We start from the raw sequence: 226,455 nt of genomic DNA, 5'->3' as shown, positions 1-226,455 counted from the left end.
CATTCCCTGGCCGTGGGTTCGCCGGAGGCGCCCTGGCCGAAGAGGATCACTTCGCTGCCGACGGCCGGTTCGTCGTCTCCGCAGTCGACGATCAGCTGGTCCATGCAGACGCGGCCGACGACCGGCCGTCGCTTCCCGGCGAGCAGGACGTCCATCCGTCCGGACAGCGACCGCGGCACGCCGTCGGCGTATCCGACCGGAACCAGCGCGAGGGCGGTGTCGCGTTCGGCCGTCCAGCTGTGGCCGTACGAGACCGATTCGCCGGCCGGGATCCGCTTCGTGAGCACGACGGACGATTTGAAGGTCATCGCCGGACGCAGATCGTCGGCGGTGGGCACCGGGTTCAGCCCGTAGATCGCGATCCCGGGCCGCACGAGGTCGAAATGGAGGTCGGCCCTGGTCAGCACGGCGGCGGAGTTCGCGATGTGCCGCATCGGGTCGAGGCCGGCCGCGCGGGCGATGTCGTAGGCCTCGTCGAACCGCTTCGCCTGCGCGTCGATGGAGGGGTGGCCGGGCTCGTCGGCGCAGGCGAGGTGCGACCAGATGGCGACGACCTCGATGAGCGGCTTCGCGGCCGCGGCGGCCTGGACCAGCGCCGGCCATTCCGCAGGTGGGCAGCCATTTCGGGACAGCCCGGTGTCGATCTTGAGGTGCACCCGGCAGATCGCGGTTAGCCCGCTAAAGTCGCTCGCCCGGCGGGCGCCGTCGGCCACGCGGGCGAGCTCGTCGAGGGAGCTCACGGCGACGTCGATGTCTTCGGCGACCGCGGGTGCGAAGTCGGCTTCGGGAGTGTCGAGCCAGCTGAAGAGCCGGGCTCCGATCCCCGCCCGGCGCAGCGCGAGCGCCTCGCCGAGGGAGCAGGTGCCCAGCCAGGTGGCCCCGCCCTCGATGGCGGCACGGGCGACCTCGATGGCTCCGTGCCCGTAGCCGTCGGCCTTGACGATGGCCATCGTCTGGGCGCCGGGGGCACGGGAAGCGAGCAGGGCGACGTTGTGCCGGATGGCGGACAGGTCGATGACGACCTCGGCACGCGGGAAACTGGCGGTCATAACGACCACCAGTTTCCCACGAACCGGCTCAGGACAGGCGCGCCCCGTCGGTGGCGGAGAACACGTGCAGCTCGTCCGGACGGATCCGCAGGTGCAGGGTGTCGCCCATGACCGGCGGCTTGCGCGGGTCGACGCGGGTGACGACGTTCGACTTCGAGCCCTCGGCGTCGGTCTCGGCGAGCTTGCCGTAGACGTACGCGTCCGAGCCGAGCTCCTCGACGAGGTCGACCTTGATCGGCAGCGTGCCGTCTTCGCTGGTGGTCACCTCGAGCGATTCCGGGCGGAAGCCGAGGGTGACCGTGTCGCCGTCGGCCTTGGCGAGGATCTCGCGGGTCAGCGGCACCCGCGCGCCACCCAGCTCGGCACCGTCTTCGGTGAGCTTCGCGGTGACGAGGTTCATCGCGGGCGAGCCGATGAAGCCGGCGACGAAAGCGTTTGCGGGCCGGTCGTACAGGGCGCGCGGGGTGTCACACTGCTGCAGGAGACCGTCCGAGAGGACCGCGACCCGGTCGCCCATCGTCATGGCTTCGACCTGGTCGTGCGTGACGTACACGGTGGTGACCCCGAGGCGGCGCTGCAGCGCGGCGATCTGCGTACGGGTGGAGACACGCAGCTTCGCGTCGAGGTTCGACAGCGGCTCGTCCATCAGGAAGACCTGCGGCTCACGCACGATGGCGCGGCCCATCGCGACACGCTGGCGCTGACCGCCGGAGAGCGCCTTCGGCTTACGGTCGAGGTAGTCCTCGATGTCGAGCAGCTTGGCCGCGTCGAGCACCTTCTGCTTGATCTCCGAAGCCGGGCGACCCGCGATCTTCAGCGCGAAGCCCATGTTCTGGCCCACGGTCATATGCGGGTACAGCGCGTAGTTCTGGAACACCATCGCGATGTCGCGGGCGCGCGGCGGCAGCTGCGTGACGTCGCGGTCGCCGATCCACACTGCGCCTTCGTCGATGTCCTCGAGGCCGGCGAGCATCCGCAGGCTCGTGGATTTGCCACAGCCGGAGGGCCCGACCAGCACGAGGAACTCGCCGTCGGCGATCTCGAGGTCGAGTGCGTCCACGGCGGGCCGCTCGGAGCCCGCGTAGCGCCGGGTCGCCTTGTCGTAGGTGATCGTGGCCATCGGTTCAGTCCTCTTTCGGTTTCGCGGAAATGCCGTGCCCGAGTTCGCGGGCTTCGAGATGCCGTTGCCGGATCCGGCGCCCCTCGGCGCTGTCCGCTTCGGTCGGCTCGAGTGGGGTGTAGCCGTGCTGTTCCTGCCAGCGGGGAGGTTCCGTGCTGGAAGCGAGGGCCCAGGCCGCCTGCCGCGCGGCACCGACCGCGACGTACTCGGCGACTTCGGGGATGACGACGGGCACGCCGAACACGAGCGGCGCGACCGCGCGAGCGGCGGCCGACTGCGCGCCGCCACCGATCAGGAGGACGCGGCGGACTTCGAGCCCCTGCTCACGCAGGGCGTCGAGACCGGCGGCGAGGCCGCACAGCATGCCTTCGACGGCGGCGCGGGCGAGGTTCTCGGGCGTCATGTTGGCGCGGGTCAGGCCGAAGAGCGTGCCGTTGGCGTCCGGGAGGTTCGGCGTCCGCTCGCCGTCGAGGTACGGCAGGAAGGTGAGGCCGCCGGAACCGGGCGCGGCCGCGAGCGCGAGCTGGTCGAACTCCGCGAGTTCGACGCCGAGCATCGCGGACGTGGCGGTCAGCACGCGGGCCGCGTTGAGGGTGCAGGCCAGCGGAAGGAAGTGGCCGGTGGCGTCGGCGAATCCCGCGACGATGCCGGAGGGGTCGGCGCTCACGGCTTCGGAGACGCCGAAGACGGTGCCGCTGGTGCCCAGCGAGACCACGACGTCGCCGGGGGCGAGTTCGAGACCGAGCGCGGCGGCCATGTTGTCGCCGGTGCCTGCCGAGACCAGGATCCCGTCCGGGGTGTGGCCCGCGGCTTCCGCGGGGCCGATGACCTTGGGCAGTTCGGGCGTGCGGCCACCGAAGGCGTGTGCGAGGAGATCCTTGCGGTATTCGCCGGTGGCGGGCGAGAAATAACCGGTGCCGGAGGCGTCACCGCGGTCGGTGACCGGCTCGGCGCCGTCGCCCATCAGCCGCCAGGTCAGCCAGTCGTGCGGGAGCAGGACGCGGGCGACGCGATCGGCCAGTTCGGGCTCGTTCTCCGCCATCCAACGCAGCTTCGTGACGGTGAAACTGGCGACCGGCAGCGAGCCGACGGACTTCGCCCAATTCTCGGGACCGAGTTCGACGCCGAGGTCCTCGGCCGCCTTCGCGGACCGGGTGTCGTTCCACAGCAACGCGGGCCGGACGACCTCACCCGCCTCGTCGAGGGTGACCATGCCGTGTTGCTGACCGCCGATGCCGATGGCGCCGACACCGTCGAGCAGGCCGTCTGTGGCCTCGCGGAACGCGTCCCACCACACGGCGGGGGCGACCTCGGTGCCGTCGGGATGCGAGGCGCGGCCGGTGCGGACGATCTCGCCGGTGTTCGCGTCGCAGACGACGACCTTCGTCGACTGGGTCGACGAGTCGATTCCGGCGACCAGCTCAGAACTCATATTCCGGGCCCTCCGGTGCGCATTCGACCTGCTCGATGGCGGTTCCCGCGGTCAACGCCGCCTCGATCTCCTCGGTCGGTGCCTCTTCGTCGGTGATCAGGAGGTCGTAGTCGCCGATGTCGCCGTACGCGTAGGTGGCGGTGCGGCCGAACTTGGAGTTGTCGACGACCAGGACACTGCGGTCGGCGGTGCGCAACGCGGCCTTCTTGAGCGCGGCGTAGTCCTGGACCGGGTGGAACAGACGGCCGACCGCCACCGCGGCGGCCGAAACGAACGCGATGTCGGCGTGCGTGCGGTCGAGGAACGCGATGACGTCCGGGCCGGCGCACGAGTCGAACTCGTGGTGGTAGCGGCCACCGGCCAGCACGACCTCGACGCTCTTGGCCGGGCCGAGGATGCGGGCGGCTTCGAGCGAGTTGGTGATGACGGTGAGGTCTTCGATCCGGCCGAGGCGGCGGACCAGCGGGAAAAGCGTCGTCGAATCGTCGACGAAGACGGTCTGGCCGGAGTGGACGTGCGCCGCGGCGGCCTCGCCCAGCGCGTCCTTCGTGGCCTGGTTGAAGGTGTCGCGGAACCGGGCTGCCGACTCCATGGTGGTCGCGGGGTAGGCCTCGACCTTGCCGCGGAGTTTGCGGAGGAGCCGGCGCTCGGCTAGTTCGTCGAGGTCGCGGTGCATCGTCATGAGACTGACGCCGAACCGGGTGGTGAGGTCGTCGATGCGGACCTCGCCGCTGGCGATGACGTGGTCGAGGATCTCCTGGCGTCGCTGCTCGACGGCGGCGTCCGAAGGCCTGGTCTTAGACATGGGCGACACCGTTCACGACCCGGACCTTCGCGGTCTCGGCGGGGTGGGTGTCGGCGCTCACACCTGCTTCTTACCAGATTATTCGCCCGGAGTTAACACGTAACTCGATAACTCCCGCATTTTTCTCACCTCGCCCTCTGGCCCCGTCGTGTCGCCTTTAGCCCCCTAAGTGCGCTCTGCGGGCGGGTGCCCGCAGAGCGCACTTAGGGGGCTAAAGTCGCGTCGGCGCCCTGGTCAGGAGGCCAGGGACCGGACGGACCGGATGGCGTCCGGGACCGCGGCGAGGATGCCGGACGCCGAGGTGGGGGCGCCGTCGGCGGCCAGCGAACCGGCGAGCGAGTGGACGTGCGCGGCGGCCCCGGCCGCGAGCCACGGGTCGAGCCCGGCGGCGAGCAGCGCGCCGACCAGACCGGACAGCACGTCCCCCGAGCCGGCCGTCGCGAGCCACGATCCCCGCGGCGTGTTCACCAGCGCGCGCCCGTCCGGCGCCGCGACCACCGTGCAGTGCCCCTTCAAGAGCACGACCGCTTCGTACTTCCGCGCGGCCGAACGCGCCGCCGCGACCCGGTCCGCCCCCGGCGGCGAACCCATCAGCCGCTCGAACTCGCCCGCGTGCGGGGTCAGCACGAGCGGCGTGTCGGGATCGCGCGCGTCGAGCACGTCGGGCGAACGCGCGATGATCGTCGTCGCGTCGGCGTCCGCGCACACCGGCACGCCGCGGCCGAGCACGAACCGCAGCACGTCCCGGCCCTCGTGCCCGGTGCCGATCCCCGGGCCGACCACCCACGCCTGCACCCGGCCCGCGTCGGTCACCGAACCCGTCGCGATGACCTCGGGCCAATGGCCGCGCACCACGTCGGCGGCATGACCGGCGTACCGCACCAGCCCGGACGTCGCCCGCACCGCCGCACCGGCCGCGAGCACGGCCGCCCCCGGATACGTCGCCGATCCGGCGGCCACCCCGACCACACCCTGGCTGTACTTGTCGTCACTCGGACCGGGCATCGGCCACGCCGCGGCGACGTCCGCCGTATCGAGACGCTGTAGATCGGGCTCGCTGAGCCGCAGTCCGATGTCCACCAGCGACACCTCGCCACACGACGCGGGCGCGAGGGCGTGCACCGGCTTGAGCGCGCCGAAGGTGACCGTCCGATCGGCCACGACCGCCGGACCGTCGACGGCGCCGGTGTCCGGATGCACCCCGCTCGGCAGATCCACGGCCAGCACCGGCGAACTCACGTGCTCCAGCAGCGCGGCGGCGTCCGGCCGCAAAGGCCCGCGCGCCGAAATGCCGACGATCCCATCGATGACGAGGTCCGCCCGGTTGATCCACTGTGGACCGTCCTCAAGGGACACGATCTTGCCACCGGATCGCTTCAAGGCCGCCAAACCCGGGCCATGCGCGCGTTCAGGCTTCAGCAGGATCGCCGAGACGGCCACATTGCGGCGACGCAGGAACGCGCCCGCCCACAAGGCATCACCGCCGTTGTTGCCCGATCCGACGAGCAACGTCACCCGCCGCCCGGACACCGAACCCGTGTGCTCGGCCAGCATTTCGGCGGCGTGCACGGCGAGACCGAAAGCCGCTCGCCGCATGAGCTCGCCGTCGGGCGTGACGGCGAGCAACCGGTCCTCCGCCGCGCGAATCCGTTCCGTGGTCCAGATTCCCTGCACGACGCCTCCGGTCTCTATTCGACGGTGACCGACTTCGCCAGGTTACGCGGCTTGTCCACGTCGTACCCTCGCGTGCGGGCGATCTCGGCGGCCAGCACCTGCAGCGGCACCGTGGAAACCAACGGCTGCAGCAAGGTCGGGACGGCCGGGATCTCGATCAGTTCGTCGGCGAACGGGCGGACGGTCTCGTCACCCTCCTCCGCGATCACGATCGTGCGGGCGCCGCGCGCCTGGATCTCGCTGATGTTCGACACCAGCTTCGAGTGCAGCACCGCGCGCCCCTTCGGCGACGGCATCACCACGACGACGGGCAGGCCTTCTTCGATCAGCGCGATCGGGCCGTGCTTGAGCTCGCCCGCGGCGAAACCCTCGGCGTGCATGTACGCCAGTTCCTTGAGCTTCAGCGCGCCTTCGAGGGCGACCGGGAAACCGACGTGACGGCCGAGGAACAGCACGGCCTTCGAGTCGGCGATCCGGCGGCCGAGGTCACGGACCTGGTCCACAGTGGACAGGACCTTCTGCACCGCGGCGGGCATGGCCTCGAGTTCGGCGAACTCGCGGGCGACCTCGTCCGGGTACTTGGTGCCGCGGGCCTGTGCGAGCGCCAGGCCGACCAGGTAGTTGGCCGCGATCTGCGCCAGGAACGCCTTGGTCGAGGCGACGCCGATCTCCGGACCGGCGTGCGTGTAGAGGACGGCGTCGGACTCACGCGGGATCTGCGCGCCGTTGGTGTTGCAGACGGCCAGGACGCGGGCTTTCTGCTCGCGCGCGTGACGGACGGCTTCGAGGGTGTCCGCGGTCTCGCCCGACTGGGAGACGGCGACGACCAGCGTCGCGCGGTCCAGCACCGGGTCGCGGTAGCGGAACTCGCTGGCCAGTTCGACCTCGACCGGGAGGCGGCACCAGTGCTCGATGGCGTACTTGGCGACGAGGCCCGAGTGGTACGCGGAACCACAGGCGACGACGAAGACTTTGTCGACGTCACGCAGATCCTGATCGGAGATGCGCTGTTCGTCGAGGATGATCCGGCCGCCGTCGAAGTGACCGCGCAGCGTGTTCGCCAGCGCTTCCGGCTGCTCCTCGATCTCCTTGAGCATGAAGTACTCGTGGCCGCCCTTTTCCGCGGCCGACAGGTCCCAGTCGACGGTGAACGGCTTGGCCTGGGCGGCGTCACCGTGGAAGTCGGTGACCTCGTAACCCTCGCGGGTGATCACGACGAGCTGGTCCTGGCCGAGCTCGACCGCCTCGCGGGTGTGCTCGATGAACGCGGCGACGTCGGAAGCGACGAAGTGCTCCCCCTCGCCGACGCCGACGACCAGCGGCGACGAACGGCGGGCGGCGACGACGGTGTCCGGCTGGTCGGCGATGGTCACGACCAGGGTGAACGCGCCCTCGAGACGACGGCAGACCGCGGCGACGCTGGCCGGGAAGTCGCCCTTCGTGTCGCCCTCGGTGTAGGCGCGGGAGATCAGGTGCGCGGCGGTCTCGGAGTCGGTGTCGCTCGCCATCTCGACGCCGTCGGCCTCGAGCTCGGCGCGCAGGGCGGCGAAGTTCTCGATGATGCCGTTGTGCACGACGGCGACTTGCTGGGAGGCGTCGCGGTGCGGGTGCGAGTTGCGGTCGACCGGGGCGCCGTGGGTGGCCCAGCGGGTGTGACCCATCCCGGCGGTGCCGGTGAAGGTGTCCCTGCCGACCGTGTCGAGCTGGGTCTCCAGATTGGCCAGGCGTCCTGCCTTGCGCTCGACGTTCAGCGCTCCCGCGCCGTCGAGGACGGCGACGCCTGCCGAGTCATAGCCGCGGTACTCCATCCGGCGAAGCCCGCCGATGACGACGTCCAGAGCCGGGCGGTGTCCGACGTATCCCACGATTCCACACACGGCCACCAGCCTAACGACGGAAATTCGGCCCCTTCGCCCGGGCGCCCACGCATCGCCTTTAGCGGGCTAAACGCGATGCGCGGGGCGGCGCGCGGGCCGGACGGGGGTGCGGGCAGTAAGGTCACGAGCATGGCCAGCAAGCCCAAGCAGCTGCTCGCGGAGCTGTCCCACCCAGGTCCGCACGAGGTTCTGCGCGGCAACCTCGCCCTGGTCGGGCTCCCCGGTGTCGTGTTCACGCCCCGTTCCGGGCTCGGTCTGCCCGCGATCGCGTTCGGGCACGGCTGGTTGCAGCCGACCGGGAGCTACCGGCACCTGCTCCGGCACCTCGCGAGCTGGGGCATCGTCGCGGCGGCCCCGGCCACCCAGCGCGGGCCGCTGCCTTCGCACCGGCTGCTGGCCGGCGACCTCCTCACCACGCTCGACTTGATCACGACGGTCCGCCTCGGACCGGACGGCATCAGCGTCGACCCGGCGAAACTCGGCTTGGCGGGGCACTCGACGGGCGGCGGTTCGGCGGTGCTGGCCGCCGCGCAGGCCGCCGAGAACGACGAGCGGCCCGAGATCCGCGCCGTCGCGACCATCACCCCCGCGCAGACACTGCCGCCCGCGACCGTGTCGGCCCGGTCGGTGACCGCGCCCGGCCTGCATCTCGCGGCGGGCGAAGACCTGGTCGCGCCGCCGGTCGGGCACGCCGAAGCCATCGCGGACGCGTGGGGCGGGCCGGTGCAGCTGCGGACGCTCGGGAAGTCGTCGCACCTCGGTGTCACCGAGGGCAGGCACTGGAGCCAGCTGCTGCTGCACGGGAAGCCGCATCGCGGGACCCAGCAGCTGACGAGGGCGCTGTTCACCGCGTTCTTCCTCACTCACCTGACGGGGACGACGAAGTACCAGCCCCTGCTGGACGCCGACGTCAAACGCGCCCCGATCGAAGCCCAGGACGAACCCGCCGCCTGACCCGCTCCGGAGCGCGTTTAGCCCCCTAAACGCGATCTGGCCCTGGACGCGCTCCCGGTTACTTAGCCTGCCTACGCGTCGCGTTTAGTCCGCTAAAGGCGACGCGGAGCCGCGGGGCGAGGTGAGCGAAAGAATGGGCCCGGCTCTGGCGAGCCGGGCCCTGAAGTGCGGTGAAGCCGATCAGTCGACCATCCACGAGTTGTTCGAGAAGTCGTCGTCGTCGAATCCCTTGTCGTCGCGGGCGTGCCGGCCTCGACGACGCGCGGGCGTCCCAGGTGCTTCCGGCGGCGCGGCACTCGGTGCGGGAGCCGGCGCCGGCATCGGCGCGGCGGGCGGGACGTCCACCGTCGCCGGGATCCCAGGCACCCCGGGCACCCCTGGCGCGACCGGAGGAGGCGGCGGAGGCAGCGGCGCCGGACGCGGAGCGTCGGGCCGCGCGCCGAACTCGGCGAACCGGGCGTCCGGCTTGTCGTCGTCCTCGATGTCGAAGCCGATCGTGTGGCTGCGGTCGGCGGTCGTCTTGCCGGTCAGCCAGCCACCCGCCTCCTTGCTCCGCTTCCCCAGCTCCTGCATGTGGGCGGCGTACTTGTCATGGATGGCGGCATCCTTCTGCATGGTCTCCGCCGCCTGGGCCTTGGCATCGGCGAGATGCCGTTCCCGCAGCCCGCGCTGCTCCAACTGCTCCGTGATGGCGGCGTCCTGCCTGGACATGGCGGCCGCCAGCCGGTCAACAGCGCTCATCGGTCCTCCCTCGTTCCCCGGCTACCGATCATCGCTCGTAACTGATCGAACGGTCGCCACCATCGTCGTCGAGCGAGCCGCTGATCCGGCCGCCCGCGCCACTGGTCTCGAAGATGCCACCCTCGACGCGGTACTGGCTCGACCCGCGTTGCGTGTCACCCCCGCCACCACCGGCCGCGCCGCCCATGGCACCCATTCCACCCATCATGCCGCCCATTCCGGCGGGCGAGCTTCCGGCACCCGCACCGGCAGTCGCGGGCGCCGGCTCCATCCCGCCGGGAGCCACGCCGAGACCGGCGTCGGCCCCGGCAGGCTGTGCGCCGCCTCCGGTCTGAATGCCCGCTTCGAGCGAACCGGCTTCGTTCAGCGAAGCCGCCGCTCCGCCGTCGAGGGCGCCGCCGAGCGCGCCTTCGAAGCTGCCGCCGCCTCCGCCGCCACTGGCGGCAGGCACGGTGCCGTCGCCACCAGCACCCGAAGCGGCGCCACTCGCCTCCGCGGACCCCGCGGCGGTCCCTTCCGCACCGACACCGACGCCGACCTCGACGCCGCCCGGAGCGCTGAAGCCACCGCCGGGAGGCGCGATGCCATCGGCCGGGGCGGGCATCGCCTGGACGTCTTCGACCTTGCCGGGCTGCGGATTGCCGGGATTCCGGTCGTCGAGACCGTTCTTGAGGTCGTCGGTCTCGACGACGTCGCCGGGCTTGAGTTCCTTCTTCTCACCCTTTTCGTCGAGGGTGTAGGTGGTCGGCTCGCCCTTGCCGTCGTCGACGGTCACCACGGTCGGACCGTTCGGGCCGTCAGGCTGCTCGGCGGTGATCTTGAGGTTGCCGTCCTGGATGTGGATCTTGCCGTCCGGGCCGGGCCGGTAGACGCCGTCGGCGCCGGGCTCGCCTTCCTTGACCGCGCCCTTCGGTCCGAAGTCGCCGTCCTTGCCCTCTTCGCCGGGCTTGGCGTCCTTGCCCTCTTCGCCCTTCGGGTCGTCGAAGTCGAGCTTGTAGTCCTTCTCGTTGCCCTTGCCGTCGTCGACCTTGATGTCCATTTTGCCGTCTTTATCCGGCTCGGTCATCTCGATCTTGTTGTCGCCCTTTTGGACGGTCATGGTGTCCTGACCGTCGATACCGTCCTTGATCGCCTCACCCGTCGCCGGGTCGATCGGGTACGGCTTGCCGGTCTCGGGGTCCAGTTCGAGCGGCTTTCCGGTCACCGGGTTCGTGCCCTCGGCGGGCTTGTCCTCCGGCTTCGGCGTCTCGGGGACCGTCGCGGCGGGCGGCGTGCTGGCACCGCCCCCACTGCCGCTTCCACCTCCGCTCCCGCTCCCACTTCCGCCGCCGTTGCCTCCGCCGTTCCCGCCACCGTTGCCGCCGTTGTCGTTGCCCTTGCCCTTGCCGTCGTCGGCGGGCGGCTTCTCGGCCCCTGGCGCGGGGAACGGGTTCGTGTAGTCCTCCATGAACCGCGAAAGTTCGTGATACTGCGTGTTGATCGTTTCCGTCGCGTTCTTGCAGAGCTTTTTGAAGTTCTCGAATCGCTCACCGAACTCGGTGGCGAACGAACCCTTCAGCCACTGCTTCGCGGCCCCGATCGCATAGTCCTTGTTTTCGTCGTTCAGCTTGCAGTCGTCGTCGCGCAGCCGTTCGGCGAGGTTGTTGCCAGGACACGCGGAGTCGAGCCAATACGCGACGTCCATGAGCTTCTCTTTGGAATCGACCTTGCCGTTCGCGATCTCGACGACCTGCTTCGCCGTGAACAGCGGCGCCGTGGCGACCTTGTCGACACGCAGCTTCAGCGTTTCGTCGACCTTCAGCTTGAGCGCGCTGTAGATCTTGTCGATGGTCGAAGGCACCAGTTTGATGGCACCGTCCATCTGCGCGATGAGTTCTTTCGCGTCGGGCTGGATCCGCTGCTCGTATTTGACCTTCGCGGCCGTCGCGCCCTGCCCCTTCCAATCGTGGAAGAGCGTGGTCAGCGCCGAAGTCGCGTCCGTCCTGGTCTGCTCGACGGCCTTTTTGGCGTCGCCGAGATCCTCGACCTCGTCGAACATCTTCTGGAAATTGATCTCACGGTTCTCGTGGAACCGGTCCCAGACGTCGGTCTTGTAATTGATCTCGTACGGCCGGTCGGGCATCTTGTTCCAGACCTGCTCGGTCCAGTCGGAAAAGAAGTCCAGCGCCGGATTGCCGAGGTCGAGCACCTGGTCGGACTTGGTCGTCGAACCGCCGGCGGCCGGCCTGGACATGGCGTCGAGATCCTTGTCCGCCTTTTCCACGGCGGTCTTCTGCTTCTTGTCCGCGGCCGCGTTCGAATCACGCTCGGCAATGGCCTTCTCGTAGGCCGCGTCGCCGCCGAAGATCAGCTTGTCCTTCGTGCCCTGTGTGATGTAAGGGTCGTCGAGGAGGGCTTTCTTCTGCTCCCACGTGTACTTGCTCATTGCGTCCCCGCCTTGTTGGCAGCCGCGGCGTTCGCCTGGTCGGATGAGGTGTAGCGGGTCGACGCGGTACTGACCCCTCCGGCGAGCTGGGTGAGCTGGCCCGCGTAGCCCTTCATCGCGTCGGAAATGGCGAGGATCCCGGTGGCGTAGCCCTTTTGGTAGTCCTTGTGCACCCGGCCGAAGTCCGCAGGCTGAACCTGGGTCGGCCCCACCTTCCCTGCCTCGGACGTCGTGTTCTCAGCTGCGCGCTCCAACGACGTCGACGCCGTGAGCATCGCCTCTGAATCGGCTTTGTAGCCCCCGTCCGGCATGACCGGTGCCCCCTTCGTCCCGCTGTATCCGCCTCGTTGTCCTACCTACGACGCACGCCGGTGGCCTCAGGTGCCGTCGCATATGCACACAGAATGTACCCACCGGTCATCGAGACCGCAGGAACATTCACACCTTTGCTAACTCAAACGATTTCGGCGCAAGAAGCCTGGTAGGCCGCGTTTTCGCGGTTTCGCGCCCGCTTCGATGGCCTCGGCGAGAACGGTCGCCGCGCCCCGGATGTCGACAAGGCGATCCAGCTCGTCGAGGTCGATGTCGATGCCGAACTCCACCTCGACCGTCGCGAGGAGCCGGACGCGGCGCCGCGAGTCGACGCCCATCTCGGCGAAGGGCGTGTTCTCGTCGATGGTGTCCGGATCGACGTCGAAGGTCTCGCAGACGAGGGCCTTGATCTCGTCGACGTACTCGCTCGCGTCAGCTGCCATGGGGGGATTCTGTCCCATCCGGCGTCCAGTACCGCGTTCTGGCCGCGGAACGCGCGACCTTGCCGCTGGAGGTCCGCGGCAGGCCACCGGGTTTCACCAGGAAGAAGGCCCGGAGACGCACGTCGTGGCGCTCGGCGACGGCGCGGGTGGCGGCCCGTGCGATCTCGGATTCGTCGAAGTCGAGGGCCTTCCGCGCGCGCTCGGCGACCACGACGACGCCCTCGCCTTCGTCGCCGTCGACCGAGAACGCGGCGACCCGGTCCGGCCCGAGAACGGGGTGGGCGGCGGCGACGGTCTCTTCGATGTCGTGCGGGCTGTGGTTGCGGCCGTCGATGATGATCAGATCCTTCAGGCGGCCGGTCACGGAGAGCCTGCCGTTGCGGATCGTGCCGAGGTCACCGGTGCGGAGCCAGCCGCCTTCCCCGTCGAGTTCGGCGTCGAACACCTCGGCGGTCAGCTCCGGACGCCGCCAGTACCCGGCCGCCACGTTGGGCCCCTTGACCCAGATCTCCCCCGTCCCGCCCAGGTCGACTTTAGCGGGCAAAACGCGATCCGACGGGGCGACGACGCGGACCCGCTGGCCCCGTGGCCAGCCGATCTCGACGATCTCGCGGCCGTCCACTTCGGTCACCACCGGGCCGCTGGAATCGCCGCTGGCGACGTAGACCGTCGCCTCGGCCAACCCGTAGGACGGCCGGAACGAGCCCCGCGGGAAGCCGTGGGGCTCGTACGCCGCGAGGAAATCCCGGACGGTCGCCGCGCGGACCGGTTCACTGCCGCTGAGCGCGATCGCCACGGTCGAGAGGTCGTACTCGGCGCGCTTCGCCTCGGGCACGGCCTCGGTCACCAGGTCGTACGCGAAGTTCGGGGCCGCCGTGAGCGTGTTCGGGTACGCCGACATCAGCAGCAGCCAGCGCTCCGGGCGCCGGACGAACTCCAGCGGCGCGATGAACACCGTCCGGCCGCCGGAGTGCATTGTCCCCGCGAGCAGTTGCGCCAGCCCCATGTCGTGGAAGAAGGGGATCCAGCCGACGCACGTGGTGCGCTCGTCGACGTCGTAGGCGTCGCAGATCTGCCAGCAAGCGGCCGACAAGGCCCGATGCGTGATGATCACGCCGGCGGGTGATCGCGTCGTGCCGGAGGTGTACTGCAAGTAGGCGGGGTCTTCGGGGGTGACCGGCGACGGCAGGGATCGATCCGCCGGATCCAGCGGCAGGGTGTCGACGGCGACGATCTCGCGTGGCGCCGGAACCGGCTCGGCCCCGGCGAACTCCGTCAGCCGTTCGACCAGCGCTTCCGACGTGAGCCAGATGTCGGCGTCGCAGTCGTTGAGGACCCCGACGAGCCGCTCGCGGTGAGCGCGGACGTCCGGGGCGGACAGCGGCACCGCCACGGCTCCGGCGTACAGCGCGCCGAAGAACGCGACGACGTAAGAGAGGTCCTGCCGCGCCGTGATCGCGACGCGGTCTCCCGGCTGGATCAGCTCGCGCAGCTTCGCCGCGACAGCGCGGACGTGGACGAGGAGCTCGGCCCAGGTCAGCGTGTCCTCGACGGGTTCGTGCCGGTTCGAGCAATCGAGGTGCGTGTACGCCGGACGCTCGACCTCGGCGCGCTCGAGCAGACGGTGCACGAGCGGGGTCCGCAACACTTCGTCGGGCACTTCTGATGACGGATTCGAGGGCACTGGCACATCCTCCGGCCGCGGCATGGGCATCATACGAGCGTGGACGACTTCTTCGTGCTGGACGATCCGGCGGATCGCGTCAAGGCGCTGCGCGACCGCGAGCTCAGCTCGAATCCGGGTGGCGCCGCCGCCGAGACCCCGAACCTCCTGCTGATGGACGGCGCGGACCACCGGCGGCTGCGCGCCGTCGTCAAGGAGGTCATCGCCCTGGTGGAGCCCCTGCCGGACGCCGTGCTCGCCGACCTCCGGATCGCGATTAGGGGGCTAAAGTCGCTCCCGCGGTTCGACCTGGTGGCCGATTTCGCCAGGCCGGTGGCGGCCAGGGTGACGGAGGCGATCCTCGGCACGGTCGAGCCACTCGGCGAGAAGCTGCTGACGAACCTTTCGGAGACCGCCGCGAACCTGGACGTCTGGTCGGGCGGGCCTGCCGGGGCCGACACCGCCGCGCTCAGGGTCGCGATGTTCTTCCTCAAGGCGACGGCCGTCGAAGGCGGCGGGCTGGCGCTGCTCCGCGAAGCGCACGAAGCGGACCGGATCACCGAAGACGAGCTGATGATCACGCCCGTGATGCTCGCCCACGCGGCGTACGAGAACTCCATGAACTTCCTCGCCCTCGCCGGCCTCGAACTCCTACGCCGCCCAGACGTCCTCGACGACGTACGCGGCCTGATCCACGAAATCGCCCCGACCCGCTTCGCCGCCCGCCGCGTGATCGCGCCGTTCTCCTTGGCGGGCAAGGACTTCGCCGCCGGGGACAAACTGGCCATCCCGCTGGGCCCCGACGCCGAACTCGCGTTCGGCCTCGGACGGCACACCTGTCCCGGCTCGCGAGTCGCGGTCACCGAGGGCGAAGTGGCGCTTCGCGCCCTTGCCGAGATCCTGACTCCCGGCCATGTCGCCGAAGACGTGCGATACAAGACACACGCCGTCTTCCACGGCGTCGAGCGGGCCATCGTGGCGCTGCGGACCTGACCGTTCAGGTCGCCAGCCAGTCGGTGTTGGCGAAATCGTCGTCGTCACCGCGTCCGGCCGCCCGCCGATGCCGCCCGGCCGGACGCTCTTCGGCGACCGGGACCGGAGGCGGCGGAGGCGAAGGAGGAGGCGGCACGGGAGGAGCAGGCCGGTACGCGATCGGCGGCTCGTCGGCCGTCCGGTACCCGGCGCGGCGCTCGTTCTCGGCCTCGTCCTCCTCGAACCCGAAGTCGCCGTCGTCTTCGACCTTTTCGCTGAGAGTCGACTCGGTCGCCCAGCCGCCCGCGGCCTCCGCTCGCTTCTTCTGCTCGAGCCGTGCCGTCAGCGCCGCGCTCGTCTCCTGCTTGAGCTTGTCGCCGGCGGCCCGGGTCTCCTCGATCGCCTTGGTCGCCCGGTTGTCGACCAGGTACATCCGATCGCCGTTCTCGCGCTCCAACCCGGCCAGCTTGTGCCGGAGTCTGGCGAGATCCTCCTCAGGATTCACTGATCCCTCCCCTGACCGCTAGCGGAAACCGATGACGCCGTCGTCGTCGAGCGAGCCGCTGATCCGGCTGCCCGTCGTCGTCGCGGTGTCGAACAGGCCGCCGTCGACCCGGTATCCGCTGGACGTGCGCTGCTGGTCTTCGCCGGACCCTTGCCCGCCTCCGGCCGCGCCGCCGCCCATCATGCCCATGCCGCCCATCATCCCCGCCCCGGCCGCGGCCGGATCCTGGGCGCCCCCGCCAGGGGCGGAACCGAGTCCGGACGGCGGCGACGGAGCGGACGCGCCACCGCCGGATCCGGCCGGATCCGAGGTGTCACCGAGACCGTTGTCCCCACCGGCGAACGGGTCGCTCAACGACTGCGCCGTCGTCGATTCGGAACCACCGTCCGCGGCCACCGCCACCGGTTCGACCGGCTGACCCGGCACCGCCGCGGGCGCTCCGCCGCCGGTCCCGCCGGACGTGGTGTCGTGCGGGCGGACACCCTGTTCGGCCTGCTGACGCGCGACCTCCTCGACCGGCCGGGCCGCGGCGGCACCTTCCGCGGCGTGCCTTCCGGCCGGCTGCGGCGCGGACTCCGGGCCCCGGTCGTCTTCACCCAAGGTGTACTTCGACGGCTGCCCCGACCCGTCGTCGACGGTCACCAGCGTCGGCCCGTCGGGACCGTTCGGCCGTTCCGCGGTGATCTTGAGACCGCCGTCTTCGATGTGGATCTTGCCGTCGGGACCGGGCTGATGGACCTGACCCGGGTTGGCCGGCTTCTCGGCGTCCGGCGTGGCCTTGCCGTCACCGAAGTCGAGGTCGTAGTCCTTGGCCTGGCCGGTGCCGTCCTGGACCGAGATGCCCATCTTCCCGTCGGCGCCGGGCTCGGCCATGGAGATCTTGCGGTCGCCCTGCTCGACCGTCACCGGCTCCGGCCGGGTGTCCTCGGCGCCGTTCTTGATCGCCTCCCCCGTACGAGGGTCGATCGGATACGGTTGGCCGGTGGCCGGGTCGACGTCGAGCGGCTTGTCCGTGACCGGGTTCTTCTCCTGGCCCGGCACTTCGGGCTTTTCCGGCTGGATGTTCTCGTGATTGCTCGGCGTCATGCGGCCTGCCCCGCCCGCACCGGAAGACGGGCCACCACCAGTACCCGACGACGGACCGCCGCCACCGCCGGTGTCCTTGCCGCCACCGCCCTTCTCGACGGGCTTCTCGCCACCCGTTTCGGGGGTCTTGCCCAAGTCCGCGAACGGGTTCTCGACCACCTGGCCGAGTGAATCGAAGTACGCCTTCCACGCGCCGTTGATCGCGTCGCGCGTGTTCTTGCACACCAGCTGGAAGTTCTCGACGTGCTTGCCGAACCAGGCGAGGAAGACGTTCTTCAGCCAGGCCACCGCCTGAGGTTTGAGTACCTCGTCGATGGTGCTCTGGTCGATGTCGCCGGCGTCGTCGTTGAACGCGTCCTTGGCTTCGATGCTCAGGAACTTGATGCAGTGGATGATGTCGTTCTGACTGCACGAGCCGTCCGCGATGCGGATGATCCGCTCGATGTCCTGCGCCGTCGCGCCGTCGATGTTGTCGGTGTACCACTTCTGCAGCCACTCGACCTTTTCGCGGCAGAACTTGCCCACCGAGGCATTGGTACGCAGAAGCCCGTCGCCCGCGGCTTTGAAGGCCTCGGCGACCAGACCGGTCTTGTCCGAATAGGCCTTCTGGTAGGCACGCGCCTGTTCGGCCGCGGCGCCTTCCCAGGTGCCGAGCGAATTCCCCAGCTTCCCGGAGACGTCCTGTGCCGCCCCGGCGACGGCCGTGCTGACCGCGGTCAGCTCGTCGGCGCTCGCCTTGAACAGGTTGAACGGGATGTTGTCCTGTTCGTGGTACAGCCGCTGGAGTTCGCCGAGGGAGACGGCCGCTCCGCCGCCCGCCAGGCTCAGCGCGCGGAGGTAGGCCGGGTGGAAGATCTCGTAGACCTTGAACCCCGAAAGGCCGGGGACCATGATGTCGTTCGAATTCGCGCAGCCCGGGTCGGTCTCGGTGGCGCGACCGGCGATCTCCTGTGTCTTCGCCGCGTCCTTGTTCAGTGCGTCGCGATCGCCCTGCCGCCCCGCGGCCTGGCTCGCGTCGTACTTCTCTTGCGCGGTCTTGTACGCCGCCTGGACGTCTTCGAGGTAGCCGTTGTTGTCACCGATGTCGCTTTCGGTGATCCAGTCACCGTTCATCGACTTGATGTAGTCCCGGAAGCCGTTCCGCTCGGCTTCGCTGGCGAATCCGCAGCTTTCCGGGGTCTCGTCCTCGATGTAGTCGATGTAGTTGAGGGCGAGTTCGCGTTTGGTGTCGCGATCGATGTTCGGGTCGTTGAGGATCTTCTCGACTTCGGCCCGGCTGGGAATGTCGTGACCGGTGTCGCCGCCGACGTCCGCGAGAGGCATCAGTGCTTCCTCATCTCGGCGGCGTTGGAGTCCTCATTGGACTGGTAAAGGTCCTTGGACACCGCGAGTTTGCGGCCGAACTCGTCCGAGGCCGCGAGATAACTGCGCGCACACTTCGCCAAGCGCTGGATGCTCGCCGAATAGCCGGTGAAGCAGTCCCCGTGCGCGGGCCCGAAACTCCCGGCGTTCAGGTTGACCTGCTCGACCGACCCGATCGGCCCTTCGCAAGCCTGCTTGGGCAGGTCCTGCAGGACCTTGGCTGCCTCGTTCAGCTGCGCCGGATCGACCTTGTGCCCGTTGCCCGTCACCGTCACCCTCCCCTAGGTATACGCACACGGAATGTACCGGGCCGGTAACCCGGGCGCAGCGACTTGGGAAGATCGTGAGAGGGCTTACGAGGCGGAGGAGACGACGCCCGCGAGCCGGTCCGCGGCCGCCTGTGCGGTGTCGTGCGCGGGGGCCTCGACCATGACGCGGACCAGCTGTTCGGTGCCCGACGGGCGCAGCAGGACACGGCCTTCTTCGCCGAGTTCGGCCTCGACGGCGCCGACGGCGTCGCGGACCGCGGCCGAGACGGCGACCGCCGCCTTGTCCGCCACCGGAACGTTCACCAGCACCTGCGGCAGGCGGTTCATGACCGCGGCGAGTTCGGCGAGCGACTTGCCGGTGGACGCCATACGGCTCATCACCCGCAGCGCGGTGAGGAGACCGTCGCCGGTGGTCGCGTAGGCGGGAAGGACGACGTGGCCGGACTGCTCGCCGCCGAGCGCGAAGCCGCTCGCGCGGAGCTCCTCCAGGACGTAGCGGTCACCGACGGCAGTGGTGACGAGGTTGATGTCGTGCGCGCGCATCGCCAGGTGCAGACCGAGGTTGCTCATCACGGTCGCGACCAGGGTGTTCTTGGTCAGCTCGCCGGTCTCGGCGAGGGCGAGCGCGAGGACGGCCATGATCTGGTCGCCGTCGATGAGTTCGCCCGCGGCGTCGACCGCGACACAGCGGTCGGCGTCACCGTCGTGCGCGATCCCGAGGTCCGCGCTGTGCTCGACGACGGCCGCGCGCAACGCGTCCGGGTGATTCGACCCACAGTGCTCGTTGATGTTCACGCCATCGGGGTCGGCGTGGATCGCGATGACCTCGGCGCCGGCCTTGCGGTAGACCTCGGGGGCGGCGAAGGACGACGCGCCGTTGGCGCAGTCGACGACGACGCGCAGGCCCGCGAGCGGGTGCGGGGTGGCCGAAAGCAGGTGCTGGATGTAGCGGTCACCCGCGTCCGCGACGTCCTTGACGCGGCCGACGCCGATACCGGTCGGGCGGGCGACGGGAGCGGCGAGACCGGCTTCGATCTCGTCCTCGATCCCGTCGGGGAGCTTGTGCCCGCCCGCCGCGAAGAGCTTGATGCCGTTGTCGGGCATGGGGTTGTGGGAGGCGGAGATCATCACGCCGAGATCCGCTTCGAGCGCGCCGACCAGGTACGCGACGGCGGGCGTCGGGAGGACGCCGAGGCGGAGCACATCGGCACCGGCGGAGGTGAGGCCCGCCACGACGGCGGCCTCGAGCATCTCGCCGCTGGCACGCGGGTCACGGCCGACGACCGCGACCGGACGGTGCGAACGGTCGTGGGCCGCGAGGACGCGGGCGGCGCTGGCGGCGAGCGAGAGCGCCAGCTCCGGGGTCAGCTCCTCGTTGGCGAGGCCACGTACGCCGTCGGTACCGAATAGACGAGCCATCTGTCGACCTCCTTGAAAAACCACCACGACAACCTAGCCAGTACCCCCGGTTTCGCCTTTAGCGGGCTAAACGCGACGCGCGGAGCGCGTTTAGCCCGCTAAAGGCGAACGCGTGGGGCACGTGGGACTGCTGTGACAACGGGGTCCTCGGGCACGCCGAGACCCCGGAAACACGGAAGCGCCCATCCGAGAGACGGATGGGCGCTTCCGCGGGTTGCGCCAGAGGCGCGATCAGCGCTTGCTGTACTGCGGAGCCTTACGGGCCTTCTTGAGGCCGTACTTCTTCCGCTCCGTGGCGCGAGCGTCACGGGTCAGGAAGCCGGCCTTCTTCAGGGCCGGGCGGTCGTCGGCGTCGACCTCGACGAGCGCACGGGCGATCGCGAGACGGAGCGCACCGGCCTGGCCCGAGATCCCGCCACCGTGCAGGTTGGCGAAGATGTCGAACGAGTCGGGCTTGTCGACCGTCACCAGCGGCTCACGGATGAGCTGCTGGTGCACCTTGTTCGGGAAGTACTCTTCGAGCGTGCGGCCGTTGAGCTTGAACTCACCGGTACCGGGAACGACGCGCACCCGGACGACGGCCTCCTTGCGGCGGCCGACGGTCTGGGCGTTGCCACCCGCGGCACGCGACGGACGAGCGCCGGACGGCGTCTCGCTGGTCGCGACGGCTTCGCCGACGGCAGGGGTTTCCGTGGTCGCGACGGCCTCGGCCGGGGCCTCGGTCGTGGTCTCCTCGGTGCTGGTCACAGACTGTTCCTCACTCACTGCGCGACCTGCGCGATCTTGGTGATCTCGCGCGCCTGCGGCTGCTGCGCGGCGTGCGGGTGCTCGGCGCCGGCGTAGACCTTGAGCTTCTTCGCCTGGGCGCGGCCGAGCTTGTTCTTCGGGAGCATGCCCTTGACGACCTTCTCGAGCAGGTGCTCGGGCTTGGTGTCGAGCAGTTCACCGAAGGAGCGCTTACGCAGACCACCGGGGTAACCGCTGTGCCGGTACGCGAACTTCTGCTCTCGCTTGTTACCGGTGAGCGCGACCTTCTCGGCGTTGACGATGATGACGAAGTCACCGGTGTCCACGTGCGGAGCGTAGGTCGGCTTGTGCTTGCCGCGCAGCAGCGTGGCGACCTCGGTCGCGAGCCGGCCGAGCACGACATCCTCGGCGTCGATCACGTGCCAGGCACGAGTGACGTCGCCGGGCTTGGGGCTGTACGTGGGCAAGGGTCTACCTCGTCGTCAACATTGCGTGTGGGTTCTGTGCGGGCCTAGCGCTTACGCGCCGCAGCGCACAACGACATATGAAGATACCCCCACGCCCGACCCTACTGCGAAGCGGGGGTCGGTCCGGGGTCCCATACTAGGACCGGCGCCCGGCGGGCGCCCCGCAACTGTACCTCGCCGGTGTGGCGGAACCGCCCACGGCATCGTCCTTCGCGGGAGAGGATGAGACGATCCGGACGCGCACCGCGCGCGGGGGGACTCGATTCAGGGGAACGGCGATGAAGAAACGTCCAACGACCATCTTGTGCGTGCTGAGCGCCGTGCTGGTGCTCACCACCGCCTGCGGCCAGGGGCGCGCGGGCACGGCCGTGCCGAAGGGTGACGACGCGGCGACCTACGTCGGCACGAAGTTCGAGACGGCGATGAACAAGCTGCAGGACACCATCGGCGACCAGCGCGACGTCACCAGCGAGTCGGGCGCCTACTTCCGCTTCGACGAGAAGTACATCCGCAGCACGATCTCGTCCGCCCGGACCGGTTCCCCGGAGGGCCGGGTCAGCCGTCAACGCTCGCAGAAGAACCCGGACGACAGCATCGACTGGTACACCCCGGCCGACGGGACCGCCGAATACGTGTACCTCGGCCCCGTCTACAAGAGCCTCGCCCCGACGCCGTGGGTTTCGATGCCGAAGTCGGAGACCGGGCTGACCATCCCCTGCGCCTGGGTCGGGATCATCACCGCCTGCAAGATGGCCGACGCGATCGCCGTGGCCTACAACGCGGACAAGAAGATCGTGAAGGGCGCGAAAAGCCTTCCGGAGAACCGGATCGAGCTGACCGCCGACGTCCCGTTCGGGAAGTTCATCGAGCGACGGGTGGAGATCCTGCCGGCGTCGATCAGCGGGGCGATCACGGGCGACATGAAGAAGGCGCCGGTCCGGACCACCGTCTCCCTCAACTCGGACGGGACGCTGAACCAGATCGTGATGGACGCCAAGATCGAGGGTGGCGGGCACAAGATCGAGCTGCGCTACGACTTCCGCTTCACCGGCAAAGCGAGCACACAGGACCTGCCGAAGCTGCCGGACGCCTCGCAGATCACCGTGTTGCCGGACAAGGCGGCCAAGGACGATTTCAATCGCCGGTTCAACGAGTTGAAGGGCGTCTGAGGCATGACCGAACAGCAGCCGCAACAGCCGCAGCAGTGGTGGCAGCCGCCGGCGAACCCCGGAAACCAGCAGCAGGGCTGGCAGCAGGAAGGCCAGGCGACCGGGCCGCATCCCGGGCAGTGGCAGCAGAACGACCCCCATGCCGCGACCACCGGTTCCTACACCGGGCAATGGCAGCAGCAGCCCGGCGTCACCGGCTCGTTTTCCGGGCCATGGCAACAGAACGCCGCACCCGCGCCCGGCACGGCGTGGCAGCAGCAGCCACAGCAGCAGCCCGCGCCGCAGCAGCAGGATTGGCAAGCACCGCAACAGGTTCCGGGCACTCCCCCGCAGGGACAGTACGGCGGAGGCTTCCAGCCCGCCCAGCAGGCACAGTCGTCGCAGTACGGCGGGCTCGGCGCTTTCGGCGCGGAGCCCCCGAAGAAGTCCAAGGTTTCCAAGAAGACCTTGCTGATCGGCGGGATCGCGGCGGCCGTCGTGATCGCGGGCGGCGTCTCGGCTTGGCTGCTCGGCGCGTTCGCGGGTGACACTCTCGACGAGAAGTCGGTCCAGGACGGCGTCGTCCGCGTGCTCAACGAGCACTACGGGGAGCCGGACGTGAAGAACGTGACGTGTCCTTCCGGCCAACTCGTGGAGAACGGGACCACGTTCGATTGCTCGATCGATCTTTCGGGACAGCAGAAGAAGGTCACCGTCCGGGTACTGAACACCACCCCGGAATTCGAGGTCGGCGCACCGCACTGACCTTCACCGGGCACGGAAAAGCCGCGACGGATCCCGTCGCGGCTTTTCCTTTGACACAAACGAAACGGCGGGCTCGGCATCCGAAGATGCCTGCCCGCCGTTGCTCGTTCGGAGCCGGAAGACTCAGAACAGGCCGGTGACGCCCTGTTCCGTGGCCTGGTAGCCGTCGGCCAGCTGCGGCAGCACGCCGGCGACCTGCGCGAGCAGCTGCTTGAGCTCCTCGAAGCTGTTGTCCCACTCCTGCTGAGCGGCCATGTACGCGACCTTCGCGTCACCGTCCCAGGTGTTGACCAGCGGCGCCAGGTCGCTCTTCAGCTGCCCGAAGAGGGACTCCAGCTCGCCACCGGTGCTCTTGCAGTCGTCGGCCGCCGCGTGGATTGTCGCGTAATCGACCTTCATCTCGCCCATAAGTTCCTCCAGTCAGTAAGTGAGAAAGTCTTGGATTTGGTGCGGTGTAGCCGAATCAGCCGAGGACGCCGAAGCCCTGGTTGACCGACTTGATGAGCTCCTGCTGCTGCTGCTCGGTCGCGTTGTACTTCGAACCGGCCTGCTCGAGCAGGTCACCGATGTTCTGGAGGGACTGGTTGAGCTTGCGGCCAGCACCGTCGAAGCGCGTCATGACGTTGTTGAACGCGAGCGCCGCGTCGCCGGTCCAGCCCGCGCGGGTGGCCTCGATGTTGTCGCGAAGCTTGCTCAGGTTCTGGTCCATCGCAACGCGGACCTCGGTCACGCGCTTCTCGGCCTCGGTGAACTGCTCAACTGTCCCGGTAAATCCGCCAGCCATGGGAGCTACCCCCTTCGTTCGTGGTTTATCCGTACTTGGTGAAGTTCGTTTGGTACGGACCTACGACGGAGACACTGCCACGTCTGGTTCCCTCTTGTCGCTCGTTGGTTTCAAGTAGTTGCTTGCGTTAACGCTCGCGGCGGGAACCGAACGCGGAAACCCGGACAGCACGCCGCGAATCGCGTGCCTAAAAGAGCTTTCACCACGCGATTTAGCAAACGCACAGGGGTCGGTCAATCGCCTCGGCTCATGATTCGCGACTGCGAAAAGTCCTCGTCGTCGTCACCCACACGTGGCCTTCTGGCCACCGGTTCTGGCCGAAGGGGAACCAAGTCCGCCGCTGGGGGCAACGCGGGAACCGGAAGACCGGCGCCCGTGCGGAACCGTTTCGCCGCGTTCCGGACGGCGGCGGGGGTCGGCGCCGTCTCGCCGCCCGCGAGCCGTCCCTTGCCGAATTGCTTCGCCAGTTCCGCGTTCTCGCCCCGGCGGCGTTCGTACCGTGCCTTGGCCGTGCGGGCGACCTGCCGGGCATAAGTGACCGCGTCACGCCCCGTGCGGGCGAAGTGTTCGGCGGCGGTCTCGGGTTCGGGTGGCATTCGCCTCCCCCTTCAGTTGACGACCACCATCGTTTTGACGACCTGCTCGCAGGCCGCGCTCACGCGTTGTTCGAGCGGTGAGCCGGTGCCGTATTGGCAACCGATGTGGACGCGAGTCTTTCCCTGCGCGACGACGTACCAGTCGACACGCGCGCTCGGCTTGGTTTCGCGGTAGTAGACGACGGTCCGGCCCGCGTAGTTCGCGGAACCGTTGAAGCCACTGTACTTATGCGGTTTCTCCCGTGCCCCGGCACTGAGTTCGTCGACGAGTTTCTGTCTGTCGGCCGTCGCGTCGTAGGCCATCACGTACTCCTGGGCGACCACCAGGTCGTCGCCGGTGAGGGAGTCGCTCGGGTGGATCACCACCTGACGGTTGGCGACGCGGTCGTCGGTTTGCGTCCAGTCCATCGGCGCGATGAAGCGATAGTCGTACTGGGCGAGCGTCCGGCCTTCCGGCTCGGCCTCCCCGCTGTTGACGGCGAAGAGGACGCCTCCGACGACCGCCGCGACGGCGACCACGGCCGCGGCGATGATCCAGGGCGTCTTCTTGCCCTTCCCGCCGCGCTCGGCGGGTTTGGTCTCGCGGGAGGGCTCACCCGGCCGCCACGGCGGCGGGGCCGCTATCCCCTGCTGTCCCATCGGAGGCGACGGCGGCCCTTGCTGCCGCGTCGCGTTTAGGGGGCTAAACGCGCTCTGCGGAGGCGGGGCCGGCTGGTGGGGGCCGGGCGGGAACTGGGGGCGCGGGGTTTCGGGGCGCCGGTCGGTGGGGGCGGGGGCACCGCCGACGCGCGAGACCGCGGAACCCGCGAGCGACCCCGTCCGGTCCGGGTCGATCAGCACCGCGCGCAGGGCACCGCGGGCGACCACGGTCTCCGGCTGGTCCAGCGTGGTGGGTACGACACCGGTCCGCTCGTGCACCAGCCGGGACACCATCGGGATCCGGCTCGACCCGCCCACGAGGAAGATCGCCGTCAGCTGCTTCGGCCGCAGCCCGGAATCGCCGATCGCGGCCACGGTCAGCTCGACCGCGCGCCCGAGCGGGCCCGCGATGATCCGTTCGAGGTCCTCCCGGGTCACGTGGGCGTCGGCGAACGGCGGCGGCATCGGAACGTCGGTGTACGCGTGCCGGGACAGCGTCTCCTTCGCGCCGCGCACGTCCTGCCGCAGCACACGGCGGCGCCGCCGGTCGGTGAGTTCGCGACCTTCGACGAGCTTCCGCCATTCCGGCGGATCGACGGACGACACCAGCGAACCCACGTGCTCCAGGAGCGCCTGATCGACGTCCGCTCCCCCGAAGCTCGGATCCCCCCGGGTGGCCAGCACCTGGAACCCGGCGCGTTTAGCGGGCGAACTGCGATCCGCCGGGCTACCGGGCATGCGCTGGACCACGGAGACGTCGACGGTGCCACCGCCGAGGTCGAGCACCGCCAGTGCGTCGCCGGGGCGGCCGCTGAACTCGACGGTGCGCTCGGAGTTGAGGTCGGCCGGAGCGAACGTCGCCGCGTGATAGACCGCCGCGGCGACCGGCTCCGGCACGAGCGCGACCTGACGCGCGAGCCCGCCCGCCGCCTGCCGGAGCAGACGGGTCCGGGTCGCGCCCCAATCGGCGGGGTGGGTCAGGACGAGCAGCTCGACCTCGGCGTCACCGGCGAGCCGGCGCGCCTCGGTCACCGCGCGTTTCAGCACGGCGTGGACGACGTCGGTCACGCGGAGGACGTTGTCGCCCAGCAGCAGGTCGCCTTCGTCGATCCGGCGCTTCGGATTCGGCTCGTAGCGCGACGGATCCACCGCCGCCTGCCGTTCCGCCTCCTGGCCGACGAACAGCGTCCCGTCCGGCGCGGCGTAGACCGCCGACGACATCAAGGGCTGCCCGTCCACCACGACGACCTGCGGCTCACGGCCGTTGATCGAGGCGACTACGCAGGTGCTCGATGTCCCGAAGTCCACCGCTACCCGCACAGTCACTAGCCACTCCCGCAGATCGTCGTCGTCACCCCTCGCCCAGCCGGGACCTCACCTGGTTCCGCGGGAGGTCAGTCCGGCTGGATCCACGAGACCTGCATGAGCTGCTTGCCGTGCTTCCGGGTCACGAGGTTGCCTCGGCCCGGCGGCATCTGGCTCGGCTTCACGTTCGCGACGAGGTTGCCTTCGTCACGCGAGCCGTTCATGACCATACCGGGCGCCGCGATCTCCCTGAGCTTGCCGAGGATCGGGTCGAACATCGCCCTGCTCGCGCCACCACTGCGGCGCACGACGATGACGTGCAGACCGACGTCCTTCGCCTGCGCGAGGAACTCGGCGAGCGGCTTCAGCGGGTTGCTCGTCTGCGTGGCGACCAGGTCGTAGTCGTCGACGATGATGAACAGCTCCGGACCGGTCCACCAGGACCGGGTCTTGAGCTGCTCCTGCGTGACGTCCGGACCGGGGAGCCGCCGGGTCATCGACCCGTGGACGTCCTTGACCATGCTGTCGAGCTGCGCGGCGGACACCGCGTAGCCGAGCAGCTGGTCCCCGCCGACGAAGCCGAGCATCGTGCGCCGGTAGTCGACGAGGATGACGACCGCTTCCTGCGTCGTGTACCGCTCGGTGATGCCCCGGGTGATCTGGCGCAGCAGGTTCGTCTTGCCCGACTCGCCGTCCGCGAACGCGTAGAAGTGCGAATCGGAAGCGAAGTCGAGGTAGATCGGCTGGAGGTCTTCCTCGTTGACGCCGATCGGCACCAGCTTCGTGTTGCGCTTGGTGTCGATGCTGAGGACCTCGTCGTAGGTGACCATCTCCGGCAGCAGGCGGACCTGCGGCGCCGGACGGCCCTTCCACGCCGCCTTGATCTTCGCCACCGCGTCGGCGACACCGGCGGCGACGTCGTCCGCGTTGCTCGAACCGTCGATGCGCGGAAGACCGGTCAGCAGGTGCAGCTTGTCCCTGGTGAGACCGCGGCCGGGACGGCCTGCCGGGACGTTCACCGCGACCCGGCGGTCGATGTCCGACTCGCTCGGGTCACCGAGGCGCAGCTCGAACCGGGTGCCGATCATGTCCTTGATCGCCGGGCGGATGTCCGCCCACCGGTTCGCCGCGATGATGACGTGCACACCGTAGGAAAGACCCTGGGTGGCGAGCTTGGTGATCGAGGTCTCCAGCTCGTCGAAGTCGTCCCGCAGCGCCTTCCAGTTGTCGACGATCAGGAAGGCGTCACCGAAGGCGTCTTCCTCGGGCTTGATCTCGCCGCGCCGCTTGCGGTTGCGGAACTCGTTCATCGAGTCGATGCCCATGGCACCGAACCGGCCTTCCCGCTCGGTGAGCAGGGTGGTCAGCTCGGCCACGATCCGGCGGGCCTTGTCCGGCTCGCGGCGGGCGACGGCGACGCCACCGACGTGCGGCAGGCCCTGGAGACCGGCCAACGTACCGCCACCGAGGTCGAGCGCGTAGAACTGCGCTTCCTCGGGGGTGTGGGTCAGCGCCATCGACATGATCAGCGTCCGGAGCATGGTCGACTTGCCCGACTGCGGACCGCCGACGATCACACCGTGCCCGGCGCCACCGGAGAAGTCGGCCCACAGCAGGTCACGGCGTTGCTCGTACGGGCGGTCGACGATGCCCATCGGCACCTGCAGCCGTCCGTTGCCGAAGAACCCGACCGGGGAAAGACCGCGGTCGTCGGTGGGGTTCAGGTTCGGCAGCAGGGTGTCGAGCGAGTTCGGCTCCTTGAGCGGCGGCAGCCAGACCTCGTGCGCGGGCGGGCCCTGGCCGATCAGCCGGGACACGATCACGTCGAGCTCACTGGGCTCGACGGCCTCCTCCTGCTTGGCCTCTTCCACCGGCGCGGCTTCGATCTGCTGCGGCTCCGGCTCCTTCGGCAGTTCGACGAAGTCCGGGACGAACAGCTGCGGGCGCTTGTCGGCGCGGACCACCGTCGCGACCGGGCCCGCCGCCTTGATCCCCGCGGGCCGGTACGGGCCTGAGACGTACGAGGCCTTGAAGCGGACCAGCGTCGAGGTGTCGTACTTGAGGTAACCGCCACCGGGCACGGACGGCAGCTCGAACGCGTCGGGCACGCCGATCGCGGCACGGGATTCCGCGGCGGAGAAGGTCTTCAGACCGATGCGGTAGGAAAGGTGCGAGTCGAGACCGCGCAGCTTGCCCTCTTCCAGCCGCTGCGACGCGAGGAGCATGTGCATCTGCAGCGACCGGCCCAGACGGCCGATGGCGACGAACAGGTCGATGAAGTCCGGCTTCGCGGCCAGCAGCTCGGAAAACTCGTCACAGACGATGAAGAGCGCGGGCAGCGGGTCGAGGTCGGCGCCGTTCTCGCGGGCCTTCTCGTACTCCCAGACGTTCTTGAAGTTACCGCCGTTCTTCAGCGCCTCCTGGCGCCTGTTCATCTCGCCGGCGAGGGCGTCCTTCATCCGGTCGACCAGGGTGACCTCGTCCGCGAGGTTGGTGATGACCGCGGAGACGTGCGGCGCCGCGTCCAGACCGAGGAACGTCGCACCACCCTTGAAGTCGACGAGGACGAAGTTCAGCGTGCTCGACGAATGCGTGGCGAGCATGCCCAGCACCAGGGTGCGGAGGAACTCCGACTTACCGGAACCGGTCGCCCCGATGCACAGGCCGTGCGGGCCCATGCCCTCCATCGCGGCTTCCTTGATGTCCAGCTCGACCGGCTGGCCGTACTCGCCGACGCCGAACGGGACGCGGTAGCGGTCTCGCACCGGGCGCGGCCGCCAGGACTGCTGGACGTCGAAGGTCATCGGGTCGCCGGGGATGCCCAGCAGTTCGAGCAGACCGGGGTTGGACAGCAGCGGCTCTTCCTCGGCGGCGTCCTGCGCGGCGGTGCCGACGCGGTACGGGGCGAGGAGCCTCGCGAGGGCTTCGGCCTCGACCACGCTGAGCGTGTCCGGGCGGCCGAACCACTCGACGCCGCCGGCGCTGCGCGCGCCGAGGCGGTCTTCTTCGACGACCAGCCGCAGACCGCGGCGGGCCGCGAGGTTGCCGATGGAGTCGGAAAGATCGATCAGGGTGACGCCGACCAGACCCTCTTCGAGGATGATCTGCTCCTCGCGGGTGACCTCGGCGTCGTCGACGATGATGACGACGTGCGGCTGGTCCGGGGCGGGCGTCGCGTTGCGGGAGAACCGCTGACGGTCACGGAGTTCCTCGTCGAGCCACTGCTCGATCTGCGCGAGGGAACCCGCCATCATCCGCAGCTGGCCGATACCGTCGGCGAGCGCCGGGTGCTGGGCGTGCGGCAGCCACTTCGCCCACTCCCACTCCTCCTTGGCGCGGCCCGCCGTCGCGACCGCGATGAGGACGTCGTCGGGGCTGTGGAAGGTGACCAGCTGCGCCAGCATCGCCCTGGTGAGACCGCGGGTGAGGCCGCGATCGCCCTGCATGCTGACCGCGGCGAACCCGCGGAGGGTGATCTGGGTCGGCAGGTCCGGGACGATCGAATGCGCGCGGACGAACCGGCGCAGCGCGAGCGTGGCGATCGGCTCCAGCTCGTCGACCGGGCCGGTCTGCGGCGGCACCAGCCGCGTCGCGAGCCGGTGCGAGCTGCGGCCGACACGGAGGTGGAGGAAGTCCTGGTCGTTCTGGCGGCGCTCCCACATGCGGCGGCTCGCGGCCAGCGACCACATCGTCTGCGGGTCGGGGTGAACCCACTCGAGCGCGGCACGCTGGTCGACCATGGCCTCGCGGGCCCTGTCGCGCATCTGGCCGAGGTAGCGCAGGTAGTCCTTGCGGTCCTCGTCCATCTCGGCCTTTTTGGCGCCGCCACCCTTGCCCGCGCCGCCTGCCATCATGCCGACGGTGCTGAGCACCATCATGCCGCCCATCATCATCATCATGGGATTGCGTCCACCCGTGGTGAACATGAAGACCATCATCCCGATGGAGGCGACGATCATCACCGCGGGCAGCAGCTTCATGACGATGTTGCCCGGGATGGTGCGCGGCACCTCAGGCGGCGGTTCGAGATGCACCTCGCCGCCCGGCGGCCGAGGCGCCGCCAGGCGCGGTGACTTCTTGAACTGCAGCGTGCTCATCGAAGGACCCCTCTTCAAACTCGACGATGGCGGCCACCGTTGGTGCGCGTACTGGTGCGCGAGACAACCTATCGAACGTGGCCGGTGAAATCCGGACAACGCCGAGAACGGCCCCGGCCGGGGCCGTACGCATGTCGGGAGTGTAGGGCTCCGGCTCCGCCGACGTGCGTTTAGCGGCCTAAGTGCGATCCGGCGGCCCAGACGCCCGACGTGCGTTTAGCCCCCTAATCGCGATCTGGCGGTCGGGACCCGCTCAGGTGCCCACGGCTCCGGCGCGTCACGATTAGCCCGCTAAAGTCGACGCGCCGGCAGCCGGTCCGAGGGCTTCGGAGGTCGCCTCTCTTACTTTTGCCGGTCTTTTTCCGACAGTCGATGATGTGGGCACCCGGGTTCGGTATAGGTTCCCCCGGGAGCAGACTCTCAGGGCAGGGGGACGGCAGTGGCAACGGGCACGACGGTATTCAGCAGGGTGACGGTGGTCGCGCCACGCACCCGGATCGACGTGGCTTTGCCGGCTGACGTCGCGGTGGCGGACCTGCTGCCCATGCTGTTGGAGATGGCGAAGGAGGCGACGCCGGACGGCGGCGCCCGCCACGGCGGCTGGGCACTGGCGAAGCTGGGCGACGCGCCGCTCGACCCGAGCCGGACCCTCGCGTCCCTCGGTGTCGTCGACGGCGAGCTCCTCCAGCTGCGCAAGCGCAACGAGAACCCGCCGCCTCCGCTGTACGACGACGTCGTCGACGCGATCGCCGAGTCGTCCCCGGACAGCTTCCGTCCGTGGACCAAGGAGACGGCGCGCCGCTTCGGGCACATCGCGGGCGGGCTGGCGCTGTTCTTCGCGGCCCTCGCGCTCTTCACCAGCGGGTCGTTCTACGGCGGCAACGCACTCGCCGCCGCGATCGCGGGCGGTGTCGGCGCGATCGCGTGCGTCGCGATCGGCGCGACACTGGCCAAGGCCTACCAGGCCGAGGGGACCGGCGTGCTGATCGCCGCGGCGGGCGGACTTCCGCTGGCCTTCGTCAGCGGCTTCTACATCGTGCCAGGGCTGTCCCTGTGGGCGAACCTGTTGCTCGCGAGCACTCTCGTGATCATCGTGGCGGCGGTCTGCATCCTCGTCATCGGGTACGGCATCACCACGTTCATCGCGGCCGCGACGACCGCCACGATCTCGGCGCTGACGTTCCTGGCCGCGACGCTCATCGACACTCCGATCCCCGGCATCGCGGCAGGCGCCACCGCGTTCTCGCTGGCGTGCATCTCGCTGCTGCCGCGCGCGACGATCAAACTCGCGGCCCTCCCGACGCCGCACGTTCCCGGTAGCGCCGAAGAGCTCAAGGAAGACTCGGGCTTCCCGGACTACCGCGCCATCGAACGCCGCACCGCGGTAGCGCACCAGTACATGACCGGCCTGCTGACCGGCTGCGGCGCGGCCACCGCGCTGTTCGCCATCATCGCCTCGACATCCTCGTCGGTCTTCGGCCCGATCCTCGGCGTCATCGCCACGCTGGTCCTGCTCCTGCGGGCGCGGGCGTACGCGAACGGCGCGCAGGCGATCGCCCTCCTGACCACCGGCATGGTGTCCGGCGCGGGCATCCTGCTCGGCTGGATGTGGTCGGCGAGCCCGCTGAACCGCGTCCTGTTCGTGTTCGGCGCGCTGCTGCTGATCGGCGCCGGCGCGCTCGTGGTCGGCGTGATCTTCCCGAACAAGCGCTTCTCGCCGCCGCTGCGGCGGACCGTGGAGATCTTCGAGGCCGTCTTCATCGCGACGGTGCTCCCGCTGGCGCTCGGCGTCATGGATCTCTACACGACGCTGCGCCACCTCAACTTCAAGTGACGACCCGATCGGATGATGTTCTGATGGCCGTAGCGCGGAAGTCCAGGGGGACGCGCGTCCGCCACCTCGGTCTCGCCGGGCGTACCGGAACGGTGCTGCTGGCGGCCGGTATCGGTGTTCTCTCTCCGGCGTCGGTGGCACTTCCCGCCTGGGCGCAGCAAAGCAGCGTCGCGCCGGACGCTGGCGGCTACTACGCGACCCCGCCTCCGGTGGACACGTCCAAGAAGCCGGCGGACGAGGGCAAGCCGGACAAGACCTACGAGAAGAAGACCGAGTGCGTGCAGCGCAGCAAGCTCGGCGGCGACCAGGTCGACATCAAGAACCGTCCGTGGGGCCAGGAGTACCTGCAGATCGAAAAGGTGCACCAGCTGATGCGCGGCGCCACCCAGTCGGTCGGCGGGGGCATAAAGGTCGCCGTGATCGACACCGGCGTCACCGCGCACCCGTACTTCGGAGGCCGCGTCGAATCGGGTGGTGACTACGTCGCGACCCCCGGTGGCGGCAAGGCACCGGGGCTCGAGGACTGCGACGGCCACGGCACCGAGGTCGCGGGGATCATCGCCGCGAATCCGCCCGACGCGAGCATCGGATTCCGCGGAGTCGCCCCAGACGCCACGATCCTGTCGATCCGTCAGTCGAGCCAGAACTACGAGGAAGCGGAGAAGAAGCCCGACCCGCCTGCGTCCAGCGCCGCTCCGCCGTCTTCGTCGAACAACCCGGGATCGCAGCTTCCGCCGTCCTCACAGGGAAACGGTGCCGTCGGTGGCACCGCGCCGGGTCAGGACAAGGGCGGACGGCAACAGGAACAGGGCAAGACGGCCGGGAACCTCAAGACGCTCGCGCAGGCCGTGGTCAGGGCTGTCGACAAGGGCGCCAAGGTGATCAACATGTCGGTCGACAACTGTCGACCGTCCTCCGGGAACATCACCCCGAATGAGCTACCACTCCAGGCGGCGGTGAACTACGCCGTTCAGAACGACGTGGTCGTCGTCGCGGCGGCGGGCAACGTCAGCGAAAAATGCCCGCAGAACGATCAGCCGGACCCCAAGACTCCCAAGACGATCGTCACGCCGCCCTGGTTCTCCGACGACGTCCTCTCGGTCGCGGCGATCGACGACACCGGCGGTGTCGCGGATTTCAGCGTCAACGGGCCGTGGGTCAGTGTCGCCGCTCCGGGCACCAAGATCATCTCGCTGGACCCGGCAGAGGGGTCGAGCAGCCTCGCCAACCTGACGATCGAGGGCAACGGGAAGCCCGGTGCCATCCAGGGCACCAGCTTCGCCGCGCCGTACGTCGCCGGACTCGCCGCCCTCGTGCGGGCGAAGTTCCCGACACTGCCGGCTCGTGACGTGATGAACCGGATCAAGGCGACGGCGCAGCATCCGGCCGCACCGGGCGGACGGGACAACTTCGTCGGCTTCGGCGTCGTCGACCCGATCGCGGCGCTGACGGCGATCGTGCCGTCGGAGGCGGACAAGGCCAAGCCGGTCCCGCTGCCCGCGAATCTGCCGCCCGCGAACGACCGTGACCCCGCCCCGATGATCGTCGCGCTCGCCGGAACCGGCGGGGGCCTGGTGGCGCTGCTCGTCACGCTGTTCGTGGTCCACTCGGTCCGCCGCAACCGGCCGGCCGCCCCTGCCCGCAAAACCCCGTAGGCGTCGACTTTAGCGGGCTAAACGTGATCCGAGCGGGACTCGCCTCCGAGCCGCCCAGATCGCGGTTAGCCCGCTAAAGTCGCTCCGCCGCTGGGGCGCCTACTTGGCGGGCTTGGGCTTCGGAGCGGGCTTCGCCGGGGCGTCGTCCTCGCCGATCACGGGCGGGACGACCTGGCCGGGCTCGCCGACCACGTCGGACGGTTTCGACGCGGGCCGCGTCTTCGACTGGTGAGCCGTCTGGCCTCCCCCGCCCATGCCGCCCATCATGGGCGCCATCCCCATCGGCATCATCGCCGATCCCGTCCCGGCGACGCCCTGCCCATGGGCCGGAGCGGTCTGAACGGGCGCGACCTCCGGGATCGGCGCCTGACCTTGCTCGATCAGGGGTTCCTGCGACCCGGTCTTCCGGCCGTCGGTCGAGGACGGCGACGTCGACTGTTCGTCCGACGCAGCGCCGGAATCCGCCTCAGCGGCGGCCTTCTCCGGCACCGGCGCACCCGGCGCTTCGGAATCGTCGTGGAGTTTGAACTCGTCCTGCGGGTACCGGTGGGCGATCTCGATGCTCCGCGAGCCGGCATCAGGATCGTCGACGCCGTCGCAAAACCGCACGAAGCCCTCGAGGACGTCGCGCGCGGCTTCGTAGAGCGCTTTGGCCGACTCCTGCGCCTCCTCCAGCTGAGTTCGCGCGCGCCGGACGCCACCGACCGGGAGCATCGCGGTCTCGGAGGTCAGCTCCGCCGTGTCGACCAGGATCTCGACGAGATCGGTCAGGATGCGGCGGATCGACAACACCAGCTCGTCCAGCGAACCCGCCAGGGTCGTGAGGGCGTCTTCGACGTCGGAGCCCGCGGCGTTGATGTCCACGATGTACGTGACGAACGCGTCAGCGTCCTTGCCCGCCCACCCGGCGTCGAGGCGCCCGAGGTCTTCGGCCAGTTCTTTCGAAACGGTGCCCGCGGCCTTCGCCGCTTTCCGGAGCCGGTCCGCCTCGTCCTTCAAGTCCTCCCAGCGCCCCGCCAGCGGGGTCAGGTAGGCCTCGACCGGATCGATGAGCCCCAGATGGCCGGACAGCTCCGAAACGAAGGCGAGATGGGGCGCCGCGGCCTCGACCAGCTCCTCACCACCAGAGCCGGTCGCGTTTAGGGGGCTAAACGCGCTCTGGGGCGCCACGGGAGCGGCGGCCGAACGGGCGGCCGCCATCGGGTGTGGGAGGGAATCCGTCGGGTTCTCCGATTCGGCGATCATGCGGTTCAGAGCTCCACGGCGCGCTTGATCATCTGCGCGGCCTCGTCGTCGTGCCCGGCATGCCGCGCGGTCACCGTGTGCAGGGCCTCGGACGCCGACCTCAGCGCGGCCGCGCCTTCCACCAGCTGACGTCGGATGGCCTCCGCCGCGCGCCCGTAGGACGCGCCGAGGCCCAGTTCCTCCCCCAGCGTTCCGTGGGACTCGACGGTGACACCGTCCCCGGTCACCTCCGCGGCCGCCAGTTCGAGCTCTCCGGCGGCCGCGTCCACCCGCTTCGCATAGTCACCGACGACGACGCCGTCGATCTTCAGGCCGGCCACTGCACCCCTCCACTCACCCGATACCGCTTGGGCGTTGAGACGCTCGCGCCGTCCGGCGGGTTCCCGCGATCAGTTACCCGCCGGAGCCTGCTGCGATTGCGTGGCGACCGAACCGGCCCGGTCGTCGATCGGCACGGTGTCGAACGTCCGGAGCACGTCCTGCGTGTTCAGCGAAGCGCCGTTGGGCAGGATCCTGATGATGGACTCCGGCGCGGGCACCCGCTTGTTGAGCCCGATCGAGTCCGCCGTCACCGCGTCGGGGACGCCGTAACGGATCCCGCGATCGGAGATCAGCTGGATCGGTCCCTTGTCGAAGGTCTCCTTGCCGGTCGCCGACTGGACGACGGCCGCGAAACCGGGCTCCATGAAGAAGCTGTTGATCGGCGCGCCCACCGGACCGGGGGTGCCGATCTTGACGCCGGGCGCGGATCCGTCGGCGTTCCTGCCCTTCGGCAGCTTGTCGTCGACGAACACCGCCGTGTGCCCGTCCCGGTTGGTGCCGTCGCCCGCGATGGACCAGCCAAGGCACGAGACACGGGAACCCTGGGTCGCGTTGAGCACCGTCGGCACCGTCTGGGGGTAGGCGTCGAGTTCGACGACCTGGGAGACACGCGTGAGGTTGCGGATCTTGCCCAGCGGCACGGACATCACCGAAGTGCTGCCGTCGTTCTTCCCGGTCTGCACGATGTCCGCGACGGCCGGGGAAATGGACTGGATCCCTTCCTTCGTGATGAGGTAGAAGTCCTTCCGCCCCTCGGCCTGCTCGGTGGAGAAGACGTCGCCGACCTTCATGCTTTCGATTTCGAAGTTGGGGGTCTCGCCGTCACCGGGGACGGACGGGAGCTTCAGCTCCGGTACCTCGGGAATCGCGTCGAGCAGCCCCTGGGAGATGCCGCGGGGCTGGTCGGACAGCTTCAGCGCGGACCGCACGGCGCTCGCGTCCGGCTTGATCTCGGCCTTGACCGCGTTCGCGTTCCGGAGGTTGGGGTCCGGCCTCTGCCGGTAGATCAGGTACTCCCTGCCGTTGGCGCCCTTGGCGAGCAACGCCTCGTTCTGGCCGAGTTCGCGGTTCCCGAGCTGTTTCACACCCGCGTAGACGGTCGTCTCCGTCTTCGACAGATCCGGCTGGGGCACCGTCGGGTCGTACATGACCTCGTCGCACACGCCCCAGTCCGCGGAGACCCGCTGGCTTTCCGTCGGCATCAGCTGCGGGCCGTTCGGAATGCCCATGAGCTGACCGCGGGGAATGTTCTTCAGCTGTTCGTCCGAGACGACTGTGGGGTTCTTCACTTCGGAGGCCTGCGTCGGCCCGGAAGGCTTGGCCCCCGCCTGCTGCGCCCCTTGTTTCGACTGCGCGATGATCAGCAGCCGCGCGGAGGCGAGGTTGAAGGTCGGAATCAGTTTCTTCGGGTTCCCGGCCACGACGTACACCGTTCCGGACTGCTCGCCGATGACGATGTTTCCCGCGTCCGGCACGGACGGCTTCGGGCTCAGCAGGCCCCAGATGACGAAGACCAGGACGCCCAGCGCGGCCAGCACGATACCCACGATGGTGGCCCGCGTGTGCGTGCGCATCGGGTCGTGGAGCATGACGGCGTCGCGACGGACCAGTGCGGATTGCATCCGTCGCAGAACGAACTGATAAGCCTGAACTTGAGACTTAGTAGTCGGTGTTGATGGCATTCTCGACCTACAGTCCTCCCCGTCGCGGTACGGTTCCGCAGGATAGCCGTACGGGGACCGTCTGGTGTGGGGTTTCTACCAACTCCAGCTAGTGTCAAGTTCCTCGGGACCGGCTTTCCGGGTACGCAGCACGCACGAGGGGAAGAGAAAGCGCGGATGTCCGTCACCACTCCTCCACGTCCGCCCGGCCCTCCGGGGCCGCAACCTCCTGGTCGTCCGCCGGGTCCGCCGCCGAGGCCCGGCAGACCGGGTGGTCCGGGCGGCCCGGTCGGAGGCCCGGGAGGTCCCGGAGTTCCTCGCGGTCCCGGTGGCCCAGGCGGCCCTGGGGGGCCTGGCGGACCGCAGGGTCCTGGCGGCCCCGGTGGTCCGGGAGGGCCCAAGGGTCCCGGCGGACCTGGTGGCCCAGGGGGTCCTGGTGGGCCCGGTGGCCCGGGCGGTCCTCCGTCCGGCGGCCCCGGCCCGCAGTCCGGCCCTCCGCCCGCTCCGGCGACGCGGATCGCCGCGCCCACGCGGCGCCGGACCGGCGGGATCAACCTCGGCCCGCTCCCGGTGGCGAACCTGGTCGTGCTCGAACTCGGGCTCGCGATCGGCCTCGTCCTGCTCGCGATCAACATGAAGCTCAAGTACGTCGCGATCGGCGTACTCGGGGTCGCGATCATCATCGCGTTCCTGCGCTGGGGCGGCCGCTGGTTCACCCAATGGGCCGGCCTCACCATGCGGTACATGTTCCGTTCACACGATCGTGTGGCGAATCCGCTTCCGCCGAGCAGCATCGAGTCGCTCGCCGCCGAAGAGGACGCCGTCACCGGCCCTGACGACGCCCGGGTGAACCTGCTCCGCCTCGCCGTTCCCGATCTCGTCGTCGCGCACGGCGTGGACCACGAACGCCAGCAGGTCGGCCTCGCGTGGAACGACGGGACGTGGACCGCGGTCCTGCTCGTCGAACCCGCGCCCGCGCTGATCACCCAGGCGGGTGGCGCGCCGAGCTTGCCGCTGTCCGCGCTCGCGCCGTGCCTCGAAGACCGCGGTGTGGTCCTCGACTCGATCCAGATGATCTGGCACTGCTACCCGGGCAGCGCCGCGCTTCCGTCGGACTCGCCGGCCCTCAGCTCCTACATGGAGGTGCTCGGCCCGCTGCCCGCCGCCGCGCGGCGGACGACCTGGGTCGCCATCCGGCTCGACCCGCGCCGGTGCCCAGCCGCCATTCGCGAACGTGGCGGCGGCGTCGTCGGTGCGCATCGCGCGCTGATCGGCGCGCTGTCGCGGGTGCGCAACGCCTTGGAGTCGCAAGGCGTGCCGACCCGGCCGCTCGATCCGGACGAGCTGCTGCGGTCCAGCATTTCGGCCGCGGAGCTGACCGCGGTCGCCGGCTCGCAGGGGAAGGTCGGTCTGCAGGAGCGCTGGACCGGCGTCACCGCGGCGGGCATCGGGCACGCGAGCTATGCGATCACCAGCTGGCCGAAGGGCAAGATCAGCGGCAGCCTGAACGCGCTGACCAGTGTCCGCGCGTTGTCGGCGACGGTGGCGATGTCGATCTCGCCGTCCGCGGACGAAGGCAAGATCGGCCTGCGGGGAATCGTTCGCCTGAGCGCGCGGAACCCCCGTGAACTGGACGCCGCCGACCAGCGGCTGCAGGGCATCTCGGACCGGCTGGGAGTGGCGTTGACTCCGCTGCGCGGTTTGCAGATCTCCGGGTTCTCCGCGACTTTGCCGATCGGAGGCACGGCATGAGCACCCGCATGCGCGACGCAGGCCAGAGCGCCGGTGTCGCCCCGGAATTCACCGTCGACCCGGCGATGCTCGACGCGATCAGCCCGTCCGGTGACCGAGGCGGCATCGTCCTCGGCTCCGGGCTCAAGGGTGAGCCGCTGACGATTTCCGCGCTGCGCTCGGCGCCGACCCGGATCGTGCTCGTCGGTGGCCTGTACCTGGCTCGTCAGGTCGCGCTGCGAGCGATGGCGGTCGGGGCGTGGGTCGTCGTGGCGACCGGGCGTCCGGCCGCGTGGCAGGTTCTCCCGCAGGCCGCGGGGAATCAGCCCAACGGCAGGCCTTCGCCGCTGGTGCAGATCCGGCGGCTGTCGCCGGTGGACCTCCCGCGCCCGTCCGAGGACGCGCCGCTGCTGGTCGTGACCGACGGCGGGCCGACCCCGCAGGACCTGTTCCCGCCGCGGTCGCCGTGGCAGACGACGGTCTACGTGCTGCCGTACCTGCACCCGCAGGCCGGGGCGACCGCGAACGCGGCCGACCTCGTGCTGATGCAACGGCTCCCGCCGGGCCAGGCCGAACTCGCCGCGCGGATCTGGCGGCTCCCGCCCCAGATGATGAAGCAGCTCACGACGTTGAAGGACGACCAGGTCGTCGCTCTGGGCCGGAACCTCTGGCGCCCTCTTCGCCTGGTCACCACGGCGAAAGAGCAGCAGATCCTGGGCCCCGTACGCCGCGGCGACTGACCCCGACGCCGCGACTTTAGCGGGCTAACCGCGCTCTGCGGGGGCACTGTCCATATCGGACAGTGCCCCCGTTTTGCGTCCGCCGCGCGTCGCGTTTAGGCCGCTAAAGTCGACCTGGGGCGTGGGGTTTGGGCGTCAAGAGGGAATCGCGCAGGCTGTGGATAAGCCGGGGGTTGTGGATAAAACGCCCCCGAGAGGCAGTGAGGGCCGCGCCTTGTCGGTCTTGTCGATCACCGTGTCGGCATGACCAAACCTTTCGATTCATCTCACCTCCCCGAAGTCTTCCGCGGCTCAGACGCACGCAAGGCAGGCCTGATCACGGCCAGCCGTCTACGTGGCCCGAGCGTCCGGCGACTGTTCCAGGACGTCTACACGCGCGCTGACGTCGAGGTCACACACGAACTCCGTTGTCGCGGGGCCGCGTTACTGGCGCCGCCGGAAGCCGTGCTGACCGGGCGATCGGCCGCGACCGTCCAGGGCGTCCAGCTGGCCAAGCCCCATGATCCGGTCGAGATGGTCGTACCGGAGAAACAACGCTTCGGCCCGATCGTCGGTATCAAGATTCGGCGGACCGAGGTCAAACCCGAAGAATCGAGGCCGTGGAACGGAATCCGCATCGCGCGGAGAAGCCGAATCGCACTGGACCTGCTCCTCCGGCTTTCTCCTCGCAAATCCGGGTGGGTACGACGGCTTCGCATCGGCGTCCCCGATCTGGACCAGTTCATGAGAGCTGAGAAACTGACCGATCTGCACCTCAACGGAGAGTTCTACGGTCGCCGCAATCGAGGCATTCGCTTGGCCAGGCACGCTTTGCGCCTCTCTGACCCTCGCGCGGAGTCGCCCCCGGAATCGGAACTGCGGATCGTGCTGGCCGCCGGCGGCATTACCGCGACACCTCAGTTCGAGGTCTTCTCCCGAACGGGTCACTTCGTCGCTCGTCTCGACCTCGGCGACGAGACGCACCGGGTCGCCATCGAATACGACGGCCAATGGCACAACACGCCAAAGCAACGAGCCCACGATCGCAAACGGCGAAGACGGGCGGAGGCCGAGGGCTGGCGTTTCGTCATCGTCACCGCGGAGGACCTGGCGATGGACTTCAAAGGAATCGTCGAGGCCGTCTGGCAGGCCCGCCGCGGCGCGTTTAGCCCGCTAACCGCGCCGCGTCCGGGTCAGGAGGAGGTGCGCATGGCTCGCGTTTGATCCGCACGGGCGGCGAGTTCGGCGTCCGGCGGGTAGTCGACGGCCATCAGCGTCAGGCCGTGTGCGGGAGCGACAGCGCTGTCACGCGTCCGGCTCTCCAGAACGCCACCGGGCCAATCGAGCGGACGACGGCCGTCGCCGACCAAGAGCAGTGCCCCAACGAGGCTACGCACCATCGAATGACAGAACGCGTCAGCGGAGACCGCGACCTCGACCGCGTGCGGTCCGGTGCGCCGCCATTCGAGCCGCTGCAGCTCGCGAATGGTCGTCCCGCCTTCACGCTGCTTACAGAAGGCCGCGAAGTCCTGAAGCCCCAAGAGAGCCGACGACGCCTCGTTCATCACATCGACCGAAAGCGGACGGGTCCAGGCCAGGGTGTCGTGACGCCGCAACGGATCGACGCCCCATGGCGCATCCGAAACACGGTAAAGGTAGTGACGTCGCACGGCCGAGAACCGCGCGTCGAACCCAGGCGCCGCGACCCGGGCGGCCAACACCCGCACGTCCCCCGGCAGGTACCGATTCCAGCGGTGACGCATCCGCCCCAGGTCAGGAATGCCCTGCTCGTCCAGTTCCAGGCGGCCGGATCGCGTTTTGCCCGCTAAAGGCGACACGTCGACGTGGACCACCTGGCCGGACGCGTGCACACCGGCATCGGTGCGGCCGGCGACGACGACGGACTTCGGGACCGAGGCTCCTGGGGGCTGCTTCGCGAGCGCCTCTTCGAGGACTCCCTGCACCGTGCGCCGCCCGGGCTGCCGCGCCCAGCCGGAGAAATCGGTGCCGTCGTAGGAAACATCCAGACGCAGACGAACGAGCCCGCCCTCCGCAGTGGGAGTGGCGGGCTCGTCCGGGGTGTTCGGTGCCGTCAGGACGTCAGTCCTTCTTGCTGTCCGCGTCCGCGGCGGGGGCCTCAGCGGCCTCGTCGGCGGCAGGAGCCTCGGTGGCCTCCGGAGCCTCGGTGGCGGCCGTGTCGGCAACCTCAGGGGCCTCGGTGGTCTCCTCGGCGGCCGGGGCGGCAGCCTTCGGCTCGTCCTTCGCGAACTTCGTCTTGCGCGCGGCCTCGGCCTCGGCGGTGACGGTCTTCTCGGCAACCAGCTCGATGACGGCCATGGGGGCGTTGTCGCCCTTGCGCGCCATCGTCTTGGTGATCCGGGTGTAGCCACCCGGACGCTCCGCGAAGAACGGACCGATCTCGGCGATCAGCTTGTGCACGACATCCTTGTCGCGCACGATGCGCTGGATCTGACGACGGTTGTGCAGGTCGCCCCGCTTCGCCTTCGTGATCAGCTTCTCGGCCAGCGGGCGCACCCGCCGGGCCTTCGCCTCGGTCGTCGTGATCTTGCCGTGCTCGAACAGCTGGGTGGCCAGGTTGGCCAGGATCAGCCGTTCGTGCGCGGGCGACCCGCCGAGACGGGGTCCCTTTGTGGGGGTGGGCATCGGTTCTCCTCGTTCAGCTCACAGCTGGAGGCCGGGGCTCCCCCACCCCTACCGGTGAGGGAGCCGAAGCTGGCCTTACAGCTGCTCCGTCTCTGCGTAGTCCTGGCCATCGTCGTGGCCGTTGTCCGAAATTCCGTCCGTGATGCTGTCGACGCCCTCGGACCAGCCTTCACCGTCGTAGCTGGCCGCGGCCGCGGTCGGGTCGAACCCGGGCGGGCTGTCCTTCAGCGCGAGGCCGAGACCGACGAGCTTGAGCTTGACCTCGTCGATCGACTTCGCACCGAAGTTGCGGATGTCCAGCAGGTCGGCCTCGCTGCGCGAGACCAGTTCGCCGACGGTGTGGATGCCCTCGCGCTTGAGGCAGTTGTACGACCGGACGGTGAGGTCCAGGTCCTCGATCGGCATCGCGTAGGCGGCGATGGTGTCCGCCTCCTGCGGCGACGGGCCGATCTCGATGCCTTCGGCGTCGACGTTCAGCTCGCGCGCGAGACCGAACAGCTCCACCAGCGTCTTACCGGCCGACGCGACAGCGTCCCGCGGCGTGATCGACGGCTTCGTCTCCACGTCCAGGATCAGCTTGTCGAAGTCGGTGCGCTGCTCGACACGGGTCGCCTCGACCTTGTACGTCACCTTCAGCACCGGGGAGTAGATGGAGTCGACCGGGATCCGGCCGATCTCCGCGCCCGCCTGCTTGTTCTGCAGGGCCGGAACGTAACCGCGGCCGCGCTCGACGACGAGCTCGATCTCGAGCTTGCCCTTGCCGTTCAGCGACGCGATGTGCAGATCCGGGTTGTGCACGGTGACACCGGCCGGGGGCACGATGTCGGCAGCGGTGACCTCACCGGGGCCCTGCTTGCGCAGGTACATGGTGACCGGCTCGTCCTCTTCCGAGGAGACCACGAGCTCCTTGAGGTTCAGGATGATGTCGGTGACGTCTTCCTTCACCCCGGGAACGGTGGTGAACTCGTGCAGCACGCCGTCGATGCGGATGCTCGTCACGGCCGCGCCCGGAATGGACGACAGCAGCGTGCGACGCAGCGAGTTGCCGAGCGTGTAGCCGAAGCCGGGCTCCAGCGGTTCGATGGTGAACCGGGAGCGGGTCTCGTTGACCGTCTCTTCGCCGAGAGCCGGCCGCTGGGAAATCAGCATCTTTCCTAATTCCTTTCCAAACGGCGCCCGCCATATGACACCGAAAGGGATGGCGAAACGGCGGCGCACTCCGGGCGCCGCCGCCCGTGCCCACACCGGGCCGGGGTTTCCCCGGCCCGGTGATGGATCACTTCGAGTAGAGCTCGACGATCAGCTGTTCCTGGACCGGAACGTCGATCTGAGCGCGCTCCGGGAGCTGGTGGACCAGCACACGGAGGTTGGACGGAACAACCTGGAGCCACGCGGGAACGGGACGCTCGCCGAACGACTCCTTGGCAGCGACGAAGGGCAGCATCGCGAACGACTTCGGCCGCACGTCGATGATGTCCCACTTGCTGACCTGGTACGAGGGCACGTTGACCTTGACGCCGTTGACCACGAAGTGACCGTGGCTCACCAGCTGACGCGCCTGACGGCGGGTGCGGGCGATACCGGCGCGGTAGATCACGTTGTCCAGACGGGACTCGAGGATCTGCAGCAGGTTCTCACCGGTCTTACCCGGACGCCGGACGGCTTCCTTGTAGTACCGGACGAACTGACGCTCGAGAACGCCGTAGGTGTAGCGAGCCTTCTGCTTCTCCTGCGACTGCAGGAGGTACTCGGACTCCTTGATGCGCCCGCGGCCGTGCTGGCCCGGCGGGTAGGGGCGACGCTCGAAAGCCTGGTCGCCGCCGATGAGGTCAACCTTGAGGCGACGCGAAATACGCGTCGCGGGGCCGGTGTAACGAGCCATTTCTTCTTACTCCTCCCCGTTCCTCAGACCCGGCGCCGCTTGGGCGGGCGGCAGCCGTTGTGAGGCTGCGGGGTCACGTCCTGGATGGTGCCGACCTCGAGGCCGGCGGCCTGCAGCGAGCGGATCGCCGTCTCGCGACCCGAACCCGGGCCCTTCACGAAGACGTCGACCTTCTTCATGCCGTGCTCGGCAGCCTTGCGGGCGGCGCTCTCGGCGGCCATCTGCGCGGCGAACGGGGTGGACTTACGCGAGCCCTTGAAGCCCACGTGACCACTCGACGCCCACGCGATCACGGCACCGGTCGGGTCCGTGATCGAGACGATGGTGTTGTTGAAGGTGCTCTTGATGTGCGCGTGACCGTGCGCGACATTCTTCTTTTCCTTACGGCGGACCTTCTTGGCCCCCGCCGCAGTACGAGACTTCGGTGGCATGTTTTGAGGGTTCTCCTGTTAGCGCGCGTTCTCTTGGTGAGCGGCGACCGCTTCGGCCTGTCCGCGCCGGATGATCGAACCGGCGTCGGTGTACAGGTTGCGGAGCGCCATCGGGCGGGCGTAGAGCGCCTTGGGCGAGACACAAGCCGAGCCACGACGGCGGACGCCGCCCATCTGCACGACCTTCTTGCCCTGGACGCTCACTTCTTGCCAGCCTTCTTCTTGCCGGCGACCGTCTTCTTCGGACCCTTACGGGTGCGGGCGTTCGTCTTGGTGCGCTGACCACGGACGGGAAGTCCGCGACGCCAGCGAAGGCCCTCGTAGCACCCGATCTCGATCTTCCGACGGATGTCGGCGTTCACCTCGCGGCGAAGGTCACCCTCGACCTTGAAGTTCTCCTCGATGTAGACCCGCAGCTTGGCGAGGTCGTCATCGCTCAGATCCTTGACGCGAGTGTCCGCGTTGAGCTCGGCAGCAGCGATGAGCTGCTTCGAGCGGGTACGGCCGATGCCGTAGATGTAAGTCAGCGCGATCTCCAACCGCTTTTCGCGGGGGAGGTCTACGCCAGCGAGTCGTGCCATTGGCGTTGATGCTCCTTCATAGAATTCATCTTCAGGTCTGCTCCCCGTCCGGTTCCGGGACCGACTCGCCTGTCGTGCCCTTGGCTTGCGCTTCGGGTGTCCCGGCCTCGGCCTGAAGTCCGAGGGTGAACCAGGCCGTTCGCACGGCCCGGCAGGTGCGGGGAGATTGTGTAGCCGTCAATCCACTCTGTACGAGTGCGAGTGATCAGCCCTGCCGCTGCTTGTGCCGCAGGTTCTCGCAGATCACCATGATCCGGCCGTGACGGCGGATCACCTTGCACTTGTCGCAGATCTTCTTGACGCTCGGCTGGACCTTCACGTCTCCTGCTCTCCTGCTTGTGCTAACTCGTCGTGATCACTTGTAGCGGTAGACGATGCGACCACGAGACAAGTCGTAGGGCGAGAGCTCCACGACGACCCTGTCCTCCGGCAGAATGCGGATGTAGTGCTGCCGCATCTTGCCGCTGATGTGTGCAAGGACCTTGTGGCCGTTCTCCAACTCGACGCGGAACATCGCGTTGGGGAGCGGCTCGACTACGCGGCCTTCGACCTCGATGGCCCCGTCTTTCTTGCCCATGTCCTCCGCATTTCCTGTCGCTACGCTGTGTTATCAGTCAGAGCTTGAGTGCTTGGCTGGGTGGTGCATCGGCACACTCCAGCCCGGGTCCAATGTCCGTTCGCGAGAATTCACGAGCGCGCAGGATCCGGGCGCGATGAGTACACCGACTTGACAGTGTACGCAACCCGTGTCGTAAGCCCCAAACGGGGGGTGACTGTGTTAGATGACCCCTGAGTCCGCCTGCTGCGACCTCTACCATCGTACGCCCTCGCCGACCTGCGTTTAGCGGGCTAAACGCGATCCGGTGGGCCTGCGACCTGGCGGGCTCCGCAGGCGAGGTGCACCCGATGGGGGTAGCGGGCGGCCGCCCTGGCGGCGCGACCCGAAGCGCTGCGCCGACCTGCGGGCGGACTTGCGTTTCGCGGGCTAACTGCGATCCGGGCGCGTTCGCCTTTAGCGGGCTAAACGCGCTCCGGTGATCGCGTTTAGGAGGCTAAACGCAGGTCAGGGCGACTTGCGTTCAGCGGGCTAAACGCGATCCGAGAGCGGGAAGGCCGAGGTCAGGCGTCTTCGGGGGCGGTCAGCACCCACGGGCCGTCGTCGGTGATCGCGACGGTGTGCTCCCAGTGCGCGGCCCGCGAGCCGTCCGCGGTCACGACGGTCCACCCGTCGTCGAGCTCGACGGTCTCACCGCCGCCACCGGTCAGCATGGGCTCGATCGCGAGCGCCATGCCGGTCTTGAGCCGCGGGCCCTTGCCCGGTTTGCCCAGGTTCGGCAGGAACGGGTCCATGTGCATCTGGCGCCCGATGCCGTGACCGCCGTACTCGACGATCATCCCGTACTCGATGCCGTCTTCTTGGCCTGCCTTCTCGGCCGCGGTCTGCACCGCGTGCGAGATGTCCGTGAGCCGACCGCCGGACGACACCGCGGCGATTCCCGCCCACATCGCCGCCTCGGTGGCGGCCGAAAGGGCCAGATCCGCCTTCGACACCTCACCGATCGCGAGGGTGACCGCGGAGTCGCCGTGCCAGCCGTCGAGGATGGCGCCGCAATCCACCGAAATGATGTCGCCGTCGTTCAGGGCCTGCGTCTTCGACGGGATGCCGTGGACGATCTGCTCGTTCACCGAAGCACAGATCGATGCCGGGAAGCCGTGGTACCCCTTGAACGAGGGCACCGCGCCGGCGTCGCGGATCGTCTGCTCGGCGAGTTCGTCGAGATCGGCCGTGGTCGCCCCCGGCTTGGCGATCTCGCGCACCGCGGTGAGGGTGCGCCAGACGACCAGTCCGGCGGCCCGCATCGCCTGGAGCTCGCCAGGGGTCTTGATTTCGATCATGCGCCCACGACGAAGCCGTTGCAGTACACGCAGTCCTCCGAGGTTCACGTGCGGTCGCGCAGCGCTTCCAGCACGCGGGCGGAGATCTCGTCGACCGTGCCGACGCCGTCGACGGTGACCAGGATGTCCGCGTAGTACTCGAGCAGCGGAGCCGTCTCGGACACATAGATCTGCTGACGACGACGGATGACCTCTTCGGTGTCGTCCGAGCGACCGCGGGACAGCAGCCGCTCGACGACGACGTCTTCCGAAACTTGGAGCTGGATGACCGCGTTCAGCTTGGTGTCGACCTCGCCGAGGATCTCACCGAGAACGTCGGCCTGCTTGGTGTTCCGAGGGAACCCGTCCAGCAGGAAACCGACCTTGGCGTCAGGTTCGGCAAGGCGCTCGCGCACCATCTCGTTCGTGACCGAATCGGGCACGAGTTCGCCGGAATCCAGGTAGCGCTTGGCCTCCTGGCCCAGCGGCGTCTGCTCGCCCACGTGGGCGCGGAACAGATCGCCGGTCGAGATGTGCGGGATCCGGAGCTTCTCCGACAGTGCTACCGCCTGAGTACCTTTGCCCGCGCCAGGAGGGCCAACGAGAACCAGGCGCGTCACTTCAAGAACCCTTCGTAGTTACGTTGCATCAGCTGGCTTTCGATCTGCTTCACGGTGTCGAGACCGACACCGACCATGATCAGCACAGCCGTGCCACCGAACGGGAAGTTCTGGTTGTTCCCGCTACCGGTAACGGACAGGAAGAAGTTCGGAAGGATCGCGATGATGCCCAGGTACAGCGAGCCCGGCAGGGTGATGCGGCCGAGGACGTAGCTGAGGTACTCCGCGGTGGGACGGCCCGGGCGGATACCCGGGATGAAGCCACCGAACTTCTTCATTTCTTCCGCACGCTCGTCCACGTTGAACGTGATCGTGATGTAGAAGTACGTGAAGAAGATGATCAACGCGAAGTACAGCAGGACGTGCGCCCAGCTGGACTGGTTGACGATGTAGTTCTGGATGAAGACCTGCCAGCCGGCGTTGCTGTTGGCGTCACCGACGAGACGGCTGATCAGGTCCGGCAGGTAGAGCAGCGACGAGGCGAAGATGACCGGGATGACACCGGCCTGGTTCACCTTGATCGGCAGGTACGTCGACGTTCCGCCGTACATGCGGCGGCCGATCATGCGCTTGGCGTACTGCACCGGGATCCGGCGCTGGCCCTGTTCGACGAAGATGACGCTGGCGATGATCACCAGGCCGAACACACAGATCAGGGTGAAGACCACCGGGCCCGCGCTGCTGAGGATGTTGCCACCCTCGATCGGGATCCGGGCCGCGATGTTCAGGAAGATGAGGACGGACATGCCGTTACCGACACCGCGCTCGGTGATCAGCTCACCCAGCCACATCATGACGGCGGTACCGGCGGTCATCGTGATGACGATGATGGCCAGCGTGTAGACGCTGTTGTCCGGGATGATCGCGGTGTCGCACTGCGGGAAGAGCTGCTTGCGGTCGGCGAGCGCCACCACGCCGGTGGCCTGCAGGATCGCTAGGGCGATCGTCAGGTACCGGGTGTACTGGGTCAGCTTGCCCTGGCCGGCCTGGCCTTCCTTCTTCAGTTCCTCGAACCGCGGGATGACCACGGTGAGGAGCTGGACGATGATGCTCGCCGTGATGTACGGCATGATGCCGGTCGAGAACAGCGACAGCTGCAGCAGTGCACCGCCACTGAACAGGTTCAGCAGCTGATAGACGCCCTCCTGCGACCCGGTCTCCGTGCATTGCTGCACGGCGGAATACGAGATACCCGGGGCCGGAATGGTGGCACCGATTCGGTAGACCGCGACGATGGCTAGCGTGAACAGGATCTTCTTACGTAGATCCGGCGTCGCTAGAGCCGAGCGGAAGGCGCTGAGCACGCGGGGAACCTCCTCGGCGTCGTCGGCTGTCTTACCGACGATCGGCTTGGCCGGCCTGGGGCCGGCGGGAACACACAGCTTTCTGGCACAAGCCAGGAACGCTTCGGGGCACACTCGTCCCGAAGCGTGTCGCCGACTCTAACAGCTTCACAGGGCGTGTCCGCAGTGCGTGTGGGTTTTCCGGACGAAGGTTGGTCCGCGAGGTTGATCGACTCGCGCTTCTCGCTCCGGAACCTTGACAGATCACCTTGTCGTCACTCACTTTCCTGGCCCCGCCGGATCGCACTTAGCCCGCTGAACGCGCTGTGATCAGGGACGGGGTTCAGGAGCTCGAAGCGGCGAGGGCGCCCGCCATCCCGAGGAGCACGACACCGGTGCCGCGGTCGACGTTGCGAGTCGCGCGGCGGGACAACCGGAGCGACTTCACGAGCGCTCCTGCCCCGATATAGGTCGCGCCGGCGACGAACTCAGCGAGTAGGTAGACGGCGCCGAGGATCGCGATCTGGGTGGAAAAGGAGCCGTGAGCTGCGTCGATGAACTGGGGTACGAACGCCGTGAAGATGAGGATCGCCTTCGGGTTCGTGATCGCGACGACGAATTCCTTCCTCGCGATCCGTAGCGCCGGTACGGATTCAGTACCCTGCGGCGCCTGGACCAGCGCGGTCCGCCCGGCCCGGAACGTCGACCACAGCAGGCGCCCGCCGATCCAGACCAGGTAGGCGACGCCCGCCCACTTGATCACCGTGAGTGCAAGTTCGGAAGCCGCGAGGAGCTGCCCGAGCCCTGCGGCGACAGCCGCGATCAACACCGTGAATGCGGCCAAACGGCCTAACAGGCCGGCGAGCCCTTTCCACGCCCCCTGTGTCATGCCGTGGTGCAGACCAAGCAGATTGTTCGCCCCTGGCGTAAAAGCCACGAGCACCGCCGCTCCGAAAAAGACCGCCACCCAAGTCATCGGCCACCTCCTCCCCCACCGTATCGGCGGCCGCGAGCGCGTTTAGCGGGCTAATCGCGCTCTTTTGGGCCGGAGTCCGGCGGAGGCGCGAAGGCCGAATAGTCCGGTGTCGCTGGCTGTGCGTCGGGCGGAAGCACCGTGATGGAGATGCCGTCTTTCGGTGTGGGCATGTCCGCGAGGCTCGGGTCGCCGTTCATCGGGACCTCGTCGTCCTGGACGCGGTGACTCATCAGAGCCGCACCGGCCGCGGCCACGACTGCGGCGAAGAGCGCCCAGATGCCCGCCTCCAGCGTCAGCGTCACCTTGGTGTCGTCTCCCATCGGGCGTCCGAGCCCCAATGTGACGGCGGTGACGACGACTCCCGCGAGGAATACCGCCGCGATGGTGGTGAGCCATCGGTCCAAAGTGCCCGGACGTCGGAGGCGGGCGGCGCGGACGCTGGCGACCGTGGCCACGAGAAGGAACGCCGCGGCGATCAGGAGCGGGATGCCGACAGGCGACGTCGATGTGGTCACTGGAGGGTGGCCGGGCTGGATGATCTTCAGATCCCACGCACCTTGCACGACCTCGATCACGACCTCGGCGCTGCGATCGAAGCTGAGTTGGTGCTCGGTGCTGAATAACGGGAAGAGACAGCCCATGAGGGTCAGCACCAGGGCCAGGACACCCAATCCCGCCGCGACGAGCCTGCGGGGCTCGGGTCGGCCGGACCGCACCGGCCTTTCCGCGGGATCCATGGGACCCGAGACCGATACGACCATCGGCGGGGCGTCCGGCTGCTGAGGGGGCTGCGGATCCTGCCCTGGAGGTATGGCCACCCCACGATCCTTCCAGTTCAGGCACCCCTCCGCCATGCTCCGGCCTCCTCGGCCAGAGCGCCTTTAGCCCCCTAATCGCGATCTGGACGGCGGGCACCTGGGCGACCGGCGGAGCGCGTTTAGCCCCCTAACCGCGATCCGGGGGCCGGAGGGGCTGCCCGCGTCGGGATCGCGGTTAGGGGGCTAAACGCAAGTCGGCGCGAGCGCCGGGCGGAGGGGCCGGATCGCGATTAGGGGGCTAAAGGCGCCCGGGGTGAGCGCAAGCGAAAGGCCCGCCGTGGCGGAGCCAGGCGGGCCTTTCGGTGAAGCGAGCGAAGAAAGCTCAGAGCGTGGTGGCGGAGCCACCGGCGGCGGAGAGCTTCTCCTTGGCGGAGCCGGAGAAAGCGTCGGCGGTGACGTCCAGCTTGACGCCGTTCAGGTCACCGTTGCCGAGCACCTTCACGAGCTTGTTCTTGCGAACAAGACCCTTCGCGACGAGCTCCTCGTTGCCGACCTTGCCACCCTCCGGGAAAACGCGGGCGATGTCGCCCAGGTTCACCGGCTGGTACTCGGTACGGAAGCGGTTCTTGAAGCCGCGAAGCTTCGGGAGCCGCATGTGGATGGGCATCTGCCCACCCTCGAAACCGGCGGGCACGTTCTTCCGGGCCTTGGTGCCCTTGGTACCGCGACCGGCGGTCTTGCCCTTCGAGCCCTCACCACGGCCGACGCGCATCTTCTCGCGCTTCGAGCCCGGAGCGGGACGAAGGTGGTGGATCTTGATGGCAGTCATGCCTTGACCTCCTCGACCTCCACCAGGTGGCGGACCGTGTGGATGAGGCCGCGAACCTGGGGGGTGTCTTCACGCACCACAGACTGCCGGATCTTGCGCAGCCCGAGGGTGCGCAGCGATTCACGGTGGTTGTGCTTGGTGCCGATCTTGCTCTTGACCTGGGTCACCTTGAGCTGAGTCATGTCAGACCCCCTGACCCGCACGCTGGCGCAGCATCCGAGCCGGGGCGACGTCCTCGAGCGGGAGACCGCGGCGGGCCGCGACCTCTTCGGGACGCTGCAGACCCTTCAGGGCCGCCACGGTCGCGTGCACGATGTTGATCGCGTTGTCGGAGCCGAGCGACTTCGACAGCACGTCGTGGACACCCGCGCACTCCAGCACCGCGCGGACCGGACCACCGGCGATGACACCGGTACCGGCGGAAGCCGGACGCAGCAGCACGACACCGGCGGCTTCCTCACCCTGGATCGGGTGGGGAATGGTGCCACCGACGCGGGGAACGCGGAAGAAGTTCTTCTTCGCTTCCTCGACGCCCTTGGCGATGGCCGCGGGAACTTCCTTGGCCTTGCCGTAGCCGACGCCGACCTGACCGTCGCCGTCACCGACGACCACCAGGGCGGTGAAGCTGAAGCGACGACCACCCTTGACGACCTTGGCGACGCGGTTGATCGTCACGACCTTCTCGAGGTGCGGGGTCTTCTCCTGGCCGGCCCCGCCACGACCGCTGTCGCGACGATCCCGGCCGCCACCACGACGTTCATTGCGGTCGTTGCCGCCCTGTCCGCCGGGTCCGCCCTGTCCGCCGCCGAATTGCCGTGTACGTCCCGGCATCAGGCTGTCCTTCCATTCACGAGCATCTGCATCAGAATTCCAACCCCGCTTCACGGGCGGCGTCAGCGAGAGCGGCGATGCGGCCGTGGTAAGCGTTACCGCCACGGTCGAACACCACGGTCGAGACACCGGCGTTCTTGGCGCGGTTGGCGACAAGCTCCCCGACCTTCGCGGCCTTGGCCTTCTTGTCGCCGTCGAGCGCGCGGACGTCCGCCTCGAGGGTGGACGCCGACGCCAGGGTCTTGCCGGCGAGGTCGTCGATCAGCTGCACGGCGATGTGCCGCGACGACCGCTTGACGACCAGGCGCGGACGCTGGTCCGTGCCGTTGATCTTCTTGCGAAGGCGGAAGTGCCGACGGGCCTTCGCGACGCGGCGGCGGGTCGAGATGTCCTTGCCGACCGGCTTGCGCTTCGTAGTCGTGTCGCTCATGATCACTTACCCGTCTTTCCGACCTTGCGGCGGATCTTCTCACCCTCGTAGCGCAGGCCCTTGCCCTTGTACGGGTCCGGGCGGCGCAGCTTGCGGATGACCGCGGCGATCTGGCCGACCTTCTGCTTGTCGATGCCCGAGACCGAGAACCGGGTGGGGGTCTCGACCTTGAAGGTGATGCCTTCCGGGGCCTCGATCTTCACCGGGTGGCTGTAGCCGAGGGCGAACTCGAGGTCCGAACCCTTGGCCTGCACGCGGTAACCGACACCGTGGATTTCGAGCTTCTTCTCGTAGCCTTCGGTCACACCGACGACGAGGTTGTTGACCAGCGTCCGGGTGAGACCGTGCAGGGCACGGCTGGTGCGCTCCTCGTCGGGACGCTTCACCTCGAGCGTGCCGTTCTCGGCCTGCTCAACGGTGATCGGCTCGGCGATGGTGTGCTCGAGGGTGCCCTTGGGCCCCTCGACCTTGATCTGCTGACCATCGATGGTCACCTTGACCCCGGAGGGGACGGCGACCGGCAGCTTTCCAATGCGTGACATGTCTGTGCCCCCTTCCTTACCAGACGTAGGCGAGGACTTCGCCGCCCACGCTGTTTCGCTTGGCCTGACGGTCGGTCTGGAGGCCGGACGACGTCGAGATGATCGCGACGCCGAGGCCACCGAGAACCGACGGCAGTTCGGTCGATTTTGCGTAGACCCGCAGGCCGGGCTTGGACACGCGGCGAAGGCCGGCGATGCTGCGCTCACGGTTGGGGCCGTACTTCAGCTCCACGATGAGGTTCTTGTGCTTCTCGCCCGGCTCGTCGCGGTAGCCCGAGATGTAGCCCTCGCGCTTGAGGATCTCGGCGATGTTCGCCTTGATCTTCGAGTGGGGAAGCACGACCTCGTCGTGGTAAGCCGAGTTCGCGTTACGCAGACGGGTCAAGAAGTCTGCGATGGGGTCGGTCATCGTCATGGTGACCTGTCAACCTTTCTCGCCCTGGTTCCCTGCATCGACTGCAAGGCCTGTGGCGAAGTGGGAGTTAAAAAAGACTCTTACCAGCTGGACTTGCGGACGCCGGGCAGCTCGCCCGCGTGTGCCATCTCGCGAAGGCAGATCCGGCAGAGCCCGAACTTGCGGAACACCGAGTGCGGGCGACCGCATCGCTGGCAACGCGTGTAACCGCGAACCTTGAACTTCGGCGTCTTCGCGGCCTTGTGGACCAGTGCTTTCTTGGCCATCGACTCAGTTCTCCTTGAACGGGAAGCCGAGCTTGCGAAGCAGCGCGCGGCCCTCGTCGTCGGTGTTGGCGGTGGTGACGACAGTGACGTCCATACCGCGCGGGCGGTCGATGGCGTCCGGGTCGATCTCGTGGAACATGGACTGCTCGTTGAGACCGAACGTGTAGTTGCCGTTGCCGTCGAACTGCTTCGGCGAAAGCCCGCGGAAGTCACGGATACGCGGAAGCGCGATGGTCAGCAGCCGGTCGAGGAACTCCCACATCCGGTCGCCGCGCAGCGTGACGCGCGCACCGATCGGCTGGCCCTCGCGCAGCTTGAACTGCGCGATGGACTTGCGAGCCTTGCGAACCTCGGGCTTCTGCCCGGTGATCGCGGCCAGGTCGCGGATGGCGCCTTCGATCAGCTTGCTGTCACGGGCGGCGTCACCGACACCCATGTTCACGACGACCTTGACGACGCCCGGGATCTGGTGGACGTTCTCGAAGGAGAACTCCTCCTGGAGCTGTCCCTTGATCTCCTCGCGGTACCGCACCTTGAGGCGCGGGGCGATCTTCTCTGCGGTGGTCATGATCAGATGTCCTTACCGTTCCGGCGCGAGACCCGGACCTTCTTGCCGTCCTCGCCGATGCGGTAGCCGATGCGAGCCGGCTTGCCGTCGGAGTCGACGACCATCACGTTCGAGACGTGGATGGGCGCCTCCTGGGTGACGATGCCGCCGGACTGCGCACCGCGCTGGGTCTGGGAGATCCGCGTGTGCTTCTTGATCCGGTTCACGCCTTCGACCAGCACGCGCTCACGCTCGGGGTAGGCCTGGATGACCTTGCCCTTGGCACCCTTGTCCTTGCCGGCGATGACGACGACCGTGTCGCCCTTCTTCACCTTCATGCTCTACAACACCTCCGGCGCGAGCGAAATGATCTTCATGAACTTTCGGTCGCGCAGCTCGCGGCCCACCGGGCCGAAGATGCGGGTGCCGCGGGGCTCATTGTCGTTCTTGATGAGCACAGCAGCGTTTTCGTCGAAGCGGATGTAAGAACCGTCCGGACGACGGCGCTCCTTGCGCGTGCGAACGATGACGGCCTTGACGACGTCACCCTTCTTCACGCCGGCAGCCGGCATGGCGTCCTTCACGGTGGCGACGATGATGTCGCCGATGCCCGCGTAGCGCCGCCCCGAGCCGCCGAGAACGCGGATGCAAAGGATTTCCTTCGCGCCCGTGTTGTCGGCAACCCGAAGCCGCGACTCCTGCTGGATCACGTCTACTCCTGTATGTCGCGCTGGTTCTCGCGCTGAAACGCGAGCCTTGCGGAACTAAGGGACTCAAAAAGAGCCCTACTTACTTGGCCTTCTCCACGATCTGCACCAGACGCCAGCGCTTGGTCGCCGACAGCGGGCGGGTCTCCATCAAGGTGACCCGGTCGCCAACGCCGGCTTCGTTGTTCTCGTCGTGCACCTTGACCTTGCTGGTGCTGCGGAGAACCTTGGCGTAGCGACGGTGCTTCTTGCGGTCTTCGAGCTCGACCACGATCGTCTTGTTCATCTTGTCCGAGACGACGTAACCCTCACGGACCTTGCGGTCGTTACGGGGGGCCGCCTCAGCGTTGGGCTGCTCGCTCATGCGGCACCTTCACTCTCGGCGTCAGGGGAAACGGACAGGCCGAGTTCACGCTCGCGCATGACCGTGTAGATCCGCGCGATGTCCGTGCGGACGGTGCGCAGACGGCGGTTGTTGTCGAGCTGTCCGGTCGCCATCTGGAAGCGGAGGTTGAAGAGCTCCTCCTTGTATTCCTTCAGACGCAGAACGAGCTCTTCCGCGGTGAGCTCACGCAGCTCCGATGCCTGGGCAGCACCTGCCTTCGCCATCAGAACTCACCACCTTCACGGGTCACGATGCGGCACTTCATGGGCAGCTTGTGGATCGCGCGACGGAGCGCCTCGCGGGCGGTCTCCTCGTTCGGGAACGAGATCTCGAACATCACGCGGCCCGGCTTCACGTTGGCGATCCACCACTCGGGCGAACCCTTACCGGAACCCATGCGGGTTTCCGCCGGCTTCTTGGTCAGCGGGCGGTCCGGGTAGATGGTCGTCCACACCTTGCCGCCACGCTTGATGTGACGCGTCATGGCGATACGAGCGGACTCGATCTGCCGGTTGGTCACGTAGCTGTGCTCAAGCGCCTGGATGCCGTACTCGCCGAAGCTCACATTCGTACCGCCCTTGGCGGCACCGTGGCGCTTCGGGGAGTGCTGCTTCCGGTGCTTGACCCTGCGCGGGATGAGCACGTGTCAGCCCTCCGTCTTTTCTGCAGTCTCAGCAGCCGGGGCCTCAACGGCCGCAGGGGCGGTGTCGTCGCTCTTGGCGGCGGCAGCAGCCCGACCGGCTTCGGTCGAGGTCGGCGTCGTGCCCGACGCACCGGAACGGCGCGGACGGGACGGACGGTCACCACGGTCACGGCGCGGGGCACGCTCGGCGGCCGCGGCGGCGTCACGCGCCTCCCTGGCCTTGAGGCCACCCACGAGCTCGCCCTTGTAGATCCACACCTTCACGCCGATGCGACCGAACGTCGTCTTGGCCTCGAAGAAGCCGTAGTCGATGTCGGCACGCAGCGTGTGCAGCGGGACCCGGCCATCGCGGTAGTGCTCGGAGCGGGACATCTCGGCACCGCCGAGACGACCGCCGCACTGCACGCGGATGCCCTTGACCTGCGGCGAACGCATGGAGGTCTGGATCGCCTTGCGCATCGCGCGGCGGAACGCCACACGGTTGCTCAGCTGCTCCGCGACACCCTGAGCGACGAGCTGGGCGTCGGCCTCGGGGTTCTTGACCTCGAGGATGTTCAGCTGGACCTGCTTGGCGGTCAGCTTCTCCAGCGCGCCGCGGATGCGGTCGGCCTCCGCGCCGCGACGGCCGATGACGATGCCCGGCCGGGCGGTGTGGATGTCGACGCGGACCCGGTCACGGGTGCGCTCGATCTCGACCTTGGAGATCCCGGCGCGCTCCATGCCCGTGGACAGCAGCTTCCGGATCTTGACGTCCTCGGCCACGTACTCCGCGTACTGCTTGTCGGCGTACCAACGCGACTTCCAGTCCGTGGTGATACCCAGGCGGAAGCCGTGCGGGTTGATCTTCTGGCCCACTACCGGCCACCTGCCTTCTTCTTGCCCTGTGCCTTCTTGGCCTCGGCCTTCGGACGCGACTCCACCTCGACGGTGATGTGGCTGGTCCGCTTGCGGATCCGGTACGCGCGGCCCTGGGCCCGCGGACGGATGCGCTTGAGGGTCGGGCCCTCGTCGGCGTAGGCGTTCTTGATCCAGAGGGTGTCCGGATCGAGATCGAGGTTGTTCTCGGCGTTGGCCATGGCGCTGGCGAGCACCTTCGCGACCGGCTCGCTTGCCGCCTGCGGGGCGAACTGGAGCACGGCCAAGGCGTCGGCGGCGCTACGTCCCTTGATCAGCTCGATCACCCGGCGCACCTTGGTAGGCGAGTCCCGGACGAAGCGAGCCCGCGCGTAAGCCGTCGGCAATGCCTCGGCCACGTCGTTCTGGGCGTTCATCGCTAGCTTCCTTGTTCTCTCGTGCCCGCTCAGCGGCGGCGCGACTTGCGGTCGTCCTTGATGTGGCCCTTGAAGGTCCTAGTCGGGGCGAACTCGCCCAACTTGTGACCCACCATCGCCTCGGTGACGAACACCGGGACGTGCTTGCGTCCGTCGTGCACCGCGATCGTGTGTCCCAGGAAATCCGGGATGATCGTGGACCGACGCGACCAAGTCTTGATCACGGTCTTCTTGCCCGACTCGTTGAGAACGTCCACCTTCTTGAGCAGGTGGTCGTCCACGAAGGGGCCCTTTTTAAGGCTACGTGGCATGTGCTTCTACCTCCCTGCTCAGCGCTTGTTCTTGCCGGTACGGCGGCGGCGGACGATCATCGAGTCCGAAGCCTTGCGGCGACGGGTACGACCCTCGGGCTTACCGTTCGGGTTCACCGGGTGACGACCACCGGAGGTCTTACCCTCACCACCACCGTGCGGGTGGTCGACCGGGTTCATGACGACACCACGGACGGTGGGACGCTTGCCGCGCCAGCGGTTACGGCCCGCCTTGCCCCAGTTGATGTTGGAGTGGTCGGAGTTGCCGACCTCGCCGATGGTGGCGCGGTTGCGCACGTCGACGTTCCGGATCTCGCCAGACGGGAGACGAAGCTGGGCGTAAGGCCCGTCCTTCGCCACCAGCTGCACCTTGGCACCGGCGGACCGCGCCATCTTCGCGCCGCCACCGGGGCGGAGCTCGATCGCGTGGATCACGGTGCCGACCGGGATGTTGCGCAGCGGCAGGTTGTTACCCGGCTTGATGTCGGCGCGGGGGCCGTTCTCAACCGTGTCACCCTGCTTGAGCTTCTCCGGGGCGATGATGTAGCGCTTCTCGCCGTCGGCGTAGTGCAGGAGCGCGATACGAGCGGACCGGTTGGGGTCGTACTCGATGTGCGCGACCTTGGCGGGAACGCCGTCCTTGTCGTTCCGGCGGAAGTCGATCAGCCGGTACGCACGCTTGTGGCCACCGCCCTTGTGGCGGGTGGTGATCTTGCCGCTGGAGTTACGGCCGCCGGTCTTGCTCAGCGGACGCAGCAGCGACTTCTCCGGGGTGGACCGAGTGATCTCGGCGAAGTCGGAGACGCTGGAACCGCGACGACCCGGGGTCGTCGGCTTGTACTTGCGGATGCCCATGTGTCAGCTCAGTCCTTTACGCGGTGGGTCCGCCGAAGATCTCGATCGGCTTGCTCTCAGCCGAAAGAGTCACGATGGCGCGCTTGGTGTCCTTGCGCTTGCCGAAGCCGGCGCGAGTCCGCTTACGCTTGCCCTGGCGGTTGAGGGTGTTGACACTGACCACCTTGACGCCGAACACCTTCTCGACCGCGATCTTGATCTGGGTCTTGTTGGCGTCCGGGCGAACCACGAACGTGTACTTGTGCTCTTCAAGCAGTCCGTAGGACTTCTCGGAGATCACCGGCGCGAGCAAGATGTCGCGGGCATCGGGGATGGCGATCGCACTCACTGCTCGTCACTCCCTTCAACCTCGCTCGACCGAGCCGAAGCCTTCGCGCCCTTGCCCCGGACGGGGCCGGCGACGAACACGTCGTAAGCGGCCTTGGTGAACACCACGTCGTCGTTGACCAACACGTCGTAAGTGTTGAGCTGGTCGGGCGTGATGATGTGGACCTCGGCCAGGTTCCGCAGCGAGTTCCAGCTCAGCTCGTCGTCGCGGTGCAGCACCACGAGAACGCGCTTGGCCTGGGTCACCGCGGCGATGACGGCCTTGGCGGACTTGGTGGACGGCTTCTCGCCGGTCACCAGTTCGGTGACGACGTGCAGCTGTCCGGCGCGGGCCCGGTCCGAGAGGGCGCCACGCAGGGCGGCGGCCTTCATCTTCTTCGGGGTCCGCTGGGTGTAGTCACGCGGCGTGGGGCCGTGGACGACGCCACCACCGGTGAACTGCGGCGCACGGGTCGAACCCTGGCGGGCGCGGCCGGTGCCCTTCTGGCGGTACGGCTTCTTGCCACCACCGCGGACTTCACCGCGGGTCTTGGTGTCATGCGTGCCCTGGCGAGCGGCGGCCAGCTGGCCCACCACGACCTGGTGCATGAGGGGCACGTTGGCCTGCACGTCGAAGATCTCCGTGGGGAGCTCGACCGTGCCGTCGGCTTTACCGGCCGGGGTCTTCAGCTCGACGCTGGTCATGATCAGTTACCACCCTTCGCGGCGCTGCGAACGAACAGCAGGCCGCCCTTGGGACCGGGCACGGCGCCCTTGATCAGCAGCAGGCCGTCCTCGGCACGCACCGCGTGCACGGTCAGGTTCTGCGTGGTGACCCGGTCGTTGCCCATCCGGCCCGCCATGCGCAGGCCCTTGAAGACACGGCCCGGGGTGGCACAGCCACCGATCGAGCCGGGCTTGCGGTGCACGGCCTGTGCACCGTGGCTCGCGCCCTGGCCCTTGAAGCCGTGACGCTTCATGACACCGGCGTAGCCCTTGCCCTTGCTGGTACCGGTCACGTCGACCTCGATACCGGCCTCGAACACCTCAGCGGTGATCTCCTGGCCGACCTCGTAGGTCTCGGCGTCGGTGGTACGCAGCTCGGCAAGGAAACGACGCGGGGTCACGCTCGCCTTGTCGAAGTGGCCGGTGCGCGGCTTGTTGACCCGGCGCGGGTCGACCGCGCCGAAAGCCAGCTGCACGGCCTTGTAGCCGTCGGTTTCCTGGGTCCGAACCTGGGTGACCACGTTCGGGCCGGCCTGCACGACGGTCACCGGGACGACCCGGTTGTTCTCGTCGAAGACCTGGGTCATGCCGAGCTTGGTGCCCAGAATGCCCTTCATTTGCCTGTCAGACATGAGTCTCTTACTCTCCGCCGCTCGCCAGCCGCTACTGGATGTTGACGTCGACGCTCGCCGGCAGGTCGATGCGCATGAGCGCGTCGACCGTCTTCGGCGTCGGGTCGAGGATGTCGATCAGACGCTTGTGCGTGCGCATCTCGAAGTGCTCGCGCGAGTCCTTGTACTTGTGCGGCGAGCGGATGACGCAGTAAACGTTCTTCTCGGTGGGCAGCGGCACCGGCCCGACAACACGGGCGCCGGTGCGCGTGACCGTCTCGACGATCTTGCGCGCCGAGGTGTCGATCGCCTCGTGGTCGTAGGCCTTGAGCCGGATGCGGATCTTCTGTCCCGCCATGGTGGCTGCTCGTTCCTTGTCGTCTCGTGCCGCTTTTGTCTTTTCAAACCTCAGTCTGGCTGAGGTTTTCCCAGTTCAACGGCCCTGTCCCCGGTCCACGCGGTCGGGCGTGTCGAGCCCGACGCACAGACGGATCCCGCGGGATCTTCGTCTTGCCTGGTCTTCCTCAACGTGAGGAGGCATCGAGCCGGCGAAAATGCTGCATCGCCGTCTCAAACGCCCTTGCCCGCTAGCCTCACCCGAAGGAAGTGCTCCGCGGACCGTGGCCGCTCATACCAGGGCGGCCGGAACCTCGAAAGGTTCGGCCGCCCCAGGACGAGCAACCTGAATAGTGTCGCACACGTGATTTGACGCCCCAAACCCGGGGGGTGTATCGCCCCCGGGCGGGGCGTCTAAATCACTTGTTGATCTTGGTGACCTGGCCGGCGCCCACGGTCCGTCCACCCTCACGGATGGCGAAACGCAGACCCTCGTCCATGGCGACCGGCTGGATCAGCACAACGCTGATGTCCGTGTTGTCGCCCGGCATGACCATCTCGACACCCTCCTTGAGGGTGACGACGCCGGTCACGTCCGTGGTACGGAAGTAGAACTGCGGGCGGTAGTTGTTGAAGAACGGGGTGTGACGGCCGCCCTCGTCCTTCGACAGGATGTAGACCGAGCCCTCGAACTCCGTGTGCGGGGTGGTGGTGCCCGGCTTCACGACGACCTGGCCGCGCTCGACGTCCTCGCGCTTGATACCGCGGACCAACAGACCGACGTTGTCGCCGGCCTCACCCTGGTCGAGCAGCTTGCGGAACATCTCGACACCGGTGACGGTGGTCTTGGTCGACTTCTCCTTGATGCCGACGATCTCGACCTCTTCGTTCACGTTGACGCGGCCACGCTCGATACGGCCGGTCACGACCGTGCCACGGCCGGTGATCGTGAAGACGTCTTCGATCGGCATCAGGAACGGCTTGTCGAGCTCGCGCACCGGGTCCGGCACGTTCTCGTCGACGGCCTGCATGAGCTCGAGAACGCTCTCGCCCCACTTGGCGTCGCCCTCGAGGGCCTTCAGGCCGGAGACCTTGACGACCGGAGCGTCGTCACCAGGGAAATCCTGGGAGGACAGCAGCTCGCGGACCTCGAGCTCGACGAGCTCCAGGATCTCCTCGTCGTCGACCATGTCGGCCTTGTTCAGCGCGACCACGATGTAGGGCACGCCGACCTGCTTCGCGAGCAGCACGTGCTCACGGGTCTGCGGCATCGGGCCGTCGGTCGCCGCGACCACGAGGATCGCGCCGTCCATCTGCGCCGCACCGGTGATCATGTTCTTGATGTAGTCCGCGTGACCGGGGGCGTCCACGTGAGCGTAGTGACGCTTCTCGGTCTGGTACTCGACGTGCGAGATGTTGATCGTGATGCCGCGCTGCTTCTCTTCCGGCGCGTTGTCGATCTGGTCGAACGCCGACGCCGTGTTCAGCTCGGGGTACTTGTCGTGCAGAACCTTGGTGATCGCCGCGGTCAGAGTGGTCTTACCGTGGTCGACGTGACCGATGGTCCCGATGTTGACGTGCGGCTTGGTCCGCTCGAATTTCGCCTTCGCCACTGGAATGTCCTCCTGGACTGTTTTGCTTACTCACCGGCCAACGTGGCTGTCGGACGGGGATTCGTTTCTTGACGGATGCTGCGGACGTTCAGGAGTGTTCCTTATGCCCGCGAGCGGACGGGAACTACTCCCCCGTCGCCTTCGCGATGATTTCCTTCGCGACGTTCGCGGGAACCTCGGCGTAGGAGTCGAACACCATGGAGTAGTTGGCACGTCCCTGCGTACGCGAACGCAGGTCACCGACGTAACCGAACATCTCCGACAGCGGGACCAGTGCCTTGACGACACGGGTACCGGCGCGCTCCTCCATGGCCTGGATCTGGCCACGGCGGGAGTTGAGGTCGCCGATCACATCGCCCATGTAGTCCTCGGGCGTGGTGACCTCGACGGCCATCAGCGGCTCGAGGATGACCGGACCGGCCTTCTTCGCGGCTTCCTTCATCGCCATGGAACCGGCGATCTTGAAGGCCATTTCCGAAGAGTCGACCTCGTGGTACGCGCCGTCCAACAAGGTGAACTTCAACCCGACGAGCGGGTAGCCGGCCAGCACGCCGTACTGCATGGCGTCCTGCGCGCCCGCGTCGACCGACGGGATGTACTCCCGCGGCACGCGACCACCGGTGACCTTGTTGTCGAACTCGTAGAGGGCACCGTCGGTGGACTCGAGCGGCTCGAGCTTGACGATGACCTTCGCGAACTGGCCGGAACCACCGGTCTGCTTCTTGTGCACGTAGTCGAGCTTCTCGACCGTCTTGCGCACCGTCTCGCGGTAGGCGACCTGCGGCTTACCGATGTTCGCCTCGACCTTGTAGTCGGACTTCATGCGGTTGACCAGCACCTCGAGGTGCAGCTCGCCCATACCGGCGATGATCGTCTGGCCGGTGTCCTCGTCCAGGTTGACCTGGAACGTCGGGTCCTCTTCGGCCAGCTTCTGGATCGCCAGGGACAGCTTTTCCTGGTCGGCCTTGGTCTTCGGCTCGATCGCGACGCGGATGACCGGCGCCGGGAACGTCATCGACTCGAGGACGACCGGGTTCTGCGGGTCGGCGAGGGTGTCACCGGTGGTGGTGTCCTTCAGGCCGATGACCGCGTAGATGTGGCCCGCCTGGGCCTCATCGACCGGGTTCTCCTTGTTGGAGTGCATCTGGAAGAGCTTCCCGATGCGCTCCTTGCGCTCCTTGGTGGCGTTGATCAGCTGCGCGCCGGCGGAGACCTTGCCCGAGTACACCCGGATGTAGGTCAGCTTGCCGAAGAACGGGTGCGCGGCGATCTTGAACGCCAGTGCGGAGAACGGCTCTTCGGTCGACGGCTTGCGCGACACGACGGTCTCGCCGTCGGGCAGCGTGCCCTCGACGGCGGGGACGTCCAGCGGCGACGGAAGGTAGTCGATGACCGCGTCGAGCATGGGCTGAACGCCCTTGTTCTTGAAGGCGGAACCGGTGAGCACCGGGTACGCCTCGCGGTTCACGGTGAGCTTCCGGATACCGGCCTTGAGCTCGGCCTCGGTCGGCTCCTCACCCTCGAGGAACTTCTCCATCAGGGAGTCGTCGGTCTCGGCGATGGCCTCGACCAGCTTCTCCCGGTACTCGGCCGCCTTGTCGGCGAGCTCGGCCGGGATCTCCTCGACGGCGTAGTCCTCGCCCTTCTGGACCTCGCCGCGCCAGGTCAGCGCCTTCATGCGGACCAGGTCGACGACGCCTTCAAATTCACTCTCGGCGCCGATCGGCAGCTGGATGACCAGCGGGCGGGCGCCGAGGCGCTCCTCGATGGTGCGGACGGTGAAGTAGAAGTCCGCGCCGAGCTTGTCCATCTTGTTGACGAAGCAGATACGAGGAACCTCGTACTTGTCCGCCTGACGCCAGACCTGCTCGGACTGCGGCTCGACACCTTCCTTGCCGTCGAAGACGGCGACGGCACCATCGAGCACGCGGAGCGAACGCTCCACCTCGACGGTGAAGTCGACGTGCCCCGGGGTGTCGATGATGTTGATCTGGTGATCGGCCCAGAAAGTGGTGGTGGCAGCCGAGGTGATGGTGATACCCCGCTTCTGCTCCTCCTCCATCCAGTCCATGGTGGCGGCGCCATCGTGGACTTCACCGATCTTGTAGTTGACCCCGGTGTAGAACAGGATCCGCTCGGTGGTGGTGGTCTTACCGGCGTCGATGTGGGCCATGATGCCGATGTTGCGGACCTGGTTCAGGTCGGTCAGCACGTCACGTGCCACGAGAGTGTTCCCCTGTCTCAAAATTGGGGCCCGGCAAGGCTTTGATCGGCAGCCGGGCGGTCATCACCAGCGGTAGTGCGCGAAGGCCTTGTTGGACTCGGCCATCTTGTGCGTGTCCTCGCGCCGCTTCACGCTGGCGCCGAGGCCGTTGCTCGCGTCGAGCAGCTCGTTCTGCAGGCGTTCGATCATGGTCTTCTCGCGGCGGGCCGCGGAGAAGGAAACCAGCCAGCGAAGCGCGAGCGTGGTGGAACGTCCCGGCTTGACCTCGATCGGCACCTGGTAGGTGGCACCACCGACACGGCGGCTCTTCACCTCGATGGTGGGCTTCACGTTGTCAAGGGCGCGCTTCAGCGTGACGACCGGGTCAGTGCCGGTCTTCTCGCGAGCGCCTTCGAGGGCGCCGTAGACGATGCGCTCGGCCAGAGACCGCTTGCCGTCCTTCAGCACCTTGTTCACCAGCTGAGTGACCAGCGGGGATGCGTAGACGGGGTCAGAGATCAGCGGCCGCTTGGGGGCCGGACCCTTGCGGGGCATTAGCTCTTCTCCTTCTTCGCGCCATACCGGCTGCGCGCCTGCTTACGGTTCTTGACACCCTGGGTGTCGAGCGAACCGCGGATGATCTTGTAGCGGACACCCGGCAGGTCCTTCACACGACCACCGCGCACGAGCACCATCGAGTGCTCCTGCAGGTTGTGGCCTTCACCGGGAATGTAGGCGGTGACCTCGATGCCGCTGGTCAGCTTCACACGAGCGACCTTGCGAAGCGCCGAGTTCGGCTTCTTGGGGGTTGTGGTGTACACGCGAGTGCACACACCACGCCGCTGCGGGCTCCCCTTGAGGGCCGCGGTCTTCTGCTTGGCAGCCTTGTCCTGGCGGCCCTTACGGACCAGCTGCTGGATCGTGGGCAATGGACCAGCTTTCTGTTCGCGATCTTGCTACTACGTGTTGTCTCCGGCCCCCGCGGTCGGGCGTGTCGGCCCGCGTCACGGTCTTGCGACCGGTAACTTCCCGTAGGGATTTTCCGTCGGATCCCGTGTGGGCGAAGCCGGTGGACCGGATGCCTGAGCACCCCGTCCATGCCGCACGGCACACGGGACGGCCCGACGCCTGCCGGGCACGGTCTCCAAAGATACCCGGCCTCTTCCGGACCGGCCAAATCGGGGGGTCTATAACTATATCGTGCCGGGCGTCACGCCGCGGCGACCCTGATGGAACGGCGTTTCGGGCCGGTTCATTCCTCGCCCGCCCCCGCCACCGCCCTCTACGGAGGCGACGCGCGCCCAGCCATCATTCCTCGTCGGGCTTGGCGTGGTCCGCCCTGCCCGGATGCGGGTCCCTCGAGAGATCGATCAACGGATGCACGGGAGCCCCCTCCGGCGCCGCGTGACTCCCCCGCCGGGGTTCTTCGATGCTTTCCTGCTGCTCGGCGTCCACGACGCCCTCCCCTCACTCGTACTGATTCCGCCCTGCTCGGCGAACCACGCTACCTATTCCCCTATCGGGTGAGCCGGATGGATCCGGAAAGGACACCATCGCGGCAAAGCGGTGAATGGGTCACGATGACACCGGTCACAGTGCCGCCGCTGATGACCGGACGACGCACCGCAAGCACGGGGAGGCTCCATGTCGGCCGAGTTCGAACAACTCGTCGCGGAATTCGAGAAATTCCAATCCAAGATCAAACTGGCCGAGACGCAGTTCGCGAAGGTCGGCGAGATGCAGAGTGAACTGGCCGAACTGGAGTCGGTGGCGACGTCACCGGACCGTTCGATCACCGTCGTCGCGGGCCCCGGCGGGTCCGTCAAGGACATCCGCCTCAGCCTGGAAGCCCTTCGGCAGCAACCACAACAGCTCGGCGCCGCCATTCTGTCCACTTTGCACACCGCGGTGGCCGACGCGGCGCGGAAGCAGGCCGGGATCGTCGATGCGCGGTTCGGCGGGACGTTCCATCCGAACGTCGAAGAACAGGTTCTCGAAGCCCAAGCCGAAGCCTTGGGAACCACAATGGACGATCTGCGGTCTCAGATGTCGGAGGAGCCACCACCGAGCACCGCCCGCCGCCCTCGGAACGAAGACGACTTCAGCGAGGAAACGGTGCTCCGGCGGTCGGACGAACCGGCTCCCGGACGACCGCCGTCGGCCGGGGACTCGCCCGGTGACCAGTTCCTCAAGAACCTGTTCGACGAGGAGGATCATCGATGACCGGACCAGGCGGGCACGCGGTCAAAACGCAGGCCTTGATCGACTACGCGAACAAACTCGGTTACTACAAGGACGAGGCGGGGAAGTTCGGCGGCCTCGTCGACCAGGCCGACGTCACGGACAAGTCGTGGGGCCTGATCGGGCTCGCGGTGAAGCAGACCTACACCGGCAAGCTCGCCGATCTGCGCGAACTGCTCGAACTGATGAAGACCGGGGTCGACGCGTTCTCCGGGAAGATGACCCAGGCGGCGTCGATCTACAACGGCTTCGAAAACGACGCGACGATCACCCTGGGGAAGTACGAAGCCAAGATCGACGGACCGAAGTGAGCTGGGGGACGACATGACCGACGAGAAGGCGAGTATCGCCGGCGGCGTCAAGATCACGGGTGACGACAGCTTCGGCAAGAACGCGCTCGACGCGGCGAAGAAGGTGCCGATCGCGGGCAAGGGCGTCACCACCGTCGCCAACGCCTACGAGAAGTTCGGCGCCGCGCAGGGCCCCGGCGACGTCGTGGCCGCGGGCGGGCAGCTGATCCAGGACGGCGCCGGGTTCATCGCGGGGGCGGGCGCGGACCTCGCGAGCTTCGTGCTCGACCCGGTCGGCTGGCTGGTCAGCAACGGCCTGAACATCCTGATCGAGCTGATCCAGCCGCTGCAGGACGCGCTGCACTTCGTCACGGGCGACGGTCCGGCGCTCAAGACCGCGGCAGGCAACTTCGGCAACATCGCCAAGGGCTTCGTCACGCTGGCCGACGACTTCGTCAAGACCGGCGACGAGTCACTGAAGGACTGGGTGGGTGACGCGGGCGACGCCGCCCGGAACGCGCTCGGCGACTTCGCCGTCGGCATCAAGGGCGTCGGCAACAGCGCGGGCACGGTGGCCGAGACGCTGCAGATGTGGTCGATGGTGATGACCGTCATCGAAGAGGTCGTCAAATCGATCATCTCCGAACTGGTCACCTGGGCGATCTACATCTGGCTGCCCGCGCTGGCCGCCTCCGTCGTCAGCCTCGGCTCGTCGGTGGCCGCCGCGATGACCGCGACGATCGCCAAGGCCGCGAGCGCGATGGGCAAGATCACCAAGCACCTCGGCAAACTCGGCAAGCTGCTCGACAAGTTCATGGGCTTCATGCTGAAGTGGACGGACGACCTGGTCAAGCAGGGTTCGAAGCTGACGAAGGCGGGCAAGGTCGGGATGACCCCCGGCCAGGAGAAGGCGATCGTCGGCGCGTTCGCCAAGGACTCCGGGACCCAGCTCGGCACGTTCGGCGACGCCGCGAAGGATGTCCTCAAGGGTGTGCCGAACCAGGCGATCAAGCAGGTGGTCGGGGTCAATCCCACCGATCTGTCGAAGGGATCGGCGTACCAGGGCAAGGCGGCCTTCGACTTCGCGAACAAGGCCATCGACAACACCAAGACCACCACGACCGGGCAGGAATACGGCCGGACCGGCGGCCGCCACAGCGAAGAGGAGACCCGCGAGAACCTCGACATGGACCAGTAGGGTCGCCCGATGGACGATCAGCTGGCCGGGCCGTGGCTCATCGCCGGTGGGTACACCCTGGCCCTGGGGCTGTTGCTGCTCGGCGGGCGCTTCGACGGACGGCGGCCGACGGCTGCGGCCGTCAGCTACGCGCTCTGCGGGATCCTCGTCTCCGAAACGTCGCTGTACTGGCTCTCGGCGGGATCCGGCAGCGCGGTGCCCGGCTGGCTCTGGTTCGCCTTCCCGGTGGTGATCGCGGCGTTGGCGGCGTGGCGGGGGCATCGGCAGAGGACGTGGACCGGCAGGCTCGACGGGACCGGTGAGCCGAGCTTCGGCGTGCTCCCCCAACGCGGGATCGCCGTCACCCACGCCTCGCCCGAGTCGGTGGCGACGGCCGTCGAGTTCGAGCACAACGGGCATCGGCTGGTCGGAGTCGAGTACGGGCTCGGCGGCTCGGCGGACTTCCCGGACCTCGCCAGGACAGCTGACCTGATCGATGGGACATACGCCCTGATCCAGCTTCGGACGCCTGAGGTGCCGTCGGTCGTCATCACCCCGGTCACGGGTGCCTTCGAGCCGGAGCGGTTCACGCCGTTGGAGGACGCGCGCATCACGCGGAACACCATCGGGGCACCGAAGCCGGACGCGCTGCTCCAGCGGTTCGAGACCGGCACGGAGTTCGACCGCCGGTTCACCGTGACGACGTCCGATCCGGAGTTCGCCAAGACACTGCTCTCCCCCGGCGTTCGCGCGCTGCTGGAGGGCGACTCGTGGTTCCGGGTCCGCGAAGTCGCCTTCCACGCCGGCTCGCTGTGGACCTCCGAAGCCGGGACGCTGACCGAAGAGATGATGTTCGCCGACTCCCGGCGGCTGGCCATCCTGGCATCCACAGTGGACTGGGAGGACACGGATTTCCGTGCTGCCGCCGCGGCTTCCGACACCAGCGACGCCGGATGGCTCGGCGGACGGCGAGGCCCGCTCGCCGGGCTCCGCGGCCCGCTCAACCGGCGCCGGGAAGCGGCGGGCCGTCAGCCGCTGTCGTCGCTTTCACTGGTGGCGCGCACGGTCGTCGCGCTCGCGCTGGTGCTGCCGGGGCTGGCGCTCGCGGTGAACTCGCTGACCGCGTTGACCGGGCTCGCCCCCGAGGCGCGGCTCACCGTGACCGCGACCCTGCGCGCGGAGGCGGGCACGTCGAACTGCACCAGCTGCGGCAACGGCAACCTGGTGGACGGCACCTACGAACTCGACGGCGAGACGCACGAGGTCAAGGACCTGCGGTGGATGTCGTTCGGGACGTTCCCGGAGCGGGGTGACGTCGTCGACATCGCCGTGACCCCGCTGTGGTGGCATCCGCTGATCGAAGGCAAGGACACCGGCGTCATCCTGCTGCTGATCGGACTGGCCCCCGTCCTCGCCGGTGCCCTCCTCGGCAAGGCGACCTTCACCCCGCGGCCGCGTCGCCTTTAGCGGGCTAAACGCGATCCGGCACCGTCTGGGCCAGGGACTTCGCGAAGTAGTGATGCGCGAAGGGCTCGTTGTTGAAGGGCTCGACCGTCTCGTAGCCGAGGCGGGCATACAAGGCCCTCGCCTCGACGAGGTCGTCGCGGGTGTCGAGCCGGATCAGTGTGGCGCCGAGTCCCCTGGCGACGTCCTCGGCTGCTGCCACGAGCAGCGGCGCACCGCCCTTGCCGCGTTCGGACTTCCGCAGGAAGACACGGGTGAGCTCGGTGATGTCCGGCGCGGCGACCCGCAGCCCGGCGCAACCCGCGAGCACCCCGTCGCGCCAAGCGAGCAGGAAGGCGCCGGTCGGCGGGACCAGGTTCCGGCTGTGGTGCTCCTCGATCAGGACGTCGAGCTCCTCCTCGGTGACCTGGCGCCCGTAGTAGCGGGACGCGATCTCGTCGAGGTACTCACGCAGCAGCTGGGCGGCGTCCGGGTGATCGACGGGGGTGACTTCGAAGCTCCAGGTCATGGCTACATTCTGCCTACCCGGGCCAGCGAATTTCGCCCGCCGCCGGATCGCGATTAGGGGGCTAAAGTCGACACGGGGTCAGGAGGGGGCGAGGCGGCCGGCGCAGGTCGCGACCTCACCGGGACCGGACTTCTCCGACGTGACGACGGCGCCGCCCACGGCCACCCGGCATTCGACCGCGCCCTCGCCCTGCCCCATCAGCCGGACGGTCGGCGGGGTGCCGGTGTTCTTCCACGTGAGCTCCTTGCGCCACGGGAGCGTCACCTGCGACTCCTGATGTACGAGCCCCAGCCCGTTCGAGTCGTAGACCACGGTCGCGGTCCCCGTCCCGGCGAGCTCGTACGCGATCCGCCAGTCGTTCGACACCGGCTGCGGCTGGCTGAGCGTCCGGGTGATCGTGCGATCCGGCTCCCGCGACGGCGCGGCGCCGGTCGGCTCGCCGACGACGGCCACGGTTTCGGCCTGCGGCTCCTCACCGCCGTTGAGCAGCACCACACAGGTCGCGAGCGCTGCCACCACGATCCCCGCGATGGCGATACGCCCGATCAGTTGTCTGTCGGCCATCGGTTCTCCTCACCGAAAGCGGCGGCGCGGCCCGGGAGCCGCGCCGCCGCGGAAGTCAGGACGGCAGCAGCCGGCCGGGGACGCCGTTGAGGGACTGGATGAGGCCGAGCACCGGGACGCCGAGCGGCGCGAACGTCCAGATGTTGTCGAGGTCGCTCGTGTCGGGTTCGTCGACGACCACGACATCGTTCGGAGCGTCCTGCGCGGCAAGCGCCGGAGCGGTCGAGCCGAGCACGACGAGACCGGCGAGCGCGGCACCGGTGACCGCGCGGACGAAGGTCTTCTTCATGAGATTCTCCTTTGCTGGTAACGGTTTTACGAAATCGGCGTGATGATCCCGTAGATCGGGGCGAGGACGTCGGTGGGCACGGGGACGGCTCCGCCGAGCAGTCCGCCGAGGTCGACGCCGGGGATCAGCCAGAGCGCCGGGCCGCCGCCACCGGTCGGCAGTCCCGGCAACGGGTCGGCCGAGGCGACCCCGCCGGCGAGTCCGGACAGCGCGCCCGCGACGGCGAGCGGCAGCAGCACACGGGCCGCGATTCGCTTCATCTCTTCTCCCTTTCCTTTCACCGCTGCTGGAAGCGAGCGGAATCCTTCACCGCAGTACCGAGCTGACCGGCACGATCGTGCCGTCGGGGATCCATTGCCCCGCGTAGTTCCGGTCGGCGATCATCCCGACGGCGTGCGGTTCGCCCGGGTACATCGGCATGGCGTTGACCTGTGCGGCCGCGAAGATCTGGACATCGCCGTTCATCGACCTCCACTGGTCGCCGAGCCAGTTCCGGAAGCCGCCGAGCGTGGGGCTTTCGCCGCCGAAGGCGTTGCTCGCGGCGACAGCGAAGCTCACGGCGACTTGTTCGCGCGGGTCGAACCTCAGCGGCAGGGAGGAACTCGCGACGGAGTTGACGATCGGCCCGTTGAGCAGCCAGGGCGCCAGGTACAGGCCGTACTGGTGGGTCGGCTTGAGCCGCTGGGACTCGGCCGCGCGGGTCATCGCCGTGTAGCCGCCCGCCCAGCCGGACACGACGACCAGCGCGGTGTTCGCGCCCGCCTCGGTCCGCACCGCGAGTCCGGAGCGTGCGGCGGTCTCGCGGACCAGTTTCGCGGCCGCCACACTGCGCGGCGAGGTGTCCTCGACAAGCGTGAGCGCGGAAGGCTTGCGCGCGGCGAGGAACTCGACGAGTTTGACGAGAGAACCGCTGTCCTCACTCGAAAGCGCGTCCGCGGGGCAGGAGGTGAGGACCTCGCGGCGGTCGGCGATCAGGCCGCCCAGCGCGGCCGAAGCACACTCGGGCGCGTCCGTGTCGGCGATGAGGTGCCCCTGCTCGTCGCCCGCGTCGACCTCGATGGTCGTCTTCTCCTCGCCGCGGCTGATGGTCAGGTCGCTGCGCCCCTTCGGCAGGTCGATCTCGGCCCAGGTGCCTTCGGCGCCGGGGCGCACGATGGCCTTGCCGATCAGGCCGCCTTCGATCCCGGCGGACAGGTCTTCTCCCGCGCTCGCGGGAAAGTGGACGAGGTTCTTGCCGGGCCGCTGCGGGCTCACCAGTACCGGGAACCGCTGGTCGCCGATGGCGGCGTCCGCGAGCAGCGCGACACCGGGAATCGGCGATTCGGGCGGCTTGGGAATGGCCGCGAGGGCACTCCAGGCAAGGAACCCGACGGCCACGGCGGCCGCACCGAACCGGTACGCCCGCGTGGAATCGGTTCCGGTGAAGAAGAATCCCGCGACCACGGTGGCGACGAGCGGCAGCAAAGCGATCACGAGCAACGTGACCCCGAAGAGCGTGCCGTAGATCCGGCGGTCGAAACCCAGACCGGAGGAGAACAGCTGGACCGCACCTGCGACGACGAGAAGTCCGCCCAAGGTCAGCGAAAGCGGGCCGAGCCGGAAGTTCGTCTGACGCCACTGCCCGGCGGGAACCCAGACGGACAGAACGGTGACACCGAACCACAGGGCAGCCGCGGCGACGTAGACGGTGTCGATGGCGAATTCGACGCCCGTCCGCCCGAGCGAGGTTTCGAGCACCACCAGCGCGGCGAGCGCGAGGGAGGCCCAGCGGCCTGCCGACGGCCAGCGGATCAGGACGGGAATCGCCAGCGCGAGCACGAGATGCACGATCAGCGCGATGACGTTGACGTCGGTCGCGAAGGCGGAGATCGCGGCCAGCGCGGCAGAAACCCCGCCCAGTACGGCGATGGTGAGGTGGAGGCGCCGGGGCAGCTCGCCCACGAGCGGGCGGAGGATTCCTGTTCCGGCGAGGAAAGCGGTCGCCAGCAGGAGGCCGAGCCGAAGCAAGACCAGTGCGATGTCGACCCCGGCCGAACCCGAGCTCGCCGGTATGACGTGGTGATCCATGGGGACCTTCTCCGAGCAGATCGGCGGAGCCGTGGGTGGCGGAGTGTGCCCGCCACCCACGACCTTCCGCGCCGAACAGGGTTACTTGAGATCCGCGTCCGCCACGACGAACAGTTCGGAGTGCGGTTTGGCGTTGCCGAAGGACCCGTGCGGCCAGGTCTTCCGGTTGAAGTTGATCCCGACTCCTCCGGTGAACTCGTCCCGGAAGTTCTGGTCGACGCCGACCTTCCCGTCTTCGCCGAGGTTCAGCAGGTTGACCTTGTGGTCACCGTCCAAACCGGACCGTGCGACGAAGTAGTTCGACACCGCGAGATGTTGCGGCTTGTCGGTTTCGTGGTAGTACCCGTCTTCGCCGAGCACGAAGTTGTCGTACGCGCCCCAGTGCGGGCCACCGCCGGACGTGCCGGGGTTGATCGGCGCCGCGCCGACGACGGTCGGCAGGTCGCCGCCACCGCCCTGCTGCGACTTCTCCTTCGTGTCGATCCGGCCCTTGATGTTCTCGACCTTGTCACCCGCGGCGACGAGCTTCTGGATGTCGAGGACGTAGACGCCGCCGGTGGTGCCGGGGTCGTCAGGACCGAGCGCGCCCTTCTGGCGGCCGGTGATCGCGCGGTAGAGGTACTTGTCGTCGGGGCTGGTCTGGATCCAGCCACCGTTCGAGCCGCCACCGTTGGAGTCGTTGTTCGGGTGGATCGCCTTGTTCGCCGCGCCGTCGTCGAACACCTGGATCCAGTGCGGCTCCTTGGCGGTGATGTCCGGCGTGTAGAACACCGCGCCGCCCTGCATGGTCTGGGCGAACGCGCCCTTGTGACCGGGCAGGTTCGTCACCGTGGTCTCCATGACCGCGCGGCTTTCGGCGTGCAGCGGGTCCGCGGGATCGGCGCGAGGGCCGTCCGGCAGGTACGAGACCGCCTTGAGCTTCGGCTTGTTGCGGTCGGAGATGTCCCAGGTGCGGACGGTCGGCCGCCGCAGATACGGCGACGGCTGCTTCACCGGGTCGAGGATGATGTTGCGCGGCTCGGCGTAGTCACTGGTGACCAGGGTGTTGAGGTCCTCACGGGCCTGGATGCCGTGCGGGTTGGCGCAGGTCGGCTTGTCCAGTTGCGGGAGGTTGTCGCACAGCTTCTTGTTGTCGCCCTGCGGTGTGGCCGCGGGGGACTCGGAAAGCACCTGCGCGTTCTGGTCGAAGCGGACGACCTCGCCGGGACTGCCGGCGAAACCGTTGCCCACCACCGTGGAACCGTTGGCGTAGGTGTGCGGGCCGGGAACGACCGGGCCGCCCATGTACGTGCCGTACGCGGTGCCGTCCTTGAGCACCCAGTACGCGTCGGGCACGGAACCGCCGAGGGTCTGGGTCGGGAGGCTGACGCCCTTGAGCTTCAGTTGCGGCAACGCGGAGACGTCGAAGGCGTACGTCGCGGCGGCGAACAGCGCGCCGGCGTAGATCGTGTCGCCCTTGTGCCACACGTATTGCATGTGGTGCGGCTCGTTCTCGACGAGCGGTCCGACAGTGGCGGTGTTGACGACCTTGCCGTACGTCGGCGAACCCTGCGTCGCGTCGATCACGGCGAGGAAGTCCGGACCGGGCAACGCGTTCTTGATCTTGTTCAGGCCCCCGCCGAGCGAACCCGGCAGGTTCTTGACGTCCTTGACCAAGGTGTCGGCGATGTTCTCGTCACCGGCCCAGACCAGCAGCCACTTCTTGCGCTTGCCGTCCGCACTCCGGGACGCCGCGATGTCCTTGGACACCAGGTGGTTCTGGACCCAGTACTCCTTGCCGTCGGCCGCCTTCTTCGCGTCTTTGACGACCTGGACGTCGGCGTAGGCACTGGTCGTGGAGCCGGTGTAGGTCACCGTGCCCACGGCCAGGGCCGCCGCCACGGCGCCGATCACCACTTTTCGCCACTTTGGCGAGTTGGATAGCATTCTTTCTCCCTGTTTTCGCTACCGAAGCGCCGGACATTCGGCACACCTCTCCCCTATTTCGCACAGGCGTCACCGGCGCGAATCAAAGGGAAAGCAATCAACCGCCGGCTCACACAGGGAACCGTTGCGGCACAGTGGAAAACGTCAACGCACGAGGAACGGACGCATCCGTGTCGGATACGCTGATTCAGTACGGCGCGACAAACCCGGAATAGGTCAGGAATCCATACACAGCGCGCTTGCCTGCTGTCGCAGATCAACGTGCCGGCGCCACACCAAGGCGACTGGGGATTGCATGGGCGAAATACTCGTGTGAAGCCGTCAGAGTGTCAATCTCGTGATCAAAGAATGGGACAGGCCACGGCTGGGTGAATTTCCCACGATGCGGATGGGCCAATGGACCGAACGGGTGGCGGTTTTCCGAGCACTGGGAATTAGGCCACCTGGCGGCACTACGGCAGGTCACAACGGACCAGTAACCCGAATCCGGCGGCCGCTATCCCGTTACGTGTTCGTTATGCGGCCCCGGGAACTCTGACTCCGCTGGAGCGGTAGGACATGGCCATGCCGAAGACGTTCAGACGAACAGCACAACTTCGTCGGCCGGAAGATCGACGGATACGTGCAGCCGCCACTGCTACCGGCCGCAACGCCCCTATCGACCGGGCGAGACGCTCGTGCCCTGCTTCGCGCCGGACCGGTTCCCGGACACCTACTTCGACTTCCCCGTCTCCCGATCCTCGCTGACCTGCGCTTCCACCTGCCGGATCGCGATTAGGGGGCTAAACGCACGTCAGTCGGCCTGGCGGCGACGGCGGCGGGAGGTGAAGACCAGGACCCGCGCCGAGTACCGGGGTGGCCATGGCGAGTGCGCCGAGGCCGAGTACGTCGGCCTCGGTGCTGGCCAGACCCGTTCCGCCGCGGGAACCCTGCTGCCCCTTAACCGGATTCGCCTGGAGTCAGGAGTCGTTTCGAGTGACCGAGTCACCCGGAAACGGGAATGGCCCCCGCCGGATCGGCGAGGGCCATTCTCGTGGATCGTGCTTCGGTCAGCGGAAGTCGCGGCCGAAGTCGTAGTCGTCCAGCGGAACCGCGGCACCCGGGGTGGAGCCGAAGACATCCGGCGTGTAGTAGCCGTCGTCGTAGGACGGGATCGCGTAAGCGGCGACCCGCGCCTCCTCGGTCGGCTGCACCTGGATGTTGCGGTACTTGTTGATCCCGGTACCGGCCGGGATCAGCTTACCGATGATCACGTTCTCCTTGAGGCCCACGAGCTTGTCCGAACGGCCGTTGATGGCCGCGTCGGTCAGGACACGCGTGGTCTCCTGGAACGAGGCCGCCGACAGCCACGAGTCCGTGGTCAGCGAGGCCTTCGTGATCCCCATCAGCACCGGACGACCCGAAGCAGGCTCGCCGCCTTCGGCGACCGACGCCCGGTTCTTCGCCTCGAACTTGGTCCGCTCGGGCAGCTCGCCCGGGAGGAAGTCCGTGGCACCGGAGTCGATGATCGTCACGCGGCGCAGCATCTGCCGCACGATGACCTCGATGTGCTTGTCGTGGATCGACACACCCTGCGCCCGGTACACCTTCTGGACCTCGTCCACCAGGTGCATCTGCGCCTCGCGCGGCCCCATGACCCGCAGGACCTCGTGCGGGTCCGGCGTACCTTCGAGCAGCTGCTGACCGACGTTGACGCGGTCACCGTCGCCCAGCGGGCCGCTCGGGGTGTTCGCGAGCCGCTGACGCTTGGACAGCTTGTCGAAGACGATCTCTTCGCTGCCGTCGTCCGGGATCAGCGTGATCTTCCAGAACCGCTCGCTCTCCTCGATGCGCACACGGCCATCGACGTCGGCGATCGGCGCCTTGCCCTTCGGGACCCGGGCCTCGAACAGCTCCTGGACACGGGGCAGACCGGTCGTGATGTCGTCACCGGCGACACCACCCTGGTGGAACGTACGCATCGTCAGCTGCGTACCCGGCTCACCGATCGACTGGGCCGCGACGATACCCACGGCCTCGCCGACGTCGACGAGCTGACCGGTCGCCATGGACCGGCCGTAGCAGGTGGCGCAGATACCGACGGCCGACTCGCAGGTCAGCACCGAACGCACCTTGACCTTGGCGATCCCGCTCGAGATGAGCTTGTCGATCGCCGGGTCACCGATGTCGTCACCGGCGTTGAGCACGACGTTGCCCTTGGCGTCGACCGCGTCGGTCGCCAGGTTCCGCGCGTACACGCTGGTCTCGACGTGCTGGTCGCGCAGGACCTTGCCGTCGCCGATGTCCTCACCGATCGGCATGTTGATGCCTCGGGTGGTGCCACAGTCGACCTCGCGGACGATGACGTCCTGCGACACGTCCACCAGACGACGGGTCAGGTAACCCGAGTCCGCGGTACGGAGCGCCGTGTCCGCCAGACCCTTACGGGCACCGTGCGTCGCGATGAAGTACTCCGCCACCGACAGGCCTTCACGGAAGTTGGCCTTGATCGGACGCGGGATGTACTCACCCTTCGGGTTCGACACCAGACCACGCATACCGGCCAGCGACCGGACCTGCGTCATGTTGCCCGCCGCGCCCGACTTCACGATCATCGCGATCGGGTTGTCGTCCGGCAGCGCCGTCTCCATGATCTTGTGGACCTCTTCGGTGGCCTGCGTCCACACCTTGACGAGCTCGTTGTTGCGCTCGGCGTGCGACAGCTGACCACGCTGGTACCGCTTCTCGACCTGGTCGGCCTTGCCTTCGTACTCGTCCAGAATGGCCTTCTTGCCGGTCGGGACGAGGACGTCGGAGATCGCGACCGTGACACCCGAACGGGTCGCCCAGTAGAAACCGGCGTCCTTCAGGCGGTCCAGGGTCTGCGCGACCTGCGTCATCGAGTAGCGCTCGGCGAGGTCGTTCACGATCAGGGCCTGACGCTTCTTCGGCATCGGCTCGTTGATGAACGGGTAGTCCGCCGGCAGCAGCTCGTTGAACAGCACGCGGCCCAGGGTGGTCTCGGCCAGCCAGGCCTTGCCCGGCTCCCAGCCCTTCTCCGCGAGCGCCGCTTCGTCGGCCTTGGCGGGCTGACGGTCGACAATGCGGATCTTGACCGGGGCGTGCAGGCTCAGCGCCTTGAGGTCGTACGCCATGATCGCTTCGGCGGGCGAGGAGTACGCGTTGCCGGCACCCGCGGCGTTCTCGGTGAGACGGGTCAGGTGGAACAGACCGGTCACCATGTCCAGACGCGGCATGGCGAGCGGGCGGCCCGACGCCGGCGAAAGGATGTTGTTCGCCGACAGCATCAGGATGCGGGCCTCGGCCTGCGCCTCCGCGGAAAGCGGGAGGTGCACGGCCATCTGGTCACCGTCGAAGTCCGCGTTGAACGCTTCACAGACCAGCGGGTGCAGCTGGATGGCCTTGCCTTCGACCAGCTGCGGCTCGAAGGCCTGGATACCGAGACGGTGCAGGGTCGGCGCACGGTTCAGCATCACCGGGTGGCCGGTGATGACCTCTTCGAGCACGTCCCACACCTGCGGCCGCGAGCGCTCCACCATCCGCTTGGCGGACTTGATGTTCTGCGCGTGGTTCAGGTCGACCAGCCGCTTCATGACGAACGGCTTGAACAGCTCGAGCGCCATGTCCTTCGGCAGACCGCACTGGTGCAGCTTCAGCTGCGGGCCGACGATGATGACCGAACGGCCCGAGTAGTCGACACGCTTGCCGAGCAGGTTCTGACGGAACCGGCCCTGCTTGCCCTTGAGCAGGTCGGACAGCGACTTCAGCGGGCGGTTACCGGGACCGGTGACCGGGCGGCCGCGGCGGCCGTTGTCGAACAGCGCGTCGACGGCCTCCTGCAGCATCCGCTTCTCGTTGTTGACGATGATCTCGGGCGCGCCGAGGTCGATCAGCCGCTTCAACCGGTTGTTCCGGTTGATGACCCGGCGGTAGAGGTCGTTCAGGTCGGAGGTGGCGAACCGGCCACCGTCGAGCTGGACCATCGGGCGCAGGTCCGGCGGGATCACCGGGACGGCGTCGAGCACCATGCCGCGCGGGTCGTTGCCGGTGGCCTGGAAGGCCGCGACGACCTTGAGCCGCTTCAGCGCGCGGAGCTTCTTCTGCCCCTTGCCGTTGCGGATGGTGTCGCGCAGGTTGTCGGCCTCGGCCGCGACGTCGAATTCGGTGGCCAGCTTCTGGATGGCCTCCGCGCCCATGCCGCCGGTGAAGTACTCGCCGTAGCGGTCGACGAGCTCGCGGTAGAGCAGCTCGTCGGCGATCAGCTGACGGACGTCGAGCTTGGTGAAGGTCGTCCAGACCTCCTCGAGACGGTCCAGCTCGCGACCGGCGCGGTCACGCAGCTGACGCATCTCGCGCTCGCCGCCTTCCTTGACCTTGCGGCGGACGTCGGACTTGGCGCCCTCCGCCTCCAGCTCGGCCAGGTCGGCTTCCAGCTTCTGCGCCCGTGCCTCGATGTCCGCGTCACGCTTGGTCTCGAGGTTCTTGCGCTCGACGCCGATCTCGTTCTCGAGGGTCGGCAGGTCGTTGTGCCGCAGCTCGGTGTTCACACCGGTGATCACGTAGGCCGCGAAGTAGATGATCTTCTCGAGGTCCTTCGGCGCCAGGTCGAGCAGGTAGCCCAGGCGGGAGGGAACACCCTTGAAGTACCAGATGTGGGTGACGGGGGCGGCCAGCTCGATGTGGCCCATCCGCTCACGGCGCACCTTGGCGCGGGTGACCTCGACGCCACAGCGCTCGCAGATGATGCCCTTGAAGCGGACCCGCTTGTACTTACCGCAGTAGCACTCCCAGTCCCGGGTCGGGCCGAAGATCTTCTCGCAGAAGAGGCCGTCCTTCTCGGGCTTGAGCGTCCGGTAGTTGATGGTCTCCGGCTTCTTGACCTCACCGAAGGACCACTGACGGATGTCGTCGGCGGTCGCGAGGCCGATGCGGAGCTCATCGAAGAAGTTGACGTCCAGCACGTCTTTGCATCCCCTTGGGGTTGAGTCGACTAGAGGGGTTGGCGGTCGAGGCTGGGCCCACGGGAGGCAGGCCCCGCCTCGGACGGCCGTCAGTGCACGACGTCGTCCACCGAGGGCGACTCGTTGCGGGACAGGTTGATGCCGAGGTTGGCCGCGGCGCGCTCGAGGTCTTCGTCGTCGGAGTCGCGCATCTCGATCGCGGCGCCGTCGCTCGACAGCACCTCGACGTTGAGGCAGAGCGACTGGAGCTCCTTCAGGAGCACCTTGAACGACTCGGGGATACCCGGCTCGGGGATGTTCTCCCCCTTGACGATGGCCTCGTACACCTTGACGCGGCCGACCACGTCGTCCGACTTGATCGTCAGGAGCTCCTGCAGGGTGTATGCGGCGCCGTACGCCTGCATCGCCCAGCACTCCATCTCGCCGAACCGCTGGCCACCGAACTGCGCCTTACCACCCAGCGGCTGCTGCGTGATCATCGAGTACGGACCGGTGGACCGGGCGTGGATCTTGTCGTCGACAAGGTGGTGCAGCTTCAGGATGTACATGTAGCCGACGGCGACCGGGTACGGGTACGGCTCGCCGGAGCGGCCGTCCAGCAGCGTGGCCTTGCCGTTCTGCTTGACCATGCGCTCACCGTCGCGGTTCGGCTTGGTGGCGCCGAGCAGACCGGTCAGCTCGTCTTCCTTGGCACCGTCGAACACCGGGGTGGCGGTGTTCGTGCCGGGGTCGACGTCGTAGAGCTCCTCGTTGAGGTTCTTCGCCCAGTCCGGGTTGCCTTCGATCTTCCAACCCTGCGAAGCCAGCCAGCCGAGGTGAAGCTCCAGGACCTGGCCGATGTTCATACGACGCGGGACACCGTGGGTGTTCAGGATGATGTCGACGGGCGTGCCGTCCTCCATGAACGGCATGTCCTCGGCGGGGAGGATCTTGCCGATGACACCCTTGTTCCCGTGGCGGCCGGCGAGCTTGTCGCCCGGCTGGATCTTCCGCTTCTGGGCCACGTAGACGCGGACCAGTTCGTTGACGCCCGGGGGCAGCTCGTCGTCGTCCTCACGCGAGAACACGCGGATGCCGATGACCTTGCCGGTCTCACCGTGCGGCACCTTCAGCGAGGTGTCGCGGACCTCACGGGCCTTCTCACCGAAGATCGCGCGGAGCAGACGCTCTTCCGGGGTCAGCTCGGTCTCACCCTTGGGCGTGACCTTGCCGACCAGGATGTCGCCGTCGCGGACCTCGGCACCGATCCGGATGATGCCGCGCTCGTCGAGGTCGGCCAGGACCTCTTCGGAGACGTTCGGGATGTCCCGCGTGATCTCCTCGGCGCCCAGCTTGGTGTCGCGGGCGTCGATCTCGTGCTCCTCGATGTGGATCGACGTGAGCACGTCGTCCTGCACCAGGCGCTCCGAGAGGATGATCGCGTCCTCGTAGTTGTGGCCCTCCCACGGCATGACCGCGACGAGCAGGTTCTTGCCGAGCGCCATCTCACCGTTCTCGGTGGACGGGCCGTCGGCGATGACCTGACCCTGCTCGACCCGGTCGCCCTCGTTGACGATCGGGCGGTGGTTGAAGCAGGTGCCGTGGTTCGAGCGGCGGAACTTGTACAGTCCGTAGCTCTTCCGCGTGCCGTCGTCGTGCATGATCGTGATCAGGTCGGCCGAGAGCTCCTCGACGACACCGGACTGCTCGGCGACGAGCACGTCACCGGCGTCCACCGCGGCGCGCAGCTCCACACCGGTGCCGACGTACGGCGCCTGGTTGCGGAGCAGCGGCACGGCCTGACGCTGCATGTTCGCGCCCATCAGCGCGCGGTTCGCGTCGTCGTGCTCGAGGAACGGGATCATCGCCGTCGCGACCGAGACCATCTGCCGCGGCGAGACGTCCATGTAGTCCACGTCGAGCGGGTCGATCAGCTCGACCTCGCCGCCCTTCTTACGGACCAGGACGCGATCCTCGACGAAGGTGCCGTCTTCCGAGATCGGCGCGTTCGCCTGCGCCTTCACGAAACGGTCTTCCTCGTCCGCGGTGAGGTAGTCGACCTGGTCGGTGACGCGGCCCTCGACGACCTTGCGGTACGGGGTCTCGATGAAACCGAACGGGTTGACCCGCGCGTACGAGCAGAGCGAACCGATCAGGCCGATGTTCGGGCCTTCCGGCGTCTCGATCGGGCACATGCGGCCGTAGTGCGACGGGTGGACGTCACGGACCTCCATGCCGGCGCGCTCACGCGACAGACCACCCGGGCCGAGGGCGGACAGACGACGCTTGTGCGTCAGCCCCGACAGCGGGTTGTTCTGGTCCATGAACTGCGACAGCTGCGAAGTACCGAAGAACTCCTTGATCGCCGCCACGACGGGACGGATGTTGATCAGGGTCTGCGGCGTGATCGCCTCGACGTCCTGGGTGGTCATCCGCTCGCGGACGACGCGCTCCATCCGGGACAGACCCACGCGGATCTGGTTCTGGATGAGCTCGCCGACGGTGCGGAGACGACGGTTGCCGAAGTGGTCGATGTCGTCGGTCTCGACCGGGATGACCTGGTCGCCGACGGTCGCCTTGTCCTCGCCCGCGTGCAGGCGGACCAGGTACTCGATCGTCGAGACGATGTCCTCTTCGGTCAGCGTCCCGGTGTCGTACGGCGTGGTCAGGCCGAGCTTCTTGTTGACCTTGTACCGGCCGACCTTGGCAAGGTCGTAGCGCTTCGGCTTGAAGAACAGGTTCTCCAGCAGCGTCTGCGCGCTCTCCTTGGTGGGGGGCTCGCCCGGGCGCAGCTTGCGGTAGATGTCGAGGAGCGCCTCGTCGGTGCCGGCGGTGTGGTCCTTCTCGAGGGTGGCGAGCAGCGTCTCGGAGAACGAGAAGCGCTCACGGATCGCCTCGGTGGTCCAGCCCAGCGCCTTCAGCAGCACGGTCACCGGCTGGCGGCGCTTGCGGTCGATGCGGACGCCGACGGTGTCGCGCTTGTCGACGTCGAACTCGAGCCAGGCACCCCGGCTCGGGATGACGCGGACGTTGAAGACGTCCTTGTCGGTGGTCTTGTCGACGCTGGTGTCGAAGTACACACCAGGCGAACGGACCAGCTGGGACACGACGACACGCTCGGTGCCGTTGATGACGAAGGTGCCCTTGTCGGTCATCACCGGGAAGTCGCCCATGAAGACCGTCTGGCTCTTGATCTCGCCGGTGTTGTTGTTCACGAACTCGGCGGTCACGAACAGCGGGGCCGCGTACGTCATGTCCTTGTCCTTGCACTCCTCGACGGAGGCCTTGACCTCGTCGAAGCGCGGGTCGGAGAAGGACAGCGACATGGATCCGGAGAAGTCTTCGATCGGCGAGATCTCGTTGAGGACCTCTTCCAGGCCACCGACCGGGTTTTCTTCACCTTCTTCGACGCGGCGTTCGAACCACGCCTCGTCGCCGGTGAACCATTCAAAGGACCTGATCTGCACGTCGAGCAGGTTCGGGGTGCTGAGCGGCTCGCGAATCTTTGCGAAGGAGACCCGCTTGGGGGCTCCCGGGATTCCCGTGGACTCCGAGCGAGATACAGCCGAGGTGGTCGCAGCAGTGGCCTGGTTCGCGGGAGAGACTGCCAAGATGCGTCCTTCCGGGGACAATGAGCGGTGAGCAGCCGCGTCAGCAACAGCTGATGCGGTCTGTCAAGGGTGCCGTGTGCCCACTATCCTAACTACCGGCTCCGGGCAGCCTGAAAGAGGGCAGCGCAAAGAAGCAGTCTAGCCCGAACGTCACGGTCTGTCCAGGGGGCGCTCCTGATGGGGCCCAGCCTGCTTCGCAACGTCTTCAGGTATGCCTCTCCTCGGCCTCCCCGGACCGTCCCTCCCGCAAGGGCACCGCCGGTTCTCACCGTTGCCAGTAAGCGTGACCCCACAGGGGCTCTGAGTCAAGATGCCGCGCGGTGGTCCCGCCGGTTGGCGCAGCGTCGAAGAAGCTCCGCTGCGGGCGTCTTACAGGACGATCATCCTGGTTACCGACCGGTACGCGCAGGTGACGGCGTTGGGGCGCCGACCTGCGTTTAGCGGGCTGAACGCGATCCCGCCCGGGCGGCGTTTCGGAGGGTCACCGGGTCGGGGCGGGGGTGGTTCGGGGCGCCTCAGGGGCGTTTCGGGGCGTGTGGCGGTTGTGGCCGGTGGGTCGGCTGGTGCGGCGCACAGGAAAGGCCCTCGGATCGCGTTTAGGGGGCTAAACGCGACGCGTCTCGGGCGGCTGCGGAGGTGAGGTGGTCGTGAGTGGCTAGGACGGTCCTGGCGAGCTTCCTGGGGACCTGCGGCGCTTCTTGCGTGGAGTACGTGAAGGACCCCTTCCTGTACCTAGGCGCAAGGAAGGGGTCCTTCATGTACTGGGGAAGCGTGTAGGTCGAGTTTCCTCGGCTGAGCCGCGGGAAGGGGGCCCTCACGCGCGGGTCTGCCTCGGCTCGGGCCGAGCTCAGCCCGACATGACGTGAGGGGCCCCTTCCCTACTCTCAGGGTAGGGAAGGAGTCCCTCACGGACCTGCGATCCCGACCCACCCGCCGCCGGTGGCTCCAGATCGCGTTTAGCGGGCTAAACGCGACGCGCTACTTGGAGGGGGCCGGGGAAGCGGGGGGTGAGGCGGGCGCAGAGGAAGCGGCCGGGTTGGGCGGAGCGGCGTAGGTGTTCATCGCCGTGATCTTCCACTTGTCGCCCTGCAGTTCCGCGTTCAAGTGCAGTTGCGCGCTTCCCGCGGTGGTCTTGTTCGTGTCGGCCCGCGTCGAACTCTGGTCGACGAACACCATCACGTCGGCCCGGTCGCCTTCCAGCCGGATGACGGCGCTGCGGGTGACCTTGCAGGTCACGACCATCTTCTGCTGCGGGGCCAGCCGTTTGACCTCGCCCATCAGCAGGTTGTACTTCGCCCGCACCTCGTCGTTGACCAGCAGATCGCCTGCCGCGGTCTCGGTCTTCGCGATGTTGTTGTAGTCGTACGAGAACAGCGCCTCGGTCGCCTTCGCGACCTGGTCCTTGACCTGCGCGGTCTTCGCGACGTCCAGCAGCGCCGTGTTGTTCGTCGAGCTGGACACCTCGTCGGCTTGGATCTTGAAGAGCACGGCGGTCGCGGCCAGCAGCAGTCCGACGACGACCAGCGCGCCCGCCAGAATCAGCTGACGAGAGCCTGACTTCTTCTCGCTCTCCGAAGAAGACTCCGACTCTTCATCGTCTTCGGTAGCGACCTCGGCTTCGGCCTCTTCGAGGTCGTCCGGCTTCTCTTCGGCGGCCGCGCGGACCTTCGCACGCGGGCTCGGCTTCGCGACAACCTCGTCTTCGGAGGCTTCGGCGGCTTCAGGAGCTTCGGAGGGCTCTTCAGGGGCCTCGACAGCGGCAACCTCAGGCTCAGCCGCCTCAACGACCTCAGGCTCAGGTGCGGGCTTAGGCGCCGGCCGCGGCGACGGGCGGCGGACCGGCGCCGGCGTTTCGTCGACCTCGACCTCTGAAGCAGAGCCTTCCGGAGAGGCGGGAGCGGGAGACGCTGCGGGCCGTCGCAGACCGGCCACCCGGGGGCGGCGCACCGGCGGAGTGCTGCGAGGGGGCTGGCGGCGGGAGGGGGGCACTACGAGGCTCCGTTCTAGGTGACGCTCTTACTGACCGGCCGCGACGAGGGGCACGTTGTCGATCCCGGACAGCTTCCACTCATCGCCGACCCGGGTCATCGAGACCTCCAGGCGCAACGCCTTCGAGCTCGCCTTGTCGCCCTGGGTGACCTGGGTGGAGATGGCGGCGAGGAAGCTCGCCTTGCCTTCGTGGTCGTCGAGTTCCTGGACCGCGATGTCCTGGATGGTGGTCACGACCTTGGTCTTCGCGTCGCCGAGTGCCTTGCGATAGGTCGGTTCCAGTTGCTTCAGCTGCTCCGCCATCTTGTCGTCGGAGACGGCTTTCTGGCGGTTGAAGAACTCGTCGAGGTTCTCGAAGTCGACCTCGGTGTAGGCCTTGATCGCGGTGCCGCCCGCCTTGGCCACTTCGTCGCGGGAGCGCGCCAGGTCGGCGTTGTCGTCCGACGCGGCCACGGCCCACATGACACCGAAGATCGCCGCGGCGACGAAGGCGGCCAGCGCGAACGCCGCCGCCCCCAGGACGAGGGTCCGCGATCGAGAAGAACTCATGACACTCCAGGGTAGGTATACGGTCTCGGGCTCAGCCGGGCAGGCCCAGCAGCGTGCCGAGGGTGGGCAGGCTGACCCCCGGGCTCTGCAGGACACTCGGCATGCCCTGCGCCGCGCGCAGGCTGGCCAGTTCCTCGGCCGACCGTCCGGCGTTGGCGGCGACGTCGCCCTGCGACGGGATCTGCGGGACCCCGTTGTACGGCACGTTCTGCGAGCCGCGCACGTTGATCGGGCTGCCCTTCGGCTCGGCGCAGTACGCGTCGTCCTTCGGCGCGCGAGGCGTCGTGTCGGTGCCTTCGCGGTACTTGTCGAGGCCGATGTAGCCCTTGGTGCACGAAGGCGGGTTGAACAGGTTGAGCGCGAGGCCCAGGTGCGCGGTGCCGTCGTTGGCGACGCTGTTCGCGCCCGCGGCCAGCATCGGGTACGTCACCAGTCCCTGTTCGAGCCCGTCGAGCCGGGTCACCAGGAGGTTCGACGTCGTGAGCAGGTTCGCCGTCAGCGCGCCCAGGCCGGGGCCGGATTCGGCGAGCACCGAGCTGATCTGGTTCGCCACCTGCGGGGTGATCCCGATCAGTTTCCGGATGTCGGCGTCGGAGTTCTTCAGCGTGCCGGAGAGCTTGTTGAGATCCGCGCTGAACGACTTCATGGAGCTCGCCATGTCGTTCTGCGTCTCGAGGACCTGCCCGCCCTTTTCCAGCAGCTGGATGGTCTGCGGCAGGTACTCCTGCGCGGTCGTGGTGAAGCTCCGCGCGGTGTCGAGCAGCCGCTGCAGGTCCGGGCCGGTGCCGTTGAAGGCGTTGTACGACTCGTCGACGACCTTGCGCAGCGAGTCGGTCGGCACCGACGCCGCGAGGCTGTCGAGATCGCCGATGAGCTGCTCGGTGGGCACCGGCGTCTTGACCTTGTCGGCCGGGATGACCGAACCCGAGTTCAGGAACGGTCCCTTGTCGCTCTTCGGCTTCAGGTCGACGAACTGTTCGCCGACCGCCGACCGGTTCGCGACGACGGCGTCCAGATCGGCGGGCACCGGCGGGGCGTCCGGCGCGATGTTGAGGTCGGCTTCCAGCCCGGTCTTGGTGAGGCGCAGCTCGCCGACCCGGCCGATGTTGAAGCCGCGGTAGGTGACCTCGGCGTTCTGGAAAATGCCGCCGGACTGCTTCAGTTGCAGCTTCACCGTGTAGCCCTCGTCGCCGAAGACCTGGCCGAGTCCGGCGAACCGGATCAGCGCGTACACGATGGCGACCACGGAGATGATCGCGAACGCGACCAGCTGGATCTTCGTCCTACGGACCAGCATCAGCCGGCACCTCCCGACAGCACGCCGAAGATCCCGGCGGGTCCGGTCTGTTGCGGCTGTCCGCCGCCCTGCGGCGTGCTCGCCTGGCCACCGGCGACACCGCCGACGCTGTCCGGGATCGGCAGCGGCGGATTCGCCCCGGGACCCTCCGTCCCGCCGGTCAGCCCCGGCACCGGGATGACGTCCTGGAGCGGGTTCTGACGGCTGCGGCCGAGGTTCTTGAGGATCTCGTTCAGGTTCAGGTCGATCTTCGCGAACAGGTTGAAGTAGTCGCCCTTGACCCCGTCGTAGGCGGCGTCGCTGAACGGGAAGGTCAACAGGATCTCCAGCGCCTTGGGCAGATCCGCCCCCGCCTCGCCGAGCTTCTGCAGCGTCGGCTGCAACGCCTTGAGGTCGGCGACGAGGTCTTCCTTGCTCTTGTTCACCGTGTCGACGGCGACCCCGGACAGGTGGTTGAGCGCGTTCAGCATGGTCACCAGCTGGCCGCGCTGCTGCTCCAGCACGCCGAGGCCGGGGCCGAGGTTGTCGACCGCGCCGACCAGCTTGTCCTTCTGGCCGTTCAGCGTGAGCGAGAGCCGGTTCAGCCCGTCGAGGGCCCGCGTGATGTTCGCGGACTGCTTGTCCAGGTTCGTGACCAGCTCGTTGGCGTTGTTCAGCAGTGCCTTGAGCTCCGGCGAGCGGCCGGTGGTGGCGTTGTTGAGTTCCTTGGTGATGGTGTTGAGCTGTTCCACCCCGCCGCCGTTGAGCAGCAGAGAGAGCGCGCCGAGCAGTTCCTCGACCTCGACGCTGCGGTTCGTGCGGGCCAGCGGGATCACGGCGTTGTCGGCGAGTTCGCCCTGTCCGTCGGCGGGCGCGGCCAGCTCGACGTACTTCTCACCGAGGAGGCTCGACTGTTTGACGTTGGCCAGCGCGTTCGCCGGCAGTTTCACGTCGCCGTTGACCCGAAGGGTGACTTCGGCGTTCCAGCCGTCCTGGGTCAGCCCGATCGCTTCGACGCGGCCGATGGCGACCTCGTTGACCTTCACCCCGGCTTGCGGCGTCAGGTCGAGGACGTCCCGGAACTGCACCTTGACCGTGTACGGGTGGTCGCCGAGTTCGGCGCCGCCGGGCAACGGGACGTCGTAGATCCCGTTGAATCCGCAGCCGCTCAACGTCAATGCCGCGATCGTGCCGACAGCCGCGAAAGTAAGTTTCTTCATCACTTCGCCGCCGTTCCGTAGAGCTGACCGGCGATCGGCAGCGGGAGCGGCGGCAGCTGGCCCGCCTGCGAGGACTGGATCACCTGCGCGATCGACGGCAACGGCACCAGCCCGTCGACCAGTCCGGCGATCCCCTTGCACGCGTCGCCCAGCGCGTCGAGCGCGTCCGGGGTCTGCTTGAGCAGGTTGCACACCATCACCAGCGGCGGCTGGGTGAGCTCGTTGAGGTTGGCCCGCGCGTCGAGCGTGCCCGACGAGGCGTTGTAGGTGTTGACCAGGTTCCCGAGGCCGACAGGGGCGACGTCGAGGATCTCGGCGAGCGCGCCGCGCTGGTCCACGAGCACCTTGGTCACGCTGGCCAGCTTGTCCACATTGGACTTGAGCCGGTCGCGGTTCTTCTCGATGAACCCCTGCACCGCGGTGAGCGTGTCGGACAGCTGCTTCACCGTGGCCGAGAGGTTTTCCCGCTCCCCCGCGAGGAATCCGCTGACGTCGGCGAGCTGCCGCTCGAAGTCGCGGACCTGCTTGTCGCTGTTCACCAGCGTCTGCGAGAAGGAGCCGAGGTTCTCGACCGTCTTGAACAGGTCGTCCTTGTTGCCGGACAACGTGCCCGCGGCCTGGCCGAGCTTCGTGATCGTGTCGTGCAGTGCCTGCCCGTTGCCGTCGAAGTTCTTCGCGGCGGTGTCGAGCAGGTTCGACAGCGAACCGTTCTTGTTGGCGCCGTTGGGTCCGAGCGACCTGCTGACCCGGGAGAGGCTGGCGGCGAGTTCGTCGACCTCGAGGGGGACCTCGGTGCGGTCGAGCCCGATGACGGCGCCGTCGGCGATCCGCGGGCCGCCCTTGTAGGCCGGGGCCAGCTGCACGTAGCGGTCGCTGACCAGCGACGGCGACACGATGATCGCCTTCGCGTCGGCGGGCACCGCCACCGAACGGTCGTATTCGAGTTCGACGCGGACCTGGTTGCCCATCGGCTGGATCTTGGTGACCGTGCCCATGTCGACGCCGAGCATGCGGACACTGTTGCCTTCGTAGAGACCGACGGTGCCGGCGAAGTAGGCGGTCACATGGTTGCGGCCGGCGTCCTTGAGCGTCCACCACAGCGCGCCGGCGACGACCAGCGCGAGCACGATAGCGATGGTGAAGCCGCGGGCCAGGTTGGAACCGAGACGGGTACTCATTTCTCGTAGCACCCCTTGTCGTTGATCGGGCCGAACGACGGCAGGACCAGTCCGCAGATGTAGTTGTCGAACCAGCGGCCGTTGCCGATCGTGTTCGTGAACACCCGGATGAACGGCGCGAACCGCGCGATGCCCTGGCCGAGGGCGTCCTGGTTGCGCTGCAGCATCGAGGTCAGCTGGTCGAGCTGGGTGAGCACCGGGTCGAGCTGCGCGTCGTTGTCGTCGACAAGGCCCTTGAGCTGGGTGGCGAGGGCGCGTGAGCCGTCCAGCAGCGCGGAGATCGCCTCCTTGCGCTTGGCCACCTCACCGAGCAGCTTGTTGCCGTCGGCCAGGAGCTTCTGGAACTCGGCGTCACGGTCGACGAGCGTCTGCGAGACCTGCCGCGTGTTCGCGAGCAGGCTCGACAGCTGCGAGTCACGTTTGGCGATGGTGTCCGAGAGGCGCGAAAGGCCGTTCAGGGCGCCTTTCACGTCGGCCGGGGTGTCGGAGAAGGTCTCCGTGATGACGTCGAAGCTCTTCGCCAGCTGCGTCGTGTCGATGTCGTCGACGGTCTGCGAAAGCCCGCGGAAAGCGTCGAGGACGTCGAACGGCGACGCCGTGCGCTCACGCGGGATGGTCGTGCTCGGGTCGAGCGTGCGCTGCCCCTGCGGGTCGAGCGCCAGGTACTTCTGGCCGAGCACGGTCTTGATCTTGATCGCCGCGCTGGTCTTGTCGCCGAGCCAGGCGTCCTTGACCTTGAACGAGATCCGGACCTTGTCCCCGTCGAGCTTGATCTCGGAGACCTTGCCGACCTTCACCCCGGCGACCCGGACGTCGTTCTCCTCCTGCAGGCCGGAAGTCTCGCTGAAGTCCGCGCTGTAGGTCGTCCCGCCACCGATGACCGGCAGGTCGTCGGAGTTGAGGGCGGCGAGGAAACCGAGCAACAGCACCGAGATGCCGACCAGCGCGATCGGGATCGGATTGCGTTTCTGGAACGACTTCATGCCGTGCACCTCGCCCGGTTCACCGGCAGCAGCGGCAGGTTGATCGGTTCGTTGATCAGCGGAGGCAGGGCGACGGCTCCCGTCATCTCACAAGCGAAGAAGTTGAACCAGGAGCCGTAATCGGCCGTGCGGGTCAGAGCCGTCACCTTCTGCGGCAGGAACTGGATGAAGTGCTCGACGATCGGCTGGCTGTCGTTGAGGTTCTTCGTCAGCGTGCCGAGCGCCGCGATGTCCTGCTTCAGCGGCTCACGGGCTTCCCCGAGCAGGCCGGACGTGGTCTGGGCGAGGGTGCCGAGCGACTCGATGGCGTCGCCGATCGGCTCGCGGTCCGCGGCCAGCCCGGAGACCAGCTGCTGCAGTTTGACGATCAGGTCGTTCAGCTGCGGGGTGTGCGCGTTGACCGTGTCGAGCACCGAGTTCAGGTTGTCGATGACCTCACCGATCACCTTGTCCTTGTCGGAGATCGTGGTGGCCAGCGACGCGGTGTGCTTCAGCAGGCTTTCGATCGTGCCGCCCTCACCCTGCAGGACCTGGATGACCTCGTAGGACAGCTTGTTGATGTCGTCCGGGTTGAGCGCGGTGAACAGCGGCTTGAACCCGTTGAACAGCTGCGTCAGATCGAGTGCGGGAGTAGTCCTCTCCAGCGGTATGTTGCCGCCGGGCTCCAGGTTCTTCCCGGAAGAGTCGGTGCCCTGCCCGAGCGAGACGTAGCGCTGGCCGACCAGGTTCCGGAACTTGATCTGCGCGGTGACCCCGGCGGGCAGTTTGCGGCCGGCGTCGACCTCGAACTCGACCTCGGCCTGGCGCCGGTCGACGATGCGGACGTCCTTGACCTGCCCCACCCTGACGCCGGCGATGCGGACGTCGTCGTTGGGCAGCAGCAGGGTCGCGTCGCTGAACCGTGCCTTGTAGGCGTTGGTGCTGGTGGTGTTCACGTTGGCGATGCTGATCCCGAGGATCGTCGTGAACAGCACGGTGACGACGATGAAGGCGCAGAGCTTGATCAGCGGAGCGAGCAATCCCCTCACTGGACGTGCACCTCCGCCCCGCGATAGAGCGGACCGACGAGCAGCGAGCCCCAGCCGGGCACGTCCGAAGCGGACATGCCGACCTGCGGGGCGACCAGCTGCGCGAGGAAGTCCGATTCGGACGCGCTGTAGGACGGGCTACCGCCGGGCGCTCCGCCGCCGTTGTAGCCGCCGTAGTTCGCGAAGCCGTTCGACGGCGAGAGACCGTCGTTCGCCGACCGCGCCGGCGCCTTGACCGTGCTGCCGTCCTTGATCGGACCGTCCGGCGGGTACTGCGGGAACGGGTCCGGGAACTGCTTCAGGTCGTAACAGCGCGGACCGCGTTTGTCCTCGAACCGCGGCTCGTCCTTGCCCGGCAGGTACGGCCCGCGGTTGACGGTGACCTCGATGGTCGCGTGCAGGCCCGGCCGGTCGGTGCCCTTGCCGAGGGCCTTGTCGATCTTCGGCAGGTTGGCCGCCATCTGCCCGATCACGCACGGGTATTCCGGCGCGTACTTCGCCAGCAGCTCCGCCGTCGGGCGGGCGGTGTCGGCGAGCCGGATCAGGTTGTCGGCGTTGTTCTGCAGGAACGTCTGGAGATCGACCGAAGCCTGGGTGACGCTGCCGTACAGGTTCGCGAGGTTCATCTTCTGGTCCACCACGGTGCGGGTGGTGGTGCTCAGGTTGTCCAAGGTCTGCACCAGATCCGGGGCGACGGCGTTGAGGTTGTCCGAGAACTTCGCGAGTTCCTTGAGGTTCTGCTGGAGCTTGGGCTCGTGCGGGTTCAGTTCCCCGACGTAGCTGCCGAGCTGCGCGAGGGTGTCGCCGAGCTGGTCGCCACGGCCGTTGAGCGCGGTGGAGATCGCCGAAAGCGTGCTCGACAGCTTCTGCGGCTGGACGGCCTGCAAGACCGGCATCAGATGCGCGAACGCCTGCTCCAGCTCGACAGCGCCGGACGTACGGTCCTGGGTGATCACGTCGCCCTCGGCGATCGTCTTCGACGAAGGCGCGTCCGGGATCTCCAGTGAAACGAAACGCTCACCGAACAACGTCTTCGGCAGGAAGCGCGCGGAAACGTTCTGAGGGATCAGTTTCGCCGACTCCGGATTCAGCGCGAGCGTGAGTTCGGCGCCGTCCGGGGTCGCGGCGATCTCCTTCACCGAACCGACGATGAGGCCGCGGACCTTCACGTCGGACTGTTTCAGCAACTGGTTCCCGATGCTGCCCGACTGGAGCTTCACGCTCACCACGGGCGTGAACGCCCGCTGGTACAGCGCGATGCTCAGGGCCACTCCGCCGATGAGCACGGCGACAAGCAACAGACCCAACAGCCTGCGCCGCAGTGTCGCGATCATCCTGCGATCCTCACCGTGACGTCGGTTCCCCAGATCGCGAAACCGATGAAGAAGTTCATGATGGACACCGTGACGATGCTCAGCCGGACCGCCTTACCGACGGCCACGCCGACACCGGCGGGGCCACCGGTGGCCCGGTAACCGAAATAACAATGCGACAGGATGATCAAGACGCTGAACAACAGCACCTTGATGAACGAATACAGCACATCCTGTGGTGGTAGGAACAGATCGAAGTAATGGTCGTAGGTACCCGCCGACTGGTTGTAGATGTAGATAACGACCAACCGGGACGCGAGATACGAACTCAGCAGGCCGATGACGTACAGCGGGATGACCGCGACGAAACCGGCGATGATCCGCGTGGTCACCAGATACGGCAGGCTCGGCACGCCCATGACCTCGAGCGCGTCGATCTCCTCCGAGATCCGCATCGCGCCCAGCTGGGCGGTGAAACCGGCGCCGACCGTCGCCGAAAGCGCGAGGCCGGCGACCAGCGGGGCGATCTCACGCGTGTTGAAGAACGCGGTCAGGAAGCCGGTGAAGGCAGAAGTACCGATCGAGTTCAGCGCCGAATAACCTTGAAGACCGACGAGGACACCGGTGAACAGCGTCAAGCCGACCATCACGCCGACCGTGCCGCCGATGACCGCGAGCGAGCCGGAACCGAAGCTCACCTCGGCCAGCAGCCGCAGAACTTCTTTCATGTAGCGGCGAAGCGTCCTCGGCGTCCACAGCAACGCGCGGCCGTAGAACGACATCTGGTCACCGAGGTTGTCCAGAGTCTGCAAAGGACGGTTGGCAACCCCCTTGGCGCGTGTAAGGAAGGTCATGCGTCAGTCCAGCTTTCCGGGCACGATCTGCAGGTAGATCAGCGTGATCACGAAGTTCACCACGAACAGCATGAGGAACGTGATGACGACCGACTGGTTCACCGCGTCCCCGACGCCCTTCGGGCCACCGGACGGATTCAGTCCCCGGTAGGCGGCGACGACCCCGGCGATGAAGCCGAAGATCAGCGCCTTCAGCTCGCCGACCCAAAGGTCCGGCAGCTGGGCCAGCGCGGAGAAGCTCGCCAGATACGCACCCGGCGTCCCGCCCTGGAGTACGACGTTGAAGAAGTAGCCGCCGAGCACGCCGATGACGCTGACCATGCCGTTCAGCAGGAGCGCGATCAGCATCATCGCGAGCACACGCGGCACGATCAGTCGCTGCACCGCGGAGACGCCGAGCACCTCCATGGCGTCGATCTCTTCACGGATCGTCCGCGCGCCGATGTCGGCGCAGACGGCGCTACCGCCGGCGCCCGCGACCAGCAGCGCCGTGACCAGCGGACTGGCCTGCTGCACGGTGGCGAGCACCGACCCGGCACCCGTGTAGGACTGGGCGCCGAGCTGGCGGGCGAGCGAACCGAACTGCAGCGAGATGACCGCGCCGAACGGGATCGCGACGAGCGCCGTCGGCAGGATCGTCACACTCGCGATGAACCAGGCCTGCTGGATGAACTCCCGCAGCTGGAACGGGCGCTGGAAGATGCCACGAACGATGTCGAGGCCGAGAGCGAACAGGTTCCCGGTCTCGCGCAACATGCCGATCCCGGGGATCTTCGCCGATGAAGCGGAAGAGCTCACGCGCCACCTGACCCCGGATCTTGTGGCCGCAAGCGGTGGTTGCCTGCTCTCCCGGGGTGCGGGATGTGGGCGACCTGGTCGTCGGGCAGCTGCCCCTGGTGATGGTTCGGAATCGAGCTCTCGGCGGGCACCGACCGGTGCCCGGCGGTCGCGAGGCGCTGCGGGCGGACGCCGTAGCGCTGCTGCTCCTCCGGGGAAAGCGACTCGATGATGCTCTGCTGCGCCTCGTCCGGCAGGCCGTGCAGGATCTGCATGACCCGGTCCTTCCGGCGGACCGCGCCCATCCGGGTCGGAACGCCGGGCGTCGGCTGCATCTGCGGCGGCACCCCGCTGACGTCCTCGACACCGCCCGCGTGGTGACCGGCCTCGAACATCGCGCGCTCGGCGGCGAGCTGGGCGGAGTCCTTCTCCTCGCTCATGCCGATGGGGCCGTCCATCTTGCCGTTGAGGAACTGCTTGACGACCGGCTCCTCGCTGGTCAGCAGCACCTCGCGCGGGCCGAACATGACCAGTTCCTTGCGGAACAGCATGCCCAGGTTGTCCGGCACGGTGCGGGCGAGGTTGATGTTGTGCGTGACGATCAGGAACGTCGCGTCGATCTGCGCGTTGACGTCCAGGAAGAGCTGGGAGATGTAGGTGGTGCGGACCGGGTCGAGACCGGAGTCCGGCTCGTCGACCAGGATGATCTGCGGGTCCAGCACCAGAGCGCGGGCGAGACCGGCGCGCTTGCGCATACCGCCGGAGATCTCGCCGGGCAGCTTCTTGTCGGCGCCGTTGAGACCGGTCATCTCGAGCTTCTCGAGCACGATCCGGCGAACCTCGGTCTCCGACTTCTTCGTGTGCTCCCGCAGAGGGAACGCCACGTTGTCGTAGAGGTTCATCGACCCGAACAGCGCGCCGTCCTGGAAAAGGACGCCGAAGAGCTTGCGCACCTCGTAGAGCTGGTGTTCGGAGCACGTCACGATGTCGACGCCGTTGATCATGCAACGGCCACGGTCTGGTTTGAGCAGACCGATCATCGACTTCAAGAAGACGGACTTACCGGTTCCGGACGGACCGAGCATCGCCGAAACCTCGCCCGGAGGCAGGGTCAGCGTGACGTCCCGCCAGATGGCCTGCTTACCGAAGGACTTCGAAAGACCTTCGATGACCACCTCGGCACCCATCGCACCTCCAGGAGCTGTTCCGCGTCGTCGCGCACTGCCGTCCCGTGCCACTGGCCCGGGAGGACGCATGCGTTCGCGCAGCGATACCCGCGTCAACCAGGTGCAACGAGCTGAGTGCGAACAGGTTACTCACCAGTTTTCTTTTCTGGCCAGACCCCGGGTAACTTTTCGCGCAGTCCGCCACCGGCCCGTGCACCGCTTGCAGCACCGTAGTGCACGTCACTCCCGCCCGCAGATCCACAACCGGGGCCTGCCCAGGTCGGGGCGCTACCGCGTCGCGATTAGGGGGCTAAACGCAGGTCAGCGGGGGTGGGCCTCGGCGTCGCGCCGGATCGCGATTAGGGGGCTAAAGGCGCTCCGCGCCCTAAGGCTGGAGACAGCGAAGGGGCGGGCATCCGTACTGGATGCCCGCCCCTTCGACGGTGCTGCGGTAGGCGCTGACGCGCCCGGGATCACTTGATGGTGATCTTGGCGCCCGCGGCCTCGAGCTTCTCCTTGGCGGCCTCGGCGGCCTCCTTGTCGACCTTCTCCAGGAGGGCCTTGGGAGCGGCCTCGACCAGCTCCTTGGCCTCCTTCAGGCCCAGACCCGAGACGACCTCACGGACGACCTTGATGACCTGGATCTTCTTCTCACCGGCGGACTCGAGAACGACGTCGAACTCGTCCTGCTCCTCGGCGGCGGCCGGGGCGGCGCCGACCGGGCCGGCGGCGACGACGGCAGCCGGGGCGGCCGCGGTCACGTCGAAGGTGGTCTCGAATTCCTTCACGAACTCGGACAGCTCAAGAAGGGTGAGCTCCTTGAAGGCGTCGATCAGCTCGGTGGTGCTCAGCTTCGCCATGGTGGCTTCCTCTCTGAAACGAACTAAAAGTTCGGGGTGGGGGGTGTTCAGCTCTCGGCGGGTGCTTCGGCTGCTTCGGTACCGGCGTTGCGCTGCTTGTCCTCCAGCGCGGCAGCCAGGCGAGCGACCTGGGACGCCGGCGCCTGGAACAGCGCGGCGGCCTGGGACAGCTTCGCCTTGAACGCGCCCGCCGCCTTGGCGAGCAGGACCTCACGGCTGTCGAGATCGGCGATCTTGGTGATCTCGTCCACGGACAGCATCTTGCCGTCCATGTAGCCGCCCTTGATCACAAGCGCGTTGTTGTCCTTCGCGAAGTCGCGAAGCGCCTTCGCGGCGTCAACAGCTTCACCTTCGACGAAGGCGATGGCGGTCGGGCCGACGAACAGGTCTTCGAGGCCCTCGATGCCCGCGTCCGTGGCGGCACGCTTGACGAGGGTGTTCTTCGCGACCCGGTACTTGGCACTGGTGCCGAGAGCGCGGCGCAGCTGGGACAGCTGGGACACGGAGAGGCCGGTGTACTGGGTAACGACTGTGGCCGAGCTGGTGCGGAAACGCTCCGCGATCTCGGCGACGGCCGCCTCCTTGTCAGGCTTCGCCATGGTCGCCTCCTCTCTTGGCTAGTGGTCCACTGGCCTTGAGAGCCCTGAAACGACGAAACGCCCCAGCGCAGACAGGCGCGGGGCGTCAGGGCACGCGACGGGATGCGTCGCGGCGAGCCTCGTTCCTCCTGCGCGGGTCGCCCGCCCTAGCGGGGCCTTCGTTCTCCAGGCCAGATGACCAGGAGAAGACCAGCGGTCTTCGGTAGAACCTTGACAAGGGTACGTGACCCTGTTTCGGCCTCCGCACGGACCCCTGTCGAATCGCGTTTAGCGGGCTAAACGCGACCGGCGGAGTGCACGGGAGGGCTCGCGAGGCATCATGGTGACGTGGCGGAGCAGCGTGATGACGGAAAGCCGAGCGACGAGCCCGGCACGGACATCGAGCCCAAGGCGGGAGGTCAGCCCGCGCACCGGCTGGACGAGGAGCAACTGCGCCAGTTCCAGCAGTTTCAACAGTTCCAGGACTATCTGAAGTTCACCGAGGCACAGCAGCAGGGCCTCGTGCCGTCGCAACCCACGCAGCCCGTGACCCAGCACTACGGTGGACAGCCGCCAGTGCCTCCGGGACCGCCGCCCGGCGAACTCGTCAAGGCCCCTCGGCCGCGCGCGCCGCGCTGGCTGCGGCGGCTGGGCGGGAAGCTTCTCGCCTGGGTGATCGTGATCCTGCTGATCTGCATCGGGGCCACCATCGCCTACCGGCAGATCTTCCCCAGCGACGCCGGGCAGGACACGGCGACGTTCGTCCAGGGCGGCGGGGGCAAGCACCACACGAACCAGGTGCTTTCGACCAATCCCTGGGAAGCCGTGCGGGCCATCTACGACACGATCGGCAAGCCGTACCCGCCCGCCACCCGGGTCGAGAAGGTCTGCCTGTCGATGAGCGAGCAGGCGCAGGCCCAGTTCGCCCGCGACCTCGGCTACCCGGACTGCGCGACCGCCGTCCCGGCCCTGAACGCCAAGGTCACCGACATCACGCCGTACATCTACGCGGTACGCCCGATGTCGAGCGTGGTCCCGCGGCAGAACCTGACGATCCACTCGTGCTGGTACAACATCCGCGGAGGCCCCCTGCTGGGCAGCTTCACCCTGCAGGAAGTCGAGATGGGCCAGTGGCTGATCACCGGGCACGCGAACTCGCCCGAGCCCTGCCCCGCTCCCCCGACCGGCAACTGACCTGCGCTTCCTGCCGCCGGATCGCGATTAGGGGGCTAAACGCAAGTGCGCGCCGGATCGCGTTTAGCGGGCTCAACGCGACGCGGGTCAGAGGTCGTGCGAGGTCAGGAAGCCGGTCAGCGCCGAGCCGAAGGCGGGGTGCATGACGGCGGCCATGTGATCGCCGGGGACGCGGACGAGACGGGCGCCGGCGATGGCGGCGGCCAGGCGTTCGGGTTCCGCGGCCAGCGGGTCGGTGTCCCCCGCGAGGATCAGGGTCGGCACGGCGATCGCCGTCAGGTCCAGTTTCGGGTTCGCCGTCCCGCGGGCGACGGCGGCGAGCGCGATCCGGTCCGCCCGCAGCGCATCGGCGAGGATGCGGAAAGGCGCCGAAGACGGCGGAAGCGTCGAAGGGTCCTCCGTCAGCAGAGCCTCACTGATCGCCTCCGGCGTGACGACGCGGGTGTCCACCCCGCCGAAGTCGACGATCCCCGAACCGACCCCGCCGATCGCGAGGCACCGGATCCGCGGGTCGGCGGCCACCGCGCCGAGCGCGATCATCGCGCCCATCGAGTAGCCGACCATCGACACCTCGTCGAGGTTCAGCGTGTCGAGCAACGCCGACACGTCGCGGACCATCGCGTCGTCGCCGTAGCTCGCCTCGTCGTGCGGCTTCGCCGACCGTCCGTGGCCGCGCGCGTCCAGGCTGATCACGGTCAGCCCCGCGTCCTGGAGGGTGTCGACGACGCCCGGCGCGATCCAGTTGGCGTTCGTGTCCGCGGCGAAGCCGTGCTGTAGCAGCACCGGACGCCCTTTACCTTCCCAAACGGTGTAGCTGAGCTGAAGCCCGTCGAACGACGCGAAGGTAGGCATGCCCTCAAGCAAACACGAAAAAGGGGCGGCCCCGCCGTAGCGGGACCGCCCCCTTCTCAGTGATGTCTAACTCAGACTCACGCGTCCTCGGAGAGGAGGTTGCGAGTCCGGGCCGGGTCGACCGGGATACCCGGGCCCATCGTCGTGGAGACGACGACCTTGCGCAGGTAACGGCCCTTGGCCGACGACGGCTTGGCGCGGAGGATCTCGTCCAGCGCGGCCGCGTAGTTCTCCACCAGCTTCTCGGTGTCGAACGAGGCCTTGCCGATGACGAAGTGCAGGTTGGCCTGCTTGTCCACGCGGAAGTTGATCTTACCGCCCTTGATGTCCGTCACGGCCTTCGCGACCGCGGGGGTCACGGTGCCGGTCTTCGGGTTCGGCATCAGGCCACGCGGGCCGAGGATGCGGGCGATACGGCCGACCTTGGCCATCTGGTCCGGCGTCGCGATCGCGGCGTCGAACTCGAGCCAGCCACCCTGGATGCGCTCGATCAGTTCGTCGGTGCCGACCACGTCCGCGCCGGCGGCTTCGGCCTCGGCGGCCTTGTCACCAACGGCGAAAACGATGACGCGGGCGGTCTTACCGGTGCCGTGCGGCAGGTTCACGGTGCCGCGGACCATCTGGTCGGCTTTGCGAGGGTCGACACCGAGGCGCATCGCGACCTCGACGGTGGCGTCCATCTTCGCGGAGGAAGTCTCCTTGGCCAGCTTCGCGGCCTCGAGCGGGGCGTAGAGCCGCTCGCGGTCCACCAGCTCAAAAGCCTTGCGGTAGGCCTTGCTGTGCTTGGGCATTGCTTCTGTCCTTAACTCTTCAACGGATCAGTGTGGTGTTGGAGCCAGCACTGGCTCTCCCACGGTGGAACTGGGTGGAACTCAGTCGACGACCGTGATGCCCATCGAGCGGGCGGTGCCGGCGATGATCTTCGCGGCCTGATCGACGTCATGCGCGTTCAGGTCGGATTCCTTGGTCTTCGCGATGTCGCGGACCTGGTCCCAAGTGACCTTGGCGACCTTGGTCTTGTGCGGCTCGCCGGAACCCTTCTCCACGCCCGCGGCCTTCAGCAGCAGCTTCGCGGCCGGCGGCGTCTTGAGCTTGAAGTCGAACGAACGGTCTTCGTACACGGAGATCTCGACCGGGACGACGTCCCCACGCTGCGACTCGGTCGCGGCGTTGTAGGCCTTGCAGAACTCCATGATGTTGACGCCGTGCTGACCCAGCGCGGGGCCGACCGGCGGCGCGGGGTTGGCCGCACCCGCCTTGATCTGCAGCTTGATGATCGCCGCAAGCTTCTTCTTCTTGGGTGGCATTTCGTTTGTTCCTTCTTACTGACTTGAGTCCCCCGCACACCTGCCAGTACGCGGGGACTGCCGGCCGTCTGGCAGCCGTCAGATCTTGGAGACCTGGTTGAACGACAGCTCGACCGGGGTCTCCCGGCCGAAGATCGACACCAGGACCTTCAGCTTCTGTCCGTCCACGTTGACCTCGGAGATCGTCGCGGGCAGCGTCGCGAACGGGCCGTCCATGACGGTGACCGACTCGCCGATCTCGAAGTCGACCTCGACCGCGGGGCCACCCAGCTGCGACTCGGAAGCGGCAGCCTCGCCCTTGCCGGACTTGGCCGGCGTGGCGGTCTCGACCTTGGGCGCGAGGAACTTGAGCACCTCTTCCACGGTCAGCGGCGACGGACGCGACGTGGCGCCGACGAACCCGGTGACACCCGGCGTGTTGCGCACCGCGCTCCACGAGGCGTCGTTCAGGTCCATCCGGACCAGGATGTAGCCGGGCAGCACCTTGCGCTGCACCTGCTTGCGCTGGCCGTTCTTGATCTCGGTGACCTCTTCGGTCGGGACCTCGATCTGGAAGATGTAGTCCTCGACGTCCAGGGTCTGGGTCCGGGTTTCGAGGTTGGTCTTCACCTTGTTCTCGTAACCCGCGTACGAGTGCACGACGTACCACTCACCGGGAGCGGCGTTGAGTTCCGCGCGCATCTTCGCGACCGGGTCGACATTCTCGTCGGCTTCGGCGGCGGTGTCGTCGGCTGCGTTGTCGTCGGTCTCGTCGGACGCCTCTTCGGCCTCCGCGACATCTGCGGCTTCGTCGACCTCGTCGCCTGCGGCGGGCACCTCGACGGAATCCAGGTGCTCGGACTGCTCGTCGCCGAGTGCCGCGTGCACCTGCTCGTCGGAAAGCTCGGTCAGCTCATGACCGGCTGCTGTGCCGTTGTCGGAGGTCACGTTCCGTCCTCTCAGTTGATCGGTTGCCGTGGCACAGGGCAGGCGCGCGGTGCGCTCAGGCACCGCGAACGGCTGCCTCAGCTGCCGAAGACGGCACCGACGACCTCTTTGAAGGCCAGGTCGAGGCCGCTCACCAGCGCCACCATGAACACCACGAAGACCAGCACCACCGCGGTGTAGGTGACCATCTGCTTGCGGTTCGGCCAGATGACCTTGCGCAGCTCGGCCCAGACTTCGCGGATGAAGCGCATCAGCCGGGCGAAGATCGACGCCTGCTTCGGCTTGCGGTCGCGCTTCGGAGTCGCCGTGCCCTTGGCGTCCTTGGACTTCTCGGTCTTGTCCCCGGCCTTCGCCTTGCCGGCGGGGCGGGTCTTGTCGTCCGACTTGGCGTCGGACTTACCGGACGGGCGCGCGGACGCACGGCGCTCACGCCGGGCAGCGGCGGTCACCGGGCGGGACTGTTCGTCGGGCTTCCGCCCGGCGCCGTCCTGCGCCTTCTCACCGCTGGCGTCGCTGTCGCTCACGACCACTCCTCCGCCTTCACCAGTTCGCTTACGCAGGGGTGACAGGACTTGAACCTGCAACCTGCGGTTTTGGAGACCGCTGCTCTGCCAATTGAGCTACACCCCTTTGGAGCCCCGATGCTCTGGAGCTCCCGAGGACGCATTCCATCGTCCCCACCGCCGTGGCGGGGATGACCGTAGTGCGTTCCGAGACCAGAAGTCTACGGCAACCCCGGAACAGCTTCGCAACCGCGCCCCTCAAAGCGGCGCGGAGCAGCCTTCCGCGAGGAAACTCCCCCACGGCCGACACCATGATCGTGCCACGATGTCGCCATGAGCGCTCCCGCACCCTCGCCTTCGCCGGCTTCCCGCGTCTCGGCCCGCATCGGCGGCATCACGCCGTCGGCCACGCTGGCCGTCGACGCGAAGGCCCGGGCGCTCAAGGCGCAGGGTCGTCCGGTGATCGGCTTCGGTGCCGGCCAGCCGGACTTCCCCACCCCGGCGAACGTGCTCGAAGCCGCCGAAGCGGCCGTCCGCGACAAGGTCAACCACGGCTACACCGGCGCGGGCGGGCTACCAGAACTGCGTGAGGCGATCGCGGCGAAGACCGTGCGCGACTCCGGGTACGAGGTCGACCCCGGCCGCGTCCTGGTGACGAACGGCGGCAAGCAGGCGGTCTACTCGGCGTTCGCGACGCTGCTCGACCCGGGCGACGAGGTGCTGCTGCCCGCGCCGTACTGGACGACGTACCCGGAGTCGATCGCCCTCGCCGGCGGGGTCCCGGTGCAGGTCACGGCCGACGAGACGACGGGCTATCTGGTCACCGTCGAGCAGCTCGAAGCCGCCAGGACGCCGCGCACGAAGGTGCTGCTGTTCGTGTCGCCGTCGAACCCGACCGGCGCGGTGTACCCGCGCGAACAGGTCGAGGCGATCGGGCGCTGGGCGCACGAGAACGGCCTCTGGGTCATCACGGACGAGATCTACGAGCACCTGGTCTATGACGGCGCCGAAGCGCCCTCGATGCCCGTCCTCGTCCCGGAACTCGCAGACCGGACGATCGTGCTCAACGGCGTCGCGAAGACGTACTCGATGACCGGCTGGCGGGTGGGCTGGCTACTCGGCCCGCAGGACGTGGTCAAGGCGGCGACGGCGTACCAATCGCACTTGTGCGGCAACGTTTCGAACGTCGCGCAACGAGCCGCGCTGGCCGCGGTGAGCGGTCCGCTGGACGCCGTTCACGCGATGCGCGAAGCGTTCGATTCCCGGCGAAAGACGGCGCTTTCGATGCTTTCCGGGATCCCCGGCGTCGAGACTCCGGTGCCGCTCGGCGCTTTCTATGTCTACCCGTCGATGAAAGCCTTGCTGGGCAAGGAGATCCGCGGTGAACGACCGGCCGACACGGTCGCGTTGGCCGATCTGATCCTGCGCGAGGCGGAAGTCGCCGTGGTGCCCGGCGAGGCGTTCGGGACGCCGGGGTACTTCCGGATTTCCTATGCGCTGAACGAAAACGATCTCGCCGAAGGGATATCCAGGATGGGCCGGCTGCTCGCGGAAGCACGGTGACCGTGATGCGCCTGGGAATCGCCCTTCCGCAGTACGGTCCGCTGGCTTCCCTCGACGCCGTCACCGGTTTCGCCACGGCCGCCGAGGAGCTCGGGTACGAGTCGTTGTGGGTCGGGGATCGGGTGCTGGCCCCGGTTTCGCCGTCGGACTTCTACCCCGGCGGCACACCGGAACGGCCGTATCCGCCGGAGTTCGTCACCTTCGCGGATCCACTGATCCTGCTGACGGTGGCCGCGACCGTCACCGAGACGGTCCGGCTCGGCACCAGCACGCTCACTGGGACGGTGTATCCCGCCGTGGTGCTCGCCCGGATGCTGACTTCACTGGATCAGGTGAGTGGCGGCCGGCTGGATGTCGGGCTGGGCACTGGCTGGCTTCGCGACGAGTACACCGCGACGGGCACGCCCTGGAAGGGCCGCGGCAAGCAGCTGGAGGAGCTCCTCGACGTCCTTCGGGAGTTCTGGACCGGCGATCCGGTCGAGCACGAAGGCGAACGCTGGCGGATCCCGGCGTCGAAGGTGGGGCTGCGACCGGCACAGAATCCGCATCCGCCGGTGTTGCTGGGCGGGCTTTCGGCGGCGGCACTGGACCGCGTCGGCCGCCGCGCCGACGGCTGGTTGCCCGCCGGACTGCCCGCGCCCTATCTCGCGAAGCTCTGGGAAACCGTGGCGAGCGCCGCCGAGAAGGCGGGCCGCGACCCCGGTGCGCTGCGGCGGGTGCTGCGGATCAACCCGAAACCCGGCACCGATCTCAAGGACGTCGCCGCGCAGCTGGCCGCGGCCGCCGAAACCGGGATCACCGAGGCCTTCGTCGACCCGCACTACCTCGCGCGGGACGTCACCCATGCCCTCGATCTCGCCGCTGAGCTGCGCGACCTCGTTCCGACAGACTGAAGGCCCTCCCCGTCGGGAAGGGCCTTCAGGAGTCAGGATTCGCCGTCGGCGAGCTGAATGAGCGCGTGGGCCTTCGCGGCGTACTTCCAGTTGCCGAGGTCCCGGATCGTCTTGATCTTGAGCTCCGCGAGGAGCTCGTCGTGCTTCTTGGTCAGGCCCTCGAGCGCGGACGGCGGGGCGTCCAGCAGCTCGCCGATGGTCTTGTCCTCCCACGCCTTGTCGACCAGCTTGTTCAAGTTCAGGCTCACGTTTTCGCCTTTCCTCGGTGCCAGGTACTCGTCCACCCTGAATGTGATCCACGTCTCAGGCAACTCGAGATCACCCGTTCACCTGAGCTTCACCGACGGTCGGACCGATGACAAAAGTGACCCAGGTCGCGTACAACGAACGGGTGACGCGGCGGAGAACTGGTGGGGGCTGCCTGTTCCTGGTGATCGTGCTGTCCGTCCTGGGGATCGCCTATCACCTGTGGGAGCGTGGAACGTCGGTCACACCGCCGGGGGTCACCACTTCGGACGGCTCGGGCCGGTACGTGGCGCTGGGGGATTCCTATACGGCCTCGCCGGGCACCGGGCGGCCTGTGGGCGCGCCGGCGGGCTGCGACCGTTCGGACAACAACTACCCGAGCCTGCTGGCCGCGAAGCTGCGTCCGGCCGAGTTCGTCGATGCCAGCTGCGGTGGCGCCACGACCGCACACCTCACCGGCGAACAGAAGACCCGTGACGGCACGAACGCTCCGCAGCTCAACGCCATCGATGGCGACACGACGCTGGTGACCGTCGGGATCGGCGGCAACGACGTGGGCTTCGTCGGCTTCGCGAGCCAGTGCGCGACGCAGCAGCAGACCGCTTCGCCCTGCAAGACCCAACTGACCGCGGGCGGCCGCGACCAGCTCGTCGAGCGGATCACCGCCGCGGCGGACCGGCTCGGCGGGATCCTGGACCAGATCCGCTCGAAGGCCCCTTCGGCGCGCATCGTGGTCGTCGGGTACCCGACGGTGCTTCCGGACGACGACGCCGGTTGCTGGCCGGTCCTGCCGGTCGGCGCGGGAGACGTGGCCTACTTCCGAGACTCGCTGAAGCGGCTTAACACGGCGCTGCAGGAGACGGCGAAGGAGCACGAAGCGGGCTTCGCCGACATGTCGACCGCGAGCAAGGGGCGGGACATGTGCAGCGCCGCGAACCGGCGCTGGGTCGAAGGCCCCGCGCCTTCGGTGCCCGCCGCGCCGCTGCACCCGAACGCGCGGGGCGCGGAAGGGATGGCGGAGGTCATCGAGAAGCTGCTCAAGCTCGCTTGAGGTGTGATGGGCTCGTTTGCGTGACTGGACCTGTCACGCGGGACTGTGTGGATTTCGGGTCATCCAACGCCTCAAAATCCACACAGTGGGCGTCATTGGTCCGGTCATGCGCCGTACAGCCGCTTAAGCGCGCGAAGCAGCCTTTCTTAAGCTCGCGAAGCCCCTTCGCGCCCCTACGCGAGCCACTGCAGATCTCCTCAAACCTCGCTGACCTGCGGAAAGAGAGCAAGGGACCTTTGCTCTCGCTTACTTAGGCACGCTAAGCGACGCTAGCAAAGGTCCCTTGCTATCACTTTCGAGGTCAGGCGCGGACGACCGCCTGCGCCTTGCCCAGGACGGCCTTGCCGTCGAACTTGGCGGTGATGTCGATGCGAGCGGTGCCGTCGTCGTTGACCACGGCGACCTTCCCGGTGAACTCGATCGTCGCGGCGCCGTCGTTCGGCACGACCACGGGGCGCGTGAAGCGCGCGAAGTAATCGACGAGACGGCCAGGGTCGCCGAGCCAGTCGGTGACGAGCCGCGCCCCGAGCGCCATGGTCAGCATCCCGTGCGCGATGACGTCCGGAAGGCCGACCTCCTTGGCGAAGGCCTCGTTCCAGTGGATGGGGTTGAAGTCCAGCGAAGCGCCGGCGTAGCGCACCAGCTGCTCCCTGGTGACGTCGACGGTCAGCGGCGTCAGTTCTTCTCCGGCGGTGAACGTGCTCACGCGCCCTCCCCTCGGACCACGAGCTGGGCGTACGTGGTGGCGATCGGGCCGCCGTCGGCGCCGGAGATCTCGGCGCGCAGGTTGATGAAGTCGTTCCCGGCGCGGGTCATGATGTTGTCGATGTACGTGGTGAGCGACAGGACGTCGCCCGCGTGCACCGGCCGCGTGTACGTGAACCGCTGGTCGCCGTGGACCATCCGCGAATAGTCGAGACCCAGCTCCGGGTCGGAGACGATCGCGTTGATCGAAGCGAGGTTGATGATCGTGAGGAACGTCGGCGGCGCGATGACGTCGGGGTGCCCGGCCGCCTTCGCCGCTTCGGTGTCGCGGTAGAGCGGGTTCGTGTCGCCGAGCGCGTCGGCGAACTCCCGGATCTTCTCGCGACTCACTTCATAGGTACTGGTCGGCGGGTACGCCCGCCCGGTGAACGACTGGTCCAAGGCCACCCGAGCAGGCTACCGAACCCGGAAAAGCCCGAAGCCGCCCTGGTTGACCAGGACGGCTTCGGGTGAGACAGGTAGAACCGCTAGACGCTCAGCGGGTCTCTTTGTGAGTCCGGTGCGTACCGCAGTTCGGGCAGAACTTCTTCATCTCCAGGCGATCCGGGTTGTTGCGCCGGTTCTTCTTGGTGATGTAGTTGCGGTGCTTGCACTCCTCACACGCGAGCGTGATCTTCGGTCGCACGTCAGTGGCAGCCACAGCATTTCCTTCTCTACTAGGCCTGGGATACCCAGGATTACCGCGTAGCGGTGGCCGGACTTGAACCGGCGACACAGCGATTATGAGCCGCTTGCTCTGCCAGCTGAGCTACACCGCCTTACATGCCCCTGGCCGCGACACGCTTACGTGACGCGGCTGAGGTAGCGAGCCCCTTTACGGAATCGAACCGTAGACCTTTTCCTTACCATGGAAACGCTCTACCGACTGAGCTAAAGGGGCCTTGCCCTCTCGCGAGGACTTAGAAAGATTAGCAGGCCGGTTAAGGGGTCTGAACCGGGGGGCCGGTTAAGGCAAAACCTCAGGTCAGCAGGGTTAAAACAGTCTCGGAGTGTCGTCCGGGCGAGCGCGCCGTGCGGGCTTGCAGCCACGCCTCCAGGCGGTCCTCCGGCAGCGGCCGCGAGATGAGGTAGCCCTGTGCCACGTCACATCCCATCGCCTCGAGCTGATCCCGCGCGACGTCCTCCTCGACGCCCTCCGCCACGACCGTGAGGCCGAGCGAATGGCCCAGTTCGACGATGGAGCGCACGACGGCGAGGTCGCCGAGGTCCGTGCCCATGCCGAGGACGAAGCTCTTGTCGATCTTGACCTGGTCGACCGGGAGCTGCCGTAGGTACGCCAGCGACGAGTAGCCGGTGCCGAAGTCGTCGACGGCGAGGACGATGCCCAGCGAGTGCAGTTCCCGCAGGATCGGCAGCGCCTTCTGTGGGTCGGACATCACACCGGACTCGGTGAGCTCGAAGGTGAGCAACTCGGGAGGGATGCCGAAGCGGTCGAGTTCGCGCGCGACCTTCGTCGGGAAGTCCTCGTCGGCCAGGTTCCGCACCGACAGGTTCACGGCGGCGGAGATGCGCAGACCTTCGTCGAGCCACTTCCGCACGCGCTTCAACGACTCTTCGAGCACGAACGACGTCAGGACGCCGATGAGGCCCGCCGCTTCGATCGCCGGGACGAACTCGTCCGGGCCGAGCCTGCCGAACTCCGGATGCACCCAGCGCACGAGCGCCTCGACGCCCTGGATCTGCCGGTTCGGCAAGGTGATCTTCGGCTGGTAGTGGACGCTCAGCTGGCCTTCTTCGAGCGACTGCCGGAACTGCGTGACCATCTGGAACCGGCGCATGAAGATCTGGCCCATGCTGGCCATGTAGCCGCGGACCTCTTCGCCGCCCTTGGTCGCGCGGACGGCGACGTCGGCGCGTTGCAGGAGCCCGTCGACGTCGACCTGGTCGTCGTCTTCAGCGGACGAGGTGGCGTAACCGATCATCGCGTTGGCTTCGACGGAGAGCCGGTCCACCGGGTACGGGGCGACGAGTTCCGCGCGAAGCAGTTCCGCGGCGGCCTGGGCGCGTTCCGGCGCGCAGCCGACGAGGAGCGCCGCGAAGGACGCGCCTTCGAGCCTGGCGAGCGGGACGTCGGGGCCGAGCGCGTCGCGGATCCGGCGGCCCGCGGCGATGACCATCCGATCGGCCCACACGTAGCCGAGGGCGTCGCTGACGGTGGAGAAGACGTCGAGATCGACCCGCAGCACGACCGCGTCGACCTGTTCCCGCAACGGTTCCTTTGCGACCTGGCGGAAGCCCGGCCGGTTGAGCAGGCCGGTCAGCGGATCGTGGTAGGCGTCGTGGCGCAGGGTCGCGAGCAGGCGCCGGTTGTCCAGCGAGGTCGCGAGGTGGCTGGCCATCGTGCCGAGCAGCTGGACGTCGTACTTGCCGAAACCACGCCAGCGGGACAGCCTGTCGTGCGCTTCGACGACGCCGAGGAGCTGGTTCGCGCTGCGCAGCGGCACGACGAGCGCCTCCTGCGCGCCGCGGTCGAGCAACGCGGAGCGGACGTCGGGGTTGGCTTCGGTGATCCGGAAATGGCGGACGTGCGCGCCGGGCAGGCGCAGCAACGGGTCGTCGGCGGCCGGATCGACGGGCGGAAGTTCGTCGCCGGCGACGACCATCCGCATGGTGTCCTTGGGTTCCAGCCGCAGCCTGAGCACGACCCGGCCGGCGGCCAGCTGGTCCTTGATGCGTTCGGCGATGGTCGCCCACTCGCGGACGTCGACGCCGCCGACGAGTTCGTCGGCTCGTCCGGCGGGCCGCGCCGCGGCCTGTTGACCGGAGCGCGCGACCATCAGGCTGACGTCGGACAACGCTTCCATGTCGCGCTGTTCGCGCAGCAGATCCGAGTACGCCCAGTACAACGCGGTGAGCCCGAGGAAGACGGCCAGCACGAGCGGCCAGGCCTTCGGCGTACCGGAAATGACCAGATAACCGGAAAGACCGACCGAAGCGTTGACGAAGCCGACGACGAGGATGCGGCCGGTCAGCCGGATCGCGGTGCTGACCCGCATGCGGCGGCGCAGCACGCGGACGGCGGCGAGCGCGAGCAGCGTGCTGACCAGCGGCGCGGTCAAAGTGCCCGCCAGCGCGGCGATCCAGGTCATGTCGTGGGCGCCGGAGGCCTGTTTCACCAGTCCTGCCACGGCGAACGCGCCGGTGATCTCCAGCAGGAAGGCGCCGGCGTTGTAGAGGACGCGGCCCGCGACCTTGCGGGCCAGCAGTGTTCCGATGCCCGCCGCGAGATGGGCGGCGAGCACGACTTCGAAGGGAGCGACGAAGAATCCGATGACCAGCGGGATCTCGGTGAACGAGATCGTCCAAGAGATGCCGCTGCGGACGTCGACGTTGATGCCGAGCTGTTCGGCGAGCAGGAACGCGAGCGCGAGGATCGGCCCGATCCACAACAGATCGTCCGAGGCCTCGAAGTCCAGCCAGAGGCTGACCGCGGCCGCGGCGGCGATGCCCATGGTGAGTACCGCGAAGGTGTAGACGCGGAACCGTCGCTCGTCGGTACGAGCCTCCGTAACGGCGCCTCCCTTGCCCGCTGTCGCCTGTGCGGCGCTCCCGGGCCTGCCGTTCGTGTCCGGCATCCGACCTTCCTTCCCGGCTGCCCAACCGGTCTTGTCCCACCGCGACCCCGGGGACGAGGGCAATACAGTACCCCGGAGGGCGTACCCAAGTCCCATTCGAGACAGTATGAGATCACCCCAGGGTTAACAATGGGCGCGTCGCGCTGACCTGCGTGGACCAAGGGGTGAAATGGGAGCGTTATTCGCGTTCCTTCCGACTACCGGAAGTCACCTGACGCCATACCCCGGCCAATCTCGTGAAGTTCCCGGCGGACCCGTCAGTAGGGGCTTCAATAGCCCTATGAATAGCCACGCCATCGCCGCCGGGCATGCCGAGCGGCTCGCTACCGTGGACGCCCTGCTCCCCGAAATGCCTGCACTGGAGCCTGTCGAGGGCGCCGTGTCACTCTCCGCGACAGAAGGCGACTCGGCCGCCGCTGGATTGTCGGTACGGACTGAAGCGGGTCCCGATTCTGCTGACTCTCCGTGGCGGGCCCTCGTCGAACATCGCCTCGAAGCGCGACTCACCGGCCCTCACCCGGAAGCGGCCCTTGACGCATTACTCACCCGATGGGATGAACATCTGAAGACCGTGGCCCCACCAGGGGATGTCGAGACGGCGGCGACCGTGGTGCGGCCGAGCCGTGACTCCCCCGGCTCGGCCGAATTGCTGCGCCGCGGCTTCGCGCCGGTGCTGGTGATCGCGGTCCGCCCGGCCGACCGGCTCGCCGTGACGGGACCGCCCGCCACTCCCGGAGTGCACATCCGGCCCGCCGAAGCCGATGATCTCGAAACCGCCGTCGGACTCGAACTGGAATTGCAGCGTTACGACGCGCAGTTCGGTTCTGTCACCTTGCGCGAGGGCGCGGAGGAAACGATCGCCGCGGACCTGTCGAAACACCTGGGCCGGGAGAACCCGACGTTGTGGATCGCCGAGTTGTACGGGCGGGCGCTCGGGATGGTGCGGGTGCAGTTCCCCGGCGAGACGGCGTGGGTCAGCGGCCGGGTCGCGGCCGACCGGGTCGGCTACCTGTCGTCGCTGGCAGTGGCCGAACCGGCGCGTTCGAGCGGGGTGGGGACGGCGCTCGCCGCGCACGCGCACCAGATCTTCGACGAGTGCGGCACCGAAGCCGTGCTGCTGCACCACGCGCTGGCCAACCCGCGCTCGACGCCGTTCTGGTACGCGCAGGGCTACCGGCCGCTCTGGACGTACTGGCAGCGCCGACCGGCGGTGCCCTGATCCCGATAGGCTCGTTTTCGTGAAGAAGGACGAGGACGCGGCCCCGGTGGCGCCGACGGGTGTCGACACCGAAAAGCCGTCCGCGGCGAGGATCTACGACTGGTTCCTCGGCGGGACCCACAACTGGGCGGTCGATCGCGAGTTCGCCCGCGCGCTGGAAAAGCAGTGGCGGTGGGTCAAACCGGGCGCGCGGCACAACCGCGAGTTCATGAACCGGGTCGTGCGCGCCGCGCTGAACGCGGGGATCCGGCAGTTCATCGATCTGGGTTCCGGTGTCCCGACAGCCGGGAACGTGCACGAGATCCTCCAGGAGGAACTGGAGCCTGGTGACACGGCGAAGGTCGTGTACGTCGACTACGAGCCTGTCGCGGTGGCGCACGCGGAGCTGATCCTCGAACGGCACGAGGCGACCGGCTGGGCCGGGATCGTCCACGCGGACATGCGGCGGCCGAAGGACGTCCTGCGGCATCCGGAGACGTTGCGGCTGATCGATTTCGACCAGCCGGTATGCCTGATGATGATGGCCGTCCTGCATTTCGCCGGGCCGCAGGACGATCCGCCCACGCTGGTCGCGACCTACCGGAACGCGCTGGCGCCGGGCAGCTGGCTGGGGCTGTCCCATATGAGCTTCGGCGGCCAGACCGGCGAGGACGCCGACGGGCTCCACTGGATGGTCGAGCAGTACCGGAAGACGAGCAACCCGGTGTGGATGCGGGACCGCGAAGAGATCGAGCCGCTCTTCGGGGACTGGCCGCTGCTGGAGCCCGGCGTCGTCCACCTGCCCGACTGGCGGCCGGTGCGGGAGCTGCGGCGGGACGAGGAAGGTGCCCGGCCGTTCGCCTGGTGCGGGGTCGCCGTCCACCCCTGACATCCGACCTCTGACCCGGACGCGTCGCCTTTAGCGGGCTAACCGTCACGCATTGGGGCGCAGAGGTCGGAGGGGTGGGGTGATCGCTGACGGCGAACGCGGAAAGGAAACAAACGGGTCGATCGGAGAGTTGAGCTAGGCAGACTCAACTAACCGAGGAGTGCACAGATGACCGACAACCGCCTCCTGCCCGTCCTCCCGCTCGATGACGACGTCGTGCTGCCGGGCATGATCGTCCCGCTCGACCTCGCCGACACGGAGACGCGGGCCGCGGTGGAGTCCGCCCAGGCCAACACGCCTGCCCAGGCTTCCTTCCCGGGGATCCGGTCCAGCGCCGCCACCAAGGCCGAGGTGCTGATCGTCCCCCGCGTCCACGGCGAGTACGCCGAACTCGGCACCATCGCGACCGTCGAGCGCATCGGGCGCGTGCCCGGCGGCAAGACCGCGGTGCTGCTGCGCGGCACCCGCCGCGCCGTCGTCGGCCGCATCGCCGACGGCCCCGGCGCCGCCCGCTGGGTGCACGCCGAGGTCGCCACCGAGACCACCGACGACAACTCCGCGAAGCTCGCGTCCGAGTACAAGAGCGTCGTCCTCGCGATCCTCCAGCAGCGTGGCGGCTGGCAGATGATCGACGCCGTCCAGGAGGTCGAGGACCCGTCCGCGCTCGCCGACCTCGCGGGCAACTCGTCGTACCTGAACACTGAGCAGAAGCTCGAACTGCTCTCCACGCTCGATGTTTCGGCACGGCTCGAAAAGGCGCTCGAATGGAGCCGCGAGCAGCTGGCCGAACTCGAGGTCACCGACACCATCCGCAAGGACGTCCAGGAGGGCATGGAGAAGCAGCAGAAGGAGTTCCTGCTGCGCCGCCAGCTCGAAGCGATCCGCAAGGAGCTGGGCGAACTCGACGGCACCGCCAACGACGACGACTACCGCGCCCGCGTCGAGGCCGCCGAGCTGCCGGACGCGGTCAAGAAGGCCGCACTGTCCGAAGTGGACAAACTGGGGCGGACCTCCGACCAGTCCCCCGAGGGCGGCTGGATCCGCACGTGGCTGGACACGGTCCTCGAACTGCCGTGGAACGAGCGCACCACCGACGTCTACGACATCGCCGCCGCGCGAGACATCCTCGACGCCGATCACGCCGGTCTCGACGATGTGAAGGAACGCATCATCGAGTACCTGGCCGTGCGCAAGCGTCGCGCGGAGTCGGGGCTGGGCCCGGTCGGCGGACGGCGTTCGGGCGCGGTACTGGCGCTCGCCGGTCCTCCCGGGGTCGGCAAGACGTCGCTCGGCGAGTCCGTGGCGAAGGCGATGGGCCGCAAGTTCGTCCGCGTGGCGCTCGGCGGTATCCGCGACGAAGCCGAGATCCGCGGTCACCGCCGCACCTACGTCGGCGCCCTGCCCGGCCGGATCGTCCGTGCCATCAAGGAAGCCGGCTCGATGAACCCGGTCGTGCTGCTCGACGAGATCGACAAGGTCGGCGCCGACTACCGCGGCGACCCGACGGCCGCGCTGCTGGAGGTGCTGGACCCGGAGCAGAACCACACGTTCCGCGACCACTACCTCGAGGTCGAACTGGACCTGTCCGACGTGGTGTTCCTCGCGACGGCGAACGCGCTCGAGACCATCCCCGGCCCGCTGCTGGACCGGATGGAGCTGGTCACCCTCGATGGCTACACCGAGGACGAGAAGGTCACCATCGCCCGCGACCACCTGCTCCCCCGCGAGCTGGACCGCGCCGGTCTCGGCAAGGACGACGTCACGCTGACCGACGGCGCGTTCAGCCGCATCGCCGCCGAGTACACGCGGGAAGCCGGGGTGCGCAACGCGAACCGGACCATCGCGAAGGTGCTGCGGAAGGTGGCGACCAAGGTCGCGCTGGACGAGGTCGAGCTACCGCTGACGATCGACGCCGACGGGCTCGAAACCTACCTCGGCCGTCCGCGGCACCTGCCGGAGTCTTCGCTGCCCGCGTCGACCCAGCGCACGTCGACCCCGGGCGTGGCGACCGGGCTGGCGGTGACCGGCGCCGGCGGTGACGTCCTCTACATCGAGGCGTCGCTGGCGGATCCGGAGTCCGGCTCGACCGGGCTGCAACTGACCGGCCAGCTGGGTGAGGTGATGAAGGAGTCGGTGCAGATCGCGTTGTCGTACCTGCGCTCGCGCGGCGCCGAACTGGAACTCCCGGTCGCCGACCTGAAGGACCGCGGCATCCACGTGCACGTTCCCGCGGGCGCGGTGCCCAAGGACGGGCCGAGCGCCGGCATCACGATGACGACCGCGCTGGCGTCCCTGCTTTCGGGCCGGGTCGTGAAGTCGGACGTCGCGATGACCGGCGAGGTGTCGCTGACCGGACGCGTGCTGCCGATCGGCGGGGTCAAGCAGAAGCTGCTGGCCGCGCACCGGGCGGGGATGAAGACGGTGATCATCCCGCAGCGCAACGAGCCCGACCTGGACGACGTCCCGGCCGAAGTGCTGGCACAGCTGGACGTCCACGCCGTGGCGAACGTCCGCGACGTGCTGGACATCGCGTTGGCCCCGGCGACGGCTCCGGTCGCTCAGGCGGCGTAACGACGCGAGGCCCGACAGCCCTGAAGCCCCGGATCCCGCCAAGGGTCCGGGGCTTTCGGCATTCCGGAATCCGGACGAACCCGGACATTGACTCGACTTAAACTCCCTATCACGTTTTGATAACGTGTATTGCGTGCCACCCAGCCGGGGTGCGTGACCCTTGAGAGGGCAAGGTCATGAGTCAAGGAATTCTTTCCCCGTTGCGGCCGAGGCGCAGGTGCGTTTCGACCGGTCAGATCGTCTGTCTGAGCGTTCTCGCCACATTCACCACACTGCTGACCTTCGCCGGTACGAGCGCGCCGATCGCGGCGGGGGTCGCGATCGGGCTCTTCAGCGCCGTCTTCGGCCGCACCGTGCCCGCACGGGCACGCCGATGAACACGGAATCGGCGTTCATGGCGCATTTGCGCGAACTCCGCGACCGAAGTGGCCTCAGCATCCGCGCGCTGGCCGCCGCGACCGGTCAGTCCCGCAGCACCTTGGCCGACACGCTGGCCCGCGACACCTTGCCCGGTAACGAAAACCAGATGAGAGTCCTGCTTCGGGCCCTGCTCCGCGCCGTTCCGGGAGAGTCCGGGCTCGACGAACATCTCGACGGCTGGCGTCACCTGATCGGACGTCGTCACCACCGCAATGGCGGATACGCTTCACTCGATCGGATACTGCTCGCATTGGCCGTCGCTGAACAACACGGCGGGGCCGACGCGCCCGGGCTCCGCAAAGCCCGGGAAATAGTGCTGAGCGAGGGTTCCCTACGAAAGTTGCCTTCTCGCGGTGAATACGCCGCGAATTCACCTGGAAGTCCCGTTCCGCCCGTACTCTCCGACCCGCTCCTTCCCGCACCACCACATCAGCGGATGTCTCGGAGGCATGAGTGAAGCGACGGAATTTCCTGCGCGCGGCCGTGGTCGGCGCCGGTGTCACGGCGTTCGGAAACAGGCTCTCGGGGGCGGCCCTCGCCGCACCCGCCCAGAACGGACCCAGCCCGTACGGCGCGCTTCAGGCGGCCGACGCGAACGGGATCCAGTTGCCGGCGGGCTTCACCAGCCGGGTCATCGCCCGATCCGGCCAGAAGGTCGCGAGCACCGGGTACACCTGGCACAACGCGCCGGACGGCGGCGCGGTGTTCGCCGACGGCAGCGGCTGGATCTACGTGTCGAACTCGGAGATCACCCCTGGCGGCGGCGCGAGCGCGGTCAAATTCGACGCGAGCGGGAACATCACCGGCGCCCACCGCATCCTGGCGAACACCCGCCAGAACTGCGCGGGCGGCAAGACTCCTTGGAACACCTGGCTTTCCTGTGAGGAGATCGACCTCGGATTCGTCTACGAGTGCCAGCCGAACGGTCCGGCCACGGCCGCCGTCCAGCGGCCCGCGATGGGGAAGTTCAAACACGAGGCCGCGGCGGCCGACCCGGTGCGCAAGGTCGTCTACCTGACCGAAGACACCTCGGACGGCTGCTTCTACCGCTTCGTCCCGACGACCTGGGGCAATCTTTCCGCCGGAACGTTGCAGGTGCTGAAGGCGGGCACGGCGACGTCGGGCAGCTTCACCTGGGCGAACGTGCCCGACCCCGACGGCTCCCCCACCGCCACCCGCAACCAGGTCTCCGGTGCCAAGCGGTTCAGCGGCGGCGAAGGGCTGCACTACGCCAACGACACCGCGTGGTTCACCACCAAGGGTGACAACCGCGTCTGGCAGCTCAACCTGACGAACAGCACCTACGAGCTGGCCTACGACGACTCCCTGGTCAGCCCCGGTTCGGCGCCGCTGACCGGCGTCGACAACGTCACCGGCACCTCGTCGGGTGACCTCTACGTCGCCGAGGACGGCGGCAACATGGAGATCTGCATCATCACGCCGAACGACATCGTGGCACCGTTCCTGCGGATCAACGGCCAGAGCTCGTCGGAGATCTGCGGTCCCGCGTTCACCCCCGCCGGGAACAGGCTGTATTTCTCGTCGCAACGCGGCACCTCCGGTTCGTCCTCCGGCGGGATCACCTATGAGGTGACCGGCCCCTTCCGTTCCTGACCACCGTGTGCGGGGGCGCCCGGTCTGGGCGCCCCCGCACCGGCTCAGGCATTCGTGCGGTTCTTCTCACGCAGCCGGGTCACCACGAAGAGGGTCAGCGCGATCGCGACGGCGGCGATCACGAAGTACTGGAAGAACCCGGCGTACTCCTCGACCAGGTGCCAGCTCTCCCCCAGGCCGTAACCCGCCAGGACGAACCCGGTGTTCCAGATCAGGCTGCCCAGCGTGGTCAGCGCAAGGAACCGCCAGAACGGCATGCGTTCGATCCCGGCGGGCAGGGAGATGAGGCTCCGGAAGATCGGCACCATCCGGCCGAGGAACACCGCCTTGGCACCGTGCTTCTGGAACCAGGCTTCGGTCTTGTCGAAGTCCGAGGTCTTGACCAGCGGGATCTTCGCCATCCAGCGGCGCGTGCGGTCGCGGCCGAGCAGCAGGCCGAGGTAGTACACGATGACCGCGCCGGCGACCGAGCCGAAGGTCGTCCACACCAGCGCTTCCACCAAGGTGAACGTCCCCCGGCTCGCGGAGAACCCGGCGAGCGGCAGCACCAGTTCGCTCGGGATCGGCGGGAAGAGGTTGTCCAGTCCGACGATGATCGCGGCACCAGGACCTCCCAGTGAGTCCATCAGTGACACTGCCCAGCCGGCGAGGCCGCCCATCGATTCGTTGGCGGTTTCGGCGAGGAGGAGGTTCATGGCGGCCTTTCGTGGTCGTCTGCGGGTACCAACGAACGTACGAATTGCCCGGGTTCCGCACCCTGCGGTGAAGCGGCATAAATCACTGCGGAAAACCGCAGTACCGACCTTCGGATACCCCGCTAACCTGGCGCTATGCCCATTCCGGCAGCGATGCGCCGCTACCTGCGCAAGATGCTCCGCGGCACGCTCGGCCTGGCGATCGGCGCCACGACAGCGGTCGCGGAGTTGTTCTACCTGCTCTTCGGCGGCATCGCGCTCGTGGTCCCCGCGCTGCGGGCGCCCGTCTTCTCTGGCGCCCGCGCACTGTCCGAAATGGAGCGGCAACGGCTGGAGAAGTACTTCGGCGTGGAGAACGCGACGGATTACACCGGTCGCCGCGCGATGGCCTACCTGGTCCCGCGTTGCGTCATCGGGTTGCTCACCGCCGCGATCTTCGGCCTGATCCTGCTGGGCGCCGGATCCGGCCTGATCATCGGATACCAGCTCCTCGACGGCAGGTCGCCCGGCGGCGACGCCCCGGCCGACTGGTACGACCCCGTCACCACGTCGCTCTTCGGCGCACTGCTCGTTTTCCTTTCCTTGCAAGGACTCCTCGGTGCCGCGACGCTGGACCAGAAGCTGGCGATGAGCTTTTTCGGCCCCAGTAAGAAGGAACAGCTGCGCCGCCGGGTCTCCGAGCTCGCGACCAGCCGGGCGGAGGTGGTCGAGGCGGTCAACGGCGAGCGCCGCCGCATCGAACGTGACCTGCACGACGGCGTCCAGCAGCGGCTCGTCGCGCTGGGGATGCTGCTCGGCCGGGCGCGGCGCGCCGGTGATCCGGGCCACGCGTCGGAGCTGCTACGGCAGGCACACGAGGAATCCCAACGCGCCCTCGAAGACCTCCGAGAGGTCTCGTGGCGGGTGTATCCGATCGCGCTGGACTCGGACGGGCTGCACCCAGCGTTGGAAGCGCTCGCGGAACGCTCCGGGGTGCCGGTCCGCCTGCGGGTCGACCTGCCGGAACGGCCACCGGCGGCCATCGAGACCGTCGTCTACTTCGTCGCGTCCGAAGCGGTCACCAATACGATCAAGCACGCCGCGGCGACGCGGATCGACATCGAGACCGAGCGGGACGGGGACAGGGTGCGGGTGCGGATCACCGATGACGGCACGGGCGGGGCGCGGGAGTCCGGCGGCGGCCTTTCCGGGCTCGCGATGCGCGTCGCGGCCGCGGACGGTGAGTTCACTGTGGACAGTCCGCTCGGCGGGCCGACCGTGGTGACGGCGGTGCTGCCGTGCGGGTGATCCTCGCCGAGGACTCGACCCTGCTGCGCGAGGGGCTGGTCCGGTTGCTGGTCGAAGAGGGACACGAGGTCGTGGCGTCGGTCGGCGACGGCGAGGCGCTCCTCTCGACGACGGCCGCGTATCGGCCGGACGTGATCGTCACCGACGTCCGCATGCCGCCGACCCACACGGACGAGGGTCTTCGCGCGGCGCTCGAGATCCGGAAACGCTGGCCGGAGATCGGCGTCCTGGTGCTCTCCCAGTACGTCGAGAAGCGCTACGCCGCCGAGCTGATCACCGGCGACGGCGAACGCGTCGGCTATCTGCTGAAGGACAGGGTCGCCCAGGTGGGCGAATTCCTGGACGCGCTCGACCGGGTCGCCGCGGGTGGGGCGGCGTTCGATCCGGAGGTGGTCCGGCGGCTGCTCGCGCGGACCACGCACACCGATCCGCTCGCGAAGCTGACCGTCCGGGAGCGTGAAGTGCTGGAGAAAATGGCGCAGGGCCACACGAACCCCGGGATCGCCGAGTCGCTGTTCGTGTCGCTGAGCGCCGTCGAGAAGCACGTCAACGCCATCTTCGACAAGCTCGGACTGGCCAGTACCGCCGGCTACAGCCGCCGCGTCCTGGCGATCCTGCGCTACCTCGGTTCCTGACCGCCGAGTTGACAGGCAAGTGACGGCTTGCCTATAACTGAGTCGTGGACGGCGACCTGTTCAAGGCGATCGGCGACGCGACGCGGCGCGCAATCCTGGACGAGCTGACCGAAAAGGACGGTCAGACCCTGTTCGAGATCTGCGGCAGGCTGACCATGAAACATGGCCTGAGCTCTTCGAGGCAGGCCATCTCGCAGCATCTCGCGATGCTCGAACAGGCAGGCCTGGTGCACACCCGGCGGCAGGGCCGCTACAAGTTCCACCACCTCGACACGAGCCCGCTGCGGTCGATCGTCGAGCGGTGGCCCATCGACCGAGAGGAACCGAACCCGTGATCCGGATCAACATCACCAGCGTCTTCGTCGACGACCAGGCCAAGGCTCTCGCCTTCTACACCGAGAAGCTGGGGTTCACCAAGAAGCACGACGTGCCCACCGGCGACGCCCGCTGGCTCACCGTGGTCTCCCCCACCGACCCCGACGGCGTCGAACTGCTGCTGGAGCCGGACGGCCACCCGGCGGCGAAGCCGTTCAAAAAGGCGCTGGCGAGCGACGGCATCCCGTTCACCCAGTTCGCCGTCGACGACGTGTACGCCGAGGTCGAACGGCTCAAGGGGCTGGGCGTCGAGTTCACGCAGGACGCCGTCGACATGGGGCCGGTGGTCACCGCCGTCTTCGACGACACCTGTGGCAACCTCATCCAGCTCGCCACGATGAAGTAGGACTGGCGACGGAAAGCGGGGCTTGGTCCACTGTGGACCAAGCCCCGCTTCGTTTCACTGAAAGACGGGCGTTTTCCCTACTGCTGCACCCATTCCACGAGTTCCACGGGCACGCCGTTCGGGTCGGTGACCATGAAGAGGCGTTCTCCCCAAGGCTCTTCCCGCAGCGGCAACGTGATCTCGACACCTTCGTCGCGCAGGCGCTTCTCCTCGGCTTCGAGGTTCTCGACCGTGAAGGCCACGATCACGCCGGACGCGCGCTGCTGCCGCAGGTTCTCCGGCAGGACCTCGATGCCCGCCTGGAGCAGCACGATGGTCACCTTCGCGGTTTCGTGCCCGAGGGAGACGAAACCCTCCGCGGCCATCTGCTCGGTGAAGCCGAAGTGCTCGGTGAAGAAACGGCTGGAGGCGGCGACGTCGTCGACGGTCAGCGAGACGGTGGAGGCAAGGACGTTCATGGGCTATCCCCTTCGGTCGGCAGTGCGGTGTCGGATGAGCTGATCGGTCAGTACGACCGGCGGCGCGGGACGCCGGTCGAGCGGCGCACCGGCATCGAGCGGCCGGGGAACGGCTGCTGATGACGGCGGTCGTTCCGGCGGGCCTGAGCGCGGTTGGTGCCTTCGTTGCCTTGGGGGATTCGAGCGGTCAAGGAGCCTCTTCTCTCACTGGTCTGTAGTACGGACGTAAGTTTACATCCGACCTACAGGAAGTCAAGGATATTTTTACGACGGTGGTAAACTTCGCTCATGACCAGCACGGATGTGGGTTTGCGAGAGCTCAAGAAGCAGGAGACGCGGCAGCTGATCTCCGACCAGGCGACGCTCCTCTTCATCGAGAAGGGCTTCGAGGAGACGACCATCGCGGAGATCGCCGCGGCGGCGAGAGTCGCGAAGAAGACCGTCACCAACTACTTCGCCCGCAAAGAGGACCTGGCACTCGACCAGCACGAAGAGTTCACGAACGGGCTGGCGAACGCCGTCCGCGACCGGAAGGCGGGTGAGTCGGCCCTGGCCGCGCTACGGCGTACCTTCCTGGACGCGGTGGCGGAGCACTCGCCCGTGATCGGCTTCACCGGGCCGGTCTTCGCGAAAATGGTGCTGGAGAGCCCGACCCTGACCGCGCGGCTGCGTGAACTGCACGAACTGCGGGAAGCGGCACTCGCCGAACTGCTCGCGACCGAGACCGGGGCGGACGCGGACGACGTCACTCCGATCATGGCGGCCGCCGAACTCAACGCGATCGACCGCGTGCTCTTCCGCGAGGTCCTCCGGCGCTCGCACGCCGGCGAGAGCAACGAGGAGATCGCCAAGGCACTCATGAAGGCAACCAAGCGGGCTTTCGAACTGTTGGAACCGGCCTTCGGCGACTACGCGATCCGTGAGAAAGCGTGAGTTTTGTCGGGGGTACCCGCTAGGTTTCGCTCATGTCTGAGGGGACCTTGCTGGACGTCGTCTACTGCGAAGGCTGGGATCCGGCCGCCCGCGCGTTGACCGGGAGGCTTTCGCCCGGCACCGCACGGGAACGCGACGCCGCCGGAGAGCAGTACGCCGTCGCGCTGGTGCGCCCCGGTACCGAGGTGCCGCTGATGCTGCTCGAAATCGCGTGGAAGCACCGGTTCGCCCGCTCCGTCCAGTTCGATGGGCAGCGCAGGCGCCGCGGTCTGTACGAGTTCCGCGTCCTCGAGACCGGCGACCTGTTCCTCGTGAAGATCGAGCAGTGGACCTATCAGCTCGATGACCAGGAAGAGTTCGACGAACAGAGCGCCGGCCGCGTGGAAATGTCCTTCGGTCCCGACGGGGAGGGCTGGGTGTATCGGGCCCCCAAGGGTTACGGCGGCGGTTCCAGCAACGGCCGCGTGCAAAAGCCGGTGTCCGAGCTGACCATGCCGAAGCCCGACTTCGGCGACTGGAAACCTTTCACGAATGTGCGGCAGCTGACCCTCCGAACGCCGGACGCTCCGAAAAGCGATCCGCCGCTCCCCGTCGACCAGCGCCCGTGGCGGCCGTCCGTTCCGATGCGTCCTTCCGCCCTGGAGCACATGTTCACCGCGGGCACGCGGTTTTCGCTGAACGAAGACGATGGCGTCGTCGAGGTCGAGCTTCGGGACGCCGGGAAACTGTGCATGCCCAGCGGGAGGCTCGTCGCCTCGGACCCGGCCTTCCTGGATCGGGAGACCGGGCAGTTCACGGTCACCGTGCCGCCAGGGGAATACCGGGTCGAGCTCGTCGTGATCCGGTTCGTCGACGAACCCACCCACGAACGGGTCGCCGCCGCCAAACTCGTCATCGCCGACGTTCCGGCCGCCACGTGGGAAGCCGCGCTCTGGCCGGGGCAGGACCCGCTCTTCCTCGGGGACGGTGAGTTCTATGGCTACGGCGTGGACAGCGGGACGGGCTGTTTCGCCGATGCCACCGCCCTTCCCGAGGAGGTGGACGACGACCTCATCGAGAGGTTCGCCGAGGCGGATCCCCACGTCGACATCACCCTGGACGGCGTCGAGGGCAACATCATCGCGTTTTCCACCGGCTGGGGAGACGGGAGTTATCCGACCTGGATCGGCCGGGCGGCCGACGGCACGCCGGTCTCTTTCGTCACCGACATGCTGGTGCTCAATCATGCGCAGGTTCTGACGGCTTGAGCGAGGAGGATGGCGTCATGGCTTTCACAGAGGAAGAGATCGCATACCTGCGCTCGCAACCCTTGGCCCGCTTCGCGACGCTGTCCGAGGACGGCGAACAGCCCGACGTGGTCCCCTTGGCGTTCGAGTTCGACGGGACGCATTTCTGGGTCGGCGGCGTGGGCGCGTCGGTCCTCGCGACCCGGAAGTTCCGTAACATCCAAGCAGGGCAACGCAAAGTCGCCTTGCTCATCGACGACCTGGTCTCACTCGACCCGTTCATCGCCCGCGGCGTCCGGGTCTATGGCGAGGCCGTCGATCCGGTCGAACGGATGGGAGCCGTCGGCCCGGGCATCTACGCGCGCGTCACGCCGAAGGTGTCGTGGAGCTGGAACATGGCGGGCGAACCCGCGGGTGAGACGTGGTACCCGTCGAGGCGCGCGGTTCACGGCGAGACGTAGAGAAGCATGTCCCGCAGGACACCGCCGATCTCATGATGGGCGGGCAGCAGTCCTTCGTTCCGGTAGCCCGCTTTCTCGGCCGCGCGAACGGAGCCACGGTTCCACGGCTCGATGTACAGCTCGATCCGCTCGATGCCAGTGACGGTCCAGGCGAACGGGGTGATCGCTTTCAGCGCGTCGGTCGCGAAACCGCGCCGCCGTTGCTCGGGCGAGATCGAGTAGCCCACGATCCCGATGCCTTCGGACAGCTTGCGCAGCCAGAGTCCGATCGTGCCGACGGCAGTTTCGTTCGCGGAGATCACGAAGGCGAAGCCCCGTCCTTCGGCGCGAGCGCTTTGCTGCCGTCGCACCCACACTTCGGCTTCCTGACGCGTCGGCCGCGCGGGAAGTTTCCCGATGAGCGGGATGTACGGATCCTGCCCGAGTTCGCGGGCGAGCCGGATGTCGGCTTCGGTGAACTCGCGGAGGGCAACGGATCCGTGGGCAGGCGGCTCGGTCATCGGTCCATTCTTGTCGGTGGCCGGCGGTACGGTCGGGTTCATGCGAGAGCTGATCGTCACGGAGAACAGCACGATCGACGGCGTCATCGAACTGGCGGGCGACTGGTTCAGCCCCGGCGACACCGATCCGGACGTCGACCAGTCGGATGTGCTGGCCGCGCTCCGCGAACAACGTGAGAACGCCGACGCGGTACTCCTCGGACGCGTCACCTTCGAAGACATGCGCGGGTACTGGCCGAAGCAAACCGATGACACGACAGGCATTTCGGCTTATCTCGACTCGGTGAGCAAGTACGTGGTTTCGAGCACGCTGACGGAGCCGGAGTGGGAGAACACGACGGTGCTCTCCGGTGAGCTGCGTTCGGAGATCGAGCGGTTGAAGGCCGCCGAAGGCAAGGACATCGTGACGACCGGCAGCATCTCGCTGGTGCGGGCGCTCATCGCCGAGGGTCTCGTCGACGAGTACCGGCTGTTCGTCTATCCCGTCGTGGTCGGCGAAGGCCGTCGGTTGTTCGAAGGTGCCACCGGTGTCCCGAAGCTTCGGCTGGTGGAGGAGCGACCGTTCGCTTCCGGGATCGTGCTGCTGCGGTACCGGGCCGCGTCGAGCTGACGCTTCACCGGGATTTCGGCTGCTCACCGCCTGCTGGGTAGGGTCGTACTCCGGCTTGGCGACGGGAGAACGACGGAGGTGGCGCGCGTGGTCGACGCGTCGAAGTTCACGGCCGAGGTGTTCCGCCGCGCGGCGGAACGGCCTGGCGTCCCGCCGCGGCTGGCGCGGGCGGCGGACTGTGTCCGGGACGGCAAGTTCAGCTGGGAGGAGGTCGCCGCCGGGAACTGCGAGCACCCGATCGCGCAGGCGCTGTTCGTGCCCAGAGCGCAGGAGAAGCTGTGGCCTCTGCTGGCCGAGGTCGCCGAAGGCCTCGAGTCGGAGACGGCACCAGCCGAACCCCGTCGCGCCCGAAGAGCACCCACGACGGACGATGACTTCAGCGAGTACACCTACCTCGAAGACCTGGCCGAACCGAACAGCCATCCGGCGTGGCCGCAAAGGCGGGATCGCGGCCGGTGACGGGAAAAACGGGATGAGAAGCGCCCGGTCGCGGGCGTAGCGTCGGCGACCGTGATCGATCAGACGAACACGGAAGACGATCCGGCGGACGGCTGGTTCCCCGAGAGTGTCGCCGCGGGCTACGACGCGCCAGGCGGCGCGAACGCGCCCGAAGTGGTGACCTCCGCGGTGGACGTCCTCGAAGACCTGGCCGACGGCCCGGTGCTCGAGTTCGCCGCCGGAACCGGGCGGATCGCGATCCCGCTGGCCGCGCGCGGCGTGCCGGTGCGCGGCATCGAACTGAGCAGGGCGATGGCGGCGCGGATCGCGGACAAGCCGGGTGGCGACGCCGTCGAGGTCACGATCGGCGATATGACGAAGACGCGGGTGGCCGGTCAGTTCTCGTTGGTCTACCTGGTGTTCAACACGATCGGCAACGTGACCACCCAGGACGGGCAGGTCGAGGTCTTCCGCAACGCGGCCGCGCATCTGCGGCCGGGCGGGCTGTTCGTCGTCGAGGTGGGCCTGCCGGAGCTGCGCCGCCTGCCGCCCGGGCAGGACATCGTCCCGTTCGCGATGGCATCCGGCTATGTCGGGTTCGACCAGTACGACGTGGTCACCCAGGAGTTCACGTCGAACCACGTCACCGTGACACCGGACGGGCAGGGACGGTTCCGCCGGATCCCCTTCCGGTATGCCTGGCCCGCCGAGATGGACCTCATGGCACGCATCGCCGGGATGCGCCTGAAGCACCGCTGGGCGGACTGGGATCGCTCGGAATTCACCGCCGAGAGCACCAAACACGTGTCGGTCTGGGAGCGCGCACCGCACTGACGGGTCAGGACGTTCGCGGAGATCTGTTCGTGGCGATGATCAGCGCGCTGACGGCGAGTGGGGGCAGAGCCCACAGTGCCGTGGTGAGGTAGCCGTTCTGTGTGGGGAGCAACGCGCCGTCCGGGGTGGCCGCGGCGAGCAGCAACCCGGCGAGTGCGCTGCCCACGGCCATTCCGATGCTGCGGGCGATCTGGTTGATCGAAAGCACGCTCGCCGTTTCTTCTGGTGGCACACCGACGAGAACGAGCTTGGGCATCACCGCGAAGACACCTCCGACGGCGAAGCCGAGCAGGGCGATCGCCACGAGGACGAGAGCGAGCGACTGGTTGCCGGCCGCGAACAGCAGGGCACTGGCCGCGGCGATCACGATCGAGACCGCGTACGTCCAGCGCTCGGTGACGCGCGCGATGAAGCGCGGCACCGCTCTTCCCGCGGCGAACCCGAGCAGCGAGAACGGGATCAGGGCCGCTCCCGCGGCGACGCCGGGAAGCGCGAATCCGTAGTGGGCGTCTTCGGGGGTCTGCACGTAGCGGGTGAACAGGCTGAACAGCAGGTACAAACCGGCGCCTGCCACGAGTATCGCCAGGTTCGCGCGCAGGAGGGGCCCTTGGCCGAGCAGCCGAAGGTTCACCAACGGCACCGCGGTGCGGAGTTCGATGAAGGCCCACACCGCCAGGACCACGGCGGAACCGGCGAGAAGGCCGGCGGCCAGCCATGGGGTCGACCAGATCGTGGGTTCGGCGATGACCAGCAGGATCCCGAGAGTGCCGAGCGCGAGGAGCACCGCGCCCGTGACGTCGATCCGGGGCGGCTCACCCGGCGCCTCAGCGGGCAGCGTCCGCCAGGCGATGACCAGCGCGACGGCGGACAGGAGGAATCCGAACCCGTAGGCGGCACGCAGGCCCGCGAGCTGGTCGAGAAGGCTGATCACCGGATACCCGACCCCGATGCCCACGGTCGAGGCGACCGACAACGCGGCGATCGTCGATGTCGAACGCTCGGGCGGCAGGTGCGCGCGGGCGACGCTCATCAACAACGCCCCGACCGCGACCCCGAGCCCCTGCAGGCCGCGCCCGATCACCAGCGCCGCGTACGGAAGCGGGAGCACCGTCAGCAGTCCGCCCGCCACGACCAGGGCCAGGGTGGCCAGGATCGTGGCGCGGCGGTACGGGCCGCTGCCGAGCCTGCCCAGCACCGGTCCCGCGATCGCGCCGCTGAACAGTGTCACCGTCAAGGTCCACTGCGCGGCGTCCAAGGACACGTGCATCCCGGTGGCGACCGGAGTGATGAGGGGCGCTCCGACGCTGCCGATCACCGCCCCCGCCAACGCCGTGCCCACCAACGCTGGACTCAACCGGTCAGCCATGGGCACTAAGTTACTGGTTACTAACTACTAACTCGATGTGACTTCGATCCCGGGAAGTGTCCGGACACGACAAAAGCGGCCCCGTGACTTGGTCACGAGGCCGCTTTGGTGTGGCGAGTGAGGGATTCGAACCCCCGAAGGCTGTGCCGTCTGATTTACAGTCAGATCCCTTTGGCCGCTCGGGCAACTCGCCGTGGCCGGGTGTCCCCGACCGAGACGAAAGAATACCCAATGCCATGGCGGGCCGGTCAACCGGGTTCCGCAGGGCTAGGGTGGAAGCTCCTGACAAGCGAGTACGAGGTGTGAGAACACGTGGCGGATCCCTCTTTCGACGTGGTGAGCAAGGTCGATCGCCAGGAGGTGGACAACGCCCTGAACCAGGCCAGCAAGGAGCTCGGTACACGGTTCGACTTCCGGGGCACCGGGACCAAGATCGACTGGTCCGGCGAGGAAGCGATCGCGATCGAGTCCGAGACCGAGGAGCGGGCGCTGGCGGCGGTCGAGGTCTTCAAGGAGAAGCTGATCAAGCGCGGCATCTCCCTCAAGGCCTTCGAGGCGGACGAGCCGGCGTTGTCCGGCAAGATCTACAAGATCGGCGGCAAGATCCTGCAGGGGATCGCGTCGGACAAGGCTAAGCAGATCGCCAAGTTCATCCGCGACGAAGGCCCCAAGGGGGTCCAGGCGCAGATCCAGGGCGACCAGCTTCGGGTGTCCGGCAAGAAGAAGGACCAGCTGCAGGACGTGATCGCCTTGCTGAAGGGCAAGGACTTCGAGATCGCGCTGCAGTTCACGAACTACCGCTGACAGCCGCACCGACAAGGCCACCTTCGGAAGAAGGTGGCCTTCGTCCTGTCTAAGACGCGGTGATCGTCCAGGTCCCGTCGCCTTCCAGCGACACGAAGGCCGGGCCGGACACGGGCACGCTGCCCTTGTAGTCGCCGAGCTGGTTCACGGGCAGCTCCGCGTAGTCGCCGCTGCGCACCCACACCGCGGTGTTCCCGTTGCCCTTGGTGGTGACGGCGACCGACGAGACGGCGTCGGGCACGGCGAAGACCGCGTCGCGTTTGCCCGAGAGCGGCTTGCCCGGCTGCAGCACGGGCAGGCCGCGTTCGTCGGTGATGGTCAGCGTCCAGGCGGCGTTGGCCTTGACGGTGAACGTCTTCGCCTGGTGATCGGGCATGTCGTTGATCCACTGCGTGCCCTTGTACGGGCCGACGTCGTTGACGATCAGCTCGTTCTCGGTGTTGACCGCGACGTGCCCGGAACATTTCGGGCAGTCGAAGGTCACGAAGCCGATGCGCATCGGCCAGGCCATGGGGACCGACGCGTTCCCCTTCCCCGAGTGCTTCTCCTCCGGCTGCGGGCCGGGCCGCGGGGTGGTGGTGGACGTCGGCGGCGGGGTCGCCGACGGTGTGCGCAGTCCTTCCGGAGCGGCCGCCTGCGGGACGACACGGCCCAGGTTCGGCGGCGAACAGGCCGGCAGTCCGATGGTCAGCAGCACGGCACTCAACGCCGCACCCAAGCGCCTGATCACGTAATTCCCCCCAGTCGAACCCGTCATCGGATCTTCGTCGGCCGATAGCCCAGCGTTACCGGACCACCCGGCCGAGCGATTCAGGACACTCGGACGTGGGTTTCCGCCGCGACGCCTTCGAGGGAGTCCTAAAGGGACAAATGCCCGTGTTGTAATCCGGCGATCGCGTTCGAGGAAGGTCACGATGAAGCGCCGTTTCAGCACCGCACTCGCCTTCGCGCTGTCACTCACGGTGATCGCGTCCCTGTTCACCGCCGCGCAGGCCGCGGAACGGCAACAGCTCGTGCCGGGCTATGGCTCGTACCCGCGGCTCATCCGCCTGGAACACTCCTCTGTCGGCCGCGGCCGCATCCTGGCGTCGCTGACCAGCGAAGACGCGAGCGGCAAGTTCACGCCGATCATGGAAAGCACCGACGAGGGCCAGACCTTCCACAAGGTCGGCGAAGTCCGCGACCGGGACGGCCGCCGCGGCATGTGCTGCGGGACGCTGTACGAGCTGCCGCAGCGGGTCGGCAGGCTTCGCGCGGGCACGCTGCTGTGGGCCGCGAGCTACCGGCAGGACGCCGGGCCGCAGCGGCGGATCGGCATCAAGATCTGGTCCAGCCGCGACGCCGGCCGCACGTGGTCCTTCCTTTCCGAGGCCGCCCGCTCCCACAACCACGACGGCATCTGGGAGCCGGAGTTCACCGTCGACGCGGGCGGCACACTGTGGCTGCACTACGCCGACGAGACCGAGGCGCCGCAGTTCGCGCAGGTGATGAACCGGGTCGCTTCCACCGACGGGGTGAACTGGGGCACCAAGCAGCGCACGATGGCCATCCCGCCCCATCGGGTGCGGCCGGGAATGCCGATCATCCGCCGTCTCCCCGACGGCCGGTACTACCTGGCCTACGAGATCTGCAACTACCGCGACCGCTACTGCGACCCGTACTTCAAGATCTCCTCCGACGGCGCCAACTGGGGCGACCCCCTCGACCCTGGCACCCGCGTCACCACCGCCAACGGCAACTACTTCCAGCACGCCCAGACGATCGCGCTGTTCCCCGGCGGCCCGAACGGGGTGCGGCTGGTGATGGTCGGGCAGATCTACACCAACGCGGCCGGTGTCCCGCAGGGCAAGAACGGCAAAGTCCTGCTGGCCAACGACAACTTCGGCGCCGGGAACTGGTACGAGCTGCCCGCGCCGGTGCACATCACCGGCATCCACAACAACTTCTGCCCCAACTACAGCTCGACACTGCTCCCGGTCGACGGCGGGAAGAACGTGCTGCAGATCTCCACCGAGTACAACCTCGGCTGCAAGGCGTATTTCGCGAAGGGACCGGCGTTCTGAGCCACCCGGTAGTGTGAGGCCGAGCGATCGGCTACGAAGCGGGGGCATCGCATGAAGGGCATCGTGCTGGCCGGGGGCAGCGGGACGCGTCTGCATCCCATCACCCAGGCGATCTCGAAACAGCTGCTACCGGTCTACGACAAACCGATGATCTACTACCCGATCTCGGTGCTGATGTTCGCCGGGATCCGCGAGATCCTGATCATCTCGACCCCCGTCGACCTGCCGCATTTCCGGCGGTTGCTCGGCGACGGCAGCCAGTTCGGGCTCAGCTTCAGCTATGCCGAACAGGCCGCCCCCAACGGGCTGGCCGAGGCGTTCGTCATCGGCGCGGACTTCGTCGGCGATGACGACGTCGCGCTCGTGCTCGGCGACAACATCTTCTACGGCCAGGGGTTCTCCAGCAGGCTTCAGGCCGCGGCGACCACGCTCGACGGTTGCGTGTTGTTCGGCTACCCGGTCAAGGACCCGCAGCGCTACGGCGTCGGCGAGATCGACGCCGACGGCAAGCTCCTCTCCATCGAGGAGAAACCCGAGAAGCCGAAGTCGAACAAGGCCATCACCGGCCTGTACTTCTACGACAACCAGGTGATCGAGATCGCCCGTGACCTCAAGCCCTCCCCTCGCGGTGAGCTGGAGATCACGGACGTCAACCTCACCTATCTGCGGCAGGACCGCGCGACCCTGATCGATCTCGGGCGCGGGTTCGCCTGGCTCGACACCGGAACGCACGACTCGCTGCTGGAGGCCGGCCAGTTCGTGCAGGTCCTCGAGCACCGGACGGGCGTCCGGATCGCCTGTCTCGAGGAGGTCGCGCTGCGGATGGGCTTCATCGACGCGGACCAGTGCTACGCGCTCGGCGCCAAGCTGGCGAAGTCCGGCTACGGCGAATATCTGATGAACGTCGCGCGCACCCAGGGCGCTACCTGCTGAACAAGTGCTCCCGCAGGGTGTCTCCGGTGTACTCGGTCCGGAAGACACCCCGTTCCCGCAGATGCGGGACGACGTCGTCGACGAACGCGTCCAGCCCGCCAGGGGTCAGGTGCGGCACCAGCACGAATCCGTCGGCGGCGTCGCTCTGGACGTATTCGTCGATCGACTCCGCGACCTGCCGGGCGGTGCCGACGAACTGCTGGCGCGCGGTCACCTCGATGACCAGTTCGCGGATCGAGAGTTTCTTCTCCTCCGCGATCGCCCGCCATTTCGCGGCCACGGCCAGCGGATCCTTCTCGTGCCGGACGCGGCCCCAGGTCAGCGGTTCGGCGTCGGGATCGGGGTCGACCTCGGGGAGCGGGCCGTCGGCGTCGTAGGCGGAGAGGTCGCGGCTCCACACCTGCTCGAGGAACTGGATCGCGGTGGCCGGGCGCACCTGCTGGTAGCGGATCTCGCGGGCGTACTCGTGCGCGTCCTCCTCGGTGTCGCCGAGGACGAAGGTCGCGGCGGGCATGATCAGCAGCTCGCCGGGCTCGCGGCCGTACGCGGGCAGCCGTCGCTTGACGTCGGCGAAGAACTCCTTGCCGCTCTCCAGTGAACCGTGGCGGCTGAAGATGACGTCGGCGGTCTTGGCCGCGAACTCCCTGCCCTCGTCGGAATCGCCTGCCTGGATGACGATCGGCTGCCCCTGCGGGGTCCTCGGGACGGTGAACTCGCCGTGGATGTCGAACTGCGGTCCACTGTGGGCGAAGCGCTCGATGCCGCGTGCGAAGACGCCGTTCTCCTTGTCCCCCACCAGCGCGTCGGGCGGCCAGCTGTCCCAGAGTTCCCGCACGGTCGCGAGGAACTCCTCGGCGCGGCGGTAGCGGTCCTCGCGTTTCAGGAAGCCGCCGCGGCGGAAGTTCTGTCCCGTCCACGCGTCCGGTGAGGTGACGACGTTCCACGCGGCGCGACCGCCGGAGAGGTGGTCGATGCTCGCGACCTGCCGCGCGACCTCGTACGGCTCGTTGAAGGTCGAAGAGAGCGTGCCCGCGAGGCCGAGCCGGGTGGTGACCGCGGAGAGCGCGGCCAGCACGGTGGTGGTGTTCGGCCGCCCGACGACATCGGAATCGAGGATCTGGCCGGCGTGTTCGCGCAGGCGCAGGCCCTCGGCGAGGAACAGGAAGTCGAACTTGCCCCGCTCGGCCGTGCGCGCGAGATGTTCGAAGGACGAAAAGTCGATTTGGCTACCCGAACGCGGGTCGCTCCACACGGTCGTGTTGTTGACGCCGGGGAAGTGTGCGGCGAGTTTGACCTGTTTGGGCATCTGTCACGCCTCCGCGTACTGGTTGGCGGCGACCCCGAGGCCGAGATGGTCGCGCAGGGTGGTGCCGGTGTAGGCCTGCCGGAACGCGCCCGCGGCCTGGAGCGCGGGGACGGTCCCGGCGGTGAAGAGCGCCAGGTCGTCGGTCAGGACGGCGGGCCGGATGTGGAAGCCGTCGAGTCCGTTGGCCGCCGCGAGGCGGGGCAGTTCGGTGGCGAGGTCTGCCGGAGTGCCGGTGAAGGTGAGCTCTCCGGCCACGAAGGGCGCGTAGGCCTCCAGCGCGCGACGGCGGTCTAAGGCCGCCTGCTCGGTTTCGGCGAGCACGATCGACAGGCCGGCGAGAAGTTTGGCGTCGGGGAAACGCTCGCGGGCGCCGCGGATCTCGTCGATCAGGACGACGTCGGCGCCATGCGCGTACGGAGAGTCGCCGTACACCGCGACGACCGGGTGGCCTTGGGGCGGACGCGGCGTGATCGAAGGTCCCTTGATGTTGAAGAAGCGGCCTTCGAAATCGACGTAGTGCAGTTTCTCGCGGTCGATGAAACGGCCGGTCGGCTCGTCGCGGATGATCGCGCCGTCCTCCCAGCTGTCCCAGAGACGCGCGATGACGTCGACGACCTCGGCGTTCTCCGCTTCGGCGTCCGCCTCGGACGGCAGGGTGCGCCTGCCGAAGTGCGCGACCTCGGCTTCGGTGCGCGAAGGCACCGCGAGGACGCCTGCGCGGCCGCGGCTCGCGAAGTCGAGCGAAGCGACGGCCGTCGAGATGTGGAACGGCTCGGTGTGGGTGGTGGTGACCGTCGGGACGAGGCCGATTCCGCTGGTCACGGGGGCTATCGCGGCGAAGGTGAGCAACGCGTCCAGTCGGCCTCGGACGACCTCTTCGCCGCCGGACTGGAGCGCGAGGGTGTCGTCGAGGGTGACGAAGTCGAGCGAAGCCGCTTCGGCGAGCTTCGCGTGGGCCAGGTAGTGGGCGGCGGTGAACAAGGCGGCCGGTCGGACGTCGGAAACCCGCCAGGCGGCCGGATGCTGCCCGGCCCCGTCGAGCGCGACCCCGAGGTGCAACTGCTGTGCGGAACCCATGCCCGGGGAACCCCCGCGCGTACCCCTCGATTCCCCCTCCCACGAGGTGGGAACCGGATCGCGTTTAGCCCGCTAACTGCGCTCCGGGGGCCGACCTGCGTTTAGCCCCCTAAACGCGATCCGCCTGGTCAGAAGGGGCGCCGGGCCATCTCTTCGAGGCGCCGGATGCGTTCGTCCATCGGCGGGTGGGTCGAGAAGAGCTTCGAGAGGCCCTCGCCCGGCCGGAACGGGTTCGCGATCATGAGGTGCGACTGCGACACCAGCTTCGGCTCCGGCACGAGCGGCGCCGCGCGGGTTCCGTGGTCGAGTTTCCGCAGCGCGGAAGCCAGGCCGAGCGGGTCGCCGGTGAGTTCCGCGCCCGACGCGTCGGCCTGGAATTCCCGCGAGCGGCTCACCCCGAGCTTCACGATGGCGGCCGCGATCGGCCCGATCAGCACCAGGAGCAGCCCGACCAAGGGGCTGTCGCCGTCTTCGCGGTTGCCGCCGCCGAAGATGCTCGTGAACATCGCGATGTTGGCGATCACGCTGATCACGCTCGCCAGCGCGCCCGCCACACAGGAGATGAGGATGTCGCGGTTGTAGACGTGGGACAGTTCGTGCCCGAGCACGGCCCGCAGTTCGCGCTCGTCGAGCAGGCCGAGGATGCCGGTGGTGCAGCACACCGCCGCGTGGCGCGGGCTGCGGCCGGTGGCGAAGGCGTTCGGGGCCTGGGTGGGGCTGACGTAGAGCCGCGGCATCGGCTGGCGCGCCGTGGTCGCCAGCTCCCGCACGATCCGGTACATCGCCGGCTGCTCGGCCTCCGAAACCGCCCGTGCGCGCATGGCCCGCAGAGCCAGCTTGCCGGAGTTGAAGTAGGCGTACGCGTTCATCCCGAGCGCCACCAGCAGGCCGATGACCAGCGCACCCCGCCCGAAGAAGCCGCTGATCCCGACGATGAGCGCGGACAGCACGCCGAGCAGGACGACGGTCTTCAGCCCGTTCTGGTGTTTGTGCACGACGTCCCGCTCCTTCCTTCTCCGGGGATTGGGGGTTACTCATCGGAAACAACGCGATCGGGGGACGCGAAGTTCCTTCGCGTGCCCGGTTCGCGGGTTATCGTCGAACCCCGGAGCGATCATGGGGAGGCGCCTGTGCGAGGACCCGAACTGAGCCGCCGAGCCCTGTTCACGCTGGCCGCGGCCGGCGTTTCCACGCTCGCCCTTGCCCCGGCGGCCCGAGCTGAGAAAGTACTTCTCGTCGAGGTCGGAGGCACTCCGGAGGCGGTCGCGGTGAATTCCGTCACCGGCTTCGCGTACGTCTCGGACCCCTCCACCGGCACGATCGTGGTGCTCGATTCGCGCAGCGGCACCGTCGGCGACGTGATCCCGGTGGGCGGCGAGCCCGCCGGACTGGCCGTGGACACGGCGACCAACCGGATCTTCGCCGCGAACCCGCCCGGCGGGACCGTCCTCGTCATCGACGGCCGGACCAACGACGTCGTCAGCGTGGTGCCTGCCGGCCCTGGAGCGTCCAGTGTCGACATCGACGAGCGGGCGAACCGCATCTACGCGGTCAGCGCGCTCACCGGGACGCTCGCCGTCCTCGACGGCGTCGGCTGCCGCCTGCTGGACCTCGTCCCCGGGCCCACACGAGGGCTGTCGTCGACAGCGGTCGACAGCGGCCGCAAGCTCGCGTACTGCACCAGCACGGACACGGACTCGCTGGAGGTCTTCGACATCGGCGCGGGGAAGTTCATCGGTGGCATCCCGGTGGGCAAGTCGCCGACCGGGGTCGCCGTGCACAGCGCGTCCGGGACGGTGTTCGTCGCGAATTCGGCGATCCATCATCTGTCCGTCGTGGATCCGGGCGCCCGCAAGGAGAAGGCGACCGTGCTGTTGCGCTCGGAGTCTTCGTCGGTGGCGGTCCACGAAGGATCGAACACCGTGTACTCCAACGGAGGGCCGAACGGCATCGCCAGGATCGACGGGGTGACGAGCCTGCTCACCGGCGACCTGTCGCTCGGCGTGAACCCCGGCGCGGTCGCGATCGACCAGCGCACCAAGACGGTGTACGTGGCGGATCCCTTGCGCGGCAGGGTTTTCTTGATCAGGGATTTCTGACCAAGACGGCGGGTTCGCGTGACTGGGTGGACGGCACGCGTGATCGAGCGGACGCCATCCTCACCACTCACGTGGCCGGAGCGGGCATGATGGCGGGGTGAGCGTGTACGAATTACGTGGCGGGCTGCAACCGGACGTGTCGGCCGTGGCCGCGGTGCTGGCGCATCACGGTGTCGAAGGCCCGGACGGCAAGGCGCCCGGCGAGGCGCTGGTCTTCGCCGTGTCCGGCGGGATCGGGGCGGGCTACATCCTGTGGGACTTCGCGCACGAGACGATGTCGACCATCGTGTTCGGTTTCCGCGCGCGCTGGCAGTACCCGCACGAATGGCTCAAGTCCACTGTGGACCGTCTCGGGCTCGACGCCGACTTCCACACCACCGGCGGCAAACGTGCCGCCGCGAAACGGCTCACCGCCGACCTCGAAGCGGGGCGGCCGGTCCTGGTGCTGCCTGACCGCGAGTCGCTCGGTTACTGGCATCTGCCGCCGGAGATGTCCGGCGGTGGCGGCCACTTCGTCGTCGCGTACGGCGAAGAGGACGGCCGGGTGCTCGTCGACGACCGGAATCTCGCCCGGCTGACGGTCGACCGGAAGACGTTCGACGCCGCGCGCGGCCGCGTCGGCTCGTACAAGAACCTGCTCGCGACGATCCGGCCCGGCGAGGTCCCGGACTGGCCGACGGCCGTGCGCGACGGGCTCACGGACTGCGCGCGGAACCTCTCGGCGCCGTCGAAGTCGTTCTCGCTGCCCGCGTGGGAGCGCTGGGCGAAGGCGATGACCGACGAACGCGATCCCAAGGGCTGGCCGCGCGCGTTCGGCGAGCGGCGCGGGCTCGTCGGTACGCTGTTCAACGTCTGGGAGAGCGTCACCCCGGCCGGGCTGGAGGGCGGGCATCTGCGCGGGCTGTTCGCCGACGCGCTCACCGAGGCCGCCGTCCTGCTCGAACTCCCCGCGCTGGCCGAACAGGCGCCGACCTGGCGCGGGATCGCCGAACGGTGGGCCGAACTGGCGGAGACGGCGGTTCCCGCGTCGAACGCGGAGTTCGCCTGGGTGCGTGGGCTGATCAGCACCGTTTCGGCCGGTGTCCGCGAGGGCGACGCGGGGCAGGACGCGGCCGCGACCGCCGGTGCGGAGCTGTGGAAACTGCGCGCGCACCACAACGACGAGTCGCCGTTCACCGAGGTCGAAGCACGCGAACTGTTCAGCACGATGGGCACGATGATCCGGGACATCCACACCGCAGAGACGGCCGCGATCCGCGAACTCTCCGAAGCCCTGATGGAGTGAACCGGACCGGTGTCCGTTGCGCCGCGCGGCCGGAACACCGCGCGATCGTTGAAGATCCACTTCGTGCACGCACATCCGCTGGGGACGACCAGTGCGCGTCCCGCTTCCGAGATCCACCTGTTCCGCCATCGCCTGCGTGTCACCGACCTGGACTATCTCGGCCAGGTCGGGAATGTCCGGCTGCTCGACTACTTCCAGGAAGCCCAGATCGCGATGCTCGACCCTCGGCGCGAGCACGTGTTCCGCACCAAGGGTCCGGCGTATCTGATCGCGAAGCACAACGTCAGCTACCTGCGCAGGCTGACCTTCCGCGACAACCCGGTCGAGGTCGAGACCGTGGTCGGCCGGATCGGGACCTGTGACGTCGTGGTCAACAGCAGGCTGCGCGACGAACGGGCCGTCTACGCGCGCTGCCGCACCATCTGGGTCGCGTGCACCCTGCCCGAAGGCAGCGTCCGGCGCCTCGACGACGAGGAAAACGAGCGGTTGACGCGGTTCAGCGGGACGATCGACGAGGCTTCCTGAATCAGTTTTTAACCGTTTATGCTCCATTTCCCGCATTACCGGAAAACGACTGAGCCGTTCAGCGGCTGATCATGACGGCTTTCGGCCGGTACCTTCGAAAGACCTCTCTCCCCTGCAGAGCTCCCCGGAGGTATTTCATGCCACGGCCGAAGTGTGTCCGCTTTCTCGCGCCCTTGGTCGGCGCGATGCTCTTGACCAGTGGGGTGGCCGTCGCCGCCCCTGACGGCGAAGACCCCCAGTTCATCAGGCTGGCCAGCAGGACCTTCGATCCGCTCGGTCAGCGGACGGCCGCGAGCCAGGACTGGAAAGGCGCCTACCTGCTCCAGGTCCGGAGTGCGCTGACCGACGCGCAGCGCGGGCGTTTGCGTTCACTCGGTGTGCGAATCGGGACCTACATTCCCGATTTCGCCTACGTGGTGCGACTGAAGCCGGAGAACCGCGAATCGGTGGCGAATTTGAATTTCGTCCGCTGGCTCGGCGAATACCGGCCTGCCGACAAGATGGAGATCTCGTCGGCCGCGGCAGGCAGTCACCTGGTGACACTGGTCGAACCGGACGCGCGGGACCAGCGCGCGGTGGCCGAGCGGATCCTGCGGCTCGGCGGCGGCATCGAGGCGATTTCGCAGAGCGGGCAGCACATCGTCGCGAACCTCGGCTCCGGTCAGGCCGCCACCGTGGCGCAGGGGGCCGAGGTGCTCGCGGTCGGCGCGATCACCGCCCCCGAAACCGACATGGCCAACGCCAGGGAGAGCGGGGGCGCGAACTTCGTCGAGAGTGTCGGCGGCTACCGCGGCCAGGGCGTACGCGGCGAGGTGATGGACGGCGGGCTGCGGGTCACCCACCAGGAGTTCAAGGCGCGGCCGACGGTGATGCACGGCTCGAACTCGACCAGCACCAGCCACGGCACTTCGACGTACGGCCAGATCTTCGCGTCCGGCGTGAGCGCGCCGCAGCGCGGACTGCTGCCCGAGGGCCAAGGCATCTTCGCCACCTACAACAAGCCCGACCGCTACGCGCACACCAAGGAACTGGTCGACCCGGCGGGCAAGTATCGCGCGGTGTTCCAGAGCAACAGCTGGGGCGGCGGGCTGACGACGGCGTACAACTCGGTTTCGGCCGAGCTCGACAAGATCGTTTTCGACCACGACCTGCTGATCTGCCAGTCGCAGAGCAACGCGGGCACCCAGCAGTCGCGACCGCAGGCCTGGTCGAAGAACGTGCTTTCGGTCGGCGGGCAGTACCACTACAACACGCTGGGCCGCACCGACGACAAGTGGAGCGGCGGCGCCAGCATCGGCCCGGCCGCCGACGGCCGGATCAAACCGGAACTGTCGAACTACTACGACCGGATCGACACCACGTCTTCCGGCAGTGACACCTCGTACACGACGTCGTTCGGCGGCACGAGCGGCGCGACGCCGATCACCTGCGGAAACGCCGGTCTGCTGTTCCAGATGTGGGCCGACGGCGTGTTCGACGGCGGCCCCGGCAAGGGCCGCGACGTCTTCACGAGCCGCCCGCACGCCGCGACCGCGAAGGCGCTGCTGATCAACGGCGCCGACCAGTTCGCGTTCAGCGGCACCTCGCACGACATGACCAGGACGCATCAGGGCTGGGGCACCGCGAACGTGCGGTACCTGCACGAACAGGCCAAGGCGAACGGGTGGAAACTGCCGGTGCTGGTCAACGAGACCGATCTGCTGGGCACCGGGCAGTCGAAGAAGTACACGGTCGCGGTGAACGGGACCAAGCAGTTCAAGGCGACGCTGGCCTACACCGACCCGGCGGGCTCGCCGAGCGCGTCGGTCACCAGGGTCAACGACCTGACGCTGAAGGTCACCGCGCCGAACGGGACGGTCTACTACGGCAACAACGGGCTGAAGGCGGGCAACTTCTCGACCGCGGGCGGCTCGCCGAACACCGTCGACACGGTGGAGAACGTCATCCTCGAAAAGCCGGCCGCGGGGACTTGGACGGTGGAGGTCGTGGCGACGCAGGTGAACGCCGACGGTCACCCGGAGACGACGGCGACGGACGCGGACTACGCGTTGGTGGTTTCTTGACGATGTGAGGGTGCGACATGCCGCAAGTAGGTGACTACTTGCGGCATGCCCGCGCCCGGATGGCGGAGGCGTCTGCGCCGATGGCCGAGACGGCAGGTGTCGGTTGTGAGACGGAAGCGTGAGACCGCTGGAAGGCCTGTAACGAGGTGACCCGAGGTGCCGACGTCTGGGATACGTGACGCGAGCCAAGGAGCCTCTCGATGACCACCTGCCGACTCTGCGGCTCGGCCCATCTCGCCAGTGTCGTCGACCTCGGGGCCACACCGCCGTGCGAACGTTTCCTGACCGCCGAGCAGCTGCCGGAACCGGAGCCGACGTACCCTCTCCACCTGCTGGTCTGCACTGAATGCCGGCTCGCCCAGATCCCGCCGCTGATCACCCCGGAAGAGACATTCACCGAATACGCGTACTTCTCGTCGTATTCCGCCTCCTGGGTCGAACACGCCAAGACGTTCGTCGACGGCGCCGTCGAGCGGCTCGGGCTCGATGAGTCCTCGTTCGTCGTCGAGGTCGCCAGCAATGACGGCTATCTGCTCAAACATGTTGTGGCACAAAAGATCCGCTGTCTGGGCGTGGAACCTTCGGTGAACGTGGGCCAAGCCGCGCGTGACGCCGGAGTGCCGACGAAGACCGCCTTCCTCGGCCCCGAGAGCGGACGCGAAGTCCGCGAGGAACACGGTCCGGCCGACCTCGTCGTGGCGAACAACGTTTACGCGCACATTCCGGACATCATCGGTTTCACGCACGGGCTCCGCGCACTGGTCGCCGATGACGGCTGGGTCAGCATCGAGGTCCAGCATCTGCTGACGCTGATCCAGGAGAACCAGTACGACACGATCTACCACGAGCATTTCCAGTACTACACCGTGGATTCCGCGCGCCAGGCGCTCGCACGCGGCGGTTTGTCCGTTGTGGACGTCGAACTCCTGCCGACGCACGGCGGTTCCATCCGGCTGTGGGCGCGCCCGGACGCCGTCGCCGGCGAGCCGAGCGAGCGGATGATGGAGGTCCTCGACGCCGAGAAGGCCGCGGGACTGCACGAAATGTCCGGCTACACCGAATTCTCCGAGCGGGTCACCAAGGTCCGGCTCGAACTGAACAAGTTCCTCACCGACGCGGCACTCGAAGGCAAGACCGTCGTCGGTTACGGCGCCCCCGGCAAGGGCAACACCCTGCTGAACCACTGCGGCATCCGGCCGGACGTGTTGCGGTACACCGTCGACCGCAATCCGTACAAGCACGGCCGGTTCACCCCCGGCACCCGGATCCCGATCCTCCCGCCGGAACGCATCGAAGCGGACCGGCCCGATTACGTACTCGTCCTTCCGTGGAACCTCCGGACGGAACTGACCGCCCAATTGTCCTATGTGGACGAATGGGGCGGGAAACTGGTCTTCCCCATCCCACACCTGGAAATCGTCGAGGTGAAGTCGTGAAGGTAGTCCTCTTCTGCGGCGGCTACGGCATGCGGATGCGCAACGGTGACGCGTCCGACGTGCCCAAGCCGATGGCCATGGTCGGGCCGAGACCCCTGATCTGGCACGTGATGCGTTATTACGCGCATTTCGGCCACACCGAGTTCATTCTCTGTCTCGGTTACGGCGCGCACCACATCAAGGAGTTCTTCCTCAACTACCAGGAGACCGCCTCCAACGATTTCGTCCTGCGGGGCGGCAAGGCGGAACTGCTGTCGACCGACATCTCGGACTGGTCGATCTCGTTCGTGCAGACCGGTCTCGAATCGGCCATCGGCGAACGGCTGCGCCGGGTGCGCCCGCATCTCGACGGCGACGAGATGTTCCTCGCCAATTACGCCGACGTCCTCACCGACGCGCCGCTGCCGGAGATGATCGAGCGGTTCACGGCCTCCGACGCCGGCGCTTCGATGATGGTCGTGCCGCCGCAGTCGTCGTTCCACTGCGTCGAAATGGGCGAGGACGGCCGCATCGGCGCGCTGACCCCGGTCAGTGAGATGCCGCTGTGGGAGAACGGCGGGTACTTCGTGCTGCGCCAGGAGATCTTCGACCACATCCCCGCGGGCGGCGACCTGGTGGCCGACGGCTGCGGCGAGCTCGCCAAGCAGGGCAGGCTGCTCGCGTACCCGTACCGCGGGTTCTGGAAGCCGACGGACACCGTCAAGGAGCGTGTCCAGCTGGACGACGCCTACGCGCACGGCGACCGTCCGTGGGCGTTGTGGGAACACGAACCGGCGCCGGCGTGATCGCACTCGGCACCGGCGGGATCCAGCGGCTCGTCGCGCTCGGCGCGCATTGTGACGACATCGCCATCGGGGCGGGCGGCACACTGCTGACGATCTGCGCCGCCAATCCGGGTGTCCGGGTGGACGCGCTCGTCCTTTCCGGCGGCGGCACCGACCGGGAGGCCGAGGAGCGGGCCGCGCTCGCGGCCTTCTGTCCGGGCGCCGACGTCGAGGTCACCGTGCTCAAACTGCCCGACGGCCGGCTCCCCGCGCACTGGGAAGAGGCCAAGAACGGGCTGGAGGACCTGCGCCGCCGCACGGACCCGGATCTCGTCCTCTCGCCGCGCACGGCCGACGCGCATCAGGATCACCGCGGCCTGGCGAAGCTGGTGCCGACGGTGTTCCGCACCCATCTCCAGCTGGAGTACGAGATCGCCAAATGGGACGGCGACCTCGGCAGACCCGCCGCGTACGTCGCGCTCTCCCCAGAGCTCGCCGAGGAGAAGGTCCGCCTGCTCCAGGAGCACTACGCCTCTCAGCGGCACCGGCCCTGGTACGACCGGGAAGCCTTTCTCGGCCTCGCCCGCATTCGCGGTATCGAATGCGGGCAGCGCTACGCCGAGGCCTTCGACCTCAAGAAACTGACGCTCGACCTCACTCCGAAAGGCTGAAAGCCATGCGTGTGCTGCTGACCGGGCACAAGGGTTACCTGGGCACGGTGATGGCCCCGGTGCTGGCCGCCGAAGGCCACGAGGTGATCGGCCTCGACTCCGGTCTCTACGACACCTGCGTGCTGGGCCCGAAGCCCGAAGACCCCGAAGGCTTCGAGGTCGACCTTCGTGACGTCACGGCCGAGCACGTGGCCGGGGTGGACGCGGTGATCCATCTCGCCGCGCTGTCCAACGATCCGCTCGGTTCGCTGGCGCCGGACCTGACCTACGACATCAACCACCACGCATCGGTCAAGCTCGCCAAGCTGGCGAAGGACGCCGGGGTCAAGCGGTACCTCTACGCCTCGACGTGCTCGGTCTACGGCGCCTCGGGCGGCGACGGCCTGGTCGACGAGGACGCGCCGCTGCGCCCCGTGACGCCGTACGCCGAATCGAAGGTGCGGGTCGAGGACGACGTCCAGGAACTCGCCGACGACGACTTCAGCCCGGTGTACCTGCGCAACGCCACCGCGTTCGGTTTCTCGCCGCGGCTGCGCGGCGACATCGTGCTCAACAACCTGACCGCGCACGCCCACCTCTCCGGCGAGGTGCTGGTGCTCTCCGACGGCACGCCGTGGCGGCCGCTGGTGCACGCCAAGGACATCGCGCGGGCCTTCGCGGCGGCATTGGTGGCTCCCAAGGAAGCCGTCCACGGCAAGGCGTTCAACATCGGCACCGAACGCAACAACGTGACCGTCGCCGAGATCGCCGAAGAGGTCGTCGAGGCCGTCCCCGGCTCCACGCTGCGGATCACCGGCGAGGCGGGCGCGGATCCGCGTTCGTACCGGGTCGACTTCTCCCGGTTCCGCGCGGCGATCCCGGGCTTCGACTGCGACTGGTCGGTCAAGGACGGCGCGCTCGAACTGATCGAGGCCTATCGGACCCACGGCCTCACCGAACACGGCTTCCAGCGCCTGTTCACCCGGCTGGCGCGTTTGCAGGACCGCACCGCCGCCGGCGAACTCGACGACACCCTGCGGCGTCGCTGATGTCGCACCGGGACCTGGAGACGGGCGCCGACCTGGAGAAGCTGGTCGAGCGCCTGTATCCGCTGTGCCGCAGCATCACCGGCGACGGCGTCCGCGCCACGCTGGAGATCGTCGGCGAGCACATCCCGCTGGAGATCCACGAGGTCCCCACCGGCACCCAGGTACTGGACTGGACCGTGCCGCAGGAGTGGAACATCCGCGACGCGTACATCAAGGACGCCTCCGGCCGCCGCGTGGTCGACTTCCAGGAGTCGAACCTGCACGTCGTCGGCTACAGCGTCCCGGTGTCGAGGAAGATGCCGCTCGCCGAGCTGCGCGAACACCTGCACACACTGCCGGACCAGCCGTCGTGGGTGCCGTACCGGACCAGCTACTACTCGCCGACGTGGGGTTTCTGCCTCGCGCAAGAAACCCTCGACGCGATGCCGGACGGCGAGTACGAGGTGCACATCGATTCCACCTTGGACGACGGTCACCTCACCTACGCCGAGCACGTCGTGCCGGGCGAGGTCACCGACGAGGTGCTCATCTCCTGCCACACCTGCCATCCGTCGCTGGCGAACGACAACGTCGCCGGAATCGCGATCGCGGCCGCCTTCGCGCAGACGCTGGAGAATCCGCACTACACGTACCGGTTCCTGTTCATGCCCGGCACGATCGGCGCGATCACCTGGCTCGCACGCAACACCGAACGCGTCGACCGGATCAAGGCCGGACTCGTGCTCGCTTGCGCGGGCGACCCGGGATCGTTGACGTACAAGCGAAGCCGCCGGGGCGACGCCGAGATCGACCGCGTGCTCGCGTACGTCCTCGCCGATCGCGCGCACGAGATCGTGGACTTCTCGCCGTACGGCTACGACGAGCGCCAGTTCTGCTCCCCCGGCTTCAACCTCGGTGTCGGATCGCTGACGAGGACGCCGTACGCGGGTTATCCCGAGTACCACACTTCGGCCGACAACCTCGATTTCGTCTCGACCGCGGCCATGGAGGAAACCCTTCAGACCCTGCGGGACACCTTCGCCGTCCTCGACCGCAACCGCAGCTACGTCAACCTCAGCCCGTACGGCGAGCCTCAGCTCGGCAAACGCGGGTTGTACGGCTCGCTCGGCGGGAGAAGCGACGCCAAACAAGCCCAGATGGCCATGCTCTGGGTGCTCAACCTCTCGGACGGCGAGCACAGCCTGCTCGACGTCGCCGAGCGGTCCGGACTGCCGTTCGATTCCGTCGTCGCCGCCGCGAAGGCGCTGCACGACGCCGGATTGCTCAAGGATTGAAGGCCCCATGCGATCACTTCTGCGTTCACCGGCCATCCGGGCGATGGCCGGACGGCTCAGCTGGGGCCTCGGCGACCAGGCCGTTTCCAGTATCACCAACTTCGTGGTCGGGCTGTTCGTGGCGCGCTCACTCGGCACGTTCGCCTTCGGCATGTTCAGCCTCGCTTGGGTCAGCTACGGCGTGGTGCTCAACCTTTCGCGCGGGCTGACGACGGATCCGCTGATGGTGCGGTTCTCCGGGGTACCCACCGAGATCTGGCGGACGGCGACCGCCAGGGCGACCGGCACGGCGCTCTCCGCCGGTGTCGTCGCCGGTGCGATCAGCGTGGTCGCCGGTCTCGTGGTGGGTGGCCCCATCGGCGGGGCGTTCGTCGCGCTCGGGATCGTCATCCCCACCTTGCTGCTTCAGGACGCCTGGCGGTTCACGTTCTTCGCGGCGGGCCACGGGAAGAAGGCGTTCGTCAACGACGTCGTCTGGGGCATCGCCCTGATCCCGGCGCTGTTCATCGCGCACCAATGGTTCGACACGGTCGTCGCGTTCGTCCTGGCGTGGGGCCTGTCCGGGGCGGTCGCCGCCGGATACGGCTGCTTGCAGTCCGGGGTCCGGCCGGATCCGCGCGGCACGCTCGAATGGCTCAAGCGGCACCGCGACCTCGGCGCCCGGTACGTGGTCGAGAACGTCAGCAACGCCGGTTCGACGCAACTGCGGATGTACGGGCTCGGCGCGATCGCCGGGCTGGCGAGCGTCGGCGCGGTACGCGGCGCCGAACTGCTGCTCGGCCCGTTCTTCGCCCTTCTGATGGGACTTTCCCTGGTCACGGTGGCCGAAAGCGCGCGGGTGCTCCAACGGGCCCCGCATCGCCTTCGCCGCTTCTGCGCCGTTCTGGGCGCGGGCCAGGCGGTCGCGGCCCTGATCTGGGGTCTCGCCCTGCTTCTGGTACCCGGCGACGCCGGCCGGTTCGTGCTCGGCGACGTCTGGGATCCCGCTTCGGAACTGATCCTCCCGGTGACCATCGGTATCGCCGCGGCCGGATTCAACACCGGGGCGGCCGCCGGACTGCGTGCGCTCGGCGCTGCGAAACGGAGCCTTCGCGCCCAGCTGATCAACTCCGCCGGCTATGTCGGTTTAGGGCTCATTGGCGCCTTCTTGGCCGGGGCGTCCGGATCCGCTTGGGGGGTCGCGTTGGCGATCACCAGCGGATCGGCGGTGTGGTGGCTCCAGCTGCGCGCCGCTCTCAAGGAACACCTGACTTCGGAGAAGGAAGAGATGAGGACGTCATGAGCACCGCTCCTCGGCTGAGCATCGGGCTCCCGGTCTACAACGGCGAGGACTACCTCGCCGAATCGCTGGACGCACTCCTCGGCCAAAGCTACGAGGACTTCGAGCTGATCGTCTCGGACAACGCGTCCACGGACCGCACCGAAGAGATCAGCCGCGAGTACGCGAAGCTGGATTCCCGCGTCCGGTATGTGCGCCAACCGGTGAACATCGGCTGCGCGCCCAACCACAACTACTGTGTCGACGTCGCCCGCGGCGAGCTGTTCAAATGGGCGTCCGACGACGACCTCTACGCGCGTGACCTGCTGGAACGCTGTGTCGAGGCGCTCGACGAGCACCCCGAGTTCGTGCTCTCGCATTCGTGGACGGCGATGATCGACGAGAAGGCCGTCGTCACGCAGGCGCTGGAGTACCCGCTCAACACGGTTTCGCCGCACGCCGCGGAACGCTTCCGCAGCACGCTGTTCGCGCCAGGCGGGGACGACGACGGCGCGGTCATCCGCACCGAGGTGCTGCGCCGCGTCGCACCGCTGGACAGCTACCACCACGCGGACCGCACGATCATCTCGGAACTGGCGCTGCACGGCCCGTTCCACCAGGTGCCGGACTGGCTGTACTTCCGCCGCGACCACCCGGGCCGCTCCGAACACGAGTACCCGACCGTGCGCAAGCGCGCCACCAACCTGGACCCGAAGCGCGCCGACAAACTGCGTCACCCGATGATCCGGCTGCTCGGCGAGTACGTCCTCGGCTACGTCAACGCCATCCGCAACGCGCCGATCTCCGGCGCGGAGAAGCGCGAATGCTTCCGCTACCTGCGGCAATGGATGCTGAACCGGGCGGGGAACCCGGCCATGGGCCGGATGCCGGTGCAGGCCGAGGCCGAACTCGGTCCGCGCGAGGTGTCCGTGGCCTCGGTCGTCGCAGGCCAGGAGGGACGAGTCCCTTGAGCCCGCCCGTGAGAATCGGGCTGTTCGGGCTCCTCGGTTCAGGGAACCTCGGCAACGACGGTTCCTTCGAGGCGGTTCTCGGGTATTTGCGGACGGAGCATCCGGACGCCGCGCTCAGCGTGATGTGCGGCGGTCCGGAAATCGTCGCGTCGCGCTACGACCTCGAGACGACCGCGTTGAACTGGTACCAGGGCGAGTACCGGACGGTTTCGGGACCGGTGTCCATCGCCATGAAGGGCTTCGGCAAGCTCGTCGACATCTTCCGCACGGCCGCGTGGGTGCGGCGCCAGGACCTGGTGATCGTGCCTGGGATGGGTGTCCTCGAATCCACGCTTCCCTTGCGCCCTTGGGGTTTCCCGTACGCCTTGCTGCTGCTGTCGGCGTCCGGGCGGCTGGTCGGCACCAAGGTCGCGCTGGTGAGCGTCGGCGCCAACGTGAGCGGCCACCGGGTCACCCGGTCGATCATCGGCCGGGCCGCGCGGCTGGCGACGTTCCGGTCCTACCGGGACGAACCGTCACGGGACGCGATGCGCACGATGGGCGTCGACGTCGCGAACGACCGCGTCTACCCCGATCTCGCCTTCGCTCTCTCCGCGCGGACGGACCCGGTGCTGCCCCGCTCCGTCGGGGTCGGCGTGATGGCCTATCACGGCGGGAACGACGACAGGGCCCGTGCCGACGAGATCTACGAGTCCTATGTGGACAAGATGACCCGGTTCGTCGCCAGGTTGATCGCCGACGGCAGGCCCGTGCGGTTGTTCATCGGCGACCGGGCCGACACGCAGGTCGTCGACGAGATCATGCGGGAACTGGAATCCCCGCTGATCACCGCCGCCCAAACGTCCACTTTGGACGATGTGCAGCGGGCGATGTCGGCGGTCGAGATCGTCGTCGCCACCCGGTACCACAACGTCCTGTGCGCGCTGAAGCTGGCGAAACCGACGTTGTCCGTCGGGTACGCCCGCAAGAACGACGTCCTCATGACCACGATGGGGCTCGGGGAGTTCTGCCAGTCCGCCAAGGAGATCGACTTCGACGCGCTGGTCCGCCAGTTCGCCGAACTCGAATCGCGGGCGGGCGAACTGACCGAGATCGTCGCGAAACGAGGCGCGGAGCAGACACGGCTGCTGGACGAGCAGTTCGCCGAACTGTCGGCCGCCCTCCTGCCGATGGGAGTCCGATGAAAGCGATCCCGGTGCCCGCCATCGCGGGCGCGTACCTGTTCGAGCCGACCCCGCACGCCGACGAACGCGGCTTCTTCAGCCGCACGTTCGACGCCGACGTCGTCCGGTCGGCAGGGATCGACCCGAACGGGTTCCTCCAGGACAGCGTTTCGCGGTCCCGCAAGGGAGTGCTGCGCGGGATGCACCTGCGCTCGGGTCTCGGCGAGGCGAAGCTGGTCCGGTGCTCGTGGGGCGCCGTCTTCGACGTCGTCGTCGACCTGAGGCCGGATTCGCCGACGTACCTCGGCAAGGAGACGTTCGAACTGTCCGGGGAGACCCAGGTCTCGCTGTACATCCCGGCGGGGTGCGCGCACGGGTTCCAGGCGCTCACCGAGTACGCCGACGTCTCCTACCGGATCGACCGCGCGCACGACCCGGCCGAGGACGTCGCGATCGCCCACGACGACCCGGAACTGGCGATCCCGTGGCCGCTTCCGGTGGCACTGATGTCGGAGCGGGACCGGTCCGCGCTCTCTCTTTCCGAGGCACTACAGAACACGAGGTGAGATCATGACCCGTCGTCTTCCCCGATCCATGCGGGCCAACGAACGCCTCCACGCGATGATCCCCGGCGGCGCGCACACCTACGCCAAGGGGGACGACCAGTACCCGGAGAACCTGGCACCGGTCATTTCGCACGGGCTCGGCGCGCACGTCTGGGACGTCGACGGGAACGAATACATCGAGTACGGCTCGGGGCTGCGTGCGGTCAGCCTCGGGCACGTGCACCCCCGGGTCAGCGAAGCGGCCCACCGCGAGATCGACCGGGGCGCCAACTTCGCCCGTCCGTCCATTGTGGAGGAACGCGCGGCGACGAAGTTCCTCGAAACCGTCGCAGGCGCTGAGATGGTCAAGTTCGCGAAGAACGGCTCGGACGCCACCACGGCCGCGGTCAGACTCGCCAGGGCGGCCACCGGCAGGCCGCTGGTGGCGATCTGCCGCGACCACGCGTTCTTCTCCATCGACGACTGGTTCATCGGCACCACACCGATGTCGTCGGGCATCCCGGCCGGGATCACCGATCTGACCGTGTCGTTCCCCTACGGCGACCTCCCGGCGACCGAACGGCTGCTGCGGGAGAACGCGGGCCAGGTCGCCTGCCTCATCCTGGAGGCGTCCACCCAGCTCGAACCGCCCGCCGGGTACCTCGTCGGCCTGCGGGAACTCGCCGACCGGTACGGCTGCGTCCTGATCTTCGACGAGATGATCACCGGTTTCCGCTGGTCGGAGGCGGGAGCACAAGGTCTCTACGGTGTCACGCCGGACCTCTCGACGTTCGGCAAAGCACTCGGCAACGGGTTCGCCGTCTCGGCGCTCGCGGGCAAACGCGAACTGATGGAACTCGGCGGACTGCGCACCGCCAAGGAGCGCGTCTTCCTGCTGTCCACCACGCACGGCGCCGAAACGCATTCGCTGGCCGCCGCCATCGCCGTCATGGAGACCTACACCGAAGAAGGCATCGCCGCGCGGTTGCACGCGCTCGGCGAGCGGCTCGCCGCCGGGGTCCGCGAAGTCGCGGCCTCGGCGGGGGTCGGGGAACACGTCGTCGTGCGCGGCCGGGCGAGCAACCTCGTCTTCGGCACGCTCGACGCCGAGAAGAAACCGTCGCAGGACTACCGAACGTTGTTCCTGCGGCAACTGGTCACCGGCGGGGTCCTCGGACCGTCGTTCGTGGTCAGCAGCGCGTTGTCCGAAGAAGACATCGACCGGACGGTCGAAGTGGTCTCGCAGGCGTGCCTCGTGTACCGCAAGGCGCTCGACGCGGATGATCCGGCGCCGTGGCTGGGTGGCCGTCCGGTGAAGCCGGTTTTTCGGAGAAGGGTATGAGCTCAAGGATCGCAGATCGTTCGGCCGGCTCGCGCACGCTTTGCGTGGCGCTGTCGGTGTTACTGCTCCAGGTCGCCGTTGAATCCACAGCGGAGGCAACCGACGAGCCGGCTCGAGGTGTGTGCGGCACGACCGTCGGCGTCCCGTCCGCCCCGGAAGGCGCCCAGATCGTCGAACCGGGCACCGATCTCACCGACAAGACCCGGTTCAGCCAGCCGGGGAGCACGTTCTGGCTGGCTCCGGGCACGCATACGCTGAGTTCCGACCAGTTCGGCCAGGTGATGCCCAAGGACGGCAACGTCTACCTCGGCGCGCCCGGCGCCGTACTCGACGGACGCGGGATCAACCGCGCGGCCTTCACCACGCCGGCCAAGGACGTGGTGATCCGCGGGCTGACCATCCGCGGTTTCGTCGCCGAACGGGACCAGGGCGTGGTCAACCACGACTCCGGCGAACGCTGGACCATCGAGGGTAACGTCATCGAGGACAACGACGGCGCCGGGATGATGGCGGGCACCGGCCAGCGGGTGATCGGGAACTGCCTGCGGAACAACGGCCAGTACGGCATCAACGCCTACCGTTTCGGCAGCGGGCTCGCCGATCTGGTGATCGAGGGCAACGAGATCACCGGGAACAACACCGGCGATTGGGAGACCAGGATCCCGGGCTGCGGTTGCAGCGGCGGCGCGAAGTTCTGGGCCGTGAACGGGGCCGACATCGTCGGCAACTGGGTCCACCACAACCACGGTGTCGGGCTCTGGGCCGACACGAACAACAACGACTTCCTCATCCAGGACAACCTGATCGAGGACAACGCGTCCGAGGGGCTGTTCTACGAGATCTCCTACAACCTGGAGCTGGTCGGGAACACCTTCAACCGGAACGCGTTGGTGCAAGGCCGGAACCGGGCCGCGAAGGGCGACAACTTCCCGGTCGCGGCGGTGTACCTCAGCGAATCCGGCGGCGAGCCGAGACTGCCCGCCCGGACCAGCAGGATCGACATCCGGGGCAACATGTTCTCCGACAACTGGTCGGGGATCACGCTGTGGGAGAACGCCGACCGTTTCTGCAACAGCCCGGCCAACACGTCGACACTGTCCTGTACCGCTTTGGTGTCACCGACGTCCGCCTGCTCCGATCCGGGCATCAAGACCGAACCGCTGTACGGCGACTGTCGTTGGAAGACCCAGCGCGTTTCGGTGCACGAGAACACGTTCGAGTTCGATTCGTCGATGGAAGGCTGCCTCGGCCTCTGCGGGCGGATGGCGGTGCTCTCGAACTACGGGACCTTCCCGGCCTGGTCGCCGTACCGTGGTGCCGTGGTTTCGGAGGCGATCACCTTCCGGCAGGACAACCGGTGGTACGACAACCAGTACTACGGGCCGTGGGCGTTCGTCACCCACGACACGTCACGGAAGCTGACCGCGGCGCAATGGCAGGCCGAGCCGTACCGGCAGGACGTTTGCAGTGGTTTCGGAGAGGCGCCGACCTGCTGAAGTTTCACCTGTAAGTGTCCATCTGGGACGGTCCATACTGGCCTACCGTTGCCTTTATGCCCGCGTTCCTGGTTGTTCTGATGCTGATCGCGACAGGAGTCGTCCCGGCTCCGGCGGCTCCTGTCGCGGCCTGCGCCGCGGGACCGGTGAGCCCGGGAAAGCCGTCCGACGCCGTGGTCGTCTCCCCGGGAACCGATCTTTCCGCGAAAACGCGCGAACTCCCGTCCGGCACGACGTTCTGGCTCACCGAAGGCAAGCACACCCTGGGCCCGGACGAATTCGGCCAGATCATCCCGAAGGACGGCAACGCCTACCTCGGCGCCCCCGGCGCCGTCCTGGACGGCGGCGGCGTCAACCGCTACGCGTTCACCCAGCAGGCGCGCAACGTCGTCATCCGGGGCCTCACGATCCGCGGTTTCGCGGCGCCGCGGGATCAGGGCGTGGTCAACCACGACTCCGGTGAACGCTGGACCATCGAAGGCAACACCATCGAGGACAACCGGGGCGCCGCGATGATGGCGGGACCGGGTCAGAAGGTGCTGCGGAACTGCCTGCGGAACAACGGGCAGTACGGCATCAACGCCTACCGGGCGGGCGACGGGATCACCGGACTGCTCGTCGAGGGCAACGAGATCACCGGCAACAACACCGACGACTGGGAGACGAAGGAACCCGGCTGCGGCTGCACCGGCGGCGCGAAATTCTGGGCCGTGAACGGCGCCGACATCCGCGGCAACTGGGTCCACCACAACCACGGCGCCGGCCTGTGGGCGGACACGAACAACAACGACTTCCTCATCGAGGACAACCTGATCGAGGACAACGAGGCGGAGGCGTTGTTCTACGAGATCTCCTACAACGTCGTGGTCCGCGGGAACACCTTCCGGCGCAACACCCTCGTGCAGGGACGCGCTTTCGCCGCGCGGGGCGACAACTTCCCGGTCGGGACGGTCTACATTTCCGAATCCGGCGGAGAACCACGCGTTCGCGCCCGGACCTCTTCGGTGGAGATCGTCGACAACGTCTTCGAGGACAACTGGGCCGGAATCACCCTGTGGGAGAACGCGGACCGCTTCTGCAACAGCCCGGCGAACACGTCCTCCGGCTCGTGCACACTTCTCGTCCCTTCGGTCTCTTCCTGCGCTGCCCCGGGGATCTCTTCGCCGCCGTTGTACGACGATTGCCGGTGGAAGACGCAGCGCGTTTCCATCCACGGCAACAAGTTCTCCCACGGGGCCGAGTGCTCGGGGTTTTGCGGGCGGATGGCGCTGCTGGCTAACTACGGGACCTATCCGGACTGGTCGCCCTATCGGGGAACGTCGGTTTCGGACGCGGTGACCTTCCGGCAGGGGAATCGGTGGTACGACAACGCCTATTCCGGTGGGTGGCGGTTCGTCGTTCAGGACACTTCGCGGACCGTGGGGGTTTCGGGGTGGCAGGGGGCTCCTTACTCGCAGGATGCTTGTAGTTCCTTTGGGGATGGTGGGTGCTGAGGTTCTCGGGGCGGCCGAGTGGGGAAGATTTGAGACACTCAACGTCCTGAATCTTCCCCACTCGGCCGATTTTCGGCGTGACAGGTCCGCTCATGCCTATTAGCGAGCAATCTTGTCGGTGGTCGCGGTCATGGTGATCAAATGCACCGAGGAACCTGGACGAGCAGTCCCCTGCTGACCGACGGCCCGCTGGTACTTCGAGCGTCAGAGCTCGAAGCCGCCGGTGTGCCGAACCGGACCATTACCCGCCGATGCGCTCCTGGCGGCCCCTGGCAGCGGTTGTTGCCCGGAATAGTGCTGCTCCACAGTGGAGAACCCACCGACGAGCAGCGGCTGCACGGAGCTCTGCTCCTTGGACGCGAAGGCGCGACTCTGACCGGGCTCTGGGCTCTCCGCCGCCATGGTTTGGAGCGTTTGCCCTCACCAAACGATGTGCACATCCTGATCCCTCACGATCGCCGGACGGTCTCGACGGGGTTCGTGCACGTCGAAAGGACAAGGCACCTGCCTCGCCCTCACCTCCGTGGAGGCCTCCCCGTGGCTCCCGTCCCCCGGGCCGTCATCGACGCCGCCCGAAGGCTCACCGACGAAGACGAGATCCAGGCGATGATGGCCGAGTCCGTCCAACGCCGGTTCTGCACCACCGACCTGCTCACCCGCGAGCTCGATCAAGCAGGCCGAAGCGGAACGGCCCTGCCCAGGAAGGCCCTCGTGCCGCTCTTGGCCGGGGCAAGATCCGTCGCCGAGGCCGACGCGTGGCGCCTCTGGCGAAGATCCGGTCTCCCGCCTGGCCACTGGAACGTCCCGATCTTCGACGTGAACGGGAACTACATCGCCACCCCGGACTTCTGGTGCGACGAGGTCGCCTTCGCCTGGGAGATCGATTCCTATCGCCACCACGCGAACCTCGAAGACCATCGCGCCACCGTCGCGCGCAACGCGAGATACGTCGCCGCCGGGATCGTCGTGTTGCAGACGCTGCCGTCCCGGCTGCGCACCGAGCCGGACGAGGTCGAGCGTGAGCTTCACGCCGCGTTCCGGACGGCACAAGCCCGGCCACGGCCGGACGTCAAACCCGGCGCGTGAGCCGGTCCACCGCCCACGCCACCACCGGCACCACCGCGACAGCCACCCCGAAACCCCCGAAAGTGTCCGTCGGATAGTGCGCCCCCAGCGCCACCTCCGCCCACCCCATCGCGAGCCCCGAGAACGCCACCAACCCCACCAGCACCCAGGTCCCGCCAACGGCGCCGAGGTTCCGCACATCGATCACCAGCAGCGCGACGACGGTCGCGACGGTGACCGCGAAGGCCGTGTGCCCGCTGGGATAGGAGAGGAACTCGCCGTGGATCAGCCTGCCGGTCAGGGGTTTCAGGGCGGTGGTCAGCCCCACTGTCACCCCGGAGGCGACCACCAGCAGGATCGCCGTCCGCGGCCGCCGGTGCCGCACGCACACCCAGCCGAACAGCGCGATCACCACGATCGCGCCCACCGGTTCGCCTGCGAAGTCGATGACGGTCGCCAGGTACCAGAGCGGGCCTTGGACCCGGTCGACCACCGGCAGCACCAGGGCGTCGAGGCCGGCGGTGTGGGAAGTCCCGGCGTAGCGGAGGCCGAGGACGAGGGCGACGACGAAACCGAAGGCGCCCAGTGCCCAGAGCGGGATCCGCGCCCGCGGCGGGAGCGCGGGCGGACCGGTGATCACGCGTCGATCGCCGCCTGGTAGCCGCCGATGAGCCGTTCGAGGCCGATCTTCGGGGTGAACTCCTGTTCGTACACCAGCCGTGCGGCCCAGCCCATTTCCTGGTTCCGTTCGGCGTCGCCGACGATCTCGCGCAGCCGCGCCGCGAGCGATGCGGCGTCCCCGGGTTCGTGCAGCAGGCCGGTGACACCCTCCTCCACCAGCTCGCGGAAGGCGCCGTGGGCCGCGGCGACCGTCGGGACGCCGGCGGCCATCGCCTCGACCACGACCAGGCCGAACGCCTCCAGCCATTCCGACGGGGCGACGACGGCGTTCGAGCGGACGATCAGGTCTCGACACTCCTCTTTGGACTGAAGCCCGAGGTAGCGGACGTCGTCGCGGCCGTGTGCCCAGCGCGCGACCTCGTCCTGCATCGGGCCGGTTCCGGCGATCACCAGCGGCGGCAGCGAACCACCGGCGGCGGCGAGCTGGTCCCACGCCTTCATCAGCAGGCCGATGCCCTTTTCCTCGGTGATCCGGCCGAGGAACAGCAGGTGCTCCCCCGCGCCCTTGCGTGTCTTGCCCGGATCGGTGACGTAGTTGTACTTCACCGCGAGCCGCTCGGCCGGCATCCCGGCGGCGATCAGGATCTCGCGCTGCGCCTTTGAGATGCAGAAGAACCGCGTGACACCGGACCACCAGCGATTGCGGTTCAGCATCATGCTCGCCGCCATCGGCACGGTGGCCAGCGGGGAACCGCGGTAGCACCCGTGCCGTACCGCCGGAATCGGCTTGCGGCCCACGCAATCGGTGCAGATGTAGCCCTCGCGGTACAGCGTGCCGGGAGGGCAGATCAGCGTGTAGTTGTGCACGGTCGCGACCGTCGGGACCCCCGCCTCGGTGCAGGCGGCCAGCACCGACGGCGAAAGCAGCGGGAACGTGTTGTGGATGTGGACGACGTCCGGCCGGTCGTCGGCGAGGCGCCGCGCCAGTTCCGCGCGCACGGCCCGGTTCCACGGCACCTGCAGCGGGACGACGGCCTTGCGCGGCAGCGACATCTCCGCGATGTCGTCGCTGCGCCGCTCGAACAGGCCGACCTCGTGCCCGGCTTCGGCCAGCAACGCGGTCTCCTGGTCGACGACGGTGTTCTCACCGCTCGGCTGCTCGGATCTGTACCGATTGTGGATGACGAGGACCTTCACGCCGTCTCCTTGACGAAATCGGGTTCTTCGGCGGGCGCACGCACCAGCAGCGACGCGGCCAGGGCCAGGTGCAGCAGGTACGGCGACGCGTCGCCGAGGCCCGCCTCGGTGTAGGAGGCGGAAAGACAGTACGTGATCAGGAAGATCGCGCACGCCCTGGCGGGGGACGGTGGCCGCAGCACGGCGACCACGACCAGCACGAGCATGAACGCGGCCACGATCGCGATCCCGACGTAGCCCTGCTCGTGGTAGACGGCGAACCAGCTGCTGTCGATCGGGAGTCCGTCGAAGGACTTGTCGGTCAGCCCGACGCCGAACAGGTACTCGAGTGTCGTGCGCGGCGCGTCGAGCAGCGCGTCCCACACCTTCGCGCGGCCGGTGAGGCTGGAGAAGTTCTCCTCGGACTGGCCACGCAGGAACCAGGCCTGCAGCAACCCGCCCAAGGCCACCACCGCGAACAGGCCGCCGAACACGAGCCAGGTGAACACCTTGCGGGCGCGGGCGCTGGACATCCACTGCGACATCAGCGCCACCACGGTCCCGGCCACCAGGCCGAGCATCGCGGTGCGGGTGTGGGTCAGCAGCAGGATCCCGAACGCCGGGACGATGACGACCAGCGCGTGCTTCCGCTCCAGTTTCCCCCCGAGCCACAACAGCACCGTGAGCCCGATGACGATGGCCGCGTACTGGCCGACCTGCGGCGGGGTCAGCGGCCACAGCGTTCCGGTGAGCCGTCCGCCGTACTCGAACGGCATCGCGTTGCCAGGGCTCAGGGCGAACCCGATCACCACCGTCACCAGCACCACGGCGTAGGCGCGGATATGCGTGCGGACGAGGTCGAGACCGCCGTTCCACCAGCGGGTCAGCAGCCACAGGGTGCTCAGGAAGAGGGCGAACCGGAAGCAGCGGAACAGCGCGCCGAATCCACCTTCCAGGGTGAGGCTGGAGACCACGCTCAGCACCAGCAGCAGGGTGAGCAGGAAGAGATACGCGCTCGGCCTGATCCGCAGCCGGGCGTTCAGGGCGAGCGCGATCACGAACGCGGCGCCCAGCGCGCCCATGGTGATCAGCTGGCTGACCGATCGCGGCAACGGGAGGAGCGTCTTCGCCCCTGTGGAGCCCAGGGTGTTGATGATCAGCAGTGTCCAGGCGACGCCGACCGCCTTGGGCATCCCCGTGCGGATCGACGGTTCGGCCCGGACCGCGGATTCGAGCATGTCAGCCACCTCCCGCACGGGTGAGTTTGCTGCCCTGGTCCTGCTTGTAGGGCGCGCCCTGCCATTCGCCGAAGCCCAGCACCCGGCTCGGCTCGAACGCCACGAAGTTCCACGGCCCGGAGTAGGTGTTGTCGTAGAGCCGGTTGCCCTGGGCGAAGGTGATCGCGTGCTGGACGACCTCGCCCTTGTACGGCGACCAGTCCGGGAACGTGCCGAAGTTCGCGAGCATCGCCATCCGCGCGCAGCTCTCCTCGCAGCCGGCGACGGCCGGGTCGAGCACGAACCGGTTGTGGTGGATCTCGACGCGCTGGGTCTTCCAGCGGCAGTCGGCGTTCAGCGGCCCGCCCGCGATCCCGGGCTGCGCGCATTTCGCCTGCTCGGGCACCAGCCGCGTGCAGGAGCCGGACGACGTGTTGGCCGGGCTGTTGCAGAACCGGTCGGAGTTCTCCCACAGGGTGACGCCGTTCCAGTTGTTCTCGAACGTGTTCCCGGAGATCTCCAGTTTGTCCGTGCGCGCCTTCACCCTCGGTTCGCCGCCGGATTCGGACACGTAGATCGACGCCACCGGGAAGCTGTCGCCGCGGTCGATGTAGCGCTTGCCGTCCACCCAGTTGTTGCGGCGGATGGTGTTTCCGCTGATCACGGCGTTGTAGCTGGTCTCGTACATCAGCGCGGCGCCGTCGTTGTTCTCGATGACGTTGCCCGCGATGCGGAAGTCGTTGTTGTTCGTGTCGGCCCACAGCCCGACGCCGCGGTTGTCGTGCACCCAGTTGCCGACGATGTCGGCGCCGTCGACCTCCCAGAACTTGATCCCGCCGGAGCAGCCGCAGCCGTCGATCTTGCTTTCCCAGTCGCCGGTGTTGTTGCCGGTGATCTCGTTGCCCTCGACGACGAGACCGGTGATGCCGCTGTCCTGCGCGTAGGCGTTCATCCCGTACTGCCCGTTGCGCCGCAGGCAGTTGCCCCGGACCTGCTGCCGCGCGCCCGCCATCAGCGCCGCGCCGTCGTTGTCCTGGACGGCGCTGTGCTCGATGACCCATCCGTCGGCCGAATCGTGGTTGACCACGCCTTCGTCGTGCGGCGCGGCGAAGCCCTGCACGGTCAGGTACTGGATCTTGACGTCGGCGGCGTCACCCGCGAAGGCGTACTGGTTGATCTTCCGGCCGTCGAGGACGGCCTTCGGACCACCCACGTAGACGTTCCCCGGCTTCGGATTGACCTGGTCGTAGCGGTCGTCGCCGAGCTTGTGCGTCCCCGGTGCCAGCCAGAACGTCGTCCCGGCCGGACTCGACCGCGTCTTCGCCGCGAGGTCGCCCGCCACCGCCGGGTCGATCTTCACCGCCCCTGCCGGCGCTTCCGCCGGACCCTCCGGCAGCTTGTCGCACACCTTCGCGACCGCACCGGACGGCAGCTGGGCCGGATCCGGTCCAGGCTCGTCGGCAGGGGTGGTGCAGGCGGTGAACGTCAGCGAACCGAGCAGCACCAGAAGCGCTGCCCGGCGGAGGCGATGCGGTCGTGCGATCACAATGGGGGATCCTCGTTACCTGGTTCGAAGGTGAGCACGCTGGTGAACGTGGCTCCGTCGGCGACGGTTCCGCTGCCCAGCAGGGTCCATGACGGCTCGCGACGGCCGAACCCTGCCGAGTACCAGCCCATCGGCGGGGTGGTCTCGCCGCGATGCGCCGACCAGTCCAGTTCCGGCGGCAGCTCGAACGAAGCCGTCCGGGCCTCGCCGTCGACCGTCCAGGACAGCGTCGCCGTCCCGCCGGAAAGCGAGACCTCGACCAGCGGGCCGAGGTGAAAAGCAAGACGGCAGTGCTGTGCCTCGCCACCGCGAACCTCGTCGAGGATCCTGAGCACTGTGCCGTCCATACCTTCCAGCTCCACCGAACGCCGGTGGACGGACGGCGCGTAGCCGTCGTGTTCCGCGCTCCAGCGCGACGGCGTTCCCGCCGCGATCACGGTGGTGACGGCGTGTTTCGTCCACAGGAACGGCCCGCCGGAGACGGACTGGTCGGCGCGGGAGAGTTCGAGCGTGTTGTGCCCCGCCGTGGACCGGAAGTACGACCGCCACTTCGGTTCGCCGTGGTAGCAGTAGGTTCCGGGGTCGGCGAGGATGTCGACGCCGTCGTGCCGGACCTCCACCGAAAGCGCGTCCGCGTGCGCGTGCGCGGCGATGGACAGGAAGCCGTGCGGCCCGCCGTCGCAGCGGCACCAGATCCTTCCGTCGCGCAGGATGGTCATCCCGGCGTCGGCGAAGTCGTCCCGCCGCCGCACCGGACGCCGCGAACGGACCGGGATGTCCTTGGCCAGCGCGGAGAAGAGCGGCGTGCGGACGTCGCCACCCGGCGTCTCCGGCCACCAGTCCAACCGTCCGAAAAGGACAGATCCGGTGTCGATGAGCGATGCCCAGCGGCTCGTCTCGTCGCCGTCGACGATCAGCCCGAAGCCGTCGTCGGCGTCACCCTGCCGTGGCGGCCGCAGTCGATTGTCCACTATGGACGCCAGGGCGTCGGTCATCCGCAGCAGCACGAGCCAGGTCGACTCCGGAACCGCGACACCGGCGGCCTTCGCCTCCAGCGCCCCGGCGAGCCCCAGCTCCAGGACGAGCCCGTGGTACTCGGTGGCGAGCTCGCGGTTGAGACCGGACTCGAAGGTGTTGTGCCGCAACATCTTGTCCAGCGAGGCCAGCGCCGTGTCCCGCCACTGGGCGGATTCGGGGAACCAGGCGAACGCGCAGGCGGCGGCGAGCTGTCCGGCGTCCTCGGCGATCACGTGGTTGTTCGCCGACGATCCGCGGCTCGGGAACGCGGCCAGCCAGCGCTGGTGGTGCCAGATCTGGTTGAGCGCCACCGGGTTGTCGTCGAACAGCGCCGGCGCCTGTGCCCAGCCGTCGAGCAGCCGCCGGACCCACACCCACGACAGCAGCCGGATGCCGAGTTCGATGCCGCTGACCCAGTGCACCCCGCGCATCGGCGGGTTGGCCGCCCACCAGGACTTCAGGTGCGCGGCCACGCGTTCGGCGTACCGATCCTCGCCGGTCAGGGCATACGCCGCGGCCAGCACGGTGAGGTGCTGGTGCCGCGACGGCTCCCAGATCTGCTTGATGTCGCCGACCGCGTCCTCGCTCCGATACTGGATGTCGAAGGAGTACACATCGGACGGTGCGCGGCGACCGGTCTTCGGGTCGTACGACCAGTCCGGGTCGACGAGGTCGTCCCGCTCGACGCCGAAGTACTCGGCGCGCCCGTCCATCAGCCTGTCCGCCTTGACGAGCAGATCCTTCACCGCCTCACCGGAGACGGCGGCGAGGACCTCGTCGCCGGGCACCGAAGCGAATCGCCGGTCCGGCAGCCACGTCGCCTGCTCGCTCGCGACACCGCGCCACTGGCGTTTGCGCACGACGTCGGTGACGCGGCCCGCGATCTCGGCGGGCCCCATCCGCGACAGTCTCCGCAGGTACCAGGAGGGATCCATCAGCCGAGTCCGATCCGCACCGGTGCCCCGGTCTCCAGGCTGCGGTTGACCGCGAGCGTGGCCAACGTCGTCGCGACGAGCGAGTCGACGGACACCGGCATCGCGACGCCGGTGGTCAGCGCGTTGACGAACGCTTCGAGTTCGGCGGCCTGGCCCTTGTCGCGGCCCTTGGGGATCCGCGAGCTGGCCCACTTCTTGCGGCCGAACACCGACGCGCGCGCGAAGTCGTCGAACTTCAGCACCTTGCCGTCGGTGGTGACGTCGATCGTCTCCTTGGGGAACGACGCCGCACCGCTCGTGGTGTACGCGATCGACGCGGTCGAGCCGTCCGGGTAGCGCAGCAGGATCTGCAGGTCCTGGTGGCCGGGCGTCGCGGTGGCGTACACGGAGACCGGGTCGGCGCCGAGCAGCCAGCTGACCGTGTCGATGAAGTGCCCGCCCTCGCCGGCGAACCGCGAGCCCTCGCTGTCGGCCTGGTTGTACCAGCTGTTCGCGTCGAGCTGCCCGGCGTTGACCAGGTACCGCACGGAAGCCGGGCCGATCCGCGGTCCGAAGTGGAGCACCGACTCGTTCAGCAGCGGGGCGAACCGGCGGTTGAAGCCGACCTGCAGCCGGTCGTTGCCGGACTCCTCGATCGCGCCGAGCACGATCTCAAGCTCCTTTTCGGACAGGGCGAGCGGCTTCTCGACGAAGACGGCCTTGCCCGCGAGCAGCGCGCGCCGGGTCAGCTCGGCGTGCGAGCTGTGCCGGGTCACGATGAACACGGCGTCGATCGAGGAGTCTTCGAGCATGGTGTCGAGATCGGTGGTGGCACGGCCGAAACCGAACTTGCGTTTGGCGTTCGCGCCCGAGAGCGCCGAGGTGGTGACGACCTCGGCGAGATCGACGTTCTCCATCTCCGCGAGATGCGGCAGGAGCATGGAAGACGCGTAGTTGCCCGCGCCGATGAACCCGATCCGCACGCCGCCGGGCTTCGGCGCCGCGCGCACCGCCGACGGCTTCGGCACGGAAACCGCCGTGACGGCCTGCTCGGCCGGGCCCGCCGGACGCTTGTCGTACTCGAACAGCACGGCGACGGCCTTGAGCTCGCCCTCGTTCAGTTTCCGGTACGTCTCGACGGCGTCGGAGAAATCCGAGACGTGCGAGATCAGCGGCTCGACGTCGAGACGGCCGCGGCCCATCAGGTCGACGACGCATTCCAGGTTGCGGCGCTCGGTCCAGCGGACCTGGCCGATCGGGTAGTCGCGGCCCTCTAGTTCGTATTCCGGGTCGTAGCGGCCGGGGCCGTACGAGCGGGAGAACCGGACGTCGAGTTCCTTTTCGTAGTAGGCGTTCCACGGCAGGTTCAGCGAGCACTTGCCGATGTCGATCACCCGGCCGCGGTCGCGGCTCAGCTTCGCGGCCAGCTCCACCGGCTCGTTCGTGCTGCCGCCCGCGGCGAGGTACACCTGGTCGACGCCGTGCCCGGAGCTGAGCTCCGCGACCGCGGTGTCGACGACGCCGGAGCCCGGGTCGCCGCATTTGAGCGCGCCGAGCTGTTCGGCGATCGCGCACCGCGCCGGATCCGGGTCGACGCCGACCACACGGACCCCGGAGGCGACCAGCAGCTGCACGACCAGCTGGCCGATCAGGCCGAGGCCGATGACCAGCGCGATGTCGCCGATCTGCGGTTCACCCTGGCGGACGCCCTGCATCGCGATCGCGCCGACCGTGCCGAACGCGGCGTGCCGCGGGTCGACACCGTCCGGCACCTTGGAGTAGAGGTTCTTGGGCACCCAGTTCAGTTCCGCGTGCAGCGCGTGCTCGTTTCCGGCGCACGCCACGAGATCCCCGACGGCGACGTCGTCGATGCCCGGGCCGACCTCCTCGACCACGCCGCACAGCGAGTACCCGAGCGGCGTGTACGAGTCGAGTTTGTTCATCGCCTTGCGGTAGGTCGCGCTCAGCCCGTTCGTCGCGACGCTCTGCATCACCTTCGCGACCTGATCCGGCCGCGCCTTCGCCTTGCCCACCAGGGAAAGGCTCGCCTCGGACACCTTCATCATCTCGGTGCCGGTGGAGATCAGCGAATAGGCGGTGCGGACCAGCACACCCCCCGGTTTGCACGCGGGCACTTCGACGTCGAGGAGCGCGAGCTCCCCGCTCTTGTAGTTCTGCACTACCTGCTTCACGTCGCTCCTAGTGATGGATAAGGCAAGTGGTGTGGCGGCTGCGGTACCGCGTCGGTACAGGTGTTCGTGAGTGGCGTTTCGGGGGCAAGGCAAAGGTGTCGGGTGTTGTGAAGGGGACTTTCGGGACACCAGGCGTCCCGAAAGTGGCTTTCGCGACACGTCTTGGCCATAAATCGCCACTCATGACCCACCGGACCGGGCGGAAATGGCACCGCGATACCAGTACTCGAGGGTCAAGATGTGCCAGAGGTGCTTGGACCGGTCCTGCTGCCCGGACGCGTCTTCGTCGACGAGCCGTTGCAGGGCCTCACGCTGGAGGAATCCAGCCTTCACCAATTCGCCTTCGTTCGTCACCTCGCGCACCAGTGGCGCGAGGTCGCGGCTCATCCAAGCCCGCAGTGGTGCGCTGAACAGGCCCTTCGGCCGGTGCACGATCTCGGCGGGAAGAATCGAGAGCGCCGCTTCCTTCAGTGCCATCTTTCCTTGGCGCTTCACGATCTTCTTGTCGCCGGGGATCCGGAACGCGGCCTTCACGACTTCGATGTCGACGAACGGCGTCCGCACCTCGGTGGACGCGGCCATGCTGGACCGGTCGGTGTAGGCGAGGTTGAGCCCGGGCAGGAACAGCCGCGAATCGGCGAGGCACATGCGGTTCACGAAGTCGGTCAGCGTGTTGTCGTGATAGGTGTCCGCGTGTTCGGTGATCACGTCGTCCACCGCGCCCGCGAGGTCCGGGTTCAGCAGCGCGACGAGCTCGGCCTGGTCGTACATCGTGTAGCTGCGCCGGAACGCGGTCTCCTCCGGCAGTTCCGCAAACGAGAGGAACCGCTTGGCGAACCGCACCGAACGGAATCCGCGCTTCGACGTCGCCACCGGCAGTCTGTCCACGAGGGACTCCACCGGACGCCGCACGAGACCGGGAACCCGTTGGTACCGCACGGCGATCTTGTTCGCGAGATGCTTGCGATACCCGGCGAACAGCTCGTCGGCACCCATGCCGGACAGCATCACCTTGACCCCGGCCTCACGGGCGGCGGTGCAGATCAGGTAGCTGTTGATCGCCGCCGGATCGCCGATCGGCTCGTCGAGGTGGTACGTCATCCGCGGCAGCAGATCGAGCACCTGCGGCGCGATCTCGATCTCGTGCAGGTCGACGCCGAACTTCGCGGCGACCTTCTTCGCGTACATCAGGTCGTCCGGCATCGCCTCGAACTTCGCGTCCTCGGCCCGGAAGCCGATGGTGTACGCGGAGATCCCCGGCTGTTCACGGGCGGCGATCGCGGTCAGGTAACTGGAGTCGAGCCCGCCGGAGAGGAATGTCGCGACCGGCACGTCGGCCATCAGGTGCTTGCGTGTGGAGTCCTCGATGACGTCGTTGAGGTCGAACTCGCCCTCGTACGCGGCACCTTCCTCGGCGACCTGGCGCAGCGACCAGAAGGTGCCGCGTTCGACGTCGCCGTTCGGCCGGAACCGCGCCCAGCTGCCCGGCGGCAGCTTCTCGGCCTCGCGGAACGCGCAGCGGCCGTCCGGAACCCAGTAGTAGAGCAAGGAGGCGACGAGCGCGGTGTCGTCGACGGTCAGGGAACCGCCGAGTTCGGCGGCCAGCGCCTTCAGCTCCGAGGCGAACGTGACACCCTTGCCGCGGCGCACCAGGAACAGCGGTTTGATGCCCAGCTGGTCCCGCACCAGGGTCAAGGCGCCGGTGCGCTCGTCGAAGACACCGAAAGCGAACATGCCGCGAAGCCGGTGCAGGCCGTCGGTGCCCCACTTGCGCCACGCCTCCAGCAGGACCTCGGTATCGGACGTCCCCCGGAACCGCACCCCGGCGGCTTCGAGCTCTTTCCGCAGCTCCGGCGCGTTGTACAGCTCGCCGTTGTAGGTCAGCGCGAGCCCGCCGGAGACCATCGGCTGCGCGCCGGTCTCGGTCAGGTCGACGATCGACAGCCTTCGGTGTCCTAAGTGGACTTCCCCGTGGTCGTACCGGCCGGAACCGTCCGGCCCGCGATGGGCGAGGGTCTTGGTGAGCCGATCGGTGAGCGGGCCCCCGTCCGGCCAGAAGTAGGCCCCTGCGATGCCGCACATCTGCTTTCGCTCCCTAAAGCGCTTCGGCGTTGTCCGGTGAAACCGGCGCGAATCGTTTGGTCGGCTGATCGGCGTTGCCGAGTTCCTTGGCGCGTTTGTACGGCGTCGGATGCCCGTTCTTCTTCGGGAACATCTCCACCGGCTTCGGCATGGACCGGGCCGCCCGCCCGCGCAACGCCGTGTGCAGGCCGTCCCACAGCGTCCCGTCGGTGTGGTCGCGCGGATCCGGATCCACCACGACGACCCCGATGATCGGGATGTGCCGGTCGGCCAGCTGGCGGGCGACGGTGTGCAGCCATTCGGTGTTCGCGTGCCCGGTGCGGACGACGAGGATCGTCTCCTCACCGAGGACTTCGAGGTCGGTCCACGACGTCCCGGGCTCAACCGAACCGACGCCGATCCGGCGTTCCCCGGCCGCGGGCGGCGTGTCTCCGCGATCAAGCACCTGGATCGGGCCTTGGCCTGCCAGCTCCCGGAGATTCGTCTTCGGCAGGTCGTCGACGAGCGACGCCGTCCCCTTCTCCGCCAGCTCGCGCGCCATGTCGACGGCGAGCGCGGCGGTGATCTGCCGGGCACCGAGGTCGAGCAAGGACACCGAACCGCCCTCGTGCCGGACCGCACGGACCAGCGTCGTCGCGACCCGCCGCCGGCTGGTCACCGCACGCGAGCGTCGCAGGAAACGCGGCGGCTTGGGCAGTTGCGCGATCACGGAAGCGCCGAGGTGCTGCGAGATCTCGCGGCGCAGCACCGGCCGGTCCTTCACCACGCTCGTGACGGCAGCGAGCCCCAGCCCGGCGAGCAGCCCGAGCGCGAAGCCGATCCCGGCGTCGGTGGCGAGCGTCTTGAGGAAGGACTGCGGCAGGATCCGCGGCGCGTCGACGATCTGCGTCCCGGCGGCGACCTTCGGCGTGCCGATGCCCGCCTCCTGCGCGCGGCCGTCGTAGTCCGAGATCTTGGACGTCAGCTCCGCGCGGCGCGAGTACAGCCGTTCCAGCTGCGCGGGGTTGGCGTTGCGGTTCTTGGCTTCCTCGGCCACGATCGCCGACTCGATGGAGCCGAGTTCGTTCTGTGCCTGGTTGCGCTGGTCGAGCAGGGCCTTCTGCTCGGCCGCCGCGGCCGCCTGGTTGCGCGAGATGTACTCGGTGATGAAGGAATCGGAGATCGCCTGCGCGCGGGCCACGGCCTCCTCGTTGGTCTTGCCCTTGACCGTCAGCTGGAGGACGTTGTTCGTCAGGCCCAGCCCCTCGTAGTCCTTGAGGAACTCCTCCGGCGCCTGGGTGCTGTTCAGCTTCTTGAGTGCCTCGGTGGCGGTCTTCGTCGTCTGGAGCACGGCGACGTCGGTCCGCATCAGTGTTCCGCTGTCGGTCGGCGAGTCGTCGGGGTGGACGACCAGGATCTGCGCGACGGCGGTGGGCGGCGACGGCAGGAACACCGCGACCAGCCCGCCGAGGATCAGGCCCAGCAGGGCCATGGACGTCCACAGGCGACGCCGTCTCCGCACCGAGACGACCAGCCGCTGCAGGTCGATGAGCGGTTCGGACTTCGCTTTTTCGGCGCTGGTCACGCGGTACCTGCCAGTGCTTCGTGGTCGGCGGGGGTGGGCGCGCCGGGCCGGGTTCGGGTCGGGGAGACGGGGCGGAGCAGCACGGTGCCCACCACGGTGAGGCCGGCGTCGGCGACGGCTTCGGCGATCCCGACCAGCTCCCAAGCGGACCGGGAGCCGAGGCTCGTCACGACGAGGACGCCCTCGGCGTCGGCGTCTTCGAGGACGGGCCGCGCCGGGGACACCGTCACCGGCGCGAACCACCGGCCGGCGAGACGGGTGATCCGCCCGGCGGCCGCCTGCCCGGCGTGGTCACCGTCCGCGGCGAGGACGAGCAGCCGCCGGTGCGGGAGCCGCGAAACCAGGCGCCGGTACTGGATGTCGGCGTCGATCTCGTCGGCGAAGACGTCGACCCGCGGGATGTTCCACGGCCGGTCGTCACGGAGGATCTTGGCCCGCAGGGTGGCTCCCGCCGGGCGCCGGTCCACGGCGTCGAAGGTGGCCAGCACCGGGCCGCCGATCGCCGCGGCGATCTCCTCCTCGCCACGCAACCGCCGGTCGGTGCGGGCGATGAAAAGGTGCCCGAGCAGGCCGATCAGGAAGAACAACGCCGCGCCGCCGATGGCGAGCTGCGGCAAGGTGGGTGCGGCCGCCGAAGACGGCAGCTCGGCCGAACCCAGCACGACCATGTTGCCGAGACCGCTCGCCGTGTCGGCGGCGTTCAACGTGGACATCGCCGACTCGATCGTCGAGCGCAGCCCTTGCAGTTCGGTGCGGAGCTGGACGCTCTCCACGGTCGTCTTGCCGTCGTTGACCTTCGCCGAAAGTTCACTGATCCGCTGGTTGGTCTGCGCGACCTGCTGCCGCAGCGTCTCGCGGCGCTCCTGCGCCAGCTGCACGGCGGCGTCGCCGGAACCGGCGATGATCTGCGTGGAGTACTTCACGAACTCCTGGGCGAGCTGGTCCGCGAGCCGCTGCGTCTGTTCGGCGGTGTCACCGATGGCCTCGATGGTGATGACATTGCCCTGCGCGACCGACGTGGTCACCTTGTCCCGCAGGTCGGCGCCGGTCTCGCCGTCCCCGAGCCCGGCGGCGGCCCGGTCGAGCACGACCGAACTGGTCGCCACCTCGGCCTGGGTGAGCAGTTCGTCCGCCTCACGCGGGCCCTGCAGCAGCACGCTGGAGGTGGTCCGGTAGCCGGGGGAAAGGATCACCGACGATCCCGCGCCGACCAAGGCGCCGAGGAGGGCGAGGACCACCAGGGTCCGCCACCTCCCGCGCAGAACCTGTCCGATCATGGACAGGCGCACCGTGTCGTCACTCAAAGCCGGGATCTCCCATCGGCGCGGTTGGGTGTGGCATGAATCCCGTCGGACCGACCACGGCGTTGGTTACAGAATCGCCCCAGTCTTGTTCAAAACGCGACCGGGAAGTCGATCAACGGATCGCGGCCTCGTAGGCCGAGAGCAGGGCTTTCTGGGAGTTCTCCCAAGAAAGCGGACCGGCGACGCGCGCCCGCCCCAGCTCACCCATCGCGGCCCGCTGCTCCGGCGAGTCGAGCAGATGCGCGATCAGCTTCGCGAACTCCGGCTCGTCGTTCGCCGGCGCGTACAGCGCGGCCTCCCCGGCCGAAACCCGGGCCTCCCGGAGCTCGAACGAGACGATGGGACGGCTCATCGCCATGTACTCCATGATCTTGTTCATGGTCGACACGTCGTTGAGCGGATTGAGGGGGTCCGGCGAAAGGCAGACGTCGGCCGCGGACAGATAACGCAGCAGGTCTTCGTCGGGGATCCGGCCGGTGAACTCGACCTGGTCGTCGAGCTTCAGTTCCTTCGACAACGCCACCATGGCGTCGAAGGCGTCACCGGAACCGATGAACACGGCGTGCCAGTCGGTGCGGCCGACGACGTCACGCAGCGACGCGAGCGCTCGCAAGGCGTAGTCGACGCCGTCCTGCGGGCCCATCACGCCGAGGTACGCGAGCAGATGCGGCTTGCCCTTCTTCAGCTCGGGCTCGACCGGGACCATGTGGAACCGCTCGACCACAGGCGCGCTTCGCACGACGAAGACGTCTTCCGGCGACTTGCCGCCGCGCTTCACGGCGACGTCCTTGTAGCTCTCGTTGGTCGCGATGACGACGTCGGCCGTCTTGTAGGTGCGGCGCTCCAGCGCGCAGACCGCGCGGTACAGGAAGTCCTCGCCGCGGTCGAACCGCGAAAGGTACAGCTCGGGACACAGGTCGTGCTGGTCGAAGATGAACTTCGCGCCCTGGCGCTTGAGGTACAGCGCGACCAGGAACAGCAGATCCGGCGGGTTGCAGGCGTGCACGACGTCCACCCGGCCGACCTTGCGGGCGAGCCGGAGCGTGTGCCACAGCGCGGAGCCGTACTCCTGGACGTACCCGGCCGGGCCACCGGTGGCGGCCTTCAGCGGGTACCGCAGGATGTGGACGCCGTCGATGGTGACTTCGGCTTCGGTGTCCCGCTTCGTCCCTTGTGGACAGATGACGTGGACTTCCCAGCCCGCGTCACGGAGTGTCTGGCACTCCTGCCAGACGCGGCGATCGAAGGGGACGGAAAGGTTCTCGACGAGGATGAGAGCTTTACCAGGCAAGGCCGACATATCCCTCTTCAGTCCGGCGCCGGTCGGCGTCGGGTACACGGACGAGATCGACGATGGTGTGGCCGCCGCCCGCCGGGAGCGCCGCGAGGACCTCCGGGTCGGTGCAGCCGATGAGGCAGACCTCGGCGTGGTCGACGACCTCGCCGATGGAACCGGCCAGCAGCTGGCCGAGATGCGGCAACCTGCCCTCGATGTACTCGCGGTTCGCGCCCATCAGCCGCGAAAGGCTGACGTTGGCGTCGTAGATGCGGAGGTCGTACCCCTTGCCGAGCAGCCGCTCCGCCAGCTCGACGAGCGGGCTCTCGCGGAGGTCGTCGGTGCCGGGTTTGAAGGACAGGCCGAACAGCCCGACCTTGCGTTTGCCGGTGCGCGCGACCAGGTCGAAGGCGCGCTGGAGGTGTTCGTCGTTCGAGGGCAGCACGTGCGACAGGATCGGGACGGCGACGTCCGCGCGGTGCGCGGCGTAGACCAGGCCACGCAGATCCTTGGGGAGGCACGAGCCGCCGAAAGCGAACCCGGGGCGGAGGTAGGCGGGACTGATGTTGAGCTTGCGGTCGGCGAGGAAGACGTCCATCACCTGATGCGAGTCGAGCCCCAGCGCGCGGCAGATGGAGCCGAGCTCGTTCGCGAAGCCGATCTTGAGCCCGTGGAAGGAGTTGTCGGCGTACTTCGTCATCTCGGCCACCGGGATCGCGACGCGGAAGACCTCGCCGGGAAGCCCTTCGTACAGCGCCGCGACGACGTCACCGCTGGCCGCGTCGAGCTCGCCGATGACGGTCTTGGGCGGGTCGAAGAAGTCCTTGACGCTGCTCCCCTCGCGCAGGAACTCGGGGTTCACCGCGACCCCGAAATCGACACCGGCGGTGAGACCGGACGACTTTTCGAGGATGGGGACGAGCAGGTCCAGACAGGTGCCCGGGAGCATGGTGCTGCGGAAGACGACGGTGTGCCGCTGTGTTTTTGCCTTGAGCGCTTCGCCGATTTCCTCGGCCACGCGCTCCAGGAACGCCGTCGACAGGCTGCCGTTGAGAGCGGAGGGGGTACCGACGCAGATGAGGGAGACTTCGCTGTCCGCGATCGCCTGTCTTACGTCGGTGGTCGCTCTCAGTCTGCCTTGGGCGACCACTTCCGCGGTCAGTTCCCCGATCCGCTCCTCGACCACCGGCGCCTTGCCGCTGGAGACGAGGTCGATCTTCACCGGGTTCACGTCGACCCCGACGACCTCGTGCCCACGCCCGGCCAGGCACGCCGCCGACACGCAACCGACGTAACCGAGCCCGAAGACACTGATCTTCATGACGAATTCCTCCAGCCGCATTCCGCTGACCGTTGGTCGGCAGGAGGACCGGGTTCGTTACCGGTGTCCACGGTTCGCCTGCTTTTGGCGGAATGCCTGTGCGGCAAGGGAATTACTCATCGCTCGAAGGGTGCGAAACGCTACAGGACGCGCATAAGGGTTTCGTCTCGATCTCCTGTACACGCCCGGAACGCCCTCGCGGTTGCCCTCCGGTAACGCCGGAATGTTCCGTACTGGTCAATCGGACGACGCGGCTCTTAGGTTCGTTCCGTCAACGACGAGCACCTGGGGGAACATCGATGCGCAGAACCCTGCCCTGCCGGTCCGTCCGCGCCGTCAGCGCGCTGACCTTGGCCCTCACCCTCACCGGAGCGATGGCCGCGGTACCCGCGTACGCCGAGCCCGGCCCGAACCTCAAGATCACGGCGGCCGTACCGGAAGGGCTCTGGCTCCGCGAGGACAACATCCCGATCGACCTCAAGATCACCAACATCGGCGATGCCAGGGCGACCGACGTCAAAGCCACGGGAAGTACCTATTCCGGCCCCTACTACGGCTTCGACTTGAACACGTGGGGCGACCTGGACACGAACGGCTCCGGAGCGTCCTTCGAGGCGGGCGAGAGCCGGACCTATCGAGTGACCGGCCGGATCTGGGGCGCCGAGGCGGGCAACCCCGTGGTGAGGATCGACTTGAGCGCCCCGGCCGACACCGACTACTCGGACAACAGCACCGACGTCCCGGTGAACCCGATTCCGCCGGAGACGACCGAACGTGTCGCCGGGCAGGTCTACGGAGACAAGAACCGCGACGGCCTGCATACCCCCGGCGAGGAACTGGCCGGGCTCACGGCACTGGTGGGCGGCCCCGGGCTGCCGCAGCCACTGTCGGTGGTCACGGATTCCGCGGGACGGTTCTCCTTCGACGCGGTCCCGGTCGGCGCCACTCGGGTGCTGTACTTCAGGAACGACCCTGACGGCTGGCTGTTCCCGGAGGGCGATCTGATGCGCTTGGACGGCAGCGGCAAGTACCAGAACCTGAGCGTCCAAGGCAGGCAGCCGCTCGAAAAGGACCTTTCGGCGAAGATCGAATTCGACAAGGCGCACTATGCGCCCGGAGAGACCGCCAAGGTGACGGTCACTCTCACGAACAGCGGCGCGTCCCCGCTTTCCGGCCTCTACGCGACCTGCAGAGACCCGCACGGCACTGATATCGACCTGAAGATCCCGCAGGAGCAGTGGGGTTCCTTCGGTCCCGCACAGGCGGGCGCGCTGGCCGCGGGAGGGCGACTGGTCCTCACCCTGACCGGCCAAGTGCCCGAGAAGGCGCAATACTTCGGCAAGACCGTCCTCGACTGCAACTTCAACGGCAAGACCTACCTGCGCGGCCCGTGGGTGTCGGCCGAAGCCAAGGTACCCGGCAAGCGAGCCGATTCCCGAGGGCTGGCCTGGGTCGACAAGAACCGCAACTACCAGCCGGACGACGGTGAAGGCCTGCCGAACACCACCGTCACGTTGTCCACAAAGGACAACAAGCTGGTTTCGCTCGCCAAGACCGACGCCAAGGGATACGTGACCTTCCCCAATGTCGCCGCCGGCGAATACGAGTTCCGGGTCGTCGGCCCCTGGAAGGCGGTCGACGACTCGACCGTCCACCACGTCGCACCGCCGTACGGCTGGGAGTGGTGGGTGCAGCTGGAACCGCGCTGACGCTCGGGAGACCGGGTTTTCCGTTACCCCTGAACGAACTTCGCCGCGAGCCCCTGCCCCACGGAGGTCGCCTTCCCGTGGTCCTCGGTCGGCGACACCTTCGAGTTCTTGAAGCAGATGTACGTCACGCCCGAGTCGACGCCGCCGTTCTTCGGGTCCGGGTTGATGCCCAAGGATTTCGCGGTCGCGTAGGACGCCTCGCCGATGATGTCCTTCGGGCCGGTGTCGCCGATGACGGTGTAGAGCACCTTGTTGTTGTAGATCACCGCGCACGAGCCGGCGCCCTTGAGGCCGGACTTCTCGAAGTTCCACGTGCTGCTGATGCTCGGCACGACGATGTAGGGCGTCTGGTCGGCGATCAGCGCCTTGCCGTCGGAGCGCGGGTACGCGGTGCCGTCCTGGAACCACGGGTCGGTGGTCTTGTTGCACCGCGCGGTCGGCTGCCCGTCGCAGTCGACGTCCATGTCGGCCTTCCAGAACACGGCGCCACCCGCGTCGCAGACCGCGATGGTGCGGCCGGTCTCGTCGTCGGTCTTGTACTTGCCGTTCGAGATCTGCTTGCAGGCGGTGGTCTTCGCCAGCAACTGCTGGGCGGTCGGGGCCGCCTGCACCGAGGGGGCGGCCACGGCCGTCGCCGCGGGGGCCAGTCCCGCGGCCGCCACCATGGTCGAGAACAGCAGTAGTTTCCGCATACCGAGCACCCCTTAGTTAATAAGACTTCTTTACCGAGGATGCTCAGGATGCCGCCGTGCGCGATTCGACTCAAGGGTCTGCGGGATGTTGTTTTCCCACTATGCAACGAAAACCGGTCAAAAGCGGGCAAGCCTGGCGACTCGCGCGATGGCCCGTCCCGCTCGGTGGTACAGGCCGTCTCGTTCAGCGAGCACGCTGTCGAGCCACTCCTGGTCGACGTCGTGCCGGACCTCGACCCGCGGCCGCAGCCAGCCGTCGCGCGACGCCGCGCCGCCTTCGGTCGTGTAGACCCTCGTCGCGCCGGAACGCCGGAGCCTGCTGAGCACCCGCCGGTCGTAGGCGCCGAACGGCGGCGCGTACGCGCGCACGGGTTCCCCGCTCAGGTCGGCGAGCAGTTTCGGCGCGGTTTCGAGTTCGCGCCGGGCGTGCCTGCCGTCGAGCCGCCGCCAGTCGCGATGTTCCCAGCCGTGCGAGCCGATCGACATCCCCGCGTCGACCAGCTTGCGAAGGCCGTCGGCGTCGAGGAAGCCCCGCTGACCGATGCGACCGGCCAGCGGGAAGAACTCCGCCGTGAGATCGCGCTCCACCAGTCTGGGGAGCGCGATCTCGACGTCGGAGGAGTTGCCGTCGTCGAAGGTGAGCCCGACGTCTTCCCGTCCGGCCACCGTGTCGAGCACTCGCTCGAACTGCTCGACGGTCACCCATGTTTCGTTTTCGCCTGGATCCAGCGCGCGCACGGGCCTGCCCACGCCGCCTATCGCCAGGATCACCATCCGCGCCTCATTCGGGACCGACTGTATTTCCCGATTAATCGAGTTGGCGAACGGAGTAGTTACATGATCCCGCAAGGTGTCCACGAATGGATTACTTGCGGATCTCCAGGGTGCAGCACTTCGGGCCGCCGCCCGCCTTCCGAAGCTCGGAGATGTCCAGGAAGACGACCTCGTAGCCGCGTTCGGTCAGCCGCGCCGCCAATCCGGTCGCCTCGACCGGCAGGACGACGTTGCGGCCGTCGGACACCCCGTTGAGCCCGAAGCACTCCGCGTCGGCCCGGTCCGCGATTACCGCGTCCGGGAACATCCGCTCCAGCACCTTCCGCGACCCGGCCGAGAACGCTTCCGGGTAGTAGGCGATCTGGGCGGTCGTGGTGTCGGTGGCCTCGGCGAGCACGAACAGCGCGGTGTCGAGGTGGTAGTAGCTCGGGTCGATCAGCCGCAGCGAGACGACCGGGACACCGAGGACCTCCTGCGCTTCGGCGTGCGCGGCCGGGTCGGTCCGGAAGCCGGTGCCGGCGAGCAGGATCTTGCCGGTCCAGGCGAAGTCGCCTTCGGCCTCGTTGATCTTCTCCGGCATGGTGATGTCGCGGTAGCCGTGCTCGACGAACCAGCGGCGGAAGTGCTCGGCCTCGGCGGTGCGCTGCGGGGCGCGGAACCGCGAGCCGAGGACGCGGCCGTCGACGACGGTGCCGGAGTTCGCGGCGAACACCATGTCGGGCAGGCCGGGCTGCGCGTCGATCTCCTCGACGGTGTGGCCGAGGCGTCGGTAGGTGTCACGGAGTTCGGTCCATTGCGCCATCGCGGTGTCGACGCTGACCGGGACGGATGGGTCCATCCAGGGGTTGATGACGTAATCCACCGCGAAGTACCGCGGCGGGCACATGAGGTAGCGGCGCGTCGTGGGTACACGGGGCTGCTGCTCCAGTTCCGGCATACCCGAAGGGTAAGGCTCACCTAATTCCGCAATCAATCGCTGTTCGCTGCGCATATACCTGCTAAACATTGCGTGTGAACACCATCGACCAGCGAATCGTTTCATGCCTGATGGCCAATGCGAGGTCCAGCTACGCCGACATCGGCAAAGTCGTCGGTCTGTCCGCGCCCGCGGTGAAGCGACGGGTCGACAGGCTGCTCGAAACCGGGGTCCTGCGCGGCTTCACCGCGGTCGTGGATCCCGAGGCACTGGGCTGGGGCACCGAGGCGTTCGTCGAGATGACCTGCAACGGCAACATCACCCCGGCCCGGATCCGCGCCAGGCTGGAGCCGTTGCCGGAGGTCGTCGCGGCGTACACGGTGTCCGGCGCGGCCGACGCGATCGTCCACCTGCGCGCGTCGGACATCCACCATCTGGAGACCGCGCTGGAGCGGCTGCGCGGGCTGGAGATCGTCGACCGCACGGTCTCCACCGTCGTCCTCTCCCGGTTACTGGAACGCCCGCCGACCCCCGAAGCGTGACACCCTCGGTCCTGTGACCGATCAGATCCGCTCCAGCCACGACGGCGGCGTCGCCGTGCTCACCATCGACGCGCCCGCGACCCGCAACGCCCTGACCCTCACCTTGTCCGCCCAGCTGGCCGAGGCCGTCGCGAGCGCCGAAGCCGACGAGAGCGTCCACGCTTTGGTCGTCACCGGCGCGCCACCGGCCTTCTGCGCGGGCGCGGACCTGGACACACTCGCCGGCGCCCGGGAGGACGGGCTCCGTGCGATCTACGACGGATTCCTCTCGGTTGCGCGGTGTTCCTTGCCGACGATCGCCGCGGTCGGCGGTGCCGCCGTGGGTGCCGGACTGAACCTCGCGCTCGCCGCGGACGTCCGCATCGTGGGACCGAAGGCGAAGTTCGTGGCCAGATTTCTCGATCTCGGCATCCATCCCGGTGGCGGGATGACCTGGATGATCCAGCGGCTCGTCGGACCGCAGAAGGCCGCGGCGATGACACTCTTCGGTGAGGTCGTCGGCGCCGAAGCCGCTGTCGAATCCGGGCTCGCGCTCAAGCTCGTCGACGGCGATCTCGTCGAGGCCGCCCGTGAACTGGCGAAACCCGCTGTCGATGCCCCGCGCGACGTTCTCCTGGCGACGAAGCGCACGCTTCGGCACACCGCTTCACTGACCGACCATTCGGCCGCCGTCGACGCCGAGATCGAGCCGCAGCTGGCATCACTCACCGCACCCGCGTTCGCCGAACGACTGACCAGGTTGCGGGCCGCGATGACCGGCCGATGACCGTTCCCTGACCGGACTTCACTACCCTTGAAGGAGATACGGCTCACAATCGAGGCGTACGACTAACCGTTACCATCGGTAACAGATAAACCGGGAAACCCCCGCTCAGCGACGAGCTCAGGACACTCGAGAAGTAGGTCCAGGCCATTTTTAGGGCAACCTGGGTTGTGTGCCGAGGACTAACCTCGGGACATGGCACCTGTGACCTGGCCGACATCGCCGGGCGAGGCACCGGATCTCCGGCACGGCCGGGGACGACGCACGTCGGGAGAGAGGGAATCCCTGACCTATGAGCACGAGTGCGAACGGCAACGGCTCCTTGTCGGCCGTCAGGCCGACCGAGGTCGCCAAGCTGGACCGGGTGGTCATCCGGTTCGCCGGCGACTCCGGTGACGGCATGCAGCTGACAGGTGACAGGTTCACCTCGGAAGCGGCCGCGTTCGGCAACGACCTGTCGACCATGCCGAACTTCCCCGCGGAGATCCGCGCGCCCCAGGGCACCATCCCGGGCGTCTCGAGCTTCCAGGTGCACTTCGCCGACTACGACATCCTGACGCCGGGCGACCGGCCGGACGTCCTGGTCGCCATGAACCCCGCCGCGCTGAAGGCGAACCTCGCCGACGTCCCGTCGGGCGGGACGATCATCCTCAACACCGACGAGTTCACGAAGCGGAACCTGGTCAAGGTCGGTTACGACAACGACCCGCTCGACGACGACACCCTTTCGGCCTATCAAGTCCACCGGGTGGCCATGTCGACGTTGACCAGGGGCGCGCTCGAAGAGACCGGACTGTCCAAAAAGGACGCCGAACGCGCGAAGAACATGTTCGCGCTCGGGCTGCTCTCCTGGATGTACCACCGGCCGACCGAAGGCACGGAACGGTTCCTGCGCGAGAAGTTCGCGAAGAAGACCGACATCGCCGAGGCCAACATCCTGGCCTTCCGCGCCGGCTGGAACTACGGCGAGACGACCGAGTCGTTCGCGACGACGTACGAGGTCGCGCCCGCGAAGCTGAACCAGGGCACGTACCGCCAGATCACCGGGAACACCGCGCTGGCGTACGGGCTGGTCGCCGCCGGGCAGCAGTCCGGCCTGCAGATCCTGCTGGGCACGTACCCGATCACCCCGGCGTCGGACATCCTCCACGAGCTGTCCAAGCACAAGAACTACGGCATCCTCACCTTCCAGGCCGAGGACGAGATCGCCGGCATCGGCGCGGCGCTCGGCGCCTCCTACGGCGGTGCGCTGGGCGTCACCTCGACGTCCGGGCCCGGTGTCGCGCTGAAGTCCGAGGCCATCGGTCTCGCGGTGATGACCGAACTGCCGCTGGTCGTCATCGACGTCCAGCGCGGCGGTCCGTCGACCGGGCTGCCGACCAAGACCGAGCAGGCCGACCTGCTGCAGGCGATGTTCGGCCGCAACGGCGAATCCCCGGTGCCGATCGTCGCGCCGCTGTCCCCCGCGGACTGCTTCGACGCGGCGCTGGAGGCCACCCGGATCGCGCTGAAGTACCGCACGCCGGTCTTCCTGCTCTCGGACGGCGCGATCGCGAACGGCTCGGAGCCGTGGCTGATCCCGGACGTCGAAGACCTGCCGGATCTGCGCGTGGAATTCGCCACCGAGCCGAATGCCGAGGACGGTTCCGGGGAATTCTGGCCGTATGTACGCGATCCCGAGACCCTCGCCCGGGCGTGGGCGGTGCCGGGCGAGGCCGGTCTGCAGCACCGCATCGGCGGGCTGGAGAAGGCCGACAAGACCGGCCACATCTCCTACGAGCCCGACAACCACGACAAGATGGTCCGCCTGCGCCAGGCCAAGATCGACGGCGTCGACGTCCCCGATCTCGTCGTCGACGACCCGAGCGGCGGCAAGGCACGGGTGCTGGCGCTCGGCTGGGGCTCGTCCTACGGCCCGATCGGCGCCGCGTGCCGCCGCGTCCGCAAGGGCGGGATGCCCATCGCGCAGGCGCATCTACGGCATCTCAACCCGTTCCCGGGCAACCTCGGTGACGTACTCCGTTCGTACGACACCGTCGTGGTCCCTGAAATGAATCTCGGCCAGCTTTCGATGCTCTTGAGGGCCAAGTACCTCGTCGACGTGAAGTCGTACACGAAGGTCGCCGGGCTGCCGTTCAAGGCGGAAGAGCTGCAAGGCGTCTTCACGGAAGTCATCACCAGTACGGAGGGGACGAAGTGACCGCGATCGACCTGGGGATCCCCACCCTCGGCGGCCTGGACCTTGTGCCGACCGAGACCGAACCGCAGAAGGCGAAGGACTACAAGTCGGACCAGGAGGTCCGCTGGTGTCCCGGCTGCGGGGACTACGTCGTGCTCAACGCCGTGCAGTCGTTCCTGCCGACGCTCGGCCTCAAACGCGAGAACATCGTGTTCATCTCGGGTATCGGCTGCTCGTCCCGGTTCCCGTACTACCTGAACACCTACGGCATGCACTCGATCCACGGCCGCGCGCCGTCGATCGCGACCGGGCTCGCGACCGCGCGACCGGATCTGTCGGTGTGGGTCGTCACCGGTGACGGCGACGCGCTGTCCATCGGCGGCAACCACCTGATCCACGCGTTGCGGCGCAACGTGAACATCAAGATCCTGCTGTTCAACAACCGCATCTACGGCCTCACCAAGGGCCAGTACTCGCCGACGTCCGGGCCGGGCATGGTCACCAAGTCCACCCCGATGGGCTCGGTCGACACCCCGTTCAACCCGCTCTCGCTGGCGATCGGCGCCGAGGCGTCGTTCGTGGGCCGCGCGCTCGACTCGGACCGCAAGGGCCTGACCGAGGTGCTGGAGGCCGCCGCGAAGCATCGCGGATCGGCGCTGGTGGAGATCTACCAGAACTGCCCGATCTTCAACGACGGCGCTTTCGACGTCCTCAAGGACAAGGACGAGGCCGCGAGCCGGCTCATCCCGCTGAAGCCCGGCGAGCCGATCAAGTTCGGCCCGCAGGGCGAATACGGTGTCACACGCGGCGGCTGGGCCGGGCTGGAAGTCGGGAAGGTCGCGAACATCGGTGAGGAGAACCTCGTCGTGCACGACCCGACCATCGAGGACACCTCGTACGCGTTCGCGCTTTCGCGGATCGGCGACCAGAACCTGAACCACGTGCCGACCGGCATCCTGCGGCAGGTCGAGCGGCCCACCTACGACGACCAGGCACGTGCCCAGGTCGCCGAGGCTCAGGCCGCCCGCAAGCCCGATCTGCAGGGGTTGCTGCGCGGCAAGGACACCTGGACCGTCGTGAGCTAGTTCCGTACCCGAACGCTATGAAAGGTCCTTTCCTTGCAAATTTTGCAAGGAAAGGACCTTTCATAGCGTTTGTCAGGTGAGAGGACGGAAGCCCACACGCTCCGCATCGGCGGCGGACCGGAACCAGACCTCCGCGACCATCTTCGGGAACTGCGGCGAGTCCTCGGTGCAGTACCGCAGGGCCGTCACGCTGGCCTTGACCGCGAAGTCGTCGGCCGGACGGCCACCGCCCGGCCGCGGCATCGCCGAGCCGGGACCGAAGGGGCCGGGCGGAACGGACTCGGTCACCGGTGCGGCGACCTGCCGCGCGGGCGGGGGCTCGGGCGCCGGCATCGCGTCGCCGGGCTGGACGGCGGGCTCGAACAGCGAGCCGCTCTGCCCGCCGGACAGTTCCGGCTCACGACGTTCGATCGCCCGCATGGACGGCTGGATCGGCTGCGGCGGCTCGAAACCACCGCGGACCGCGCCCCGGGGCGTGCGCTTGGGCAGCACCTGGGTGGCTTCGGCGGGCGTCTCGGGCTCCGAATCGAGGAGCCCGGCCTTCGCTTCTTCGTCGGAACCGAAGGCGTACGCGGGCGGATCGTGCAGCTCTTCTTCGCGTTCGAACCAGTTGGTCTCGACGGGCGCCTGCTCCGTCTCCACGCGTGACGCGGGGTTGAACAGCGACACCGGCTCCGGCTGCGTCTCGACGCCTTCCGGGTCCAGCTGCATCTCCAGGCGGGACCGGTACGGCCCTTCGCTCGGCACAGGCGGCTGAGGCTCGGGCTCGGGTTCCGGCTCGACGTCCAGCTTCGACGCGGGCTGGAGGTACTCGGTCGCCGCGCTGACGTACGGGTTCCCCGGCTCCGGATCAGGCTCGGGGTCCGGCTCCGGCTCGGGCTCCGGCTGCGCCGCCGGGATGTACTGCGTCCGCTCGGCAGAGTGCTCCGGTTCGGGCTCCTGGTCCGTCTGGGGCGCCGTGCGGTACTCGGCCTCGTACTCTTCTTCGGGCTCGAAGGTCTGCGTCGGGGCGGCGACGGGCTCCTCGACGACCTCCGGGGCAGGCTCCTGAGCAGGTTCGGTCCACTGCTGCGCGGGTTCCTGGTCGGTGAGCGTCTCGGGGTACGCGGGCTTCGGTTCCTCGACCGCCGCGAACTCCTCGTCCAGCTCGTCGTGCGACGGCTTCGTGAGGTACGCGGTGCCGCCGGCGACGGCCGCGGCACCCGCACCGAGACTCACCCCGGCGGGCAGCCGGGACGTCTCGGCGTGCGCGGTGGCCAGCGAGCTTTCCAGCTCACGGATGCGCTTGCGCGCCGGGATCACCAGCACCAGCCAGGTGAGCAGCGCGCCGACGACGAACGCCAGCAGACTCCACAGCCAAACCTGTCCGAAAATGGACATCTAACCTGCCCTTTGTCAATGCGTTCGTGCGACCAGGTAGTCGGCGACCGATTCGCAGGCGTCCCGGGCGGGCGACGCGGGCAGCGCCGCGAGTTCGGCACGCGCCCGACGAGCGTAGTCGGAAAGAGTTTCGCGTGCGCGTTCGAGTCCGGACGAGGCGCGCAGCAGGTCCAGGGCCTCGGCGACGAGCTTGTCGTCGGAGATGGGTCCCGACAGCAGCTCCACCAGGCGCGGGTCGGTCGCCGGGTCGGCCAGCGCGTACAGCATCGGAAGCGTGCGGACGCCTTCGCGCAGGTCTGTGCCCTGCGCCTTGCCGAGCTCGTCCGAGGCGGACGCGATGTCGATGACGTCGTCGGAGATCTGGAACGCCGTCCCGATGATGTCGCCGAAGCGGCGGAGCGCGTCGATGTAGTGGTCGGGCGCGCCGGACATCATCCCGCCGAAGCGGCCGGAGGTGGCGATCAGCGAACCGGTCTTCTGGGCGATGACCGTGAGGTAGTGCTCGACCGCGTCGTCGCCGTCGGCCGGGCCGACCGTCTCGCGCATCTGGCCGGTGACCAGCTCGCCGAAGGTCTCGGCGATGATCCGGGCCGCGTCGGTGCCGAGGTCCGCGACCAGCCGCGAGGCGTGCGCGAACAGGAAGTCGCCGGTCAGGATGGCGATGGTGTTGTCCCAGCGGGCGTTGACGCTCTCCGCGCCGCGGCGCATCGTCGCCTCGTCCATCACGTCGTCGTGGTACAGCGTCGCGAGGTGCACCAGCTCGACGGCCGCGGCGGCGGTGACCACCTGGTCGCCCTGCTTCGGCCCGAACTGCGAGGAAAGCAGCGTGAACAGCGGACGGAAACGTTTGCCCCCCGCCTCGACCAGGTGCGAAGCGGCGTCCTCGACGGCTTTGACGTCACTGCGGACAACCTCGCGGAGCAGGGTCTCGACGTCGGCGAGACCGGTCGCGAGGGTGCGCAGGAGCTGCTCGTCGGCGATCTGGAGCCCCACGGACGCGCGCAGGTCCTCGATGGCACCACCTGGGGCAGGTGAAGACACAGACACGTCGGCTCCGCTCTCTTTGACACCGTTCGGGGTTGCTTCCAGCGTAGTGGCTACCCACCGAGGCCTGTTGACGTGCTGTCCAGGGGAAACGGTGACGAATATGACACCCCCGCCGAGTATCCTGCCCGCTTTGGCGCGAACTGGGGGAACACCATGGGAAGTCCGGACGATTCCGGCGAAAGACCGGCGTGGAGACCTCCCGCCGAAGACCACCGCGAGCGGCGGTCGACGGTGTGGATCACCGTCGTGCTCTTCGCCGTGTTCATGGCGGTGATGCTGGTCGTGGCCGTGCTCGTGGTCGGCGGCCTGAAGGACTCGAAGGTGGGCGCCGTCCAGCCCCGCCTGCCTGCCGTCTCGTCGTCGGCGCCTGTGACGTCGCCGACGGCCAAGGCCGACGTGCCGACCCGCAAGTACGAGACCGCGGCGAACCCGCTGGTCGCTCCCGGCGTGACGATGCCGAAAGTGACCTGCGAGCTGCCCAAACTCCGCGGCACAAAAGAGAAGCTGGAGGCGTTCTACCTGGCGCTGGTCCCCTGCCTGGAGCGGGCATGGCATCCCGCGCTGACGCAGGCCGGTGAACCGCGGATCCCGGTCGCGATCAACGCCGACGACGTCAAGAACACCGCCTGCGGTCCCCCGCCGCCTCCCGCGGAGGCCTCGGGCTTCTACTGCTCGGAGGGCGCGACGATCTTCGTCCCGCTGCCGAGACAGCTCGAGAACGGCGGCCCCGAACTCCTGACCCAGCTGTTCCTGCTCGCCCACGAATACGGGCACCACGTCCAGGAGCAGTCCGGCATCCTCTCCAAGCACGACGCGCTCTACCGCGAGGCGGACGGCGACCAGGTGAAGATCCTCGACCTGAGCAGACGGCTCGAACTGCAGGCCGACTGCTTCAGCACGCTGTTCCTCGCCAACGCCGCCGGCCGCGGCTCGATCGGCGCCGGGCTGCTCGCCCCGCTCAAGCAAGGCGGCTTCGACGCCGAGGACAGCGAGACCCACGGCTCGGCGAAGAACGCCACGCTGTGGCAGAAGGGCGGCCTGACGGCCAAGGACACCTCGGCGTGCAACACCTTCGCCGCCCCGGCGAACGAGGTCTCCTGAACGGCCGTGGTCAGCGGCGGCGGATCTTGATGTCGTCCATGCAGGTCGCCTTCCCCGCGACGTCGCGATACGGGTAGCCCTTGGCGTCCAGCAGTTCCATGACCTTCAGCTCGGCCTCGTCGAGCACGTCGCGCTCCTCTTCACCTCGCAGCGTGATACGGAAGGTGAACGAGCCGAGGTGCGCACTGTAGGTGAGCAGGCCGTCCTCGGTGAACCCCATCGCCTGGTGCTGGTCGAGCTCGGCGAGGAGCCGGGCGCGGGTGCCGGCGTCGGGGTGGTCGAACTTGCCGTTGACGAGGACGCGGTAGGTCGGCATGGCATCGAATATACAGATCTGTATCCGGATACGAATCCGAATATCCAACGGGTGTCCATGATCCACGGTCGAGTGAAACGACCGTCACGCACGCAACGGGCGAATCCGACACGCAGATAGTGATGACAAAGGAAGAACGGCCGATCCGGCTCGCTCTCCATCACGTGAGGAGGAAGCCCATGCGTATCACCGTCGCAAGCCGGGCCGGCCTGGTCGGTGCCCTGCTGCTGGCAGGTCTCGGCGCCGGCGTGACGCCCGCCGCCGCCTCGAACCCCGCGGGCGTGGCCTCGCTCGGCTCCGCCGCCTTCACCAAGGGCACCTCGGCGCCGATCTCGATCTCGTCGCTCGCCGACTGCGCGGTCGAGGGACCGACGAGCAACTCGTCCGGGGTCGTGACCAGGACCGGGATCACGTTCGGTGGCGGCACGTCGACGTGCACGACGACCGTCGTCGACCCCGAAAACGACGTGACCTCGACGAAGTCGGAGGCCAAGGGGCAGAACTTCGAACTGTCGGCGCTCGTCTCGTCGAGCGGCCCGCGGATCAAGATCAGGTCCTACTCGGTCAGCTGCACGGCCACGCAGACCGGCACGAACGCGAGCTGGACCTACGGCGGCGCGACCGGGCTCGGCACCCTGCCGTCCCCCGTGCCGGTCGGCTACGTCAAGCCGATCACCAAGTCCAACGGGACCCTGCTCGCCGAGGCGATCTTCAACGAGCAGACGTTGCCGGGCAACGGCAGCATCGCGCTGACCATGCTGCGGATCAAGTTCGCCCCGGCCTCGAACATCACCGGCGAAGTGGTCATCGGGCGCACGGCCTGCTCTCCCACTCCCTGAGCCGACCCGCCGGAAAGGGGCGTCCGGTTCGACCGGGCGCCCCTTTCCATTCTGGCTTATATAAGTCTCTGCTGATATCTTGGCGGCAGCCGAGCAGAGGAGGGCACCCATGGTCGACGTGACCACTCAGATCAACTCCGTCCAGCGCGAGCTGGGCAAGCGCGTGGTCGAAGCGGGCGAGGCGGTGACGGCCACGGTCAGCCAGGTCTACGACACCGGCCTCGACGATCTCTGGGACGCGTGCACGAATCCCGAGCGCATCCCGCGCTGGTTCCTGCCGATCAGCGGCGAGCTGCGCGTGGGCGGCAAGTACCAGCTCGAAGGCAACGCGGGCGGGACGGTCGAGCGCTGCGATCCGCCGAAGAGCTTCGCCGCCACCTGGGAGTACGGCGGCGACGTCAGCTGGATCGAACTCCGGCTGAGTCCCGAAGCCGACGGGCGCACCCGGTTCGAACTCGACCACACCGCCGTTCCCAACGAGCACTGGAACCAGTTCGGGCCGGGCGCCGTGGGCATCGGCTGGGACATGATGCTGAACGGGCTCGCGCTGCACCTGGAATCCGGGGAATCCGCCGACCCTGAGGCGGCCATGGCCTGGATGACCAGCGAAGAAGGCGTGCGGTTCATGACCTTGAGCAACGAGGCCTGGTACGAGGCCGACGTCGCCACCGGGACGGACGCGACCACCGCCCGCACGCGCGCCGACGCCACCCTGGCCGCCTACACCGCGCCCCCGGAGAGCTGAAGGTCTTCAGCGAGTTCCGGCGCACGAAGCAGGTCGATGAGCTCTTCGTCCGCACGGAACACGGCGCGGGCTCCCGGCATGCCCGCCTGCCGGAGCATCGCGTGGAGGACGTCGGCGTGCGGCTGGTCGCGCAGGGTCCAGACCATCGCGCGCCGCCTCCGGTCGTCCCCCAGTTCGCGCGCGGTCCACCAGCCCATGACGAGCGCGCTCACCTGGTTGACCGCCGTTTCCCGCCCGCGCGCCAGTTGCGCGCGGTTCAGCCCGCACACCTTGATGGTCTGCTCGCCCTTCGCGGTCAACGCGCGATAGGTCCCGATCGACAGCACCAGGAACAGGTGGTCCAGCGGGTCTTCGGCGGTCGGGTCGATCAGCAGGCTGTTGCCGTCGTCGTCCACCGGGAACAGGTCGCGTTTGTGGTGGCTGTTGCAGTACTCGCACGCGAGCACGTGATTGAGCCAGTCGAACGCGCGCCCCGGATTCCGCGCGATCGGCTCGAAATGGTCCACAGTGGACCCGAGGCCGTCACCGCAGTACATGCAGTAACCGCGGCCGGCCGCCATGACGTCCAGGCCGGCCCGCAAAGAACGCCGTACGGCACGGGAAACCCGCCAGAGCCGTCGCGCTTCTTTGCTGTCACCGGGAGGGATCCGCGCGGTCAGCTCTTCGAGATCGGCCACCACCCGCCCCGGCAGCGCGATCCGGCGGATCCCGATCACCGATCGTCGGCCTCGAACCGCCTGGCCACCTCGTCGACCCGGCTCGGCGGCGAACTGCTCAGCATGCCCCGAAGACGTTCCCATTCCCGGACGCCGTTCGCGTCCGCCCGGCCGGATGCCACCTGGAACTCGAGTTCGGCGAGGTGCTCCCGCAGTTCGACCGCCTGCGGCGAATAGGGCGTGTCCAAGCCGAAAAGATCGGACAGCACGGCGTCGTCCCCGGAGCCGAACACGACCCGCTCGTACAACTCCTCGGAGACCACGCGCGGCGGCACCTCCTCGTCCGGCCCGGAAAGCCGGATGAGGCCGCCGGGGTCGGCGGCCTGGCAGACGTAGGGGCTGTGCGTGGTGACGATGAACTGGATGCGCGGGAAATGCGCCTTGAACCACGGCCCCATGCGTTTCTGCCACGAGACGTGGAGATGCGCGTCGACCTCGTCGATGATCACGACGCCGGGACTCTCGTGATCGAGGCCGGCGCCGTTGAGTTGCTTGAGCAGATCGACCACGAGCGCGGTCACCGTGCGATAGCCGTCGCTCATCTCGCGCAGCGGGAACCTGTCACCGCGGTATTCGACCCAAAGCCCGTCCGAATCGACGTCCCGGATCCGGTAACCGCCCGGCAGGAGACCGTCACCGAGGATCTCCAGCGCCGCCTCCTTCAGCTCACGCGCACCCGCTTTTCCTTCCAGCGCACGGAGATGCTGATTGATCAGCCAGGTGACCCCCTCGGCGAGCGAGGCGTCTTCATGGAACAGGCTGGCCATCCGCGCCAGCGACCCCGCGCCGCGCATCCACGACTCGGCCTCCCCGCTGCCGCCCGCGAGCCGCCGGAAGGGCCCATACGCCGCGCAGAACGGCTGGCCCGGCGGCAATCCGGAGATCGGCAGCAGACCGGAGTCGAGCCAGCGGACCTCGACCGGCGCCGGACCCTCCTCGCGCATCACCGACAGCTCGATCGACCCCGACGTCTGGTTCGTCGAAATCCAGCTGCCGGCATCCGACAGCAACCCCCAGGCCACGTCCGGCGCCGCCGCGACCGCGATGGCCCGCAGCAGCGAGGTCTTGCCCGAACCGTTGCGCCCGGCGAGCACCACCCAGCCGGGTCCGGGCAGCTTGAGGTCGACGGCGCGGGCGCCACTGAAGCCACGGATGTTCTCCAGCCGGACCCGCTCGATGTACATGAAGGAAGCTTACGACGGCGTGCGGGTCACCCGGCCACCCGAAAGTGGGTCGCCAGCACGAAATCCATCACGGCGTGCGCCTTGGCGACGTCCACCTCCGAAACGACCTTCGAGCGGTCCCAGTCTTCGACCCCTCGCTCCCGCTGTGGCGAGAGCCGCAATCGGACGTGGCCACGCGAGTCGAGATTCCCGAGCGGCGCGACATAGACGGAGAACTCGCGGTCGTCCTTCGAGCGGAACGTGACCCCCGGGCTTCCGCCGAACGAGAACTGACGGTGGTCCTTGTAGGTGCCGTTCGGATCCGCGAGCCACTCCCCGGGCGCGCCACCGTTCGCGGTGGCCCCGGCCTCGATCTGCAACCGATGTCGTGGTTCGACGAAGTGACAGGAGCCCGGCGTGGCGATCGGCGCGAAGTCCGGGCCGAAGGCCATCTTGACCGCGTCGTGGAACACCGCGCACTCGACGTTCGGATCAGCCGCGCCCGCGGCGAGGATCAGCTCGGAAGTGGCAGGCACCTCGGCCTCGACCGCCGGATCGCAGTTCTCACCCGCACTGTTGGAAACCCAATCCGCGCAAGCACCGACGCGGGCGCTGTCCTGACCGTCCGGCGGGTAGACGAGCTCGCGGGGCAGCTTGGCGGCCCCGGCGGCGGCGAAGTCGCGGAGGGTTCCGCAGTCCTTACTCCGGCTCTGGATCCCCAGCTCGAACTGGACCGCGTGCTGGAAACTGACTGGCACGGTGATCGCGCAGCCGCTGACCGCGCCCTCGCGACGGGACTCGACCTGGTACGCCTTCACTCCGCCGAGGTCGACGACGGTTCCGTCGTTCCGGAGGGCCGCGTGGGCAGGGTCCACGTCCTTGACGTAGAGCAGGTCCATGTCGCCTCGGACGAGCGCGCACCGTTTCCTGCCGTGCTTCACCTCCGGACGTGTGGTCGCCAGTGCGGCGTCCAACGGCTGCCGAAGCGCGTAGGTGACACGATCGATCAGGACGCAGAAGTCGGTCGCGGCGAGAGCGGCGCCGACGGCTTGTCCGTCGCGATCCGCGGGACGCGGTTGTTTCGGCTGCCATTTCGGAAACTGCGGTGGCGACGGGGGCATATCCACGGAATCCGTACAAGCCGCCAGCAACCCGAGAACTACTGCGCCGAGAATCACTCTTCGAGACTTCATTACGCAGAGTGTGCGAATTCGCCGGTCGACCACCAGGAAGAACCCGGTTTCCTGGGGCACGTTCACACGATTGATTTTCACGGATAGTCATCAGGTTCGCCGACACTATTCAGCGGGGAACGGGACTTTATGCAGCCGGGTTCACCTCCGCGGGAACCCTGGTAATCTTCCCGGCGTCGGATTACGCAGGGTGCATCGGGGAGAAGCACCTTGTAGCCACGGGAGGGGCGCATGACGACGGTGACTTCGGGGCGGCTTCGGCCATTCAGCGGGGAACGCTTTCAGACGGCAGGGGTGCATGGCCATGTCTGAGGGTCAGCCGGTCTACCAACCAGGCTTCAACCCGGACTCGACCTGTGAAGCACCACCGACTGGCGGCTCCTACGGGACGCCGGTCGCAGAGGGCGCGGGGTTCAAGTACGACGAGGCGACCCTTCACGAACTGGCGAAGGAGTGGGCTGAGCTGGCCCAGGAGTACGCCGACGACCTACACGAGGCACAGGCAATCGCCGTGGCCAAGCCGCCCGGGCTGGAGTACGCAAGCGGGGATAACGCAACAATCACCCGCCACTCCGGCGTAGCGCTCGTGGAAGCCCTCAATCAGCGCGTCGCCTACTGCAAGAATATGGCGGCAAAGTACCTGGCCGCTCTCGGTAAGTACGCCACTACCGAAGAGCGGGCCAGAACAGTCATCAACCAGCAGCCGAAGGGCATCGCCTGATGCGACGCACCATCCTCATCCTTAGCGCGACAGCCCTTGTTCTTTCCGCGTGCTCGACGCCAACTACCAATGGCACCCCTACAGTCGGCAGCGGTGCATCGAGTACGAGCCCCGCTCAATCGGCCGGCCTACCGCCCGATGCCCCCAGGGTCGAGCACCCGATCGAAGTGACACGGTTCAAACAAGACCCTTGCAGCACCCTCACCAAAATCCAGGTCGAGGAGCTTCTCGGCCCAAACCCGGAAACCGTGCCTCGCCCCGACGGTAGCGCAGGGCCTGCCTGCCGGTGGTCCTTCCCAGCCACCCTCAATCCACGGGTCGACGTGATCTTCAGCGATTTCGGGGACAGCGGTACTGCCAAGTATTACGCAGCCAAGGGGACGACCTACCAGCTCCTCGAACCGCTCGCGCCGATTGACGGTTACCCGGTGACCGCCTACGGCATCAAGGACAACCGCGCGAACGGCGACTGTTCGGTGGTGTTGGGAACCAGCGATACACAAACCATCAGCATCGCATTGATGCAGTCCGACGCGAATGTCGGCAAGAAGGACCCCTGCGACGCTGCACGTGAAGGCGCGATCAGGGTGCTGGCCACCATCCGAGGGGGCAACTGATGCCGGCAGGACCGCTCACCGCCGCCCAGATCTACGAGCAGATCACCAAGGGCGAAGGCGCCGGTTCGCTCTCCGAGGCTCAGCGTGCCGCGTTCAACCTGACCGTCAAGCACCACGAGCGCGCGCAGAAGCTCACCGCGCTCACACAGAAGACCCTGGCCGGCTGGCAGGGTGGCGCCAGTGACGCTGCAGCCGACGCGACGAAGCCTGTCGTGGAAGCCGCGTCGGACGACGCGACGCATCTGGCCGTGGCGCAGTTCGCCATCAGCTCCCAGATGGACGCGTTCGGCACGACCAAGAACTCCGTCAAGCCGGTGCCGCCGGAGCAGCCCGCGCCGACCGCCGAGGACGTCAAGGCCCTCATGGGCGGCGGCGGCCAGTTCACTTACTGGGACAGGGTCAAGGGGTACCAGGCCGACAGCCAGCACAACATCGACACCTTCGCGAGCTACCACTCGGCCAGCACCGCCAACGGTGACGAGTTGCCCGCCCAGTACGCGCAGCTCACCGATCCCGGCGGCAGCGTCACCTTGGACGACGGCAGCTCCGGCAAACCGGCGGCGAAGGGGTTCGGCGACGGCTCCGACGGACGCGAACACGGTGTCGGCGAGCCCTACCGAGGCCCCAGCGGGCCGAGTGGACCCAGTGGGCGGAGCACCCCGGCGCCGGGCGGCGCTGCCGACAGCGGCCCTCAGCCCGGGCAAGGCCCCCAGCCAGGTCAGCCTCAGCCGGACCAGCCGGGTCAGTACCCGAGCCCCCATCAGCCAGGCGTGCAGCAACCCGACGACGGCACCCGCGCGAATTCGTACACGCCGCCTCAGACCACACCGGTCGTGCCGCCGGCGGCGAACCTCGATTTCGGGCCGACCGGCAAGCCGAACCCCAGCTACAACACACCGGGCGTCTTCCCGCCCGGGTACGGCCCTGGAACGAGCGTGCCCACGCCTTACGGTCCGGGCACGGGTGGCAGGTCGCCCGGGGTGCCGGGCGGCGGCGGTTTCCGCGGCGGCGTCCCCGGCCCAGGCGGGACAGACGGGCCTGGACAGCAGTCCGGCATGGGTGGCCGAAGCGGCGCCGGGATGCCAGGCGAAGGCGTCGGCGGCCGAGGAACGGCGGGAACGGCCGGGGCCGCGGGTCGTGGCGGGGCGAACGGGATGCCGATGGCGCCCGGAGCTGCTCGCGGGAAGGGCGAGGAGGACAAGGAGAAGAAGGCTCCGGCGTACCTCCAGAACCCGGATCCGGAAGAGACCTTCGGCGGCGACACCGAAAAGCCGACGCCGCCGGTGATCGGCGAGAAGAAGAAGTAGCACCACAGTCCCAGGGGAGGGAGGCACGTGGTGCTCGCGCGCCCGGTCGAGATCACGCTCGACACATTGTTGACCGCGTTCCGTCACGCCGGCTGCGGAGATCCGCATCTGGTCTTCGCGGGCGGGCTGCGGTACGTCCCGCCGTCGTCGCGGAACGGCGAAGACCGGGCGGCGTTCGAGGAGCTCGGCGGGCTCGGGTTCACCGAGGGCAAGCGGCTGACCAGCGATTTCGAGGACGTCCTGCACATACTCGACCGGCCGAACACCGAGTACTACGCGACGGTTCGAACGGAGGCGGAGCAGTACAACGTGCTCGTCGCCGTGCGTGGACGTGGCGCGGTGACCGCGATCTGCGAAGGAAACCGGGTGTGGCTGAAAGGCGTACGGACCGCCGACCGCGCGGCGGCACTCGTGCTGAACCTGCCCGAGTACCCACCCGCGCGGTTCACGCCGTTTTCGTTGCCCCAGGACGACTTCAAGGACTCGCGAAGCCGGGACGCGCGGTGGCTGGACGACGTCTTCGAGCAGCCCTATTTCGGTGTCGGGTTCTTCGCCGCGGCCATGCGCCCTGACAGGGGAAAACGCACAGAGGCAACGGACGGCCTGACCTATCTCGACCTCGACGCCGGACGGGTCGCCATGTACGTGAGCGGTTCTCCCCGGAACCGGTACATCACCGTCCTGCCCGGCGAACCCACGCTACTGGCCCAAAAGGTCGCCGCACTGCGAGCGAGTCTCGACCGCTGACTCGATCAGGCGTACCGACCGCACCGGATCCAGCGCGACAGCGTCCACAGTGGACTGAAGATAGGGTTCGACGTCGCAGGACCGATGCAGGAACAGTCCGGATCGCCGATGTTCCAGATACACCACCGGCCGGGCGTCGCCGAATTCCAGCAGAACGTAGGCACCGCCGGGATGTGCTCCGGCGGCGAAGGGAATGACCCGAAGTTCGATGGCGGGCCGCTCGGTCAGCGAGACGAGATGCCGAAGCTGATTCGCCATCACCCGTGGCCCACCGACCTGACGGCACAGCGCTCCCTCGTCGATATAGGCGACGAACTTCTTGTGTCCCAGCCGTTTCTGCCGTTCCCGCCGCGCTTCGATCGCCGCGGCAGAAAGGCCCGTAGCCCTCGCGTAGGAGGGCGTCTGCAGCAGGTCGGGGACGAGCGTGGTCGCGAAAGAGACGATCTTGCTGGCCTCCTTTTCGTACTGCGCGAGGGTCATCAACTGGAGAGACACCTCGGCGAACCACCAGGACCCGTTGTCGCGGGACAACGAGAGCAGCGCGTCCCGCCGCTCCCCGGTGACCTGGTAGACCGCGAGCAGTGCCGACACCTCCTCGGCGGAAGCTGGGCGCGCGGCGGTTTCGATCCGGCTGATCGTCGATTGGGACCACGCCAGTTTGTCGGCCACTTCGGTCGCGGCCAATCTGGCGGTCCGTCGCGCGGCTCGAAGTCCCTCCGCGAGTGCCCTCGCCTGGGGTGTGGGCTTCGGCTTCGGCATGGCGAGAAACCTGCCAGGTGCGGCCAGGCAACTCAGTGCCCGAAACGCGTGAAGGCCTCCTTCCCTCGGCTGAGCCGAGGGAAGGAGGCCTTCACGCGCAAAGAAAACTACTTGAGGGCGAAGCCGCCGGAGCCCGCCCAGTCGAGGGCGAACGCCGGGATGAGGCCGAGCACCAACGTGACGATGACGCCGAGCGTGATCGCCGTGGTGGTGAACGCGCCGGGCACGGTGACGGTCGGGCCGTCGGGAGCCGGCTCGGAGAAGTACATCAGCACGATCACCCGCAGGTAGAAGAACGCGGCGACGGCGCTGAAGACCAGGGCGACGACGACCAGCGGCGCCATCCCGTCGGACAGGGCCGCCGAGAACACCACGAACTTGCCGACGAACCCACTGGTCAGCGGGATACCGGCGAGTGCGAGCAGCAGGAAGGTGAACACCGCGGCGAGTACCGGCGACCGTTTCGCCAGCCCCGCCCAGGCGGACAGGTGCGTCGCCTCGCCGTTCGAGTCCCGCACCAGCGAGACGACACCGAACGCGGCGAGCGTGGTGAAGCCGTAGGCCAGCAGGTAGAACAGCGTGCTCGACAGGCCTTCTTCGGTCATCGCGATCGCGCCCACGAGCAGGAATCCGGCGTGCGCGATGGACGAGTAGGCGATCATGCGCTTCACGTCGGTCTGCGTGAGACCCAGCACCGCGCCGATCAGCATCGAGATGATCGCGACGCCCCACAGCACGCCGCGCCATTCCCAGCTGGTCGACTCGAACGCCACCGAGAACACCCGCAGGATCCCGCCGAACGCGGCGACCTTGGTGCAGGCGCCCATGAACGCGGTGACCGGGGTCGGCGCGCCCTGGTAGACGTCCGGGGTCCAGGTGTGGAACGGGCCGACCGAACCCTTGAACAGCAGGCCGACCGCGAGCAGGCCGAGTCCGGCGAACAGCAGCGTGTCCGAACGGTCCGAGCCGGCGGCGGCGTTGGCGATGTCCGACAGTTTCACGGAGTTCGCGTAGCCGTACAGCAGCGCGAGACCGTAGAGGAAGAACGCCGACGAGAACGCGCCGAGCAGGAAGTACTTGACCGCCGATTCCTGCGAGAGCAGGCGACGCCGCCGCGCGAGACCGCACATCAGGTACAGCGGCAGGCTCAGCACTTCGAGCGCGATGAACATGGTGAGCAGGTCGTTGGCCGCGACGAACGACATCATGCCGCCGAGCGCGAACAGCGTCAGCGGGAAGACCTCGGTCTGCATGCCGGTGATGCCGACCTGCGCGCGGTCCTGCAGCGTGCCGGGCCGGATGCCTGCCTGCGCGACGAACGCGCCGCCGGGTTCGACCGAGCGGTCCGCGATCAGCAGCACCGCGCCCAGCGCCAGCGCCAGCAGCGTGCCCCACAGGAACAGCGACGGCCGGTCGACGGCGATCGCGCCGCTGAAGGTCGTGATGCCTGCCTTCGGCGCGGACGAACTGGCGTACCAGACCAGGAAGACGCCCGCCGCCCCGATCCCGACCAGTGACAGGAAGACCTGCGACGGCCACCGCATGTGCTTGGGCAGGAAGGCCTCGAACAGCACGCTGACACACGCGGCGCCGAGGATGATCAAGATCGGCGTGACAGCGAAGTAGTCGATCGACGGCACCTGCACCGGTGGCGCCTGAGTCAAGAAGAGCACGGTTTACTTGCCTCCCTGCACGGACGACATCGTCGCCTGCACCGACGGGGTGATCGTGTCGAGCACCGGCTTGGGGTAGAACCCGAGCGCGATGATCAGCACGACCATCGGCGCCAGGATCGCGATCTCCCGGCCGCCGAGGTCCTTGATGGCTTTGGTCGCCCCGAGTTCGGGGGCGATCGCCGTACCCGGGCCACCGCCGGCACCGATCAGGGCGTCGCCACGGACGGGGCCCTGCATGACGCGCTGGTAGAGCCAGAGCACGTACGCCGCGGCCAGCACCATGCCGACCGTCGCGATGATCGTGTACACCGGGTAGTCCACAAAGGACCCCAGCAGCACCAGGAACTCACTGATGAAGGAGTTGGTGCCGGGCAGGGACAAAGTGGACAGACCGGCGATGAGCAGCATCCCGCCGAGCAGCGGGGTCACCTTCGCCATGCCGCCGTAGTCGGAGATCCTGGTGGACCCGCCGCGCATCACGATCAGGCCGACGACCACGATCAGCATGCCGGTGGCGAGGCTGTGGTTGAGCATGTACGACACCGAGCCGACCATCGCCTGCTCGTTGAAGGTGAAGATGCCCATCGCGATGAAGCCGAAGTGGGCGATCGACACGTAGGCGATGAAGCGCTTCATGTCGCGCTGCCCGGCCGCGAGGATCGAGCCGTAAAGGATACCCGCGACGGCGAGCACCAGCACCCACGGCGCGAGTTCCTTGCTGGCCTCCGGGAACATCGGGAGGCAGTAGCGCAGGAACCCGAACGTACCGACCTTGTCCAGCACGCCGACCAGCAGCACCGCGACGCCGATGGGCGCCTGGCCCGCGGCGTCCGGGAGCCAGGTGTGGAACGGCACCAAAGGGGCCTTGATCGCGAACGCGAGGAAGAACCCGATGAACAGCCAGATCTGCGTCCCCAGCGGGGCGTCGCGGACGACCGTGACGAGCGTTTCCCAGTCGAAGGTGCCCTTGCCGAGTTCGTCCGACGCCATCGAGTACGCCCCGATGGCCGAGGCCAGCATGATCAGGCCGCCGAGGAACGAGTACAGGAAGAACTTGACCGCCGCGTACTGCCGGTTCGCGCCGCCGTAGCCGCCGATCAGGAAGTACATCGGGATCAGCATGATCTCGAACAGCACGTAGAACAGGAAGACGTCGGTCGCGGCGAACACCGCGATGGTCAGCGCCTCCTGCACCAGGATCAGCGACAGGAACCCGCCGGCCGAGCGTCCGGCCGGGAGCTTGTCGGTCAGGCCAAGCGCGCCGACCACGATCGGCACCAGCAGGCCGATGACCGCGATCATCACCAGCGCGATGCCGTCGATGCCGAACGAGATGTGGATGCCGAAGTTCGGGATCCAGTCCATCGAGGACTTCTGCTGGATCCGGTCCCCCGCGGGCACGTAGCTCGCCCACATCGGGATCACCAGCAGGAACGTCAGGAGCGACACCACGAGCGCGGTGAGCGTCGCCAGCCTGTCGTTCTTCTTCATCCCCGCGACGACCGCGGCGCCGACGAGCGGCAGCAGGATGGTTGCGAGTACCCAGGTCATCAGGAGAACCTCACCAGCAGGAGTGCCGCCAGAAGCAGGAATGTGCCGCCCAGCATGGACAGTGCGTACGAGCGGACGAAGCCGGTCTGAAGGCGGCGCAGGCGCCCGGATCCGCCGCCGAGTGCGGCGGCGAGGCCGTTGACCGCGCCGTCGACCCCGCGGTTGTCCACGTAGACCAGTGCGCGGGCGAGCCAGGTGCCCGGACGGGCGACCAGCGTCTCGTTCAGGGTGTTGCCGTAGAGGTCGTTGCGCGCGGCCTTGACCACGGCGGAGACCCGCTCGGGCCGTTCCACCGGAACGTCCTTACGCCCGACGAAGAGCCACGCGGCCACCGCGCCGAGGACCGACAGCGCCACGGTGAGGAACGGGACCAGCAGATGCGGGATGACGCTGTGGCCACCCTCCTCGAGCGGACCGACCACCGGGGCGAGCCATTCGGCGAACCGGTCGCCGAGGGCGAAGAACGCACCGGCGCCGATCGAACCGACGGCCAGGATGATCATCGGCCACTTCATCACCGCGGGAGACTCGTGCGGGTGGAAGTCGCGGCCGTCGCTGCTCTTGATCTCCTTCCAGCGTTCCTTGCCGAAGAAGGTCATCACCATCAGGCGCGTCATGTAGAACGCGGTGAGCCCGGCGCCGAGCAGTGCCGCGCCGCCCATCACCCAGCCGCGCCAGCCGCCCTGGGACAGCGCCGCTTCGATGATCGCGTCCTTGGTGAAGAAGCCGGACAGCGGCGGGATGCCGATCAGGGCGAGGTAACCGAGCGCGAAGGTCCAGAAGGTGACCGGCATGTGCTTGCGCAGCCCGCCGTACTTCCGCATGTCGACCTCGTCGTTCATGGCGTGCATGACCGAACCGGCCCCGAGGAACAGCCCGGCCTTGAAGAAACCGTGCGCGACCAGGTGCATGATGCCGAGCGCGTAGGCGATCGGCCCGAGGCCGACGGCCAGCATCATGTACCCGATCTGGCTGACCGTGGAGTACGCCAGGACCTTCTTGATGTCGTCGTAGGCGCAGCCGATGATGCACCCGATCAGGAGCGTGACCGTACCGACGAGGGTGACGATCAGGCGGCCGTCCGGGGTGGCGTTGAAGATCTCGTGCGCGCGGGCGACCAGGTAGACACCGGCGGTGACCATCGTCGCCGCGTGGATGAGGGCCGAAACCGGGGTCGGGCCCTCCATCGCGTCCGGAAGCCATGCCTGCAACGGGAACTGACCGGATTTACCGCAGGCGCCCAGCAGCAGCAGGATCGCGATGGCGGTGATCGCGCCGGTCGGGATCTTGTCGATCGCGCCGAAGACCTCGGCGTAACCGGTGCTCCCGACGTACTTGAACATCAGGAAGATCGCCAGCGCGAGCCCGACGTCACCGACGCGGTTCATCAGGAACGCCTTCTTCGCCGCGGTGGCCGCGGACGGGCGGTCCTGGTACCAGCCGATGAGCAGGTACGACGCGAGACCGACGCCTTCCCAGCCGAGGTACAGCGTCACGAAGCTGTTGCCCAGCACCAGGATCAGCATCGAGGCGACGAACAGGTTGAGGTAGGCGAAGAACCTCGACCGATCGCGGTCCTCGGCCATGTAGCCGATCGAGTAGAAGTGGATCAGCATGCCGACGCCGGTGATCAGCAGCACGAACGTCAGTGAAAGCGCGTCGATCCGGAGCCCGAAGTCGACCTGCAGCGCCGAAACCGGGATCCAGGAGAACAGTTTGACGTCCGCGACGTTCTTCGTGTCGGCCGTGAAGAACAGGATCAGGCCGTACACAAAGGACAGTGAGACGGTCGCGCTGCCGAGGAGGTGTCCCCAGCCCCTGGCTCGTTTACCGGCCAGCAGAAGAATCAGTGCGCCAAGAGCCGGGAAGGCCACCAGCAGCCACGATGATGCGGTCACTCTTGAACCCCTAGTACTTCAGCAGGTTGGTGTCGTCGACCGAGGCCGAGCGCCGGGTGCGGAAGATCGCCATGATGATCGCCAGCCCCACCACGACCTCCGCGGCGGCCACGACCATCACGAAGAACGCCATCACCTGACCGTCGAGCGACCCGTTGATCCGGGCGAACGTGACCAGGGACAGGTTCGCCGCGTTCAGCATCAGCTCGATGCACATGAACACGACGATCGCGTTGCGGCGCACCAGCACCCCGACCGCGCCGATGGTGAACAGCAGCGCGGACAGGAGCAGGTAGTACGTCGGGGTCATTCCTTCTCCCCTTCTTTCTTACCTACGAGCGCTCGCGCTCCGGGCCCTGCAGCGTCTTCAGTCGAACCCGCGACCTGCTTGCGCTCGTCTTCCAGCCGCGAGGCCGAAGTGGACTCGATGATGTCCGAGAGCGACTCCGGCGCGATCGAACCGTCCGGCAGCAGCGCCGGGGTGGCGATCGAGTTGGCGGTCGCGAAGACACCCGGGCCGGGCAGCGGCGAAGGCCGGTCGTGCTTACCGGTGAACCGGTCGACGACGAGTTCCTTCTGGTTCTTCTTGCCGCCCTTGGCGTGCCGGTCGGTGAAGGCGAGCACCATCGCGCCGAGCGCGGCGGTGATCAGCAGCGCCGAGGTGAGCTCGAACGGGAACAGGTACTTGGTGAAGATGAGCCGCCCCAGGCCGCCGGGGCCGCCGCCGTCGAGGCTCGCCGGGTCGAGCGGCATCGCCGGGGTGACGTTGGCCAGCGAGCGGGCGAGACCGGCCGCGAGCAGCCCGCCGACGCCGATGCCGAGCAGGGTCGCCATGACCCGCTGCCCGCGCAGGACTTCGACGACCGAATCCGAGCTCTCCCTGCCGACCATCATCAGCACGAACAGGAACAGCATCATGATCGCGCCGGTGTAGACGATGATCTGCGTGAAGCCGAGGAACGGCGCCTGCTGGATCATGTACAGCGCGCCGAGGCACAGCATCGTGAGGACCAGCCACAGCGCCGAGTGCACGGCGTTGCGGGAGAAGACCATGCCGAGCCCGCCGAGCAGCGCGAGCGGGCCGAGCACCCAGAACGCGATGGTCTCGCCGGTGGTGATCCCGGCCGAAACGTCCGTCTGGGCGAGGAAAGCCGTGATCACTGGACGGCCTCCGCTTCGGTGGCCCCGGTGGGCTGCTTGCGCGCGAGTTCCGGACCGTTCACGTAGTAGTCCTGCTCGTTGTCGCCCAGCCGCATCGGGTGCGGCGGCTGTTCCATGCCGGGCAGCAGCGGCGCGAGGAGGTCTTCCTTCGTGTAGATCAACCGCTGCCGGTCGTCGTCGGCCAGCTCGTAGAAGTTGATCATCGTCAGTGACCGGGTCGGGCAGGCCTCGACGCACAACCCGCAGCCGATGCAGCGCAGGTAGTTGATCTGGTAGTCGGCGCCGTACCGCTCACCGGGCGAGAAGCGTGCTTCTTCGGTGTTGTCGCCGCCTTCGACGAAGATCGCGTCCGCCGGGCAGGCCCACGCGCACAGCTCGCAGCCGACGCATTTCTCCAGCCCGTCCGGATGCCGGTTCAGCTGGTGCCTGCCGTGGTAGCGCGGAGCGGCGGGGGCGCCTGCCTCCGGGTACTCCTCGGTGGCGACCTTCTTGAACATCATCCCGAAGGTGACACCGAAACCCTTGATGGGATCAAACATCCCCATCGCCGGCCTCCCTTCCACTGGAAACCGCCGCGGGCTTGCGCTTGGCAGCCCGGGCTTCGGCCTTCGCGACGGCCTTCTGACGCGGAGTCTGGTCCGGAACCTGCAGGTCGAGCGGCGGCACCGGGAATCCGCCACCGGTCACCGGGACGTAGTCGTCGTCCGGGACCTTCTTGTCCGGCAGCAGCAGGCTCAGGATGACGACGACGAGGATGAGCGCGCCGCCGCCGATGAGGATCTGCGGGGTGGAGAGGCCGCCCGAGTTCTTGATCGCGCGGACCGTGACGATCACGACGATCCAGATCAGGTTGACCGGGACCAGGACCTTCCAGCCCAGCCGCATGAACTGGTCGTACCGCAGCCGCGGCAGCGTGCCGCGCAGCCAGATGAACCCGAACAGCAGGATGAACAGCTTGGCCGTGAACCACAGCAGCGGGAGCCAGCCCTGGTTGAGCGCGTGGTCGGCGCCGACGAACGGGAACTTCCAGCCGCCGAGGAACAACGTGGTCGCGAACGCCGAAACGATCACCATGTTGACGTACTCGGCGAGGAAGAACATCGCGAACTTCATCGAGCTGTACTCGGTGTGGAAACCGCCGACCAGCTCGGATTCGGCCTCGGGGAGGTCGAACGGCGCACGGTTGGTCTCGCCCACCATGGAGATCAGGTAGATCACGAAGCTCGGCAGCAGCAGGTAGAAGTACCAGCCGGTCTGCTGCGACTCGACGATCGCCGACGTCGACATCGAACCCGCGTAGAGGATGACGCCCACGATGGACAGACCCATCGCGATCTCGTAGGAGATCACCTGAGCCGCGCTTCGCAGTCCACCGAGCAGCGGATACGGCGAGCCGGACGACCAGCCGGCCAGCACCAGGCCGTACACACCGATCGAGGAGCAGGCGAGGATCACCAGCACGCCGACCGGCAGATCGACCAGCTGGAGCGTGGTGCGCTCACCGAAGATCGAAACCACCGGGCCGAACGGGATCGCCGCCAGCGCGATCAGCGCCGGCACCGCGGAGATCACCGGCGCGAGGAAGTACACCTTGCGGTCGGCGGTGTCCGGGATGATCTGTTCCTTGAACGGCAGCTTGATCGCGTCCGCGAGGGACTGCAGGTAGCCGCCGGGCCCGACCCGGTTGGGGCCGGGACGGTTCTGCATCCGGCCGACGGCCTTGCGCTCCCAGACGATCAGGAAGATCGTCAGGATCGGGCCGATCAGCAGGATGACGACCGTCTTGATCAGGATCAGCCACAACGGGTCGTCGGCCAGCAGCGCCGCCCGCTCGGCGGCGTCCGGCATCTGGCTGAGCAACGGAGTCACTTCTCACCTCCGGTGAGGGTGACGGCCGAGCCGTGTCCGGCCGCGAGCGCGGCGCGGACGGCGGAGCCGTCGGAGTTGCCCGGGAGCCACACGACGCCGTCCGGCAGGTCCGCGACCTCGATCGGCAACGTGATGGAACCGCGTTCGGTGGAGACCTTCACGGTCTTGCCGAGGCCTTCGGCTGTCTTCGCCGAGAGCTTGGCGACGACCTCGCGCTGCGTGCCCTTGAGGTGCGGCTCGCCGTCCTGCAGCGAACCGTTGTCGATCAGCTGCCGCCAGGTGGCGAGGAGAACCTGGCCGTTTCCGGGCTCCGCGCGTGCAATGAAAGGTCCTTTACTTGCAAATTCCGCAAGGAAGGAGCCTTTCCTGGCAGGCAGCTTCGCGAGATCGGCGGCAGCGGCGGCCGGGGTCTGCGTGAAGATGTCCGCGTCCATCTCGACGGCGAGGGTGTCGAGCACCCGGCAGTCCGGCAGTGCGCCGGTGCCTTCGAGGGTGACGGCGAACTCGCGGCGGCGGCCTTCCCAGTTCAGGTAGCTGCCCGCCTTCTCGACCGCCGGGGCGATCGGGAGGACGACGTCCGCGTGTTCGGTGACGCCGCTGTGCCGCAGTTCCAGGCTGACTACGAAGGGCACATTTTTCAAAGCGCGGCGGGCCAGCTCCGGGTCCGGCAGGTCGTCCGGGTCGACGCCGCCGACCAGCAGGCCGTCGATGTCCTGACCGGAAGCGGCCTTGAGGATGGCGGTGGTGTCGCGGCCCGCCGTGGCGGAAAGCGTGACGCCCCAAGCCTTTTCGATCTCGGCGCGAGCCGCGTCGTCGGTGACCGGACGGCCACCGGGCAGCAGCGTCGGCGCCGCGCCCGCCGCCAGGGCACCGCGTTCACCCGCGCGACGCGGGATCCACGCGAGCCGGGCGCCGGTGCGCTCCACCAGCCGGTGCAGGGCCGAGAACAAGCCGGGGACCTCGGCGGCACGTTCGCCGACGAGAATCACGGCGCCTTCTGAGGCCAAGGCCTGGTCGACGTCCTGCGCGTGCTGCGCGATGCCGTCGATCGCGGCGGCCTCGCCGCCCGGCGCGCACGCCAGCAGCTCGCCGAAGGTCTTGCTGACCGAGGAGGTGGTCCACTGTCCCAAGTGGACGACCCGGGTGCGGTTCTTGCGGGCCGCCTTGCGCAGCCGCAGGAACACGATCGGCGCCTCGTCTTCCGGCTCGAACGCGACGCACAGCACCGTGCGTGCCCGCTCGATCTCGCCGAAGGTGACGCCGCTTTCCGGCGTCGTCCCGACCACGTGCGACGCGAGGAAGCCCAGCTCCTCGGCCGAGTGCGGCCGCGCACGGAAGTCGATGTCGTTGGTGCCCAAGGCGATCCGCGCGAACTTCGAGTACGCGTAGGCGTCCTCGACGGTCAGACGGCCACCGGTGAGCACCGCGGCCCCCTTGCCGTCGCGCGCCTTGGCCAACCCGGCGGCGGCCGCACGGAGCGCGTCGGTCCAGGAAGCCTCTTCCAGCACGCCATCGGCGTTGCGGATCAGCGGACGGCGGATGCGGTCATCGGCGGTGGCGTAGCGGAAGGCGAACCGGCCCTTGTCGCAGATCCACTCTTCGTTGACCTCGGGGTCGTCGCCCGCCAGCTTCCGCATGACCTTGCCGCGGCGGAAGTCGGTCCGCTCGGCGCAGCCGGACGAGCAGTGCTCGCACACACTCGGCGCGGACACCAGGTCGAACGGCCGCGAACGGAACCGGTACGCGGCCGACGTCAGCGCGCCGACCGGGCAGATCTGGATGACGTTGCCGGAGAAGTACGACTGGAACGGCTGGCCCGACGTGGTCCGGGAGGCCAGGTCCAGCACGTCCGCGGTCTCCGCGGTACCGATCTGCTGGTGGGCACCGCGTTCGAGCAGCTCGATGAACGGGTCGCCGGCGATCTCGCGGGAGAACCGGGTGCAGCGCTGGCAGAGCACGCAACGCTCGCGGTCCAGCAGCACCTGCGAGGAGATCGGCAGCGGCTTCGGGAACGTCCGCTTCGTGTCGACGAAGCGGGATTCCGCGCGGCCGTGCGCGAGCGCCTGGTTCTGCAGCGGGCATTCGCCGCCCTTGTCGCAGACCGGGCAGTCCAGCGGGTGGTTGATGAGCAGCAGCTCCATCACACCCTGCTGGGCCTTGTCCGCGACGGCCGAGGTCAGCTGGGTCTTCACGACCATGCCGTCGGCGACCGTCATGGTGCACGAGGCCTGCGGCTTCGGCATCGGACGGCCGCCCATTTCGACCTCGACCAGGCACTGGCGGCAGGCGCCCGCCGGGTCGAGCAACGGGTGGTCGCAGAAGCGCGGGATGACCGTGCCGAGCCGTTCGGCGGTGCGGATCAGCAGCTCGCCCTTGGGCGCGATGACCTCTTCACCGTCGATGACCAGCTTGACATGGCCCTCGGGGACCGGGGTGTCCTCTGTGGACGTTCCCGGCCTGTCGGGTGCGATCGTCATGCCTGCGCCCCCACCAGTTCGCGCTTGTTGGTTTCACAGAGTGCGAGGAATTCCTCGCGGAAGTACTTGATCCCGCTCTGGATCGGCGAGACCGCGCCGTCGCCGAGCGCGCAGAACGAGCGGCCGAGGATGTTGTCGCAGACGTCGAGCAGGGTGTCGATGTCCTCCTCGGTGCCGTGGCCCTCGACCATGCGCTCCAGGATCTGCGCCAGCCAGTACGTGCCCTCGCGGCACGGCGTGCACTTGCCGCAGGACTCGTGCTCGTAGAACTGCGTCCACTTCATCACGGCCCACGGCACGGAAACGGTCTCGTTGAAGACCTGCACGGCCGTCGTGCCCAGCATCGACCCGGCTTCCGCCGCGCCTTCGAAGTCCAGCGGAACATCGAGGTGTTCCTTGGTGAACATCGGCGTGGACGAACCACCCGGCGTCCAGAACTTCAGCGGGACGCCGTCCTTCATGCCGCCCGCCATGTCCAGCAGCTCGCGCAGTGTGGTGCCGAGCGGGCATTCGTACTGGCCGGGCTTCTCGACGTGGCCGGAGATCGAGTAGATCTTCGGGCCGGGCGACTTCTCGCGGCCCATCTCACGGAACCAACTCGAGCCACCGTTGATGATGTACGGCGCGCTGGCGATGGTCTCGACGTTGTTCACCGTGGTCGGCGCGGCGTAGAGCCCCGCGGCGGCCGGGAACGGCGGCTTGAGCCGCGGCTGGCCGCGGCGGCCCTCCAGGGAGTCCAGCAGCGCCGTCTCCTCGCCGCAGATGTACGCCCCGGCGCCCGCGTGCACGGTGATGTCGAGGTCGAATCCGGAGTCGAGGATGTTCTTGCCGAGGTAGCCCGCTTCGTAGGCCTCGCGCACGGCCGCGTTGAGACGGCGGATGCAGTGCAGCGCCTCGCCGCGGACGTAGATGAAGCAGTGGTGCGAACGCATCGCGTACGAGGCGATGATGCAGCCCTCGATCAGCGAGTGCGGGTCCGCCATCATCAGCGGGATGTCCTTGCAGGTGCCCGGCTCGCCCTCGTCGGCGTTGATGACGAGGTAGTGCGGTTTGTCCTCGTTCGGCGGCATGAAGGACCACTTGATGCCGGCCGGGAAGCCTGCGCCACCACGGCCGCGGAGGCCGGAATCCTTGACCAGCTGGACGATCTGCTCGGGAGTGCCCTTGAGCGCCTTGCGGATCGCGGTGTAGCCCTCGAGGGCTTCGTAGGACTGGATCGTCCAGGAGTTGGGCGAAAGCCAGCGCTTCGTGAGGACCGGAGTGATGGGATCGGCCATTACTTCTTCTCCACTTCAGGCAAGGCCACGTCCTTCATGGCGGGCGCGGTCCAGCCGCGGTCTTGCGCGACCTGCGCGCCCCGCAGGGTTTCGACGGCCTGCGAAGGACCGTCGACGTCCGTGCGGTACTGCTGCGCGTCCTCCGGGAAGAACCCGGCGAGCTGCAGTTCGGCGCCCTTGAAGTTCGTCAGCGGCGCGCCGCGCGTCGGGGCGGGCTTCTTGCCCGCCTGCAACGCGTCGACCAGCGCGACGGCCTTGTCCTCGGTCTGGTTGTCGAAGTACTCGTAGTTGACCTGGATGACCGGGGCGAGGTCACAGGCCGCGAGACATTCGGCGTGTTCGAGGGTGATCGAGCCGGGCTCGTTCGGCGTTCCCGCGGTCTCGTTGTGCCCCAACGGCTTCTCTTCGGAGCCGAGATGCGTCTGGAGCTTCTTGTAGATCGCGTCGCCGCCCATGGCCGCGCAGAGCGTGTTCGTGCACACACTGACCAAGTGCTCGCCGCACGGGCGGCGCTTGTACATGGTGTAGAACGTCGCGACCGCGCTGACCTCGGCGTCGGACAGGTCCAGCTGCGCGGCGCAGAAGGCGATGCCCTCCTGGCTCACGTATCCCTGCACCGACTGCACAAGGTGCAGCAGCGGCAGCAGCGCGGACCGGGACTGCGGGTACCGCGAGATCAGGTTCCGCGCCTTGGCATGGGTGTCGGCGTCGAAGATGTCTTCGAGCTTCGCGTTCTCCAGGATCCCTTCCGCCTCGGCGGGATCCGGCGCGATCGCGATCACGTCGACGTCGCCACCGGCGGCGATGTGGGTCTGCTCGGCCAGGCTGGTGCCGGGCTCGGGCGTCGGTGTCGTTCCGGGCTGGGTGCTCAACGGTCCACTCCCCCCATGACGGGGTCGATCGAGGCGATGGCGGCGATCACGTCCGCCACCAGGCCGCCTTCGGCCATCGCGGGCATCGACTGCAGGTTCACGAAACTCGGTTCGCGCACGTGGACCCGCAGCGGCCTGGTGCCGCCGTCGGAGACCAGGTGCACGCCGAGTTCGCCGCGCGGCGATTCCACCGACGTGTAGGTCTGGCCCGGCGGGACCTTGAAGCCCTCGGTGACCAGTTTGAAGTGATGGATCAGCGATTCCATCGACTGGCCCATGATCTTGCGGACGTGCTCGAGCGAGTTGCCCATGCCGTCGCTGCCGATCGAGAGCTGCGCCGGCCAGGCGACCTTCTTGTCCTCGACCATGACCGGGCCCGGCTCGAGCTTCTTCAGGCACTGCTTGATGATCCGCAGGCTCTGGTGCATCTCCTCGACACGCAGCAGGTACCGCGCCCAGCAGTCCGCGTCGGTCGAGGTCGGGATGTCGAACTCGAACTCGTCGTAGCGGGAGTACGGCTCGGTCTTGCGCATGTCCCACGGCAGACCGGCGCTGCGCAGCACCGGGCCGGTGACACCGAGCGCGAGGCACGCGTCGACCGGCAGGTACCCGACGCCCTTGAGCCGGTTGCGCCAGATCGGCTGACCGGTGAAGAGCTTGTCGTACAGGGGAAGCCGCTCTTCCATCACCTTGACGAACGCGCTGACGACCTCTTGGTAGTCGGCAGGCATGTCCTGGGCGAGGCCGCCGGGGCGGATGAACGCGTGGTTCATCCGGAGACCGGTGAGGTGCTCCAGCAGGTGCAGGACCTCTTCGCGCTCACGGAAGCCGAGCGTCATCGCCGTGGTGGCACCGAGTTCCATGCCGCCGGTGGCGATGTAGACCAGGTGCGAGCCGATGCGGTTGATCTCCAGCAGCAGCACGCGCAGCAGCTCGGCGCGGCGCGGGGCCTGGATGCCGAGCAGCTTCTCGACACCGAGGCAGTACGCCATCTCGGTCGAGAGCGGCGCGAGGTAGTCCATACGCGTCACGAAGGTGACGCCCTGGGTCCACGTGCGGTATTCGCAGTTCTTCTCGATCCCGGTGTGCAGGTAGCCGATGACCGAGCGGAGCTGGGTGACGGTCTCGCCCTCCATCTCCAGCACGAGCCGGAGCACGCCGTGCGTCGACGGGTGCTGCGGGCCCATGTTGATGACCATGCGCTCGTCGTGGCGGGAGTCCTCGATGACGTCTTCCCAGTCACCACCGGAAACGGTGTAGACGCGGCCTTCGGTGGTGTCGCGGGAGTCGGCTTCGGGAACTTCGGTTGCTTCGTCGTGAATGCTCACGAGTACGACCTCCGCTGGTCCGGCGGCGGGATCTCCGCGCCCTTGTATTCGACGGGAATCCCGCCGAGCGGGTAGTCCTTGCGCTGGGGGTGGCCGTCCCAGTCGTCCGGCATGAGGATGCGGGTCAGCGCCGGGTGGCCGTCGTAGACGATGCCGAACATGTCCCAGGTCTCCCGCTCCTGCCAGTCGGCCGTCGGGTAGACCCCGACCAGCGACGGGACGTGCGGGTCTTCGATGTCGAGGGTGATCTCGAGCCGGATGCGGCGGCGGTAGGTCATCGACGTGAAGTGGTAGACCGAGTGCAGCCGCTGCGGGACGTCGACGCCGTAGTCCACGCCGGAGACGGAGCTGAGCAGTTCGAAGCGGAGACCGGTGTCATCGCGCAGGACTTTGGCGATCTCGACGAGGTGCTCGCGGGCGACGTAGAAGGTGATCTCGCCGCGGTCGACCGTGGTCTGCAGGACCGCGTTCGCCGGGATCTTGTTGTCCGCCAAGGCCGCGTAGAACTCGTCGGCGAACTCGTCGAACCAGCCGCCGTACGGGCGCTCCGCCGGGGGCGGGCTGTACGCGGGGAGGCGGACGCCGCCGTAACCGGAGGTGTCACCGCTGCCGTGCACGCCGAACATGCCCTGGCGCGCTTTACCGGTGACGACCGGTTCGGCCGGGCGCGTGCCCTGCGGTTCGAGGCCGCCTTCGGGCCTGTCGGCGCTGGACTGCTCGCCGCCCGTCTCCGGGGTCTCTTCGGGGGTGTTGTCTTCGGGCACGTCGCTCACTTCTTCGCGTACTTGATCGAGGAGGCGATCAGCTCGGTGCGCTCACCGCTGGCGGCGCGGATCGCGGCCCGGCGGGCGTTGATCGGCTCGTCCTGGATCTTGGCGTGCAGCTTCAGGATCGCGTCGAGCAGCATTTCGGGGCGCGGCGGGCAACCAGGGAGGTACATGTCGACCGGGACGATGTGATCGACGCCCTGCACCACGGCGTAGTTGTTGAACATCCCGCCGGACGAGGCGCAGACGCCCATCGCCAGCACCCACTTGGGCTCGGCCATCTGGTCGTAGATCTGGCGGAGCACCGGGGCCATCTTCTGCGTGACGCGGCCGGCGACGATCATCAGATCCGCCTGGCGCGGCGTCGCGCTGAAGCGCTCCATGCCGAAACGCGCGATGTCGTAGCGGGAACCGCCGACGGTCATCATCTCGATCGCGCAGCAGGCGAGACCGAAGGTGGCGGGCCACATCGAGTTCTTGCGCGCCCAGTTGACCAGGCCTTCAAGGCTGGCGAGCAGGATGCCGTTGGGGAGTTTTTCTTCGAGGCCCATGCGTCTCTAGTTCCAATCCAGGCCGCCGCGACGCCAAACGTAGGCGTACGCGAAACCGACCGTCGCGATGAACAGCACGATCTCCACCAGGCCGAACATGCCCAGCGCGTCCGCGGAGACCGCGAACGGGTAGAGGAAGACCATCTCGATGTCGAACAGGATGAACAGCATCGCGGTGATGTAGTACGCGACCGGCATCCGGCCGCCGCCGACGACCGGCTGCGGCGACGGTTCGATACCGCATTCGTAGGCCGCGGTCTTCGCCCTGTTGGGGCGGCTCGGGCCGACGAGCGGGCCGAGCAACACCGAGAGCACCGCGAAGCCGAGAGCGAGGACGAACAAGAGGACCAGGGGGAGGTACATGTCCAGGTTGGGCACCGAAGGGGTGCTCGCCTGGGTCAGCACGGGCAACATCAGCACGGGGTTTTCGCCATCCTTTCCGCGCCGCTGCGGTTTTCGAGTCGGGGTTCACCGCTTCCCTCGGTCGGCACCCTAAGTCACCTGGGTCACACCGCCGAGGGTTAGGCAACCCTTACGGGCCGTGCATGACGGCCCCCTTGCTTGTGAAATAGTTCACAAGCCTCCCGTCGAGGATGTGAAGCGATTCACAAAGCATGGGGCGAGTGTAGGACGCGACTCACATTCTTGTCCCTAGGCCCCGTGCTATAAGGCTGCCCTAACTTGGCCGCACGGCCAGTACGGTTACTTCCGACGTGCGGTACCGATGACCTGCGACGTCGTTCCCAAGATCGGCTTGCCGGGGTCGTTCGACCACATTTGTCCTGTGACCGATACCACTGCCCGGAGTACCCGTGACTGGTCCAGACGTGTGGGGGCCGCCGCAATTCGTCACCTACTTGCGGCCTCTCCCGAAGCGCGTGAAGGCCCCCTTCCCCTTGGCTGAGCCGAGGGGAAGGGGGCCTTCACGCGAGTTGCGTCAGCGCGGAGAGGGCGTCGCCCGGGCCAGCGCGGCGATGAGGCGGTCGACGCCGTCCCCGCCCTTGGCGTCATAGCAGCCCGAGAGTCCCTTGTAGACCAACGGAAGGATCGAGTTGATCCGCAGCCCGTACTTCGTCGCGGCGTGCATGACCTTCGGCTTCCCGATCAGCTTCGCGAACACGTTGCCGAGCCGGTAGTAGCCGCCCATCAGCTCACCGACCGCGCGCGGATAGCCCTCCAGCGCCCGCTCACGGGACGGGCCCTCGCGGCGCGCCAACGCCTGCACGACGAACTCCGACGCCAGCTGCGCGGACTCCATCGCGGCCGAGATGCCCTCGCCGTTGAACGGGCTGACCATGCCGCCGGCGTCGCCGAGCAGCAGCAGGCCGTCGCGGTAGTGCGGGGTGCGGTTGAAGCCCATCGGGAGACCGGCGCCGCCGACCTTGCCGATGGCGTTCTCCTCGCGGTAGCCCCATTCCTCGGGCGTTCCGTCGAGCCACTGGCGCAGCAGCGCGCGGTAGTCGGTGCTGCGGAACGCGGCCGACGTCGACAGCATGCCGAGGCCGACGTTCACCGTGCCGTCGCCGAGCGGGAAAGCCCAGCCATAGCCGGGCAGCAGCTTCGGATCGCGCGGGTCCGAGCGGTCCCACAGCTCCAGGTGGCCCTCGATGAACGGGTCGTCGTGGCGCGGGCTCTTGTAGTACTGCCGCACCGCGACACCCATCGGGCGCTTCTCGTTCTTCTGGATGCCGACGCTCAGCGCGAGCCGCGCGGAGACGCCGTCGCAGGCCAGCACCAGCGGAGCGCGGTAGCTCACCGGCGTCTTCTCCGGGCCCACCTTCGCCTCGACGCCGATCACGCGGCCGGTCGGGCTGGTGATGGCGCCGGTGACGGTGGTGCGCTCGTAGAGCCGGGCGCCCGCCTTGACCGCGGTCTTCGCGAGCAGGTCGTCGAAGTCCTGACGGGTGCGCGAAACGCCGTACGGCGGGTAGCTGGTCAGGTCCGGCCAGTCGAGCTCCAGCGTGAGTTCGCCGGTGAGGATCCGCAGGCCGCGGCTGTGCACCCAGCCCGCGTCCTCGCTGGTGTCGATCCCCAGGTCGATGAGCTGCTTGACGCCGCGCGGGGTCAGGCCGTCGCCGCACACCTTCTCGCGCGGGAACTCGGTCTTCTCCAGCAGCAGCACGTCGACGCCCGCACGGGCGAGGTACGTGGCGGCGGTGGAGCCGGCCGGTCCGGCACCGACGACGATGACTTCGGCGTCGTGATCAGCGTTGCGACGGGTCATGCTCATGAATCTACAGCCGGGCGAAGCCCGTCCGTTGAGGGTGGCGGCGGGGAGGAAGGCGGAGCTACAGAGGGCTTTTTGGCGCGGTGGATGGCGACGACGCCGAACGTGAGGTTCAGCCACTCCACCTCGGTCCACCCGGCGCTCGCGATGATCTCCCCGAGCGTCCGCTGATCCGGCCACGCCAGCATGGATTCGGCCAGGTAGGAGTAGGCCTCGGGGTTCGACGAGGTCCGCGCGCCGACCCAGGTGAGCAGCTTCGCGATGAACTTCCGGTGCAGGAACCGGATCGGCGGGAATGTGGGCGTCGACACCTCGCAGATCACCAGCCTGCCGCCCGGTTTGACCACCCGCGCGATCTCGGTGAGCGCGGCCTTCGTGTCGACGAAGTTCCGCAGCGCGAGCGAGATGGTGACCGCGTCGAAGCTCTCGTCGGCGAACGGAAGCTTCATCGCGTCGGCGGCCACCATGGGGACGCCGCGGTGCTTGCCCGCCCTGAGCATGCCGACCGAGAAGTCCGCCGCGAGACACCAGGCGCCGTTGCGCGCGTACTCGACGGTGGACACGCCGGTGCCCGCCGCGAGGTCCAGCACCTTCTCGCCGCGTTTGGCGTCCAGCACCCGGCCGGTGATGGTGCGCCAGCGGCGGTCGAAGCCGAAGGTCATGAACGAATTCGCGCGGTCGTAGCCGTCCGCGACGTCGTCGAACATGGCGGCGACTTCGTGCGGATCCTTGTCAAGACTCGCTCGGGACATGCCCCAAACACTAACCCCGAGGTCCTGAGACACGTCGGCCAAGCGGGAGCAAAGCGACGCGCCGTAGGTTCACCTTGCTCGGTGAAGCAACGCCGGGGCACGGTGCGCACCGGCCCCCGCGACCTCACCGGCGAGGATCCTCCGCTCCAGCAACCGCAGTTCCGGCCCCGGTTCGAGGCCGAGCTGATCGACCGAGACCCGGCGCGCCCGCCGGTACGCCGCCAGCGCGTCGGAGGTGCGCCCTGCTCGCCAAAGAGCGTCCATCAGGAGGTACTGGGCACGCTGCCGCAAGGGATGCCGCCGCACCAGATCCGCCAGTTCGACGGCCGCGCTCGCGTGCCGCCCGAGGTCGAGTTCGGCCTGGTAGAGCTCTTCGAGCAGGACCAGGCGGTGCTCCGAGAGGCGCATCGTCTCGTCCGAAAGCAGCGGGACGTCCAAGCCGTCGTAGGGCGCGCCGTGCCAGTGCGTGAGGGCCTGCCGGATCAGTGAGGCGCGCTGCGCGGGGTCCGCGGACTTCAGCGCCTGGCCTGCCAGCGTCTCGAACGTCTCGACGTCGAGTTCGCCGGGGTGGACCTCCAGGCGGTAGCCGCCGTTGTCGAAGCCGAGCCGGTCTCCTTCGGGCAGGGCCTGCCGCAGCTTGTGGACGTGCCAGTGCAGCTTCGGCACCGCCCGCGGCTCCCACTTGCTCTCCCACAGTGCCTCGGTGAGCACGTTCACCGGCACGAAGGTGTTCGCCCGGACCAGCAGCACGCCGAGGAGCGTTCTCCTCATCCGGCCGTGCAGCGGGACCGACCGCGAACCGGAAGAGATGCTGAACGTGCCCAGTACTTCGAACCTCACGTGCCGTCCTCTCGCTCGATGGCGTGAGGGGACGATGAATGCCGGTTGTACAAAAGAGATACAAAGTGATCACTTGAGTGCGGAGAGCATTCCCTGCACTGATCGCGGCCAGGCGAATTCCTCCGCTCGCGCCCGCGCCGCCGCCCGCCTCGCGTCCTCGGGGCGCTCCAGCAGACCGGTAACGGCACCGGCAAAAGCGGGTGCGCGATCGTCCACCGCCTCGCCGCAGCCGGGCCGCACGATCTCCCGCAGCGCCGACGACGCCGAGACCACCACCGGCGTCCCCGAAGCGAGCGCCTCCAGCGCGGCCAGCCCGAAGGTCTCGTGTGGACCCGGCGCGAGGGAGACGTCCGCACTGGCCAGCAGGCGCGCGACGTCGCCACGTCCGGAAAGGAAGCCGAGGAAGGTCACTGGAAGCCCGCGTGCCCGCCGTTCCAGCGCACGCCGCCGTGGGCCGTCGCCGGCGATCACGAGCCGGACGCGATGCCCTGCCTCGGTCAGCTCGGCGACGGTGTCCACACTGCGCTCGACGTGCTTCTCCGGCGACAGACGTCCACAGTGGACGATCAAGGCGTCGGCGTCGCCGGACAGCGTGTGCCGCCAGCCGTCGTCGCGCCGGGCCGGGGCGAACGTCGTGAGGTCGACGCCGAGCGGGACCCGTCGCACGTTCGGCGCGGCGATGCGGTCGAATTCCGCGCGCGCGAACGCCGTCGTGCAGACGACCGTGTCGTAGCGCCGCGCCATCCGCCGGTTCGCGACGTCCGCGACGCGCCGCGCGACGGGTTCCGGCATCAGGAACTGCTCCAGCAGCCTGTCCAGCCGCTCGTGCGAGATCACCATGCTGGGCACGCCGTTACGCCGCGCCCAGACGCCCATGCCGCGCAGGGTGAGCCTGTCGGACACTTCCAGCCTGTCCGGCTCCAGGCGTTCCAGCACCGCGCGCACCCGGTGCGGATCGACCGCGCGATAGCCGCCGGTACCCGGGATCTGCGGTGCCGGAAGGGAGAACCGGCGGACTCCCGAAGGCATCGTCTCGTCCGCGTAGCGCCGCCCCGGCACCACGAGGGTCACCTGATGACCGCTCGCCACGTAACCGGCACCGAGATGGTGCAGCGCGGTCCGCAGCCCGCCCGAGCGTGGCCCGTAGAAGTTGGCCAGCTGGACTATATGCATTCCAGCCCGCCTCGTGCCCGGTCTTTTCCCGGCCGCTGCATTTCAGGCCGCGCGAGCGACTTTGCCCTGGACGGCCTCGTAATGGCCGACCAGTTCCCGGCAGACGGCGGGCCAAGTCCGGCCCAGCACGACCTTGCGCGCCTTCTCCCCCAGCCTGGCGCGCAGCGCTTCGTCGCGCAGGTCGTTCACCTTGTCCACCAGCTCTGTCGCGAACCCGGCGCGGTCGGCGGGCAGCAGGTACCCCGTGCGACCGGGCAGGACCAGATCCTTCGGACCGCCCGCGTTCGGCGCCAGCACCGGCAGCCCGGATGCCATCGCTTCCTGGATGGCCTGGCAGAACGTCTCGTGCGGTCCTGTGTGGACGAACACGTCGAGGCTCGCGTACGCCGCGGAGAGCTCTTCGCCGTACCGGGCGCCGAGGAACGCCGCACCCGGGATCCGTTCGCGCAGCATCGGCAACTCCGGCCCGTCACCGACCACGACCACGCGGATCCCGTCGATCCCGGCCAGCGCGGTCAGCCGCTCGACCTCCTTCTCTGGCGCGAGCCTGCCGACGAAACCGACCAGCAGTTCGCCGTTCGGCGCCAGTTCGGCACGCAACGCGGGATCGGCGTGGACCGGCGAGAACCGCTCGATGTCGACGCCGCGCGCCCAGCGATGCACCCGCGGGATCCCGTGCAGTCTCAGCTGTTCCACCGAATCCGTCGACGGCGCGAGCGTGCGGTCGGCCCGCGAGTGCAGACGGCGCACCCAGCGCCAGGCCGCGCGGGCGGCGATGCCGAAGCCGTACGCGGCGGCGAAACCGGCGATGTCGGTCTGGTACACCGCGACACACGGCACCCGCAGCCGTCTGGCCGCGGCGAGCCCGCGGGCGCCGACCACGAACGGCGACGCCAGATGCACCACGTCCGGGCCGAAATCGGCGAGGGCGGTCAGCACCGTCCGGGTCGGCACGCCGACCGGGAGGGAGTTCACGCCGGGGAAGTCGAGGGCGGGAATGCGCACGACCGGGGCGCCGAGGTACTCCGTGGGACCCGGCCCCGGGGCGATGATCAGCACGTCGTGCGCGCGGTCGCGGAGGTGTTCCACGACGCGGAGCACGGAGTTGGTCACGCCGTTCACCTGGGGCAGGAAACTTTCGGTGACTATCGCGACTCGCACGCGGATCACTGTCGCATCCGGTTGTGACGCCCACGCCAACAAAAACGGAACAGACGACATGTCATCTCAAGGTCGTGTTCCGTAAACCAGGCTCGGCCACACTAGTCAGGCATGACCCTCCTGTCGTCAAGGCCGCCCCAGCCCGTCGAGCCAGGGCTGGTGTCGAGGGCCCTCGAAGTGGCCGGGCGGCTGGCCAACGACGCGACCGACGTGATCACCGCGACCGCCGGCCGCGGCGCCCAGCCCGATCCGAAGGACTCGCCCTTCGACTGGGTCACCGACACGGACCGGATCCTCGAACGCCACACCCGCCGCGTGCTGACCGCGGAATTCCCCGGAATCCCCGTTGTCGGCGGCGAATTCGGCGCCGACCACGGTGCCGACGTCGCCGAATACCGCTGGGTGGTCGACCCGGTCGACGGCACCGCGAACTACGTCGCCGGGGTGCCCTGGTGCGCGTACAGCCTCGCCCTGATCGACGCTTCGGGGCCGGTGGTGGGCGTGGTCGCGGACCCGTACCGAGCTCAGATCTACGCCGCCGCGCGCGGCCGCGGCGCGCGGGCGAACGGCAAGCCGATCACGCTCACCGACCGCCGCGGGACCGCCGGGGCGATCGTCTGCACGGAACTCACGCGCAAGGGTGTCTGGCCGGGGATGGGCCAGTTCATCGAACGGGCCGCCGCCGCGCACGCCGGGGTCCGGGTGCTCGGCTCGGCGGCGCTGGCGATCGCGCAGGTCGCCTTGGGCCACGCGGCCGCGGCGGTGCTGCACAGCTACCGCGAATGGGACGTCGCCGGATCGGTCGCGCTGGCCATCGAGGCCGGGGCCGTGGTGCTGGACCGGCACGGGGAAGGCACGGCCCTGCCGGTCGACGCGCTGCTGGTGGCGGCGCCGGGCGTGGCCGACGAGGTCCTGGGCTGGTGGCAGGAGTCCGTCGGCTGAGTTACGCCTCTGATCACGTGAGTTACGCCCTCAATCACGTGAGTTACGCCCCTGATCACGCGAGTTCGCCGGTTCCGCACGGCGAGCCCGCGTGCCCGAACTCGGGACTCACGTGATTGGAGGCGTAACTCGCGTGATTGGAGGCGTAACTCGCGTGATTGGAGGCGTAACTCGCGTGATCAGACGGACGACTCGGCCCGTGACCGGACGTTCTGCCGCCGGATCCACCACAGCAGCGGGCCGGCGATCAGCCAGGTGAAGAAGATCATGCTGCCCAGCGGCAGCAGCGTGTTCGCCGCCGAGCGGCCCGCCACCCGCGCGAGTTCCGGGTCGCCGACGTCGTACTCGATGTTCACCAGCTGCCCGGCGGCCAGCCCCGAGGGGTAGAGCACCCCGTTGGCCGGGCTGTGCATGATGCCGTCGGGGGTGGCGTAGTTGATGATCGTGCGGTCGAAGGTCACCGACTCGACCTGCGCCGTCGCCTGCCCGAGTTCCGCTTCGATCGAGTTGTCGTTGCGGACCGCGGCGAACAGCAGCGAGACGCCGAGCACGGTGACGAGTGAGGCGACAACGAGGGCGGCATACCACCCGATGCGCCTCACCCGCTCCGTTTTGGCCGTCACGCCGCGAGCGTAGCGCTACCCGTCAGTGGGCGTGTCGCTCGGCGAGGAATTCATGCGTCGCCTTGATCTGCGCGTAGGACTTCGGTGCGACAGGCGCCACAGCGGCACGGAGAGCCTGCGTGCCGTTGGGGCTCACCGCGGGCTTGCCCTTGGTGTACAGCCACGTCTGGAACAGGTCGTACAGCGGCTTGCCCGAGATCTTCTCCGCCAGCGCGATGAACTCTCCGATCACCGCCGACTTGGCCTTCTTCACCTGCTGCCAGGTCTGCAGGATCCGGAAGAACGTGTCGTCGCCCACGGCCTTGCGCAACGCGTGCACCGCGAGCGCGCCGCGGTCGTAGACGGCCGCGTGGAACTGGTCGTCCGCGCCCGGGTCGGCGGGAAGGACCTGCCAGAACGGGTCCTCGGCAGGCACGGAGTCGTAGATGTACTGGGCGAGTTCGTCGGCCGTGCCCTCGCCGGTCTCCTCCGACCACAGGAACTCGCCGTAGGAGGCGAAGCCCTCGTTCAGCCAGATTTCGCTCCACTTGCCCAGCGTGACGCTGTCGCCGAACCACTGGTGCGCCTGCTCGTGCGCGACGATCGAGGTGTTGGAGCCGGACCGGAAGGCCCTGGCGCCGTACACCGGCCGCGTCTGGTTCTCCAGCGCGAAGGTGATGCCGGTGGTGACGACGCCGCCCTGCGCCTCGAACGGGTAAGGCCCGAACTTCGAGGCGAGGAATTCGGTGATCTCCGGCGTCCGCTCGATGCTGGCCTTGGCCGCGCCGAGCGATTCGCCGAGGTCGGCGCCATAGGCGGTGATGAACGGTTTGCCGTCCGGCGTGGTCTGCTCGTTCACCTCGAACTTGCCGACCTCCAGCGACGTGAGGTACGTCGCCTGCGGTTTGGTGCTGCGCCAGTTCCAGCGCGTCCAGCCCGGCCGCTGCACCGTCTTGCGCACGAGCGTGCCGTTCGACAGCGCGGCGACGTCGTTCGGGACCTCGACCGAGACGTCGTAGGTCGCCAGGTCGGTCGGGTGGTCGTTGGACGGGAACCACCAGGCCGCGCTCTGCGGCTCGTCGACGGCCAGCGCGCCGTCCGGGGTCTTCTTCCAGGCGGTGAAGCCGTCGATCTTCACCTTCGACGGCGTGTCCGCGTAGGCGACGACGACCGTGGCCGTCTGGCCCTTCCTCAGCGGCGTCGACGGCGTGACGGTCAGCTCACCGGTGCCGTCGGTCGACGTCGCGAACTTCGCGGGCCGGTTGTTGACGCGGACGCTCGACACCTTCAGGCCGAAGTCGAGGTTGAACGCCGAGAGGTCCTGCGTCGCGGTGAGCAGGATCGTCGTGGCACCGGAGAGCAGGTCGGTGGTCGGCTGGTAGGTCAGCCGGAGGTCGTAGTGACCGACGTCGTAGCCGCCGTTCCCGGCGTGCGGGTAGTACGGGTCGCCGACGCCGATCGAACCAGGCGCGGGTGCGGCGGCCGCGGAGCCCACGAGCAGCACCGAGACGACGCCCGCGGTCAATCCGGCGAAGCCGGCGCGAGTGTTCAAGCGCATTGCGAATCCTCCCAGGGATTTGTCAGCGCGCTCGAACGTAGCCAGACGATCATCGCGGAGACACGGCCGAAGGAGGGGTTCCTACCCTCTGGAATACCGCTAGACAGCCCGCACGGCCGACGACACCGCCGTACGGAGGCGCGCGTGCAGCTCACGGTGGCGCGTTCGGTCCACCCGGACCTCCACCACCCGCAGTCCCGGCGCGGGCTTGAGCGCCGCGCGGAACTCGGTGAGCGTCTCGGCGACGACATGCGGCACGCGGTAGCCGGCGCACAGGGCACCGAGATCGGCGCCGTGCGGCGTGCCGAAGACGCGCTCGAAGCTGGCGTTGTGCTCGGGCGCGCCCTGTTCCAGCAGGGAGAAGATGCCGCCGCCGTCGTCGTTGAGCACCACGATCGTCAGGTCGGGGCGCTGTTCGGCGGGGCCGGTCAGCAGGCCGCTCGCGTCGTGCAGGAACGTCAGGTCGCCGAGCAGGGCGTACGAATGTCCCCTGTGGACGGTCGCGGCGCCGATCGCGGTCGACACCATGCCGTCGATCCCGGCGACGCCGCGGTTGCGGTGCACGAGGACGTCGGGCCGCAGCCGTCCGGCGAGTGCGACGTCACGGGTCGGGTTGGACGAGCCCACGACCAGCAGCGACCCCTCCGGGACCGCGTCGACCAGCTCGGTCGCCAGGCGCAGCCCGCTCGGCCACGGTTCGGCGGCCAGCGCTTCGGTCACCGCCGCCGACGCCGCCTTGTCCGCGCGCTGCCAGCTGGCGAGCCACTCCGGATCGGCCGGTTTGGTCGGCTCGTCGAACCACTGGCCGACCTGGCGGACGTTGTGCGCGGGCGCGGGCCAGTCCGAATCGGGCCGGACCAGCAGCACCTCGACGTCGGGATCGGACAGCACGCTCTGGACCTGCCGGAACACCGTCGGACGGCCGATGCACAGGACCTGCTCGGGTTTGTGCCGCGAGATGAACTCCTCGACGCCGAGCAGCCACGCGCCGGACGAGATCGCCGTCGCGCCGGCCAGCCCGATGCCGCCGGTCTCGGAGACGACCGGCCAGCCGTGCAGCTCGGCCCATTCGCTGGCCGCCTGCACACCGGTGTCGCATGCGATGACCAGGCCGGACCGGGCCGAGGGCACCACGAACGAGGGAAGCGCGCCGAAGTCGGGCAGCTCGGTCCAGCGAGCGCCGTCGGGACGCCCTTCGAGTGACTCGTACCACTCACCGTCGTCGTGGATGTCCGGCACGAGCGGCTCGCGGAACGGGATGTTCAGGTGCACCGGCCCGCAGCGCCACTCGCCGTACGCGGCGTTCCAGGCGCGGCAGATCTGGCCGCGCCAGTACGAGTTCTGGCCGGCGCGGCGTTCGGCGACGGCGAGCTCGTCGAAGTAGCGGATGGCGTTGCCGTAGAGCTGATGCTGGTCGATGACCTGGCTCGCGCCGGCGGCCCGCATCTCGGGCGGGCGGTCGGCGGTCAGCACGATCAGCGGGACACCCGCGCGGTCCGCCTCCAGCACGGCGGGGTGGAAGTTCGCGGCCGCGGTGCCCGAGGTGCACAGCACGGCGACGGGGCGGCCTGTGCGCGCGGCGATGCCGAGGGCGAGGAAGGCGGCGCCGCGTTCGTCGATGCGGACGTGCAACTGGAGCCGTCCGGCGGCCGCCGCGTCGTACAGCGCGATCGACAGCGGGGCGTTGCGTGAGCCCGGGCAGAGGACGACGTGCGAGACGGTGTTGCGGACGAGTTCGTCGACGATGACCCTGGCCTGCGCGGTGGAAGGATTCACCGGCAGACCTCGGGTTTCACACTACGACTCACGGCCACACGTCCTATTCTCCCAAACGTGGATGACGCCCAGGTTTCCGAGCTGTTCGACCCGGCCTTGTGGACCGAAGTCGACGGTTTCGACTTCACCGACATCACCTATCACCGCTCCTCTGAGAGCCGCTCAGGCAAACGGGTGGTGCGTATCGCGTTCGACCGTCCCGAGGTCCGCAACGCCTTCCGTCCGCACACCGTCGACGAGCTGTACCGCGCGCTCGACCACGCGCGGATGAGCTCGGACGTCGGCTGCGTCCTGCTCACCGGCAACGGCCCATCGCCGAAGGACGGCGGCTGGGCGTTTTGTTCCGGTGGTGACCAGCGTATTCGCGGACGCTCCGGGTATCAGTACGCGGACGGGGAGACCTCCGACACGATCGATCCCGCGAGGGCGGGACGGCTGCACATTCTCGAGGTCCAGCGGCTGATCAGGTTCATGCCGAAGGTGGTCATCGCCGTGATCCCCGGCTGGGCGGCGGGCGGCGGGCATTCGCTGCACGTGGTGTGCGACCTCACGCTCGCGTCGGCCGAACACGCGCGGTTCAAGCAGACCGACGCCGACGTCGGCTCGTTCGACGGCGGCTACGGCTCGGCGTACCTCGCCAAGCAGGTCGGGCAGAAGTTCGCGCGGGAGATCTTCTTCCTCGGGCGCGAGTACACGGCCGAGCAGATGCAGGCGATGGGCGCGGTGAACTCCGCCGTCCCGCACGCGGAGCTCGAAGCCGAGGCGCTGGACTGGGCGTGGACGATCAACGGCAAGTCGCCGACCGCGCAGCGGATGCTCAAGTACGCGTTCAACCTCACCGACGACGGCCTGGTCGGCCAGCAGCTCTTCGCCGGTGAAACCACCCGGCTGGCGTACATGCAGGACGAAGCCGTCGAAGGCCGCGACTCCTTCCTGGAGAAGCGCTCCCCCGACTGGTCGGCGTTCCCCTACTACTACTGACCTCCGCAATTCGGCACCTGGTTGCGGTCGTTGCGTGCGCAACGATCGCAAGCAGGTGCCGAATTGCGGTCGTAGGCTGGCGGGATGCGTGCGATAGGGGTGGACGGGGGTCCGGCGTCGATCGACGGGCTGACCTCGGCGTTGGCCGAGGCGCTCGGCGGCGGCCCGGCCGTCCTCCCCTACGCGTCGGAGGCCCTGCGGGACGCGATGGAGCCGACGCGCCCGGCCGAACCCGGGACGGCGGTGATCATCGCCACCTCCGGGTCCACCGGCGAGCCGAAGGGCGTGCTGCTGTCGGCGTCGGCGCTGACCGCGTCGGCGAACGCCACCCACGCGCGGCTCGGCGGCCCGGGTCACTGGCTGCTCGCGACCCCGGCGCAGTACATCGGCGGACTGCAGGTGCTGGTCCGCTCGCTGCTGGCCGGGACGACGCCCGCCGTGCTGCACGCCCCCGGCTTCCGGCCGGACGACTTCGCCGAGGCCGCCGCGCCGCTGCTGTCACTGGACGGGCCGCGCTACACCGCACTCGTGCCGACCCAGCTCGGACGGCTGCTCGACGCGGGCGGGCCCGGCCTGGCGGCGGCCCGCGCTTTCGACGCGATCATCGTCGGCGCCGCGGCGACCACCGCGGATCTGCGCGAGCGCGCCGCCGAAGCGGGCGTGAAGATCGTGCCCGCGTACGGCATGAGCGAGACCGCGAGCGGCTGCGTCTACGAAGGCGTACCGCTGGACGGAGTACACGTCGAACTCGAAGACGAGCGGGTCTGTATCACGGGTGACGTGCTCTCGCACGGCTACCGACTGCGACCCGACCTGACCGCGGAGGCCTTCGAGCACGGCCGGTTCCGCACCTCCGACCGCGGCCGATGGTCGGCCGACGGGCGGTTGGAGATCCTCGGGCGGATCGACGACATGATCAACACCGGCGGGGTGAAGGTGGCCGCCGCGGCCGTCGAACGGATCTTGACCGCGCAGCCGGGGATCCGGGACGCGTGCGTGGTCGGCGTACCGGATCCCGAGTGGGGTGAAGCCGTCGTCGCACTCGTCGTCGGCGCTGGTTGCGACGTCGATTCGCTGCGCGCCGCGTGCCGCGAAGAGGCCGGCGCCGCGGCCGCTCCGAAGCGAGTCGAGTTCGCCGAAGAACTCCCGCTGCGGGGTCCGGGGAAGGTCGACAGGACGGCCGTCCGGAATCTCCTACGAAGGTCGTGAATTCCCCACCGATTACTGGGACATTGTTGACACAATCATTACCCGCGGGTTTACGTCTAGGTATGACGCGCTGGACACGCACCGTATTGGCCTGCACCGCCGTCACGATGGGACTGGTCGCTTTGGCCGGGCCCGCGCTGGCGGACGAACCGGAAACCGCCGTTCCGAACAGCGGCACGCTCACCTGGACACTGGAAGACGCGATCGACGACCTCAAGTAGCGCGACTCGTCACCTGCTCGGGATGCCTCGAGCAGGTGACGAGGCCCGCATACCGGCCGGTAGTGGCCAGGGCCAGAATGGCGGCATGGCGACTGCTGGTGAATGGATCGAAGGGGCGCGCCCGCGGACGCTGCCCAACGCGGTGGCGCCGGTGGTCGCCGGAGTCGGCGCGGCGGTCGCGCTCGACGGCTTCTCCTGGTCCCGATCGATTCTCGCGCTGCTGGTCTCGCTGGCCCTGATCGTCGGCGTCAACTACGCCAACGACTACTCCGACGGCATCCGCGGCACCGACGAAAACCGCGTCGGCCCGCTGCGGCTGGTCGGCTCCGGAGTCGCGAAGCCGAAGGCGGTCCTGACGGCCGCCCTCGTCGCCCTCGGGCTCGCCGGAGTCCTCGGGCTCGTCCTCGTCGCGATCAGCGGCCTGTGGTGGCTGCTGGCGATGGGCGCGGTCTGCATCCTCGGCGCCTGGTTCTACACCGGCGGCAAAAAGCCTTACGGCTACTACGGTTTCGGCGAGATAGCGGTCTTCGTCTTCTTCGGGCTGGCGGGCGTGCTGGGCACCGTGTACGTCCAAACCGGACAGCTCAGCTGGACGGCGCTCGGCTGCGCGGTCGCCGTCGGCTCGTTCTCGACCGGCGTGCTGACCGCCAACAACCTCCGCGACATCCCGACCGACATCGAGTCCGGCAAGCGCACGCTCGCCACCCGGCTCGGCGACGACGGCACCCGTCGCCTTTACCTGACGCTGGTCGCGATCCCGTACGTCGTGAGCGTGCTACTCGCCTTCGTGACGCCGTGGGCGCTGCTGGGGCTGCTGACCGCGCCGCTGCTGGTGAAGTCCGTCAAGGCCGTCGGCGGCGGCGCACAGGGGCGGGCGCTGATCCCGGCGCTGCGGGACACCGGGTTCGCGATGCTGGGGTGGGCGGTCTTGACCGCGGTCGCCCTCGCGCTCTGAGCGTCACCGGACCTTTGATGCGGGACCGTGTGGATTTCGGGGCGTTGGATGACCCGAAATCCACACAGTGGGGCATCAAAGGTCCGGTCGCGGCTTTTCTGCCCGTGTCGGCCTCGGGCGGGGGTGCGGGGGATGAACGCACCGTTCATTCCTTGAGTTTTCCGCTTCGGGCCACCATCTGTAGTGCTCTGGCGTCTGGGCGATCACTAAATGCAGCCCAGGCGATAGCAAAGGTCCCTTGCTCCTTTGGTGATCCGGCGAACTTGAGGTAGGCCGCCCAGCCCGTGTCGCGAAAGCCACTTTCGGGACGTCAGGCGTCGCGAAAGTGGCTTTCGCGACATCCCGGAAGACCCGAGGGACCCCAGGGCGTCAGGCCTCCGGGGCGAGCTTCCCGCTCACCAGGAACTCCCGGTACTTGTCCAGGTAAGGCGCGATGTCGATGTTCTTCCGCGCCAGCCACTCGTCGTCGTAGTACGTGTTGGCGTACCGCTCGCCGCCGTCACACAGCAGCGTGACGACGCTGCCCGCCTGGCCTTCCGAGACCATCCGCGAGATCAGCGTGAAGGCGCCGAAGAGGTTCGTGCCGGTCGAGCCGCCTGCCCAGTGTCCGGTCCGTTCGCGCAGCACGCGGATGGCGGCCAGCGAGGCGGCGTCCGGCACCTGCAGCATTTCGTCGATCACGCCGGGCACGAACGACGGCTCGACGCGCGGCCGCCCGATCCCCTCGATCCGCGACGGCATGCCGGTGCTGTAGTCGAGCGCCCCGGTCTGCCAGGCGCCGTAGAAGGAGGAGTTCTCCGGGTCGACGACGGCGATCTTCGTGGTGTGCCGCTTGTAGCGCACGTAGCGGCCGAAGGTCGCGCTCGTGCCGCCGGTGCCGGCGCCGACCACGATCCACGTCGGCACGGGGTGCCGCTCGGACTGCATCTGCGCGTACACCGATTCGGCGATGTTGTTGTTCCCGCGCCAGTCCGTCGCGCGCTCGGCGTAGGTGAACTGGTCGAGGTAGTGGCCGTTGCACTCCGAAGCGAGCCGCTCGGCCTCCGGGTACATGTCCGGCGCGCGGTCGACGTAGTGGCATTCGCCGCCGTAGAACTCGATGAGCGCGATCTTCTCCGGCGAAGTGCTGCGCGGCACCACGGTGATGAACCGCAGGCCGAGCATCCGCGCGAAGTACGCCTCCGAGACCGCCGTCGAGCCGCTGGACGCCTCGACGAGCACGGTGTCCTGCCCGATCTGGCCGTTCACCAGGCCGTACAGGAACAGCGAACGCGCGAGCCGGTGCTTGAGCGAGCCGGTCGGGTGGACCGACTCGTCCTTCAGGTAAAGGTCGATGCCCCATTCGGCGGGCAGCGGGAAGACGTGCAGATGCGTGTCGGCGCTGCGGTTCGCGTCGGCCTCGATGATGCGGACGGCTTCGCGGACCCAGCTGCGGCTGTGCAGACGGCTCACGCGGTGCCGTCCGCTCGGTCGCCGCGCAGCTGGGAGCGCAGGTCGGCACGGGCGCGAGCGCGCTTTTCGTTGCGGCGGGCGAGTCCGGCGGTCACGCGCGCGTTCAGCGGGCGGAACAGCAGCAGACCCAGCGGCAGCCCCACGACCAGGCCGATCAGCAGCGCGACCAGCAGCGGGACGTTGACCAGCAGTAACCCGCCTGCGATGACCCCGACCAGGAGAAACCTGGCCAGTACGTACAGCGTCAGGTCACGGGGCAGGTGATTATCGCTCACATCAACGCAGGCTACGCGCTGCCGTTGCGGCCGTCCTCCAGGCCCGCGTTGTTGGGACGCCCTTCGAAGCGGGTGGAGAGCACGACGGTGGTGTTCGTCCGGCCGACGCCGGGGATCCGCCGTAGCCTGCCGAGCGTCCGCTCCAGATCGTCGACGGTCGCCACCCGCACCTTGACGACGAAAGCCTCGTCGCCCGCGACGGCGTAGCAGCTTTCGACCTCGTCCAGGGCCCCGAGCGCGTCCGCGACGTCGTCTTCGGTCGCGGTGTCCGTGGGGTGGATGCCGACCAGCGCCGTCACGCCGAGTCCGACCGTGTTGGGGTCGACCATGGCGTGGTAACCGGTGATCACGCCGGCGGCCTCGAGTTTGCCGACCCGCTCGTGCACTGATGAAGCCGAGAGCCCGACAGACCGGCCGAGGTCGGCGTAGGTAGCCCGCCCGTTCTCCCGCAATGCCGCGATGATCTTCCGATCCACCTGGTCCACCGCTACACCTTAGGTGCCACGCCCCGATTCGCGTGATCAGGGCGCGTTTTCGTACATCCGTGACAAGACCTGGGCGGCCACGGGCGCATGTCTCGGTTGTCGGTTTTGACCTTTAAGGGCTCTTTACTGTTGGACAACCGTTCGAGTACCTGACGGGTGAGATGCAACGATTGCCGTGTTGGCTACCCGGCACGACGGGCATCGGGCCCGCCTCCGGTTTAGCACTGGAACCGTGAAGGAGGCGGAAAATGACCGCGACCATGGGCGGCAGGTTGCTCACCCCCGGTGAAGTGGCGGCCCTGTTCCGGGTCGACCCGAAGACCGTGACCCGCTGGGCGACCGCGGGCCGGATCGGCTCGATCCGCACTCCCGGTGGGCACCGCCGGTTCCGCGAGGCCGAGGTGAACGAGCTCCTCGCCGAGCTGACCACCGACGCCAGCGAGCCCGCGCGCAAGGTCTGACCTGGCATTTCCCTTAAAAAGGACTCCAGTGACGAAGGGCATGAAATCGCCCTTCGTCACATTGGGGTATCCATGAGTCCCCCCGCGCGCGGCAAAGAGGCTAGCCTCGTGGGACTGAGCAACGTCCTCCACGCGGAAAGGGGCCGAGCATGATCTATTTGCTCGCGGCCATCGGAGCGCTCACCGTCGCCGTGGTCTTGTGGCGCGCGTTCGGGATCGAGCGCGTCGGGGTGCCCTCGTCGCGGCCGACACTCGCCCCGGACGACGACCCGGACTTCCTGCGCAAGCTCGGTGAGCAGCAGCGCAAAGGTAAAGACGAGGATAAAGACTAGGCCTGGGAGCGCAGCTCCTCCGTCGAGGGTGGCGGCGGGGGCATGGATGGACTAGGGCTGAATCGGCTGGTAGTGCTGGCCGCCGAAGCCGTCGGCGACGGTGGCCGCCAGTTCCAGCAAGGCCAGCCGCGTGTCGTCGTCGAGCCGGTCCAGTTCGATCTCGGCGCCTTCTTCCAGGTGCGGATCGAACGGGATGCGGCAGACCGAGCGGACCCGTGCGCCGAAGTGCGCGGAGAGCTTGTCGAGGTCGACGGAGCCGCCCTTCGGCCGCACCGAGTTGATCACCGCGACGGACCGTTTGACCAGGTCGCCGTAGCCGTGCGCCTCCAGCCAGTCGAGTGTGGCCGACGCACTGCGCGCCCCGTCGACGGAGCCGGACGAGACCACCACCAGCGCGTCCGCGACGTCCAGGACGCCCTTCATCGCCGAGTGCATCAAACCGGTCCCGCAGTCGGTGAGCACGATGTTGTAGAAGTGCTCCAGCAGGTTGACCGTGCGCCGGTAGTCGTCCTCGGAGAAGGCTTCCGAAACCGCCGGATCCTGCTCGCTGGCGAGGATCTCCAGCCGGCTGCCGCCCTGCGACGTGTACGACCGGACGTCGCTGTACCTGGTGATCTTGTCCGCGTCCCGCAGCAGGTGCCGGACGGTCGCGGTGGTCTCGATCGGGATCTTCTGCGACAGCGTCCCGCGGTCCGGGTTCGCGTCGACGGCGACGACCCGGTCACCGCGCAGTGAGGCGAAAGTCGAGCCCAGCGTGGTCGTCGTGGTGGTCTTGCCGACGCCGCCCTTGAGGCTCAGCATCGCGATCTTGTAGCACCCGCGCAGCGGCTGGTTGATCTGCGCGATCAGTTCACGCTTGCGCGTGTCCTTGGGGCTCTCCCCCGGGTTGACGAGCTTGCCGGTGCCCACATAGAGGGCCTTGCGCCAGCCCGACTGCGGCTTGCGTTTCTGCGGCTTCACCAGGCTCGCGGTGGCGAGTTCGTCCGGGAGCGCGTGCCTGCCCTGCGGCTGCGGGAGCCCGGGCACGCCGGGCTGCTGGACCGGCTGCTGCTGTTGCGGCGGCGGCGCGTACTGCTGCTGGGGCGGGTACTGGGCGACCTGCTGCGGCTGCGCCTGCTGAGGGTGCAGCGGGGGCAGGTTCTGGTCGTAGGGCTGCTGATACTGGCCCTGCGACGGCTGCGGCAGCGGCTGCTGTTGAGCGGGCTGCTGTTGCGGGTACTGACCCTGCTGCGGGTACTGGGGCTGGACGACCTGGGTCGGCTCGGCCTCGAAGCCACCCGCGTTCGGATGCGGCGCCGAATCCGTCCTGTCCTCGGAGAACAACTCCGAGGGCGGGCCGCTCTCGGTGGGTTCGGGGTGGCCAGGAGCCGATTCTTCGCTGGGTCCGGTCACCGCTGAATTCCTCCTCCGCGCACGTCTTCCCCCATTACCTCAGTATTGACGGTAGTCGGCTCGCGTGCAGCGGCGGCGGTCAGCCCCCGGCGTAGGAATGCAGGCCCGACGTCACCAGGTTCACGAAGAACATGTTGAAGATCGTCGCGGAGAATCCGACGATGTTGATGATCGCCGCCCGCTTCCCGCGCCAGCCCGCGGTGGCACGGGAGTGCAGGTACGCCGCGTAGACGACCCACGCCACGAAAGCGACGGTCTCCTTGGGGTCCCAGCCCCAGAACCGGCCCCACGCCGCTTCGGCCCACACCGCGCCGCAGAGCACGCCGAAGGTGAAGATCGGGAAGGCGAAGATGGTGGTGCGGTAGGCGATGCGGTCGAGCACGTCCGCGGCGGGCAGCTTCGAGCCGAACTTGGCGAACTTCGCCGGGTTGTCGTCGTGGGCGGCGCGGAAGAGGTAGAGGACGCTCGCGACACCCGGCACCAGGAAGACACCCGAACCGATGATCGCCGCGGAAACGTGGATGATCAGCCAGTACGACTGGAGCGCGGGCTGCACCGGCGCGGCCGTCGTGTACAGCATGGTGCCGTTGACGAACATCAGGATCACGACCGGCAGCAGCAGGAAGCCGGTGAGGTGGCGGACCGGGAACTTCCGCATGATGACGAGCCAGGTCACGACGGCGATGAAGGTCGTCGCCATGCCGTATTCGTAGAGGTTGCCCCACGGCGCGCG

Annotated in this window: 225 protein-coding genes and 4 tRNA genes (2 of these 229 only partly in view); 72 read left to right on the top strand and 157 right to left on the bottom strand. The window is 68.0% G+C overall.

Going from position 1 to position 226,455, the window contains the following annotated elements; all coding sequences use genetic code 11:
* From alr to glmS, 6 genes are all read right to left on the bottom strand, one after another.
* Window positions 1-1,049, bottom strand: partial view of an alanine racemase gene (gene alr, locus ACLJO0_RS09295; protein WP_410577546.1) — the 5' portion only. The gene continues 91 nt to the left of window position 1, outside the view; only the first 1,049 of its 1,140 coding nucleotides appear in the window; it begins with the start codon at window positions 1,047-1,049; its stop codon lies beyond the left edge, outside the window.
* Between the two features lie 28 nt (window positions 1,050-1,077).
* A complete protein-coding gene (locus tag ACLJO0_RS09290) occupies window positions 1,078-2,169 on the bottom strand; it encodes an ABC transporter ATP-binding protein (protein ID WP_125790041.1) in 1,092 nt (363 codons plus the stop codon).
* A 4-nt stretch (window positions 2,170-2,173) separates the two neighbouring features.
* Window positions 2,174-3,601, bottom strand: coding sequence for a xylulokinase (xylB, locus tag ACLJO0_RS09285; RefSeq protein WP_410577545.1), 1,428 nt, complete (start codon window positions 3,599-3,601; stop codon window positions 2,174-2,176).
* Window positions 3,591-4,406, bottom strand: coding sequence for a DeoR/GlpR family DNA-binding transcription regulator (locus ACLJO0_RS09280; protein ID WP_410577543.1), 816 nt, complete (start codon window positions 4,404-4,406; stop codon window positions 3,591-3,593). The genes xylB and ACLJO0_RS09280 overlap by 11 nt, the downstream gene beginning before the upstream one ends.
* Window positions 4,407-4,640: 234 nt before the next feature.
* Complete coding sequence (locus ACLJO0_RS09275) at window positions 4,641-6,080, bottom strand: NAD(P)H-hydrate dehydratase (RefSeq protein WP_410577542.1); 1,440 nt, start codon at window positions 6,078-6,080, stop codon at window positions 4,641-4,643.
* A 14-nt stretch (window positions 6,081-6,094) separates the two neighbouring features.
* Window positions 6,095-7,957: a glutamine--fructose-6-phosphate transaminase (isomerizing) gene (gene glmS, locus ACLJO0_RS09270; RefSeq protein ID WP_410577540.1), complete on the bottom strand. Its 1,863-nt coding sequence runs from the start codon at window positions 7,955-7,957 to the stop codon at window positions 6,095-6,097.
* Window positions 7,958-8,086: 129 nt separating this feature from the next.
* Between glmS and ACLJO0_RS09265 the strand changes: the two genes are divergently transcribed.
* Window positions 8,087-8,911: a dienelactone hydrolase family protein gene (locus ACLJO0_RS09265; protein ID WP_125788851.1), complete on the top strand. Its 825-nt coding sequence runs from the start codon at window positions 8,087-8,089 to the stop codon at window positions 8,909-8,911.
* Window positions 8,912-9,091: 180 nt separating this feature from the next.
* On the opposite strand, the gene ACLJO0_RS09260 is transcribed toward ACLJO0_RS09265, so the two are convergent.
* The 5 genes from ACLJO0_RS09260 to ACLJO0_RS09240 all read right to left on the bottom strand — a co-directional run bounded on the left by ACLJO0_RS09260 (window position 9,092) and on the right by ACLJO0_RS09240 (window position 14,540).
* The gene (locus ACLJO0_RS09260; RefSeq protein WP_410577538.1) at window positions 9,092-9,652 is read right to left on the bottom strand and encodes a hypothetical protein; all 561 of its coding nucleotides are present in this window, start codon (window positions 9,650-9,652) and stop codon (window positions 9,092-9,094) included.
* 28 nt (window positions 9,653-9,680) lie between these two features.
* Entirely contained in the window at window positions 9,681-12,077 is a 2,397-nt protein-coding gene (locus ACLJO0_RS09255; protein ID WP_410577537.1) for a hypothetical protein, read from the bottom strand.
* The gene (locus ACLJO0_RS09250; RefSeq protein WP_007031081.1) at window positions 12,074-12,388 is read right to left on the bottom strand and encodes a hypothetical protein; all 315 of its coding nucleotides are present in this window, start codon (window positions 12,386-12,388) and stop codon (window positions 12,074-12,076) included. Before ACLJO0_RS09250 ends, ACLJO0_RS09255 begins: the two co-directional genes overlap by 4 nt.
* A 138-nt stretch (window positions 12,389-12,526) precedes the next feature.
* Window positions 12,527-12,832, bottom strand: coding sequence for an acyl carrier protein (locus ACLJO0_RS09245; protein WP_233611199.1), 306 nt, complete (start codon window positions 12,830-12,832; stop codon window positions 12,527-12,529).
* Window positions 12,822-14,540 carry a fatty acyl-AMP ligase gene (locus ACLJO0_RS09240; protein WP_410578210.1) on the bottom strand — a complete coding sequence of 573 codons (1,719 nt, stop codon included), beginning with the start codon at window positions 14,538-14,540 and terminating at the stop codon, window positions 12,822-12,824. Before ACLJO0_RS09240 ends, ACLJO0_RS09245 begins: the two co-directional genes overlap by 11 nt.
* Window positions 14,541-14,555: 15 nt before the next feature.
* On the opposite strand from ACLJO0_RS09240, the gene ACLJO0_RS09235 reads away from it, so the two are divergent.
* A complete protein-coding gene (locus tag ACLJO0_RS09235) occupies window positions 14,556-15,488 on the top strand; it encodes a cytochrome P450 (protein WP_410577535.1) in 933 nt (310 codons plus the stop codon).
* Between the two features lie 4 nt (window positions 15,489-15,492).
* Here the strand turns inward: ACLJO0_RS09235 and ACLJO0_RS09230 are convergent, their stop codons facing one another.
* From ACLJO0_RS09230 to rplM, 6 genes are all read right to left on the bottom strand, one after another.
* Entirely contained in the window at window positions 15,493-15,972 is a 480-nt protein-coding gene (locus tag ACLJO0_RS09230; protein WP_410577533.1) for a hypothetical protein, read from the bottom strand.
* A gap of 18 nt (window positions 15,973-15,990) precedes the next feature.
* Entirely contained in the window at window positions 15,991-18,381 is a 2,391-nt protein-coding gene (locus ACLJO0_RS09225) for a hypothetical protein (protein ID WP_410577531.1), read from the bottom strand.
* Entirely contained in the window at window positions 18,381-18,689 is a 309-nt protein-coding gene (locus ACLJO0_RS09220; RefSeq protein WP_410577529.1) for a type VII secretion target, read from the bottom strand. The genes ACLJO0_RS09225 and ACLJO0_RS09220 overlap by 1 nt, the downstream gene beginning before the upstream one ends.
* 84 nt (window positions 18,690-18,773) lie before the next feature.
* Window positions 18,774-20,108: a phosphoglucosamine mutase gene (glmM, locus tag ACLJO0_RS09215; RefSeq protein WP_396556792.1), complete on the bottom strand. Its 1,335-nt coding sequence runs from the start codon at window positions 20,106-20,108 to the stop codon at window positions 18,774-18,776.
* Between the two features lie 231 nt (window positions 20,109-20,339).
* On the bottom strand, window positions 20,340-20,855 hold the full coding sequence (gene rpsI / locus ACLJO0_RS09210; protein WP_410577527.1) for a 30S ribosomal protein S9: 516 nt from the start codon (window positions 20,853-20,855) through the stop codon (window positions 20,340-20,342).
* 14 nt (window positions 20,856-20,869) lie between these two features.
* The gene (gene rplM / locus ACLJO0_RS09205; protein WP_005166833.1) at window positions 20,870-21,322 is read right to left on the bottom strand and encodes a 50S ribosomal protein L13; all 453 of its coding nucleotides are present in this window, start codon (window positions 21,320-21,322) and stop codon (window positions 20,870-20,872) included.
* Window positions 21,323-21,600: 278 nt separating this feature from the next.
* Between rplM and ACLJO0_RS09200 the strand changes: the two genes are divergently transcribed.
* The gene (locus ACLJO0_RS09200; protein WP_410577525.1) at window positions 21,601-22,491 is read left to right on the top strand and encodes a hypothetical protein; all 891 of its coding nucleotides are present in this window, start codon (window positions 21,601-21,603) and stop codon (window positions 22,489-22,491) included.
* Between the two features lie 3 nt (window positions 22,492-22,494).
* Window positions 22,495-23,235 carry a DUF4333 domain-containing protein gene (locus ACLJO0_RS09195; RefSeq protein WP_410577523.1) on the top strand — a complete coding sequence of 247 codons (741 nt, stop codon included), beginning with the start codon at window positions 22,495-22,497 and terminating at the stop codon, window positions 23,233-23,235.
* A 123-nt stretch (window positions 23,236-23,358) separates the two neighbouring features.
* Here the strand turns inward: ACLJO0_RS09195 and ACLJO0_RS09190 are convergent, their stop codons facing one another.
* The 5 genes from ACLJO0_RS09190 to eccCa form a co-directional block, all read right to left on the bottom strand.
* Window positions 23,359-23,643, bottom strand: coding sequence for a WXG100 family type VII secretion target (locus ACLJO0_RS09190; protein ID WP_410577521.1), 285 nt, complete (start codon window positions 23,641-23,643; stop codon window positions 23,359-23,361).
* A gap of 55 nt (window positions 23,644-23,698) precedes the next feature.
* The gene (locus ACLJO0_RS09185; RefSeq protein WP_410577520.1) at window positions 23,699-24,019 is read right to left on the bottom strand and encodes a WXG100 family type VII secretion target; all 321 of its coding nucleotides are present in this window, start codon (window positions 24,017-24,019) and stop codon (window positions 23,699-23,701) included.
* 233 nt (window positions 24,020-24,252) lie between these two features.
* On the bottom strand, window positions 24,253-24,615 hold the full coding sequence (locus ACLJO0_RS09180; RefSeq protein WP_410577518.1) for a hypothetical protein: 363 nt from the start codon (window positions 24,613-24,615) through the stop codon (window positions 24,253-24,255).
* A 12-nt stretch (window positions 24,616-24,627) separates the two neighbouring features.
* Window positions 24,628-26,580 (bottom strand): type VII secretion-associated protein, encoded by a 1,953-nt coding sequence (locus tag ACLJO0_RS09175; protein ID WP_410577516.1) that lies wholly within the window; start codon window positions 26,578-26,580, stop codon window positions 24,628-24,630.
* Between the two features lie 68 nt (window positions 26,581-26,648).
* Window positions 26,649-30,656, bottom strand: a complete 4,008-nt coding sequence (eccCa, locus tag ACLJO0_RS09170; protein WP_410577515.1) for a type VII secretion protein EccCa — start codon at window positions 30,654-30,656, stop codon at window positions 26,649-26,651.
* Between the two features lie 469 nt (window positions 30,657-31,125).
* On the opposite strand from eccCa, the gene eccD reads away from it, so the two are divergent.
* Both eccD and mycP read left to right on the top strand, forming a co-directional pair.
* A complete protein-coding gene (gene eccD / locus ACLJO0_RS09165) occupies window positions 31,126-32,490 on the top strand; it encodes a type VII secretion integral membrane protein EccD (protein WP_410578208.1) in 1,365 nt (454 codons plus the stop codon).
* A gap of 23 nt (window positions 32,491-32,513) precedes the next feature.
* Window positions 32,514-34,145 (top strand): type VII secretion-associated serine protease mycosin, encoded by a 1,632-nt coding sequence (mycP, locus tag ACLJO0_RS09160; protein WP_410577514.1) that lies wholly within the window; start codon window positions 32,514-32,516, stop codon window positions 34,143-34,145.
* 99 nt (window positions 34,146-34,244) lie between these two features.
* On the opposite strand, the gene ACLJO0_RS09155 is transcribed toward mycP, so the two are convergent.
* The 3 genes from ACLJO0_RS09155 to eccB all read right to left on the bottom strand — a co-directional run bounded on the left by ACLJO0_RS09155 (window position 34,245) and on the right by eccB (window position 37,393).
* Window positions 34,245-35,390, bottom strand: coding sequence for a WXG100 family type VII secretion target (locus tag ACLJO0_RS09155; RefSeq protein WP_410577512.1), 1,146 nt, complete (start codon window positions 35,388-35,390; stop codon window positions 34,245-34,247).
* Between the two features lie 5 nt (window positions 35,391-35,395).
* A complete protein-coding gene (locus ACLJO0_RS09150) occupies window positions 35,396-35,710 on the bottom strand; it encodes a hypothetical protein (protein WP_125790065.1) in 315 nt (104 codons plus the stop codon).
* 69 nt (window positions 35,711-35,779) lie between these two features.
* Entirely contained in the window at window positions 35,780-37,393 is a 1,614-nt protein-coding gene (gene eccB / locus ACLJO0_RS09145) for a type VII secretion protein EccB (RefSeq protein WP_410577510.1), read from the bottom strand.
* Between the two features lie 549 nt (window positions 37,394-37,942).
* Between eccB and eccE the strand changes: the two genes are divergently transcribed.
* From eccE to ACLJO0_RS09130, 3 genes are all read left to right on the top strand, one after another.
* Window positions 37,943-39,124 (top strand): type VII secretion protein EccE, encoded by a 1,182-nt coding sequence (eccE, locus tag ACLJO0_RS09140; protein ID WP_410577508.1) that lies wholly within the window; start codon window positions 37,943-37,945, stop codon window positions 39,122-39,124.
* Window positions 39,121-39,843, top strand: coding sequence for a hypothetical protein (locus ACLJO0_RS09135; RefSeq protein WP_125788830.1), 723 nt, complete (start codon window positions 39,121-39,123; stop codon window positions 39,841-39,843). The genes eccE and ACLJO0_RS09135 overlap by 4 nt, the downstream gene beginning before the upstream one ends.
* 243 nt (window positions 39,844-40,086) lie before the next feature.
* The gene (locus ACLJO0_RS09130; protein ID WP_410577507.1) at window positions 40,087-41,046 is read left to right on the top strand and encodes an endonuclease domain-containing protein; all 960 of its coding nucleotides are present in this window, start codon (window positions 40,087-40,089) and stop codon (window positions 41,044-41,046) included.
* On the opposite strand, the gene truA is transcribed toward ACLJO0_RS09130, so the two are convergent.
* The 39 genes from truA to rpsL form a co-directional block, all read right to left on the bottom strand.
* Entirely contained in the window at window positions 41,016-41,849 is an 834-nt protein-coding gene (truA, locus tag ACLJO0_RS09125) for a tRNA pseudouridine(38-40) synthase TruA (RefSeq protein ID WP_410578206.1), read from the bottom strand. The two genes, ACLJO0_RS09130 and truA, sit on opposite strands and share 31 nt — an antisense overlap.
* A gap of 73 nt (window positions 41,850-41,922) precedes the next feature.
* Window positions 41,923-42,486: a 50S ribosomal protein L17 gene (rplQ, locus tag ACLJO0_RS09120; protein ID WP_020633327.1), complete on the bottom strand. Its 564-nt coding sequence runs from the start codon at window positions 42,484-42,486 to the stop codon at window positions 41,923-41,925.
* A gap of 75 nt (window positions 42,487-42,561) precedes the next feature.
* Window positions 42,562-43,635 carry a DNA-directed RNA polymerase subunit alpha gene (locus tag ACLJO0_RS09115; protein WP_005166811.1) on the bottom strand — a complete coding sequence of 358 codons (1,074 nt, stop codon included), beginning with the start codon at window positions 43,633-43,635 and terminating at the stop codon, window positions 42,562-42,564.
* A gap of 127 nt (window positions 43,636-43,762) precedes the next feature.
* Window positions 43,763-44,368 carry a 30S ribosomal protein S4 gene (gene rpsD, locus ACLJO0_RS09110; protein WP_037314696.1) on the bottom strand — a complete coding sequence of 202 codons (606 nt, stop codon included), beginning with the start codon at window positions 44,366-44,368 and terminating at the stop codon, window positions 43,763-43,765.
* A 23-nt stretch (window positions 44,369-44,391) separates the two neighbouring features.
* On the bottom strand, window positions 44,392-44,799 hold the full coding sequence (gene rpsK, locus ACLJO0_RS09105) for a 30S ribosomal protein S11 (RefSeq protein ID WP_020643222.1): 408 nt from the start codon (window positions 44,797-44,799) through the stop codon (window positions 44,392-44,394).
* Window positions 44,800-44,817: 18 nt separating this feature from the next.
* Window positions 44,818-45,003: a hypothetical protein gene (locus tag ACLJO0_RS09100; RefSeq protein WP_034304268.1), complete on the bottom strand. Its 186-nt coding sequence runs from the start codon at window positions 45,001-45,003 to the stop codon at window positions 44,818-44,820.
* Window positions 45,000-45,380: a 30S ribosomal protein S13 gene (gene rpsM / locus ACLJO0_RS09095; RefSeq protein ID WP_005166805.1), complete on the bottom strand. Its 381-nt coding sequence runs from the start codon at window positions 45,378-45,380 to the stop codon at window positions 45,000-45,002. Before rpsM ends, ACLJO0_RS09100 begins: the two co-directional genes overlap by 4 nt.
* A gap of 205 nt (window positions 45,381-45,585) precedes the next feature.
* Window positions 45,586-45,699 (bottom strand): 50S ribosomal protein L36, encoded by a 114-nt coding sequence (gene rpmJ / locus ACLJO0_RS09090; RefSeq protein WP_004558882.1) that lies wholly within the window; start codon window positions 45,697-45,699, stop codon window positions 45,586-45,588.
* 36 nt (window positions 45,700-45,735) lie between these two features.
* On the bottom strand, window positions 45,736-45,957 hold the full coding sequence (gene infA, locus ACLJO0_RS09085; RefSeq protein ID WP_005166804.1) for a translation initiation factor IF-1: 222 nt from the start codon (window positions 45,955-45,957) through the stop codon (window positions 45,736-45,738).
* Between the two features lie 542 nt (window positions 45,958-46,499).
* The gene (gene map / locus ACLJO0_RS09080) at window positions 46,500-47,276 is read right to left on the bottom strand and encodes a type I methionyl aminopeptidase (RefSeq protein WP_410577501.1); all 777 of its coding nucleotides are present in this window, start codon (window positions 47,274-47,276) and stop codon (window positions 46,500-46,502) included.
* 44 nt (window positions 47,277-47,320) lie between these two features.
* Window positions 47,321-47,875, bottom strand: coding sequence for an adenylate kinase (locus ACLJO0_RS09075; RefSeq protein ID WP_125788827.1), 555 nt, complete (start codon window positions 47,873-47,875; stop codon window positions 47,321-47,323).
* Window positions 47,872-49,179, bottom strand: coding sequence for a preprotein translocase subunit SecY (secY, locus tag ACLJO0_RS09070; RefSeq protein WP_034304262.1), 1,308 nt, complete (start codon window positions 49,177-49,179; stop codon window positions 47,872-47,874). Before secY ends, ACLJO0_RS09075 begins: the two co-directional genes overlap by 4 nt.
* A 322-nt stretch (window positions 49,180-49,501) precedes the next feature.
* The gene (locus ACLJO0_RS09065) at window positions 49,502-50,134 is read right to left on the bottom strand and encodes a LysE family translocator (protein WP_410577499.1); all 633 of its coding nucleotides are present in this window, start codon (window positions 50,132-50,134) and stop codon (window positions 49,502-49,504) included.
* 50 nt (window positions 50,135-50,184) lie between these two features.
* On the bottom strand, window positions 50,185-50,952 hold the full coding sequence (locus ACLJO0_RS09060) for a hypothetical protein (protein WP_410577497.1): 768 nt from the start codon (window positions 50,950-50,952) through the stop codon (window positions 50,185-50,187).
* 322 nt (window positions 50,953-51,274) lie between these two features.
* On the bottom strand, window positions 51,275-51,721 hold the full coding sequence (gene rplO, locus ACLJO0_RS09055; protein WP_125790071.1) for a 50S ribosomal protein L15: 447 nt from the start codon (window positions 51,719-51,721) through the stop codon (window positions 51,275-51,277).
* Entirely contained in the window at window positions 51,718-51,903 is a 186-nt protein-coding gene (rpmD, locus tag ACLJO0_RS09050; RefSeq protein WP_076163011.1) for a 50S ribosomal protein L30, read from the bottom strand. Before rpmD ends, rplO begins: the two co-directional genes overlap by 4 nt.
* Before the next feature lies 1 nt (window position 51,904).
* Window positions 51,905-52,552: a 30S ribosomal protein S5 gene (rpsE, locus tag ACLJO0_RS09045; protein WP_125790072.1), complete on the bottom strand. Its 648-nt coding sequence runs from the start codon at window positions 52,550-52,552 to the stop codon at window positions 51,905-51,907.
* 31 nt (window positions 52,553-52,583) lie between these two features.
* Window positions 52,584-52,982, bottom strand: a complete 399-nt coding sequence (rplR, locus tag ACLJO0_RS09040; RefSeq protein ID WP_037314970.1) for a 50S ribosomal protein L18 — start codon at window positions 52,980-52,982, stop codon at window positions 52,584-52,586.
* 2 nt (window positions 52,983-52,984) lie between these two features.
* The gene (gene rplF / locus ACLJO0_RS09035; RefSeq protein WP_005166793.1) at window positions 52,985-53,524 is read right to left on the bottom strand and encodes a 50S ribosomal protein L6; all 540 of its coding nucleotides are present in this window, start codon (window positions 53,522-53,524) and stop codon (window positions 52,985-52,987) included.
* Window positions 53,525-53,540: 16 nt separating this feature from the next.
* The gene (rpsH, locus tag ACLJO0_RS09030) at window positions 53,541-53,939 is read right to left on the bottom strand and encodes a 30S ribosomal protein S8 (protein ID WP_005166791.1); all 399 of its coding nucleotides are present in this window, start codon (window positions 53,937-53,939) and stop codon (window positions 53,541-53,543) included.
* Between the two features lie 80 nt (window positions 53,940-54,019).
* Window positions 54,020-54,205 (bottom strand): type Z 30S ribosomal protein S14, encoded by a 186-nt coding sequence (locus ACLJO0_RS09025; protein WP_005166789.1) that lies wholly within the window; start codon window positions 54,203-54,205, stop codon window positions 54,020-54,022.
* Window positions 54,206-54,209: 4 nt separating this feature from the next.
* Window positions 54,210-54,773 (bottom strand): 50S ribosomal protein L5, encoded by a 564-nt coding sequence (rplE, locus tag ACLJO0_RS09020; protein WP_061979954.1) that lies wholly within the window; start codon window positions 54,771-54,773, stop codon window positions 54,210-54,212.
* 2 nt (window positions 54,774-54,775) lie between these two features.
* Window positions 54,776-55,090 (bottom strand): 50S ribosomal protein L24, encoded by a 315-nt coding sequence (rplX, locus tag ACLJO0_RS09015; protein ID WP_125788822.1) that lies wholly within the window; start codon window positions 55,088-55,090, stop codon window positions 54,776-54,778.
* A gap of 3 nt (window positions 55,091-55,093) precedes the next feature.
* On the bottom strand, window positions 55,094-55,462 hold the full coding sequence (gene rplN / locus ACLJO0_RS09010; protein ID WP_005166785.1) for a 50S ribosomal protein L14: 369 nt from the start codon (window positions 55,460-55,462) through the stop codon (window positions 55,094-55,096).
* 79 nt (window positions 55,463-55,541) lie between these two features.
* A complete protein-coding gene (gene rpsQ, locus ACLJO0_RS09005) occupies window positions 55,542-55,823 on the bottom strand; it encodes a 30S ribosomal protein S17 (protein WP_007031041.1) in 282 nt (93 codons plus the stop codon).
* Window positions 55,820-56,068: a 50S ribosomal protein L29 gene (gene rpmC / locus ACLJO0_RS09000; RefSeq protein ID WP_007031040.1), complete on the bottom strand. Its 249-nt coding sequence runs from the start codon at window positions 56,066-56,068 to the stop codon at window positions 55,820-55,822. Before rpmC ends, rpsQ begins: the two co-directional genes overlap by 4 nt.
* Entirely contained in the window at window positions 56,068-56,487 is a 420-nt protein-coding gene (gene rplP, locus ACLJO0_RS08995; RefSeq protein ID WP_061979956.1) for a 50S ribosomal protein L16, read from the bottom strand. The genes rpmC and rplP overlap by 1 nt, the downstream gene beginning before the upstream one ends.
* A gap of 3 nt (window positions 56,488-56,490) precedes the next feature.
* On the bottom strand, window positions 56,491-57,342 hold the full coding sequence (gene rpsC / locus ACLJO0_RS08990; RefSeq protein ID WP_125788820.1) for a 30S ribosomal protein S3: 852 nt from the start codon (window positions 57,340-57,342) through the stop codon (window positions 56,491-56,493).
* A complete protein-coding gene (gene rplV, locus ACLJO0_RS08985) occupies window positions 57,342-57,758 on the bottom strand; it encodes a 50S ribosomal protein L22 (protein ID WP_125788819.1) in 417 nt (138 codons plus the stop codon). Before rplV ends, rpsC begins: the two co-directional genes overlap by 1 nt.
* Window positions 57,759-57,787: 29 nt before the next feature.
* Complete coding sequence (gene rpsS, locus ACLJO0_RS08980) at window positions 57,788-58,069, bottom strand: 30S ribosomal protein S19 (protein ID WP_026468892.1); 282 nt, start codon at window positions 58,067-58,069, stop codon at window positions 57,788-57,790.
* Between the two features lie 18 nt (window positions 58,070-58,087).
* Window positions 58,088-58,924 (bottom strand): 50S ribosomal protein L2, encoded by an 837-nt coding sequence (gene rplB, locus ACLJO0_RS08975; protein ID WP_125788818.1) that lies wholly within the window; start codon window positions 58,922-58,924, stop codon window positions 58,088-58,090.
* A 16-nt stretch (window positions 58,925-58,940) separates the two neighbouring features.
* Window positions 58,941-59,252, bottom strand: a complete 312-nt coding sequence (rplW, locus tag ACLJO0_RS08970) for a 50S ribosomal protein L23 (RefSeq protein WP_125790074.1) — start codon at window positions 59,250-59,252, stop codon at window positions 58,941-58,943.
* Window positions 59,249-59,935 (bottom strand): 50S ribosomal protein L4, encoded by a 687-nt coding sequence (rplD, locus tag ACLJO0_RS08965; RefSeq protein ID WP_410577489.1) that lies wholly within the window; start codon window positions 59,933-59,935, stop codon window positions 59,249-59,251. Before rplD ends, rplW begins: the two co-directional genes overlap by 4 nt.
* 2 nt (window positions 59,936-59,937) lie before the next feature.
* Window positions 59,938-60,588, bottom strand: coding sequence for a 50S ribosomal protein L3 (rplC, locus tag ACLJO0_RS08960; protein ID WP_125788816.1), 651 nt, complete (start codon window positions 60,586-60,588; stop codon window positions 59,938-59,940).
* Between the two features lie 31 nt (window positions 60,589-60,619).
* Window positions 60,620-60,925, bottom strand: a complete 306-nt coding sequence (rpsJ, locus tag ACLJO0_RS08955) for a 30S ribosomal protein S10 (RefSeq protein WP_003102098.1) — start codon at window positions 60,923-60,925, stop codon at window positions 60,620-60,622.
* Between the two features lie 397 nt (window positions 60,926-61,322).
* Window positions 61,323-62,516 carry an elongation factor Tu gene (gene tuf / locus ACLJO0_RS08950; protein WP_125790076.1) on the bottom strand — a complete coding sequence of 398 codons (1,194 nt, stop codon included), beginning with the start codon at window positions 62,514-62,516 and terminating at the stop codon, window positions 61,323-61,325.
* 124 nt (window positions 62,517-62,640) lie between these two features.
* Window positions 62,641-64,740, bottom strand: coding sequence for an elongation factor G (gene fusA / locus ACLJO0_RS08945; protein ID WP_125790077.1), 2,100 nt, complete (start codon window positions 64,738-64,740; stop codon window positions 62,641-62,643).
* 63 nt (window positions 64,741-64,803) lie between these two features.
* On the bottom strand, window positions 64,804-65,274 hold the full coding sequence (rpsG, locus tag ACLJO0_RS08940; RefSeq protein WP_005166770.1) for a 30S ribosomal protein S7: 471 nt from the start codon (window positions 65,272-65,274) through the stop codon (window positions 64,804-64,806).
* Entirely contained in the window at window positions 65,274-65,648 is a 375-nt protein-coding gene (gene rpsL, locus ACLJO0_RS08935; RefSeq protein WP_003102113.1) for a 30S ribosomal protein S12, read from the bottom strand. The genes rpsG and rpsL overlap by 1 nt, the downstream gene beginning before the upstream one ends.
* 715 nt (window positions 65,649-66,363) lie before the next feature.
* On the opposite strand from rpsL, the gene ACLJO0_RS08930 reads away from it, so the two are divergent.
* The 4 genes from ACLJO0_RS08930 to ACLJO0_RS08915 are packed head-to-tail and all read left to right on the top strand — an operon-like array spanning window position 66,364 to window position 69,894.
* Complete coding sequence (locus ACLJO0_RS08930; protein ID WP_410577486.1) at window positions 66,364-66,942, top strand: YbaB/EbfC family nucleoid-associated protein; 579 nt, start codon at window positions 66,364-66,366, stop codon at window positions 66,940-66,942.
* On the top strand, window positions 66,939-67,271 hold the full coding sequence (locus tag ACLJO0_RS08925; RefSeq protein ID WP_410577484.1) for a hypothetical protein: 333 nt from the start codon (window positions 66,939-66,941) through the stop codon (window positions 67,269-67,271). The genes ACLJO0_RS08930 and ACLJO0_RS08925 overlap by 4 nt, the downstream gene beginning before the upstream one ends.
* Window positions 67,272-67,284: 13 nt before the next feature.
* A complete protein-coding gene (locus tag ACLJO0_RS08920; protein ID WP_410577482.1) occupies window positions 67,285-68,448 on the top strand; it encodes a hypothetical protein in 1,164 nt (387 codons plus the stop codon).
* 9 nt (window positions 68,449-68,457) lie between these two features.
* Window positions 68,458-69,894: a hypothetical protein gene (locus ACLJO0_RS08915; protein ID WP_410577480.1), complete on the top strand. Its 1,437-nt coding sequence runs from the start codon at window positions 68,458-68,460 to the stop codon at window positions 69,892-69,894.
* Between the two features lie 4 nt (window positions 69,895-69,898).
* Here the strand turns inward: ACLJO0_RS08915 and ACLJO0_RS08910 are convergent, their stop codons facing one another.
* From ACLJO0_RS08910 to rplJ, 21 genes are all read right to left on the bottom strand, one after another.
* Window positions 69,899-70,399: a GNAT family N-acetyltransferase gene (locus ACLJO0_RS08910; RefSeq protein WP_410577479.1), complete on the bottom strand. Its 501-nt coding sequence runs from the start codon at window positions 70,397-70,399 to the stop codon at window positions 69,899-69,901.
* Between the two features lie 78 nt (window positions 70,400-70,477).
* Complete coding sequence (locus ACLJO0_RS08905; protein ID WP_410577478.1) at window positions 70,478-70,963, bottom strand: MmpS family transport accessory protein; 486 nt, start codon at window positions 70,961-70,963, stop codon at window positions 70,478-70,480.
* Window positions 70,964-71,018: 55 nt separating this feature from the next.
* The gene (locus ACLJO0_RS08900) at window positions 71,019-71,252 is read right to left on the bottom strand and encodes a hypothetical protein (RefSeq protein WP_410577476.1); all 234 of its coding nucleotides are present in this window, start codon (window positions 71,250-71,252) and stop codon (window positions 71,019-71,021) included.
* A 26-nt stretch (window positions 71,253-71,278) separates the two neighbouring features.
* Window positions 71,279-71,512 (bottom strand): hypothetical protein, encoded by a 234-nt coding sequence (locus ACLJO0_RS08895; RefSeq protein WP_410577474.1) that lies wholly within the window; start codon window positions 71,510-71,512, stop codon window positions 71,279-71,281.
* Window positions 71,513-71,558: 46 nt separating this feature from the next.
* Window positions 71,559-73,319, bottom strand: a complete 1,761-nt coding sequence (locus tag ACLJO0_RS08890; RefSeq protein WP_410577473.1) for a hypothetical protein — start codon at window positions 73,317-73,319, stop codon at window positions 71,559-71,561.
* 81 nt (window positions 73,320-73,400) lie between these two features.
* The gene (locus ACLJO0_RS08885) at window positions 73,401-75,245 is read right to left on the bottom strand and encodes a hypothetical protein (protein WP_410577471.1); all 1,845 of its coding nucleotides are present in this window, start codon (window positions 75,243-75,245) and stop codon (window positions 73,401-73,403) included.
* 1,049 nt (window positions 75,246-76,294) lie between these two features.
* Window positions 76,295-80,206: a DNA-directed RNA polymerase subunit beta' gene (locus ACLJO0_RS08880; RefSeq protein ID WP_125790085.1), complete on the bottom strand. Its 3,912-nt coding sequence runs from the start codon at window positions 80,204-80,206 to the stop codon at window positions 76,295-76,297.
* Between the two features lie 89 nt (window positions 80,207-80,295).
* Window positions 80,296-83,796, bottom strand: a complete 3,501-nt coding sequence (locus ACLJO0_RS08875) for a DNA-directed RNA polymerase subunit beta (protein WP_125788804.1) — start codon at window positions 83,794-83,796, stop codon at window positions 80,296-80,298.
* 978 nt (window positions 83,797-84,774) lie between these two features.
* The gene (locus ACLJO0_RS08870; RefSeq protein ID WP_410578204.1) at window positions 84,775-85,728 is read right to left on the bottom strand and encodes a hypothetical protein; all 954 of its coding nucleotides are present in this window, start codon (window positions 85,726-85,728) and stop codon (window positions 84,775-84,777) included.
* An 84-nt stretch (window positions 85,729-85,812) separates the two neighbouring features.
* Entirely contained in the window at window positions 85,813-86,334 is a 522-nt protein-coding gene (locus ACLJO0_RS08865; RefSeq protein WP_125790086.1) for a hypothetical protein, read from the bottom strand.
* A gap of 31 nt (window positions 86,335-86,365) precedes the next feature.
* Window positions 86,366-87,631 (bottom strand): MCE family protein, encoded by a 1,266-nt coding sequence (locus tag ACLJO0_RS08860; RefSeq protein ID WP_410577470.1) that lies wholly within the window; start codon window positions 87,629-87,631, stop codon window positions 86,366-86,368.
* Window positions 87,631-88,830: an MCE family protein gene (locus ACLJO0_RS08855; protein ID WP_410577469.1), complete on the bottom strand. Its 1,200-nt coding sequence runs from the start codon at window positions 88,828-88,830 to the stop codon at window positions 87,631-87,633. The genes ACLJO0_RS08860 and ACLJO0_RS08855 overlap by 1 nt, the downstream gene beginning before the upstream one ends.
* Window positions 88,830-90,008: an MCE family protein gene (locus ACLJO0_RS08850; RefSeq protein WP_410577467.1), complete on the bottom strand. Its 1,179-nt coding sequence runs from the start codon at window positions 90,006-90,008 to the stop codon at window positions 88,830-88,832. The genes ACLJO0_RS08855 and ACLJO0_RS08850 overlap by 1 nt, the downstream gene beginning before the upstream one ends.
* Window positions 90,005-90,991: an MCE family protein gene (locus ACLJO0_RS08845; RefSeq protein WP_125790090.1), complete on the bottom strand. Its 987-nt coding sequence runs from the start codon at window positions 90,989-90,991 to the stop codon at window positions 90,005-90,007. Before ACLJO0_RS08845 ends, ACLJO0_RS08850 begins: the two co-directional genes overlap by 4 nt.
* Window positions 90,988-92,019 (bottom strand): MCE family protein, encoded by a 1,032-nt coding sequence (locus ACLJO0_RS08840; protein ID WP_125788798.1) that lies wholly within the window; start codon window positions 92,017-92,019, stop codon window positions 90,988-90,990. The genes ACLJO0_RS08845 and ACLJO0_RS08840 overlap by 4 nt, the downstream gene beginning before the upstream one ends.
* Window positions 92,016-93,353 carry an MCE family protein gene (locus ACLJO0_RS08835; protein ID WP_410577465.1) on the bottom strand — a complete coding sequence of 446 codons (1,338 nt, stop codon included), beginning with the start codon at window positions 93,351-93,353 and terminating at the stop codon, window positions 92,016-92,018. Before ACLJO0_RS08835 ends, ACLJO0_RS08840 begins: the two co-directional genes overlap by 4 nt.
* Entirely contained in the window at window positions 93,350-94,186 is an 837-nt protein-coding gene (locus ACLJO0_RS08830) for an MlaE family ABC transporter permease (RefSeq protein WP_125790092.1), read from the bottom strand. Before ACLJO0_RS08830 ends, ACLJO0_RS08835 begins: the two co-directional genes overlap by 4 nt.
* A gap of 3 nt (window positions 94,187-94,189) precedes the next feature.
* Window positions 94,190-94,942, bottom strand: a complete 753-nt coding sequence (locus ACLJO0_RS08825) for an MlaE family ABC transporter permease (RefSeq protein WP_125791473.1) — start codon at window positions 94,940-94,942, stop codon at window positions 94,190-94,192.
* Window positions 94,943-94,980: 38 nt separating this feature from the next.
* Window positions 94,981-96,150, bottom strand: coding sequence for an ABC transporter ATP-binding protein (locus ACLJO0_RS08820; protein WP_125790093.1), 1,170 nt, complete (start codon window positions 96,148-96,150; stop codon window positions 94,981-94,983).
* Between the two features lie 452 nt (window positions 96,151-96,602).
* Complete coding sequence (gene rplL / locus ACLJO0_RS08815) at window positions 96,603-96,989, bottom strand: 50S ribosomal protein L7/L12 (RefSeq protein WP_125788795.1); 387 nt, start codon at window positions 96,987-96,989, stop codon at window positions 96,603-96,605.
* A gap of 47 nt (window positions 96,990-97,036) precedes the next feature.
* Window positions 97,037-97,588: a 50S ribosomal protein L10 gene (gene rplJ / locus ACLJO0_RS08810; protein ID WP_125788794.1), complete on the bottom strand. Its 552-nt coding sequence runs from the start codon at window positions 97,586-97,588 to the stop codon at window positions 97,037-97,039.
* A gap of 327 nt (window positions 97,589-97,915) precedes the next feature.
* Here rplJ and ACLJO0_RS08805 point away from each other — a divergent pair, with 327 nt between their 5' ends.
* On the top strand, window positions 97,916-98,761 hold the full coding sequence (locus ACLJO0_RS08805; protein WP_410577464.1) for a hypothetical protein: 846 nt from the start codon (window positions 97,916-97,918) through the stop codon (window positions 98,759-98,761).
* An 87-nt stretch (window positions 98,762-98,848) separates the two neighbouring features.
* Here the strand turns inward: ACLJO0_RS08805 and ACLJO0_RS08800 are convergent, their stop codons facing one another.
* From ACLJO0_RS08800 to ACLJO0_RS08775, 6 genes are all read right to left on the bottom strand, one after another.
* The gene (locus tag ACLJO0_RS08800) at window positions 98,849-99,613 is read right to left on the bottom strand and encodes an alpha/beta fold hydrolase (protein ID WP_396556887.1); all 765 of its coding nucleotides are present in this window, start codon (window positions 99,611-99,613) and stop codon (window positions 98,849-98,851) included.
* A gap of 77 nt (window positions 99,614-99,690) precedes the next feature.
* Complete coding sequence (rplA, locus tag ACLJO0_RS08795) at window positions 99,691-100,404, bottom strand: 50S ribosomal protein L1 (protein ID WP_125790096.1); 714 nt, start codon at window positions 100,402-100,404, stop codon at window positions 99,691-99,693.
* Between the two features lie 81 nt (window positions 100,405-100,485).
* Entirely contained in the window at window positions 100,486-100,920 is a 435-nt protein-coding gene (gene rplK, locus ACLJO0_RS08790) for a 50S ribosomal protein L11 (protein WP_076164368.1), read from the bottom strand.
* 78 nt (window positions 100,921-100,998) lie between these two features.
* Window positions 100,999-101,847 carry a transcription termination/antitermination protein NusG gene (gene nusG / locus ACLJO0_RS08785; protein WP_125790097.1) on the bottom strand — a complete coding sequence of 283 codons (849 nt, stop codon included), beginning with the start codon at window positions 101,845-101,847 and terminating at the stop codon, window positions 100,999-101,001.
* Between the two features lie 77 nt (window positions 101,848-101,924).
* Window positions 101,925-102,377 (bottom strand): preprotein translocase subunit SecE, encoded by a 453-nt coding sequence (secE, locus tag ACLJO0_RS08780; protein WP_396556893.1) that lies wholly within the window; start codon window positions 102,375-102,377, stop codon window positions 101,925-101,927.
* A 27-nt stretch (window positions 102,378-102,404) separates the two neighbouring features.
* A tRNA-Trp gene (locus tag ACLJO0_RS08775) sits at window positions 102,405-102,477 on the bottom strand.
* A 206-nt stretch (window positions 102,478-102,683) separates the two neighbouring features.
* Here ACLJO0_RS08775 and ACLJO0_RS08770 point away from each other — a divergent pair.
* Both ACLJO0_RS08770 and ACLJO0_RS08765 read left to right on the top strand, forming a co-directional pair.
* On the top strand, window positions 102,684-103,913 hold the full coding sequence (locus ACLJO0_RS08770; protein WP_410577462.1) for a pyridoxal phosphate-dependent aminotransferase: 1,230 nt from the start codon (window positions 102,684-102,686) through the stop codon (window positions 103,911-103,913).
* A complete protein-coding gene (locus ACLJO0_RS08765; RefSeq protein ID WP_410577460.1) occupies window positions 103,910-104,806 on the top strand; it encodes a TIGR03619 family F420-dependent LLM class oxidoreductase in 897 nt (298 codons plus the stop codon). Before ACLJO0_RS08770 ends, ACLJO0_RS08765 begins: the two co-directional genes overlap by 4 nt.
* Before the next feature lie 32 nt (window positions 104,807-104,838).
* Here ACLJO0_RS08765 and ACLJO0_RS08760 read toward each other — a convergent pair whose 3' ends face one another.
* Entirely contained in the window at window positions 104,839-105,054 is a 216-nt protein-coding gene (locus tag ACLJO0_RS08760; protein WP_125790101.1) for a hypothetical protein, read from the bottom strand.
* Between the two features lie 116 nt (window positions 105,055-105,170).
* Between ACLJO0_RS08760 and ACLJO0_RS08755 the strand changes: the two genes are divergently transcribed.
* Window positions 105,171-106,103 carry an SGNH/GDSL hydrolase family protein gene (locus ACLJO0_RS08755; protein WP_410578202.1) on the top strand — a complete coding sequence of 311 codons (933 nt, stop codon included), beginning with the start codon at window positions 105,171-105,173 and terminating at the stop codon, window positions 106,101-106,103.
* 301 nt (window positions 106,104-106,404) lie between these two features.
* Here ACLJO0_RS08755 and ACLJO0_RS08750 read toward each other — a convergent pair whose 3' ends face one another.
* The 6 genes from ACLJO0_RS08750 to ACLJO0_RS08725 all read right to left on the bottom strand — a co-directional run bounded on the left by ACLJO0_RS08750 (window position 106,405) and on the right by ACLJO0_RS08725 (window position 110,443).
* Window positions 106,405-106,809, bottom strand: coding sequence for a MaoC/PaaZ C-terminal domain-containing protein (locus tag ACLJO0_RS08750; RefSeq protein ID WP_410577459.1), 405 nt, complete (start codon window positions 106,807-106,809; stop codon window positions 106,405-106,407).
* Window positions 106,806-107,255: a MaoC family dehydratase N-terminal domain-containing protein gene (locus ACLJO0_RS08745; protein WP_125790103.1), complete on the bottom strand. Its 450-nt coding sequence runs from the start codon at window positions 107,253-107,255 to the stop codon at window positions 106,806-106,808. The genes ACLJO0_RS08750 and ACLJO0_RS08745 overlap by 4 nt, the downstream gene beginning before the upstream one ends.
* 88 nt (window positions 107,256-107,343) lie before the next feature.
* Complete coding sequence (gene rpmG / locus ACLJO0_RS08740) at window positions 107,344-107,508, bottom strand: 50S ribosomal protein L33 (protein ID WP_005152047.1); 165 nt, start codon at window positions 107,506-107,508, stop codon at window positions 107,344-107,346.
* Window positions 107,509-107,553: 45 nt separating this feature from the next.
* Window positions 107,554-107,626 (bottom strand) — tRNA-Met (locus tag ACLJO0_RS08735).
* Between the two features lie 49 nt (window positions 107,627-107,675).
* Window positions 107,676-107,748: transfer RNA gene (locus tag ACLJO0_RS08730), tRNA-Thr, on the bottom strand.
* 79 nt (window positions 107,749-107,827) lie between these two features.
* A complete protein-coding gene (locus ACLJO0_RS08725) occupies window positions 107,828-110,443 on the bottom strand; it encodes a putative bifunctional diguanylate cyclase/phosphodiesterase (RefSeq protein WP_125788784.1) in 2,616 nt (871 codons plus the stop codon).
* A 280-nt stretch (window positions 110,444-110,723) separates the two neighbouring features.
* Between ACLJO0_RS08725 and ACLJO0_RS08720 the strand changes: the two genes are divergently transcribed.
* The 6 genes from ACLJO0_RS08720 (at window position 110,724) to ACLJO0_RS08695 (ending at window position 117,135) form a co-directional block, all read left to right on the top strand.
* Complete coding sequence (locus ACLJO0_RS08720) at window positions 110,724-111,662, top strand: GNAT family N-acetyltransferase (protein WP_410577458.1); 939 nt, start codon at window positions 110,724-110,726, stop codon at window positions 111,660-111,662.
* A 19-nt stretch (window positions 111,663-111,681) separates the two neighbouring features.
* On the top strand, window positions 111,682-112,530 hold the full coding sequence (locus ACLJO0_RS08715; RefSeq protein ID WP_410577457.1) for an SAM-dependent methyltransferase: 849 nt from the start codon (window positions 111,682-111,684) through the stop codon (window positions 112,528-112,530).
* Window positions 112,531-112,698: 168 nt separating this feature from the next.
* On the top strand, window positions 112,699-115,101 hold the full coding sequence (gene lon, locus ACLJO0_RS08710) for an endopeptidase La (protein ID WP_410577456.1): 2,403 nt from the start codon (window positions 112,699-112,701) through the stop codon (window positions 115,099-115,101).
* 176 nt (window positions 115,102-115,277) lie between these two features.
* Window positions 115,278-115,478: a hypothetical protein gene (locus ACLJO0_RS08705; protein WP_125790107.1), complete on the top strand. Its 201-nt coding sequence runs from the start codon at window positions 115,278-115,280 to the stop codon at window positions 115,476-115,478.
* Window positions 115,475-115,978, top strand: a complete 504-nt coding sequence (locus ACLJO0_RS08700) for a helix-turn-helix domain-containing protein (RefSeq protein WP_410577455.1) — start codon at window positions 115,475-115,477, stop codon at window positions 115,976-115,978. The genes ACLJO0_RS08705 and ACLJO0_RS08700 overlap by 4 nt, the downstream gene beginning before the upstream one ends.
* The gene (locus tag ACLJO0_RS08695) at window positions 115,975-117,135 is read left to right on the top strand and encodes an alkaline phosphatase PhoX (RefSeq protein ID WP_410577454.1); all 1,161 of its coding nucleotides are present in this window, start codon (window positions 115,975-115,977) and stop codon (window positions 117,133-117,135) included. The genes ACLJO0_RS08700 and ACLJO0_RS08695 overlap by 4 nt, the downstream gene beginning before the upstream one ends.
* Before the next feature lie 44 nt (window positions 117,136-117,179).
* Here the strand turns inward: ACLJO0_RS08695 and ACLJO0_RS08690 are convergent, their stop codons facing one another.
* Entirely contained in the window at window positions 117,180-117,830 is a 651-nt protein-coding gene (locus ACLJO0_RS08690) for a DedA family protein (RefSeq protein WP_125790110.1), read from the bottom strand.
* A 135-nt stretch (window positions 117,831-117,965) separates the two neighbouring features.
* On the opposite strand from ACLJO0_RS08690, the gene ACLJO0_RS08685 reads away from it, so the two are divergent.
* The 4 genes from ACLJO0_RS08685 to ACLJO0_RS08670 are packed head-to-tail and all read left to right on the top strand — an operon-like array spanning window position 117,966 to window position 120,473.
* A complete protein-coding gene (locus tag ACLJO0_RS08685) occupies window positions 117,966-119,117 on the top strand; it encodes a sensor histidine kinase (RefSeq protein WP_410577453.1) in 1,152 nt (383 codons plus the stop codon).
* Window positions 119,108-119,752 (top strand): response regulator, encoded by a 645-nt coding sequence (locus ACLJO0_RS08680; RefSeq protein ID WP_410577451.1) that lies wholly within the window; start codon window positions 119,108-119,110, stop codon window positions 119,750-119,752. Before ACLJO0_RS08685 ends, ACLJO0_RS08680 begins: the two co-directional genes overlap by 10 nt.
* Before the next feature lie 44 nt (window positions 119,753-119,796).
* A complete protein-coding gene (locus ACLJO0_RS08675) occupies window positions 119,797-120,087 on the top strand; it encodes an ArsR/SmtB family transcription factor (protein WP_125788776.1) in 291 nt (96 codons plus the stop codon).
* Window positions 120,084-120,473 carry a VOC family protein gene (locus ACLJO0_RS08670; RefSeq protein ID WP_410577449.1) on the top strand — a complete coding sequence of 130 codons (390 nt, stop codon included), beginning with the start codon at window positions 120,084-120,086 and terminating at the stop codon, window positions 120,471-120,473. Before ACLJO0_RS08675 ends, ACLJO0_RS08670 begins: the two co-directional genes overlap by 4 nt.
* Before the next feature lie 77 nt (window positions 120,474-120,550).
* On the opposite strand, the gene ACLJO0_RS08665 is transcribed toward ACLJO0_RS08670, so the two are convergent.
* Window positions 120,551-120,931, bottom strand: a complete 381-nt coding sequence (locus tag ACLJO0_RS08665; protein ID WP_125788774.1) for a VOC family protein — start codon at window positions 120,929-120,931, stop codon at window positions 120,551-120,553.
* A gap of 47 nt (window positions 120,932-120,978) precedes the next feature.
* The gene (locus tag ACLJO0_RS08660; RefSeq protein ID WP_158633055.1) at window positions 120,979-121,122 is read right to left on the bottom strand and encodes a hypothetical protein; all 144 of its coding nucleotides are present in this window, start codon (window positions 121,120-121,122) and stop codon (window positions 120,979-120,981) included.
* A gap of 97 nt (window positions 121,123-121,219) precedes the next feature.
* Between ACLJO0_RS08660 and ACLJO0_RS08655 the strand changes: the two genes are divergently transcribed.
* Genes ACLJO0_RS08655 through ACLJO0_RS08645 form a run of 3 tightly spaced genes read left to right on the top strand, consistent with a single transcriptional unit; the run spans window position 121,220 to window position 123,551 of the window.
* Window positions 121,220-121,864, top strand: a complete 645-nt coding sequence (locus tag ACLJO0_RS08655) for a TetR/AcrR family transcriptional regulator (protein ID WP_410577446.1) — start codon at window positions 121,220-121,222, stop codon at window positions 121,862-121,864.
* 32 nt (window positions 121,865-121,896) lie between these two features.
* Window positions 121,897-123,111: a DUF4241 domain-containing protein gene (locus tag ACLJO0_RS08650; RefSeq protein WP_410577445.1), complete on the top strand. Its 1,215-nt coding sequence runs from the start codon at window positions 121,897-121,899 to the stop codon at window positions 123,109-123,111.
* Between the two features lie 17 nt (window positions 123,112-123,128).
* Window positions 123,129-123,551, top strand: coding sequence for a PPOX class F420-dependent oxidoreductase (locus ACLJO0_RS08645; RefSeq protein WP_410577443.1), 423 nt, complete (start codon window positions 123,129-123,131; stop codon window positions 123,549-123,551).
* Here ACLJO0_RS08645 and ACLJO0_RS08640 read toward each other — a convergent pair.
* Window positions 123,536-124,051: a GNAT family N-acetyltransferase gene (locus tag ACLJO0_RS08640; protein WP_410577441.1), complete on the bottom strand. Its 516-nt coding sequence runs from the start codon at window positions 124,049-124,051 to the stop codon at window positions 123,536-123,538. The genes ACLJO0_RS08645 and ACLJO0_RS08640 overlap by 16 nt on opposite strands.
* 40 nt (window positions 124,052-124,091) lie before the next feature.
* Between ACLJO0_RS08640 and ACLJO0_RS08635 the strand changes: the two genes are divergently transcribed.
* The 3 genes from ACLJO0_RS08635 to ACLJO0_RS08625 all read left to right on the top strand — a co-directional run bounded on the left by ACLJO0_RS08635 (window position 124,092) and on the right by ACLJO0_RS08625 (window position 125,933).
* Window positions 124,092-124,661 carry a dihydrofolate reductase family protein gene (locus ACLJO0_RS08635; RefSeq protein WP_410577439.1) on the top strand — a complete coding sequence of 190 codons (570 nt, stop codon included), beginning with the start codon at window positions 124,092-124,094 and terminating at the stop codon, window positions 124,659-124,661.
* A gap of 87 nt (window positions 124,662-124,748) precedes the next feature.
* Window positions 124,749-125,120, top strand: a complete 372-nt coding sequence (locus ACLJO0_RS08630; RefSeq protein ID WP_410577438.1) for a hypothetical protein — start codon at window positions 124,749-124,751, stop codon at window positions 125,118-125,120.
* 51 nt (window positions 125,121-125,171) lie between these two features.
* Window positions 125,172-125,933 (top strand): class I SAM-dependent DNA methyltransferase, encoded by a 762-nt coding sequence (locus ACLJO0_RS08625; protein WP_410577436.1) that lies wholly within the window; start codon window positions 125,172-125,174, stop codon window positions 125,931-125,933.
* Window positions 125,934-125,937: 4 nt separating this feature from the next.
* Here the strand turns inward: ACLJO0_RS08625 and ACLJO0_RS08620 are convergent, their stop codons facing one another.
* Both ACLJO0_RS08620 and ACLJO0_RS08615 read right to left on the bottom strand, forming a co-directional pair.
* A complete protein-coding gene (locus ACLJO0_RS08620; RefSeq protein WP_410577434.1) occupies window positions 125,938-127,299 on the bottom strand; it encodes an MFS transporter in 1,362 nt (453 codons plus the stop codon).
* 111 nt (window positions 127,300-127,410) lie between these two features.
* A tRNA-Tyr gene (locus ACLJO0_RS08615) sits at window positions 127,411-127,492 on the bottom strand.
* A gap of 119 nt (window positions 127,493-127,611) precedes the next feature.
* On the opposite strand from ACLJO0_RS08615, the gene ACLJO0_RS08610 reads away from it, so the two are divergent.
* Window positions 127,612-128,103, top strand: coding sequence for a YajQ family cyclic di-GMP-binding protein (locus ACLJO0_RS08610; protein ID WP_007030975.1), 492 nt, complete (start codon window positions 127,612-127,614; stop codon window positions 128,101-128,103).
* A 49-nt stretch (window positions 128,104-128,152) separates the two neighbouring features.
* Here ACLJO0_RS08610 and ACLJO0_RS08605 read toward each other — a convergent pair whose 3' ends face one another.
* Complete coding sequence (locus tag ACLJO0_RS08605) at window positions 128,153-128,833, bottom strand: hypothetical protein (RefSeq protein ID WP_410577432.1); 681 nt, start codon at window positions 128,831-128,833, stop codon at window positions 128,153-128,155.
* Window positions 128,834-129,017: 184 nt separating this feature from the next.
* Here ACLJO0_RS08605 and ACLJO0_RS08600 point away from each other — a divergent pair, with 184 nt between their 5' ends.
* Window positions 129,018-130,166, top strand: coding sequence for a sialidase family protein (locus tag ACLJO0_RS08600; protein WP_410577430.1), 1,149 nt, complete (start codon window positions 129,018-129,020; stop codon window positions 130,164-130,166).
* 51 nt (window positions 130,167-130,217) lie between these two features.
* Window positions 130,218-131,099: a glucose-1-phosphate thymidylyltransferase RfbA gene (gene rfbA / locus ACLJO0_RS08595; RefSeq protein ID WP_410577429.1), complete on the top strand. Its 882-nt coding sequence runs from the start codon at window positions 130,218-130,220 to the stop codon at window positions 131,097-131,099.
* On the opposite strand, the gene ACLJO0_RS08590 is transcribed toward rfbA, so the two are convergent.
* From ACLJO0_RS08590 to htpX, 3 genes are all read right to left on the bottom strand, one after another.
* On the bottom strand, window positions 131,089-132,405 hold the full coding sequence (locus tag ACLJO0_RS08590; RefSeq protein WP_410577427.1) for an NtaA/DmoA family FMN-dependent monooxygenase: 1,317 nt from the start codon (window positions 132,403-132,405) through the stop codon (window positions 131,089-131,091). The two genes, rfbA and ACLJO0_RS08590, sit on opposite strands and share 11 nt — an antisense overlap.
* Before the next feature lie 3 nt (window positions 132,406-132,408).
* Window positions 132,409-133,482, bottom strand: coding sequence for an LLM class flavin-dependent oxidoreductase (locus ACLJO0_RS08585; RefSeq protein WP_410577425.1), 1,074 nt, complete (start codon window positions 133,480-133,482; stop codon window positions 132,409-132,411).
* Window positions 133,483-133,610: 128 nt separating this feature from the next.
* Window positions 133,611-134,477 (bottom strand): zinc metalloprotease HtpX, encoded by an 867-nt coding sequence (htpX, locus tag ACLJO0_RS08580; protein ID WP_410577423.1) that lies wholly within the window; start codon window positions 134,475-134,477, stop codon window positions 133,611-133,613.
* 135 nt (window positions 134,478-134,612) lie between these two features.
* Here htpX and ACLJO0_RS08575 point away from each other — a divergent pair, with 135 nt between their 5' ends.
* The 16 genes from ACLJO0_RS08575 to ACLJO0_RS08500 all read left to right on the top strand — a co-directional run bounded on the left by ACLJO0_RS08575 (window position 134,613) and on the right by ACLJO0_RS08500 (window position 152,895).
* A complete protein-coding gene (locus tag ACLJO0_RS08575; protein ID WP_410577421.1) occupies window positions 134,613-135,581 on the top strand; it encodes a YncE family protein in 969 nt (322 codons plus the stop codon).
* A 97-nt stretch (window positions 135,582-135,678) separates the two neighbouring features.
* Complete coding sequence (locus tag ACLJO0_RS08570; protein ID WP_410577419.1) at window positions 135,679-136,866, top strand: BtrH N-terminal domain-containing protein; 1,188 nt, start codon at window positions 135,679-135,681, stop codon at window positions 136,864-136,866.
* 9 nt (window positions 136,867-136,875) lie between these two features.
* Complete coding sequence (locus ACLJO0_RS08565; RefSeq protein WP_410577417.1) at window positions 136,876-137,391, top strand: acyl-CoA thioesterase; 516 nt, start codon at window positions 136,876-136,878, stop codon at window positions 137,389-137,391.
* A gap of 137 nt (window positions 137,392-137,528) precedes the next feature.
* The gene (locus tag ACLJO0_RS08560; RefSeq protein WP_410577416.1) at window positions 137,529-139,454 is read left to right on the top strand and encodes a S8 family serine peptidase; all 1,926 of its coding nucleotides are present in this window, start codon (window positions 137,529-137,531) and stop codon (window positions 139,452-139,454) included.
* A gap of 200 nt (window positions 139,455-139,654) precedes the next feature.
* Window positions 139,655-140,890, top strand: a complete 1,236-nt coding sequence (locus ACLJO0_RS08555) for a class I SAM-dependent methyltransferase (RefSeq protein ID WP_410577414.1) — start codon at window positions 139,655-139,657, stop codon at window positions 140,888-140,890.
* Window positions 140,887-141,675, top strand: coding sequence for a glucose-1-phosphate cytidylyltransferase (locus ACLJO0_RS08550; RefSeq protein WP_410577412.1), 789 nt, complete (start codon window positions 140,887-140,889; stop codon window positions 141,673-141,675). Before ACLJO0_RS08555 ends, ACLJO0_RS08550 begins: the two co-directional genes overlap by 4 nt.
* Window positions 141,648-142,325 carry a PIG-L deacetylase family protein gene (locus ACLJO0_RS08545; RefSeq protein ID WP_410577410.1) on the top strand — a complete coding sequence of 226 codons (678 nt, stop codon included), beginning with the start codon at window positions 141,648-141,650 and terminating at the stop codon, window positions 142,323-142,325. Before ACLJO0_RS08550 ends, ACLJO0_RS08545 begins: the two co-directional genes overlap by 28 nt.
* Window positions 142,326-142,330: 5 nt before the next feature.
* Window positions 142,331-143,353, top strand: a complete 1,023-nt coding sequence (locus ACLJO0_RS08540; RefSeq protein ID WP_410577408.1) for an NAD-dependent epimerase/dehydratase family protein — start codon at window positions 142,331-142,333, stop codon at window positions 143,351-143,353.
* Window positions 143,353-144,627 (top strand): DUF4910 domain-containing protein, encoded by a 1,275-nt coding sequence (locus ACLJO0_RS08535; RefSeq protein ID WP_410577406.1) that lies wholly within the window; start codon window positions 143,353-143,355, stop codon window positions 144,625-144,627. The genes ACLJO0_RS08540 and ACLJO0_RS08535 overlap by 1 nt, the downstream gene beginning before the upstream one ends.
* Window positions 144,628-144,634: 7 nt before the next feature.
* Window positions 144,635-145,909, top strand: a complete 1,275-nt coding sequence (locus ACLJO0_RS08530) for a hypothetical protein (RefSeq protein ID WP_410577404.1) — start codon at window positions 144,635-144,637, stop codon at window positions 145,907-145,909.
* The gene (locus ACLJO0_RS08525; RefSeq protein WP_410577402.1) at window positions 145,906-146,856 is read left to right on the top strand and encodes a glycosyltransferase family 2 protein; all 951 of its coding nucleotides are present in this window, start codon (window positions 145,906-145,908) and stop codon (window positions 146,854-146,856) included. The genes ACLJO0_RS08530 and ACLJO0_RS08525 overlap by 4 nt, the downstream gene beginning before the upstream one ends.
* Window positions 146,853-148,040 (top strand): polysaccharide pyruvyl transferase family protein, encoded by a 1,188-nt coding sequence (locus ACLJO0_RS08520; protein WP_410577400.1) that lies wholly within the window; start codon window positions 146,853-146,855, stop codon window positions 148,038-148,040. Before ACLJO0_RS08525 ends, ACLJO0_RS08520 begins: the two co-directional genes overlap by 4 nt.
* Window positions 148,037-148,585, top strand: a complete 549-nt coding sequence (locus ACLJO0_RS08515; protein ID WP_410577399.1) for a dTDP-4-dehydrorhamnose 3,5-epimerase family protein — start codon at window positions 148,037-148,039, stop codon at window positions 148,583-148,585. Before ACLJO0_RS08520 ends, ACLJO0_RS08515 begins: the two co-directional genes overlap by 4 nt.
* Window positions 148,586-148,589: 4 nt before the next feature.
* Window positions 148,590-149,906: a glutamate-1-semialdehyde 2,1-aminomutase gene (locus ACLJO0_RS08510; protein WP_410577397.1), complete on the top strand. Its 1,317-nt coding sequence runs from the start codon at window positions 148,590-148,592 to the stop codon at window positions 149,904-149,906.
* 119 nt (window positions 149,907-150,025) lie between these two features.
* Complete coding sequence (locus ACLJO0_RS08505) at window positions 150,026-151,402, top strand: right-handed parallel beta-helix repeat-containing protein (protein ID WP_410577395.1); 1,377 nt, start codon at window positions 150,026-150,028, stop codon at window positions 151,400-151,402.
* Window positions 151,403-151,458: 56 nt separating this feature from the next.
* The gene (locus tag ACLJO0_RS08500; protein ID WP_410577393.1) at window positions 151,459-152,895 is read left to right on the top strand and encodes a right-handed parallel beta-helix repeat-containing protein; all 1,437 of its coding nucleotides are present in this window, start codon (window positions 151,459-151,461) and stop codon (window positions 152,893-152,895) included.
* A gap of 204 nt (window positions 152,896-153,099) precedes the next feature.
* Here the strand turns inward: ACLJO0_RS08500 and ACLJO0_RS08495 are convergent, their stop codons facing one another.
* Entirely contained in the window at window positions 153,100-153,297 is a 198-nt protein-coding gene (locus ACLJO0_RS08495) for a hypothetical protein (RefSeq protein ID WP_410577392.1), read from the bottom strand.
* Window positions 153,298-153,432: 135 nt separating this feature from the next.
* Here ACLJO0_RS08495 and ACLJO0_RS08490 point away from each other — a divergent pair, with 135 nt between their 5' ends.
* Window positions 153,433-153,981, top strand: a complete 549-nt coding sequence (locus ACLJO0_RS08490; RefSeq protein WP_410577390.1) for a hypothetical protein — start codon at window positions 153,433-153,435, stop codon at window positions 153,979-153,981.
* Here the strand turns inward: ACLJO0_RS08490 and ACLJO0_RS08485 are convergent.
* From ACLJO0_RS08485 to ACLJO0_RS08435, 11 genes are all read right to left on the bottom strand, one after another.
* Window positions 153,965-154,600, bottom strand: a complete 636-nt coding sequence (locus ACLJO0_RS08485) for a phosphatase PAP2 family protein (RefSeq protein WP_410577388.1) — start codon at window positions 154,598-154,600, stop codon at window positions 153,965-153,967. The two genes, ACLJO0_RS08490 and ACLJO0_RS08485, sit on opposite strands and share 17 nt — an antisense overlap.
* Window positions 154,597-155,778 carry a glycosyltransferase family 4 protein gene (locus ACLJO0_RS08480; RefSeq protein WP_410577387.1) on the bottom strand — a complete coding sequence of 394 codons (1,182 nt, stop codon included), beginning with the start codon at window positions 155,776-155,778 and terminating at the stop codon, window positions 154,597-154,599. Before ACLJO0_RS08480 ends, ACLJO0_RS08485 begins: the two co-directional genes overlap by 4 nt.
* A complete protein-coding gene (locus tag ACLJO0_RS08475; RefSeq protein ID WP_410577386.1) occupies window positions 155,775-156,995 on the bottom strand; it encodes an O-antigen ligase domain-containing protein in 1,221 nt (406 codons plus the stop codon). Before ACLJO0_RS08475 ends, ACLJO0_RS08480 begins: the two co-directional genes overlap by 4 nt.
* A 1-nt stretch (window position 156,996) precedes the next feature.
* Window positions 156,997-158,520, bottom strand: a complete 1,524-nt coding sequence (locus ACLJO0_RS08470; RefSeq protein ID WP_410577385.1) for a right-handed parallel beta-helix repeat-containing protein — start codon at window positions 158,518-158,520, stop codon at window positions 156,997-156,999.
* A complete protein-coding gene (locus ACLJO0_RS08465) occupies window positions 158,517-160,472 on the bottom strand; it encodes an alginate lyase family protein (protein WP_410577383.1) in 1,956 nt (651 codons plus the stop codon). The genes ACLJO0_RS08470 and ACLJO0_RS08465 overlap by 4 nt, the downstream gene beginning before the upstream one ends.
* Window positions 160,472-162,643, bottom strand: coding sequence for a bi-domain-containing oxidoreductase (locus ACLJO0_RS08460; protein ID WP_410577382.1), 2,172 nt, complete (start codon window positions 162,641-162,643; stop codon window positions 160,472-160,474). Before ACLJO0_RS08460 ends, ACLJO0_RS08465 begins: the two co-directional genes overlap by 1 nt.
* Before the next feature lie 180 nt (window positions 162,644-162,823).
* Window positions 162,824-164,725: an asparagine synthase (glutamine-hydrolyzing) gene (gene asnB / locus ACLJO0_RS08455; RefSeq protein WP_410577381.1), complete on the bottom strand. Its 1,902-nt coding sequence runs from the start codon at window positions 164,723-164,725 to the stop codon at window positions 162,824-162,826.
* 13 nt (window positions 164,726-164,738) lie between these two features.
* Window positions 164,739-166,289 (bottom strand): Wzz/FepE/Etk N-terminal domain-containing protein, encoded by a 1,551-nt coding sequence (locus ACLJO0_RS08450; RefSeq protein ID WP_410577379.1) that lies wholly within the window; start codon window positions 166,287-166,289, stop codon window positions 164,739-164,741.
* On the bottom strand, window positions 166,286-167,566 hold the full coding sequence (locus ACLJO0_RS08445) for an exopolysaccharide biosynthesis protein (RefSeq protein WP_410577377.1): 1,281 nt from the start codon (window positions 167,564-167,566) through the stop codon (window positions 166,286-166,288). The genes ACLJO0_RS08450 and ACLJO0_RS08445 overlap by 4 nt, the downstream gene beginning before the upstream one ends.
* A 139-nt stretch (window positions 167,567-167,705) precedes the next feature.
* Entirely contained in the window at window positions 167,706-168,893 is a 1,188-nt protein-coding gene (locus ACLJO0_RS08440) for a glycosyltransferase family 4 protein (protein ID WP_410577375.1), read from the bottom strand.
* The gene (locus ACLJO0_RS08435) at window positions 168,874-170,190 is read right to left on the bottom strand and encodes a nucleotide sugar dehydrogenase (protein ID WP_410577373.1); all 1,317 of its coding nucleotides are present in this window, start codon (window positions 170,188-170,190) and stop codon (window positions 168,874-168,876) included. The genes ACLJO0_RS08440 and ACLJO0_RS08435 overlap by 20 nt, the downstream gene beginning before the upstream one ends.
* 299 nt (window positions 170,191-170,489) lie before the next feature.
* On the opposite strand from ACLJO0_RS08435, the gene ACLJO0_RS08430 reads away from it, so the two are divergent.
* On the top strand, window positions 170,490-171,899 hold the full coding sequence (locus tag ACLJO0_RS08430) for an SdrD B-like domain-containing protein (protein ID WP_410577372.1): 1,410 nt from the start codon (window positions 170,490-170,492) through the stop codon (window positions 171,897-171,899).
* Window positions 171,900-171,922: 23 nt separating this feature from the next.
* Here the strand turns inward: ACLJO0_RS08430 and ACLJO0_RS08425 are convergent, their stop codons facing one another.
* From ACLJO0_RS08425 to ddaH, 3 genes are all read right to left on the bottom strand, one after another.
* Window positions 171,923-172,591, bottom strand: a complete 669-nt coding sequence (locus ACLJO0_RS08425) for a glycoside hydrolase family 75 protein (RefSeq protein ID WP_410577371.1) — start codon at window positions 172,589-172,591, stop codon at window positions 171,923-171,925.
* Between the two features lie 117 nt (window positions 172,592-172,708).
* On the bottom strand, window positions 172,709-173,365 hold the full coding sequence (locus ACLJO0_RS08420; RefSeq protein WP_410577370.1) for a polysaccharide deacetylase family protein: 657 nt from the start codon (window positions 173,363-173,365) through the stop codon (window positions 172,709-172,711).
* Window positions 173,366-173,456: 91 nt separating this feature from the next.
* The gene (gene ddaH / locus ACLJO0_RS08415; protein WP_410577368.1) at window positions 173,457-174,302 is read right to left on the bottom strand and encodes a dimethylargininase; all 846 of its coding nucleotides are present in this window, start codon (window positions 174,300-174,302) and stop codon (window positions 173,457-173,459) included.
* A 74-nt stretch (window positions 174,303-174,376) separates the two neighbouring features.
* Between ddaH and ACLJO0_RS08410 the strand changes: the two genes are divergently transcribed.
* From ACLJO0_RS08410 to ACLJO0_RS08395, 4 genes are all read left to right on the top strand, one after another.
* The gene (locus ACLJO0_RS08410) at window positions 174,377-174,823 is read left to right on the top strand and encodes an Lrp/AsnC family transcriptional regulator (protein WP_005151923.1); all 447 of its coding nucleotides are present in this window, start codon (window positions 174,377-174,379) and stop codon (window positions 174,821-174,823) included.
* Window positions 174,824-174,836: 13 nt separating this feature from the next.
* Window positions 174,837-175,589, top strand: coding sequence for an enoyl-CoA hydratase (locus ACLJO0_RS08405; protein ID WP_125790170.1), 753 nt, complete (start codon window positions 174,837-174,839; stop codon window positions 175,587-175,589).
* Between the two features lie 289 nt (window positions 175,590-175,878).
* Window positions 175,879-177,786: a 2-oxoacid:acceptor oxidoreductase subunit alpha gene (locus ACLJO0_RS08400; RefSeq protein ID WP_410577365.1), complete on the top strand. Its 1,908-nt coding sequence runs from the start codon at window positions 175,879-175,881 to the stop codon at window positions 177,784-177,786.
* Window positions 177,783-178,850 carry a 2-oxoacid:ferredoxin oxidoreductase subunit beta gene (locus tag ACLJO0_RS08395; RefSeq protein ID WP_410577363.1) on the top strand — a complete coding sequence of 356 codons (1,068 nt, stop codon included), beginning with the start codon at window positions 177,783-177,785 and terminating at the stop codon, window positions 178,848-178,850. The genes ACLJO0_RS08400 and ACLJO0_RS08395 overlap by 4 nt, the downstream gene beginning before the upstream one ends.
* A 72-nt stretch (window positions 178,851-178,922) precedes the next feature.
* Here the strand turns inward: ACLJO0_RS08395 and ACLJO0_RS08390 are convergent, their stop codons facing one another.
* Both ACLJO0_RS08390 and ACLJO0_RS08385 read right to left on the bottom strand, forming a co-directional pair.
* Entirely contained in the window at window positions 178,923-180,230 is a 1,308-nt protein-coding gene (locus ACLJO0_RS08390) for a hypothetical protein (protein ID WP_410577361.1), read from the bottom strand.
* A gap of 15 nt (window positions 180,231-180,245) precedes the next feature.
* Window positions 180,246-181,271: a polyprenyl synthetase family protein gene (locus ACLJO0_RS08385; RefSeq protein WP_125789056.1), complete on the bottom strand. Its 1,026-nt coding sequence runs from the start codon at window positions 181,269-181,271 to the stop codon at window positions 180,246-180,248.
* A gap of 159 nt (window positions 181,272-181,430) precedes the next feature.
* Here ACLJO0_RS08385 and ACLJO0_RS08380 point away from each other — a divergent pair, with 159 nt between their 5' ends.
* A complete protein-coding gene (locus ACLJO0_RS08380; RefSeq protein ID WP_410577359.1) occupies window positions 181,431-182,378 on the top strand; it encodes a neutral zinc metallopeptidase in 948 nt (315 codons plus the stop codon).
* A gap of 10 nt (window positions 182,379-182,388) precedes the next feature.
* On the opposite strand, the gene ACLJO0_RS08375 is transcribed toward ACLJO0_RS08380, so the two are convergent.
* Entirely contained in the window at window positions 182,389-182,694 is a 306-nt protein-coding gene (locus tag ACLJO0_RS08375) for a DUF6204 family protein (RefSeq protein ID WP_125790175.1), read from the bottom strand.
* A 179-nt stretch (window positions 182,695-182,873) separates the two neighbouring features.
* Here ACLJO0_RS08375 and ACLJO0_RS08370 point away from each other — a divergent pair, with 179 nt between their 5' ends.
* Together ACLJO0_RS08370 and ACLJO0_RS08365 are read left to right on the top strand one after the other, a co-directional pair.
* Window positions 182,874-183,533, top strand: coding sequence for a hypothetical protein (locus ACLJO0_RS08370; RefSeq protein WP_410577357.1), 660 nt, complete (start codon window positions 182,874-182,876; stop codon window positions 183,531-183,533).
* Window positions 183,534-183,642: 109 nt separating this feature from the next.
* Window positions 183,643-184,278, top strand: coding sequence for an SRPBCC family protein (locus tag ACLJO0_RS08365; protein WP_410577355.1), 636 nt, complete (start codon window positions 183,643-183,645; stop codon window positions 184,276-184,278).
* On the opposite strand, the gene ACLJO0_RS08360 is transcribed toward ACLJO0_RS08365, so the two are convergent.
* From ACLJO0_RS08360 to ACLJO0_RS08350, 3 genes are read right to left on the bottom strand one after another with little or no spacing between them, the layout of a single operon-like run.
* A complete protein-coding gene (locus ACLJO0_RS08360) occupies window positions 184,254-184,994 on the bottom strand; it encodes an HNH endonuclease (RefSeq protein ID WP_410577353.1) in 741 nt (246 codons plus the stop codon). The genes ACLJO0_RS08365 and ACLJO0_RS08360 overlap by 25 nt on opposite strands.
* Window positions 184,991-186,178, bottom strand: coding sequence for an AAA family ATPase (locus ACLJO0_RS08355; protein ID WP_410577351.1), 1,188 nt, complete (start codon window positions 186,176-186,178; stop codon window positions 184,991-184,993). Before ACLJO0_RS08355 ends, ACLJO0_RS08360 begins: the two co-directional genes overlap by 4 nt.
* A 26-nt stretch (window positions 186,179-186,204) precedes the next feature.
* Window positions 186,205-187,350, bottom strand: a complete 1,146-nt coding sequence (locus tag ACLJO0_RS08350) for a hypothetical protein (RefSeq protein WP_410577350.1) — start codon at window positions 187,348-187,350, stop codon at window positions 186,205-186,207.
* A gap of 304 nt (window positions 187,351-187,654) precedes the next feature.
* Here ACLJO0_RS08350 and ACLJO0_RS08345 point away from each other — a divergent pair, with 304 nt between their 5' ends.
* Genes ACLJO0_RS08345 through ACLJO0_RS08330 form a run of 4 tightly spaced genes read left to right on the top strand, consistent with a single transcriptional unit; the run spans window position 187,655 to window position 190,742 of the window.
* Window positions 187,655-188,071, top strand: a complete 417-nt coding sequence (locus ACLJO0_RS08345; RefSeq protein WP_410577348.1) for a hypothetical protein — start codon at window positions 187,655-187,657, stop codon at window positions 188,069-188,071.
* Window positions 188,071-188,688, top strand: a complete 618-nt coding sequence (locus ACLJO0_RS08340; RefSeq protein WP_410577346.1) for a DUF3558 domain-containing protein — start codon at window positions 188,071-188,073, stop codon at window positions 188,686-188,688. The genes ACLJO0_RS08345 and ACLJO0_RS08340 overlap by 1 nt, the downstream gene beginning before the upstream one ends.
* Window positions 188,688-189,995: a PPE domain-containing protein gene (locus ACLJO0_RS08335; RefSeq protein WP_410577345.1), complete on the top strand. Its 1,308-nt coding sequence runs from the start codon at window positions 188,688-188,690 to the stop codon at window positions 189,993-189,995. The genes ACLJO0_RS08340 and ACLJO0_RS08335 overlap by 1 nt, the downstream gene beginning before the upstream one ends.
* 27 nt (window positions 189,996-190,022) lie before the next feature.
* Complete coding sequence (locus tag ACLJO0_RS08330; protein ID WP_410577343.1) at window positions 190,023-190,742, top strand: ESX secretion-associated protein EspG; 720 nt, start codon at window positions 190,023-190,025, stop codon at window positions 190,740-190,742.
* Here the strand turns inward: ACLJO0_RS08330 and ACLJO0_RS08325 are convergent.
* The 20 genes from ACLJO0_RS08325 to ACLJO0_RS08230 all read right to left on the bottom strand — a co-directional run bounded on the left by ACLJO0_RS08325 (window position 190,695) and on the right by ACLJO0_RS08230 (window position 213,081).
* Entirely contained in the window at window positions 190,695-191,501 is an 807-nt protein-coding gene (locus tag ACLJO0_RS08325) for a helix-turn-helix domain-containing protein (RefSeq protein WP_410577342.1), read from the bottom strand. The genes ACLJO0_RS08330 and ACLJO0_RS08325 overlap by 48 nt on opposite strands.
* Window positions 191,502-191,608: 107 nt before the next feature.
* On the bottom strand, window positions 191,609-193,174 hold the full coding sequence (gene nuoN, locus ACLJO0_RS08320; RefSeq protein WP_410577341.1) for an NADH-quinone oxidoreductase subunit NuoN: 1,566 nt from the start codon (window positions 193,172-193,174) through the stop codon (window positions 191,609-191,611).
* 3 nt (window positions 193,175-193,177) lie between these two features.
* Window positions 193,178-194,728 (bottom strand): NADH-quinone oxidoreductase subunit M, encoded by a 1,551-nt coding sequence (locus tag ACLJO0_RS08315; RefSeq protein WP_410577340.1) that lies wholly within the window; start codon window positions 194,726-194,728, stop codon window positions 193,178-193,180.
* Window positions 194,728-196,626 (bottom strand): NADH-quinone oxidoreductase subunit L, encoded by a 1,899-nt coding sequence (gene nuoL / locus ACLJO0_RS08310; protein ID WP_125790186.1) that lies wholly within the window; start codon window positions 196,624-196,626, stop codon window positions 194,728-194,730. Before nuoL ends, ACLJO0_RS08315 begins: the two co-directional genes overlap by 1 nt.
* Before the next feature lie 10 nt (window positions 196,627-196,636).
* The gene (gene nuoK / locus ACLJO0_RS08305) at window positions 196,637-196,936 is read right to left on the bottom strand and encodes an NADH-quinone oxidoreductase subunit NuoK (RefSeq protein ID WP_061980060.1); all 300 of its coding nucleotides are present in this window, start codon (window positions 196,934-196,936) and stop codon (window positions 196,637-196,639) included.
* Window positions 196,933-197,787: an NADH-quinone oxidoreductase subunit J gene (locus ACLJO0_RS08300; RefSeq protein ID WP_410577337.1), complete on the bottom strand. Its 855-nt coding sequence runs from the start codon at window positions 197,785-197,787 to the stop codon at window positions 196,933-196,935. The genes nuoK and ACLJO0_RS08300 overlap by 4 nt, the downstream gene beginning before the upstream one ends.
* Entirely contained in the window at window positions 197,784-198,332 is a 549-nt protein-coding gene (gene nuoI / locus ACLJO0_RS08295; protein WP_410577335.1) for an NADH-quinone oxidoreductase subunit NuoI, read from the bottom strand. The genes ACLJO0_RS08300 and nuoI overlap by 4 nt, the downstream gene beginning before the upstream one ends.
* Complete coding sequence (gene nuoH, locus ACLJO0_RS08290; RefSeq protein WP_233611224.1) at window positions 198,319-199,656, bottom strand: NADH-quinone oxidoreductase subunit NuoH; 1,338 nt, start codon at window positions 199,654-199,656, stop codon at window positions 198,319-198,321. Before nuoH ends, nuoI begins: the two co-directional genes overlap by 14 nt.
* Window positions 199,653-202,133, bottom strand: a complete 2,481-nt coding sequence (locus ACLJO0_RS08285; RefSeq protein ID WP_410577334.1) for an NADH-quinone oxidoreductase subunit G — start codon at window positions 202,131-202,133, stop codon at window positions 199,653-199,655. The genes nuoH and ACLJO0_RS08285 overlap by 4 nt, the downstream gene beginning before the upstream one ends.
* Entirely contained in the window at window positions 202,130-203,410 is a 1,281-nt protein-coding gene (gene nuoF / locus ACLJO0_RS08280) for an NADH-quinone oxidoreductase subunit NuoF (RefSeq protein ID WP_410577333.1), read from the bottom strand. Before nuoF ends, ACLJO0_RS08285 begins: the two co-directional genes overlap by 4 nt.
* Complete coding sequence (gene nuoE / locus ACLJO0_RS08275; RefSeq protein WP_410577332.1) at window positions 203,410-204,282, bottom strand: NADH-quinone oxidoreductase subunit NuoE; 873 nt, start codon at window positions 204,280-204,282, stop codon at window positions 203,410-203,412. Before nuoE ends, nuoF begins: the two co-directional genes overlap by 1 nt.
* The gene (locus ACLJO0_RS08270; RefSeq protein ID WP_410577331.1) at window positions 204,279-205,610 is read right to left on the bottom strand and encodes an NADH-quinone oxidoreductase subunit D; all 1,332 of its coding nucleotides are present in this window, start codon (window positions 205,608-205,610) and stop codon (window positions 204,279-204,281) included. The genes nuoE and ACLJO0_RS08270 overlap by 4 nt, the downstream gene beginning before the upstream one ends.
* The gene (locus ACLJO0_RS08265) at window positions 205,607-206,374 is read right to left on the bottom strand and encodes an NADH-quinone oxidoreductase subunit C (protein ID WP_410577329.1); all 768 of its coding nucleotides are present in this window, start codon (window positions 206,372-206,374) and stop codon (window positions 205,607-205,609) included. The genes ACLJO0_RS08270 and ACLJO0_RS08265 overlap by 4 nt, the downstream gene beginning before the upstream one ends.
* Window positions 206,375-206,379: 5 nt before the next feature.
* Window positions 206,380-206,928 (bottom strand): NuoB/complex I 20 kDa subunit family protein, encoded by a 549-nt coding sequence (locus ACLJO0_RS08260; protein WP_005151847.1) that lies wholly within the window; start codon window positions 206,926-206,928, stop codon window positions 206,380-206,382.
* Window positions 206,929-206,934: 6 nt separating this feature from the next.
* On the bottom strand, window positions 206,935-207,342 hold the full coding sequence (locus ACLJO0_RS08255) for an NADH-quinone oxidoreductase subunit A (RefSeq protein WP_125789053.1): 408 nt from the start codon (window positions 207,340-207,342) through the stop codon (window positions 206,935-206,937).
* Window positions 207,343-207,865: 523 nt separating this feature from the next.
* On the bottom strand, window positions 207,866-209,152 hold the full coding sequence (locus ACLJO0_RS08250; protein ID WP_037332937.1) for a geranylgeranyl reductase family protein: 1,287 nt from the start codon (window positions 209,150-209,152) through the stop codon (window positions 207,866-207,868).
* Between the two features lie 2 nt (window positions 209,153-209,154).
* Window positions 209,155-209,907, bottom strand: a complete 753-nt coding sequence (locus tag ACLJO0_RS08245; protein ID WP_410577328.1) for a demethylmenaquinone methyltransferase — start codon at window positions 209,905-209,907, stop codon at window positions 209,155-209,157.
* 69 nt (window positions 209,908-209,976) lie between these two features.
* Complete coding sequence (locus ACLJO0_RS08240; protein WP_125790196.1) at window positions 209,977-210,747, bottom strand: AfsR/SARP family transcriptional regulator; 771 nt, start codon at window positions 210,745-210,747, stop codon at window positions 209,977-209,979.
* A 69-nt stretch (window positions 210,748-210,816) separates the two neighbouring features.
* Window positions 210,817-211,920 (bottom strand): glycosyltransferase family 4 protein, encoded by a 1,104-nt coding sequence (locus tag ACLJO0_RS08235; protein ID WP_410577326.1) that lies wholly within the window; start codon window positions 211,918-211,920, stop codon window positions 210,817-210,819.
* Window positions 211,921-211,962: 42 nt separating this feature from the next.
* Complete coding sequence (locus ACLJO0_RS08230; protein ID WP_410577325.1) at window positions 211,963-213,081, bottom strand: glycosyltransferase family 4 protein; 1,119 nt, start codon at window positions 213,079-213,081, stop codon at window positions 211,963-211,965.
* Between the two features lie 111 nt (window positions 213,082-213,192).
* Here ACLJO0_RS08230 and ACLJO0_RS08225 point away from each other — a divergent pair, with 111 nt between their 5' ends.
* Entirely contained in the window at window positions 213,193-214,023 is an 831-nt protein-coding gene (locus ACLJO0_RS08225; RefSeq protein ID WP_125788700.1) for an inositol monophosphatase family protein, read from the top strand.
* A gap of 179 nt (window positions 214,024-214,202) precedes the next feature.
* Here ACLJO0_RS08225 and ACLJO0_RS08220 read toward each other — a convergent pair whose 3' ends face one another.
* The 3 genes from ACLJO0_RS08220 to menD all read right to left on the bottom strand — a co-directional run bounded on the left by ACLJO0_RS08220 (window position 214,203) and on the right by menD (window position 217,959).
* Window positions 214,203-214,646: a DUF3592 domain-containing protein gene (locus ACLJO0_RS08220; RefSeq protein ID WP_410577323.1), complete on the bottom strand. Its 444-nt coding sequence runs from the start codon at window positions 214,644-214,646 to the stop codon at window positions 214,203-214,205.
* Between the two features lie 22 nt (window positions 214,647-214,668).
* The gene (locus ACLJO0_RS08215; protein WP_410577321.1) at window positions 214,669-216,183 is read right to left on the bottom strand and encodes a M1 family metallopeptidase; all 1,515 of its coding nucleotides are present in this window, start codon (window positions 216,181-216,183) and stop codon (window positions 214,669-214,671) included.
* A gap of 99 nt (window positions 216,184-216,282) precedes the next feature.
* Window positions 216,283-217,959, bottom strand: a complete 1,677-nt coding sequence (gene menD, locus ACLJO0_RS08210) for a 2-succinyl-5-enolpyruvyl-6-hydroxy-3-cyclohexene-1-carboxylic-acid synthase (RefSeq protein ID WP_410577319.1) — start codon at window positions 217,957-217,959, stop codon at window positions 216,283-216,285.
* 57 nt (window positions 217,960-218,016) lie between these two features.
* Here menD and ACLJO0_RS08205 point away from each other — a divergent pair, with 57 nt between their 5' ends.
* The 4 genes from ACLJO0_RS08205 to ACLJO0_RS08190 all read left to right on the top strand — a co-directional run bounded on the left by ACLJO0_RS08205 (window position 218,017) and on the right by ACLJO0_RS08190 (window position 221,325).
* Window positions 218,017-218,940 carry a 1,4-dihydroxy-2-naphthoyl-CoA synthase gene (locus tag ACLJO0_RS08205; RefSeq protein ID WP_410577317.1) on the top strand — a complete coding sequence of 308 codons (924 nt, stop codon included), beginning with the start codon at window positions 218,017-218,019 and terminating at the stop codon, window positions 218,938-218,940.
* An 84-nt stretch (window positions 218,941-219,024) separates the two neighbouring features.
* Entirely contained in the window at window positions 219,025-220,149 is a 1,125-nt protein-coding gene (menE, locus tag ACLJO0_RS08200) for an o-succinylbenzoate--CoA ligase (protein WP_410577315.1), read from the top strand.
* A 62-nt stretch (window positions 220,150-220,211) separates the two neighbouring features.
* Window positions 220,212-220,370, top strand: coding sequence for a hypothetical protein (locus ACLJO0_RS08195; protein WP_167337758.1), 159 nt, complete (start codon window positions 220,212-220,214; stop codon window positions 220,368-220,370).
* 85 nt (window positions 220,371-220,455) lie between these two features.
* Window positions 220,456-221,325, top strand: coding sequence for a 1,4-dihydroxy-2-naphthoate polyprenyltransferase (locus tag ACLJO0_RS08190; RefSeq protein ID WP_410577313.1), 870 nt, complete (start codon window positions 220,456-220,458; stop codon window positions 221,323-221,325).
* 369 nt (window positions 221,326-221,694) lie between these two features.
* Here ACLJO0_RS08190 and ACLJO0_RS08185 read toward each other — a convergent pair whose 3' ends face one another.
* The 3 genes from ACLJO0_RS08185 to ACLJO0_RS08175 are packed head-to-tail and all read right to left on the bottom strand — an operon-like array spanning window position 221,695 to window position 223,537.
* Entirely contained in the window at window positions 221,695-222,777 is a 1,083-nt protein-coding gene (locus ACLJO0_RS08185; RefSeq protein WP_125790204.1) for a PLP-dependent cysteine synthase family protein, read from the bottom strand.
* A complete protein-coding gene (locus ACLJO0_RS08180) occupies window positions 222,774-223,052 on the bottom strand; it encodes a DUF4229 domain-containing protein (RefSeq protein WP_410577310.1) in 279 nt (92 codons plus the stop codon). The genes ACLJO0_RS08185 and ACLJO0_RS08180 overlap by 4 nt, the downstream gene beginning before the upstream one ends.
* An 11-nt stretch (window positions 223,053-223,063) precedes the next feature.
* Window positions 223,064-223,537: an Lrp/AsnC family transcriptional regulator gene (locus ACLJO0_RS08175; RefSeq protein ID WP_199746236.1), complete on the bottom strand. Its 474-nt coding sequence runs from the start codon at window positions 223,535-223,537 to the stop codon at window positions 223,064-223,066.
* A 248-nt stretch (window positions 223,538-223,785) separates the two neighbouring features.
* Here ACLJO0_RS08175 and ACLJO0_RS08170 point away from each other — a divergent pair, with 248 nt between their 5' ends.
* Entirely contained in the window at window positions 223,786-223,998 is a 213-nt protein-coding gene (locus ACLJO0_RS08170; protein ID WP_005151795.1) for a BldC family transcriptional regulator, read from the top strand.
* Between the two features lie 149 nt (window positions 223,999-224,147).
* Window positions 224,148-224,330, top strand: coding sequence for a hypothetical protein (locus ACLJO0_RS08165; protein WP_016330943.1), 183 nt, complete (start codon window positions 224,148-224,150; stop codon window positions 224,328-224,330).
* 51 nt (window positions 224,331-224,381) lie between these two features.
* Here the strand turns inward: ACLJO0_RS08165 and ACLJO0_RS08160 are convergent, their stop codons facing one another.
* Window positions 224,382-225,722: a MinD/ParA family protein gene (locus ACLJO0_RS08160; RefSeq protein WP_410577309.1), complete on the bottom strand. Its 1,341-nt coding sequence runs from the start codon at window positions 225,720-225,722 to the stop codon at window positions 224,382-224,384.
* Window positions 225,723-225,801: 79 nt separating this feature from the next.
* Window positions 225,802-226,455: the 3' portion of a c-type cytochrome biogenesis protein CcsB gene (gene ccsB, locus ACLJO0_RS08155; protein WP_410577307.1), read on the bottom strand. Its footprint extends 315 nt past the window's final position; the window shows 654 of its 969 coding nt (coding positions 316-969); its start codon lies beyond the right edge, outside the window — the gene reads right to left on this strand; its stop codon occupies window positions 225,802-225,804.

This window comes from Amycolatopsis sp. lyj-108 (assembly GCF_046549005.1).
In the GTDB taxonomy this organism is placed as follows: Bacteria; Actinomycetota; Actinomycetes; order Mycobacteriales; family Pseudonocardiaceae; genus Amycolatopsis.
The sequence above is the reverse complement of the archived record's forward strand: the minus strand, read 5'-3'. Positions and strand labels throughout refer to the sequence as shown.

Excerpts from the sequence above, each read along its gene's own strand:
- ACLJO0_RS08845 (WP_125790090.1), bottom strand. The coding sequence starts at position 90,991 with ATGAAGTCGTTCCAGAAACGCAATCCGATCCCGATCGCGCTGGTCGGC.
- ACLJO0_RS08645 (WP_410577443.1), top strand. The coding sequence starts at position 123,129 with ATGGCTTTCACAGAGGAAGAGATCGCATACCTGCGCTCGCAACCCTTG.
- lon (WP_410577456.1), top strand. The coding sequence starts at position 112,699 with ATGACCGACAACCGCCTCCTGCCCGTCCTCCCGCTCGATGACGACGTC.
- ACLJO0_RS08440 (WP_410577375.1), bottom strand. The coding sequence starts at position 168,893 with ATGTCGGCCTTGCCTGGTAAAGCTCTCATCCTCGTCGAGAACCTTTCC.
- ACLJO0_RS08850 (WP_410577467.1), bottom strand. The coding sequence starts at position 90,008 with ATGAGTACCCGTCTCGGTTCCAACCTGGCCCGCGGCTTCACCATCGCT.
- rpmD (WP_076163011.1), bottom strand. The coding sequence starts at position 51,903 with ATGACTCAGCTCAAGGTGACCCAGGTCAAGAGCAAGATCGGCACCAAG.
- nuoI (WP_410577335.1), bottom strand. The coding sequence starts at position 198,332 with ATGGGGATGTTTGATCCCATCAAGGGTTTCGGTGTCACCTTCGGGATG.
- ACLJO0_RS08255 (WP_125789053.1), bottom strand. The coding sequence starts at position 207,342 with ATGTTGCCCGTGCTGACCCAGGCGAGCACCCCTTCGGTGCCCAACCTG.
- ACLJO0_RS08510 (WP_410577397.1), top strand. The coding sequence starts at position 148,590 with ATGACCCGTCGTCTTCCCCGATCCATGCGGGCCAACGAACGCCTCCAC.
- rfbA (WP_410577429.1), top strand. The coding sequence starts at position 130,218 with ATGAAGGGCATCGTGCTGGCCGGGGGCAGCGGGACGCGTCTGCATCCC.
- ACLJO0_RS08190 (WP_410577313.1), top strand. The coding sequence starts at position 220,456 with ATGGCGACTGCTGGTGAATGGATCGAAGGGGCGCGCCCGCGGACGCTG.
- eccCa (WP_410577515.1), bottom strand. The coding sequence starts at position 30,656 with ATGAGCACGCTGCAGTTCAAGAAGTCACCGCGCCTGGCGGCGCCTCGG.
- ACLJO0_RS08865 (WP_125790086.1), bottom strand. The coding sequence starts at position 86,334 with ATGAGTTCTTCTCGATCGCGGACCCTCGTCCTGGGGGCGGCGGCGTTC.
- ACLJO0_RS09195 (WP_410577523.1), top strand. The coding sequence starts at position 22,495 with ATGACCGAACAGCAGCCGCAACAGCCGCAGCAGTGGTGGCAGCCGCCG.
- asnB (WP_410577381.1), bottom strand. The coding sequence starts at position 164,725 with ATGTGCGGCATCGCAGGGGCCTACTTCTGGCCGGACGGGGGCCCGCTC.
- nuoF (WP_410577333.1), bottom strand. The coding sequence starts at position 203,410 with ATGGCCGATCCCATCACTCCGGTCCTCACGAAGCGCTGGCTTTCGCCC.
- ACLJO0_RS08825 (WP_125791473.1), bottom strand. The coding sequence starts at position 94,942 with ATGTTGCGCGAGACCGGGAACCTGTTCGCTCTCGGCCTCGACATCGTT.
- ACLJO0_RS08325 (WP_410577342.1), bottom strand. The coding sequence starts at position 191,501 with ATGCCGAAGCCGAAGCCCACACCCCAGGCGAGGGCACTCGCGGAGGGA.
- rpsK (WP_020643222.1), bottom strand. The coding sequence starts at position 44,799 with ATGCCACCGAAGTCTCGTACTGCGGCGGGGGCCAAGAAGGTCCGCCGT.
- infA (WP_005166804.1), bottom strand. The coding sequence starts at position 45,957 with ATGGGCAAGAAAGACGGGGCCATCGAGGTCGAAGGCCGCGTAGTCGAG.
- rplD (WP_410577489.1), bottom strand. The coding sequence starts at position 59,935 with ATGACCAGCGTCGAGCTGAAGACCCCGGCCGGTAAAGCCGACGGCACG.
- ACLJO0_RS09260 (WP_410577538.1), bottom strand. The coding sequence starts at position 9,652 with ATGAGCGCTGTTGACCGGCTGGCGGCCGCCATGTCCAGGCAGGACGCC.
- ACLJO0_RS08705 (WP_125790107.1), top strand. The coding sequence starts at position 115,278 with ATGAGTCAAGGAATTCTTTCCCCGTTGCGGCCGAGGCGCAGGTGCGTT.
- ACLJO0_RS09265 (WP_125788851.1), top strand. The coding sequence starts at position 8,087 with ATGGCCAGCAAGCCCAAGCAGCTGCTCGCGGAGCTGTCCCACCCAGGT.
- ACLJO0_RS08435 (WP_410577373.1), bottom strand. The coding sequence starts at position 170,190 with ATGAAGATCAGTGTCTTCGGGCTCGGTTACGTCGGTTGCGTGTCGGCG.
- rpsM (WP_005166805.1), bottom strand. The coding sequence starts at position 45,380 with ATGGCACGACTCGCTGGCGTAGACCTCCCCCGCGAAAAGCGGTTGGAG.
- ACLJO0_RS08465 (WP_410577383.1), bottom strand. The coding sequence starts at position 160,472 with ATGGATCCCTCCTGGTACCTGCGGAGACTGTCGCGGATGGGGCCCGCC.
- rplO (WP_125790071.1), bottom strand. The coding sequence starts at position 51,721 with ATGACTGCCATCAAGATCCACCACCTTCGTCCCGCTCCGGGCTCGAAG.
- ACLJO0_RS08830 (WP_125790092.1), bottom strand. The coding sequence starts at position 94,186 with ATGACCTTCCTTACACGCGCCAAGGGGGTTGCCAACCGTCCTTTGCAG.
- ACLJO0_RS08700 (WP_410577455.1), top strand. The coding sequence starts at position 115,475 with ATGAACACGGAATCGGCGTTCATGGCGCATTTGCGCGAACTCCGCGAC.
- ACLJO0_RS08930 (WP_410577486.1), top strand. The coding sequence starts at position 66,364 with ATGTCGGCCGAGTTCGAACAACTCGTCGCGGAATTCGAGAAATTCCAA.
- ACLJO0_RS08370 (WP_410577357.1), top strand. The coding sequence starts at position 182,874 with ATGCGTATCACCGTCGCAAGCCGGGCCGGCCTGGTCGGTGCCCTGCTG.
- ACLJO0_RS08620 (WP_410577434.1), bottom strand. The coding sequence starts at position 127,299 with ATGGCTGACCGGTTGAGTCCAGCGTTGGTGGGCACGGCGTTGGCGGGG.
- ACLJO0_RS09115 (WP_005166811.1), bottom strand. The coding sequence starts at position 43,635 with ATGCTGATTTCCCAGCGGCCGGCTCTCGGCGAAGAGACGGTCAACGAG.
- rpsG (WP_005166770.1), bottom strand. The coding sequence starts at position 65,274 with ATGCCCCGCAAGGGTCCGGCCCCCAAGCGGCCGCTGATCTCTGACCCC.
- ACLJO0_RS08635 (WP_410577439.1), top strand. The coding sequence starts at position 124,092 with ATGCGAGAGCTGATCGTCACGGAGAACAGCACGATCGACGGCGTCATC.
- rplE (WP_061979954.1), bottom strand. The coding sequence starts at position 54,773 with ATGACCACCGCAGAGAAGATCGCCCCGCGCCTCAAGGTGCGGTACCGC.
- ACLJO0_RS09185 (WP_410577520.1), bottom strand. The coding sequence starts at position 24,019 with ATGGCTGGCGGATTTACCGGGACAGTTGAGCAGTTCACCGAGGCCGAG.
- ACLJO0_RS08390 (WP_410577361.1), bottom strand. The coding sequence starts at position 180,230 with ATGTCCATTTTCGGACAGGTTTGGCTGTGGAGTCTGCTGGCGTTCGTC.
- ACLJO0_RS09245 (WP_233611199.1), bottom strand. The coding sequence starts at position 12,832 with ATGGCAGCTGACGCGAGCGAGTACGTCGACGAGATCAAGGCCCTCGTC.
- ACLJO0_RS08640 (WP_410577441.1), bottom strand. The coding sequence starts at position 124,051 with ATGACCGAGCCGCCTGCCCACGGATCCGTTGCCCTCCGCGAGTTCACC.
- ACLJO0_RS08340 (WP_410577346.1), top strand. The coding sequence starts at position 188,071 with ATGCGACGCACCATCCTCATCCTTAGCGCGACAGCCCTTGTTCTTTCC.
- rplR (WP_037314970.1), bottom strand. The coding sequence starts at position 52,982 with ATGAGCGACACGACTACGAAGCGCAAGCCGGTCGGCAAGGACATCTCG.
- ACLJO0_RS08770 (WP_410577462.1), top strand. The coding sequence starts at position 102,684 with ATGAGCGCTCCCGCACCCTCGCCTTCGCCGGCTTCCCGCGTCTCGGCC.
- ACLJO0_RS08685 (WP_410577453.1), top strand. The coding sequence starts at position 117,966 with ATGCCCATTCCGGCAGCGATGCGCCGCTACCTGCGCAAGATGCTCCGC.
- ACLJO0_RS08540 (WP_410577408.1), top strand. The coding sequence starts at position 142,331 with ATGCGTGTGCTGCTGACCGGGCACAAGGGTTACCTGGGCACGGTGATG.
- ACLJO0_RS08650 (WP_410577445.1), top strand. The coding sequence starts at position 121,897 with ATGTCTGAGGGGACCTTGCTGGACGTCGTCTACTGCGAAGGCTGGGAT.
- ACLJO0_RS08355 (WP_410577351.1), bottom strand. The coding sequence starts at position 186,178 with ATGTACATCGAGCGGGTCCGGCTGGAGAACATCCGTGGCTTCAGTGGC.
- rplQ (WP_020633327.1), bottom strand. The coding sequence starts at position 42,486 with ATGCCCACCCCCACAAAGGGACCCCGTCTCGGCGGGTCGCCCGCGCAC.
- xylB (WP_410577545.1), bottom strand. The coding sequence starts at position 3,601 with ATGAGTTCTGAGCTGGTCGCCGGAATCGACTCGTCGACCCAGTCGACG.
- ACLJO0_RS09135 (WP_125788830.1), top strand. The coding sequence starts at position 39,121 with ATGAGCACCCGCATGCGCGACGCAGGCCAGAGCGCCGGTGTCGCCCCG.
- ACLJO0_RS08420 (WP_410577370.1), bottom strand. The coding sequence starts at position 173,365 with ATGGTGATCCTGGCGATAGGCGGCGTGGGCAGGCCCGTGCGCGCGCTG.
- ACLJO0_RS08910 (WP_410577479.1), bottom strand. The coding sequence starts at position 70,399 with ATGACCTGGAGCTTCGAAGTCACCCCCGTCGATCACCCGGACGCCGCC.
- rplJ (WP_125788794.1), bottom strand. The coding sequence starts at position 97,588 with ATGGCGAAGCCTGACAAGGAGGCGGCCGTCGCCGAGATCGCGGAGCGT.
- ACLJO0_RS08900 (WP_410577476.1), bottom strand. The coding sequence starts at position 71,252 with ATGAAGAAGACCTTCGTCCGCGCGGTCACCGGTGCCGCGCTCGCCGGT.
- ACLJO0_RS08530 (WP_410577404.1), top strand. The coding sequence starts at position 144,635 with ATGCGATCACTTCTGCGTTCACCGGCCATCCGGGCGATGGCCGGACGG.
- ACLJO0_RS08525 (WP_410577402.1), top strand. The coding sequence starts at position 145,906 with ATGAGCACCGCTCCTCGGCTGAGCATCGGGCTCCCGGTCTACAACGGC.
- ACLJO0_RS08345 (WP_410577348.1), top strand. The coding sequence starts at position 187,655 with ATGTCTGAGGGTCAGCCGGTCTACCAACCAGGCTTCAACCCGGACTCG.
- ACLJO0_RS08590 (WP_410577427.1), bottom strand. The coding sequence starts at position 132,405 with ATGCCCAAACAGGTCAAACTCGCCGCACACTTCCCCGGCGTCAACAAC.
- ACLJO0_RS08380 (WP_410577359.1), top strand. The coding sequence starts at position 181,431 with ATGGGAAGTCCGGACGATTCCGGCGAAAGACCGGCGTGGAGACCTCCC.
- ACLJO0_RS08800 (WP_396556887.1), bottom strand. The coding sequence starts at position 99,613 with ATGCCTACCTTCGCGTCGTTCGACGGGCTTCAGCTCAGCTACACCGTT.
- ACLJO0_RS08400 (WP_410577365.1), top strand. The coding sequence starts at position 175,879 with ATGAGCACGAGTGCGAACGGCAACGGCTCCTTGTCGGCCGTCAGGCCG.
- ACLJO0_RS08495 (WP_410577392.1), bottom strand. The coding sequence starts at position 153,297 with ATGGCGGCGGAGAGCCCAGAGCCCGGTCAGAGTCGCGCCTTCGCGTCC.
- ACLJO0_RS09025 (WP_005166789.1), bottom strand. The coding sequence starts at position 54,205 with ATGGCCAAGAAAGCACTGGTCCACAAGGCCGCGAAGACGCCGAAGTTC.
- ddaH (WP_410577368.1), bottom strand. The coding sequence starts at position 174,302 with ATGCCGGAACTGGAGCAGCAGCCCCGTGTACCCACGACGCGCCGCTAC.
- ACLJO0_RS09255 (WP_410577537.1), bottom strand. The coding sequence starts at position 12,077 with ATGAGCAAGTACACGTGGGAGCAGAAGAAAGCCCTCCTCGACGACCCT.
- ACLJO0_RS08820 (WP_125790093.1), bottom strand. The coding sequence starts at position 96,150 with ATGGGTGCCGAGGTGGTCATCGAAGGTCTTTCGAAGTCCTTCGGTAAG.
- ACLJO0_RS08225 (WP_125788700.1), top strand. The coding sequence starts at position 213,193 with ATGACCCTCCTGTCGTCAAGGCCGCCCCAGCCCGTCGAGCCAGGGCTG.
- rplF (WP_005166793.1), bottom strand. The coding sequence starts at position 53,524 with ATGTCACGCATTGGAAAGCTGCCGGTCGCCGTCCCCTCCGGGGTCAAG.
- rplK (WP_076164368.1), bottom strand. The coding sequence starts at position 100,920 with ATGCCACCCAAGAAGAAGAAGCTTGCGGCGATCATCAAGCTGCAGATC.
- rplA (WP_125790096.1), bottom strand. The coding sequence starts at position 100,404 with ATGCCCAAGCACAGCAAGGCCTACCGCAAGGCTTTTGAGCTGGTGGAC.
- nuoK (WP_061980060.1), bottom strand. The coding sequence starts at position 196,936 with ATGACCCCGACGTACTACCTGCTCCTGTCCGCGCTGCTGTTCACCATC.
- ACLJO0_RS08665 (WP_125788774.1), bottom strand. The coding sequence starts at position 120,931 with ATGAACGTCCTTGCCTCCACCGTCTCGCTGACCGTCGACGACGTCGCC.
- ACLJO0_RS08725 (WP_125788784.1), bottom strand. The coding sequence starts at position 110,443 with ATGCCGGACACGAACGGCAGGCCCGGGAGCGCCGCACAGGCGACAGCG.
- ACLJO0_RS08350 (WP_410577350.1), bottom strand. The coding sequence starts at position 187,350 with ATGAAGTCTCGAAGAGTGATTCTCGGCGCAGTAGTTCTCGGGTTGCTG.
- ACLJO0_RS08890 (WP_410577473.1), bottom strand. The coding sequence starts at position 73,319 with ATGGATCACCACGTCATACCGGCGAGCTCGGGTTCGGCCGGGGTCGAC.
- ACLJO0_RS09155 (WP_410577512.1), bottom strand. The coding sequence starts at position 35,390 with ATGATCGCCGAATCGGAGAACCCGACGGATTCCCTCCCACACCCGATG.
- rplB (WP_125788818.1), bottom strand. The coding sequence starts at position 58,924 with ATGGGCATCCGCAAGTACAAGCCGACGACCCCGGGTCGTCGCGGTTCC.
- ACLJO0_RS08720 (WP_410577458.1), top strand. The coding sequence starts at position 110,724 with ATGAATAGCCACGCCATCGCCGCCGGGCATGCCGAGCGGCTCGCTACC.
- ACLJO0_RS09225 (WP_410577531.1), bottom strand. The coding sequence starts at position 18,381 with ATGCCTCTCGCGGACGTCGGCGGCGACACCGGTCACGACATTCCCAGC.
- rpsE (WP_125790072.1), bottom strand. The coding sequence starts at position 52,552 with ATGCCGGGACGTACACGGCAATTCGGCGGCGGACAGGGCGGACCCGGC.
- ACLJO0_RS08475 (WP_410577386.1), bottom strand. The coding sequence starts at position 156,995 with ATGCTCGAATCCGCGGTCCGGGCCGAACCGTCGATCCGCACGGGGATG.
- ACLJO0_RS08250 (WP_037332937.1), bottom strand. The coding sequence starts at position 209,152 with ATGACCCGTCGCAACGCTGATCACGACGCCGAAGTCATCGTCGTCGGT.
- ACLJO0_RS09240 (WP_410578210.1), bottom strand. The coding sequence starts at position 14,540 with ATGCCGCGGCCGGAGGATGTGCCAGTGCCCTCGAATCCGTCATCAGAA.
- glmM (WP_396556792.1), bottom strand. The coding sequence starts at position 20,108 with ATGGCTCGTCTATTCGGTACCGACGGCGTACGTGGCCTCGCCAACGAG.
- ACLJO0_RS08500 (WP_410577393.1), top strand. The coding sequence starts at position 151,459 with ATGCCCGCGTTCCTGGTTGTTCTGATGCTGATCGCGACAGGAGTCGTC.
- ACLJO0_RS08170 (WP_005151795.1), top strand. The coding sequence starts at position 223,786 with ATGACCGCGACCATGGGCGGCAGGTTGCTCACCCCCGGTGAAGTGGCG.
- map (WP_410577501.1), bottom strand. The coding sequence starts at position 47,276 with ATGATCGAAATCAAGACCCCTGGCGAGCTCCAGGCGATGCGGGCCGCC.
- ACLJO0_RS08915 (WP_410577480.1), top strand. The coding sequence starts at position 68,458 with ATGGACGATCAGCTGGCCGGGCCGTGGCTCATCGCCGGTGGGTACACC.
- ACLJO0_RS08925 (WP_410577484.1), top strand. The coding sequence starts at position 66,939 with ATGACCGGACCAGGCGGGCACGCGGTCAAAACGCAGGCCTTGATCGAC.
- rplX (WP_125788822.1), bottom strand. The coding sequence starts at position 55,090 with ATGAAGGTGAAGAAGGGCGACACGGTCGTCGTCATCGCCGGCAAGGAC.
- eccB (WP_410577510.1), bottom strand. The coding sequence starts at position 37,393 with ATGCCATCAACACCGACTACTAAGTCTCAAGTTCAGGCTTATCAGTTC.
- rpmC (WP_007031040.1), bottom strand. The coding sequence starts at position 56,068 with ATGGCGAAGGCAGGTGCTGCCCAGGCATCGGAGCTGCGTGAGCTCACC.
- ACLJO0_RS09250 (WP_007031081.1), bottom strand. The coding sequence starts at position 12,388 with ATGCCGGACGGGGGCTACAAAGCCGATTCAGAGGCGATGCTCACGGCG.
- rplV (WP_125788819.1), bottom strand. The coding sequence starts at position 57,758 with ATGAACGCCCAGAACGACGTGGCCGAGGCATTGCCGACGGCTTACGCG.
- ACLJO0_RS08445 (WP_410577377.1), bottom strand. The coding sequence starts at position 167,566 with ATGATCGGACAGGTTCTGCGCGGGAGGTGGCGGACCCTGGTGGTCCTC.
- rpsQ (WP_007031041.1), bottom strand. The coding sequence starts at position 55,823 with ATGAGCGAGCAGCCCAACGCTGAGGCGGCCCCCCGTAACGACCGCAAG.
- ACLJO0_RS08655 (WP_410577446.1), top strand. The coding sequence starts at position 121,220 with ATGACCAGCACGGATGTGGGTTTGCGAGAGCTCAAGAAGCAGGAGACG.
- ACLJO0_RS08600 (WP_410577430.1), top strand. The coding sequence starts at position 129,018 with ATGAAGCGCCGTTTCAGCACCGCACTCGCCTTCGCGCTGTCACTCACG.
- ACLJO0_RS08245 (WP_410577328.1), bottom strand. The coding sequence starts at position 209,907 with ATGTCCCGAGCGAGTCTTGACAAGGATCCGCACGAAGTCGCCGCCATG.
- ACLJO0_RS08260 (WP_005151847.1), bottom strand. The coding sequence starts at position 206,928 with ATGGGCCTCGAAGAAAAACTCCCCAACGGCATCCTGCTCGCCAGCCTT.
- ACLJO0_RS08195 (WP_167337758.1), top strand. The coding sequence starts at position 220,212 with ATGACGCGCTGGACACGCACCGTATTGGCCTGCACCGCCGTCACGATG.
- rpsJ (WP_003102098.1), bottom strand. The coding sequence starts at position 60,925 with ATGGCGGGACAGAAGATCCGCATCCGGCTCAAGGCCTACGACCACGAG.
- ACLJO0_RS09065 (WP_410577499.1), bottom strand. The coding sequence starts at position 50,134 with ATGACTTGGGTGGCGGTCTTTTTCGGAGCGGCGGTGCTCGTGGCTTTT.
- ACLJO0_RS08365 (WP_410577355.1), top strand. The coding sequence starts at position 183,643 with ATGGTCGACGTGACCACTCAGATCAACTCCGTCCAGCGCGAGCTGGGC.
- ACLJO0_RS08430 (WP_410577372.1), top strand. The coding sequence starts at position 170,490 with ATGCGCAGAACCCTGCCCTGCCGGTCCGTCCGCGCCGTCAGCGCGCTG.
- ACLJO0_RS08835 (WP_410577465.1), bottom strand. The coding sequence starts at position 93,353 with ATGATCGCGACACTGCGGCGCAGGCTGTTGGGTCTGTTGCTTGTCGCC.
- ACLJO0_RS09190 (WP_410577521.1), bottom strand. The coding sequence starts at position 23,643 with ATGGGCGAGATGAAGGTCGATTACGCGACAATCCACGCGGCGGCCGAC.
- ACLJO0_RS08535 (WP_410577406.1), top strand. The coding sequence starts at position 143,353 with ATGTCGCACCGGGACCTGGAGACGGGCGCCGACCTGGAGAAGCTGGTC.
- ACLJO0_RS09200 (WP_410577525.1), top strand. The coding sequence starts at position 21,601 with ATGAAGAAACGTCCAACGACCATCTTGTGCGTGCTGAGCGCCGTGCTG.
- ACLJO0_RS09280 (WP_410577543.1), bottom strand. The coding sequence starts at position 4,406 with ATGTCTAAGACCAGGCCTTCGGACGCCGCCGTCGAGCAGCGACGCCAG.
- ACLJO0_RS08690 (WP_125790110.1), bottom strand. The coding sequence starts at position 117,830 with ATGAACCTCCTCCTCGCCGAAACCGCCAACGAATCGATGGGCGGCCTC.
- rpsS (WP_026468892.1), bottom strand. The coding sequence starts at position 58,069 with ATGCCACGTAGCCTTAAAAAGGGCCCCTTCGTGGACGACCACCTGCTC.
- ACLJO0_RS08885 (WP_410577471.1), bottom strand. The coding sequence starts at position 75,245 with ATGCTATCCAACTCGCCAAAGTGGCGAAAAGTGGTGATCGGCGCCGTG.
- ACLJO0_RS08285 (WP_410577334.1), bottom strand. The coding sequence starts at position 202,133 with ATGACGATCGCACCCGACAGGCCGGGAACGTCCACAGAGGACACCCCG.
- ACLJO0_RS08425 (WP_410577371.1), bottom strand. The coding sequence starts at position 172,591 with ATGCGGAAACTACTGCTGTTCTCGACCATGGTGGCGGCCGCGGGACTG.
- ACLJO0_RS08335 (WP_410577345.1), top strand. The coding sequence starts at position 188,688 with ATGCCGGCAGGACCGCTCACCGCCGCCCAGATCTACGAGCAGATCACC.
- rpsD (WP_037314696.1), bottom strand. The coding sequence starts at position 44,368 with ATGGCTCGTTACACCGGCCCCGCGACGCGTATTTCGCGTCGCCTCAAG.
- ACLJO0_RS08560 (WP_410577416.1), top strand. The coding sequence starts at position 137,529 with ATGCCACGGCCGAAGTGTGTCCGCTTTCTCGCGCCCTTGGTCGGCGCG.
- ACLJO0_RS08165 (WP_016330943.1), top strand. The coding sequence starts at position 224,148 with ATGATCTATTTGCTCGCGGCCATCGGAGCGCTCACCGTCGCCGTGGTC.
- ACLJO0_RS08235 (WP_410577326.1), bottom strand. The coding sequence starts at position 211,920 with ATGCATATAGTCCAGCTGGCCAACTTCTACGGGCCACGCTCGGGCGGG.
- ACLJO0_RS08920 (WP_410577482.1), top strand. The coding sequence starts at position 67,285 with ATGACCGACGAGAAGGCGAGTATCGCCGGCGGCGTCAAGATCACGGGT.
- ACLJO0_RS08315 (WP_410577340.1), bottom strand. The coding sequence starts at position 194,728 with ATGACCTGGGTACTCGCAACCATCCTGCTGCCGCTCGTCGGCGCCGCG.
- ACLJO0_RS08585 (WP_410577425.1), bottom strand. The coding sequence starts at position 133,482 with ATGGGTTCCGCACAGCAGTTGCACCTCGGGGTCGCGCTCGACGGGGCC.
- ACLJO0_RS09180 (WP_410577518.1), bottom strand. The coding sequence starts at position 24,615 with ATGCCACCCGAACCCGAGACCGCCGCCGAACACTTCGCCCGCACGGGG.
- ACLJO0_RS08215 (WP_410577321.1), bottom strand. The coding sequence starts at position 216,183 with ATGCGCTTGAACACTCGCGCCGGCTTCGCCGGATTGACCGCGGGCGTC.
- ACLJO0_RS08555 (WP_410577414.1), top strand. The coding sequence starts at position 139,655 with ATGACCACCTGCCGACTCTGCGGCTCGGCCCATCTCGCCAGTGTCGTC.
- ACLJO0_RS09290 (WP_125790041.1), bottom strand. The coding sequence starts at position 2,169 with ATGGCCACGATCACCTACGACAAGGCGACCCGGCGCTACGCGGGCTCC.
- ACLJO0_RS08895 (WP_410577474.1), bottom strand. The coding sequence starts at position 71,512 with ATGAAGCGAATCGCGGCCCGTGTGCTGCTGCCGCTCGCCGTCGCGGGC.
- ACLJO0_RS08515 (WP_410577399.1), top strand. The coding sequence starts at position 148,037 with ATGAAAGCGATCCCGGTGCCCGCCATCGCGGGCGCGTACCTGTTCGAG.
- mycP (WP_410577514.1), top strand. The coding sequence starts at position 32,514 with ATGGCCGTAGCGCGGAAGTCCAGGGGGACGCGCGTCCGCCACCTCGGT.
- ACLJO0_RS08905 (WP_410577478.1), bottom strand. The coding sequence starts at position 70,963 with ATGGCCGACAGACAACTGATCGGGCGTATCGCCATCGCGGGGATCGTG.
- rplL (WP_125788795.1), bottom strand. The coding sequence starts at position 96,989 with ATGGCGAAGCTGAGCACCACCGAGCTGATCGACGCCTTCAAGGAGCTC.
- ACLJO0_RS08860 (WP_410577470.1), bottom strand. The coding sequence starts at position 87,631 with ATGCTGGTCCGTAGGACGAAGATCCAGCTGGTCGCGTTCGCGATCATC.
- rpsH (WP_005166791.1), bottom strand. The coding sequence starts at position 53,939 with ATGACGATGACCGACCCCATCGCAGACTTCTTGACCCGTCTGCGTAAC.
- ACLJO0_RS09130 (WP_410577507.1), top strand. The coding sequence starts at position 40,087 with ATGACCAAACCTTTCGATTCATCTCACCTCCCCGAAGTCTTCCGCGGC.
- menE (WP_410577315.1), top strand. The coding sequence starts at position 219,025 with ATGCGTGCGATAGGGGTGGACGGGGGTCCGGCGTCGATCGACGGGCTG.
- ACLJO0_RS08855 (WP_410577469.1), bottom strand. The coding sequence starts at position 88,830 with ATGAAGAAACTTACTTTCGCGGCTGTCGGCACGATCGCGGCATTGACG.
- rplC (WP_125788816.1), bottom strand. The coding sequence starts at position 60,588 with ATGTCTGACAGGCAAATGAAGGGCATTCTGGGCACCAAGCTCGGCATG.
- ACLJO0_RS08375 (WP_125790175.1), bottom strand. The coding sequence starts at position 182,694 with ATGCCGACCTACCGCGTCCTCGTCAACGGCAAGTTCGACCACCCCGAC.